The sequence below is a fragment of the Bacillus sp. PAMC28748 genome (assembly GCF_014250415.1).
Lineage (GTDB): Bacteria > Bacillota > Bacilli > Bacillales > Bacillaceae > Bacillus > Bacillus licheniformis.
Genome location: NZ_CP060192.1, coordinates 114,513 through 343,798, shown reverse-complemented (window position 1 = coordinate 343,798; position 229,286 = coordinate 114,513). Strand labels below are relative to the sequence as shown.

Annotated in this window: 224 protein-coding genes, 21 tRNA genes, 3 rRNA genes, 8 pseudogenes and 2 riboswitches (2 of these 258 cut by a window edge); of the genes and pseudogenes, 178 read left to right on the top strand and 78 right to left on the bottom strand. The window is 46.2% G+C overall.

Going from position 1 to position 229,286, the window contains the following annotated elements:
* On the bottom strand, positions 1 to 766 hold the 5' portion of the coding sequence (locus H7F26_RS01860; RefSeq protein WP_003185098.1) for an oxidoreductase. The gene continues 77 nt to the left of window position 1, outside the view; only the first 766 of its 843 coding nucleotides appear in the window; it begins with the start codon at positions 764 to 766; its stop codon lies beyond the left edge, outside the window.
* Between the two features lie 140 nt (positions 767 to 906).
* Here H7F26_RS01860 and H7F26_RS01855 point away from each other — a divergent pair, with 140 nt between their 5' ends.
* The 3 genes from H7F26_RS01855 to H7F26_RS01845 all read left to right on the top strand — a co-directional run bounded on the left by H7F26_RS01855 (position 907) and on the right by H7F26_RS01845 (position 4,481).
* Positions 907 to 2,061: a D-alanyl-D-alanine carboxypeptidase family protein gene (locus H7F26_RS01855; protein WP_017474853.1), complete on the top strand. Its 1,155-nt coding sequence runs from the start codon at positions 907 to 909 to the stop codon at positions 2,059 to 2,061.
* A 111-nt stretch (positions 2,062 to 2,172) separates the two neighbouring features.
* Entirely contained in the window at positions 2,173 to 3,957 is a 1,785-nt protein-coding gene (locus tag H7F26_RS01850) for a M3 family oligoendopeptidase (protein WP_003185092.1), read from the top strand.
* A 77-nt stretch (positions 3,958 to 4,034) separates the two neighbouring features.
* Positions 4,035 to 4,481, top strand: coding sequence for a YusW family protein (locus tag H7F26_RS01845; protein ID WP_017474852.1), 447 nt, complete (start codon positions 4,035 to 4,037; stop codon positions 4,479 to 4,481).
* Positions 4,482 to 4,520: 39 nt separating this feature from the next.
* On the opposite strand, the gene H7F26_RS01840 is transcribed toward H7F26_RS01845, so the two are convergent.
* Positions 4,521 to 5,498 (bottom strand): ABC transporter substrate-binding protein, encoded by a 978-nt coding sequence (locus H7F26_RS01840; protein ID WP_003185089.1) that lies wholly within the window; start codon positions 5,496 to 5,498, stop codon positions 4,521 to 4,523.
* A 152-nt stretch (positions 5,499 to 5,650) separates the two neighbouring features.
* Between H7F26_RS01840 and H7F26_RS01835 the strand changes: the two genes are divergently transcribed.
* Genes H7F26_RS01835 through H7F26_RS01815 form a run of 5 tightly spaced genes read left to right on the top strand, consistent with a single transcriptional unit; the run spans position 5,651 to position 9,525 of the window.
* Positions 5,651 to 6,652, top strand: a complete 1,002-nt coding sequence (locus H7F26_RS01835) for a FecCD family ABC transporter permease (RefSeq protein ID WP_003185088.1) — start codon at positions 5,651 to 5,653, stop codon at positions 6,650 to 6,652.
* Positions 6,649 to 7,704 (top strand): FecCD family ABC transporter permease, encoded by a 1,056-nt coding sequence (locus tag H7F26_RS01830; protein ID WP_003185086.1) that lies wholly within the window; start codon positions 6,649 to 6,651, stop codon positions 7,702 to 7,704. The genes H7F26_RS01835 and H7F26_RS01830 overlap by 4 nt, the downstream gene beginning before the upstream one ends.
* Before the next feature lie 17 nt (positions 7,705 to 7,721).
* Entirely contained in the window at positions 7,722 to 8,540 is an 819-nt protein-coding gene (locus H7F26_RS01825) for an ABC transporter ATP-binding protein (protein WP_003185084.1), read from the top strand.
* Positions 8,533 to 9,273 carry an IucA/IucC family C-terminal-domain containing protein gene (locus H7F26_RS01820; RefSeq protein ID WP_003185082.1) on the top strand — a complete coding sequence of 247 codons (741 nt, stop codon included), beginning with the start codon at positions 8,533 to 8,535 and terminating at the stop codon, positions 9,271 to 9,273. Before H7F26_RS01825 ends, H7F26_RS01820 begins: the two co-directional genes overlap by 8 nt.
* Positions 9,274 to 9,525 carry a YusU family protein gene (locus H7F26_RS01815; protein WP_003185080.1) on the top strand — a complete coding sequence of 84 codons (252 nt, stop codon included), beginning with the start codon at positions 9,274 to 9,276 and terminating at the stop codon, positions 9,523 to 9,525.
* Positions 9,526 to 9,554: 29 nt separating this feature from the next.
* Here the strand turns inward: H7F26_RS01815 and H7F26_RS01810 are convergent, their stop codons facing one another.
* The 3 genes from H7F26_RS01810 to H7F26_RS01800 all read right to left on the bottom strand — a co-directional run bounded on the left by H7F26_RS01810 (position 9,555) and on the right by H7F26_RS01800 (position 10,392).
* Positions 9,555 to 9,896 (bottom strand): spore coat protein, encoded by a 342-nt coding sequence (locus H7F26_RS01810; protein WP_003185077.1) that lies wholly within the window; start codon positions 9,894 to 9,896, stop codon positions 9,555 to 9,557.
* Between the two features lie 10 nt (positions 9,897 to 9,906).
* On the bottom strand, positions 9,907 to 10,155 hold the full coding sequence (locus tag H7F26_RS01805; protein ID WP_003185076.1) for a hypothetical protein: 249 nt from the start codon (positions 10,153 to 10,155) through the stop codon (positions 9,907 to 9,909).
* A gap of 75 nt (positions 10,156 to 10,230) precedes the next feature.
* Positions 10,231 to 10,392, bottom strand: coding sequence for a YuzL family protein (locus tag H7F26_RS01800; protein WP_003185074.1), 162 nt, complete (start codon positions 10,390 to 10,392; stop codon positions 10,231 to 10,233).
* A 209-nt stretch (positions 10,393 to 10,601) separates the two neighbouring features.
* Here H7F26_RS01800 and H7F26_RS01795 point away from each other — a divergent pair, with 209 nt between their 5' ends.
* The 24 genes from H7F26_RS01795 (at position 10,602) to H7F26_RS01680 (ending at position 34,245) form a co-directional block, all read left to right on the top strand.
* Positions 10,602 to 12,992: a 3-hydroxyacyl-CoA dehydrogenase/enoyl-CoA hydratase family protein gene (locus H7F26_RS01795; RefSeq protein ID WP_003185072.1), complete on the top strand. Its 2,391-nt coding sequence runs from the start codon at positions 10,602 to 10,604 to the stop codon at positions 12,990 to 12,992.
* An 11-nt stretch (positions 12,993 to 13,003) separates the two neighbouring features.
* On the top strand, positions 13,004 to 14,179 hold the full coding sequence (locus tag H7F26_RS01790) for an acetyl-CoA C-acetyltransferase (protein WP_003185071.1): 1,176 nt from the start codon (positions 13,004 to 13,006) through the stop codon (positions 14,177 to 14,179).
* Between the two features lie 19 nt (positions 14,180 to 14,198).
* Positions 14,199 to 15,983 (top strand): acyl-CoA dehydrogenase family protein, encoded by a 1,785-nt coding sequence (locus H7F26_RS01785; RefSeq protein ID WP_003185070.1) that lies wholly within the window; start codon positions 14,199 to 14,201, stop codon positions 15,981 to 15,983.
* 119 nt (positions 15,984 to 16,102) lie between these two features.
* Positions 16,103 to 16,459: an arsenate reductase family protein gene (locus tag H7F26_RS01780; protein ID WP_003185068.1), complete on the top strand. Its 357-nt coding sequence runs from the start codon at positions 16,103 to 16,105 to the stop codon at positions 16,457 to 16,459.
* A gap of 61 nt (positions 16,460 to 16,520) precedes the next feature.
* Positions 16,521 to 16,904 (top strand): glycine cleavage system protein GcvH, encoded by a 384-nt coding sequence (gene gcvH / locus H7F26_RS01775; protein WP_003185066.1) that lies wholly within the window; start codon positions 16,521 to 16,523, stop codon positions 16,902 to 16,904.
* Positions 16,905 to 16,957: 53 nt separating this feature from the next.
* Positions 16,958 to 17,194, top strand: coding sequence for a YusG family protein (locus H7F26_RS01770; protein ID WP_003185065.1), 237 nt, complete (start codon positions 16,958 to 16,960; stop codon positions 17,192 to 17,194).
* 62 nt (positions 17,195 to 17,256) lie between these two features.
* Positions 17,257 to 17,601, top strand: a complete 345-nt coding sequence (locus tag H7F26_RS01765; RefSeq protein WP_003185062.1) for a toprim domain-containing protein — start codon at positions 17,257 to 17,259, stop codon at positions 17,599 to 17,601.
* Positions 17,602 to 17,626: 25 nt separating this feature from the next.
* Entirely contained in the window at positions 17,627 to 17,935 is a 309-nt protein-coding gene (locus H7F26_RS01760; protein ID WP_003185060.1) for a thioredoxin family protein, read from the top strand.
* A gap of 121 nt (positions 17,936 to 18,056) precedes the next feature.
* A complete protein-coding gene (locus tag H7F26_RS01755) occupies positions 18,057 to 18,404 on the top strand; it encodes an SCP2 sterol-binding domain-containing protein (protein ID WP_003185057.1) in 348 nt (115 codons plus the stop codon).
* Positions 18,405 to 18,587: 183 nt separating this feature from the next.
* Positions 18,588 to 18,695, top strand: a riboswitch (SAM riboswitch).
* Between the two features lie 116 nt (positions 18,696 to 18,811).
* Complete coding sequence (metN, locus tag H7F26_RS01750) at positions 18,812 to 19,837, top strand: methionine ABC transporter ATP-binding protein MetN (protein WP_003185055.1); 1,026 nt, start codon at positions 18,812 to 18,814, stop codon at positions 19,835 to 19,837.
* Positions 19,830 to 20,498: a methionine ABC transporter permease gene (locus tag H7F26_RS01745; RefSeq protein WP_003185053.1), complete on the top strand. Its 669-nt coding sequence runs from the start codon at positions 19,830 to 19,832 to the stop codon at positions 20,496 to 20,498. Before metN ends, H7F26_RS01745 begins: the two co-directional genes overlap by 8 nt.
* 13 nt (positions 20,499 to 20,511) lie before the next feature.
* Positions 20,512 to 21,342 carry a methionine ABC transporter substrate-binding lipoprotein MetQ gene (gene metQ / locus H7F26_RS01740; protein WP_003185051.1) on the top strand — a complete coding sequence of 277 codons (831 nt, stop codon included), beginning with the start codon at positions 20,512 to 20,514 and terminating at the stop codon, positions 21,340 to 21,342.
* Between the two features lie 106 nt (positions 21,343 to 21,448).
* A complete protein-coding gene (locus H7F26_RS01735; RefSeq protein WP_003185049.1) occupies positions 21,449 to 21,817 on the top strand; it encodes a carboxymuconolactone decarboxylase family protein in 369 nt (122 codons plus the stop codon).
* 420 nt (positions 21,818 to 22,237) lie between these two features.
* Entirely contained in the window at positions 22,238 to 23,173 is a 936-nt protein-coding gene (locus H7F26_RS01730) for a cation diffusion facilitator family transporter (RefSeq protein ID WP_003185046.1), read from the top strand.
* Positions 23,174 to 23,401: 228 nt separating this feature from the next.
* Positions 23,402 to 24,187 carry a Fe-S cluster assembly ATPase SufC gene (sufC, locus tag H7F26_RS01725; RefSeq protein WP_003185044.1) on the top strand — a complete coding sequence of 262 codons (786 nt, stop codon included), beginning with the start codon at positions 23,402 to 23,404 and terminating at the stop codon, positions 24,185 to 24,187.
* A 17-nt stretch (positions 24,188 to 24,204) separates the two neighbouring features.
* Positions 24,205 to 25,518 (top strand): Fe-S cluster assembly protein SufD, encoded by a 1,314-nt coding sequence (gene sufD / locus H7F26_RS01720; protein WP_003185043.1) that lies wholly within the window; start codon positions 24,205 to 24,207, stop codon positions 25,516 to 25,518.
* A complete protein-coding gene (gene sufS / locus H7F26_RS01715; protein ID WP_003185041.1) occupies positions 25,518 to 26,738 on the top strand; it encodes a cysteine desulfurase SufS in 1,221 nt (406 codons plus the stop codon). The genes sufD and sufS overlap by 1 nt, the downstream gene beginning before the upstream one ends.
* Entirely contained in the window at positions 26,728 to 27,174 is a 447-nt protein-coding gene (sufU, locus tag H7F26_RS01710; protein WP_003185039.1) for a Fe-S cluster assembly sulfur transfer protein SufU, read from the top strand. Before sufS ends, sufU begins: the two co-directional genes overlap by 11 nt.
* An 18-nt stretch (positions 27,175 to 27,192) precedes the next feature.
* On the top strand, positions 27,193 to 28,590 hold the full coding sequence (sufB, locus tag H7F26_RS01705; protein WP_003185037.1) for a Fe-S cluster assembly protein SufB: 1,398 nt from the start codon (positions 27,193 to 27,195) through the stop codon (positions 28,588 to 28,590).
* A gap of 443 nt (positions 28,591 to 29,033) precedes the next feature.
* On the top strand, positions 29,034 to 30,155 hold the full coding sequence (locus tag H7F26_RS01700) for a response regulator aspartate phosphatase (protein WP_003185035.1): 1,122 nt from the start codon (positions 29,034 to 29,036) through the stop codon (positions 30,153 to 30,155).
* 588 nt (positions 30,156 to 30,743) lie between these two features.
* The gene (locus H7F26_RS01695; RefSeq protein WP_003185033.1) at positions 30,744 to 31,127 is read left to right on the top strand and encodes a hypothetical protein; all 384 of its coding nucleotides are present in this window, start codon (positions 30,744 to 30,746) and stop codon (positions 31,125 to 31,127) included.
* A 30-nt stretch (positions 31,128 to 31,157) separates the two neighbouring features.
* Entirely contained in the window at positions 31,158 to 32,018 is an 861-nt protein-coding gene (locus H7F26_RS01690; RefSeq protein WP_003185031.1) for a DMT family transporter, read from the top strand.
* 65 nt (positions 32,019 to 32,083) lie between these two features.
* The gene (locus tag H7F26_RS01685) at positions 32,084 to 33,205 is read left to right on the top strand and encodes an NAD(P)/FAD-dependent oxidoreductase (RefSeq protein WP_003185028.1); all 1,122 of its coding nucleotides are present in this window, start codon (positions 32,084 to 32,086) and stop codon (positions 33,203 to 33,205) included.
* 200 nt (positions 33,206 to 33,405) lie between these two features.
* On the top strand, positions 33,406 to 34,245 hold the full coding sequence (locus H7F26_RS01680; RefSeq protein ID WP_003185025.1) for an FAD binding domain-containing protein: 840 nt from the start codon (positions 33,406 to 33,408) through the stop codon (positions 34,243 to 34,245).
* Between the two features lie 290 nt (positions 34,246 to 34,535).
* Here H7F26_RS01680 and H7F26_RS01675 read toward each other — a convergent pair whose 3' ends face one another.
* Positions 34,536 to 35,348 (bottom strand): endonuclease I family protein, encoded by an 813-nt coding sequence (locus H7F26_RS01675; protein ID WP_009329544.1) that lies wholly within the window; start codon positions 35,346 to 35,348, stop codon positions 34,536 to 34,538.
* Between the two features lie 79 nt (positions 35,349 to 35,427).
* A pseudogene (locus tag H7F26_RS01665) lies at positions 35,428 to 36,452 on the bottom strand (anthranilate phosphoribosyltransferase).
* 264 nt (positions 36,453 to 36,716) lie between these two features.
* Here H7F26_RS01665 and H7F26_RS01660 point away from each other — a divergent pair.
* Both H7F26_RS01660 and H7F26_RS01655 read left to right on the top strand, forming a co-directional pair.
* On the top strand, positions 36,717 to 38,123 hold the full coding sequence (locus H7F26_RS01660; RefSeq protein WP_003185015.1) for a YfcC family protein: 1,407 nt from the start codon (positions 36,717 to 36,719) through the stop codon (positions 38,121 to 38,123).
* Positions 38,124 to 38,301: 178 nt separating this feature from the next.
* Positions 38,302 to 39,498 (top strand): MFS transporter, encoded by a 1,197-nt coding sequence (locus H7F26_RS01655; protein WP_003185013.1) that lies wholly within the window; start codon positions 38,302 to 38,304, stop codon positions 39,496 to 39,498.
* 102 nt (positions 39,499 to 39,600) lie between these two features.
* On the opposite strand, the gene H7F26_RS01650 is transcribed toward H7F26_RS01655, so the two are convergent.
* Positions 39,601 to 41,199 (bottom strand): PucR family transcriptional regulator, encoded by a 1,599-nt coding sequence (locus H7F26_RS01650; protein ID WP_003185012.1) that lies wholly within the window; start codon positions 41,197 to 41,199, stop codon positions 39,601 to 39,603.
* Positions 41,200 to 41,363: 164 nt separating this feature from the next.
* Here H7F26_RS01650 and allC point away from each other — a divergent pair, with 164 nt between their 5' ends.
* The 3 genes from allC (at position 41,364) to H7F26_RS01635 (ending at position 44,589) form a co-directional block, all read left to right on the top strand.
* The gene (gene allC, locus H7F26_RS01645) at positions 41,364 to 42,617 is read left to right on the top strand and encodes an allantoate deiminase (protein WP_003185008.1); all 1,254 of its coding nucleotides are present in this window, start codon (positions 41,364 to 41,366) and stop codon (positions 42,615 to 42,617) included.
* Between the two features lie 15 nt (positions 42,618 to 42,632).
* Positions 42,633 to 43,859 carry a pyridoxal-phosphate-dependent aminotransferase family protein gene (locus H7F26_RS01640; RefSeq protein WP_011198269.1) on the top strand — a complete coding sequence of 409 codons (1,227 nt, stop codon included), beginning with the start codon at positions 42,633 to 42,635 and terminating at the stop codon, positions 43,857 to 43,859.
* Between the two features lie 508 nt (positions 43,860 to 44,367).
* A complete protein-coding gene (locus H7F26_RS01635; RefSeq protein ID WP_003185004.1) occupies positions 44,368 to 44,589 on the top strand; it encodes a hypothetical protein in 222 nt (73 codons plus the stop codon).
* 188 nt (positions 44,590 to 44,777) lie between these two features.
* Here H7F26_RS01635 and H7F26_RS01630 read toward each other — a convergent pair whose 3' ends face one another.
* The gene (locus tag H7F26_RS01630) at positions 44,778 to 45,362 is read right to left on the bottom strand and encodes a TetR/AcrR family transcriptional regulator (protein WP_011198268.1); all 585 of its coding nucleotides are present in this window, start codon (positions 45,360 to 45,362) and stop codon (positions 44,778 to 44,780) included.
* Between the two features lie 90 nt (positions 45,363 to 45,452).
* Here H7F26_RS01630 and H7F26_RS01625 point away from each other — a divergent pair, with 90 nt between their 5' ends.
* The 8 genes from H7F26_RS01625 (at position 45,453) to H7F26_RS01590 (ending at position 52,232) form a co-directional block, all read left to right on the top strand.
* Positions 45,453 to 45,986: a hypothetical protein gene (locus H7F26_RS01625; protein WP_003185000.1), complete on the top strand. Its 534-nt coding sequence runs from the start codon at positions 45,453 to 45,455 to the stop codon at positions 45,984 to 45,986.
* 131 nt (positions 45,987 to 46,117) lie between these two features.
* A complete protein-coding gene (locus H7F26_RS01620; protein WP_003184999.1) occupies positions 46,118 to 46,969 on the top strand; it encodes a DUF72 domain-containing protein in 852 nt (283 codons plus the stop codon).
* A 17-nt stretch (positions 46,970 to 46,986) separates the two neighbouring features.
* Positions 46,987 to 47,808: a sulfite exporter TauE/SafE family protein gene (locus H7F26_RS01615; RefSeq protein ID WP_003184996.1), complete on the top strand. Its 822-nt coding sequence runs from the start codon at positions 46,987 to 46,989 to the stop codon at positions 47,806 to 47,808.
* 19 nt (positions 47,809 to 47,827) lie between these two features.
* Positions 47,828 to 49,183: a bifunctional metallophosphatase/5'-nucleotidase gene (locus H7F26_RS01610; RefSeq protein WP_021837679.1), complete on the top strand. Its 1,356-nt coding sequence runs from the start codon at positions 47,828 to 47,830 to the stop codon at positions 49,181 to 49,183.
* A 77-nt stretch (positions 49,184 to 49,260) separates the two neighbouring features.
* On the top strand, positions 49,261 to 49,566 hold the full coding sequence (locus H7F26_RS01605) for a YunC family protein (RefSeq protein WP_003184991.1): 306 nt from the start codon (positions 49,261 to 49,263) through the stop codon (positions 49,564 to 49,566).
* A 67-nt stretch (positions 49,567 to 49,633) separates the two neighbouring features.
* Positions 49,634 to 50,407 carry a sporulation protein YunB gene (gene yunB / locus H7F26_RS01600; protein WP_003184989.1) on the top strand — a complete coding sequence of 258 codons (774 nt, stop codon included), beginning with the start codon at positions 49,634 to 49,636 and terminating at the stop codon, positions 50,405 to 50,407.
* Between the two features lie 185 nt (positions 50,408 to 50,592).
* Positions 50,593 to 52,122 (top strand): sodium-dependent transporter, encoded by a 1,530-nt coding sequence (locus H7F26_RS01595; RefSeq protein WP_003184988.1) that lies wholly within the window; start codon positions 50,593 to 50,595, stop codon positions 52,120 to 52,122.
* Positions 52,119 to 52,232 carry a methionine/alanine import family NSS transporter small subunit gene (locus H7F26_RS01590; protein ID WP_074788367.1) on the top strand — a complete coding sequence of 38 codons (114 nt, stop codon included), beginning with the start codon at positions 52,119 to 52,121 and terminating at the stop codon, positions 52,230 to 52,232. The genes H7F26_RS01595 and H7F26_RS01590 overlap by 4 nt, the downstream gene beginning before the upstream one ends.
* Before the next feature lie 48 nt (positions 52,233 to 52,280).
* On the opposite strand, the gene H7F26_RS01585 is transcribed toward H7F26_RS01590, so the two are convergent.
* A complete protein-coding gene (locus tag H7F26_RS01585; protein WP_003184983.1) occupies positions 52,281 to 53,261 on the bottom strand; it encodes a M23 family metallopeptidase in 981 nt (326 codons plus the stop codon).
* A gap of 252 nt (positions 53,262 to 53,513) precedes the next feature.
* Between H7F26_RS01585 and lipA the strand changes: the two genes are divergently transcribed.
* Positions 53,514 to 54,410, top strand: coding sequence for a lipoyl synthase (lipA, locus tag H7F26_RS01580; RefSeq protein ID WP_025806015.1), 897 nt, complete (start codon positions 53,514 to 53,516; stop codon positions 54,408 to 54,410).
* Between the two features lie 53 nt (positions 54,411 to 54,463).
* Here lipA and H7F26_RS01575 read toward each other — a convergent pair whose 3' ends face one another.
* Positions 54,464 to 55,087, bottom strand: a complete 624-nt coding sequence (locus tag H7F26_RS01575) for a YhcN/YlaJ family sporulation lipoprotein (protein ID WP_003184979.1) — start codon at positions 55,085 to 55,087, stop codon at positions 54,464 to 54,466.
* A gap of 102 nt (positions 55,088 to 55,189) precedes the next feature.
* Between H7F26_RS01575 and H7F26_RS01570 the strand changes: the two genes are divergently transcribed.
* From H7F26_RS01570 to H7F26_RS01560, 3 genes are read left to right on the top strand one after another with little or no spacing between them, the layout of a single operon-like run.
* Positions 55,190 to 55,465 carry a YutD family protein gene (locus tag H7F26_RS01570; protein WP_003184977.1) on the top strand — a complete coding sequence of 92 codons (276 nt, stop codon included), beginning with the start codon at positions 55,190 to 55,192 and terminating at the stop codon, positions 55,463 to 55,465.
* A gap of 27 nt (positions 55,466 to 55,492) precedes the next feature.
* Positions 55,493 to 55,933 carry a DUF86 domain-containing protein gene (locus H7F26_RS01565; RefSeq protein ID WP_025806013.1) on the top strand — a complete coding sequence of 147 codons (441 nt, stop codon included), beginning with the start codon at positions 55,493 to 55,495 and terminating at the stop codon, positions 55,931 to 55,933.
* 19 nt (positions 55,934 to 55,952) lie between these two features.
* On the top strand, positions 55,953 to 56,723 hold the full coding sequence (locus H7F26_RS01560; RefSeq protein WP_003184973.1) for a TIGR01457 family HAD-type hydrolase: 771 nt from the start codon (positions 55,953 to 55,955) through the stop codon (positions 56,721 to 56,723).
* 45 nt (positions 56,724 to 56,768) lie between these two features.
* On the opposite strand, the gene H7F26_RS01555 is transcribed toward H7F26_RS01560, so the two are convergent.
* Complete coding sequence (locus H7F26_RS01555; RefSeq protein ID WP_003184971.1) at positions 56,769 to 57,269, bottom strand: phosphatidylglycerophosphatase A family protein; 501 nt, start codon at positions 57,267 to 57,269, stop codon at positions 56,769 to 56,771.
* A gap of 144 nt (positions 57,270 to 57,413) precedes the next feature.
* Here H7F26_RS01555 and yutH point away from each other — a divergent pair, with 144 nt between their 5' ends.
* The 6 genes from yutH (at position 57,414) to H7F26_RS01525 (ending at position 65,054) form a co-directional block, all read left to right on the top strand.
* Positions 57,414 to 58,424 carry a spore coat putative kinase YutH gene (yutH, locus tag H7F26_RS01550; RefSeq protein WP_025806011.1) on the top strand — a complete coding sequence of 337 codons (1,011 nt, stop codon included), beginning with the start codon at positions 57,414 to 57,416 and terminating at the stop codon, positions 58,422 to 58,424.
* 89 nt (positions 58,425 to 58,513) lie between these two features.
* Positions 58,514 to 59,476: a 2-hydroxyacid dehydrogenase gene (locus H7F26_RS01545; RefSeq protein ID WP_003184968.1), complete on the top strand. Its 963-nt coding sequence runs from the start codon at positions 58,514 to 58,516 to the stop codon at positions 59,474 to 59,476.
* 233 nt (positions 59,477 to 59,709) lie between these two features.
* The gene (locus H7F26_RS01540) at positions 59,710 to 61,011 is read left to right on the top strand and encodes a homoserine dehydrogenase (protein ID WP_003184966.1); all 1,302 of its coding nucleotides are present in this window, start codon (positions 59,710 to 59,712) and stop codon (positions 61,009 to 61,011) included.
* On the top strand, positions 61,011 to 62,069 hold the full coding sequence (thrC, locus tag H7F26_RS01535; RefSeq protein ID WP_003184964.1) for a threonine synthase: 1,059 nt from the start codon (positions 61,011 to 61,013) through the stop codon (positions 62,067 to 62,069). Before H7F26_RS01540 ends, thrC begins: the two co-directional genes overlap by 1 nt.
* Complete coding sequence (gene thrB / locus H7F26_RS01530; RefSeq protein WP_003184962.1) at positions 62,066 to 62,986, top strand: homoserine kinase; 921 nt, start codon at positions 62,066 to 62,068, stop codon at positions 62,984 to 62,986. The genes thrC and thrB overlap by 4 nt, the downstream gene beginning before the upstream one ends.
* 106 nt (positions 62,987 to 63,092) lie before the next feature.
* A complete protein-coding gene (locus tag H7F26_RS01525; RefSeq protein WP_003184960.1) occupies positions 63,093 to 65,054 on the top strand; it encodes a S9 family peptidase in 1,962 nt (653 codons plus the stop codon).
* A 236-nt stretch (positions 65,055 to 65,290) separates the two neighbouring features.
* Here H7F26_RS01525 and H7F26_RS01520 read toward each other — a convergent pair.
* A pseudogene (locus H7F26_RS01520) lies at positions 65,291 to 65,589 on the bottom strand (NifU family protein).
* A gap of 133 nt (positions 65,590 to 65,722) precedes the next feature.
* On the opposite strand from H7F26_RS01520, the gene H7F26_RS01515 reads away from it, so the two are divergent.
* A complete protein-coding gene (locus H7F26_RS01515; RefSeq protein WP_003184955.1) occupies positions 65,723 to 66,049 on the top strand; it encodes a YuzD family protein in 327 nt (108 codons plus the stop codon).
* Positions 66,050 to 66,159: 110 nt separating this feature from the next.
* Positions 66,160 to 66,426, top strand: a complete 267-nt coding sequence (locus tag H7F26_RS01510; protein WP_003184953.1) for a hypothetical protein — start codon at positions 66,160 to 66,162, stop codon at positions 66,424 to 66,426.
* A 9-nt stretch (positions 66,427 to 66,435) separates the two neighbouring features.
* On the opposite strand, the gene H7F26_RS01505 is transcribed toward H7F26_RS01510, so the two are convergent.
* Positions 66,436 to 66,936 (bottom strand): phenolic acid decarboxylase, encoded by a 501-nt coding sequence (locus H7F26_RS01505; protein WP_009329528.1) that lies wholly within the window; start codon positions 66,934 to 66,936, stop codon positions 66,436 to 66,438.
* Between the two features lie 275 nt (positions 66,937 to 67,211).
* Between H7F26_RS01505 and H7F26_RS01500 the strand changes: the two genes are divergently transcribed.
* From H7F26_RS01500 to H7F26_RS01490, 3 genes are all read left to right on the top strand, one after another.
* Entirely contained in the window at positions 67,212 to 68,318 is a 1,107-nt protein-coding gene (locus tag H7F26_RS01500; protein ID WP_025807490.1) for a Rap family tetratricopeptide repeat protein, read from the top strand.
* A 5-nt stretch (positions 68,319 to 68,323) separates the two neighbouring features.
* Positions 68,324 to 68,506, top strand: a complete 183-nt coding sequence (locus tag H7F26_RS01495; RefSeq protein ID WP_202604387.1) for a hypothetical protein — start codon at positions 68,324 to 68,326, stop codon at positions 68,504 to 68,506.
* A gap of 328 nt (positions 68,507 to 68,834) precedes the next feature.
* Positions 68,835 to 69,206, top strand: coding sequence for an iron chaperone (locus tag H7F26_RS01490; RefSeq protein WP_009329525.1), 372 nt, complete (start codon positions 68,835 to 68,837; stop codon positions 69,204 to 69,206).
* Between the two features lie 107 nt (positions 69,207 to 69,313).
* On the opposite strand, the gene H7F26_RS01485 is transcribed toward H7F26_RS01490, so the two are convergent.
* Complete coding sequence (locus H7F26_RS01485; protein WP_003184943.1) at positions 69,314 to 70,381, bottom strand: NAD(P)/FAD-dependent oxidoreductase; 1,068 nt, start codon at positions 70,379 to 70,381, stop codon at positions 69,314 to 69,316.
* A 271-nt stretch (positions 70,382 to 70,652) separates the two neighbouring features.
* Here H7F26_RS01485 and H7F26_RS01480 point away from each other — a divergent pair, with 271 nt between their 5' ends.
* From H7F26_RS01480 to H7F26_RS01460, 5 genes are all read left to right on the top strand, one after another.
* On the top strand, positions 70,653 to 70,889 hold the full coding sequence (locus H7F26_RS01480; RefSeq protein ID WP_003184941.1) for a YuzB family protein: 237 nt from the start codon (positions 70,653 to 70,655) through the stop codon (positions 70,887 to 70,889).
* A 156-nt stretch (positions 70,890 to 71,045) separates the two neighbouring features.
* Positions 71,046 to 72,263, top strand: a complete 1,218-nt coding sequence (locus H7F26_RS01475) for a NupC/NupG family nucleoside CNT transporter (RefSeq protein ID WP_003184940.1) — start codon at positions 71,046 to 71,048, stop codon at positions 72,261 to 72,263.
* 125 nt (positions 72,264 to 72,388) lie between these two features.
* Positions 72,389 to 73,246: a diaminopimelate epimerase gene (dapF, locus tag H7F26_RS01470; RefSeq protein ID WP_009329524.1), complete on the top strand. Its 858-nt coding sequence runs from the start codon at positions 72,389 to 72,391 to the stop codon at positions 73,244 to 73,246.
* Between the two features lie 74 nt (positions 73,247 to 73,320).
* Entirely contained in the window at positions 73,321 to 73,686 is a 366-nt protein-coding gene (locus tag H7F26_RS01465; RefSeq protein WP_003184936.1) for a HesB/IscA family protein, read from the top strand.
* Positions 73,687 to 73,781: 95 nt separating this feature from the next.
* The gene (locus H7F26_RS01460) at positions 73,782 to 74,261 is read left to right on the top strand and encodes a GNAT family N-acetyltransferase (RefSeq protein WP_011198262.1); all 480 of its coding nucleotides are present in this window, start codon (positions 73,782 to 73,784) and stop codon (positions 74,259 to 74,261) included.
* A 94-nt stretch (positions 74,262 to 74,355) separates the two neighbouring features.
* Here the strand turns inward: H7F26_RS01460 and H7F26_RS01455 are convergent, their stop codons facing one another.
* Positions 74,356 to 74,580: a cold-shock protein gene (locus H7F26_RS01455; RefSeq protein WP_003184932.1), complete on the bottom strand. Its 225-nt coding sequence runs from the start codon at positions 74,578 to 74,580 to the stop codon at positions 74,356 to 74,358.
* A 142-nt stretch (positions 74,581 to 74,722) separates the two neighbouring features.
* Here H7F26_RS01455 and H7F26_RS01450 point away from each other — a divergent pair, with 142 nt between their 5' ends.
* Positions 74,723 to 74,923 carry a hypothetical protein gene (locus H7F26_RS01450; RefSeq protein ID WP_009329523.1) on the top strand — a complete coding sequence of 67 codons (201 nt, stop codon included), beginning with the start codon at positions 74,723 to 74,725 and terminating at the stop codon, positions 74,921 to 74,923.
* Between the two features lie 34 nt (positions 74,924 to 74,957).
* Here the strand turns inward: H7F26_RS01450 and yumC are convergent, their stop codons facing one another.
* A complete protein-coding gene (yumC, locus tag H7F26_RS01445; protein WP_061565922.1) occupies positions 74,958 to 75,956 on the bottom strand; it encodes a ferredoxin--NADP reductase 2 in 999 nt (332 codons plus the stop codon).
* Between the two features lie 338 nt (positions 75,957 to 76,294).
* Here yumC and H7F26_RS01440 point away from each other — a divergent pair, with 338 nt between their 5' ends.
* From H7F26_RS01440 to H7F26_RS01425, 4 genes are all read left to right on the top strand, one after another.
* Positions 76,295 to 77,512 (top strand): NAD(P)/FAD-dependent oxidoreductase, encoded by a 1,218-nt coding sequence (locus H7F26_RS01440; RefSeq protein ID WP_161968267.1) that lies wholly within the window; start codon positions 76,295 to 76,297, stop codon positions 77,510 to 77,512.
* 309 nt (positions 77,513 to 77,821) lie between these two features.
* Positions 77,822 to 77,971: a YuiA family protein gene (locus H7F26_RS01435; RefSeq protein WP_016886123.1), complete on the top strand. Its 150-nt coding sequence runs from the start codon at positions 77,822 to 77,824 to the stop codon at positions 77,969 to 77,971.
* Positions 77,972 to 78,024: 53 nt separating this feature from the next.
* Complete coding sequence (locus H7F26_RS01430; protein ID WP_011198260.1) at positions 78,025 to 78,345, top strand: YuiB family protein; 321 nt, start codon at positions 78,025 to 78,027, stop codon at positions 78,343 to 78,345.
* A gap of 134 nt (positions 78,346 to 78,479) precedes the next feature.
* Positions 78,480 to 79,145 carry a 3D domain-containing protein gene (locus H7F26_RS01425; RefSeq protein ID WP_025804898.1) on the top strand — a complete coding sequence of 222 codons (666 nt, stop codon included), beginning with the start codon at positions 78,480 to 78,482 and terminating at the stop codon, positions 79,143 to 79,145.
* 42 nt (positions 79,146 to 79,187) lie between these two features.
* On the opposite strand, the gene H7F26_RS01420 is transcribed toward H7F26_RS01425, so the two are convergent.
* The gene (locus H7F26_RS01420; RefSeq protein WP_003184918.1) at positions 79,188 to 79,664 is read right to left on the bottom strand and encodes a divergent PAP2 family protein; all 477 of its coding nucleotides are present in this window, start codon (positions 79,662 to 79,664) and stop codon (positions 79,188 to 79,190) included.
* A gap of 165 nt (positions 79,665 to 79,829) precedes the next feature.
* Between H7F26_RS01420 and H7F26_RS01415 the strand changes: the two genes are divergently transcribed.
* Positions 79,830 to 81,320: a leucyl aminopeptidase gene (locus H7F26_RS01415; protein WP_003184916.1), complete on the top strand. Its 1,491-nt coding sequence runs from the start codon at positions 79,830 to 79,832 to the stop codon at positions 81,318 to 81,320.
* A gap of 151 nt (positions 81,321 to 81,471) precedes the next feature.
* Entirely contained in the window at positions 81,472 to 82,800 is a 1,329-nt protein-coding gene (locus H7F26_RS01410; RefSeq protein ID WP_011198259.1) for a Na+/H+ antiporter family protein, read from the top strand.
* Between the two features lie 80 nt (positions 82,801 to 82,880).
* Here H7F26_RS01410 and H7F26_RS01405 read toward each other — a convergent pair whose 3' ends face one another.
* Positions 82,881 to 83,477 (bottom strand): biotin transporter BioY, encoded by a 597-nt coding sequence (locus H7F26_RS01405; RefSeq protein WP_016886121.1) that lies wholly within the window; start codon positions 83,475 to 83,477, stop codon positions 82,881 to 82,883.
* Between the two features lie 101 nt (positions 83,478 to 83,578).
* Here H7F26_RS01405 and H7F26_RS01400 point away from each other — a divergent pair, with 101 nt between their 5' ends.
* Positions 83,579 to 84,172, top strand: a complete 594-nt coding sequence (locus H7F26_RS01400; protein WP_003184910.1) for a sulfite oxidase-like oxidoreductase — start codon at positions 83,579 to 83,581, stop codon at positions 84,170 to 84,172.
* Between the two features lie 14 nt (positions 84,173 to 84,186).
* Entirely contained in the window at positions 84,187 to 84,432 is a 246-nt protein-coding gene (locus tag H7F26_RS01395; protein ID WP_011198258.1) for a hypothetical protein, read from the top strand.
* 50 nt (positions 84,433 to 84,482) lie between these two features.
* On the opposite strand, the gene ald is transcribed toward H7F26_RS01395, so the two are convergent.
* On the bottom strand, positions 84,483 to 85,622 hold the full coding sequence (ald, locus tag H7F26_RS01390; RefSeq protein ID WP_003184907.1) for an alanine dehydrogenase: 1,140 nt from the start codon (positions 85,620 to 85,622) through the stop codon (positions 84,483 to 84,485).
* 110 nt (positions 85,623 to 85,732) lie between these two features.
* Positions 85,733 to 86,971 carry a sporulation transcriptional activator AdeR gene (locus tag H7F26_RS01385; RefSeq protein WP_003184905.1) on the bottom strand — a complete coding sequence of 413 codons (1,239 nt, stop codon included), beginning with the start codon at positions 86,969 to 86,971 and terminating at the stop codon, positions 85,733 to 85,735.
* A gap of 183 nt (positions 86,972 to 87,154) precedes the next feature.
* Here H7F26_RS01385 and H7F26_RS01380 point away from each other — a divergent pair, with 183 nt between their 5' ends.
* From H7F26_RS01380 to H7F26_RS01340, 9 genes are all read left to right on the top strand, one after another.
* Positions 87,155 to 88,564 (top strand): alanine/glycine:cation symporter family protein, encoded by a 1,410-nt coding sequence (locus H7F26_RS01380; RefSeq protein WP_003184902.1) that lies wholly within the window; start codon positions 87,155 to 87,157, stop codon positions 88,562 to 88,564.
* Positions 88,565 to 88,896: 332 nt separating this feature from the next.
* Complete coding sequence (locus H7F26_RS01375) at positions 88,897 to 89,193, top strand: WXG100 family type VII secretion target (RefSeq protein ID WP_003184900.1); 297 nt, start codon at positions 88,897 to 88,899, stop codon at positions 89,191 to 89,193.
* An 80-nt stretch (positions 89,194 to 89,273) separates the two neighbouring features.
* On the top strand, positions 89,274 to 89,513 hold the full coding sequence (locus H7F26_RS01370; protein WP_011198257.1) for an ESX secretion system protein YukD: 240 nt from the start codon (positions 89,274 to 89,276) through the stop codon (positions 89,511 to 89,513).
* 14 nt (positions 89,514 to 89,527) lie between these two features.
* The gene (essB, locus tag H7F26_RS01365; protein WP_185855206.1) at positions 89,528 to 90,844 is read left to right on the top strand and encodes a type VII secretion protein EssB; all 1,317 of its coding nucleotides are present in this window, start codon (positions 89,528 to 89,530) and stop codon (positions 90,842 to 90,844) included.
* 36 nt (positions 90,845 to 90,880) lie between these two features.
* Complete coding sequence (gene essC / locus H7F26_RS01360) at positions 90,881 to 95,365, top strand: type VII secretion protein EssC (protein WP_009329516.1); 4,485 nt, start codon at positions 90,881 to 90,883, stop codon at positions 95,363 to 95,365.
* Positions 95,362 to 98,424 carry a type VII secretion protein EsaA gene (esaA, locus tag H7F26_RS01355; protein ID WP_016886120.1) on the top strand — a complete coding sequence of 1,021 codons (3,063 nt, stop codon included), beginning with the start codon at positions 95,362 to 95,364 and terminating at the stop codon, positions 98,422 to 98,424. Before essC ends, esaA begins: the two co-directional genes overlap by 4 nt.
* Positions 98,414 to 98,902, top strand: a complete 489-nt coding sequence (essA, locus tag H7F26_RS01350) for a type VII secretion protein EssA (RefSeq protein WP_009329514.1) — start codon at positions 98,414 to 98,416, stop codon at positions 98,900 to 98,902. The genes esaA and essA overlap by 11 nt, the downstream gene beginning before the upstream one ends.
* Positions 98,903 to 99,048: 146 nt before the next feature.
* Positions 99,049 to 99,780 (top strand): (S)-benzoin forming benzil reductase, encoded by a 732-nt coding sequence (locus H7F26_RS01345; RefSeq protein ID WP_003184888.1) that lies wholly within the window; start codon positions 99,049 to 99,051, stop codon positions 99,778 to 99,780.
* 135 nt (positions 99,781 to 99,915) lie between these two features.
* Entirely contained in the window at positions 99,916 to 100,446 is a 531-nt protein-coding gene (locus H7F26_RS01340) for an HD domain-containing protein (RefSeq protein ID WP_003184886.1), read from the top strand.
* Here H7F26_RS01340 and H7F26_RS01335 read toward each other — a convergent pair.
* The 3 genes from H7F26_RS01335 to H7F26_RS01325 form a co-directional block, all read right to left on the bottom strand.
* On the bottom strand, positions 100,443 to 101,906 hold the full coding sequence (locus H7F26_RS01335; RefSeq protein WP_003184884.1) for an esterase/lipase family protein: 1,464 nt from the start codon (positions 101,904 to 101,906) through the stop codon (positions 100,443 to 100,445). The genes H7F26_RS01340 and H7F26_RS01335 overlap by 4 nt on opposite strands.
* 146 nt (positions 101,907 to 102,052) lie before the next feature.
* Entirely contained in the window at positions 102,053 to 102,949 is an 897-nt protein-coding gene (locus H7F26_RS01330) for a prolyl oligopeptidase family serine peptidase (protein WP_003184882.1), read from the bottom strand.
* Between the two features lie 170 nt (positions 102,950 to 103,119).
* The gene (locus tag H7F26_RS01325; protein ID WP_003184879.1) at positions 103,120 to 103,554 is read right to left on the bottom strand and encodes an Rrf2 family transcriptional regulator; all 435 of its coding nucleotides are present in this window, start codon (positions 103,552 to 103,554) and stop codon (positions 103,120 to 103,122) included.
* Positions 103,555 to 103,742: 188 nt separating this feature from the next.
* Between H7F26_RS01325 and H7F26_RS01320 the strand changes: the two genes are divergently transcribed.
* The 7 genes from H7F26_RS01320 to H7F26_RS01290 all read left to right on the top strand — a co-directional run bounded on the left by H7F26_RS01320 (position 103,743) and on the right by H7F26_RS01290 (position 109,570).
* On the top strand, positions 103,743 to 104,852 hold the full coding sequence (locus H7F26_RS01320) for an AI-2E family transporter (protein ID WP_003184877.1): 1,110 nt from the start codon (positions 103,743 to 103,745) through the stop codon (positions 104,850 to 104,852).
* A 56-nt stretch (positions 104,853 to 104,908) separates the two neighbouring features.
* On the top strand, positions 104,909 to 105,130 hold the full coding sequence (locus tag H7F26_RS01315; RefSeq protein WP_003184874.1) for a spore germination protein: 222 nt from the start codon (positions 104,909 to 104,911) through the stop codon (positions 105,128 to 105,130).
* A 73-nt stretch (positions 105,131 to 105,203) separates the two neighbouring features.
* Positions 105,204 to 105,452 (top strand): YueH family protein, encoded by a 249-nt coding sequence (locus tag H7F26_RS01310; protein WP_003184872.1) that lies wholly within the window; start codon positions 105,204 to 105,206, stop codon positions 105,450 to 105,452.
* Positions 105,453 to 105,546: 94 nt separating this feature from the next.
* A complete protein-coding gene (locus H7F26_RS01305; RefSeq protein ID WP_003184870.1) occupies positions 105,547 to 105,948 on the top strand; it encodes a YueI family protein in 402 nt (133 codons plus the stop codon).
* Between the two features lie 184 nt (positions 105,949 to 106,132).
* On the top strand, positions 106,133 to 106,684 hold the full coding sequence (locus H7F26_RS01300) for a cysteine hydrolase family protein (protein WP_003184868.1): 552 nt from the start codon (positions 106,133 to 106,135) through the stop codon (positions 106,682 to 106,684).
* 77 nt (positions 106,685 to 106,761) lie between these two features.
* Positions 106,762 to 108,171, top strand: coding sequence for a nicotinate phosphoribosyltransferase (locus H7F26_RS01295; RefSeq protein WP_228767691.1), 1,410 nt, complete (start codon positions 106,762 to 106,764; stop codon positions 108,169 to 108,171).
* A 178-nt stretch (positions 108,172 to 108,349) separates the two neighbouring features.
* Positions 108,350 to 109,570, top strand: coding sequence for an EAL and HDOD domain-containing protein (locus tag H7F26_RS01290; RefSeq protein WP_003184864.1), 1,221 nt, complete (start codon positions 108,350 to 108,352; stop codon positions 109,568 to 109,570).
* Between the two features lie 42 nt (positions 109,571 to 109,612).
* Here H7F26_RS01290 and H7F26_RS01285 read toward each other — a convergent pair whose 3' ends face one another.
* Complete coding sequence (locus H7F26_RS01285; RefSeq protein WP_009329512.1) at positions 109,613 to 109,960, bottom strand: YuzC family spore coat inner layer protein; 348 nt, start codon at positions 109,958 to 109,960, stop codon at positions 109,613 to 109,615.
* Between the two features lie 485 nt (positions 109,961 to 110,445).
* Here H7F26_RS01285 and degQ point away from each other — a divergent pair, with 485 nt between their 5' ends.
* From degQ to H7F26_RS01255, 6 genes are all read left to right on the top strand, one after another.
* Positions 110,446 to 110,586 (top strand): degradation enzyme regulation protein DegQ, encoded by a 141-nt coding sequence (gene degQ, locus H7F26_RS01280; protein WP_003184860.1) that lies wholly within the window; start codon positions 110,446 to 110,448, stop codon positions 110,584 to 110,586.
* A gap of 188 nt (positions 110,587 to 110,774) precedes the next feature.
* Complete coding sequence (locus tag H7F26_RS01275; protein WP_011198252.1) at positions 110,775 to 111,644, top strand: polyprenyl synthetase family protein; 870 nt, start codon at positions 110,775 to 110,777, stop codon at positions 111,642 to 111,644.
* A gap of 14 nt (positions 111,645 to 111,658) precedes the next feature.
* Positions 111,659 to 111,823: a competence pheromone ComX gene (comX, locus tag H7F26_RS01270; RefSeq protein ID WP_011198251.1), complete on the top strand. Its 165-nt coding sequence runs from the start codon at positions 111,659 to 111,661 to the stop codon at positions 111,821 to 111,823.
* Between the two features lie 39 nt (positions 111,824 to 111,862).
* On the top strand, positions 111,863 to 114,184 hold the full coding sequence (locus H7F26_RS01265; RefSeq protein WP_026080865.1) for an ATP-binding protein: 2,322 nt from the start codon (positions 111,863 to 111,865) through the stop codon (positions 114,182 to 114,184).
* Between the two features lie 86 nt (positions 114,185 to 114,270).
* A complete protein-coding gene (locus tag H7F26_RS01260) occupies positions 114,271 to 114,909 on the top strand; it encodes a two-component system response regulator ComA (protein ID WP_003184849.1) in 639 nt (212 codons plus the stop codon).
* 16 nt (positions 114,910 to 114,925) lie between these two features.
* Positions 114,926 to 115,315 (top strand): hotdog fold thioesterase, encoded by a 390-nt coding sequence (locus tag H7F26_RS01255; protein WP_003184847.1) that lies wholly within the window; start codon positions 114,926 to 114,928, stop codon positions 115,313 to 115,315.
* Positions 115,316 to 115,354: 39 nt separating this feature from the next.
* Here the strand turns inward: H7F26_RS01255 and mnhG are convergent, their stop codons facing one another.
* Genes mnhG through H7F26_RS01220 form a run of 7 tightly spaced genes read right to left on the bottom strand, consistent with a single transcriptional unit; the run spans position 115,355 to position 121,121 of the window.
* A complete protein-coding gene (mnhG, locus tag H7F26_RS01250; protein ID WP_003184844.1) occupies positions 115,355 to 115,729 on the bottom strand; it encodes a monovalent cation/H(+) antiporter subunit G in 375 nt (124 codons plus the stop codon).
* Positions 115,713 to 115,997 carry a Na(+)/H(+) antiporter subunit F1 gene (locus H7F26_RS01245; RefSeq protein WP_003184842.1) on the bottom strand — a complete coding sequence of 95 codons (285 nt, stop codon included), beginning with the start codon at positions 115,995 to 115,997 and terminating at the stop codon, positions 115,713 to 115,715. The genes mnhG and H7F26_RS01245 overlap by 17 nt, the downstream gene beginning before the upstream one ends.
* Positions 115,997 to 116,473, bottom strand: a complete 477-nt coding sequence (locus tag H7F26_RS01240; RefSeq protein WP_003184840.1) for a Na+/H+ antiporter subunit E — start codon at positions 116,471 to 116,473, stop codon at positions 115,997 to 115,999. Before H7F26_RS01240 ends, H7F26_RS01245 begins: the two co-directional genes overlap by 1 nt.
* Before the next feature lie 5 nt (positions 116,474 to 116,478).
* Positions 116,479 to 117,957 (bottom strand): Na+/H+ antiporter subunit D, encoded by a 1,479-nt coding sequence (locus H7F26_RS01235; protein WP_003184838.1) that lies wholly within the window; start codon positions 117,955 to 117,957, stop codon positions 116,479 to 116,481.
* Positions 117,950 to 118,291, bottom strand: a complete 342-nt coding sequence (locus H7F26_RS01230; protein WP_003184836.1) for a Na(+)/H(+) antiporter subunit C — start codon at positions 118,289 to 118,291, stop codon at positions 117,950 to 117,952. The genes H7F26_RS01235 and H7F26_RS01230 overlap by 8 nt, the downstream gene beginning before the upstream one ends.
* Positions 118,291 to 118,722: a Na(+)/H(+) antiporter subunit B gene (locus H7F26_RS01225; RefSeq protein WP_003184834.1), complete on the bottom strand. Its 432-nt coding sequence runs from the start codon at positions 118,720 to 118,722 to the stop codon at positions 118,291 to 118,293. The genes H7F26_RS01230 and H7F26_RS01225 overlap by 1 nt, the downstream gene beginning before the upstream one ends.
* A complete protein-coding gene (locus tag H7F26_RS01220) occupies positions 118,719 to 121,121 on the bottom strand; it encodes a Na+/H+ antiporter subunit A (RefSeq protein WP_017474839.1) in 2,403 nt (800 codons plus the stop codon). Before H7F26_RS01220 ends, H7F26_RS01225 begins: the two co-directional genes overlap by 4 nt.
* Positions 121,122 to 121,366: 245 nt before the next feature.
* Between H7F26_RS01220 and H7F26_RS01215 the strand changes: the two genes are divergently transcribed.
* Positions 121,367 to 121,600: a hypothetical protein gene (locus tag H7F26_RS01215; protein WP_003184830.1), complete on the top strand. Its 234-nt coding sequence runs from the start codon at positions 121,367 to 121,369 to the stop codon at positions 121,598 to 121,600.
* A 59-nt stretch (positions 121,601 to 121,659) separates the two neighbouring features.
* Here the strand turns inward: H7F26_RS01215 and H7F26_RS01210 are convergent, their stop codons facing one another.
* The 7 genes and pseudogenes from H7F26_RS01210 to malK all read right to left on the bottom strand — a co-directional run bounded on the left by H7F26_RS01210 (position 121,660) and on the right by malK (position 127,992).
* On the bottom strand, positions 121,660 to 123,003 hold the full coding sequence (locus H7F26_RS01210) for a 2-hydroxycarboxylate transporter family protein (RefSeq protein ID WP_017474838.1): 1,344 nt from the start codon (positions 123,001 to 123,003) through the stop codon (positions 121,660 to 121,662).
* 272 nt (positions 123,004 to 123,275) lie between these two features.
* A complete protein-coding gene (locus H7F26_RS01205; RefSeq protein ID WP_003184826.1) occupies positions 123,276 to 124,067 on the bottom strand; it encodes a phosphatidylserine decarboxylase in 792 nt (263 codons plus the stop codon).
* Between the two features lie 42 nt (positions 124,068 to 124,109).
* On the bottom strand, positions 124,110 to 124,592 hold the full coding sequence (locus H7F26_RS01200) for a DedA family protein (protein WP_016886500.1): 483 nt from the start codon (positions 124,590 to 124,592) through the stop codon (positions 124,110 to 124,112).
* Positions 124,593 to 124,598: 6 nt separating this feature from the next.
* Positions 124,599 to 125,135 carry a CDP-diacylglycerol--serine O-phosphatidyltransferase gene (gene pssA, locus H7F26_RS01195; protein WP_011198249.1) on the bottom strand — a complete coding sequence of 179 codons (537 nt, stop codon included), beginning with the start codon at positions 125,133 to 125,135 and terminating at the stop codon, positions 124,599 to 124,601.
* Between the two features lie 230 nt (positions 125,136 to 125,365).
* Positions 125,366 to 125,606: pseudogene (locus H7F26_RS01190) on the bottom strand (ABC transporter permease); the annotation flags it as partial.
* Between the two features lie 84 nt (positions 125,607 to 125,690).
* Positions 125,691 to 126,398 carry a response regulator gene (locus H7F26_RS01185; protein WP_003184821.1) on the bottom strand — a complete coding sequence of 236 codons (708 nt, stop codon included), beginning with the start codon at positions 126,396 to 126,398 and terminating at the stop codon, positions 125,691 to 125,693.
* Positions 126,391 to 127,992, bottom strand: coding sequence for a malate sensor histidine kinase MalK (malK, locus tag H7F26_RS01180; RefSeq protein ID WP_017474837.1), 1,602 nt, complete (start codon positions 127,990 to 127,992; stop codon positions 126,391 to 126,393). Before malK ends, H7F26_RS01185 begins: the two co-directional genes overlap by 8 nt.
* Before the next feature lie 186 nt (positions 127,993 to 128,178).
* On the opposite strand from malK, the gene H7F26_RS01175 reads away from it, so the two are divergent.
* Complete coding sequence (locus H7F26_RS01175) at positions 128,179 to 128,736, top strand: YufK family protein (RefSeq protein ID WP_009329502.1); 558 nt, start codon at positions 128,179 to 128,181, stop codon at positions 128,734 to 128,736.
* A 50-nt stretch (positions 128,737 to 128,786) separates the two neighbouring features.
* On the opposite strand, the gene H7F26_RS01170 is transcribed toward H7F26_RS01175, so the two are convergent.
* The 3 genes from H7F26_RS01170 to H7F26_RS01160 form a co-directional block, all read right to left on the bottom strand.
* A complete protein-coding gene (locus H7F26_RS01170) occupies positions 128,787 to 129,200 on the bottom strand; it encodes a thiol-disulfide oxidoreductase DCC family protein (RefSeq protein ID WP_009329501.1) in 414 nt (137 codons plus the stop codon).
* 17 nt (positions 129,201 to 129,217) lie between these two features.
* Positions 129,218 to 131,053: a transglycosylase domain-containing protein gene (locus H7F26_RS01165; RefSeq protein ID WP_044051839.1), complete on the bottom strand. Its 1,836-nt coding sequence runs from the start codon at positions 131,051 to 131,053 to the stop codon at positions 129,218 to 129,220.
* A gap of 133 nt (positions 131,054 to 131,186) precedes the next feature.
* The gene (locus H7F26_RS01160; protein ID WP_003184810.1) at positions 131,187 to 132,458 is read right to left on the bottom strand and encodes an MFS transporter; all 1,272 of its coding nucleotides are present in this window, start codon (positions 132,456 to 132,458) and stop codon (positions 131,187 to 131,189) included.
* A gap of 260 nt (positions 132,459 to 132,718) precedes the next feature.
* On the opposite strand from H7F26_RS01160, the gene kapD reads away from it, so the two are divergent.
* Positions 132,719 to 133,294: a 3'-5' exonuclease KapD gene (gene kapD / locus H7F26_RS01155; protein ID WP_395958848.1), complete on the top strand. Its 576-nt coding sequence runs from the start codon at positions 132,719 to 132,721 to the stop codon at positions 133,292 to 133,294.
* A gap of 27 nt (positions 133,295 to 133,321) precedes the next feature.
* Here kapD and H7F26_RS01150 read toward each other — a convergent pair whose 3' ends face one another.
* Positions 133,322 to 133,711, bottom strand: coding sequence for a kinase-associated lipoprotein KapB (locus H7F26_RS01150; protein WP_003184806.1), 390 nt, complete (start codon positions 133,709 to 133,711; stop codon positions 133,322 to 133,324).
* Positions 133,712 to 133,778: 67 nt separating this feature from the next.
* Between H7F26_RS01150 and H7F26_RS01145 the strand changes: the two genes are divergently transcribed.
* Positions 133,779 to 133,979: a hypothetical protein gene (locus H7F26_RS01145; RefSeq protein ID WP_003184804.1), complete on the top strand. Its 201-nt coding sequence runs from the start codon at positions 133,779 to 133,781 to the stop codon at positions 133,977 to 133,979.
* Between the two features lie 26 nt (positions 133,980 to 134,005).
* Here the strand turns inward: H7F26_RS01145 and H7F26_RS01140 are convergent, their stop codons facing one another.
* The gene (locus tag H7F26_RS01140) at positions 134,006 to 135,169 is read right to left on the bottom strand and encodes a MalY/PatB family protein (protein ID WP_003184802.1); all 1,164 of its coding nucleotides are present in this window, start codon (positions 135,167 to 135,169) and stop codon (positions 134,006 to 134,008) included.
* 106 nt (positions 135,170 to 135,275) lie between these two features.
* Here H7F26_RS01140 and H7F26_RS01135 point away from each other — a divergent pair, with 106 nt between their 5' ends.
* Both H7F26_RS01135 and H7F26_RS01130 read left to right on the top strand, forming a co-directional pair.
* Positions 135,276 to 135,773, top strand: a complete 498-nt coding sequence (locus H7F26_RS01135) for a hypothetical protein (protein WP_011198245.1) — start codon at positions 135,276 to 135,278, stop codon at positions 135,771 to 135,773.
* 79 nt (positions 135,774 to 135,852) lie between these two features.
* Positions 135,853 to 136,107 carry a DUF1871 family protein gene (locus tag H7F26_RS01130; RefSeq protein ID WP_011201725.1) on the top strand — a complete coding sequence of 85 codons (255 nt, stop codon included), beginning with the start codon at positions 135,853 to 135,855 and terminating at the stop codon, positions 136,105 to 136,107.
* A gap of 39 nt (positions 136,108 to 136,146) precedes the next feature.
* Here H7F26_RS01130 and H7F26_RS01125 read toward each other — a convergent pair whose 3' ends face one another.
* Positions 136,147 to 136,968 (bottom strand): alpha/beta fold hydrolase, encoded by an 822-nt coding sequence (locus H7F26_RS01125; protein WP_009329497.1) that lies wholly within the window; start codon positions 136,966 to 136,968, stop codon positions 136,147 to 136,149.
* Between the two features lie 204 nt (positions 136,969 to 137,172).
* Between H7F26_RS01125 and H7F26_RS01120 the strand changes: the two genes are divergently transcribed.
* From H7F26_RS01120 to yugI, 3 genes are all read left to right on the top strand, one after another.
* Positions 137,173 to 137,673 (top strand): Lrp/AsnC family transcriptional regulator, encoded by a 501-nt coding sequence (locus H7F26_RS01120; protein WP_003184796.1) that lies wholly within the window; start codon positions 137,173 to 137,175, stop codon positions 137,671 to 137,673.
* Positions 137,674 to 138,846, top strand: a complete 1,173-nt coding sequence (locus H7F26_RS01115) for an aminotransferase (protein WP_011198244.1) — start codon at positions 137,674 to 137,676, stop codon at positions 138,844 to 138,846.
* Positions 138,847 to 139,049: 203 nt separating this feature from the next.
* Entirely contained in the window at positions 139,050 to 139,439 is a 390-nt protein-coding gene (gene yugI / locus H7F26_RS01110; RefSeq protein WP_009329495.1) for a S1 domain-containing post-transcriptional regulator GSP13, read from the top strand.
* A gap of 232 nt (positions 139,440 to 139,671) precedes the next feature.
* Here yugI and H7F26_RS01105 read toward each other — a convergent pair whose 3' ends face one another.
* Positions 139,672 to 139,908, bottom strand: coding sequence for a DUF378 domain-containing protein (locus tag H7F26_RS01105; RefSeq protein WP_003184789.1), 237 nt, complete (start codon positions 139,906 to 139,908; stop codon positions 139,672 to 139,674).
* A gap of 142 nt (positions 139,909 to 140,050) precedes the next feature.
* Between H7F26_RS01105 and H7F26_RS01100 the strand changes: the two genes are divergently transcribed.
* Together H7F26_RS01100 and H7F26_RS01095 are read left to right on the top strand one after the other, a co-directional pair.
* Positions 140,051 to 141,214 (top strand): iron-containing alcohol dehydrogenase, encoded by a 1,164-nt coding sequence (locus H7F26_RS01100; protein ID WP_009329494.1) that lies wholly within the window; start codon positions 140,051 to 140,053, stop codon positions 141,212 to 141,214.
* A gap of 289 nt (positions 141,215 to 141,503) precedes the next feature.
* On the top strand, positions 141,504 to 142,856 hold the full coding sequence (locus H7F26_RS01095; RefSeq protein WP_003184785.1) for a glucose-6-phosphate isomerase: 1,353 nt from the start codon (positions 141,504 to 141,506) through the stop codon (positions 142,854 to 142,856).
* Positions 142,857 to 142,879: 23 nt separating this feature from the next.
* Here H7F26_RS01095 and H7F26_RS01090 read toward each other — a convergent pair whose 3' ends face one another.
* A complete protein-coding gene (locus H7F26_RS01090) occupies positions 142,880 to 143,389 on the bottom strand; it encodes a GNAT family N-acetyltransferase (RefSeq protein ID WP_003184784.1) in 510 nt (169 codons plus the stop codon).
* Between the two features lie 68 nt (positions 143,390 to 143,457).
* Entirely contained in the window at positions 143,458 to 143,934 is a 477-nt protein-coding gene (locus H7F26_RS01085) for a TspO/MBR family protein (RefSeq protein ID WP_003184782.1), read from the bottom strand.
* A 117-nt stretch (positions 143,935 to 144,051) separates the two neighbouring features.
* Here H7F26_RS01085 and H7F26_RS01080 point away from each other — a divergent pair, with 117 nt between their 5' ends.
* Both H7F26_RS01080 and H7F26_RS01075 read left to right on the top strand, forming a co-directional pair.
* A complete protein-coding gene (locus tag H7F26_RS01080) occupies positions 144,052 to 144,618 on the top strand; it encodes a DUF421 domain-containing protein (protein ID WP_009329492.1) in 567 nt (188 codons plus the stop codon).
* Positions 144,619 to 144,656: 38 nt separating this feature from the next.
* Positions 144,657 to 145,061 carry a YugN-like family protein gene (locus H7F26_RS01075; RefSeq protein ID WP_003184777.1) on the top strand — a complete coding sequence of 135 codons (405 nt, stop codon included), beginning with the start codon at positions 144,657 to 144,659 and terminating at the stop codon, positions 145,059 to 145,061.
* Here the strand turns inward: H7F26_RS01075 and H7F26_RS01070 are convergent.
* Together H7F26_RS01070 and H7F26_RS01065 are read right to left on the bottom strand one after the other, a co-directional pair.
* Positions 145,058 to 146,041, bottom strand: coding sequence for a potassium channel family protein (locus tag H7F26_RS01070; RefSeq protein ID WP_009329488.1), 984 nt, complete (start codon positions 146,039 to 146,041; stop codon positions 145,058 to 145,060). The two genes, H7F26_RS01075 and H7F26_RS01070, sit on opposite strands and share 4 nt — an antisense overlap.
* Complete coding sequence (locus H7F26_RS01065) at positions 146,038 to 146,292, bottom strand: protein mistic (protein WP_003184771.1); 255 nt, start codon at positions 146,290 to 146,292, stop codon at positions 146,038 to 146,040. Before H7F26_RS01065 ends, H7F26_RS01070 begins: the two co-directional genes overlap by 4 nt.
* 506 nt (positions 146,293 to 146,798) lie before the next feature.
* On the opposite strand from H7F26_RS01065, the gene H7F26_RS01060 reads away from it, so the two are divergent.
* The 3 genes from H7F26_RS01060 to H7F26_RS01050 all read left to right on the top strand — a co-directional run bounded on the left by H7F26_RS01060 (position 146,799) and on the right by H7F26_RS01050 (position 149,779).
* On the top strand, positions 146,799 to 147,473 hold the full coding sequence (locus tag H7F26_RS01060) for a zinc metallopeptidase (RefSeq protein ID WP_025805900.1): 675 nt from the start codon (positions 146,799 to 146,801) through the stop codon (positions 147,471 to 147,473).
* 50 nt (positions 147,474 to 147,523) lie between these two features.
* Positions 147,524 to 148,813, top strand: a complete 1,290-nt coding sequence (locus H7F26_RS01055; protein ID WP_016886102.1) for a hemolysin family protein — start codon at positions 147,524 to 147,526, stop codon at positions 148,811 to 148,813.
* Between the two features lie 180 nt (positions 148,814 to 148,993).
* Positions 148,994 to 149,779, top strand: a complete 786-nt coding sequence (locus tag H7F26_RS01050; protein WP_009329478.1) for a GH12 family glycosyl hydrolase domain-containing protein — start codon at positions 148,994 to 148,996, stop codon at positions 149,777 to 149,779.
* Positions 149,780 to 149,861: 82 nt separating this feature from the next.
* Here the strand turns inward: H7F26_RS01050 and H7F26_RS01045 are convergent, their stop codons facing one another.
* Positions 149,862 to 150,536 carry a YqeB family protein gene (locus H7F26_RS01045; protein ID WP_003184761.1) on the bottom strand — a complete coding sequence of 225 codons (675 nt, stop codon included), beginning with the start codon at positions 150,534 to 150,536 and terminating at the stop codon, positions 149,862 to 149,864.
* Positions 150,533 to 151,123, bottom strand: coding sequence for a TetR/AcrR family transcriptional regulator (locus H7F26_RS01040; protein WP_003184759.1), 591 nt, complete (start codon positions 151,121 to 151,123; stop codon positions 150,533 to 150,535). The genes H7F26_RS01045 and H7F26_RS01040 overlap by 4 nt, the downstream gene beginning before the upstream one ends.
* 302 nt (positions 151,124 to 151,425) lie before the next feature.
* Here H7F26_RS01040 and H7F26_RS01035 point away from each other — a divergent pair.
* The 3 genes and pseudogenes from H7F26_RS01035 to H7F26_RS01025 all read left to right on the top strand — a co-directional run bounded on the left by H7F26_RS01035 (position 151,426) and on the right by H7F26_RS01025 (position 154,619).
* Positions 151,426 to 153,108, top strand: a pseudogene (locus H7F26_RS01035) (alpha-glucosidase).
* Positions 153,109 to 153,146: 38 nt separating this feature from the next.
* Positions 153,147 to 153,548, top strand: a complete 402-nt coding sequence (locus H7F26_RS01030; RefSeq protein WP_003184756.1) for a secondary thiamine-phosphate synthase enzyme YjbQ — start codon at positions 153,147 to 153,149, stop codon at positions 153,546 to 153,548.
* A 15-nt stretch (positions 153,549 to 153,563) separates the two neighbouring features.
* Positions 153,564 to 154,619: a nitronate monooxygenase gene (locus H7F26_RS01025; RefSeq protein ID WP_003184753.1), complete on the top strand. Its 1,056-nt coding sequence runs from the start codon at positions 153,564 to 153,566 to the stop codon at positions 154,617 to 154,619.
* Here the strand turns inward: H7F26_RS01025 and H7F26_RS01020 are convergent.
* Positions 154,599 to 155,336, bottom strand: coding sequence for a protein-glutamine gamma-glutamyltransferase (locus H7F26_RS01020; protein WP_009329469.1), 738 nt, complete (start codon positions 155,334 to 155,336; stop codon positions 154,599 to 154,601). The genes H7F26_RS01025 and H7F26_RS01020 overlap by 21 nt on opposite strands.
* Positions 155,337 to 155,466: 130 nt before the next feature.
* On the opposite strand from H7F26_RS01020, the pseudogene H7F26_RS01015 reads away from it, so the two are divergent.
* The 4 genes and pseudogenes from H7F26_RS01015 to H7F26_RS01000 all read left to right on the top strand — a co-directional run bounded on the left by H7F26_RS01015 (position 155,467) and on the right by H7F26_RS01000 (position 162,353).
* Positions 155,467 to 157,450 (top strand): annotated as a pseudogene (locus H7F26_RS01015) (methyl-accepting chemotaxis protein).
* A gap of 145 nt (positions 157,451 to 157,595) precedes the next feature.
* On the top strand, positions 157,596 to 159,581 hold the full coding sequence (locus H7F26_RS01010; RefSeq protein ID WP_009329465.1) for a methyl-accepting chemotaxis protein: 1,986 nt from the start codon (positions 157,596 to 157,598) through the stop codon (positions 159,579 to 159,581).
* A gap of 132 nt (positions 159,582 to 159,713) precedes the next feature.
* Positions 159,714 to 161,696, top strand: a complete 1,983-nt coding sequence (locus tag H7F26_RS01005; RefSeq protein ID WP_017474926.1) for a methyl-accepting chemotaxis protein — start codon at positions 159,714 to 159,716, stop codon at positions 161,694 to 161,696.
* A gap of 132 nt (positions 161,697 to 161,828) precedes the next feature.
* Positions 161,829 to 162,353 carry a type 1 glutamine amidotransferase domain-containing protein gene (locus tag H7F26_RS01000; RefSeq protein WP_017474927.1) on the top strand — a complete coding sequence of 175 codons (525 nt, stop codon included), beginning with the start codon at positions 161,829 to 161,831 and terminating at the stop codon, positions 162,351 to 162,353.
* A 44-nt stretch (positions 162,354 to 162,397) separates the two neighbouring features.
* On the opposite strand, the gene H7F26_RS00995 is transcribed toward H7F26_RS01000, so the two are convergent.
* Positions 162,398 to 163,384, bottom strand: coding sequence for a Gfo/Idh/MocA family protein (locus H7F26_RS00995; protein WP_003184743.1), 987 nt, complete (start codon positions 163,382 to 163,384; stop codon positions 162,398 to 162,400).
* A gap of 211 nt (positions 163,385 to 163,595) precedes the next feature.
* Here H7F26_RS00995 and H7F26_RS00990 point away from each other — a divergent pair, with 211 nt between their 5' ends.
* From H7F26_RS00990 to H7F26_RS00980, 3 genes are all read left to right on the top strand, one after another.
* Positions 163,596 to 164,741 carry an AI-2E family transporter gene (locus H7F26_RS00990; RefSeq protein ID WP_003184738.1) on the top strand — a complete coding sequence of 382 codons (1,146 nt, stop codon included), beginning with the start codon at positions 163,596 to 163,598 and terminating at the stop codon, positions 164,739 to 164,741.
* Between the two features lie 77 nt (positions 164,742 to 164,818).
* A complete protein-coding gene (locus H7F26_RS00985) occupies positions 164,819 to 165,649 on the top strand; it encodes an undecaprenyl-diphosphate phosphatase (protein WP_003184736.1) in 831 nt (276 codons plus the stop codon).
* A gap of 131 nt (positions 165,650 to 165,780) precedes the next feature.
* On the top strand, positions 165,781 to 166,596 hold the full coding sequence (locus H7F26_RS00980) for a metallophosphoesterase (protein WP_003184734.1): 816 nt from the start codon (positions 165,781 to 165,783) through the stop codon (positions 166,594 to 166,596).
* 44 nt (positions 166,597 to 166,640) lie between these two features.
* Here the strand turns inward: H7F26_RS00980 and H7F26_RS00975 are convergent, their stop codons facing one another.
* Positions 166,641 to 167,189 (bottom strand): YkoP family protein, encoded by a 549-nt coding sequence (locus H7F26_RS00975; protein ID WP_017474929.1) that lies wholly within the window; start codon positions 167,187 to 167,189, stop codon positions 166,641 to 166,643.
* Positions 167,190 to 167,288: 99 nt separating this feature from the next.
* Between H7F26_RS00975 and H7F26_RS00970 the strand changes: the two genes are divergently transcribed.
* Positions 167,289 to 168,422, top strand: a complete 1,134-nt coding sequence (locus H7F26_RS00970; RefSeq protein WP_011198232.1) for an MGDG synthase family glycosyltransferase — start codon at positions 167,289 to 167,291, stop codon at positions 168,420 to 168,422.
* A gap of 16 nt (positions 168,423 to 168,438) precedes the next feature.
* Complete coding sequence (locus H7F26_RS00965; protein ID WP_003184728.1) at positions 168,439 to 169,920, top strand: alkaline phosphatase family protein; 1,482 nt, start codon at positions 168,439 to 168,441, stop codon at positions 169,918 to 169,920.
* A 20-nt stretch (positions 169,921 to 169,940) separates the two neighbouring features.
* On the opposite strand, the gene H7F26_RS00960 is transcribed toward H7F26_RS00965, so the two are convergent.
* Together H7F26_RS00960 and H7F26_RS00955 are read right to left on the bottom strand one after the other, a co-directional pair.
* A complete protein-coding gene (locus H7F26_RS00960; RefSeq protein WP_003184726.1) occupies positions 169,941 to 170,114 on the bottom strand; it encodes a hypothetical protein in 174 nt (57 codons plus the stop codon).
* Positions 170,115 to 170,136: 22 nt separating this feature from the next.
* Positions 170,137 to 170,346: a zinc ribbon domain-containing protein gene (locus tag H7F26_RS00955; protein WP_003184724.1), complete on the bottom strand. Its 210-nt coding sequence runs from the start codon at positions 170,344 to 170,346 to the stop codon at positions 170,137 to 170,139.
* Between the two features lie 293 nt (positions 170,347 to 170,639).
* On the opposite strand from H7F26_RS00955, the gene H7F26_RS00950 reads away from it, so the two are divergent.
* The 8 genes from H7F26_RS00950 (at position 170,640) to H7F26_RS00915 (ending at position 176,158) form a co-directional block, all read left to right on the top strand.
* Positions 170,640 to 170,999, top strand: coding sequence for a hypothetical protein (locus H7F26_RS00950; protein WP_003184722.1), 360 nt, complete (start codon positions 170,640 to 170,642; stop codon positions 170,997 to 170,999).
* A gap of 18 nt (positions 171,000 to 171,017) precedes the next feature.
* Positions 171,018 to 171,368: a WXG100 family type VII secretion target gene (locus H7F26_RS00945; protein ID WP_003184720.1), complete on the top strand. Its 351-nt coding sequence runs from the start codon at positions 171,018 to 171,020 to the stop codon at positions 171,366 to 171,368.
* A 17-nt stretch (positions 171,369 to 171,385) separates the two neighbouring features.
* The gene (locus tag H7F26_RS00940) at positions 171,386 to 172,093 is read left to right on the top strand and encodes a DUF5081 family protein (protein ID WP_003184719.1); all 708 of its coding nucleotides are present in this window, start codon (positions 171,386 to 171,388) and stop codon (positions 172,091 to 172,093) included.
* The gene (locus H7F26_RS00935) at positions 172,090 to 172,413 is read left to right on the top strand and encodes a hypothetical protein (protein WP_061565924.1); all 324 of its coding nucleotides are present in this window, start codon (positions 172,090 to 172,092) and stop codon (positions 172,411 to 172,413) included. Before H7F26_RS00940 ends, H7F26_RS00935 begins: the two co-directional genes overlap by 4 nt.
* A gap of 19 nt (positions 172,414 to 172,432) precedes the next feature.
* Positions 172,433 to 174,106, top strand: a complete 1,674-nt coding sequence (locus H7F26_RS00930) for a glycohydrolase toxin TNT-related protein (RefSeq protein ID WP_003184715.1) — start codon at positions 172,433 to 172,435, stop codon at positions 174,104 to 174,106.
* A 16-nt stretch (positions 174,107 to 174,122) separates the two neighbouring features.
* Positions 174,123 to 174,758: a hypothetical protein gene (locus H7F26_RS00925; RefSeq protein WP_025807450.1), complete on the top strand. Its 636-nt coding sequence runs from the start codon at positions 174,123 to 174,125 to the stop codon at positions 174,756 to 174,758.
* A gap of 226 nt (positions 174,759 to 174,984) precedes the next feature.
* Entirely contained in the window at positions 174,985 to 175,971 is a 987-nt protein-coding gene (locus H7F26_RS00920) for an ADP-ribosylglycohydrolase family protein (RefSeq protein ID WP_003184713.1), read from the top strand.
* Between the two features lie 114 nt (positions 175,972 to 176,085).
* Positions 176,086 to 176,158 (top strand) — tRNA-Ala (locus H7F26_RS00915).
* Positions 176,159 to 176,260: 102 nt separating this feature from the next.
* Here the strand turns inward: H7F26_RS00915 and H7F26_RS22170 are convergent.
* A pseudogene (locus tag H7F26_RS22170) lies at positions 176,261 to 176,662 on the bottom strand (tyrosine-type recombinase/integrase); the annotation flags it as partial.
* Between H7F26_RS22170 and H7F26_RS00905 the strand changes: the two are divergent.
* A complete protein-coding gene (locus H7F26_RS00905; protein WP_369878954.1) occupies positions 176,626 to 177,201 on the top strand; it encodes a peptidoglycan-binding domain-containing protein in 576 nt (191 codons plus the stop codon). The pseudogene H7F26_RS22170 and the gene H7F26_RS00905 sit on opposite strands and share 37 nt — an antisense overlap.
* Before the next feature lie 7 nt (positions 177,202 to 177,208).
* Positions 177,209 to 177,355, top strand: a complete 147-nt coding sequence (locus H7F26_RS00900; RefSeq protein ID WP_153915857.1) for a hypothetical protein — start codon at positions 177,209 to 177,211, stop codon at positions 177,353 to 177,355.
* Between the two features lie 266 nt (positions 177,356 to 177,621).
* On the opposite strand, the gene H7F26_RS00895 is transcribed toward H7F26_RS00900, so the two are convergent.
* From H7F26_RS00895 to H7F26_RS00885, 3 genes are all read right to left on the bottom strand, one after another.
* On the bottom strand, positions 177,622 to 178,569 hold the full coding sequence (locus tag H7F26_RS00895; protein WP_101582641.1) for a hypothetical protein: 948 nt from the start codon (positions 178,567 to 178,569) through the stop codon (positions 177,622 to 177,624).
* Between the two features lie 19 nt (positions 178,570 to 178,588).
* The gene (locus H7F26_RS00890; RefSeq protein ID WP_009329446.1) at positions 178,589 to 179,110 is read right to left on the bottom strand and encodes a hypothetical protein; all 522 of its coding nucleotides are present in this window, start codon (positions 179,108 to 179,110) and stop codon (positions 178,589 to 178,591) included.
* A 546-nt stretch (positions 179,111 to 179,656) separates the two neighbouring features.
* Positions 179,657 to 180,838, bottom strand: coding sequence for an oxalate decarboxylase family bicupin (locus tag H7F26_RS00885; RefSeq protein ID WP_016886467.1), 1,182 nt, complete (start codon positions 180,836 to 180,838; stop codon positions 179,657 to 179,659).
* Between the two features lie 314 nt (positions 180,839 to 181,152).
* Between H7F26_RS00885 and alr the strand changes: the two genes are divergently transcribed.
* Together alr and H7F26_RS00875 are read left to right on the top strand one after the other, a co-directional pair.
* Complete coding sequence (gene alr / locus H7F26_RS00880; protein WP_003184708.1) at positions 181,153 to 182,334, top strand: alanine racemase; 1,182 nt, start codon at positions 181,153 to 181,155, stop codon at positions 182,332 to 182,334.
* 174 nt (positions 182,335 to 182,508) lie between these two features.
* Positions 182,509 to 183,426, top strand: coding sequence for a class I SAM-dependent methyltransferase (locus H7F26_RS00875; RefSeq protein ID WP_003184707.1), 918 nt, complete (start codon positions 182,509 to 182,511; stop codon positions 183,424 to 183,426).
* 43 nt (positions 183,427 to 183,469) lie between these two features.
* Here the strand turns inward: H7F26_RS00875 and H7F26_RS00870 are convergent, their stop codons facing one another.
* Positions 183,470 to 185,098 (bottom strand): high affinity choline transporter 1, encoded by a 1,629-nt coding sequence (locus tag H7F26_RS00870; RefSeq protein ID WP_061565925.1) that lies wholly within the window; start codon positions 185,096 to 185,098, stop codon positions 183,470 to 183,472.
* A 119-nt stretch (positions 185,099 to 185,217) separates the two neighbouring features.
* On the bottom strand, positions 185,218 to 185,772 hold the full coding sequence (gene cudC / locus H7F26_RS00865; protein WP_003184703.1) for a transcriptional regulator GbsR: 555 nt from the start codon (positions 185,770 to 185,772) through the stop codon (positions 185,218 to 185,220).
* Positions 185,773 to 186,095: 323 nt separating this feature from the next.
* On the opposite strand from cudC, the gene betB reads away from it, so the two are divergent.
* From betB to H7F26_RS00850, 3 genes are all read left to right on the top strand, one after another.
* Positions 186,096 to 187,568, top strand: coding sequence for a betaine-aldehyde dehydrogenase (gene betB / locus H7F26_RS00860; protein ID WP_003184701.1), 1,473 nt, complete (start codon positions 186,096 to 186,098; stop codon positions 187,566 to 187,568).
* Positions 187,569 to 187,585: 17 nt separating this feature from the next.
* A complete protein-coding gene (locus tag H7F26_RS00855) occupies positions 187,586 to 188,794 on the top strand; it encodes a choline dehydrogenase (RefSeq protein WP_003184698.1) in 1,209 nt (402 codons plus the stop codon).
* A 111-nt stretch (positions 188,795 to 188,905) separates the two neighbouring features.
* On the top strand, positions 188,906 to 189,487 hold the full coding sequence (locus H7F26_RS00850) for an MOSC domain-containing protein (RefSeq protein ID WP_003184696.1): 582 nt from the start codon (positions 188,906 to 188,908) through the stop codon (positions 189,485 to 189,487).
* Positions 189,488 to 189,533: 46 nt separating this feature from the next.
* On the opposite strand, the gene H7F26_RS00845 is transcribed toward H7F26_RS00850, so the two are convergent.
* On the bottom strand, positions 189,534 to 190,019 hold the full coding sequence (locus H7F26_RS00845) for a DinB family protein (protein WP_003184694.1): 486 nt from the start codon (positions 190,017 to 190,019) through the stop codon (positions 189,534 to 189,536).
* Positions 190,020 to 190,140: 121 nt separating this feature from the next.
* Between H7F26_RS00845 and H7F26_RS00840 the strand changes: the two genes are divergently transcribed.
* Entirely contained in the window at positions 190,141 to 191,055 is a 915-nt protein-coding gene (locus H7F26_RS00840; RefSeq protein WP_011198226.1) for a DMT family transporter, read from the top strand.
* A gap of 10 nt (positions 191,056 to 191,065) precedes the next feature.
* On the opposite strand, the gene H7F26_RS00835 is transcribed toward H7F26_RS00840, so the two are convergent.
* The 6 genes from H7F26_RS00835 to H7F26_RS00815 all read right to left on the bottom strand — a co-directional run bounded on the left by H7F26_RS00835 (position 191,066) and on the right by H7F26_RS00815 (position 195,446).
* Positions 191,066 to 192,385 carry a TrkH family potassium uptake protein gene (locus H7F26_RS00835; protein ID WP_009329440.1) on the bottom strand — a complete coding sequence of 440 codons (1,320 nt, stop codon included), beginning with the start codon at positions 192,383 to 192,385 and terminating at the stop codon, positions 191,066 to 191,068.
* A gap of 2 nt (positions 192,386 to 192,387) precedes the next feature.
* Entirely contained in the window at positions 192,388 to 193,044 is a 657-nt protein-coding gene (locus H7F26_RS00830) for a potassium channel family protein (protein WP_003184686.1), read from the bottom strand.
* Positions 193,045 to 193,162: 118 nt separating this feature from the next.
* A complete protein-coding gene (pcp, locus tag H7F26_RS00825; protein WP_003184683.1) occupies positions 193,163 to 193,810 on the bottom strand; it encodes a pyroglutamyl-peptidase I in 648 nt (215 codons plus the stop codon).
* Between the two features lie 79 nt (positions 193,811 to 193,889).
* A complete protein-coding gene (locus H7F26_RS21805) occupies positions 193,890 to 194,018 on the bottom strand; it encodes a hypothetical protein (RefSeq protein WP_003184681.1) in 129 nt (42 codons plus the stop codon).
* Position 194,019: 1 nt separating this feature from the next.
* The gene (locus H7F26_RS00820; RefSeq protein ID WP_003184679.1) at positions 194,020 to 195,132 is read right to left on the bottom strand and encodes a response regulator aspartate phosphatase; all 1,113 of its coding nucleotides are present in this window, start codon (positions 195,130 to 195,132) and stop codon (positions 194,020 to 194,022) included.
* A gap of 125 nt (positions 195,133 to 195,257) precedes the next feature.
* Positions 195,258 to 195,446 (bottom strand): hypothetical protein, encoded by a 189-nt coding sequence (locus H7F26_RS00815; protein ID WP_003184678.1) that lies wholly within the window; start codon positions 195,444 to 195,446, stop codon positions 195,258 to 195,260.
* 180 nt (positions 195,447 to 195,626) lie between these two features.
* Here H7F26_RS00815 and H7F26_RS00810 point away from each other — a divergent pair, with 180 nt between their 5' ends.
* Both H7F26_RS00810 and H7F26_RS00805 read left to right on the top strand, forming a co-directional pair.
* The gene (locus tag H7F26_RS00810; RefSeq protein WP_003184676.1) at positions 195,627 to 196,622 is read left to right on the top strand and encodes a processed acidic surface protein; all 996 of its coding nucleotides are present in this window, start codon (positions 195,627 to 195,629) and stop codon (positions 196,620 to 196,622) included.
* A gap of 106 nt (positions 196,623 to 196,728) precedes the next feature.
* The gene (locus H7F26_RS00805) at positions 196,729 to 197,286 is read left to right on the top strand and encodes a class D sortase (protein ID WP_003184674.1); all 558 of its coding nucleotides are present in this window, start codon (positions 196,729 to 196,731) and stop codon (positions 197,284 to 197,286) included.
* Positions 197,287 to 197,326: 40 nt separating this feature from the next.
* On the opposite strand, the gene thiT is transcribed toward H7F26_RS00805, so the two are convergent.
* A complete protein-coding gene (gene thiT / locus H7F26_RS00800; protein WP_009329439.1) occupies positions 197,327 to 197,911 on the bottom strand; it encodes an energy-coupled thiamine transporter ThiT in 585 nt (194 codons plus the stop codon).
* 111 nt (positions 197,912 to 198,022) lie between these two features.
* Positions 198,023 to 198,122: riboswitch (TPP riboswitch) on the bottom strand.
* A 162-nt stretch (positions 198,123 to 198,284) separates the two neighbouring features.
* Between thiT and H7F26_RS00795 the strand changes: the two genes are divergently transcribed.
* The 29 genes and pseudogenes from H7F26_RS00795 to H7F26_RS00655 all read left to right on the top strand — a co-directional run bounded on the left by H7F26_RS00795 (position 198,285) and on the right by H7F26_RS00655 (position 215,601).
* Positions 198,285 to 199,385 (top strand): GntR family transcriptional regulator, encoded by a 1,101-nt coding sequence (locus H7F26_RS00795; protein ID WP_017474548.1) that lies wholly within the window; start codon positions 198,285 to 198,287, stop codon positions 199,383 to 199,385.
* A 626-nt stretch (positions 199,386 to 200,011) separates the two neighbouring features.
* Positions 200,012 to 201,562, top strand: a 16S ribosomal RNA gene (locus H7F26_RS00790).
* Positions 201,563 to 201,736: 174 nt separating this feature from the next.
* Positions 201,737 to 204,667 (top strand): 23S ribosomal RNA (locus H7F26_RS00785).
* Between the two features lie 131 nt (positions 204,668 to 204,798).
* Positions 204,799 to 204,914, top strand: a 5S ribosomal RNA gene (gene rrf, locus H7F26_RS00780).
* Together the 16S, 23S and 5S rRNA genes form the textbook arrangement of a ribosomal RNA operon.
* Before the next feature lie 726 nt (positions 204,915 to 205,640).
* Positions 205,641 to 205,716 (top strand) — tRNA-Val (locus tag H7F26_RS00775).
* Positions 205,717 to 205,731: 15 nt separating this feature from the next.
* Positions 205,732 to 205,807: transfer RNA gene (locus H7F26_RS00770), tRNA-Thr, on the top strand.
* 81 nt (positions 205,808 to 205,888) lie between these two features.
* Positions 205,889 to 205,964: transfer RNA gene (locus H7F26_RS00765), tRNA-Lys, on the top strand.
* A gap of 7 nt (positions 205,965 to 205,971) precedes the next feature.
* Positions 205,972 to 206,056 (top strand) — tRNA-Leu (locus H7F26_RS00760).
* Between the two features lie 15 nt (positions 206,057 to 206,071).
* Positions 206,072 to 206,143, top strand: a tRNA-Gly gene (locus tag H7F26_RS00755).
* A gap of 11 nt (positions 206,144 to 206,154) precedes the next feature.
* Positions 206,155 to 206,231 (top strand) — tRNA-Arg (locus H7F26_RS00750).
* A gap of 8 nt (positions 206,232 to 206,239) precedes the next feature.
* Positions 206,240 to 206,316: transfer RNA gene (locus H7F26_RS00745), tRNA-Pro, on the top strand.
* A 6-nt stretch (positions 206,317 to 206,322) separates the two neighbouring features.
* Positions 206,323 to 206,395, top strand: a tRNA-Ala gene (locus tag H7F26_RS00740).
* Positions 206,396 to 206,420: 25 nt separating this feature from the next.
* A tRNA-Met gene (locus H7F26_RS00735) sits at positions 206,421 to 206,494 on the top strand.
* Positions 206,495 to 206,499: 5 nt separating this feature from the next.
* A tRNA-Ile gene (locus tag H7F26_RS00730) sits at positions 206,500 to 206,576 on the top strand.
* A 7-nt stretch (positions 206,577 to 206,583) separates the two neighbouring features.
* Positions 206,584 to 206,676 (top strand) — tRNA-Ser (locus tag H7F26_RS00725).
* 24 nt (positions 206,677 to 206,700) lie between these two features.
* Positions 206,701 to 206,777 (top strand) — tRNA-Met (locus tag H7F26_RS00720).
* Between the two features lie 44 nt (positions 206,778 to 206,821).
* Positions 206,822 to 206,898, top strand: a tRNA-Asp gene (locus tag H7F26_RS00715).
* Positions 206,899 to 206,909: 11 nt separating this feature from the next.
* A tRNA-Phe gene (locus H7F26_RS00710) sits at positions 206,910 to 206,985 on the top strand.
* A 22-nt stretch (positions 206,986 to 207,007) separates the two neighbouring features.
* A tRNA-His gene (locus H7F26_RS00705) sits at positions 207,008 to 207,083 on the top strand.
* A gap of 8 nt (positions 207,084 to 207,091) precedes the next feature.
* Positions 207,092 to 207,165, top strand: a tRNA-Gly gene (locus H7F26_RS00700).
* Positions 207,166 to 207,177: 12 nt separating this feature from the next.
* Positions 207,178 to 207,254 (top strand) — tRNA-Ile (locus H7F26_RS00695).
* Between the two features lie 6 nt (positions 207,255 to 207,260).
* Positions 207,261 to 207,335 (top strand) — tRNA-Asn (locus H7F26_RS00690).
* A gap of 1 nt (position 207,336) precedes the next feature.
* Positions 207,337 to 207,427, top strand: a tRNA-Ser gene (locus H7F26_RS00685).
* A 12-nt stretch (positions 207,428 to 207,439) separates the two neighbouring features.
* Positions 207,440 to 207,511 (top strand) — tRNA-Glu (locus H7F26_RS00680).
* A gap of 184 nt (positions 207,512 to 207,695) precedes the next feature.
* A complete protein-coding gene (glgB, locus tag H7F26_RS00675; RefSeq protein WP_017474686.1) occupies positions 207,696 to 209,579 on the top strand; it encodes a 1,4-alpha-glucan branching enzyme in 1,884 nt (627 codons plus the stop codon).
* Complete coding sequence (locus H7F26_RS00670) at positions 209,576 to 210,715, top strand: glucose-1-phosphate adenylyltransferase (protein ID WP_017474685.1); 1,140 nt, start codon at positions 209,576 to 209,578, stop codon at positions 210,713 to 210,715. The genes glgB and H7F26_RS00670 overlap by 4 nt, the downstream gene beginning before the upstream one ends.
* A gap of 26 nt (positions 210,716 to 210,741) precedes the next feature.
* Positions 210,742 to 211,770 (top strand): GlgC family sugar phosphate nucleotidyltransferase, encoded by a 1,029-nt coding sequence (locus H7F26_RS00665; RefSeq protein WP_017474684.1) that lies wholly within the window; start codon positions 210,742 to 210,744, stop codon positions 211,768 to 211,770.
* Positions 211,767 to 213,220: pseudogene (gene glgA / locus H7F26_RS00660) on the top strand (glycogen synthase GlgA). The gene H7F26_RS00665 and the pseudogene glgA overlap by 4 nt, the downstream one beginning before the upstream one ends.
* Positions 213,207 to 215,601 (top strand): annotated as a pseudogene (locus H7F26_RS00655) (glycogen/starch/alpha-glucan phosphorylase). The pseudogenes glgA and H7F26_RS00655 overlap by 14 nt, the downstream one beginning before the upstream one ends.
* Before the next feature lie 33 nt (positions 215,602 to 215,634).
* Here the strand turns inward: H7F26_RS00655 and H7F26_RS00650 are convergent.
* Positions 215,635 to 216,390 carry a TraR/DksA C4-type zinc finger protein gene (locus tag H7F26_RS00650; RefSeq protein ID WP_009329433.1) on the bottom strand — a complete coding sequence of 252 codons (756 nt, stop codon included), beginning with the start codon at positions 216,388 to 216,390 and terminating at the stop codon, positions 215,635 to 215,637.
* A 108-nt stretch (positions 216,391 to 216,498) separates the two neighbouring features.
* On the bottom strand, positions 216,499 to 217,431 hold the full coding sequence (locus tag H7F26_RS00645) for a 1,4-dihydroxy-2-naphthoate polyprenyltransferase (RefSeq protein WP_003184647.1): 933 nt from the start codon (positions 217,429 to 217,431) through the stop codon (positions 216,499 to 216,501).
* A gap of 268 nt (positions 217,432 to 217,699) precedes the next feature.
* Between H7F26_RS00645 and H7F26_RS00640 the strand changes: the two genes are divergently transcribed.
* From H7F26_RS00640 to menC, 6 genes are all read left to right on the top strand, one after another.
* Positions 217,700 to 219,124, top strand: coding sequence for an isochorismate synthase (locus tag H7F26_RS00640; protein WP_009329432.1), 1,425 nt, complete (start codon positions 217,700 to 217,702; stop codon positions 219,122 to 219,124).
* The gene (menD, locus tag H7F26_RS00635) at positions 219,121 to 220,863 is read left to right on the top strand and encodes a 2-succinyl-5-enolpyruvyl-6-hydroxy-3-cyclohexene-1-carboxylic-acid synthase (RefSeq protein WP_061566003.1); all 1,743 of its coding nucleotides are present in this window, start codon (positions 219,121 to 219,123) and stop codon (positions 220,861 to 220,863) included. The genes H7F26_RS00640 and menD overlap by 4 nt, the downstream gene beginning before the upstream one ends.
* Positions 220,851 to 221,672, top strand: coding sequence for a 2-succinyl-6-hydroxy-2,4-cyclohexadiene-1-carboxylate synthase (gene menH, locus H7F26_RS00630; RefSeq protein WP_009329430.1), 822 nt, complete (start codon positions 220,851 to 220,853; stop codon positions 221,670 to 221,672). The genes menD and menH overlap by 13 nt, the downstream gene beginning before the upstream one ends.
* A gap of 13 nt (positions 221,673 to 221,685) precedes the next feature.
* Entirely contained in the window at positions 221,686 to 222,504 is an 819-nt protein-coding gene (menB, locus tag H7F26_RS00625; RefSeq protein WP_003184637.1) for a 1,4-dihydroxy-2-naphthoyl-CoA synthase, read from the top strand.
* Positions 222,505 to 222,581: 77 nt separating this feature from the next.
* Positions 222,582 to 224,018 (top strand): o-succinylbenzoate--CoA ligase, encoded by a 1,437-nt coding sequence (locus H7F26_RS00620; protein WP_003184634.1) that lies wholly within the window; start codon positions 222,582 to 222,584, stop codon positions 224,016 to 224,018.
* Positions 224,019 to 224,030: 12 nt separating this feature from the next.
* The gene (menC, locus tag H7F26_RS00615; RefSeq protein ID WP_009329428.1) at positions 224,031 to 225,140 is read left to right on the top strand and encodes an o-succinylbenzoate synthase; all 1,110 of its coding nucleotides are present in this window, start codon (positions 224,031 to 224,033) and stop codon (positions 225,138 to 225,140) included.
* 158 nt (positions 225,141 to 225,298) lie between these two features.
* On the opposite strand, the gene H7F26_RS00610 is transcribed toward menC, so the two are convergent.
* From H7F26_RS00610 to H7F26_RS00595, 4 genes are read right to left on the bottom strand one after another with little or no spacing between them, the layout of a single operon-like run.
* Complete coding sequence (locus H7F26_RS00610; RefSeq protein WP_003184632.1) at positions 225,299 to 225,490, bottom strand: hypothetical protein; 192 nt, start codon at positions 225,488 to 225,490, stop codon at positions 225,299 to 225,301.
* A gap of 26 nt (positions 225,491 to 225,516) precedes the next feature.
* Entirely contained in the window at positions 225,517 to 225,678 is a 162-nt protein-coding gene (locus H7F26_RS00605; protein WP_003184630.1) for a DUF1540 domain-containing protein, read from the bottom strand.
* 44 nt (positions 225,679 to 225,722) lie between these two features.
* Positions 225,723 to 226,766, bottom strand: coding sequence for a cytochrome d ubiquinol oxidase subunit II (locus H7F26_RS00600; RefSeq protein ID WP_025806211.1), 1,044 nt, complete (start codon positions 226,764 to 226,766; stop codon positions 225,723 to 225,725).
* A 38-nt stretch (positions 226,767 to 226,804) separates the two neighbouring features.
* A complete protein-coding gene (locus H7F26_RS00595; protein ID WP_003184626.1) occupies positions 226,805 to 228,130 on the bottom strand; it encodes a cytochrome ubiquinol oxidase subunit I in 1,326 nt (441 codons plus the stop codon).
* 191 nt (positions 228,131 to 228,321) lie between these two features.
* Here H7F26_RS00595 and H7F26_RS00590 point away from each other — a divergent pair, with 191 nt between their 5' ends.
* Positions 228,322 to 228,567 (top strand): type B 50S ribosomal protein L31, encoded by a 246-nt coding sequence (locus tag H7F26_RS00590; RefSeq protein WP_003184624.1) that lies wholly within the window; start codon positions 228,322 to 228,324, stop codon positions 228,565 to 228,567.
* Positions 228,568 to 228,652: 85 nt separating this feature from the next.
* On the opposite strand, the gene H7F26_RS00585 is transcribed toward H7F26_RS00590, so the two are convergent.
* A protein-coding gene (locus H7F26_RS00585) for a metal ABC transporter solute-binding protein, Zn/Mn family (RefSeq protein ID WP_061566004.1) crosses the window boundary here: on the bottom strand, positions 228,653 to 229,286 show its 3' portion. The gene runs 362 nt beyond the window's last position; only the last 634 of its 996 coding nucleotides appear in the window; its start codon lies off the right edge, out of view; it ends in the stop codon at positions 228,653 to 228,655.

Below are 229,286 nucleotides of genomic sequence, written 5' to 3'. Positions count from 1 at the left end.
GGACGCCCCTGCCGATCGGATAGCGCAGCCTGTTCAGCCGCTTTTTTGCAGCGAGTCGGCAGATCAATTCAGCCACATCATCCGGGTTTCCGTAATGTTTGCGGCTCGCTGCAATGTAGGCGGAGATCCGCTCGAAATATGTTTTGTACTGTGATTCGGCATCAGGTGCAGTGACTTGGGCGGCAAACGATGTCTCCCAAATCGCCGTCTGGTACGATCCCGGCTGGACGACGGCCACATTGATGCCGAATGGACGGAGTTCGAGGCGGAGGCTTTCTGAAAAGCCTTCAACTGCATGCTTTGATGAAGCATATGCCGAGAAAGCGGGGAAAGCGATCCGCCCGCTGATGCTGCTCAGATTGATGATTTTGGCGCCGCTGTGTTTCTTCATATAAGGAAGGACCGCTTTTGTGACTGCCACCAGGCCGAAAACATTGGTGTCATACTGTTTTCTGTAGTCGCCAAGAGAAAGCTCTTCAGCGAATCCGCCGTATGCCGTTCCTGCATTATTGATGAGAACGTCTATCTGTCCGTACTGCTTCAGCTCTTCGGAAAATGAGGAAATCGATTGTTCGTTTGTGACATCAAGTTCAGCGACGGCAATCGATGACTCGATCGACAGCTCCGCTATACGGTTCCGCAGAGCTTCCGCTTTTTCTGGATGGCGCGCCGTTGCGATTACGAAATGAGTGCTTGCGAGTTTTAAAGCGGTCAATAAACCAAATCCGCTCGTCGCGCCCGTTACAATTGCGATTTTATTGTTCAATGAGTTTCCTCCATTCAAAATTTTGGCTTGTTGACAAGAAAAGGCTTGTCAGCGACAGTTCATCATTGGTAAAATTTAAAAAGTGCTAAAAGACCTATTTTTATAAAAATTGCAAAAGAGAAAGAAGGCAGGGTGACACGATGAATGTTAAACGATCCCTCCTGTTCATTATTGTACTATGTCTGACGCTGTTTTTTCATAGCTCGGCTCAAGCAGGAGAAAAAAACAAACCGGAAATCAAAAGCGTTTCCGCTATATTGATCGATGGGAAATCGGGCCAGGTCCTCTATGAAAAAAACAGCCGCAAAAAAATGTATCCAGCCAGCATAACCAAAATTGCCACGGCGATTTATGCAATAGAAAACGGAAATTTGGAAGATCGTGTGAAAGTCAGCAAAAATGCCGCTCAAACGGAAGGATCAAGCGTATATCTGGAAGAGGGGGAGTCGGTTCCATTAAAACGGCTGCTCCAAGGGCTGCTGATGAATTCGGGAAATGACGCCGGTACGGCGATCGCCGAACATCTCAGCGGAAGCGTGAAACAGTTTGCGGATGATTTGAACGCGTTTATTGCCGAACATGCCGGAGTGCATGACACTCATTTTATGAATCCTCACGGGCTGTTTGACAAAAATCATTATACGACGTCTGCCGACATGGCGAGAATTACTGAGTACGCAATGAAAAACAAAACGTTCCGAGCGCTTTTTTCGGAAAAGCAAACGGATTGGCACGGACAGACATGGGACACGACGCTTAAAAACCATCATCGAATGCTGACGGGTGAGATTCCTTACAGAGGTATAACCGGCGGCAAAACAGGATTTGTGGATGAATCAAAGCATACCCTTGTCACGACGGCAACGCGGGGCAGCCTTGATTTAATTGCGGTCGTCATGAAGGCAGATAGCAAGAAAATGATGTACAGCGATACAAAAGCTCTTCTGGATGAGGGATTTCACAATTTCGAGACACAAGAACTCAAAAAGGGAGAAGCGTTTACGGACCAGAACGGGACGAGCCATGAACTGAAGGACCCTTTATACGTTACGAAAAAGAAAGGCGAAGTTCTGAGTGAAAATGTAGACACGGACGGAATCCTTAACATTAAAGGGGAGGATGGCAGGCTGCTTCAAGCCCTGCAAATCGCAGAACCATTCAGCGCGGAAATGACAAACGGTACAGATGCTATTCAGGGTCAACCGCAAAGTAAAGGCGGATTGTTTTTATTTGTGTTCGGCCTAATCGGTTTATTGACGGCCAGCTATGCGGTCAAGCGGATGAGGCAGCTGTAATATGATAAGGGAAGAGGCGAGCCGGCTCACAAGCCGGCCGTTTTTTTATTTGCCCTGAAAAGGCAAATTTATCTTATAATGGAAACAAGCCAATGAAAGGGGACGGGAACAATGACATTTCATCAACTTAAGGATACGTGGGATCTCGAGGTTTTCTTTAAAGGCGGGAGCGGCTCCGCCGAATTCCGCCAATATTTAAATGAGATTAAAACACTGCTTTCAACTTTTAAACGTTCGGCCGAGGCTCTTACCGTCTCAAAAAGCGGCCTTGATGAATTGAAAGAAACGCTGGCGCTTTTTGAAACAATTGATGTTAAAATCCGCGAAGCAGACGCTTTTGTCGGATGTCTCCAAGCCCAGGACACCGCGGATTTAAAGGCGAATGCCCTTAATTTTGAGGTCACCCGGCTCGCTGCCGATGCGCAGAAGGCGCTGGTCGTGCTTGACAGCAAATTTGCCGTTGTCCCAAATGTAGAATGGGAAGCGATCCTTCAAGATGAAAGCATTTCCGATATCGCTTATATTTTGAATGAGAGAAGAGAGCGGGTAACGGAAAAGCTTAGTTCCGAACAGGAAACATTGATTCAAGGCTTGTCTGTTGACGGATATCATGCCTGGGGCGATATGTACGACAGCATCGTCGACCAAATTCAAATTCCGTATGAAGAAGATGGCGAGACGAAAATTCTGTCTGTCGGACAGGCGCAGAACCTGACATCTAAACCTGACAGAAAGATCCGCCGCTCCGTATCGGAAAATTTGGACCACGGCTGGGAACAGCACGCTGATTTGCTCAGCAGCACGCTGAATCACCTCGCCGGTTTCAGACTGAACGTCTATGAGGCGAGAGGCTGGGACAATGTATTGAAAGAACCGCTGGACATCAACCGCATGAAGCAGGAAACCCTTGATGTCATGTGGCAGGTCATTATTGATCATAAAAAGCCGTTTGCAGACTATCTTTCCCGGAAGGCGTCTTTGCTCGGACTGGATAAACTGAGCTGGTATGACGTCGAAGCGCCGATCGGTTCAGCAGCAAAGGAATATTCGTATCAAGAGGCAGCCGCTTTTATTACCGGGCAGTTTAAAACGTTTGGAAAAAAGCTCTCCTCCTTTGCTGAAAAGGCGCTCAGAGACAGATGGGTTGAAGCTGAAGACAGGGGAGGAAAACGTCCGGGCGGCTTTTGCGCCAATTTTCCTGACAGCGGGGAATCAAGAATATTTATGACATTTGCAGGAAGCCAGTCAAACGTTTCCACCTTGGCGCATGAGCTTGGCCATGCCTTTCATCAGGAATCCATGCTGGACGTCAGGCCGCTGAACAGGGCGTATGCGATGAATGTGGCGGAAACGGCGTCCACCTTTGCAGAAATGATCGTGGCCGATGCGGCGTTAAAACAAGCCGGTTCAGACGAAGAAAAAATCGTCCTTCTGGAAGATAAGGTTCAGCGGAGCGTCGCCTTTTTTATGAACATTCACGCAAGGTTCCTATTTGAAACCCGCTTCTACGATGAACGAAAAAACGGCGTCGTATCCGCCGGAAGGCTGAACGAACTGATGGAAGAAGCTCAGAAAGAAGCGTTTTGCGGTGCGCTTGGCGAGTATCATCCGTATTTTTGGGCATCAAAGCTTCATTTTTATATTACGTCTGTTCCGTTTTACAATTTTCCTTATACGTTCGGCTACTTGTTTTCGCTTGGCATTTACGCGCAAGCGCTGAAAGAGGGTGCGGCATTTGAAGAAAAATATATTGCTCTCTTAAAAGATACAGCCTCCATGTCTGTTGAGGAACTGGCCATGAAGCATCTCGGCGCCGATCTGACGAAGCGGGATTTCTGGGAAGCGGCCATTCAGCCGGCTGTCCGAGATGCAGAAGCATTTTTAGCGATGACATAAATGCTTCCGCTTAGATTGAATGAGTTTCCGCAAAGTGGACATAGCTAAGGATAATGTGCATAGAGGAGATGAACGGGATGAATCAATTTCGGATGGCCGTTATCGCTCTCGTCCTGATCCTGTTGACCGGCTGCGGCTCCATAGCGGAAGAACATGCGGAAGGCAAGGAGGCCGTTCCCGATAACGCCCCTGTTTCAGATGTGAAAAGCGTGCCTTACGCTGCATTTGCATTGGAAGTGAACTATGGCCATGGAAAGCACAATACGTTTGAAGCCGTATACGACAAACAGGAGCGGGAAGAAGCATCGATTAAAGACTATCTGAACGGAGCGGACCGCGAAGGGGAGGAAGCTTTAAACGAAATGAAAATGGTTTTAAGCGAGCTTTCGATCGCCAAATCCGATTCAGAGCAGGACGTGATCAGCAATGTGCTCGAGGCCTTCAATCTTGACGAACAATATGACCGGTTTCAGCTGCGGGTGAAATGGCCTGATGGCACGTCCAGAATCTATAACGGAAAATAAACAAAAGAGCATTTCCAAACTGGAAATGCTCTTTTTTGCTTAAGATTTTAAAAAGTATTTTTCGATGTCATCAAGGAACAGATACGCTGCTTTTACGCCGCCGGCCGTCGTCCAGATCGCATCGTCGACTTCATGGGCGTTTCCGGTTTTTACAGCGTTCAATTTTTTCCACAGCGGATCGCTTGTCCAATCGTTTTGCCATGTTTCAGCTTCTTTTTTGCTTTCGGCAGGTTTATATGTGAAATAGAACAGGACATCTCCGTCCATATCAGGGATCGATTCTTTATTTTCCGTCATAAAAACAAATTTGTCGTCTTGTTTCTCAAACAGTTTTTCCTGTTTTTCCGGATACTTGAATCCGAGCTGATCCAGGATAATTCCCGGGAAAGAATCTTTATAGTAAATCCTTGATTGGCCGGCCATAAATCTGATTACCGACACCCGTTTCTTTTTCTGGTCGCCGAGCTTGTCGCTTAATTCGCTGACTTTTTTATCGAAATCTTCTAAAATTTCTTTGCCCTTTTTCTCTTTATTCACCGCTTTCGCGTAGAGAGAGAAGTTGTCTTTCCATTCTCCGCGCAGCGTCTCAGAGAAGACAGTCGGAGCAATTTGTTTAAGCTTGTCGTAGATTTTTTCATGCCTCATTTTATTTCCGATGATTAAATCAGGCTTCAGCTCGGCAATCGCTTCGATATTCGGTTCGCCTTCTAGCCCGACTTGCTTAACGCCTTTCATATCGGCTTGAATATGCTGATACCAAGGATCGCCTGTCCAGGATTTGACTGCACCCACAGGTTTGATTCCGAGTTCCAAAAGCGCTTCGGTTCCTTCATTTGTCAGGACGACGACTCTTTTCGGGTCTGCAGGCACTCGGTCTTCCGTACCCATTGCATGTTTAACGGTGATCGTATCTTTATTCTCTCCGCCCTTTGCAGAGTCATCTTTGCCTCCGCCGCAGGCTGCAAGAATTGAAATCGCTAACAAAGCGATAAATCCAACAATTGACCATCTCTTCATGTGTGTCCTCCTTAGGTATGTAAGTCATTCATCCTGATCATAATTTTTGATCAGAATTTTGTCAATTGTTAATTGAAAATGATTTTCAAGATCAGTGTTATCTGATACAATAACCAGTAGATGTTTCAGTCAAACTAGGAGAATTTTAATTTATGCTCTTAAGAACGAATAAATATAGAACAATCGCACTACTGTCGTTTATTTTGGTGCTGGCTGCCGCCGTTTGCGCCAGTATCGTATACGGTTATACGAATACGTCATGGTCGATGGCCTACAAGGCTTTTACGGACTTCAGCGGCTCTAATGAACATCTGGTCATCAAAAACGTGCGTTTGCCGCGCGCGCTGATCGCTGCAACTGTCGGCGCTTCCCTCGGGGTAGCCGGCGCTTTAATGCAGGCGATGACAAAAAATCCGCTTGCTTCTCCGGGAATTTTCGGTGTGAATGCGGGCGCCGGCTTCTTTGTTGTTGGAGCGCTGTTTTTCTTTCATGTCAGTTCGCTTCAGGCGATTGCATGGATCTCATTTTTCGGCGCAGCCTTTGCCGCGCTTGTCGTCTATTTTGTCGGCTCTCTCGGAAGGGAAGGTCTGACGCCGGTCAAGCTGACGCTTGCAGGGGCGGCGATGTCAGCGCTGTTCTCATCACTGACGCAAGGAATGCTTTCCGTTAATGAAGCAGCTCTTGAGCAGGCGCTGTTTTGGCTTGCGGGCTCTGTCCAGGGGCGCGACCTCAGCCTCTTGGTCTCCGTTCTTCCATATATCGTGCCCGCATTCATCATCAGCTTTTTGCTAGGATCCAAAATCAATGTCTTAACAATGGGGGAGGAAGTGGCAAAAAGCCTCGGCCAAAAAACGTGGCTGATTAAAGCGCTGATGGCGGTTTCGATTGTCCTGCTAGCCGGGGGATCTGTCGCCGTGGCCGGGCCGATCGGCTTTATCGGCATTGTCATCCCGCATTTTGCTAAATTTATCGTCGGGCACGACCATCGCTGGGTTCTTCCGTACTGCGCCGTGCTTGGAGCCATCCTGCTCGTTACCGCAGACATTGGCGCAAGGTACCTGATCATGCCTGAAGAAGTACCTGTCGGCGTCATGACAGCCATCATTGGGACACCCATTTTTGTCTATATCGCGAGAAGGGGGTTCCAAAAATGAAAAATTACCGCACGCTGAGAATCGGAAAAGGCGGCATTTCACTGTTGATCGGCAAAAAAGCGCTGTTTTCGTTCATGATCCTATTGGTGTTGACGGCTTGTGCCGTCGTCCTCAGCGCCGGCATCGGCGAACGTTTTATTTCGCCGGGAGCCGTCGCGAAAACGTTTTTGGGCATGGGTGATCCGGGCGATGACCTGATTATCATGTCCTTCAGGATGCCGCGGATTTTGGTCGCTCTGTTTGCCGGAATCTGTCTGGCGGCTGCCGGATCGATCCTCCAGGGTCTGATCCGCAATCCGCTCGCTTCGCCGGATATCATCGGTGTGACCGGCGGGGCTTCAGTCGCCGTTGTCTTGTTTTTAATGCTGTTTTCCAATAAAAATAATGCGCTTACGGTCAGCATCAGCTGGCTCCCGGTTGCCGCATTTGTCGGCGCTGCCCTCGCCGGAATGCTCGTTTATTTTCTTTCATATAAAAACGGCTCTTCGACTTTCAGGCTCGTTTTGATCGGAATCGGATTTTCGATGCTTGCCCAGTCGCTGACGACATTGTTTATGATAAAAGGACCGATATACAGAATGTCCCAGGCGAACGTCTGGATTACCGGATCAGTATATGGCTCCAACTGGCAGGATGTGAACGTTTTATTGCCGGCTGCGCTTGTCCTTTTGCTGATATCGGCAGCCGCCGCCAGAAACGTCAATATCCAGACGCTCGGCGAAGAACTGGCGACAGGAGCGGGCAGCTCGGTTCAGCGAAACCGCTTTTTGCTCCTGCTTCTGAGCACTGCTTTTGCCGGAATCGCCGTTGCTTTTGCCGGAACTGTCGGTTTTGTCGGTTTGATGGCCCCGCATATCGCAAGAAGGCTTGTCGGATCGTCATTCGGCGCCCTCTTGCCGGTTGCCGCGCTGATCGGAGGATTGCTCGTGCTGATTGCCGACATCATCGGCCGCACGCTTTTTTCTCCCGTTGAAGTGCCTGCCGGTGTGTTTACCGCCGCGATCGGCGCCCCTTACTTTATCTACTTGCTGTATAAAAGCAGAAACCAATAAAAGGAGAGATTTCATTTATGAGTGCCATTTCAACAGAAACGTTAAGCTTAGGTTATGGAGAAACAATCATTATTGATGAGTTAAACTTAACGATCCCAAAAGGTGAAATCACCGTATTTATCGGCAGCAACGGCTGCGGTAAGTCGACTCTCCTTCGGTCTCTCGCACGTTTGATGAAGCCAAAGGGCGGTTCGGTGCTCCTCGAAGGCAGCTCCATCGCCAAGCTTCCGACGAAAGAAGTGGCAAAGGAGCTGGCCATTCTTCCTCAAGGCCCTTCGGCTCCGGAAGGCTTGACCGTTCTCCAGCTCGTTAGGCAGGGGCGGTATCCTTACCAAAACTGGCTGAAGCAATGGTCAGCAGAAGATGAAGAGGCCGTGCAAAGGGCTTTGAAAGCGACAAGAATGGAAGAACTGGCTGAGCGTACAGTCGATTCCTTGTCAGGAGGCCAGCGGCAGCGCGCTTGGATCGCGATGACGCTCGCCCAGGAAACGGATATCATTTTACTGGATGAACCGACGACATACTTGGATATGACGCATCAAATCGAAATTCTGGACCTATTGTTTGAATTAAATGAACACGAAAAGCGCACGATCGTGATGGTGCTGCACGATTTGAACCTCGCCTGCCGCTACGCCCACCACCTCGTCGCGATTAAAGATAAAAAGATATATGCCGAAGGCCGGCCTGAATCCATTATCAACTGCAAGCTTGTACAGGACGTTTTTGAAATGGACTGCGAAGTGACGAAAGATCCGCTTTTCGGCACGCCGCACTGCATTCCGTACGGAAAAGGAAGATGCATCGTCCAGCAGGTGGTTCAGTCCCATGCTTAATTTAACAAAAGAGGAGCTTGAGTCATTGCTTCGTTTCCGCCTTGGAACGAAGCAGACCGGCTCCTTATTCTCTGTTAAAGGAAACATGCTCCTTGATGAGGATTTTTTAGGCCGTTATGCAGAAGCTATAAAAGACAGGCTGAACGCTCCGAATCAAAAAGTTGCGGCTTCAATGCTCGTTAAGCGCGGCGGCATGCTTGCTGCGCTGCATTTCTATCTGTTTACGGTTTGCGGAAAACGGCTCCCAGCCGACCCGGCTTCCGTATCGTGGGAGATAGAAGCGGATGATCAAGGATGGACGCCGTCGTTTTATTTTCACAAAGGTGCTGAGCTTATCGAAGGGGACCGCACCGAAGAACTGAAAAAATTGACCGAAGATATCTTCAGGCGCCATTTGGGCGGCATGATCGAGGCCTGTCGACAGACATTCTCGATTTCAAAGCACATTCTTTGGGAAAATATTGCGGTTTATCTGTATTGGATGTACGACATGCTTCAGGAAGATCCGAAGCTCAAGGCACGGGCGGCGCGAGATTTCCGTTTTCTTCTTTACGAAGCAGAGCCAGGCCTTTTTGATGAAGGTGAGGACGAAAACCCTCTCAAAAGGTTTTATCCCGGACAGCATGCGGAGGATCGGACACGCACGACTTGCTGTCTGTATTATGCAACAGACGAAAACGGCGTCAAATGCAGAACATGCCCGAGAAATAAACATAAAGAAAGGGTGTCGTGAGTGGAAAAACTCAGGGAGCAGCTGGACGGACTGGTCGAGAAATATACGGAACTGCTTTTGGGCGAAACGGACGAAGAACTGAAAGAACAGGTGAAGATGTGGATCATCTACAGCCATATCGCCAAAAGCATGCCGCCCCTCGCCAAGCATTGGAACGGAGCTTATCCGGATGCGAAGCAGGGGATAAAAGAAGTAATCCGCCAGATTAAAGAACGTAATGAAGCGCACCGGGCGGCTAATCAGAAAAAATAAGCAGAGAGATTCCTCTGCTTATTTTTTGTTTATTGATTTTGCTGATAAGGCGACTGGTCTTGCAGTGTAGAATGGAACTGCTGATAGGACTGCTGGATTTTTTGGGCATCTTCTGCCTCCACCTTGTACCATCCGTTTTGAAACATTACCTGGTACAATCTGCGCTGAGCGTTTTGCGCCTCGTTAAACAGCGGCTGTACGGCCTGGTAAAGCGATTCATGGCTTAGTTCATTAAGCGCCGTCGAGTATGCTGACGTCATATATTTTTCGGTTGTCAGCAGTTCGTTGACAAAATCCCTGTCGTTCATCGCGCTCGTCTTTGGGACAGGGGTTTCCTGATTGCCGATTTTCTGTTGGTTTTGCTGATTCATCATTGACCTCCTATTGCATGTATGCTGACGGGTTTTGCGTTTGATTTTGACGAAGCTGCTCCAATATCATATTGTAATGGTGATGGTGCATTTGGCCGACCCTGTCGAGTTCTGTTTTAAGAGACTGATCCTGGCATTGATCCGCCATAAAATGCGCTTTTTTCATCGCGAGCAGGTTCCAGTTCAGCATATCCTGCAAATACAGATGGTCCTTCGTTGAAATGACCGGCGGCGGTGTTGTCATTCCTTGCTGCTGCATGCGTCTGCCTCCTTTTAGCGTTTATTTTTAGATTTCCTAACACAGCGGAAATTTATACCGGATGCTTAAAGGGGCTTAGTGATCTTCAGGAACATCCATATTATGCTTTTTATATTGCTGGTTTTGGCTTGTCCGTTTACCGCCCGCATCCGTCTTTTTATAATCCGGACCTGCATTGCCTTTTATGCTTGCGGCGCTGACTGCGGCAGAAGATGGATTTTTTCTTTCACGTACCAAGGCCTTCACCTCCTCTCTATTGGTTTGTCCCAAAAGCGGGGAAACATGTAAACACGGCAAGATCATACCCGATGAAAAAAATTCAGAAATTTTGCACCAAGTTATTGAACTCGCTTCCAAAATCTTTTAAGATGAAAGAAGACAGGAGAGTTTATTTTTTTGGAGTAAAAATGAATGAGTATTCATTCAAAGGTGGGGGAGGATCTTTCATGGTCAAGCATATTCGAAAAGCCGCCGTTATCGGTTCCGGTGTTATGGGTTCCGGCATCGCGGCTCACTTAGCCAATATCGGGATTCCTGTATTACTGCTCGATATGGTGCCGCATGAATTAACAGATGAGGAAAGGAAAAAAGGCCGCACCCTTGAAGACCCGGATGTGCGCAATCGGCTGGCACGGACAGCCGTACAAAAGCTGCTAAAGCAAAAACCGGCTCCGCTGACTTCAAAGAAGAATATCAGCCGTATCAGCACAGGGAACATGGAAGACGATTTTGAAAAGATTAAAGATGCCGACTGGATTATTGAAGTTGTTGTCGAAAACCTGGAGATCAAAAAGCAAGTGTTTTCAAAGGTCGATCAATACAGAAAACAAGGAAGCATCGTCAGCAGCAACACATCAGGCATCTCCGTCAGGCAGATGGCTGAGGGAAGGTCCGCTGATTTTAAAAAGCACTTTTTAGGAACGCACTTCTTCAATCCGGCCCGCTATTTAAAGCTCCTTGAGGTGATTCCGATTGACGAAACGGAGCCCGAAGTGCTGTCCTTTATGAAGAAATTCGGCGAAGACGTTCTTGGCAAAGGGGTTGTTGAAGCGAAAGACACGCCAAACTTTATCGCCAACCGCATCGGAACCTACGGCTTGCTTGTGACGGTTCAGGAAATGCTGAAAGGCGGCTACACGATAGGCGAAGTCGATTCGATTACAGGTCCGCTGATCGGACGCCCGAAAAGCGCGACCTTCAGAACGCTCGATGTCGTCGGCCTTGATACATTTTCACACGTTGCCAAAAATGTCTATAACCAAGTCACGGGCGAAGAAAAAAACGTTTTCCGGCTCCCTGAATTTATTGAACAAATGCTCGAAAAAGGCTGGATCGGGAGCAAAGCGAAACAAGGTTTTTACAAAAAAGAAGGAAAAGACATCCTTGAGCTCGATCCGATGACGATGACCTACAGCGCGCGTCAAACATTAAAAACATCGGGACTGGAAGCGGCCAAGCAAATGAAAGGCGCAGGAGCGAGATTGAAAGCGCTTGTTTATTCCGATGACAGGGCGGGAAGCCTCCTTTGGAAGATTACAGCTCCGACGCTTGTATATTCGGCGGAGCTGACAGGGGAAATCGCCGACAGCATAACGGCGGTTGATCAGGCGATGAAATGGGGATTCGGCTGGTCGGAAGGGCCGTTTGAAATGTGGGACAGCATCGGTGTGAAAAGCTCGGTGCAAAAGCTTGAAGCAGAGGGCTGGAAGGTCGCGGACTGGGTGAAGGAAATGCTCGCAAAAGGACATGAAACCTTCTACCTTAAGGAAAACGGAAAGACGTTCTACTACTGTTTTGAAAGCGGCGAATACAGGGCGCTTCAAGAAAACAAGAAAACGATCCATTTGTCGTCACTCAAAGAAACAAAAGGCGTCATCAAGAAAAACAGCGGGGCAAGTTTGGTCGATTTAGGCGATGATGTCGCACTGCTCGAATTTCACTCGAAAAGCAACGCAATCGGCCTGGACATCATTCAAATGCTGAAATTTGCTCTCGAGGAAGTAGACGCCAACTATAAAGGGCTTGTGATCGGCAACCAGGGCAAAAATTTCTGCGTCGGAGCCAATCTCGCGATGATGCTGATGGAAGCTCAAGACGACAACTATATGGAAATTGACATGATCATCCGTCAGTTCCAAGAGACGATGATGAAAGTGAAATACAGTTCCAAGCCGGTCGTCGCTGCTCCGTTCGGCATGACGCTTGGCGGGGGGACTGAGCTATGCCTGCCTGCTGCCCGTGTTCAAGCCTCAAGCGAATCATACATGGGCCTCGTTGAAACAGGCGTCGGTCTGATTCCGGGCGGCGGAGGCAATAAAGAGCTTTATTTAAATTACTTGAAAGGGCTGCCTGAAGGCGTTAAACCGGATATCCAGGAGGCCGCCATCAAGACGTTTGAGACAATTGCCCTTGCAAAAACGTCGACTTCGGCTCAAGAAGCGAAAGAACTGAACATCTTAACCGCAGAGGATCAAATCAGCATCAATCAGGATCACTTGTTATACGATGCCAAAAAACTCGTCCTGACACTTTCCGAAAGCGGCTACCGTCCGCCGGTGAAAGAGAAAGTTCCGGTGACGGGCGAAACCGGCTATGCGGCGCTCCTGCTCGGTGCTGAATCGTTAAAACTTTCCGGCGCCATCTCTGAACACGACATGAAGATTGCGAAAAAACTGGCGTTTGTCATCGCGGGCGGCCGAGTTCCATTCGGCGCCGAAGTAACGGAAGAATACTTGCTCAATTTGGAAAGAGAAGCGTTTCTGAGCCTTGTGAGCGAACCGAAATCGCAGGCGAGAATGCAGCATATGCTTGTGAAAGGCAAACCTTTGCGTAATTAGGAGGGAAAATAATGAAAGAGGCAGTTATTGTATCGGGGGCGAGAACCCCGATCGGAAAAGCAAAAAAAGGCTCATTGAGGACTGTCCGTCCCGATGATTTAGGCGCATATGCGGTGAGAGAGACGCTGAAAAGAGCGGGCGGTTATGAAGGGAATATCGATGATTTGATCATCGGCTGCGCTACGCCGGAAGCCGAACAAGGCTTGAATATGGCGCGCAATATCGGCGCGCTTGCCGGTCTGCCGCACACAGTTCCGGCCGTTACGATCAACAGATATTGTTCATCAGGACTTCAATCAATCGCTTACGGGGCCGAAAAAATCATGCTTGGAGCTGCTGACACGATCATTGCAGGCGGCGCCGAATCGATGAGCATCGTGCCGATGATGGGTCATATCGTCAGACCGAACGCGGCTCTGGCGGAAACGGCTCCTGAATATTATATGGGAATGGGCCATACGGCTGAACAGGTTGCCGTCAAATACGGCGTTTCCAGGGAGGACCAAGATGCATTTGCCGTCAACAGCCATCAAAAAGCAGCCAAGGCGATCGCGGAAGGAAAGTTCGAAGATGAAATCGTCCCGGTGGACGTCACCGTCAGAGAAGTGGATGAACATCATAACCTGAAGGAGCGGACGTTTACTTTCTCTGCCGATGAAGGTGTACGCCCGGGGACAACCAAAGACGTTCTGTCAACGTTGAAACCGGCGTTTTCGGCAAACGGCTCGGTTACGGCAGGGAATTCCTCGCAGACGAGCGACGGGGCTGCCGCAGTGATGATCATGGACAGAGAAAAAGCGGACGCACTCGGGTTAAAGCCCCTCGCAAAATTTCGTTCGTTCGCAGTCGGCGGCGTTCCGCCGGAAGTGATGGGCATCGGCCCTGTGGAAGCAGTCCCAAGGGCGCTGAAGATGGCGGGACTTGAGCTGTCGGATATCGGTTTATTCGAATTAAATGAGGCGTTTGCATCGCAAGCGATCCAGGTCATCAGGTCGCTTGGCATTGATGAAGAAAAAGTCAATGTCAACGGCGGAGCGATTGCGCTCGGACATCCGCTCGGCTGCACGGGTACAAAGCTGACGCTGACATTGATCCACGAAATGCGCCGGAGAAGCGAGCAATTCGGCATTGTGACGATGTGTATCGGCGGAGGCATGGGAGCAGCAGGGGTATTCGAATTAGTTTAATCACAAGGGGGATGGAACAATGGAACAAACAAAAGATCATATGAAAAAAGGCGGCGCCTTTCTGATCGAAGAGGTAACGGCTGATCAGATGTTCACACCGGAAGATTTCACAGATGAACATAAAATGATCGCCAAAACGACTGAGGATTATATTCTCGGAGATGTGCTACCGTACATCGACGAAATTGAAGAGCACAATTTCGATCATTCTGTCAGGCTTCTGAAAAAAGCCGGCGAACTCGGGCTTCTCGGAGCTGACGTTCCTGAGGAGTATGGCGGACTCGGACTTGATAAAATCAGCTCGGCGTTAATCACCGAAAAATTTTCAAGAGCGGGGAGCTTTTCGTTATCGTACGGGGCGCACGTAGGGATCGGCACGCTTCCGATCGTATTTTTCGGAACCGAGGAGCAAAAGAAAAAGTATCTGCCGTCCCTTGCAACGGGGGAAAAGTTTGCAGCCTATGCTTTAACAGAGCCGGGCTCCGGGTCTGATGCATTAGGGGCAAAAACAACGGCCGTTTTGAATGAGGCGGGAACCCACTATATATTAAACGGCGAAAAGCAATGGATTACAAACTCAGCCTTTGCTGATATTTTCATCGTCTATGCGAAAATAGACGGCGAACATTTCTCGGCCTTCATTGTGGAAAAAGACTACTCAGGCGTCTCCACAGGGCCTGAAGAGAAAAAAATGGGCATCAAAGGCTCTTCGACCCGCACGCTCATCTTAGACCAGGTTCAAGTTCCAAAAGAAAACCTATTAGGTGAACCGGGAAAAGGGCATGTCATCGCCTTCAATATTTTAAATATCGGACGCTATAAGCTCGCTGTCGGGACAATCGGCGCTTCGAAACGGGTCATCGAGCTGTCCGCTTCATACGCCAATCAGCGCCAGCAGTTTAAGACACCGATTTCAAAGTTCAGCTTAATTGGGGAAAAAATCGCCAACATGTCAGTCAAACTTTATGCGATGGAAAGCTCTGTTTATCGTACGGTCGGGCTGTTTGAAGACAAAATGGGCACCTTGAGCGAAGAAGAGCAAAAAGACGGGCGCCAGGTTGCGAAATCGATCGCAGAATATGCAATCGAATGCTCCCTTAACAAAGTATTCGGATCTGAAACGCTTGATTATATCGTTGATGAAGGCGTTCAAATCCACGGCGGTTACGGATTCATGCAGGAATACGAAGTGGAGCGGGCTTACCGCGATTCACGGATTAACCGGATTTTTGAAGGCACAAACGAAATCAACCGGCTCATCGTCCCGGGCACCTACATGAAAAAAGCGATGAAAGGCGAGCTTCCTCTGTTTGAGAAAGCAAAGGCTCTTCAGGAAGAACTGATGATGCTCATGCCTGAAGAACCAGGTGACGGCGTTCTCGAACAGGAAAAGTATCTGCTGAGAAACGCCAAAAAGACCGCGCTCATGATCGCGGGACTCGCCGCGCAAAAATACGGAAAAGCGCTCGACCAGGAGCAGGAAATCCTCGTCAACATCGCCGACATTGTCAGCCAGATCTACGCAATGGAAGCAGCTATTTTACGTACTGAAAAAGCCATCCGGGCAACCGGCGAAGACAAAAACGCACAGAAAATTCTTTATACGCAAATTTTTGCGCAGGAAGCCTTTCAGGAAATTGAAAGCCATGCCAAAGAATCGCTCATTGCGATGGAATCAGGCGATTCGCTGCGCATGATGCTGTCCGCGCTGCGCAAATTGACGCGCTTTACGCCTGTCAACGTGATTGAGAAAAAGCGCCAGGCAGCCAAGGGAGTCTTTGAAGCTGAGAAATATATCGTTTAAACGAGAAGCCCTGCTTTAATGCAGGGCTTTCTGAGCTGTTAATAGAACCCGAGCACTGTTTTAGGTTTTTCATTCGATCTATGTTAAAATTACCTCGATTAAATGAGAGGGGTGTATGTATGGCTTTGGATTTTTACTGGTATCCGAAATGCGGGACATGCCGCAAAGCGAAAAAATGGCTCGAAGACCACGGAAAAGAAATCAATGGGATACATATCGCAGAACAGCCGCCGAGCAAGGAAAAACTGAAAGAGCTCTACGAGAAAAGCGGGCTTGAATTGAAGAAGTTTTTCAACACGAGCGGCCAAAAATACCGCGAACTCGGCCTGAAAGACAAGCTGCAAAGCATGTCTGAAGATGAGCAGCTGGAACTGCTTGCATCAGACGGTATGCTGATCAAACGCCCAATTACGACAGACGGCAGTAAAGTAACGGTCGGTTTTAAAGAAGATCAGTTTAAGACATACTGGTTATAACACATCAAAATATGATATCTTCAATGTAGGATCGATTAAAACACTTTATGGAGGGGTTAGCATGAGCACACCGAAAGAGTTGCGTTATTCAGAAGAACACGAATGGGTGAAAACCGAAGGAGATAAAGTCAGAATCGGCATTACAGACTTTGCACAATCTGAGCTTGGAGACATCGTATTTGTCGAGCTTCCTGAAGTGGGAGACGAAATCAAAGCGGACGAGCCTTTTGGCAGCGTTGAATCCGTAAAGACCGTTTCTGAGCTGTATGCCCCGATCAACGGAAAAGTGGTCGAAGTGAACGAAGATCTGGAAGACAGCCCTGAATTCGTCAACGAGTCTCCGTATGAAAAGGCTTGGATGATTGTCGTCGAGCCGTCAGACGCTTCTGAAATCGAAAACCTGATGACAGCCGGGCAATATGAGGACATGATAAAAGAAGACTAAACAGGATAGACATTCGTCGTTTGGATACTCTATATCAGGAGGGGGTGTCCAAATTGACGCTGAAAAAAGAACGTATTGATATTACAGAACATGTGGAAAGCCGATTAAAAAACGGCGGAACGCAGCTGTATCATGAAAATGAGCTGATCGGCCGAATGACCGGCAAGGATCAATACGAGTTGAAATCTGGATATTCATTCCAAGATGAAAAGTTTTACAAAATGGCGGATACCGTAAGCGGACCGGATGCTAAATATGTAGACTGTGATGACCACCAAGGCTGGTGTTAATCAAGTCAGGCGGTGAATATTCACTGCCTTTTTTTACAAGTAAATCTTTAAAGGTGATCCATATGCCGGAAAATGAAAAAGTCATGATCGTCGAAGGGAAATCAGATAAGCAAAAAGTGAAGCATGTCATCGAAGAGCCCGTGGACATCATATGCACAAACGGAACGATCAGCCAGGCAAAACTCGATGAATTCGCTGAGACGCTGTTCGATAAAGACGTTTATATCCTGGTGGATGCCGATGAATCAGGCGAAAAGCTCCGCCGGCAGCTGAAGAGGGAGCTTCCCCAAGCTTCGCATCTATACATTGATAGAGTATACAAAGAAGTCGCTTCCGCCCCGAGTCAGCATGTTGCAGAAGTATTATTTCGTTCAAACATCCGGGTACATACAAAATATCTATTATAAAACGTATTGAGGTGCGGTTCAACAGATGCAAGAACTTCAAGAAAAAGAGCTAAAACGGCTAGAGCATGAAACTTGTCTTCTATATGTATACACGCCGTTCTGCGGAACGTGTCAGCTGGCCGGAAGAATGCTGGAGGTCGTTGATGAAATGATGAAGGACATTCCTTTTTATAAAAACAATCTCAATTACTCCCCGTCATTTGCCAAACAGCAGGAAATTGAAAGCGTCCCGTGTTTTATCCTTTACAAAAAAGGGCGAGTCGTCAAAAAAGAATACGCTTTTCACTCCGTTTCCTACTTATATGATACGATTAAACAAAATCTTGTGGATTAAGGGCGGTTTTGACATATTTCTCGGGAAATAACCAGCAAAAACTTGTCGAGCAATTCCTAAAGGAACTCCTGCAGCAGACAGAGAATCTGTAAGTATGACCAATTTACAGGAGGTTATACAGTTGGAGAAAATGGGATTGATAGAAAGAGAGGGCAAGGCTCTTTTTTTAAAACCTCTATTATCTACAACGGCTTTGCTGATTACGTTTCAAGGAGAGAAAGAAGCTTTTACGTTAGCAATCAACGAAAAAGGGGAAATGGAAAAATATTCTCCTGTAGAAAAAGCTCATTTGACCTTTTTTGGAGAGCAAAGCGAGATTATTGACCTTCTTCATGGCGACATTTCATTGCAGCATCTCGTACAGCGCGGCACTGTTAAAGTAAAAGGCTCTTTTAGAGCTTTATTGAAGCTTGAAGCGATTTTATGGCTGACGGACGGCTTCTTTAAAAACAGCGATCTTTATTCATAGACTTTTTAAAAATTCAAAAAATCGGCACATTCCGTGTATTAGTCAGACAGGGACGGGCGTTTACGCTCGTCTCTTTTCGCCGTAGGACGATTGTCTTACGAAAAATAGTTGACAACTATTTTTTCGCATGATATCCTACTTTAAGAATTCCGATCATAATAATCAAAAAATAAATATATGTTTCTCTTATCCAGAGAGGTGGAGGGAAGTGCCCTATGAAACCCGGCAACCATCAACACGTGTTGAAATGGTGCCAATTCACGCGAAGCGTTATGCTTTGAAAGATGAGAGAAAGGCCCAGACTTTTCCAAAGCCTTTCTGCTCATGTGTGCAGAAAGGCTTTTTTCGTTGATTGATCAGGAATTTAGACAACTATGAGAATTGAGCAAGAAAGCAGGTGATGGCTTTTGATAAATCTTCAAAATGTTTCAAAGATTTATCGGTCAAAGCATGGAGATGTCAATGCTGTCCAAGATGTCACCCTTACGATTAAAAAAGGTGAAATCTTCGGAATTATTGGATATAGCGGAGCCGGAAAAAGCTCCTTGATCCGTCTCTTGAACGGACTTGAACAGCCGACTTCAGGCACGGTTGAAGTAGCCGGCAGAAAAATCAGCGAGATCAAAGGGAAGAAGCTGAGGAAAGCAAGGCAGGAAATCAGCATGATTTTCCAGCATTTCAACCTGTTATGGTCGAGAACGGTGCGCGACAATATTGCGTTTCCGCTGGAGATCGCCGGTGTCAGCAAAGCAAAACGTCTGGAAAGAGTCGCTGAACTGATTAAGCTTGTCGGTCTTGAAGGCAAGGAAAACGCCTACCCTTCACAGCTGAGCGGAGGCCAAAAGCAGCGCGTCGGCATCGCACGGGCGCTCGCAAACAATCCGAAAGTTCTGTTATGCGATGAAGCGACATCAGCGCTTGATCCGCAGACGACTGATTCGATTCTGGGTCTTCTGTCCGATATCAATGAAAGGCTCGGACTGACCATTGTCCTGATCACTCATGAAATGCATGTCATCAGGAAAATCTGCCACAGAGTGGCCGTCATGGAAAACGGAAAGGTCGTAGAAGAAGGCGATGTACTGAACGTCTTCATCAAGCCGAAGGAAGAAATGACAAAGCGCTTTGTTCAGCAGGTAACAGAACCGGTGGAAACAAAGGAAACGCTGAAGCATTTCCTCGAAGAAACGACATCCGGGCGGACGATCAAGCTCACTTTCGTCGGCGAAGCGGCCGAATCGCCGCTGATCACGCAGATCATTCGGAAGTTCGATGTTGAAGTCAACATCCTTCAAGGCAAAATCTCGCAGACTCAGGACGGTGCATACGGTTCATTGTTCATACATGTCGACGGACGTGAAAACGAGGTCAATGACGTGGTCGATTTCATCAAGAGCCGCCAGGTAGAAGCAGAGGTGATCACGAATGTTTGAAAAACTGTTTCCAAACGTAGATATGGAGCAGCTGTGGGAAGCAACGTATGAAACGATATATATGACAGGAATTTCCCTATTGTTTGCTTTTATCATCGGAGTGATTCTCGGCATGCTGCTCTATTTGACTTCAAAAGGCAACATTTGGCAGAACCGAGTCGTTAACGGTGTAATCTCGGCAATCGTCAATGTGTTCAGGTCTATTCCTTTTATCATATTGATTATTTTGCTGCTCGGTTTCACAAAGTTTTTAATGAATACGATTCTGGGGCCGAATGCCGCTCTTCCGGCTTTGATTATCGCATCCGCTCCGTTCTATGCCCGCCTGGTTGAAATTGCTTTGCGCGAGGTCGACAAAGGCGTGATTGAAGCAGCGAAATCGATGGGGGCAAAAACATCGACGATCATATTTAAAGTGCTCCTGCCCGAATCGATGCCGGCGCTGATCTCAGGCATTACGGTTACAGCCATTGCACTGATCGGTTCGACAGCGATGGCCGGAGCAATCGGTTCAGGCGGACTCGGGAACCTTGCCTATGTAAACGGCTTTCAGATGAACAATCCCGATATTATACTGATCGCCACTATTTTCATCTTAGCTATTGTGTTCATCATCCAATTTATCGGGGATTTTATAACAAATAAATTAGACAAACGTTAGGGAGGACACCAACATGAAAAAAGGTTTATTAACAGCTTTATTCATCATTTTTGCAGGCGTTTTGGCCGCTTGCGGATCTTCCAGCAGCGAAGGAGATAAAGACAGCAAAGTCATTACAGTCGGAGCGACGCCGACGCCTCACGCCGAAATCCTTGAAGAAGCAAAACCGCTTTTGAAAGAAAAAGGCTATGAGCTTAAAATCAAAAATTTCACGGACTACAAACTGATCAACAAAGCGCTCGCTACAAAAGATCTTGATGCGAACTACTTCCAGCACGTCCCTTACCTTGAACAGGAAATGAAAGAAAACAAAGATTACGATCTAGTCAACGTCGGTGCGGTACACCTTGAGCCATTCGGCATTTACTCTAAAAAGTATAAATCTTTAAAAGACCTTCCTGACGGTGCAAAAATTATTATGAGCAACAATGCCGCTGAACAGGGCCGCATGCTTGCAATGCTTGAAAATGCGGGACTGATCAAGCTGAAATCAGGCATTGAAAAAGTAGATGCGACAGTAAAAGATATTACAGAAAACAAGAAAAACCTGAAAATCAAAAATGATGTGGCGCCTGAAATGACGGCAAAAGCATACGAAGCTAATGAAGCAGACGCAGTGTTCATCAATGTGAACTATGCGATCCAAAACAAGCTGAATCCGAAAACTGATTCAATCGAACTTGAGTCTCCAAAAGACAATCCTTACGCTAACATCATCGCCGTCCGCAAAGGCGACGAAGATTCTGACAAAGTAAAAGCTCTGATGGAAGTATTGCGCTCTGACGACATCAAAAAGTTCATCGACAAAAAATATAAAGGCTCTGTCATTTCTGTATCTGAGTAAATGAAAGAACACCCCGGTTTCGGAGAAAACCGGGGTTTTTTCGCGTATTTTTTGAAAAGAGGCTCATAATAAAAAAGACTACCTACTGAAAATGGAGGAACAAAACGTGAATCAGCATGAATCAGAAGGCATTATCGAATCCGCACTGCACGAATATAAGGCGGGGATCGGCATCTTTTCCGAAAAAATGCCCGGAATTGCCGCCAAATACAACGAATTTACCGAAGAGTGCTTTAAAAAAGGCGTGCTCAGCGAAAAGGATAAGCAGCTGATCGCACTGGGCATCAGTGTCAATACGCAGGATGAATATTGCATTATTTATCACATCAAGGGCTGCCTGGATTGCGGAGCATCGGAGGAAGAAATTCTTGAGGCAGTCGGTGTAACTGCTGCATTTGGCGGAGGCGCAGCCATGAGCCAAGCCGTCACGCTCGTTTTGCAGGCGATGGAAGAATTCCAGCAGATGAAGCATTGATTTTTCGACCGTGAAAGCATATTGAAAGCACACACATCTTTGCAGAGTTTGTATATAACTGGTACTATGTAAGAAAATCTCTGAAAGGATGATTCATTATTTGTTCAAGCCAAGATCAGCTTGACCTTGAATTCACGGCCGAAATGGAAAAAGCGATGCACAAGTCGCATGGAATGGGGTACGAGGAGTACAGCAGAAGCCATGTGAATCGGCTTGAAGTTGAGAAAAGACGAGAAAAGCAGTATCAAAAAAGCAAGCAGATCGTATCAGACTTGCCCATAATCGGATAAAACGCGAGGGGGACGGATGCCGATCCGTCCTTCTCCATGTTCTTAGAAGCCGCTTGACCTTAATTAAAGGAAAAGGTAAAATTTAAATATGAATACATGATCATATATCAATTTAAGAGGAGGATTTAAAATGGCTCATTCTCACGGACATACAGGACACAGCCACCATGGCAGCCGATCAGCAAATCAAAAAGCGCTGTTCATCAGCTTCGGTTTAATTTTTACTTTTATGATGATTGAAGTGATAGGCGGAATATTGACGAACAGCCTCGCTTTGCTGTCAGATGCGGGACATATGCTCAGCGACGCTGCGGCGCTTGGCTTCAGCCTCTTGGCGTTTAAAATTGGGGAAAAGGCCGCAAGCGCGAGCAAAACATTCGGCTACAGGCGCTTTGAGATTTTGGCTGCGTTTATCAATGGCATCACCCTGCTTTTGATTTCACTTTATATTTTTTGGGAAGCATACAATCGCTTTTTCAGCCCGCCGGAAGTCGCGGGAAGGGGTATGCTTGCGATTGCGACGGTTGGTCTGTTCGTCAACATTGCTGCGGCCTGGGTAATAATGAAAGGCGACACAAGCGGGAATTTAAATATGCGGAGCGCTTTTTTGCACATCATCGGCGATATGCTGGGCTCTTTCGGGGCGATCATCGCGGGCCTCCTTATGCTTTTCTTCAATTGGAACATCGCCGATCCAATCGCCAGCGCCGTCGTCGCTGCTTTGGTTCTCGTCAGCGGCTGGCGGGTGACGAAAGACTCGGTGCATATATTAATGGAAGGAAAACCGAAAGACATTGATGCGGAGGCGCTTAAAAACGGCCTGCTTTCCATCCCGTCGGTCAGGGAGGTTCACGACCTCCACATTTGGTCGATCTCATCCGATATGCCGTCATTAAGCTGCCATATCGTAGCGGATGAAAACAGTGACAGGGATAGAATTTTAAAACAAGTATCAAAATATCTAAGGAAAGAATGCAACGTGGAGCATGTGACGGTTCAAATAGAAGGGGAGCGCTGTTCCCCTCATGAATCGTGCAGCCTGGGAGCAAACCATCCCCGCTCTTAATGACGGATGTACCGATTGTTTTCGACAGCTTGGTAATAAATTCCGCTTTTCTGCCCCGGGAAGTTTTCTTGTCCCAATCTCTTTAAGAACAAATCGTTTTTTGTTAAACTTGAGAACATGTACACGAAAAGATAGGAAGACTATTGTTGTATTCAATTTTCATTTGTTATAAAATTAGAATGAGAATAAATTGAGAATGATGATTATCTATAATTGGAGGTATATTTCATGGCTGCTTCGACATTAACAATCAAAGATCTTCACGTTGAGATTGAAGGGAAAGAGATTTTAAAAGGTGTAAACCTTGAAATAAAAGGCGGGGAATTCCACGCTGTAATGGGACCGAACGGAACGGGTAAATCAACTTTATCCGCGGCGATCATGGGACACCCTAAATACGAAGTGACGAAAGGAAGCATCACGCTGGACGGCAAGGACGTTCTGGAAATGGAAGTGGACGAGCGCGCTCAAGCCGGTCTGTTTTTGGCTATGCAGTATCCGAGTGAAATCAGCGGTGTTACAAATGCCGATTTTCTCCGTTCAGCGATCAACGCGCGCAGAGAAGAAGGCGACGAGATTTCTTTAATGAAATTCATCCGCAAAATGGACGAAAACATGGAATTTCTTGAAATGGACCCTGATATGGCGCAGCGCTACCTGAACGAAGGTTTTTCAGGCGGTGAGAAAAAGCGCAACGAGATCCTTCAGCTGATGATGATCGAACCGAAAATCGCGATTCTTGACGAAATCGATTCAGGTTTGGATATCGACGCCCTTAAAGTCGTTTCAAAAGGAATCAACAAAATGCGCGGCGAGAACTTTGGCTGCCTGATCATCACGCACTATCAGCGCCTCTTGAACTACATTACGCCTGACCATGTGCACGTCATGATGCAGGGCCGCGTCGTGAAATCCGGCGGACCTGAACTTGCACAGCGCCTTGAGGCTGAAGGATATGACTGGATTAAGCATGAGCTTGGAATCGAAGACGAAACTGTCGGTCAAGAAGCGTAAGCGTTAGGGGGATAAACATGACATTGGAAACAAAACTATCTGTAGATCGGGAATATGTCAAAAGCTTCTCTGAGAAGCACCAGGAACCGGCATGGCTGCAAGATCTACGCTTAGAAGCGCTTGAAAAAGCAGAAGATCTGCCGCTGCCGAAACCTGATAAAACAAAAATTACAAATTGGAATTTTACACGGTTTGATAAGCATACTGTAGAAAATAAACCGCTTGATTCTTTGGATGATCTTTCAGATGAGGTCAAATCGCTGATCGATCTTGGAAATGAAGACAAAACGCTTTATGTCCAGAGAGACCAGACGCCGGCTTACCTTTCTCTTTCAAAAGAGCTGCAGGATAAAGGCGTCATCTTTACAGATATTCATACTGCGTTCCGCGAACACGGCGAGCTTGTCAAAAAGTACTTTATGAAAGACGGCGTAAAAGCCGATGAGCATAAATTAACTGCATTGCATGCAGCCCTCCTGAACGGCGGAGCCTTCCTTTACGTACCGAAAAACGTCGAGCTGGAAGCTCCGGTGCAGGCTGTTTATGTCCATGAAAGCAACGATACAACGCTTTTCAACCATGTACTTGTCGTTGCAGATGACAACAGTGCCGTCACATATGTAGAAAACTACATCAGCACGGTGAATCCTAAGGAAGCGGTCTTTAACATCGTGTCAGAAGTGATCACAGGCGCGAATGCCCGCGTGCAATACGGAGCCGTCGACAACCTTTCCGCAGGGGTAACGGCTTATGTCAGCCGCCGCGGAACTGCACTCGGACGCGACAGCAAAATTGAATGGGCGCTCGGTTTGATGAATGACGGAGACACCATTTCTGAAAACACGACGAATCTGCATGGAGACGGCACATTCGGCGATACGAAAACGGTTGTCGTCGGCAGAGGAGAACAGACTCAAAACTTTACAACGCAAATCATTCACCACGGAAAGCATTCAGAAGGCTATATTTTAAAACACGGCGTTATGAAAGATTCCGCGTCTTCGATCTTCAACGGTATCGGAAAGATCGAGCACGGCGCGTCAAAATCAAATGCAGAGCAGGAGTCACGCGTTCTTATGCTGAGTGAAAAAGCGCGCGGCGACGCAAACCCGATCCTATTAATCGATGAAGACGATGTAACGGCAGGACACGCTGCATCTGTCGGCCGCGTCGATCCGGTTCAGCTCTACTATTTGATGAGCCGCGGAATTCCTAAAGAAGAAGCAGAGCGCCTCGTCATTTACGGCTTCCTCGCACCGGTTGTCAATGAACTTCCGATTGAAGGCGTGAAGAAGCAGCTGGTCTCTGTGATTGAAAGGAAAGTAAAATAATGAATGCTAAAGATATTCGCGAACAGTTTCCGATTCTCAGCCAACAGGTCAACGGACACGATCTCGTTTATTTGGACAGCGCGGCCACCTCGCAAAAGCCGCGCGTCGTCATTGAGACGCTTGATGAGTATTACAACTCTTACAATTCCAATGTCCATCGCGGCGTCCATACATTAGGAACAAAAGCAACGGATGGATATGAAGGAGCACGTGAGAAGGTCAGGAAGTTTATAAACGCGAAATCGATGCAGGAAATTATTTTCACAAGGGGTACGACAACGGCCCTGAACACGGTTGCGCTCAGCTATGCCCGCGCAAACCTTAAGCCCGGTGATGAAATCGTCATTACACCGATGGAGCACCATGCGAATATTATTCCGTGGCAGCAGGCTGTCAAAGCAACCGGCGCCACGCTGAAGTACATTCCGCTTCAGGAAGACGGCACCATTTCCTTGGACGATGTCAGGGAAACGGTGACGGAAAATACAAAAATCGTCTCTGCAGCGCATGTTTCAAACGTTCTCGGTACGATCAACCCGATTAAGGAAATGGCCAAAATCGCCCACGAACACGGCGCGGTCATGGTCGTAGACGGTGCGCAAAGCACGCCGCACATGAAAATTGACGTCCAGGATTTGGACTGCGATTTCTATACGTTTTCAGCCCACAAAATGTGTGGTCCGACCGGAATCGGGGTATTGTATGGAAAAAAAGCATTGCTTGAAAACATGGAACCTGCAGAATTCGGCGGAGAAATGATCGATTTTGTCGGTCTTTACGAATCGACTTGGAAGGAGCTGCCTTGGAAATTCGAAGCCGGCACACCGATCATTGCCGGCGCGATCGGATTGGGAGCGGCGATTGACTTCCTTGAAGACATCGGACTTGATGAAATATTAGCGCATGAACACCGTTTGGCGGCATACGCGCTGGAGCGCTTTAAAGAGCTTGAAGGCGCTGTTGTCTATGGTCCGGCCGAACGTGCAGGACTCGTGACGTTCAACCTTGAAGACGTTCATCCGCACGATGTGGCAACCGTGCTGGATGCAGAAGGGGTCGCCGTCAGAGCCGGCCATCACTGCGCGCAGCCTTTAATGAAATGGCTGAACGTCTCCGCCACTGCAAGAGCGAGCTTTTATCTGTATAATACGGAAGAAGACATCGACAAACTGATTGAAGCTCTTCAGAAGACAAAGGAGTATTTCACAAATGTCTTTTAATGTGAACTTGGATACACTGTATCGCCAGGTGATTATGGATCACTATAAAAACCCGAGAAATAAAGGGGTTTTGAATGACAGCATCGTCGTTGACATGAACAACCCGACATGCGGTGACCGGATCAGGCTGACGATGAAGATAACGGACGGTAAAGTAGAAGATGCAAAATTTGAAGGCGAAGGATGCTCAATCTCAATGGCTTCTGCGTCTATGATGACACAGGCGATCAAAGGGAAAGACGTGGAGACCGCCCTTCAAATGTCACGGATCTTTTCAGATATGATGCAGGGCAAAGACTACGACGATTCGATTGATTTAGGAGATATTGAAGCTCTGCAAGGCGTTTCAAAATTTCCGGCCCGAATTAAATGCGCAACATTGTCATGGAAAGCCCTCGAAAAAGGCGTTTCCAAAGAAAACAGCGATAACGAATAAAGATTGGAGTGAAAATGGATGGCTAAGAAAATGCCGGATATCGGCGAATATAAATACGGTTTTGCCGACAAAGACGTTTCCATTTTCCGTTCAGAGCGGGGATTGACAAAAGAAATCGTTGAAGAAATTTCACGCATGAAAGAAGAGCCACAGTGGATGCTCGACTTTCGCTTGAAATCTCTTGAACACTTCTACAATATGCCAATGCCGCAATGGGGCGGAGATTTAAACTCATTAAACTTTGATGAAATCACATACTATGTAAAGCCTTCTGAGCGTTCAGAAAGATCATGGGACGAAGTGCCTGAGGAAATCAAACAGACATTTGACAAGCTCGGAATCCCAGAAGCTGAGCAAAAATATTTGGCCGGTGTATCCGCGCAATATGAGTCAGAAGTCGTTTACCATAACATGAAAGAAGACCTTGAGTCTCAAGGGATCGTCTTCAAAGACACAGACAGCGCCCTCAAAGAAAATGAAGACATTTTCCGCGAGCATTGGGCAAAAGTCATCCCGCCGACTGACAACAAGTTTGCGGCCTTGAACTCAGCGGTATGGTCAGGCGGATCATTCATCTACGTGCCAAAAGGCGTAAAAGTGGATACTCCGCTGCAAGCATACTTCCGCATCAACTCAGAAAACATGGGACAGTTCGAACGGACGCTGATCATCGTAGACGAAGGCGCTCACGTCCACTATGTAGAGGGATGTACAGCACCTGTTTATACGACGAACTCCCTTCACAGCGCGGTTGTTGAGATCATCGTTAAAAAAGGCGGCTACTGCCGTTATACAACGATTCAAAACTGGGCGAACAACGTCTTCAACCTTGTGACAAAGCGTGCGGTTTGTGAAGAAAACGCGACGATGGAATGGATCGACGGAAACATCGGCTCCAAGCTGACAATGAAATATCCTGCCGTTATCCTGAAAGGCGAAGGCGCGCGCGGCATGACGCTTTCTATCGCCCTGGCAGGAAAAGGACAGCATCAGGATGCCGGTGCGAAAATGATTCACCTTGCACCGAATACGTCATCCACAATCGTTTCAAAATCAATCTCAAAACAAGGCGGAAAAGTCACATACCGCGGAATCGTACACTTCGGACGCAAAGCCGAAGGCGCCCGCTCAAACATCGAGTGCGACACGCTTATCATGGACAACAAATCAACTTCTGATACAATCCCATACAATGAAATTTTGAACGACAACATTTCATTGGAGCACGAAGCGAAAGTATCAAAAGTATCTGAAGAGCAGCTCTTCTACTTGATGAGCCGCGGTATTTCTGAAGAAGAAGCAACAGAAATGATCGTCATGGGCTTCATCGAGCCGTTCACGAAAGAACTGCCGATGGAATACGCAGTCGAAATGAACCGTCTTATCAAGTTCGAGATGGAAGGGTCTATTGGTTAACCCTTGATACTAAAGGGGGTGATCAGACTTCGATTTGATTGCACCCGAATAAACTTTATGTTTGTGTACCGCAGATATAATCTATTGCCTATCGATTTTCTAAAAGGCGTAGAAATGTATCTGCGGTTTTTTCTTTAGCTTTTTATTTCATAAAAGAGGTTTGAATTTTGCTTCCTAACGATTAGTTATGCCAAATTACATATCAACAGGAAAATATAATCCTTCATCTGTTCTGCCTTCCTTCCTATACTTCTAAAATTCACCCAAACACGGAAAACGAATCATATTGATTAGGCCAAAAAACCTCTAACTTATAAAGATTTCTGAGAATGTTGTTGTGAAAAATTATTACTTTTATGTAAAATGATGACTATGAATAAAAAGGGAATTGCTATTTTGGGTTTTTAGAAAAATTATAATCTTGCGAGAAAGGAAGAGGATATGTGAGCGTGATACCATATGATTTGGTTGCGACGAAAATGAATTTTTGGTATACAGCCTTAAAAAACAATTGGACAGGCAAGGCTGAGGATACTAAGAAAGAAGTTGAACGAGAATTAGAACAAATGGAACAAAATCAGGATGTGATTGTCTATTACAACTTACTGCTCTTCCGGCATAATCTTCAACTTGATTATATGTATTCTAAACCCGGTGTAAATTTAAATAGTCGTTTTGATGAGTTCAAAAAGATTCGCGATCAGAATAATCTGGAAGGAATGTTGGATTATTATTATCATTTTTTCGCTGGAATGTATCATTTCAGACAAAAAGAATTAATCCTTGCGCTGAATTTTTATAGGGATGCCGAGAAAAAACTCGATTCTTTTGATTGTGATGAACTGGAAAAGGCTGAATTTTATTTCAAGGCATCTGAAGTGTATTACCATATGAAACAAACCATCTTTTCGATGAATTATGCAAGTCGTGCGTATAACTTATTCAAAAAGTATGATACTTACGGTGAGCGTCGAGTACAAAGTCAGTTTATTATTGCAGGTAACTGGCTAGATCATATGTATCCCGAAAAAGCTCTACATAATTTAAATAAAGAGCTTAAAGAGTCAGAGACACAAGGAATTCTTCATCTTATGGGTTCATCACATTTAAATATCGGAATATGCTACAATAAATTGGAAGATGTCGATAAAGCAACCTACAATTTTCAAAGAGCTCTGAACCTTTATAAAGAGGAGAAGCATAGTTTTTTGCCAAAAACATTATTCAACCTCGCACATGTCAGGGCAAAGCAAGGGAAGTTGTCAATAACTGATGACCTATACTATGAAGGCAAAGAGTTGGCTGAAAAGAACAAGAATTTAGATATGCTTGCAAAGTTTGATTTAATAAAAGGGCTTTATCTTTCATTTGATCTGGATATGGTTCGCGAATCGTTCAAGTTTTTCGAAAGTAAAGGCAAGTATGCAGACATGGAGGAATACGGTCTTATAGCGGCTGAACTATTAGAGAAAAAAGAAAAAATTCGAGATGCAGTGGAATTCTACCGGATAACAGTTAATGCGAGAAGACAAATTCAAAGGAGTGCTTTTCTACATGTAAACTAAATCGTTCTAGGGGTAGTTAAAGCAGCAGGATTTCTTACTATAAAAAAGAATTTCCCCCAGCATTATTAAAACCTCAAATTTTGATTACTTGATTATTATTTTAAGTAATCGCAGAAAGAAAGGTCGGTCTATGGCAAGCTATTTAAAATCCAGAATCGTATCTTATCTGTTTATTCTTTTGGAAGTGGGGACCGGATTCGCAATTTGCGAGGTGTCAATGGAAAATCCGAATTACTCCTCAGCTTGCGCGGTCTTTATCATAGGTTTTACGATTGGGGAATGCTTCATGATTAGAAAATGGTAAATTTTGATCATGACGGGATACTCTTTACCCTCTTCTATAAAAGTGGGACAGACAGTTGAAAAGCCGGTAAATTCATAGCCTTGTATTTCAACAGTAACTTCTTCTATATGCGGGTTTCATTTTTTCATCTTTGCTTAATACATTAAATCACCTCCTTTATACAGTATTTGTCCATTAAAGAAGAACAGGATCTTCTTGTCAAATATCTTTATTAGATCATATTGTCATGTATAATGAAGGGTATAGCATGTGACATTCATACTGTATAAGAAAGGATATGACCAGTGAAAATGTTGAAAAAGGCTGTGTTGATAGCCGCTGTTTTCTTGCTGGCCGCATTTGCCGGGAGTACAGAAGCCTTTGCTATGCCTTCCAAAGGCGCGGTGAAATTCAGGACGGATGCCAATACATATACGAAATCAGCCACTTCGATCGTTGTCACTGGAAAAAGCCCTGTTACGGGAACGATGATTGCCGTCAGGCTGATCAATAAAAAAGGGACTGTCCTGATCTATCGAGATGTTCATTTAACGCGCGGAAAGCCTCATTTTCGGGTGAGCTTTCCGACGAAAAAGCTGAAACCGGGCAAGTATGACGTCTGGGTGGATGCCGTCAAAGGAAAGAAGTGGCACGGGGAATTGAAGCGCTACATTGTCATCAAGCATTGATCTCTTTTATGATGGACGGAGGGCTGTGTAATGACTGTCGTGGGTTTTTGCGTATTATTATGTTCTGCATTTATCCATGCATCGTGGAACTATCTTTCTAAAAAAGCCGATGGAGGCGTTCCGTTTATCTGGCTGTTCACAGCGATTGCAGCCGTCATCTACACGCCGTTGGCCATAGGTGTCGTCATATATGAAAAGCCTGAGATCGGCATCTGGCAGCTTGTCATCATCATGGCGAGCATCCTTGCTCACTTGGGCTTTTTTCTTGTTCTTCAAAAAGGATACAAAAAGGGCGATCTCTCCCTTGTCTATCCGATCGCGAGGGGGACAGGCCCGCTGCTCACCTGCATGCTGGCGGTCGCCTTTTTTGGCGAGACGTTGACGCTGCCCGCTATTATAGGGATTCTATTGATTGTGATCAGCATTCTTTTTTTTACAGGGGGAGTGAAGCGGTTAAAAGAATCAGGCTCGTTCACACCGGTTCTTTACGGGCTGGCGGTCGGCGGCATTATTGCCGCATATACTCTCCTTGATAAAGCAGCGGTCAGCCGGTTTCTCATTCCGCCATTGCTGCTGGATTATTGCAATACGCTCGGCCGCCTGGTCATATTGACTCCTTATGCCGCGAAAAGCTGGAGTGAAGTCCGGTTTGAGTGGAAGCATCACCGGATGGAAGCTGTCGGGGTCGGGGTTTTTAATTCTTTGGCTTATATTTTGGCGCTGAGTGTCATGGTATTTGCCCCGGTCAGCTATGTGGCGCCTGTTCGGGAAATCAGCATTTTAATCGGAACCGTGATGGGGGCGGTTCTTTTGTCCGAAGGTTTCGGACGACTGAGGATCATCGCGGCTGCCTTAATGGTGCTTGGCGTGATATCGGTAGCCGCTGGTTAGGTTGTGCTCCATCGGTGTGATCCGTTATATTTGTAGAATAAACAGAAATGAAAAAGGTGTTAGTCATGAAATCTTTTATTGTAGTCGGAGCGGGCATCCTCGGCGCTTCAGCCGCTTATCATATTGCAAAAAAGGGCGCGGATGTGACATTGATTGACCGCGGAGAGCGGGGAAGGGCTACAGATGCCGCGGCTGGAATCGTCTGCCCCTGGCTTTCGCAGCGCAGGAACCAGGCATGGTACAAGCTTGCAAAAGGCGGTGCGGCGTACTATGCCGATTTAATCAAGCAGCTTGAAGCTGACGGAGAATCGGATACGGGGTATAAACGGACAGGCGCTATCAGCTTGCATACAGACGAGCGAAAGCTGGAGAAAATGGAAGAACGGGCGCATCTAAGGCGCAAGGATGCGCCCGAAATCGGCGAGATCACCCGGTTATCCCATGAGGAAACGAAGCGTTTATTTCCGCCTTTGGCAGAGGGGTACAGCTCGGTTCATATCAGCGGAGCCGCGCGCGTGAATGGAAAATTGCTGCGCCGCTCACTTGTGAATGCCGCAAAAAAATACGGAGCTTCTGTTGTTTCAGGAAACGCTTCATTGCTCTATGAAGGAAACCGGGTAACAGGGATCTCCACAGGGGGCAAGAAAATATACGCTGATCAGGTGCTTGTCACAGCGGGAGCTTGGGCGGACGAGCTCTTGAAGCCGCTCGGCGTTCGTTTTTCAGTCAGCTACCAAAAAGCGCAGATCGTCCACCTTTGTCTTCCTGATGCCGATACCGGCAGCTGGCCTGTTGTGATGCCTCCGAATGACCAATACATACTGGCATTTGAAGACGGCCGGATCGTTGCCGGCGCTACTCACGAAAATGAAGCGGAACTGGACGATCTTCGGGTAACGGCCGGCGGCCTTCACGAAATTTTCTCAAAGGCGCTCGCCGTTGCGCCGGGGTTGGAATTGAGCGAGCTGCTTGAGGCGCGCGTAGGCTTCAGGCCGTTTACACCGGGCTTTCTCCCCGTGATCGGCTCATTGCCGAACATTTGCGGGCTCCTCGTTGCCAACGGTCTCGGCGCTTCAGGGCTTACGTCAGGTCCGTACCTTGGCGCTGAATTGGCAAGGCTCGCTTTGGGAGAAGAGCCTGAGCTTGATATCGCTTTATATGATCCGGCCGGCGCGCTTGAAAGTTGAATCAACGTGCAGAAAAAAGTTCACTCTAGCTTCGAGTGAACTTTTTTCTTGTTTACAGTTTTAAAATAGAATATTGTTCAATATAAATTCATGGAGTAAAATTTTGGGTGAATGAGCTGGCTTTATTTGAAGTGCATGCCGGTTTTTTGAATCGGCTGCCTCTGATTCCAAACAAATTTGGAAAATGAAGGAGGACCGCCATGATCCAGTTTGACTTTGAGTATTACAGCCCCCAATCTGCGCAGGAAGCGGTAAAGCTCTTTCAAAGCCTGGAGCGGGAGGGGAAAAAGCCGGCGTATTGTTCCGGCGGAACAGAACAGTTGATGCTCGGACGGATGAATGTGATCCATACAAATGCCGTCATCGATATTAAAGATATACCTGAGTGCAGGACTTTGCAATTTGAACGGCATCACCTTGCTTTAGGCTCGGCGCTAACACTGACGGAGATCACGGAAAACGGCGGCTTTCCGCTGTTGAGCAAAGCGGCGAGAGAGGTGGCCGACCATACGGCGCGCAATAAGATTACGCTTGGCGGCAATATTTGCGGGCAGATCTTTTACCGCGAAGCGGTGCTGCCTTTTTTATTAACCGACAGCAAAGTGGTGACAGTTGGAGACAAGGGGAAAAAGCGCTATCTGATTCACGACGTATTTGATCAGCAGCTGAAGCTGAGCAAGGGAGAAATCCTCATTTCGCTTTTGATTGAAGAACGCTATCTTCATCAGCCTTTTGCAAGCATAAAAGTGAGGCAGCGATGGGATACGGGATATCCTTTGGCAACGATTTCGGCTCTCGAAATAGACGGACGCGTCCGCTGTGCATTCAGCGGTGTCTGCTCTTATCCGTTTCGCTCCGCTGAAGTGGAATCTGCGTTGAATGACGAGGCACTCCCTGTTGGTCAAAGGGTGGAAGAGGCGATCAACCGCCTGCCCGGTCCTGTATTGGACGATGCGCAAGGTTCCGCAGAGTACCGCACGTTTGTCATCAAACATACTCTGTTTGACATTCTCGGCATGCTGAAAAAGGAAACCTTATGACAAAGCGCTAAAAGGATGGAAGTAACCCTTGAGATGAACGGAGAAAAAAGGCCGGCTTCCATCAAGCCGGCCGACACGCTTTTAGATGTGCGTGAAGGAAGGCTCGGATTGAGCTCGGCTGTTTGAACGGAGACTGCGGGATCTGGGCTGTCAGTGTAGATAATCGGCCCATGAAGCCGTGCCTCGCGGCTGCTGCACAGCAGATTTCTTTCGTTTTATGGATAAAAAATCGGTGCTGAACAAAAAAACAGAGGTTTGAAAAAAGAGCGCTGAGCAGGCGCTTTTTTTGTTCAATTCAAAACGCCCGAGCCCCAAATATCCTCCGCCCATTCAGGGTGATCAATGAACGGATTGCGGTTATGCTGGTATTGCTGATAGATGATATCGTTCCGCTTTCTTTCGAGGGCATCGACAGGGTCTTCATGATGCCATTTCAATAAAACCGACATTTTTCCGTGGTACGGTTTAGACCCGTTGTTCGTTGTATTGTTCATTTCAAGATCCGGATGACCGTCGTCCCCTTCATAGCGGACCGCCATATAGAAAATCATTCTGGCGACATCGCCTTTGATGCTTTTGTCAGGTTCCCAGGAATCGCCGTCATAGTAGTTTCCGGGAGCTCCGGGATAGGGGCTGCCGCCTTCGTCAAAATCAAGGTTTCCGCGGGCGGCGTTAACTTGCACATCGCTGGGCCTGAGGTGATGCAAATCTGTCCCGGGTCCTTTGCTTGTCCCGAAATCACCGTGCGATTTTGCCCATACGTGCTCGCGGTTCCAATCGCCCGTTTGCCCCCCGTTCGCCTGTTTAGAGCGCGACTCTCTGGAATATAACAGTATCACGTTGTTTCGATTGGCCGGATCTTCATCCGTTGCTTTCAGCGCTTCCCATACCTCGCTGTAAGACAGCTCTCGATGATCGTCGATTGTGTCGTGAAGCGCTCGTTTTAAAGCTTCACCTGTTTTGCCCTGCGCCTGTTCGTAGTAATCTGCCGGAGCCGAGGATTGTACGGGTAAGGAAAACAGCTGGAAGGCCTCTGCGTTTTGGGCGGGCGCGCACATCGCCGACAACATCAAAATAAACGGAATGACACACTTTCGGTTCATCTATCGATCCCCTCCTTTTCATTTCTTTCATTATCCAATCTTTTCATGAAAAGGAAATATCATTTTGATTACGGTTTTCTTACGGTCTTGTAAATGAAGCTTTCCACCTTTCAAGAGCTTCCAGACCGGCTTTTTCTTTCAGCTGTTTTTCCGCCGCTTGGACACCTTCTTCAATGGCCGCGCAGTATCCGAACAAATAATAGCGCAATGCGGCATTCATGATGACTTGTTTTCTTTCGTATTCCGTATCGGCCGATTCATCTCCGGCGAGAACGGCTGTTATTTTTTCCGCCTGCTCTTCAGCAGACAGCGGTTTGTTGAGCTTTGCTTCCTCTGCGTAAAGTCCGTATTCTTCAGGTTTTAATATAAAAGAATCGATCTCGCCGTTTTTTATTGTAAACACAAAGCTGCCTCTGTGGACCGGCACATCTTCCGAGCCCTCCGCCCCTGGACAATGAACACTTCTTTGTACGTCAAGCGCTGAAATACGGGATGCATTTTCTGTATGGCCGTCCGGTGAAATGCGCCCATCATAAGCTTGTCGGCATCAGAGAAGTTGACCAGTTTTTCTGCTGTATTCAACACGGTGCGGACGCCGATTTCCTCGCGGATTTTCCTCATGCGAACAAACGGTTTGCAAAATGTTTCGGCGGCGGCGAATCCGATTAAAGCCTTTTCGAGTGAGCGTGCCGTTTGCGCTGGGGCAGTCTCAGAGGGGATTCCGAGTTTGTCCAGGACATCTTTTACGCTCGTTCCATATTTGGGCGGCAATGCATCGCTGCCGTGGAGAAACGCAGGAACGCCGTTTCCTGCGAGAAGGAGGGAGACGGGAATGGTTGCTAAAAAAGAATGTCTTCCTGTATAAGGTCCTGCAAAATCGATGACCGCCTCTTTTACAGCTCTGGAAAGGCTCAATGATTCCGAGCTGTTCCGCAATGCTTCGGTAAACGCGAACAATTCTTCAGGGGACTCCGTTTTGATCCTCTCCGCTATTAACAACGCGGCTGTCTGAGCGGGGCTTGCATTTCCCGTAACAATCGCTTCAGCAGCCTGTCTGGCCTCTTCATAAGTTAAATCCCGGGCGCCCCTTTTTCCTCTGGCCACTTCTTTAATCCACTGCTGCAATGTCAACTCTCTCCTTTACATGCTGATCTTTCTTATGACTTTACATGAAAATGCAGAAAAGGAACAGTCGAGATGATCAGCTTAATGATTGATAGAAAATGTGACGATTTTCTGGATTGCTCGTGTTGATTTATGTATTTTAACTGAAAACACGCTGAAATTTAGAGGATTTTTCAATGCTATCAGCGCTGCGATCATTTAATATGTTAAAAAATTTAACATGGAAGAAGGGGAGATTAAAAAATGGGAATGCCGGCTTACAAAACAGAAGAGGTGAAAAAGAACGAAAAACGCAAAAAGGAATTTCCGCATATTTATGTCATTCTGGCTGTCATGATTGGTCTTATGGCGCTTGCGACATATGTCATTCCGGCAGGCGAATATGAACGGGTGGAAAGTCCGGACGGCAGGGAAATGATTGATCCAGCGTCCTACAAACGGGTCGAACAGACGCCGGTTGATATTCTTGGCTTGCTTACGGCGGTTCCGAAAGGGATGACAGAAGCGGCTCCGATTATTGTGTTTACGTTTGTGATTGGCGGAGCTTTTGCCGTTCTGAGGAAAGCATCTGTCATTGAGCTCGGCGTCCGTCTGTTGGCCGATCAGTTCAGGAACAAGCCTGTTTTCGTTACGCCTGTCTTAATATTCGTTTTCTCCGGCATTTCCTGTTTTATCGGGACGCCTGAGCTTTCGATCGTTTATGTCCCTGTCATTCTTCCTTTGCTGCTGTCCCTCGGATATGACCGGATGACAGCAGCAGCAATCGCATTGTGCGGGACGATCGCCGGCTTTACGAGCGCTTTGACAAACCCATTTACCGTGGGAACCTCACAAATGATTTCCGGTCTCCCGCTTTATTCCGGGATGGGGTACAGGGCGGTCATCTTTGTTGTCGTTACGGCGATTGCCGCTGTTTATGTGCTCAAATATGCGGAAAAGATCAGAGCGCATCCTGAAAAAAGCCTGACGGGCAAGGAAGCAGTCGAACCCGTGCCGGCTTTTAAAGCAGGCGGACGGGTGAAATGGGCCGGGATCGCGGCGCTTGGGTTGTTTGCCGGCTTGATTGGGTGTGTAATTTATTTCAGGTGGGATATGCTAACAATGGCGGGCTATTTCCTGGCGCTCGGCATCATTCCTGCTTACATCGCCGGCATGAATTCGAGAGACATTGCCGAGTCCTTTAATGAGGGTTTTAAAGAAGTGCTCGTCGGTGCGATGATTTGCGGCATTGCAAGAGCTGCAGCAGTCGTTATGGCCGACGGGCAGATCATGGATACGATTGTTTACGGCTTGTCTCATGCTGTCTCACAGCTTCCTTCGTATTTAACGGTTACGGCGATGCTCTTTACACAGATGCTGTTTAACTTTTTTGTTCCAAGCGGAAGCGGACAGGCTTTAATAATGATGCCGATTATGGCGCCTTTGGCTGATATCGTCGGAATTACGCGGCAGACGGCGATTCTGGCCTTCCAATTCGGAGACGGTTTTTCAAACATCGTCTTTCCGACATCGGGATATTTTATGGCGACGCTTGCGATCAGCCGGATTGCCTGGAACAAATGGCTGCGATTCATCCTTCCGCTGTTTTGCCTCTGGATGGGAGCGGCCGTGCTTTTCCTGATGTTTGCTAACGCTGTCGGCTGGTCGTAAATGGATAAAAAGGCGGGGGAATCTCCGCTTTTTTATTTACCCATCATTCCTTGAGAAGAAAAAATATGCAAAAATATGAAAAAACTAGACTTTAAACCTATCTGTGGATATACTAATTTAGTAATTGTTCGAATTTAAGATTGTCCGGTATTTTCGGGCTGAAGGAAGGTATCCGCAGATGAAAAAGATGGCCAGATTGTATATGCTCATGCTTAACGTGTTTATCGTGATGCTTGGTATAGGCTTGATTATTCCACTCATGCCTACGTTTATAGAAGAATTCGGCGCGTCAGGCAGCACGCTCGGATTGCTGATCGCGGCTTCGGGGATTACCCAGCTGCTGTTTTCGCCCGTTGCCGGGGAAATGACTGATAAATACGGAAGGCGGAAAATGATCATTTTAGGAATCGGTGCGTTTGCGGTTTCCCAGCTGCTTTTCGCCTTGGCGAGCCAGATGTGGCTGCTGTTTGTTTCCCGCCTTCTCGGCGGAGCGGGAGCTGCGTTTTTGGTGCCGGCCATGTTTGCCTACATCGCTGACATCACATCGGAAAAGGATCGAAGCAAAGGGATGGGGCTGATCAGCGCCGCGATGTCTCTCGGCTTTGTCATCGGTCCGGGAGCAGGCGGATATTTGGCGGCGTTCGGGCTCACCTTCCCGTTTTACGTGTCAGCCGGATTAGCCGGCTTGGCGACGGTTTTATCGCTTCTTGTCCTCCCGGAAACGCTCAGTCAAGAAAAGATGCTTGAAAAGCGCCGCTCCGTTCAAAAGCGCGAACCGCTCGCTAAGCAAATGGCGCGCGCGCTGCGGTCGCCGTATGCATTTCTGTTTATCCTCGTGTTCATCTTGAACTTCGGGATCATGAATTTCGAGGCGGTATTCAGCCTTTATGTCGATCATAAGCACGGCTTTACACCGGGAGACATTGCCTTTGTCATAACAGCGGCAAGTCTGATCGGCGTGTTCGTCCAGGCGGTGGCTCTCGGGATGCTGACGAACCGCTTCGGCGAAAAAAAGCTGATGAACATGACGCTGATCGGTTCTGCCGGAGCGCTTGCCGTCTGCTCGATTGCCGGTTCGTACTGGCTGGTTTTCGGGGCAACAATTGTTTTCTTCATGCTGACGTCCATTCTTCGACCGGCGATTAATACGCTGATTTCAAAAATGGCCGGAGATGAACAGGGATTTGCCGCAGGCATGAACAATGCGTTTATGAGCCTTGCCAACATTGTCGGACCGACAGTGGCCGGTCTGTTATTCGATGTGAACGTAGAAATTCCATATATTTTTGGTGTGGTCGTTCTCGTGCTCAGCTTTTTGGCGGCAGTCAGCTGGGGGCGGAAGCAGCAGGCGCGCACAATTCCTGAAAAAGTATAAGGGAGCCGGCACATATGCCGGCTTTTTTATGGTGAAATGCTCAAATCATCAAATATGCCGGCGCGGCTTTACATCCTCCGATTGCCGCGGGGAAGGGATTTCTCACAACCCAAGCAGCATTTGAATTCTGAGCGCGAGTCTCAAGCGCAAGGTCGTGTCCGCATCTTTCAGGCTTTTCCCGAGCAGTTCCTCGCATTTTTCAAGCCTGTAGATGACGGTGTTTCTGTGGATGTACAGGCGCTTGGCCGTTTCAGAAATCTGACAGTGCGTTTCCAGATAGACGGACAATGTTTGCAGGAGCCCTGGGTCATCCTTCGGCAGGCTGGCAAGCTGATGCAGCGCATGCGTGTAAAATGTCTTCAAATCATCAGCCGGAATCATGCGCAAAAGCTCTGACACGTCTTTCATATGGTACGTCTGGATGAACTCGGTGCTGCCTGACAAATGGCCGGAGTGGAGCGCATCGACGGCTTCTTTGCAAATGTGCGGAACGTCTCTCAGCTGATGGCTGAGGTTGCTGATTCCAAAAGAAATCGTCCGCTGAAAATGCTCAGATGCATGGCGCTGAAACGCCTTTAAAAATCCGCCCACGGCTGCATTCATTTCAGCCCAGCTGTCCGTCGCCTCGGCCAGCAGGAAGCATATGTTTCCTTTTGTGAAAAGGTGCGGAGGAAACGGGAAGTCAACCAGCTCTTCTTCCAGGCGTTCGAACACGGAATCTGATTCAAGCTGATTTTCCGTGAAGCTGAGCGATTTTTCGCGGCGGTCCAATTTGCCGGCGATGCACACATATTTTTGATCCCACTTGAGCTGAAATTCTTTTGCTCGGTTTTTAATTTCTTCAGCAGAGGAAAAGGCGCCGTCCAAAAAATTTCTGAAAAACTCGTTCCGCGCTCTTCGCAAATATTGTTTGAGCGCATTTTCCTTCAGCAGCTCAAAGGCGATGACATTGGCGGCTTGTTCGAGGGTTAACAGCAAGCCTTTGTCTGAAGGGGAAATCATCCCGCAGACAACGAGGAAGCCGCATTTTTTTTCATGAGTATAGATCGGAAATACCGAATAGGTTTGTTTGTCGGGAATCGTTGAAAAACAGGTGAGCCCCGTTCTGTTTCCTTTTTGAAATATTCCTTCATAATCCGACAGCGTCCCGGCGGCATCTGCTTTTGAGGAGGCAATCGGCTTGAGGTGCTGATTGAATAGAAGAACGGGAAGCTTTAAAACAGCAGAGACGTTATGCAAGAGCGATTGAATGCTTTTTCCGCTCATAATATGGCTTGTGAACTTTTTTTGAGCGGCGATGGCCTGTTCGAGTTCTGCCGTCCGTTTGTCTAGAATATGGCTCAGTGTATGATTGACAATATCACCGAGGCGGACATCTTCATTTAGCTCGATGATCGGAAATGTCCGCTCGTCGGCAAGCTTGATCACCTCGTCGGGTATTTCCTGCAAAAAGCGGGTTTTGATACCGAGTCCGGCGCAGCCCCGCCTGATCATCCTTTCAATCAATTCCTTCAATAAAAAAGGCCGGTCTTTTAAATGGTATGCGGTCGTGACGAGGAGTTCGCCATGATGCAGATAATCGGCAATATCTGGCGCATCCATCATATTGATGTGTTCAATGTTCCGGGTTACGCCCGCCTTTCCAGCGGCAAGCGTTGCGCCTTTAAATACAGGGAGTTTCATCATGTCATAGATATTCATTGATCTGTACAGGCCTCCTTTGTCATTTTAGTCATTTTCAACAAAAAATGAGCGGATTTGTGACATTTATGCCGATGTTTATTTTTCATGTTACCAGTAAAATTGTATTTATATAGAGAGTTGTAAAGAAATATAACAAGAAAATAGAAAGGAAGTTTCTTTACATGACCATTGGTATTCATAAGACCGGAGAAAGTACAGCCCGCAATATCGAAGACATGATCAATTGGCTGGCATCATTCGGTGAAAGCGGAGAAGGAGGGGTGACAAGGCTTCTCTATTCAAAGCCGTGGCTCAGCGCCCAGCAGTCGTTGAAGGAAAAGATGGAGGACTGGGGAATAGAGCCGTACTTCGATGATGCCGGAAATCTGTTTGGGAGAATAGAAGGTACAGAGAACCGTACGAAAGCGATCTTGACCGGTTCACACATTGATACGGTCATCAACGGAGGGAAATTCGACGGAGCGTACGGGATTTTAGCGAGCCTTTTGTCTGCCAAACACCTTCTGGACACGTACGGCAGGCCGAAAACGTCAATCGAAGTCGTGTCTCTGTGCGAGGAAGAGGGAAGCCGTTTCCCTTTGACTTTTTGGGGATCGGGGAATTTAACGGGCTTGTTTGACTGTCAAAAGACGCCGGCTGTGCACGATCGGGACGGAGTATCGATTGAGCAGGCGATGAAAGATTGCGGTTTCGGAAAACGGCGGTACAGGCGCCCGTTCAGGCGTGATGTGAAGTGCTTTATCGAGCTTCATATTGAACAGGGGAGCATTCTTGAGGAGAGCGGCCGTCAAATCGGCATTGTCACGGACATCGTCGGACAAAGACGGTTTACGGTTATGGTCAAGGGAGAAAGCAACCATGCCGGGACGACGCCGATGAACGCCAGAAAAGATGCGGTGGCCGTCTCGGCATTGTGCATTTCCTATTTGACGAACAAGGCTAAAGCTGCTTATCCGCTTTTAACAGCAACGGTCGGGAGGATTGAAGCAAAGCCGAATGTGCCGAATGTCATATCAGGAGAAGCTGTTTTTTCTCTTGATCTCCGCCATCATCATGATGCGGTGTTGGACCGGTATTGCGACGATATTTTTGCTTATTTCACAGAGCTGGCCGGCGAATGGAACGTTCAGATCACAGTTGAACAGACGACGGATGCGAAGCCTGTGAGGATGGACCGGGATTTGATTCAACTCTCAAAACAGTCGGCCGAGGATCTTGACGTATCCTATCAGGAGATGGTCAGCGGGGCGGGGCACGATGCCCAGGTTTTCGGCCCGCATTGCCCGACGTCACTGCTGTTCGTTCCGAGCCGGAAGGGCATCAGCCATTCGCCGGAAGAATGGACAAAACCGGCTGATCTTGCAGCCGGCGTTGAGCTCTTGACTCATGTATTATACAGGCTGGCATATGAATGAAAGGAGAAAAAGATCATGACAATTGGCGAAATGAATATTCCGAAACGGACAATTATGACTCCCGGTCCTGTCGAGGTTCATCCGAGAGTGCTGAGGGCGCTTTCCTCACCTGTACTGGGACAGTTCGATCCTGCATTTACAGACATGATGAACGACGTCATGGCGCTGCTTCGGCAGATTTTCCGAACGACAAATAAATGGGCATTCCCGATAGACGGGACATCGCGGGCCGGGCTTGAAGCCGTCCTTGCCAGTCTCATCAAACCGGGGGACAGGGTGCTCATTCCCATTTTCGGACGGTTCGGCTATCTGCTTGCCGAGATTTGCGAACGGTACCAGGCTGATGTTTATACAATGGAATGCCCGTGGGGAGACGTTTTTGAACCGAAAGAGGTCATCTCCGAAATCAAACGGACGAAACCGGAGATTGTTGCGGTTGTGCACGGCGAGACATCGACGGGATGCATTCAGCCGCTCGAAGAAATTGGCCGGGCCTGCCGGGAGCTTGATGTGCTTTGTGTAGTCGATGCGGTGGCTACAATCGGCGGCACGGATGTCAATACGGATGAATGGTGTCTTGACGCGGTCGTCGGCGGTACGCAAAAGTGTTTATCCGTTCCTTCAGGTATGGCGCCGATCACATTTAACAGCCGGGTTGAAAAGCGCATCAATGAAAGGAAAAAGGTAGAACGGGGCATTGCCACAAGAGAAGATATCGTGCTTGAAACGGGACGCTTGCCGATTTCCAGCAATTATTTTGACCTCGGCATGCTGATGGATTATTGGAGCCCGAGGCGCCTTAATCATCATACAGAAGCGACTTCGATGCTGTACGGCTTGCGCGAAGGAGCGCGGGTCGTTCTTGAGGAAGGGCTCCGCGAGCGATTCTCAAGACACCGGCTCCATGAAACAGCACTAATCAAGGGCATCAAAGCGATGGGACTCGAATTGTTTACGGAAGGCCGGAAAAAGCTGCCGACCGTCACTTGTGTGAAAGTTCCTGATCGGGTTGACGCAGATCTTGTCAGGAAGATGATGCTTGACGACTTCGGCGTCGAAATCGCCAGCTCTTTCGGGCCGCTGGCCGGAAAGATATGGAGAATCGGAACGATGGGATACAGCTGCCGGAAAGAAAATGTTCTTTTTACATTGGCTGCTCTCGAAGCTGTTCTCATTCGCACAGGTGCTTCAGTATCGCCGGGAAATGCGCTTCAGGCGGCACTGGATTTCTATCATGAGTAGGCTTCTGAGATAGAGGAAGGCTCGTGTTTGACGGCTCCGGCACGCGCGGGGCAACAGGTGGAACATGGCTGAACGAAAGAGATACAAAAAGCGGTTCACTAGTGCAGAAAAACAGCCTGCGATCAGGCTGTTTTTTTTGTGATGACCAGCAAAATAATTTGTGAAATCAATTTGTAATTTGAAAAATTTTGCAGAGGTTTATGCTATATTAGACTTGTGAATAAATAAAGGAGGTATCAAGGTAGAAGAGGCGGAAATAATGACAACGCCTCCAATCGCTAGCAAAAGAAGAAGTTGCAAAACAGTCAAATATCTCCATTCAGAGAAGATAAACTTACACTGATCCACCTCATGAGCCTACTTCCCCAGAAAATAAAGATCACCTCTCTCGTTAACGCTTTCAGGACCGGCTCCTAAAATATGAATAAACGGTGTCCCGGAAAGCTGAAATACATAAAAATAGAAACTCAATGCTGTGCTTAGGAAAAATTATTTTAAGGAGAGAATAATGAAGAAAAAACGGTTCGGAATCTTGTTCTTAGTTCTTTTCTTGTTACTGTTTAATACAGCTTCACAAGCGGCTGATCCAAATCAAAAAACAACTGAAGAAGTACTTCTGAACGCCTTTGATAAGTTTGGTTTAGTTAGTTCTGTGATTGGAAAAACAGACCAGTTATATCAATCGGCCCAGATGATACTCGCAGCGAAGAAAAACTCCGAGAATACTTAGATGAGAACTTACCTCCAGATGCAAAAGAGAAATACGAAATTGAAATTATTAAAAGAAATGTCGAAGAAATGAAGAAGGAAATCCGTGAGAATTTAAAACAAGAGCATTAAATCCAGAAAAGCAGGCTGAGAGGCCTGCTTTTCTGTGGTTGTGTGAGTTCCTTCTGGTGCAATGCGATAGATCTGTTCCTATTCCAACGATCTTAAATAACCCGCCAATACAGTATCGATCCTTTCAGCCGTCAGCCTTTCAGGGGCCATGATCAAATGAAGCGCCAGCCCGTCGACAAGGGCGTATAGATGCTCGGTTTCCTTAAGAACATCGATCCCGGTCTTTTTTTCGGTTTTTACCAGTATTTCAACAGCCGATTTGCAGGCTGAATAAATGCCTTCATTCATCTCCTTTCTCAACGGTTTGAGCTCCGGATCGCTGAGCGATTTGGCTGTAAATGCATACCATGCCTCCATTTCCAGTTTTCGCTCTTCATCAAGAGGCATAAGCTGAAAAAGAAGCTGTTTGACGTTTTCAGCCGGTGTACCGTTAAATGTCATGTTTTCGATACGCGTTTTGACCCGGTTTGCCACAAGCCTCATTGAATAAATGAAAAGCTCAGACTGATGAGGAAAATAATGGCGCATCGACCCGGCCGAAAGTCCGGCTTCCTTAGCGACATTTCTGACGGTGCATTGTTCAAGTCCATCTCTGTGAATCACATTCCACACCGCTTCGGCAATTTTTTCTTTTTGTTTTTCGTGATCAACTATTTTTGGCATACACACATTATAACACGGGTGTATTATTTAATACATCTGTGTTATAATTTTTTAGTACGAATGTGTTAAAAAAAGAGAGGCGGATAAAAGGTGATTGGTTTATTGATTTTAGCTTGTGAAATCGGCTTTTGGATTTTTATTCTGCTTGGACTTATTTTTCGCTATATGGCAGGCTGGAAAAAGGCTGGTTTGATCATGTTTGCATGCACACCGGTTTTGGATTTACTGCTTTTGGCTGCAACGTCGCTTGATCTGCACAATGGGGCGCAAGCGGATGTTTTGCACGGCATCGCCGCCGTTTATATCGGCGTCAGCATCGCGTTCGGGAGCCGCATGATCAAATGGGCGGATGAAAGGTTTGCCTATCGCTTTGCCGGAGGTCCGAAGCCTGACAAAGGCCCGCAGTACGGCAGGGAACACGCCAAAAAAGAGCGTGAAGGCTGGTTTCGCCATTTCATCGCATGGCTGATCGGAGCGGCTCTGCTGGCCGGAATGCACCTGTTCATCGGCGACCCGGAAAGAACGGAACCATTAATCCGCATCGCTTCTTTATGGTCGATCATCCTTGTCATCGATTTTTTGTACAGTTTCAGCTTTACCCTTTTTCCGAGGAAAGCCCGTTAAAAGAAGCCGGATGTCCGGCTTCTTTTTCATGTTCAAGTATCCCGCCGCTGAAAAAGGAAATGCTACAAGCAGACCTGGATCAAGATTTTCGAAAAAAACCTGTGATAAACTAAAAGAAGAGGTGAACTGCATTGATTTATATTGGATTAACAGGATGGGGGGATCATGACAGCCTGTATCCGCCCAAGACAAGCAGTCAAAACAAGCTGATCCACTATTCATCGCATTTTCCGATCGTCGAGCTTGATGCGAGCTTTTACGCGATACAGCCCGAGCGGAACAATGAAAAGTGGGTAAAGGAGACGCCGGAAACCTTTCAGTTTATCGTTAAGGCATATCAGGGAATGACAGGGCATCAGCGCGGGGAAATCCCCTTTGAAACGAAAGACGACATGTTTGCTGCTTTTAAGCTCTCATTAACGCCATACATAAAAGCGGGTAAGCTGGCGATGGTCCTCTTTCAGTTTCCGCCATGGTTTGATTGCAAGAAAGAAAACGTCAATTACTTAAGATGGGTAAAAGAGAAAATGGGAGATATCCCGTGTGCGCTTGAATTCAGGCATAGGTCATGGTTTATGCCCCAGTTTTACGACAAAACGCTCGCTTTTATGGAGGAGCAGCAATGGATTCACAGCATTTGCGATGAACCCCAGGCGGGCGAAGGCAGCATCCCGACTGTTCTTCACGCGACTGACAGCCGGAAAACGCTCGTCCGTTTTCACGGCCGCAACAAGGAAGGCTGGTTAAGGCCATCTTCCGGTCAAAATTGGCGTGAGGTCAGATATTTGTATTTATATAATGAACAAGAATTAAAAGACTGGAAAAGAAACCTTGAGCTGCTTGAACAGCAGTCGAAAAACGTTTACGTGCTGTTTAATAACAATTCGGGCGGTGATGCGGCTCAAAACGGTAAGCAAATGATGGAGCTGCTCAACATTGAATACAAAGGGCTTACGCCAAGGCAGCTCGATTTATTCAGCTAGAAAAGAGGACTTATTTTATGGAATATCTTATCTTGATCATACTCGGGTTTATCGCGGGAACCATCGGCAGTCTTGTCGGGCTCGGCGGAGGGATCGTCATCGTTCCCTCGCTCCTTTTTCTGGCGGGGCTGCCGACGCTGTTTGACCATGTGACACCGCAGATGGCGGTCGGCACATCGCTGGTCGTCATCATATTCACAGGGCTTTCTTCAACGATTGCGTATATGAAGTATAAAACCGTTGACTATAAAAGCGGCCTTATTTTTTTCATCGGCTCGGGGCCGGGCAGCATCGTCGGTGCCCATGTATCGACATATTTTAGCTCAGACTCGTTTTCTCTATGGTTCGGGATTTTTATGATCCTCATTTCCCTTTCCTTAATGATAAAGAAAAGGGTGAAACCTGCCGAGAAAAAGCATACGGGCGTTATCAGAACGTTCACAGGTGATGAAGGACAGGAATATACGTATTCATACCATCCTTTAGCCGGAATCGCGATCGCCTTTTTTGTGGGCTTTCTCGGCGGGCTTTTCGGCATCGGAGGCGGCTCGCTGATGGTGCCGGCGATGATTCTTCTGTTTTTATTTCCGACAAGGGTCGCCGTTGCGACATCGATGTTTATCATTTTCCTTTCATCTGTCGCGGGCTCTGCCGGCCATGTCATCTCGGGACATGTCAACTGGCTTTATGCGCTTGCATTGATCCCGGGCGCCTGGTTTGGCGGACAGCTCGGCGCCTACATTAACAAAAAGATGCAGACAAAGACGATCGTATTGATCATGCGGTTCGTATTGATTCTCATCGGAATCAGATTAATCTATCAAGGCGTGTTTAGTTAAACGTTAGGGAGAGATTTGCATGACGGAAAAGCTCCATATCTACCATACGAACGATTTGCACAGCCATTTTGAAAACTGGCCGAAAATCGTCGATTACATTCAGACACAAAGACAGAAACATGAAGAGCAGGGGGAAGAAGTGCTTTTGTTCGACCTCGGCGATCATGTCGACAGATTCCATCCGATATCTGAGGCTACCTTCGGAAAAGCGAATGTGGAGCTGTTGAACCGTCTGCAGTATGATGCTGCAACGATCGGGAACAATGAAGGAATTACACTGCCGCATCAGGAGTTGGATACACTTTATGACAACGCTCAGTTTCCTGTCGTTGTCTCCAATTTGTTTGACGGAGAAGGGAAGAGGCCCGGCTGGGCAGCGCCGTATTTGCTCAAAAAGGTGAAGAGCGGCGCAACTCTTGCCATTCTCGGTGTGACAGTCCCGTACTATCCGATCTATCGCCAGCTTGGCTGGACGGTTACAGACGCATTTGAAAGCATCGGAGAGATGCTAAGTGAAATCAAAGAAAAAGCCGACACTGTCATCCTTCTTTCACACCTTGGCATTTTGGACGATCAGCGCGTCGCGGAGGCTTTTCCCGAAATCGACCTGATCCTCGGCTCCCACACCCATCACCTGCTTGAAGAAGGGATGATGAAAGACGGCGTTATGCTGGCCTGCGCGGAAAAGTACGGGAACTATGTCGGTCATGTTGAACTGACATATAACGGAGCGCTTGAGAACATCACAGCAACCGTCATGAAGACGGCAGATTGGAATGAAGAATCAGAGGAGACGATTCGTTTTCTGAAGGAAAAAGAGAGAGAAGCCGGACATCTCCTTGAAGAGGAAATTGCGACATTGGACAACACCCTTGAAACCGCCTGGTTCCGCAGAAGCGCCCTTCCGCAAATGCTGGCAGATGCCTTAAAGGAATGGTGTGAGGCGGAAATCGGGATGGTCAACTCAGGCATTGTGCTGGAGTCTCTTTCACAAGGTCCGGTGACGAAAGCCGATGTTCACCGCATCTGTCCGCATCCGATTAATCCGGTCAAACTGAAGCTGACGGGACGAGAGCTGAAAGAGGTCATCCTCCATGCATCATCAGAACAAACCGAGAAGCTGCGCATTAAAGGGCTCGGTTTTCGCGGCGAAGTGATGGGGAAGATGCTGTATGCCGGCCTTGACCCGGAAAAGCTCTCCGTCAACGGAGCGGACATTGAAGATGATGCGTTCTACACGCTCGCCACGATTGATATGTTTACACTCGGAACGCTGTTTCCTGTTATCCGCCATGCGGAAGATATTGACTACTTTATGCCTGAATTCCTGCGCGATCTGCTCGCCTGGAAGCTGAAAAAAGCAAACCGGTCCTAAACAGATCTCTAAGATTCGGGGCAAACCGGAACATGTCTCTCGCTTTATCATACATTAATGGTAAAGGAGGGATAGCGATGGTAAATTTAACTCCGATCATGATAGAAGATCAGCCGTTTACGGCTGTAACGGTCAAACTGCCGAAAACGAACTTTATGGCGGTAACCAATGACCATGGATATATTATGTGCGGAGCGCTTGATGTCGCCCTGCTGAATGATAAATTAAAAGAACGGAAAATCGTCGCCGCCAGAGCCGTCGGCGTGCGGACGATCGATCAGCTTCTCGAAGCCCCGCTCGAATCTGTAACCGATGCGGCCGGAGAGCTCGGCATTCATCCCGGAATGAGCGGAAAAGAAGCCCTTTTAAAAATGGTGAAATAAAGTTGTCTGATTGAATCGTATATCCCCTCTTACAAGCATACACTTGTGATGTAAGGGGGGATTTTGCTTGCGAAGACTTCGCGGCCCTCTGTCAAAAAGAGGACCTTTGCCTTTGCGATATGTCATGCTGCTTTCGTTTATATTTTTTATTTTTTCAACGGCCGTCAGCCTGTTGATTATCAACTCATCCATCAAACCGACCCTTCTGAACATCGCTGAAATGGAAACGAACCGGATTGCGACCCACGTCATCCAGGAAGCCGTCGAGGATTATATGAGCCAAGATGAAAATGTGAAAAATCTAGTAGAAATGAAGACGAATGAAAATGGAAAAGTAACAACAATTGATTTCAACTCTCATGGTCTTCGTGGTATGCATTCGAAAATTACGAAACAACTTCACGAAAAGCTGAAGGAAACAGAAACAGAAGAATTTAATTCTTCTGCGAAAACTCCCGAAGGTAAGAATGATGGTGTAATCTATAATATTCCTCTGGGTCAGGCAACGGGAAACTCGCTTCTTGGAAACCTGGGGCCGAAAATACCTGTACGGTTTAATGTTGTGGGGGATGTCTTTACAGATTTTAAGCAAAGTGTCGAGCCATATGGTATTAATAATGCATTAATAAATGTCGGTGTGCTTGTCGAAGTCAAGGTCCGTGTCGTCATACCGTTTGCGACAAAAACGGCGGTTGTCAAAAATACGATTCCGGCAACGATTCAAGCTGTGCACGGAGAAGTACCCGACTTCTACAGCGGCAACGGCAGCCAAACGGCGCCATCGATTCAGATCCCTTCAAAGGATGAAAAAACAGAGCAAAAAAAGGAACAAAAAGAGTAATGATTTCCAGGCATTCTGCAAACATCAGGCAGAATGCTTTTTTTCGCGCGGCTTAGAAATGACATGCGTCTATTTTCTTAAAAAAATACTTTGACTTAGGCAAAAAGACTGTATATACTATTCAATAATAATTATTAGAAAATTCACTGTTTTCAGATGTTTCAAAAAGGTAAAGGAGGAAGCTTATGGATAATCGTCCGCAATGGGGAACAAGAGCGGGTTTTATTTTAGCAGCCGTCGGTTCTGCGATCGGTTTGGGGAATATTTGGAGATTCCCGGCAGTAGCTTATGAAAACGGGGGAGGCGCGTTCTTTCTGCCATATTTGTTCGCGCTCTTGACAGCAGGAATTCCTCTTCTCATCATGGAATTTACAATCGGTCATAAATACAGAGGCTCAGCCCCGCTGTCCTATGCCAGGATGGGGAAAGGGAAGGAATGGATCGGCTGGTGGCAGGTCGCCATCTCATTTGTCATCTCGACGTATTATGCCGTTATCGTGGCATGGGCCATTTCTTACACTGTCTTTTCATTCAATTTAGGTTGGGGTAAAAATACAGAAAATTTCCTAATGAATAAATATTTAAACAGAATTGATATCGGGGGAGGAGCCATCGGCCAATTCGGCGGCTTCGTGCCGGGCGTCCTGATTCCGCTCGCGATTGTATGGATTGTTTCATTGGGGATTTTATTTGCCGGAGTCAAAAAAGGAATCGAAATCGCGAACCGCATTTTCATTCCGCTGCTTGTGGTCTTATTTTTTATCATTGTCATTTATTCGATAACACTTGATGGGGCTGCACAAGGACTGAATGCCTTTTTCACGCCTGATTGGAGCCAGATTACAAACGGAAAAGTGTGGGTGGCGGCCTACGGCCAAATTTTCTTCAGTCTGTCGATTGCGTTTGCCATCATGATTACGTATTCCAGCTATTTGCCGAAAAAATCCGATATTACAAACAATGCGTTTATCACCGGCTTTGGGAACTCGTCATTTGAACTGCTGGCCGGAATCGGGGTATTCAGTGCGCTGGGCTTTATGGCTGCGCAGCAAGGCGTTCCAGTCAAAGAAGTCGTCTCTTCGGGAATCGGTTTGGCGTTCGTCGTCTTCCCGCAAATCATCAATGAGTTTCCGGCGTTTAATGCGTTTTTCGGATTTTTATTCTTTGGCTCGCTCGTTTTGGCAGGTCTGACATCTCTCATTTCTATCTCTGAAACATATGTTGCCGCGATTCAGGATAAATTCAACGTTCCGCGGCGGAAAGCCGTCCTGTTCGGCGGAGGGGCTGCTGCATTGTGTTCGCTCGTATTTGCGACGAAAGGCGGACTGTTCTTCCTCGATGCGGCCGATTACTTTATCAACAATTTCGGAGTGGCGCTTGCCGGATTGATCGAAGTCGTTGCGATTGCATGGTTTGCGAAAGAGCTGAAAGCTCTGCAGGCTCACGCCAATTCGGTTTCCGACATTCAGCTCGGCGCTTGGTGGAGAATCTGCCTGAGCGTCGTCACCCCGATTGTTCTGGGGTATATGATGTTTGATAATATCAAGACGAATATCACAACAGCCTATGGCGACCTGCCGGTTGAATTCCTCCTGAAATGGGGATGGTGCGTCGCTTTTGGAGCGATCGCAGCCGGATTTATCCTTTCGCTTTCAAAATGGAAGAATGGGCTGGCATATACGCCATTTCAACATGACAAGGAGGTTTCCTCATGAACGGCGCATCTATAGTAATGATGGTGATCGGCATCGTCATTATTTGGGGAGGATTGGCCGCAAGCATTATCAATGCGGTTGTGAAAAGCAAGAAAAGCCAGGCCGGCTAACCTCTTAAAGTGCAAGACATCCCTATTCTTTTGAAATAGGGATGTCTTTTATTTTTTCTTTCGAAGTTCCTTCCGTTCCCATGCCTTTAAATGAGGATAAGGGTCAAAAGACCACTCTGTTCTTCCATTGTCTTTATACATGCCGTAGTGAAGGTGGGGCGGGAATTTTCCCGATGTTCCCGGCGGCCCGTATCCCGTCGCTCCAACTGAGCCGATCACCTGGCCGGGCTCGACGATTTCTCCCACTTTCAAGCCTTTTGTGAAACCGTTCAAATGAGCGAAATAATGGTACGTATTGTTGATGTCTCTGATTCCGATCCGCCATCCGCCGAAACGGTTCCAGCCTTTCATTTCCACAATGCCGTAGCATGTCGACCGGACGGGGAGGCCGTAATGGGCGAACAAATCCGTCCCTTCGTGAATGCGTCTGCCCCCGAATCCGCGGGCATCTCCCCATGTGCTTCTATAGCTGTAATCTGATCTTACGGGAAGGGGAAAGGCGTGCTTGCCCAAATCAATGTGGCCGTATTTTTGAAAAAGCCTGATAAAGCCTGATATGATGCCGACCGTCTGATCCCTTTCGTAAAACTCCCACAGACCGATGCGGATATTTTCAATGTCCCTTCCGTATGTCAACAAGTATTGTCCAAACGTATAAAGGACGTCTTCATCCTGATCCGGTTCTGCGAGTCCGTCTCCGTTTCCGTCCATTCCAATTCCGTCAAAAACCTTGATGCTGAGCGGCGATGTATCTTTAGGATTGGGGTTTTCAGGTCCGCTCCACACGCTTTGCGGAATATATATCCCGGTGTGCCCTTTTTGCTTCGGCAAGTCTTTGCGGTTTTTGCGGATATTGATTTCGTATTGGTCGACTGCCGCGAAAACATACCAAGGAATATGGGTTGCGGCTTCTGTCTTATGATAAAGGGCCATTCTCTTTTGCAGATCGGGCTCTTTTTTCTCCTTTGCAAGAGCGCACGGCTGCAAGATGAGCAAAAGGAGGATGAGAACGGATAATACAGCTTTCACAGTGTCCTTAGCTCCTTTCAGTTTGAATACGGTTAGTTTGTGACATCTGCAGAAATCAATAATAAGAAAATGTTAGAAATTCCATCTTGTCTAATCAAGCTCTTGTTCACAAATCTGTACTATGTTAAAGTGACTAAAGATGAAGATTTAGCATTTTTTATTTAAGCGGTTCCAAAGCAGAGGGACTCATCCGGCGCTATGTCACAAATTTCGTATTGAACATGACTACTATCCACAATGGAGATGATGGAATTGGCAAAGAAAGACGAGCACATAAGAAAGCCCGAATGGCTTAAAATCAAGCTGAACACGAATGAAAACTATACGGGCTTAAAAAAATTAATGCGGGAAAACAACCTCCATACGGTCTGCGAAGAGGCAAAATGCCCGAACATCCACGAATGCTGGGCCGTCAGACGTACCGCGACCTTTATGATTCTCGGATCTGTCTGTACGAGAGCCTGCCGCTTCTGTGCGGTGAAGACGGGGCTGCCGACAGAGCTTGACTTGAATGAGCCGGAAAGAGTCGCAGATTCTGTGAGCATCATGAACCTGAAACACGCGGTCATTACAGCCGTTGCCCGTGACGATTTAAAAGACGGAGGAGCGGGGGTATTCGCCGAAACCGTACGCGCCGTCCGGAGAAAAAGCCCATTTACAACAATCGAAGTTCTGCCGTCCGATATGGGCGGAGACTATAATAATTTGAAAACGCTGATGGATACGCGTCCGGACATTTTAAACCATAATATTGAAACGGTCCGCCGCCTGACGCCGAGAGTCCGTGCGAGAGCTACATATGAAAGATCATTGGAATTTTTGCGCCGCGCCAAAGAGATGCAGCCGGACATCCCGACGAAATCCAGCATCATGATCGGTCTTGGCGAAACAAAAGAAGAAATCATCGAAACAATGGACGACCTTCTTGCGAACAACGTCGACATCATGGCAATCGGCCAGTATCTGCAGCCGTCCAAAAAACACATTAAAGTACAGAAATATTACCATCCTGACGAGTTTGCCGAACTGAAAGAAATCGCCATGGAAAAGGGCTTCAGCCACTGTGAAGCAGGACCGCTCGTCCGTTCTTCATACCATGCCGATGAACAGGTGAATGAAGCGTCTAAAAAACGCCAGGCGCAGGCATAACATTGGATGAAAAAACGCCAGCCATATGCGCTGGCGTTTTTCTTATTTTCAGGTCAAGATTCGGTCGCCTTTCCTTTTCCGTCAAGGTCGTTTCCGTTTTCATCTGTACCTGTCGTGGTTTTGCCTTGCGGCGATTTTTGCATTTCCTTAATTGTATCGGCCATCAGCTGATCGACGTTTCTTGAATTGGCTCCAAGCCGGCTGAAATTAGCGACGGATTGCATCATGTCCGGATCATCGGAAATATAGATATGGTAATATCTCGGAACGACGGATGCCGCCGTCTTTTTGACTTGATCAGCCGTCTGTTTGCGCTGCCCGGAGTCCGTTTTGTACACGACTAGCGCCTCTTCGTCTGTCACAAGCGCCGACGCATCTTGAATATTGGGAAGCTGAACCGTTAAACTAGATATAATATGCGCCATTTCTTCCCGGTCGATTTGGGGCGCCTGCATTTCTTCCTTGTTTGCGACTGGTGTTGCCTGATGGCGCGCATATCCGAATCTGCCTTTTCGGTTGTCATTTCTGAACTTTTCCTGATATTGAGGGTTCTTGTCTGCAACGTGAACGGTATTTCCGTCTTCGTCATATATATTGTGTTCGGTATCGTTTAAGGCCGTCTGGCAGCCTGCTAAAGGCAGCGCCACCAGCCCTGCTAAAAGAATTTTTTTATTCATCTGCTTTTCCTCCTCATTTATAGCTTTTCCAAAGGGGAGGATTTATTCTTAGCAATTGATGGCGGCCCGGGTTTGAATTATCATATAAAAGAGGTGAAAAGAATGATTGTCGTTCAGAACGCTGCATTTGAAGTCGTCAAAGATGTGAAAAACGGTTTTAACGAAGAAGCGTTTAAAGCCAGATACTCCGACATTTTAAATAAATACGACTACATCGTCGGGGATTGGGGATACAGCCAGCTGAGGCTGAAAGGCTTTTTTGACGATCAAAATCAAAAGGCCACATTTGATACGAAGATCAGCACGCTTGATGAATATATTTACGAGTACTGCAATTTCGGATGTGCCTACTTTGTTTTAAAACGTCTGCGAAAATAAGCGATCATAAAAGGGGATGCACTGATGATGTATTTTGTCGATCGACACAAAATCGAAAACACGCTCAACTTCCTGGAAGAGGAGCTGCGGCTTTATCAAATGCAGGAAGAATGGACTTCCGACGTCGAAAAAAAAGCGCTTGAACGAATCGGCCACACGCTGATCGAATGTATATTGGATATAGGGAACGATATGATTGACGGCTTTATTATGAGAGATCCGGGAAGCTATGACGACATTATGGATATACTGACCGATGAAAAGGTTGTCAGCCAAGCGGAAGGCGACAGTTTGAAACATTTGATCGCCTATCGGAAGACATTGGTCCAAGACTACCTGAACGTCAACCATGAAGAATTGGAAGAGCTGCTCAGCAGGCATGCGGAAACGCTCGAGAAATTTCCGGCGCGGATCCGCGATTATTTAAACCATGAACTCGGTCCGGTATCCGCATTCAAACCGCACTAAACGAACTGGAGTGTACAACATGAAAACATACAAAGGATACTTAATTGATCTTGATGGAACAATGTACAAAGGGACGGAAAAAATCGAAGAAGCATGCGAATTCGTGAGGAAGCTGAAAGACCGGAACATCCCGTATCTGTTCGTCACGAACAACTCGTCGCGCACGCCGAAGCAAGTGGCGGACAAGCTTGTTTCATTTGATATTCCGGCCGAAGAGAGCCAGGTATTCACAACCAGCATGGCGACCGCCAATTTTATCGCCGAACAAAAACGAGATGCTTCCGTATATGTGATCGGCGAAGAAGGGATCCGTCAGGCCATTGAGGAAAAAGGGCTGGCATTCGGCGGGGAAGACGCCGACTTTGTCGTCGTCGGCATCGACCGCGGCATTACATACGAAAAGCTAGCCGTCGGTTGTCTTGCCATCCGCAACGGCGCTACATTCATCTCGACTAACGGCGATATCGCCATTCCTACAGAAAGAGGACTCTTGCCAGGCAATGGTTCTCTCACGTCAGTATTAACTGTTTCTACGCAGACAGAGCCTATTTTTATCGGCAAGCCGGAGCCGATCATCATGGAGCAGGCGATGAAGGTGCTCGGCACAGACATCAGTGAAACGCTGATGGTCGGTGACAATTATGATACGGATATTATGGCGGGAATGAATTCCGGGATGGACACGCTTCTCGTTCATACGGGCGTGACCAAAAAAGAACACCTTGAAGCCTATCAGGAAAAGCCGACATATGTCATTGATTCACTGACAGAATGGCTGGATCGCGTCTAACGCAAAAAACACTTGTCTTTTAAAGACAAGTGTTTTTTTAATGGCTTATTCCGCATCTTTTGCTCGATGCGCCAGTCTGCTGGATGCGGCTGCCGCAATCGCTCCGACGATATCATCCAAGAACGTGTGGCATTCGCCTGTTGATTTATCGTTTAAACGTGCGAGCACTCCCGGTTTGATTTTATCAATATATCCATAATTTGTATAACCAATCGATCCATACAAGTTCACAATGGAGAAGGATAAGATTTCATCGACGCCGTACAGGCTTTCATCTGTCTCGATTAAGGTTTGGAGCGGTTCCATGAGCTTTCTTTGCTCGCCCAGCATATCCAATTGAATCCCTGTGATCACGGCGTTTTGAACTTCACGTTTTTTCATGACCCGGTTGACATTCTCTTCACATTCTTCTTTTGTTAAGTTTGGATGATATTTCTTCTGCAATACGTAGACAAGATCGGCAATTTCCGAAATCTTGACGCCCCGTTTCTCAAGCCATTCTTTTGCTGCTGTTTCGATCTGATGCATGCTGTTGTTTTCCGGCATCATTTTCACCCAATCTTTTTTTACTTAGTGTATACAAACAACTTTAAAAATGTAACGATTTTAGAACTCTTTTTCCAGATCGATTCATAATCGAATCCCTTCATGATTACGATGTGTAGAAGGAGAAAAATTTTGCAGGAAGTGATGTCCGTGAAGGAGCTGATCAAAGAAAAATTCGGAATCTACATTCGCGATCTTACATCGTACTTGTCTTATCAGGCTTTTCATACCCCGAATTCGATGTTTTTGATCGTCCCTGTTTCCCACTTGAGTCAGGATGAGCTGGCGGAATTGTTTAGTATGAGTCAGTATTTGCAAGAACAGCGCGACCCATACGTTTCATCTTTTATATTGACAAAGGACGGGGAGATGACGTTTGAGGAGAATGGCGTCTCATATGTGCTTCTTCAAGCTGCTCCCCGCATGACAAACAGGTCCGTTTCATTTGGTGCGGAGCTCGCCGAATTTCATCACAAGGGAAGGGGATACCCTTACGAGGTAAAAGAAACCTCGCGGATCGGGCAGTGGAAAGAACTTTGGGGGAAACGGCTCGACCAGCTGGAACAATTCTGGATTCAAAAAACGCAGGCAAGGCAGCTGCAGCCCTTTGAAAAACAATTTATCGAATCGTTTCCTTATTATCTCGGTTTAACCGAAAATGCGATTCAATATTTGGCAGATACCGAATTGGATGATCAGCCGCAGGCCGCTGACTCGGGAACGATTTGCCAGCAGCGGCTCACCTGCGAGGCTTTAAGGCGCGAGCCGCTTATTAAAATCCCGATGGAATGGGTGTTTGATCATGCGGCCAGGGATCTTGCGGAATATGCCAGAAGCTTGTTTCACGAAAGGAAAAACTTCAATGAAATCATGTTGTTTCTTCAGCAATACGAACAAGCCGCGCCGCTATCCTCATTTTCTAAGCGGCTGATGTACAGCAGGCTGCTGTTTCCGCTCCACTATTTTGAGACGGTTGAAGGGTACTATATTTCTCCTGAATCAGAGCACCATTATTTTGAAAGCAGACTCGACTATTTATTGTCTCATGCGCCGGCATATGAGCAATTCCTGAACGGCTTTCAAGAAATGGCGGGCATGAGATCCGCAGGATTGATAAGCATGCCGCCTGTCAATTGGCTGAAAAGGACACCATAGCTTCGCGGTGTTCTTTTCTTCTGTTAACATTTTCGGATTTTTTCGATATGCTTAGAGTGGAAGCTACTCTTAGAAAGGAACGAGGCAGCATGGACAAACCGTTTGTATATGTGACGAGAAAATTACCTGAAGAACAGCTTTCTGCGTTAAAAGAAGAAGCCCATATTGAAATGTGGGAAAAGGAAGAAGAACCGTGTCCGCGCGCCATTCTGAAAGAAAAAGCAAAAAAGGCGCACGGACTGTTGACGATGCTTTCCGACACGATTGATGAGGAGCTTTTAAAAGGCGCGCCGCATTTAAAAGTCGTGGCCAACTTGGCGGTAGGCTATGACAACATCGATGTGGAGGCTGCGCAAAAGCATCGCGTCATCTGCTGCAACACGCCTGGCGTGCTGACAGAGTCAACGGCAGATTTGACGTTTGCTCTGCTGATGGCATCCGCCCGCAGAATCGTCGAAGCGAGCGACTGGATTAGACAAGGGAAGTGGACGGGCTGGGGTCCTCTGCTTTTGGCCGGTGCGGATGTCCATCATAAAACGATCGGCATCGTCGGGATGGGGAGCATCGGACAAGCCGTCGCCCGGCGTGCGAAAGGCTTCGGCATGAAAATTTTATATCATAACCGCACCCGCAATCCAGATGCAGAAGCAGAACTGGGCGCATCCTATCTGCCCTTCGATGAACTGCTTGAACAGGCGGATTTTGTTGTCTGCCTGACACCTCTGACTCATGAAACGAAGCATCTGTTTAACCGCAGCGCTTTTAAAAAGATGAAGCGCTCCGCTATTTTTATCAATGTCTCAAGAGGACAGGTTGTCAATGAAGACGATTTATATGAAGCGCTGGTCGAAAAAGATATTGCCGGCGCAGGACTCGACGTCTTTGCGGAAGAACCTGTGCAAAAGGATCACCCGCTCGTCAGCCTGCCGCAAGTCACCGCGCTGCCTCACATCGGCAGCGCCGCCGTCGAAACGAGAGAAGCCATGATGAGGCTTTGTGCGGAAAATATTGCGCTTGTCCTGAGAGGAAAGCAGGCAAAGACCGAGATTTGACGTTTCTTCCGGCTGCCCTGAGCGGCTCGGAAGATTTTCTTACAAAAATATTTCTGAATATATAGAATCTTATTATATCAACGACTAAAGCGTTTTCACGTTTTGTTTTCAGCAAATGTCATCTTGTCAAAAAAAGAATCCCCCATTATAATGTTTGTAACTTAAATGTCTGCGTTGTGTTTACAAATGTCCTTTCAGAGAGGACGGACAAGAGAGAGAAAGGTGGAATTTCATTGAAGGCGATACGAGTGGGGCTGCTAGGATTAGGAACAGTCGGGAGCGGTGTGGTGAAGATTATTCAGGATCACCAGGATAAGCTGACACACCAAGTCGGATGCCCTGTTACGATTCAAAAAGTTCTTGTAAAAGATAAAGATAAGAAGAGGGATGTCGAGCTTTCCAAAGACGTTCTGACGACTGAAGCCTATGATGTCATTCAAGATCCAGAAGTAGATGTCATTATCGAGGTCATCGGGGGGATCGAGGAGACGAGACGCTATTTGCTTGACGCGCTTCAGGCGAAGAAACACGTCGTGACAGCGAATAAAGATTTGATCGCCCTCTATGGATCGGAACTGACGGCTGCCGCGAAAGAAAACGGCTGCGACCTTTATTTTGAAGCGAGCGTCGCCGGCGGAATTCCGATTTTGCGAAGCCTTGAAGACGGGCTGGCTTCAGACCGGATTACGAAGATGATGGGCATCGTCAATGGAACGACCAACTTTATTTTAACGAAGATGAACAAAGAAAACGCGCCTTATGACGAGGTGCTGAAAGAAGCGCAGGAGCTCGGCTTCGCAGAAGCAGACCCGACAGCTGATGTTGAAGGTCTTGATGCCGCGAGAAAGATGGCGATTTTGGCCAGGCTCGGTTTCTCAATGAATGTCGACCTTGACGATGTCAAAGTGAAAGGCATTTCCCAAGTGTCTGATGAAGACATCAATTTCAGCAAACGGCTCGGCTATACGATGAAGCTGATCGGCATCGCTCAGCGCGACGGACAAAAAGTCGAAGTGAGCGTCCAGCCGACATTGCTGCCGGAGCATCATCCGCTGTCTTCCGTCCATAATGAATTCAATGCGGTTTACGTATACGGCGAAGCCGTAGGGGAAACGATGTTTTACGGACCTGGCGCCGGAAGCATGCCGACTGCAACCGCCGTCGTGTCAGATTTGGTCTCCGTCATGAAAAACATGCGTCTTGGCGTGAACGGCAGCAGCTTTGTCGATCCGCAGTTTGAAAAGAAGATAAAGGCGCCGTCTGAAATCTTTGCCCAGCAGTTTTTAAGAATTCATGTCAAAGACCAGGTTGGTTCGTTTTCGAAAATCACATCGATTTTTTCAGAAAGAGGCGTCAGCTTTGAAAAGATCCTTCAGCTTCCGATTAAAGGCCATGACGACCTGGCTGAGATTGTCATTGTGACACATCATACGTCAGAAGAGGATTTTACGGATATCCTGCAAAAGCTGAACGATCTTGAGGTTGTTCATCAGGTGAAAAGCACTTATCGAGTAGAAGGGAACGGTTGGAGCTAATGTGGAAAGGACTCATCCATCAATATAAAGAATATTTGCCAGTAACGGACAAAACACCGGAATTGACGCTGAACGAGGGAAATACCCCGCTTATTTATCTGCAAAACCTTTCGAAAAAGCTCGGAATCGAGCTTTATGTCAAGACGGAGGGTGTCAACCCTACAGGCTCCTTTAAAGACCGCGGGATGGTCATGGCGGTCGCCAAGGCGAAAGAAGAAGGCAATGACACGATCATGTGCGCTTCGACCGGCAATACGTCGGCTGCTGCGGCGGCTTATGCGGCCCGCGCCAACATGAAGTGCATCGTCATTATTCCAGACGGCAAAATCGCCTTCGGAAAATTGGCCCAAGCCGTCATGTACGGCGCAGAAATCATTGCGATCGACGGAAACTTCGACGATGCCCTGAAAATGGTGCGCAGCATTTGCGAGAAAGAGCCGATTGCGCTGGTCAACTCTGTGAATCCATACCGGATTGAAGGACAGAAAACCGCTTCCTTTGAAATTTGTGAACAGCTGGGCGAAGCGCCTGATATCCTAGCGATTCCTGTCGGAAATGCCGGTAATATAACGGCTTACTGGAAAGGCTTTAAAGAGTATCATGAGAAAAACGGCACAGGCCTGCCGGTCATGAAGGGTTTTCAGGCGGAAGGCGCGGCCCCGATTGTCAAAAACAAAGTAATTGAAAAGCCGGAAACCGTTGCGACAGCGATCAGAATCGGAAATCCGGCTAGCTGGGATAAAGCGGTCAACGCTGCAAAAGAATCGAACGGTAAAATCGATGCAGTGTCAGACGAGGAGATTCTCCACGCTTATCAGCTCCTGGCAAGAGAAGAAGGCGTATTTGCAGAACCGGGATCATGCGCATCCATTGCGGGCGTGCTGAAACAGCTGCAAACGAAAGAGATTCAGCCGGGTGCGAAAGTGGTTGCCGTCTTAACCGGAAACGGCCTGAAAGATCCGAACACAGCCGTTGATGTGTCGCAGATCAAACCTGTCACACTGCCGACAGACGAAGAAGCTATTCTCGAACACTTAAAAGGAGCCGCTCGTGTATGACTGAGGCTGACATGCTGTTTTCCGTTACGGTTCCCGGAAGCACGGCCAATCTTGGCCCGGGCTTTGATTCAGTCGGCATGGCGCTGTCCCGCTATTTAAGACTGTCTGTTTTTCCTCATGATGAGTGGCGTTTTGAAGCTGAAACAGAAGTCGTAGCGGGAATACCTGAAGGAACGGACAATTTAATTTACCAGGTGGCCAAACGGACCGCCGCACACTTCGGAAAAGAACTTCCGCCAAGCCTTGTCAAAGTGTGGAGCGATATTCCGCTTGCGCGCGGTCTCGGCAGCAGCGCAGCCGCAATTGCCGCTGCGGTTGAGCTGGCGAACGAACTTGCCGATTTGAAGCTTTCAGACCGCGAGAAACTTCATTTTGCGAGCCTTGAAGAAGGCCATCCTGACAATGCCGGAGCATCGCTTTTCGGCGGGCTTGTCATCGGACTTCATGAGGAAGATGAAACAGAGATGGTTTCTATGAAAGACATCGATTTGGATGTCGTCGTCGTCATTCCTTTTTATGAAGTGCTGACAAAAGATGCGCGGGATGTTCTTCCCGAAAGCCTCTCTTATCCGAAAGCCGTGGAAGCAAGCGCGGTCAGCAATATGCTCGTCGCCGGACTGATGGCGAAAGATTGGAAGCTTGTCGGCCGCATGATGCAAAAAGACCTCTTTCACCAGCCATACCGAAGGGCGCTCGTCCCTGAGCTTTCGAAAGTGGAGCATGAAGCAGGCCAAAACGGCGCGTTCGGGACGGCTTTAAGCGGAGCCGGCCCGACGATCCTTTCCTTTATTGAAAAAGGAAAAGGAGAGGCGCTGAGAAACCAGCTTGCGTCCAAGTTTCCGCACTGTGAGGTCGACTGCCTTTATGTCCCGGATACAGGCATTATCGTTGAAAGAAAATCAGTAAACAGTGTTTAACGAAAAAAGAGCTTTTTCGGCTCTTTTTTTGTTTGCCTTCAAAACAAGGATTTTTATTTAGGAAGTCGAAGTAGTATGGCAAACAGACATGAGGAGGAGAAACGACATGAAGCAGCTGATAACCGAAAAAGACCTCATCAAGCTTGTATCCATTACCGATCCCCAGTATTCGCCCGATGGTGCAAAAATCGCCTACGTCCAAACAAAAGTAAACGAAAAACAGGACTCATATGATTCGCATATCATGATCTACGACCGCGAAAAACAAGCTTCGGTGCAATGGACGTTTGGGAAAGGCAGAAACCAGCATCCCCGCTGGTCGCCGGACGGCAAATACCTTGCATTTACGTCCAATCGCGAGGAAACCGCACAAATTTACGTGATAAGCGCCGCCGGGGGAGAAGCGAGAAAAGTGACCGATATTCCCTATGATGTATCACAGCCTGAATGGTCGCCGGACGGCAAGTCATTGCTTTGTTCAGTGAAGCTGACAAAAGAGGAAAGCGTCGACGATGAGAAGAAAACCGAGATTGAAGACCACGAACCGCTGGAAGTCGATTCTTTGTCATATAAAGCAGACGGCCAAGGGTTTAAAAGGGGAAAGTATACGCAGCTTGTCCTCGTTCAAGTGGAAACCGGGGAAATGAAACAGCTGACCGATCTTGAACGCGACCATTTCAGCCATGCATTTTCACCGTGCGGAGATCAGATTGCATTTTGCGCCAATCAAACGGATATGCGTGTGAACGATGTCTACTTGATGAACCTTTCGACAGGTGATTTGAAGCGCCTCACAGGTCAAAACGGCATTTTTTCTTCACTATCGTTTTCTCCTGACGGCAAACACCTTGCATTTATCGGAAACGAGAAAGAATATCAAAACGCCACGCTCGATAAAGCATGGCTGTATGATATTGAAACAGGAAAACTAACGTGTCTGACGGAAATGCTTGACGTCCATCTCAGCGATGCGGTGGCAGGAGACAGCCTTGTCGGAGGCGTTCTTCCGAAACCGGCCTGGACCAAAGACGGAAACGGCTTTTATGTCATCGGATCTGACCAGGGTTCTACAGGCATTTACTACATATCAATCGAAGGTCTTGCTTATCCGGTCCGGTTGGAAAAAGAGCATGTGAACGGATTCAGCCTGCATCCGGACGAAAGTGGCTTTGCGGCATCCATAGCCCTGCCCGTCCGGCCGAGCGAACTTTACCATCTCCAATTGGGTGAAGAAAAAGCGGAGCGACTAACAGATGCCAACCAAGCGTTTACGGAAGAACATATCATATCGGAACCGGAGGAGCTTCAATTTCAGGCAGCGGACGGTCTGACAATTCACGGATGGCTGATAAAGCCCGCCCAATATGAAAAAGGAAACACGTATCCGCTCATTCTGGAAGTGCACGGCGGACCTCACGCCATGTATGCGAATGCTTATTTTCATGAATTTCAAGTGCTGGCCGCAAAGGGAAGCGCCGTCGTATATGTTAACCCGCGGGGAAGCCACGGCTACGGACAGGATTTTGTCAACCGGGTGAGGGGCGACTACGGCGGTGGAGATTTTAAGGATGTAATGGCGGCTGTTGACCACGTGCTTGAACATTATGATTTCGTCGATCAAGAAAGGCTCGGCATCACCGGAGGAAGCTACGGGGGCTTTATGACAAACTGGGCTGTCGGCCACACGAAGCGCTTCAAGGCCGCAGTGACACAGAGGTCCATTTCCAACTGGATCAGTTTTTACGGGGTAAGCGACATCGGCTATTTTTTCACAGACTGGCAGCTCGGTGCAGACCTTTTTGAAGATCCAGGCAAACTGTGGGAGCATTCGCCGCTCAAATACGCGGACAAGGTGGAGACCCCTCTTCTCATTCTGCATGGCGAACGGGACGACAGGTGCCCGATTGAACAGGCGGAACAGCTGTTTACGGCGCTGAAAAAAATGGGGAAAGAAGTAAAACTCGTCAGATTTCCGAACGCGTCACACGATTTATCAAGAAGCGGGCATCCGAAGCAGCGGATCAGGCGGCTTGAGTATATTGCAGGCTGGTTTGAAGCTTATCTATAAAAAAGAAAAGGCTGCCGTACACTACGGCAGCCTCAGCGTGTCGACAAACCCTCGCATTCGTTGTCAGGGCTGCGCGTCGGTGCTCACGAATTCCAACATTCGCTCCGCTCCGATGCTCGACCTTCCTAGACTGCAAGGGTTTTCAATCACGCTGAGAGGATGACAAAATCCTAAACTGAAAACCGTTTTAGGATTTTGTCAACAATTTAGGCTGCCGTTACGGCAGCCTTCTCAAATTAAAATACTTGCTCTACTTCAATGACGCCCGGAACTTCTTCTAAAAGGGCGCGCTCAATTCCAGCTTTAAGGGTGATGGTGGAACTTGGGCAGCTTCCGCATGCGCCGAGCAGGCGAAGCTTGACGATGCCGTCTTCAACATCGACGAGTTCACAGTCACCGCCGTCACGGAGTAAAAACGGACGAAGTTTGTCCAGCACTTCCTGTACTTGTTCTTTCATTTCGACCTCTGTCGTCATTCGTATCGCTCCTTTCAAATCATACAACCATTATATTCAGTCGAACAATAAAAAGCTATTGTTTGGTTTCAATCGTTTTCCCACATATTATATCATATTTGCCGGCAAAGACAAAAAACGATTTTCATTTCAATATGGAGCAGATGGACAAAATAGAATAAAATAAAGATAAAGAGAAAGGAGCTGCCGCTGATGAAAAAACAAGCCGAGCTTTTTGTTTACGGTGCCGACGTTCTTTGTCCAAGCTGTGTGAACCTTCCGTCATCAAAAGAAACGTATGAGTGGCTAGAAGCCGCCCTGAAAAGAAAATATCCCGACCAGCCTTTCTCAATCACGTACATTGATATCCATCAGCCGCCGGAAAACGACCCTGAAAAACAGGAAATCTCCGAAAAAATCCTGAACGACGAATATTTTTATCCGCTCGTCATGGTCGGTGATCAAGTGGTCGGCGAAGGAAATCCGAAGCTGAAAGACGTGTATAAAGAAATGGAAAAGCAAGGATATAAGCCTGCATGATAAACAGCAAGGGACAGACATGCCCCTTGCTGTTTTATTTTTTATGATTGCACCTTTCTTAAACCGGACAGACTAACTATCAGCCAGATCAATTAGGAGGGACAGCAAGCATGTCAAGCATTGAAGGACAAATCATGTCAGGCGATTTTGATGACGAAATGAATGTTTTTTCATTAAAGAAAATCAAGCAGTTTCAAACGCAGACCAGTCTGAAAGAAAACCAGCTCAAGGCTTTACAGCACTATTTAAGGCAGCATGAGCACGATGAGGACGGACAGATCATCACCCTCTACGACCAAATGCTTGTACCTTTGTCGCAAGATGATATAAAAGCGCTGCTGGATGACTTAACAAAAGTCCAGTCATTATATCATTAACTTTCCCTTTTATACCCGCTTTCCTGCCCTGATGTCATCCGTCATTCCGGGATAAGGGGCTTTTGAAATCAGATCTTCATTATCGATTCCGGCATTTTCAATAAATGTGATATCGGCGAATTCCGGTACGACATATTTTGGATACGTCTCATATTTTTCGCGCGATTCCTCCATTAAGTCGATATGGTCATTTTGATAGCAGACTGTAATATCAGGGCGTTCATGAACCCATTTAGGGAAGAAGATGATGCCGTGCATCCGCTTTTCATTCGGCATGAAGTTCAAGGAAACGTCAGTCCCTGTCGGTTCTGTCCAGGATACTTTATAGACGCCTTCAGTCAGCTTGACGATATCGGCTTTTTGATCGCGAACCCAGCGTCCCCCAACCATTCCGCTGTGAATGCGGTAATCGATGGTATGGTCATTTTTAATGTAGATTTCATATTCCCATCCGTTTTCATACGTATAGATCATATGGCTTCCTACAAACTCTTTTACATCTTGATTCATATGAACCGCTCCTTTATTTGTTTATGTAAATCTAAACATGTTGATATTTACATATATAATTATAAAATGCCGTCAAAAACGATGTCAAACGAAAATACTTCCTGAGAGATTTGCACAAATAAAGAAGATTGTTACGATTAATGTCAGAATTTTGAGTTATCTTAGGAAATTATGCCAATATTTAGAAAATTGATTGTCAAAAAATAAGCGATTCTGTAAAATGAAAAACAACCCATAAAAAGGAAATGACATGGGAAGAAAGGAAGGATAAACGATTGAAGACAAAAATTGCGTATGAGGAAGTTGCGGGAATGCTTAATCAATGGTATGTCATGATCAAGCGTCACGAAGTATCACAAGCGGTCTCGATTAAATGCGACATTGAGCACCAGCTGCCGAATATGGAAGAAAATCAAGATCTGCTTCTTTATTTTAATCTTTTAGACTATCGGCACAAGCTGCTGACAGAAGAGTTTGCCGCTTCCAACAAACTGTTCGAGGATATTCAGGAGCAAAAAGCCGATATGCAAAGCACAGATGACATGATTGAATATTATTATTTCTTTTTCGCTGGCATGTACGAATTTCATAAGAAGGATTATACAAATGCAATCAATTATTATAAATTAGCCGAGGAAAAGCTCAGGACAATCCCCGATCAAATCGAAATCGCCGAATTCCATTACAAACTGGCTATCGCCTACTATCAAATCAAACAAAATTTCCTTTCCTTAAACCATGCGAAAACAGCTCTAAAAACCTTCAAAGCACATGGTGATTACATTCAAAAAGCGATCAGCAACGATATGCTGATCGGGGCAAATAAACTCGATTTATTTCGTTTTGATGAAGCCGAACAGCATTACAAGCAAGCCCTTAAAGACGCGGCACTGATCAAACATCATGTCCTCCTCGGCATGGCTCACCACAACTTAGGGTTGAGCTATGTCAATCGCAACCTCCTCACATTGGCTGAACATCATTTCAAAGAAGCGCTGCTTATCAAAGAGCATGAAGAATCGGTTTACGGCATCCATTCCATGTTTGAACTGACACATGTGCTGTACAAATCAAATGTTGTCAAAGAAGCACGCAAATTGTATGAAAAAGGATTTTTCCGTGCGGAAAAAGCAGGAGAAAGGGAATATTTGTCGAAATTTAAACTTATTCATGCTCTGTATGATGAACAGGATCCACTTGCGGTTGAACATGCTTTAGAATATCTTAAAACGATCAATCTCTGGACGGATGTAGCGGAATTAACATTTGATATCGCACTTTACTATAAAGAAAATGGAGATGCAGACAAAGCTGCCGAATATTTTGAAGAATCTCATCATGCAAGAGACCAAATTCTTAAAAGAACGGAGGAGTTAAAGTGAAAAAGATGATTGCCGTTGCGTTGACTGCCGTCTTTGCAAGCCTTGTCGTTTTAAGTTTTTCGTCTCAGCCGAAGGGAGATGCCGAGTTTGCCGGCCGAGCCATTTTTCTTGACGATAAGCCGGCTCAGCTGATGGCGGGCAGAGCGATCTTTCTCGACAGCCTTGACGGAAATTCGCCAGCCGCCTGACAAAACACCGCATAACCCTGCTTGTCACCGGACAAGCTCTCTTCGAAAAGCGCCGCCAGCGGCGCTTTTTTTATGAAAGCAAATATAACCGGCGTCCCTGCAAATCGCTTGCGAAGATTAAAAATATGAAACACATGACAGGAATGGCGCTCACCGGCTTTTGGTCGAATCCTATTGAAAAATCTGCCCGATTTATAGTGCTTGTCATTCTATAAATCCTTATAATGGTCTTAACGCCAATGTGAGGCATGCCAATAGACAGATTGCAGGGGAAATTCAATACTGAACAGCGCAATTTAGCATGTAATCATTTTTAGGAGGGAGCAGCATGGAAGTCTTTGAAGAATATTTAGCGGGAATTGATCATCCGGAACATCGTGCCCGGATGGAAGAAGTATTGGGTTGGGTAGCGGAGACATTTCCAAATTTAACGCCGAAAATCGCTTGGAATCAGCCGATGTTTACTGATCACGGCACATTTATTATCGGCTTTAGCGTCGCGAAAAATCATTTGGCTGTCGCCCCTGAAAGCGCTGGGATCGATCGTTTTTCTGAGGAAATTGTGCAGGCCGGCTATGATCATACGAAGCAGCTTGTCCGTTTCCGCTGGGATCGTCCGGTGGATTTTTCATTGCTTGAGAAAATGATCGAGTTTAATATTGCGGATAAGGCGGACTGCTCGACTTTTTGGCGGAAATAAAAAAGCGCAAAAATAAGGGGCATCCTCTCATGAAGGCGAGAGAGCGCCCCGAAAGAAAAACGCTGTTTATCTAAAACTCCAAGGTTTCGCGCATGTACGCGGCAAACCTACCCATTATGATGCTTATACATCCAAAGCAAGCCGGATTTCAGCAGGCGAGGCACTCTGCCGATCAACGGCCGTTCAGCAACTAAACCGAAACCGGCTTTTTTGCCGAGCGACCCGAGGACGCCTTTCAGCTTGAATTTCGGCATTGTTTCAGGAAGAGGTTCGCCTTTCCAGCGCAGTTCAAGCACTTGGACGATTTGTTCCGCCTGGGCTTCGGCCAGCTGTGCGCTCGGCGCGTGAGGCAGGCTTGCACAGTCGCCGACAACATAAACGTGTTCGTCTCCCGGCAGGTTATGGTGCGGCGTCAGGACGACGCGCCCTTGCGGATCTTTTTCCACATCGAGATCCCGAACGATTTGATTCGGCTGTATCCCCGCTGTCCAGACGATGGCGTCGGCTTGGATCGGGTCGTCATGATTGTAGACGATGCCTTCTTCCACCTTTGTAATATTGGCGCAGTTGATAATCTTGACGCCGTGCTCTTCAAACCAGCTTTGCACATATTTGCTCAAACGCTTCGGGAAGCTCGACAAAATTAATTCTCCCCGGTCAAAAAGGATGATGTTCAAATCTTTTCGGCTTTCCCTCAGCTCGCTCGCAAGCTCAACGCCGCTCAGTCCTGCCCCGACGATCGCAACGGTGGCTTCCGCATTTAAGTTGTTGAGCGCCTGGTACGTGCTGCGTGATTGATCGATTGTCTGAATGCTGTAGGTATGTTCAGGCGCCCCGGGAACGTTGTGATATTTATCTTCACAGCCGAGTCCGATGACGGCGTCATCATAGGATACCGGCTCCCTGTCATGAAACAAAACCTTTTTTCCTTCCAAATCAACAGACGAAATCGTCCCGTATTCAATCTTTAACTTCGGGTGATCCGGGAAGGACACTCTGATATGATGATCGGAAATCGTCCCCGCAGCCAGTGCGTAATACTCCGTTTTTAAACAATGGTAAGGGTTTCTGTCGATTAAAGTGATCATCACATCATCTGGCAGCTGATTAGGCAGCAAACGATGAATGATGCGCATATTCCCGTATCCGCCGCCGAGCAAGACTAAATTTCTCATTGGTAATTCCCCTTTTCCCCTCAGATTAAGAAACTCACCTTTTACACTGCAAAAATAAAAAACTATGTAAATACCCTCTAGAATTATATCTAATTTGATGTAAAATCACAATATTTCTCGGGAAAATAACCTACACTAACGCCTAGAATCGATAATTAGTAAAACTCTTTAAAGTATTAATATGTTACAAAAGCTTTATTCTCCAGCCTTAAACTTTGACTAATGAAACGCATTTAGGGTACGATAAAAAGGCGATGTGAGGTGAAATAAAGTGTTTCCAATCGTTGAGTTTTGCGTCAGCAATCTTGCCCAAGGTTCTCAGGAGGCAAAGGAAATATTGGAGAAAGATCCGAATTTGGATGTCGTTGAATACGGCTGCCTGAGTTACTGCGGACAATGCATGCAGACGATGTATGCTCTTGTAAACGGAGAAATGGTGACAGCGAATAATCCGGCTGAATTGGTCGAAAATATATACAAGTTCATTGATGAAAATGAACTCATTTAAAAACGGGGTCATCTTGGTGATCTCGTTTTTTCATGCAAAGCCTTTAATTGAAAGGGTTTACATAAAAAGAGAAAAAATTCGTGAAAATTTTTGTGGACAGGCCAATCATTAATTGATATCTTAATAAAAGTTTAAATAATAATAAGAGGTGTGGTCATGAACATTTTATGGGGACTTCTTGGTATTCTGGCGATTTTCGCGATTGCTTTCCTGCTTTCCGAGCATAAGAGCAAAATTAACATAAGAACGATTTTAATCGGTTTGGCGATCCAGCTCCTGTTCGGATTCATCGTTCTCAAATGGGAAACGGGGAGGGAAGCGTTTCTTTGGTTTACAAAAGCCGTTCAGCATCTCGTCAATTATGCGAATGAAGGCATCAGCTTTCTCTTCGGGCCTCTCTTACAAGTAGGCGACAGTGCTGCCTTTGCTTTAAGCGTTCTTCCTGTTATCATCTTCTTTTCATCTCTGATTGCAGTTCTTTACCATTTAAGAATCATGCAAGTGATCATCCGCTTCATCGGCGGCGGATTGGCAAAACTGCTCGGAACAAGCAAAACGGAATCTCTTTCTGCAGCTGCCAATATCTTTGTCGGGCAAACTGAGGCGCCGCTTGTAATTAAGCCGTTTATCGCAAACTTAACAAAGTCAGAGCTGTTTGCCGTTATGACAGGCGGACTCGCTTCAGTGGCCGGTTCTGTTTTGTTCGGTTACGCCCTTCTCGGGGTTCCTCTCGAATATTTGCTTGCAGCGAGCTTTATGGCCGCACCTGCGGGCTTGATTATGGCAAAAATGCTCATTCCCGAAACGGAAAAACCGAAAATTGAAGAAAAAGATATTCAAATGGCTGAAGACGAAGACGCAGCAAATGTCATCGATGCCGCGGCAAAAGGGGCATCAACGGGTCTCTCTCTTGCGTTGAATGTCGGCGCGATGCTGCTTGCTTTTGTTGCTTTGATTGCCGTTTTAAACGGAATTCTTGGAGGAGTCGGCGGATGGTTCGGCTTTAAAGACCTTTCACTCGAATATATTCTCGGCTATGTATTTGCCCCGCTCGCCTTTGTCATCGGCGTGCCATGGGATGAAGCGGTCCAGGCCGGAAGCTTTATCGGTCAAAAGCTCGTTCTGAACGAATTTGTCGCTTATTCCAATTTTGCTCCGATGTTTGATCAGCTTTCCGTCAAAACAGCTTCGATTATCAGCTTTGCGCTGTGCGGTTTCGCAAACTTGTCTTCTGTGGCGATTTTGCTTGGAGGACTTGGAGGAATGGCGCCGAACCGCCGTTCCGATATCGCCCGTCTCGGCTTGAAAGCCGTTGCGGCCGGAACATTGGCCAACCTTTTAAGCGCGGCGATCGCCGGAATGTTTATCGGATAACATGATAAAAGCTCCCTGCAAATGAATGCAGGGAGCTTTTATGTATGAAAAACGGGGGATAGCCATATTGTATCCATCCCTTTCAGCTTTTATACTAGAAGAAAGAAAAAAATGTGGAGGCGGCTATGAATTCTTTTCGTTTTACTAAAATGCACGGCTTAGGAAACAGCTATATATACGTCAATCAGTTTGAAGAACATCTCCCTGAGGAGCTGTTGTCGGATTTGGCCGTCAAAGTGTCTTCCGTTTACACCGGAATCGGTTCAGACGGAATGATTCTGATCTGTCCTTCAGATCGAGCGCCGGTTAAAATGCGGATTTTCAACAGCGACGGATCTGAAGGCAAAAACTGCGGAAACGGTTTGCGCTGCGTTGCAAAATACGCGTATGAACATAAACTGGTAGAGGAAACGTCCTTTTTAATTGAAACCCTTTCAGGCTTGGTAAAGGCTCAGGTTGAGGTGGATGAAGGAAAAGTTGTATCGGCTACGGTCGATATGGGCGAACCGCGACTTCTCAAATCAGATATGCCGATGCGGGGTGAACAGGGTTCAGAGACGATCAATGAAAAGATGATATTCGGCGGCCGTGAAATGAAGGGTACCGCTGTATCCATGGGCAATCCCCACATCGTCTTTTATTTAGACGATATTGAAAAAGCCCCGCTGACGACGATGGGACCGCTCATTGAAAAAGATGAAAGGTTTCCGGAAGGGGTTAATGTAGAATTTGTTGAAGTTGAAAACGAAAATGAACTCCATTTCCGCGTATGGGAAAGGGGATCAGGAATTACCCAGGCTTGCGGAACAGGCGCCTGCGCAGCCGCAGTGAGTTCGGTGCTCAACGGCTATTCCAAACGGGACACGGACATTACCGTCCATCTCGCCGGCGGCGATTTGATCATTAATTGGAAAAACGACGGACGCGTCATGATGACGGGACCCGCTGAAACGGTATGTGAAGGCGAGTTTTTTATATCATAAGTCGGTCTGTTTGAGAAATCGGACGTGCGACTTTATAATAAAGGTACACATGAGCTTTTAGGAGGTGTAATCTCATGAGCGAAAAAACGGTCACGGTTACGGAAGCGGCTGCTCTTCATATCAAGGATATGATGAAAGAGCATGAAGAGGAGAACGCATTTTTGAGAATCGGAGTAAAAGGCGGCGGATGCAGCGGCCTGTCATACGGCATGGGTTTTGAACATGAAAAAAACGAAGACGACAATGAATTCGTCCAGCATGGAATCACAGTGCTTGTAGACCAAGAAAGTCTGGATATCATGAACGGTACGGTCATTGATTTTAAACAATCGATGATGGGCGGAGGCTTCACCATCGATAATCCAAACGCCATCGCTTCATGCGGCTGCGGATCATCATTCAGAACCGCAGCGAATGCGGGGAAGCCTGAAGAGTGCTGACATAAGGTCAACGATATGCAATGAAAAAAACGCCTTTCATCTCGATGCTTCATCGTGATGAAAAGGCGTTTTATTATGGTCTGGGGGAAAAAGAAATGAAACTCGTATCAACGCACGCCTTGTCAAAAGCGGACGTTACCGCGTTTTTTCATACACATTGGGGAAGTCCGGAAATGGTCAATTCACACGGAACATTCCGCTGCGATGAATTGGAAGGATTCGCTGTAACAGATGAAAAAAGCGACATTAAAGGCTTGATTACGTACTTCATCGCTGGAAACGAATGTGAAGTCGTCTCTTTGGACAGTGTTGTCGAAAACAAAGGGATCGGCTCACTCCTTTTACAAGAAGTGGAGCGTGTTTCAAAGCGAAAACAGTGTAAATCGATTAAACTGATCACGACGAACGATAATATGCGGGCGCTTATGTTTTATCAAAAGAGGGGCTATACTTTGGCCGAGTTGTATGTAAACGCAGTTGACAAAGCAAGAAAAGTAAAGCCGGAAATTCCCTTTGTCGCTGATAACGGCATTCCGATTCGGGATGAGATTCTATTGGTGAAAGATTTAGCATAGTTTTTCTGCTTCTTCGCGAAGAGGAGCAATGCAGCCACCCCGCTCAAAGTGTTGAGCAAGGTTTTTGCAATGGGCTTCCGGAACACAACCGTGTTTATTTCTGGTTAAAGATGCGATTCAGATTGCTCGTGTTGTTGGTGATAGAGGTGATATAGCGGCTTCCGCTTATCATTTCCTTGTTGCACAGAGGGCATAAAGGGCGGTCGCTGCTCGTGAAATTTTTTCTCATCCATCCGTTGCAGTCCTCAGCCGTACATTCCCACGTACTGATATCTTCCTTTGGCAGAGGCTCTTGATTGCGATTGTTGTAGTAAGACATATCGTCACTTCCTAACAAGGGTTTTTTGGAGTTCATTTAAGAATATTTTGTGAATCTTAAGACATTCTATTCGTCAATTTGTTATTCTATACTGGACAGGTTTATTTAGTGTCCAAGCCCAGTAAAGAAAAGGGGTTCAACCATGGAAAAAATCAACTGCAGAAGCTGCGGCGGGCTTACGCCGTACGATTCAAAAGTCTGCGAGGCATGCGGATGCGAAAAACCGCTTCCAAAATCACAGAAAATTACGGACCGGATTGTCTTGACTGCGGCGGGAGTCGTCGGCATCTTAACAATTGTGCTGATATTGGGAACGATCTTCTCATATTTGAATATCATATAATGAAAAGGAGCCGGTGTCAGGCTCCTTTTCATTTTTATTTGTTTTCAAACATGCTTGTAGAGTGCAGCGGCTGCACACGCGCTTTAGGATCCATATAAGCTTTTGCATTGTTGACAGCGGTCGGCGCTTCACCAAATCCGCTCGCAATCAGCTTGACTTTCCCTTCATATGTGCAGATATCGCCGGCTGCATAGAATCCCTCGATGTTCGTTTCCATTGTGGACTTGACGACGATCGAATTTTTCTCGATTTCAAGCCCCCAGTTTTTGATTGGTCCGAGAGATGAAACAAAACCGAAGTTGACGATCACATCGTCGACATCGATGATTTCTTTTCTCTCGCCTTTCACTTCCTCAATGACGATCTGTTCGATTCGCTCGCTGCCGATCAGCTCGGTCGGAACAAACGGTGTCAATACATTGACTTTAGAATTGCGCAAGTTTTCGACGCTGTGCTCGTGTGCGCGGAATTTATCGCGGCGATGAATAATTGACACCTCTTTTGCGATCGGTTCCAGCATGAGCGCCCAGTCGACGGCGGAGTCGCCGCCGCCCAATACCGCAACGCGCTTGCACGCAAATTGATTCAGATCATCTATAAAGTAATGAAGGTTTGCATTCTCGAATTGTGCCGCAGATTCAAGCTCGAGCTTTCTCGGCTGGAATGCTCCGTTTCCGGCTGTAATAATCACCGTTTTAGAATAGTGGATTTCTTTGTTGGTGACGAGTTTGAAAATACCGTCTGCTTGTTTTTCAACGCTTTCGACGGCTTGTTCCAAACAAACGGTCTGATCGAATTTCGCCATTTGCTCTTTTAAATTGTCGACCAGCTCCTGAGCGCGGATTTTAGGGAACCCGGCTACATCGTATATGTATTTTTCGGGATACAAAGCGGACAGCTGACCGCCGAGCTGCGGCAGGCTTTCAATAATTTTGACGCTCGCTTGCCGCATTCCGCCGTAAAATGCGGTAAACAAGCCGACAGGGCCGCCCCCGATAATTGTGATGTCATATACTTTTGTGTCTTCACGCATGAAAATAATGCCCCCTAAATGAAAATTGTTCTTAATTATATCATATCACATAAAATAAATACGAGCGCGTCTGTTTTTTTAGGCGCGGAAAATAATACCGTCAGAGCATATTTAACCTTGAAAAAGCAATTGCAAGCGGCTATGATGTAGTTGTGAACAAATTGTTAACGATTCGTGAATATTTTTCGTCGCACAGCCGAAAAACATTCCGTTGTTCGGCAAACTAAAGTGAAGGGTTTCACAAACTTTTTTTCATAAAAAGCCGGAAGCAGGCAGAAGATAACCCAAAGGCTATTTTTAATCCGGCTTAGCAGTAAAATACAGAAAAGGTGGATGTGATTCCGTTGAATAAGCCAAAAGTAGTAGTATTAGGTGCAGGTTATGGTGGATTAATGACCGTTACGAGACTTGTTAAAAAAATCGGCATCAATGAAGCGGATATTACGCTTGTCAACAAGCACAATTACCATTATGAGACGACCTGGATGCACGAGGCGAGCGCAGGTACGCTTCATCATGACAGATGCCGCTATCAGATTAAAGACGTCATCAATACATCCCGTGTCAATTTCGTTCAGGATACGGTAAAGAAAATCGATAAAGAAGGAAAGAAAGTCGTCCTTGAAACAGGAGAGCTTAGTTACGACTATCTTGTCGTGGCGCTCGGCTCCGTCCCTGAAACTTTCGGAATTTCGGGATTGAAAGAGCATGCTTTCTCTATTTCAAACATCAATTCGTCCCGCCAGCTTCGCGAGCACATTGAATATCAGTTCGCGACGTATAACACAGAAGCAGAGAAGCGCCCGGAACGCCTGACGATCGTTGTCGGGGGAGCTGGTTTTACAGGCATTGAATTTTTAGGTGAAATGGCCAACCGCATTCCTGAGCTGTGCCGCGAATACGATATCGACCGCCAGCAGGTTCGTTTAATTTGCGTGGAAGCCGCGCCGTCTGTTCTCCCGGGCTTTGAACCGGAGCTTGTCGATTATGCGGTCAACTACCTCGAAGGAAAAGGCGTTGAATTCAAAATCGGCACGGCCGTGAAAGAATGCACGCCTGACGGAATCATCGTCGGAAAAGACGATCAGACCGAAGAAATCAAAGCAGGCACTGTCGTATGGGCCGCAGGCGTCCGCGGCAACCCGATCATTGAGGAATCCGGCTTTGAAAACATGCGCGGCCGTGTGAAGGTTAAAGCTGACCTGCGCGTTGAAGGCCATGATGATATATTTGTTATCGGAGACTGCTCTTTAATCATAAATGAAGAAACCGAAAGGCCTTATCCGCCGACTGCGCAGATTTCCATGCAGCAAGGCGAAACGTGCGCAAACAATCTGGCCGCACTGATTCACGGCAAAGAAACGGAAACGTTCTCATTTGATAACAAAGGCTCTGTCGCTTCTCTCGGCGAACACGATGCAATCGGCGTCGCATTCGGCAGAAAGATGACGGGAACGACGGCGTCCATGATGAAAAAAATCATCGACAACCGCTCGCTTTTCATGATCGGCGGGCCGGGACTTGTTCTGAAAAAAGGCAAGTTTAAATTTTTCTGATCAGACTTTCACAGAAGGTGATGACGGCGGCGTTCAGGCAGGATGCCTGGGCGGTTAGCCGCCGATCCTTCCTCTATTCATGAGCACCGACTTAGCAGGTCTGACAACGAGGGTTTGTCGACACGCTGAAGCCTGCAGCTTCCTCTGCAGGCTTTTTATTTCAGGCTAAAAACTTCAAAAACGAAAGAAAAAGAAAGAAAGCTTCGCTTTTAAGCGCTTACATCAAATGATCTGTTATATTTTCTGACTTTATTATTGACAACGTTCATGATATATTATCAGAAAATTAAGAAAAAAGGTGTGTATCCGATGAAGACAACGTCAACCCATCGACTTGAATCTACCTGTACATTCTGTTCAGGAAAAGGCTATTTTCAGCTTCTGCTCGGCGGTTCGGAAACGTGCAGCAACTGCAAGGGAACAGGAAAAGACCGTTCATCACAGCTTTCCAATGATTGACTCAAGTTCCTTCCCCAATGTACACTAAAAGAGGTGAATTGGGGGTGGAGGCTTTGATTAGTTTACCAGTTGTCATCATTTCAGTTGTCTTATTTTTCGTCCTGTTTTTCGGCATCGGTTTTCTGCTGAATATGCTGCTCAGAATGTCATGGATCATGGCTGTCATTTATCCAATTGTATGCCTTTTCATTGTGAATAAAGAAAAGCTGATTCGCTATGTAGAGGCGCCGGGAGAGGCATTTTCCGGCCTTTTTGACAGAGTGGCTTCTTTGGCTGCTGCCGATATCATCATTTTAGCCAGCGGAATGGCCGGAGCCCTGTTGTCGGGCGTTACGATCAAAGCGCTGCGAAAAAGGGGATATCAAATGTTTTAAGCCTTCTTCTTCAAGGGAGAGGGTTTTTTTGCGGTTAATTTTTTCACTTTTCTCAAAACTTTTCCGCCATCTGAATATTTCTTTTTCCACTTGGAAACAACTAGATGGTGAGAGGAGTGGAAGAATTGAGAAAAGTGATGACTATGTTCCGGCGTTTCTTGATGACAGTTTTGTTTGTCCTTGCTTTTATGACGACCTTCTTTGCCGTTTCAGGCGTGGAGGCACAGGATATATCCAGCTGGGCAAAAGAACGCGATCTGTCCTTGAAACAGCTGATGCTCACCTTTAAATCACTTCCGGAAGAAAAAGCGGAAAAGACGTCTCTGTCTGCCGCAGAACAAATTAAAAACAAACCGAAATCGCTTGAAGACGCGTTTGACTGGAGCAAGTATCCGAAGCAAAAAGTCACCGCGACCGGATATACAGCAGGGGCTGAATCAACGGGAAAACAGCCTCATCATCCCGATTACGGGATTACATATTCGGGAGTCAAAGTAAAAAGAGATTTATATTCAACCGTTGCAGCCGACCCGTCGGTCTTTCCGATCGGCACCATATTGTTCATCCCGGACTACGGCTATGGGGTTGTTGCGGATACCGGATCAGCCATTAAGGGAAACCGGCTCGATTTGTACTATGAGACGGTTGAGGATGTTTATAAAGAATGGGGCAAAAAAACACTTGATGTTTATGTCATTAAAAAAGGAAACGGCACCATTACCGAAGAGGATCTCCTGAAGCTGAATGAAAATAAATCGATGCAAGTATTCAGACAAAAATATAAAATGGCGAAAGAATAAGAAAAAACGTTTAAGACCTGGCGTCTTAAACGTTTTTTTGCTTTACATCAATAAATAATCGAGAAGCAGCGTCAGTGCAATGCCGGTCAGGCCGCCGAAAAACACTTCAATCGGCTGATGGCCGAGCAGTTCCTTCAGCTTTTTCTGTTTTTCTTCCTGATGGCTTTTAGGGAAATCCTTCGCTTCGTTGACAAAGCGGTTAAAATCGCGGACAAGCCGGTTGATCACTGTTGCTTGTTCTCCGGCATGTCTTCTCACTCCGGTTGCATCAAACATCGTAATAACGGCAAATATTGCGGAAACGGCGAACAAAGAAGAATCCATCCCGTGATCAAGAGCTACACCGGTCGAGAGCGCCGTGACGGCCGCTGAGTGTGAACTCGGCATTCCGCCCGTGCTTGTGACAAGCCGCCAATCCCATTTTTTTGAGACGACAAAGTAAATGGGAACCTTGATAAACTGAGCGAAAAAGATCGCGGCAAAGCTCGCCAGCAAAGGAAAGTTTGTGAGGATTTCCATTTTGCAGAACATCCTTTCTATAAAGAAAATAGAGATGAATTCAGAAAAGCACGCAGTTATTTGCTAAAATATATGATATGAAACCCCATCGGGAAAAAATGTTTTTCCTATTATAACATTGTTGTTTTAATTTTACTCACTTTGCTGATAAGGAGCTGTGAACGCATGTTTTATGCCTTTAAAGATTTCGAAAAAAAAGAAACGCTTTTAATCGGACTGTTTAAAAAAAGCCGGCTGTACGGTAAGGCTGAAGAAATCGACCGCCTTTTGAACGGCCAGCTTTCTCAGCTGCTGAAAGACGGGGATGTATCTTCCAAAAAAGCGAAAGTGTCTAAAATATTTACCCCTTCGCTTCAGGGAGTCAAACGCATTTATATCGTCGGATTGGGCCGTGAAGCGGAATTTACCTTCGAGGATGCGAAGCAGTGCTTTGCCGAAGCTGTTCAGCTGATTCACAAAGATCGAAAGCAGGAGTTAACCGTCATGCTCGACAGCTTCGTATCCGAAGAAGTCCCAGCTGCTGACGCCGCACATGCATTGGCTGAATCGTGCATGCTGTCATGCTATGAAGTGCAGGATTACAAGCACAGATCAAATGTGCCTGATCAATGTCTGCAAAGCGTCTATGTTTTGACAGACCATGACCTGAAGGAGATTCAGGCGAGTCTGCATGTCGGACAGGTGTACGGAAATGCGACGAATTCGGCGAGAACCCTCGTGAACATGCCGGGGAACATGCTGACAGCGGCGGATCTCGCGTCATATGCCGCTGAATTGGCGGCGAAATACGAATTTGAATGTGAAATTCTTGAAAAGGCTGAAATGGAAGAGCTCGGGATGGGCGGTCTCCTCGCGGTCAACCAAGGATCAGAAGAGCCGCCGAAAATGATCGTCTTGAAATATCAAGGAAAAGAAACATGGGATGACGTCATCGGTTTAGTCGGCAAAGGGATTACGTTTGATACCGGAGGCTATTCGATTAAGACAAAGAGCGGGATTGTCGGCATGAAGTCCGATATGGGCGGAGCCGCCAGCGTTTTGGGAGCGATGGAAGCGATCGGCGAATTGAGGCCGGAACAAAACGTGCTTGCCGTGATTCCGTCGACTGATAACATGATTTCGGGAAGCGCAATGAAGCCGGACGACGTCATCGTTTCCTTGAGCGGCAAGACGATTGAGATCTTGAATACGGACGCCGAAGGAAGGCTGGCGCTCGCTGACGGACTGACATATGCGAAGCACCACGGAGCTTCCGTGCTGATCGATGTCGCGACACTGACCGGAGGCGTCGTCGTAGCTCTGGGAACGGAAACGACGGGAGCGATGACAAATCATGATCCGCTTTATCAGCAGGTGAGACAGGCGGCTGAAGAAGCGGGAGAAGCGATTTGGCAGCTTCCGATTACTGAAAAAGACAAAAAAAGAGTAAAAAACAGCCAAATGGCCGATCTTAACAATTCACCGGGCAGGGAAGGCCATGCGATTATGGCCGGAACGTTCCTCGGCGAATTCGCCGAGCAGACGCCATGGGTTCACCTTGACATCGCCGGAACGGCAACGACAGCTCAAAACTCATGCTTTGGACCGAAAGGCGGAACGGGCGTGATGGTGAGAACGCTTGTCACGTTTGTCGAGCGGTTTTCGGGAAATTTGTAGTCTTTCATCCCCTTTGCTAGAAGGGGATTTTTTTATGGAAAAAACGCAGATGTCTCATTGACGCATTCATAAAACATGTGGTAATATACGTTCATTACTTTAATTATCTACTACATTAGCAAACTAAAGTGTTTGTTCGGAGGTTTCAAATATGAATGCAGTTGTGATTGCTGTTATTGTGATGCTTATATTAAGCCTGCTGCGGGTCAATGTCGTTCTAGCCCTGATTGTGGGCGCTCTTGCCGGCGGTCTGACGGGCGGTCTCGGTCTCGGCCAGACGGTCAGCGTATTTACGGAAGGACTCGGAGGCAACGCAACCGTCGCAGTCAGCTACGCGCTCCTTGGCGCTTTTGCAGTCGCTTTGACGAAAACGGGTCTTCCGGATGCCATGGTTGAAGCTGCTGTCAAGCTGATCGGCAAAGAAGGCGATACAAGGCGCAAAACCCTTTCAAAAGCGCTGATCGTCTTCGTGATTTTAATTATTTCTTGTATGTCTCAAAATGTCGTTCCGGTTCATATCGCATTTATTCCTGTTTTAATTCCGCCGTTATTGAAAATTTTGAATGAGCTGCAAGTGGACCGCCGCCTGATTGCGTGTGCGATGACATTCGGATTGACAGCTCCGTATATTTTGCTTCCCGTCGGCTTCGGCCAGATTTTCCAGGGGATTTTGAAAGACAATATGAAAGATGCAGGCCTTTCTGTCACATTGGCTGATATTCCAATCGCCATGATCATTCCGATTGTCGGGATGATTGCCGGTTTGGCCGTTGCTGCTTTTGTGTACCGCAAACCCCGCACATATGAAATGAAGGAAATCGCCGGTCAAAAGTCGGCGTCCTATACGAAGAAAAGCCTTTCGATTGCCGTTTTGGCCATCGCTGTATCATTAAGCGTACAGCTCTATTTGTCTCAGAGCTTAGACGTCGACGGAATGATCTTCGGCGCGCTCAGCGGTTTGGCGGTCTTGTTTTTAAGCGGAGCGATGAAGCGCGGCGAAGCGGACGAATTGATCACTAACGGCATGAACATGATGGCGTTTATCGGATTTGTGATGCTGGCCGCGGCCGGTTTTGCCAATGTGCTTGAAAAAACGGGCGATGTCAAAGCGCTTGTTGAAGCGTCAACAGGTTTCATCAGCAATAATCAGGTGCTCGGCGCATTGCTGATGCTGGTTGTCGGCTTATTGATCACAATGGGGATCGGTTCCTCATTTGCGACGATTCCGATTATCGCAACGATATTTGTTCCGCTTTGCATGCAGCTTGGCTTCAGCCCGATGGCGACAATCGCCATTATCGGGACGGCCGCAGCTCTCGGAGACGCCGGTTCACCTGCGAGCGACAGCACGCTTGGACCGACATCCGGCTTAAATGCAGACGGACAGCACCACCACATTTGGGACACCTGTGTTCCGACATTCATCTTCTATAATATTCCGCTGATTTTGTTCGGCTGGATCGCGGCGATTGTTCTTTAAAAAAATTCCCCTCAAAACGAGGGGAATTTTTTTCTATGTTTGTTAAAATAAAATGAGAACCGCACCACGGGCTCTCTTTATTAAAAAGTCGGATTTCTTCTGAAGCCTGCGCCTTTTTGAACCGCCCGGAAAACCTTTGAGGCGAGCGCGGCGAGCAGAACGGAGAATGCCAAGTCTTTCACGAAGAACCAGGCCATCATTTTCCAAACGGCTGAATATGACATCGGTGTATTGAGCCAAGTGGAAAAAGCGAGATACGTATAGTTGACGCCGATCAGATAAATGATCAGCGTACCGATCAATGAGGCTGCGAAAAAGTGGCCTGTTTTCGGTTCGGATAGTTTGTCCGTGATCCAGCCCGCGGCATATGCGGCAGGAATATAGGATAGAATAAAGCCTGCGCTTCCTTTAAAAAGAACGGAAATACCGCCTGAAAAAGAAGCGAATACCGGAGCGCCAATAAAGCCGACTAACGCATAGACAATCATGGACAGCGCACCTAATTTACGGCCGAGCAAAAGTCCGGCAAGCAAACAGAAGAAAGGCTGCATCGTAAGCGGAATACCGCCGATTTGCAGAAACGGGGCAAACGAAGTGATATTAGCGCCGATCCCCATCAGAGCGGCAAACATTCCGACAAGCGCCATTTCGCCGGCGCGAAGTTTTTTATTATTCATGATCTTTGTTCCTCCTCAGTGATTCACACAACTTTATCGTAAGAGATCACAAAATAGTTTGTCAACCATTTTTTATTCGAGTTAACAAAGGGGGTTCTTTCGTGTTTTTTGGGAAAACAAAACCGCACAAGTCCGACAGGGTGCCTCCAAACCAAAATGTCACAACATCTTTTCCTGTTCTTCATGCAGGACATGTTCCGGAATACGAAGACCTGTCAAAATGGAATTTGCAAATTTACGGACTTGTCGAACAGCCGCTCCTGCTGACGTTGGATGATCTTCATGAGATGCCGCAAAGCGAAGTGTCCAATGACATTCATTGTGTAACAGGCTGGTCCAAGCTCGATAATGTTTGGGAAGGGATCAAGACAAAGGAGATCGCTGAAAGAGTAAAGCCGCTTCCGGAAGCCAGATTTGTCATCTTGCATGCAGAGGAAGGCTGGACGACGAATGTTCCGCTCGAAGACTTTTTGAAGGATTCGTCTCTTTTGGCTCATTCCCATAACGGCGCCCCGCTCACGCCGGAGCACGGCTTTCCGCTCAGAGCGGTGATGCCGCATTTGTATTTTTGGAAAAGCGCCAAATGGCTGAGGGGCATTCAGTTTACAAAGGAAAACCATCCGGGCTTTTGGGAGAAAAACGGCTACCATCTTAGGGGAAATCCGTGGAAAGAAGAAAGATACAGCTTTGATTAGCGGGGAGGATGAATATGTTTTTCGTACAGCTGTTCATATTTTTAATGCTGAGCGCCTGTTTTTGGCTTTTCATTGCATCATTCAAGAAAAAGGCTTTTGCTGTTTTATTATTGCTGACGGCTGCGGCAGTTCTGGCACTGTTTGCCGCAGTCGGCGATGCCTCTGACCGGACGCTGTGGAGAATCGTCCTGTTTGGGGCGGTTCCTGTTTCTGCAATTGCGGCAAAATTGATTCAGGATCGCCGGAAAACGGAATCATAAAAAAAAGACAGAGCTTCGGGCATATTTTCCGAGGCTCTGTTTTTTTGATGCTATGCGCCGGCGGCTGACGACGAATTTTCGATCGCAAGCTCTGCGGGAACGTAGCCATAGTTTAAGTCCCTGGCTACGGCTTCATAAGTAATATGGCCGTTTGCTGTGTTGACGCCGGCTTTTAGCGCAGGGTTTTCAAGAATCGCTTTTTCCGCGCCTTTGTTCGCGATTTCAAGCGCATACGGAACTGTTACATTCGTCAGCGCAACTGTAGATGTCCGCGGAACGGCGCCAGGCATGTTGGCAACAGCGTAATGGACGACTCCGTGTTTGACATAGGTCGGATTGTCGTGGGTTGTGATGTGATCCACCGTCTCGACGATGCCGCCTTGATCGATTGCGACGTCAACAATCACAGAGCCCGGTTTCATCTGTTTGACCATCTCTTCCGTCACTAAAGTCGGCGCTTTGGCACCCGGGATCAGAACCGCGCAGATGAGGAGGTCGGCTTCCGCTACGGCATCGGCGATGTTGACCGGATTGGACATCAATGTTTTAATTTGATTGCCGAATTGATCATCAAGCTGGCGCAGGCGATCCGCGCTTAAATCGATCATCGTCACGTCGGCTCCGAGGCCCGCCGCGATTTTTGCCGCATTTGTGCCGACAACGCCTCCGCCGATGATCGTCACTTTCCCGCGCGCGACTCCGGGTACACCGGCCAATAATATGCCTTTTCCGCCTTTCGGCTTTTCGAGGAACTGCGCGCCGATTTGGGCGGCCATCCGCCCGGCTACCTCAGACATCGGCGTCAGCAAAGGAAGGGAACGGCCATTGCTGACGGTTTCATAGGCGATGGCTGTCACGCCTTTCTGCTTTAATGCTTCAGCCAAGGAAGGCTCTGCGGCTAAATGCAGGTAGGTGAACAAGATGAGACCTTCTCTAAAATACGGATATTCTTCAGGGAGCGGCTCTTTGACTTTCATCACCATTTCAGCCGCTTCCCAGACGGCTTCCGCCTGTTCTGAGATCTCGGCTCCCACTGAGACGTAATCCTCATTTTCAAACCCGCTTCCAGTCCCCGCGTCTTTTTCCACGATGACGCGGTGTCCTGCCGCGATCAATTGAGAAGCCGCACCGGGAGTCAAAGCAACACGGTTTTCATTGTTTTTGATTTCTTTCGGTACGCCGATAATCATCCGATCATTCCTCCTTTTTCTGTAAAAATGCTGTTGCTTTAGTTTATACTGACTTTTTAGAATTTTCTTTGTTTGAATCGAAAAATAAAAAAACATGCATTTGTGGAATTTCACAAATGCATGTTGCGAAGCTTGATTTCAAGATAAATCGTAAATTTTTCATTGATGTTTTTTAAATCGATTTCGGCGATTTTGCTGATGCGTTTCAGCCTGTAATTCAGCGTGTTGACGTGAATGTTCAGCTTTTTTGCGGCGGTGTTGACGTTGCTGTCGCATTCGATGAATTGTTCAAGCGTCTCGACAAGATTGGAGTGGTGCTCTTTATCATATGCTTCAAGCTGCATTAAAGAATAGTTTGGATAGCTTGCATGTTTCCGTTTTTCGCTGAGCACGTCGAGATACTGGTAGATGCCGAGCTCTGAAAAGCTGACGAGGTGCCTTGTCTCATCGGGAAAACGCTCCTTGACCTTCAGCGCCGAGAGCGCTTCCTGATAAGACTGGTGTACAAGGGTGATCAAGCTGTACATTCCGCCGATCGCGATCGTGCAGTTATTCAGTTTATAGCGCTCTTCAAGTTGCTTTTGTATATTCGCGGCAAATTGCTTTAAATCATTGAACGGCTGCCCTTTTTGCCCCGTTTTTGGCGAAGCGAGGACGATCAGCTCATTATAGTCGATTGTAGCCAGAAGGATTTGCAGCTGCTGCGTCGTTTCCAGCAAGTAATGGAGCTGCTTTTCGGTTTTTTCTTCGATTTCGTCTTTCAGCCGGATGATGATGACCGAATAAGTTGAAGGAACTCCGATGCCAAGCTGGTGAAAGCCGTCGGAGATTTCCTGATCTTCCGAAATGTGCCCGGTCAATAGCTTCCAGAAAAATTCCTGGCTGCGCTGTTCATTTTTTCTTTTTCGGACCTGATAAGGCAGCAGCTTGTTCTTTACGGAATCCGCGGCCAGCTTCAAAAGGTGAAGCTCGTCTTCCGACAGCGTTTTTTGGCTTTCCAGCGCCCAGATAAAACCGATAACCTCGCTGTTTTTCCAGATTGAAATCGCCACGCGGCTCGACAGGCCGACTTCATCGATTTGTTCGACCCTGATCGGTTCGTCGGTTTTCATCAAGGCGGGAATCGTTCCATCCTTCCAAAGCTTGTTGATGACTTTTTCCGGAACGCGCCTTCCGATGATTGTTGACGTTCTCGCCGGGTCCGTGTAGTCGCTGTGGGTGCTGTAAGCAAGGAGGCGGTGGTTGATGTCTTCTATCGTAATCGGACAGTCCAGCACCTCGCTGATATGATCTGCCACATCTTCTAAACGGTCATATTGATATTTAAAAGGATTGTTTCGATTGTTCATAAAAAACCCCTACTTTTTATGTTTGCATGAAAAAATTTTGACATATACCCATCTTACTTTTATTATGAATATAGTTGTTTGTTAAAATCAACAAAAAAGTCGCTGGTGATTTATTATTTTTCATAAACACGGCGATGTATTAAACCAAATTTAATTATTCTGAAAAAAAGAGGAGTAGGAACATTGGCGATTCTAGAGAAAATCAACGGCTTTTTATGGGGAGTCCCGGGCATCGTTATGCTTGCGGGAACCGGTTTATTTCTGACGTTCATCCTGCGGGGGCTTCAATTTAAAAGATTGATATATGCATTCAAACTTGCATTCGGGAAAGAAAAAGAATCAGCCGGAGCAGACGGTGATGTCAGCAATTTCAAGGCGCTGATGACAACGCTTGCCGGAACGATCGGAAATGGAAATATTGCCGGTGTAGCCACGGCGATTACGGTTGGAGGTCCGGGGGCTTTGTTTTGGATGTGGCTCGTCGGTCTTTTAGGGATGGCTACAAAATATAGCGAAGCATTGCTCGCCACGAAATACCGCGTCAAAAATGAGCGGGGCGAATATTCGGGCGGGCCGATGTACTATGTCGAAAAAGGGCTCGGGAAGAAGTGGAAGCCGCTTGCCGTTTTATTTGCATTGTCAGGTGTGCTTGCCTCTTTTGGAATCGGGGATTCCGTCCAGTCCAACACGATTTCGGAAGTCGTTACACAGAGCTTCGGGATTCCCGGCTGGATCATCGGCCTTGTGCTCGCGGTATTGACGGCTGCGATCATCTTCGGCGGTTTTCAGCGTGTCAGCACGGTTGCGAGCATTTTTGTGCCGGTCATGGCGATACTTTATATCGGCGGATCACTGATCATTATTTTCCTTCATTATGATCAAATCATTCCGGCGTTCCAGCTGATTTTTTATCACGCCTTCAACCCGGTGTCAGCCGCGGGGGGCTTTACTGGCATGGTCGTCTCTGAGGCGATCAGAAACGGAATGTCGAAAGGAATCTTTTCAAATGAAGCTGGTCTTGGTACCGCTGCTTTAATCGCAGGAAACGCGAAATCCGATCACCCCGTCAAGGCCGCTTTGGTTGCGATGACGGGAACTTTCATCGTTACATTGATCGTTTGTACGATGACGGGGCTTGTCCTCATTATCACGGGATTCTGGGATCCTTCAGGCGGTCTGCTTTCTGGTGTTGCCCACGATGCATCGCTTGATGCCGGCGCGCTGACAAACGCCGCGTTTGCTTCTTCGCTGGGAGCCGCGGGCAAATACATCGTCACGTTTTCGGTGATTTTCTTTGGCTACTCAACCATTGTCGGTTGGTATGTATATGGAGAAAAATGTCTGGAATATTTAGTTGGTTTAAAATGGGTGCCGCTTTACCGTGTCGTTTATGTCATTGCTGCATATTACGGTGCAGTCGCAAGCCTGAATACTGTATGGGCTTTTGCCGACGCGGCAAACGCATTAATGATGATCCCGAACTTGATCGCCCTTGTGCTCTTATGGAAAGTCATTCGCGCGGAAACTGACGATTTCTTTTTGCACCACTATAATAAGGAAAAACAAAAGTCAGCCGGCTTGAAAGCGGGCTGATCAAGACAAGCCTGCCTCTAAGAGAGGCGGGCTTTTTTGCGCATAGGCAATCCTTCCTTTATCCTATGGAAACGCTTTAGTCTCAGATAGTCACATTGAACCATGCCTTTTGATGCGAATGTTCCGAAAGAAGAAAATTGAGATATTTTTACTAGATTTCTATAATTTTTGCTGGGTGGAAATAGAGGAATGATAAACCTTTAGACTCATTTTGTAAAATAACAACAGATTTGTTTGACTGTGCCTCAATCTTGTTTTTATAATAAAAGCGTTCAAAAAAATAAGTTATTTAGCCCATATCTAGGGCGAATAGCGCAGGAGGTATAAGGAATATGTCAGGAATCATTCGTGTTACGCCGGCTGAACTGCGGCAAATGGCTGACAGATATCAAAAAGAAAGCGGAGATGTGACTGAGCAGGTCAATCAGCGTCTTGATCAAATGATCAACCAGCTTCAAGATATGTGGGAAGGTGAATCAAGCCGTGCGTTCTCAGAGCAATACCAAGAGCTAAGACCTTCTTTTATTAAAATGGCTGAACTTCTAAGCGACGTTTCTAAACAGCTTCATCAGACTGCTAACACTCTTGAAAGCACTGACCAAGACATCGCTAGCCAAATCCGCGGCTAATTTACAGATTAGAAGAATGAGAGAAGCGCCTAATTCAAAAGAAGATGACGGCGCTTTTTCTATTGAGAGGTGATGAACTGGTGTATGTTGACATTACCATCGATTTAAAACATTACGACGGCAGCGTCTTTGACCTCAGACTGTCGGATTACCATTCTGTTAAAAAGGTAGTCGACATTGCGTGGCAAGCCAAAAGCATACCGGTGCCTCCCCGGGAAGGCTACTGGGTAAGGGTGACAAATAAAGATGCCGTTTTTTCAGGCGAATATACATTATCGCAATGCGGAATTACGACAGGTGACCGTCTGGAAATATTATGAAAGGATCTGGATGAATGGCAGAGAAAAAGAAAACGTATCTCGAAGACCAATTAGAGGCCGTCATGACGAAAGAAGACGGTACATATATCTTTCGTTTTCAAAGAGAGAAGATCAATCTTGTGAACGGCTTGGAAGCAAACGTCATTAAAGAAGTCGATCCTTCCTTTAATAAAGAAGCCGTCATGACCGATGATGAAGTCCAAATTATGATTCAGCCTCCTTCCGAATATAAAGAATTTCGTTATATAAAAGGGAAAAATAAAAAAAGCAAGTGGCTATTCGCGTACCAGCTCGTGAAAGCCGTTGAAGAACATTCAATTAAAAGGCTGCACCTGATCGCTGCGCCTGAAAACATTGTTTTTGACAAAGGATTGACGCCTAAATTTTTACATTATGGAGTGAAAGAAAGCATTCCGCCATATGAACACGACGAAGAAAGACTTTTCAATGAAGTGAAAGCCGCCGCGGCGCTTGCTGTCGACGGGCAATTTTCTTTTGAAGAGTATTTAAAATACAGCGAAACCATCAAATTTTCAGATCAGGTAAAAGACATCATCACAAGCGGGACATACGGCGATTTGAAAGCCGTCATTCAAAAGAGGATCGATGAACTGGATGCCGAAGAAAAAATGCTTATCCATCTTCCGAAGAAGAAATGGAAGATTCAAAGGTACATAGGGTTAGGACTAATTTTATGCTTAATACCGGCTGTTTTATTTTCCTTCTATTCATTATTCTTCGCGCAGCCGAAACAGCAGGCGTTTATCGAAAGCAACCGCTACTTCTTAAATAAACAGTACAGCAAAGTCATCAGTACGCTTGATAAATATGATGCCGATGAGATGCCTGATTCTGTTCAGTATCAGCTGGCTTATTCGTATATCATCGTTGACAATGTACTGAAGGAAGCCGATTTACAGGAAGATGCCATGAAGAGCCTGACGCTTCAAGTCGATCCGAATAATTTCCTTTACTGGATTCAGATCGGACGCGGCGCCAATAAAGAAGCGCTTGAGACGGCCCGTAAGCTGGAAAACAATGCACAGATCATGTTGGCACTTATGAAATACACAGATGACATTAAAGCCGATGATAAATTGTCCAGTGATGAGCGGCAGAAACAGCTGGATCCGCTCGAAAAAGAACTTGAAGAATTGAAGCGGACAGCGGATGAACAGAAAGCCAAAACTGAAGAAAACCAGCAGGCAAACACCGAGCAAAACCAGGCGGACGTAGAGGCCGCAAAGGCTGAAACGGAGAAGGCCGAGAAGGAACAGGCGAAAAAAGAAAATAAAGAAAAGGAAGACAAAAAGAAAAAAGATGACAAATAAAAGCGAAAACACCTGTTGTTGGCAGGAGGCGGAGAAATGAGTCTGTTATGGATTTTTTATCATAAAAACTATCAAAAAATAAAACTGGATGATCAGAACAGCCGCACGCTCACCATCGGGCCGGATTTGAAACATTCTGTCACGATTAAGCATTTTTCATTTGAAAAAGGCCCGGTGACACTGGAAAAGCAGAAGGACTCAGACGCTTTGAACGTGCAGCTGGGAGGGGAGACGGTCTCTTCTTTAAAGCTTGGCGGAAAGGCGTCCGTCCAAAGCGGCGCTGAACAGCTGACGCTCTTTTTAGCCGAAGAAGCCGACAGCGTTCCTGCCTACTATTTGGGAGAGAGACAGGAAATCGTCATTTCTTCCCTCGATCAAGAAGCGGATGTTTATTTCAATGAAACGGATTCATTCTTTGGAGAAAAAGGTACGTTCTCTTTCATCCGCCTCGACGGGCAATGGAATGTCCTGCCGAATGACGCGAAAATTTATTTGAACGGAGAAGAAGTGTCCGCCCCTGTCTCCGTGCAAAATGGAGACGAAATCGCATTTGGACTGAATATTCTTCGCATCGTTGAAGACGACCTCTTGGAAATCGAGGGATTCGGGAAGTTTGATACGTCTTTGGAGAACATTCTTAAGCCGAGCTCCGAGACAAAAAATAAATATCCGCAATACCGCAGGCCGCCGAGAATGATTTACGACCTGCCGGATGAAAAAGTATCCTTCAGCTTCCCGGCACAGGAAAGCGACGGAGACAACAGAGGCCTATGGCTGATGATTCTGCCTCCGCTCGTCATGCTGATCGTCATGGGGATCGTGGCGCTCATTCAGCCGCGGGGGATCTTTATCATCGTTTCCCTTGCGATGTTTATGATGACGCTGATTACGTCAACCGTGCAGTACTTCCGCGACAAAAATCAGCGTAAAAAAAGAGAAGAAAAAAGAGAGCGGGTCTATACCCTTTACCTTGAAAACAAAAAGAAAGAGCTGCATGAACTTGCAGAAAGACAAAAGTTCGTACTTGATTTCCATTTTCCTACATTTGAGAGAATGAAATATTTAACAAAGGAGATCAGCGGACGAATTTGGGAAAAATCGATTGAAAGCGCCGATTTTCTGCAAATCCGCCTTGGAACGGGAAATGTTGCATCTTCGTACCAAATCAATTTGAACGGCGGAGATTTGGCCAACCGCGATACAGACCATCTCCTTGAACAAACGCAAAAAATGGAAGAGGTCTACAGAGAGCTGAAAAATGCGCCGATCACTGTGAATCTTGCCGAAGGCCCGATGGGCGTCGTCGGAAAATTGTCCGTCGTCAAAAATGAAATTCATCAGCTTGTCGGCCAGCTCGCATTTTTCCACAGCTATCATGACTTGCGCTTTGTCTTTATTTTTGACGAAGCCGAGTATCAAGAATGGGAATGGATGAAGTGGCTCCCGCATTTTCAGATGCCTCATATTTATGCGAAAGGGTTTATTTACAACGAACAGACGAGAGATCAGCTCCTTTCAAGCATATATGAGATTTTGAGAGAACGGGATTTAGATGAAAACAAAAAGAAGACTTTGTTTAAGCCGCACTTTGTGTTTATCATCACAAATCAGCAGCTCATCGCAGAACACGTCATTTTAGAATATTTGGAAGGCAAGCAGAAACACCTCGGAGTGTCGACAATCGTGGCGGCAGAGACAAAAGAAAGCCTGTCCGAAAACATTCATACCCTTGTTCGTTATATTACTGAACAGGAAGGCGACATTCTGATCAAGCAAAAGAAAGCCGTCCAGATCCCGTTTCAGCTGGATCACCACAACAGGGAAGACAACGAACAGTTTTCCCGGACGCTGAGAACGCTTGACCACCAGACGGGCATGACGAATTCGATTCCTGATACCGTATCGTTTCTCGAACTGTTCCAAGTGAAGGAAGTCGATGACATCGGCATCGAACAAAAATGGATGACAAGCGAATCGGCCAAATCTTTGGCCGTGCCGATCGGCTATAAAGGAAAAGACGACATTGTTTATTTAAACCTTCACGAAAAGGCGCACGGCCCCCACGGGCTGCTTGCCGGAACGACCGGTTCGGGTAAAAGTGAATTTTTGCAGACTTATATTTTGTCTTTGGCAGTTCACTTTCACCCGCATGAAGTCGCATTTTTGCTAATCGACTACAAAGGGGGCGGAATGGCGCAGCCGTTCCGGAACATTCCGCATTTGCTCGGAACGATTACTAACATTGAAGGCAGCAAGAACTTCAGCAACCGGGCGCTTGCGTCCATTAAGAGCGAGCTGAAGAAAAGGCAGCGGCTCTTTGATCAGTACAAAGTGAACCATATCAACGACTATACAAAGCTTTACAAACAGAAAAAAGCGAAAACGGCGATGCCGCACCTTTTCTTAATTTCAGACGAATTTGCCGAGCTGAAAAGCGAAGAACCGGAATTTATCCGCGAGCTTGTCAGTGCGGCAAGGATCGGGCGAAGCCTCGGGGTGCACTTAATCTTGGCGACGCAAAAACCGGGCGGCATCATCGATGACCAGATTTGGAGCAACTCCAGATTCAAGGTCGCCTTGAAGGTGCAGGATGCGAATGACAGTAAAGAGATCCTCAAAAACGGGGATGCGGCTACCATCACGGTAACGGGCCGCGGCTATTTGCAAGTCGGCAACAACGAGGTGTATGAACTGTTCCAGTCTGCATGGAGCGGAGCCCCTTACATGGAGGACGGCTATGGCACAGAGGATGAAGTGGCGATCGTCACAGATACCGGATTAATTCCTTTATCAGATGTTGATGCTGATCGCGCTGCGAAAAAAGAGGCTGTGACGGAAATTTCGGCAGTCGTCGAACAAATTGAACGGATTCAAGCGGAGATGGGAATCGAGAAGCTCCCGAGCCCTTGGCTGCCGCCGCTTGAAGAACGCATACCGAAAACGCGCTATCCGTCGGAGGAAGCCGATGCCTTTAACTTTGCCTATATCGATGAACCTGAAAAGCAAAGCCAGGAGCCGATCAGCTACCGCATGATGGAAGACGGCAATATCGGCATCGTCGGCTCGTCAGGCTACGGAAAATCCCTGACAGCCACGACGTTCATGATGAGCTTTGCCGAACAGTATACGCCGGAAGAATTGCATTACTACATTTTCGACTTTGGCAACGGAACGCTGCTTCCGCTTGCAAGGCTTCCGCACACCGCGGATTATTTCCTGATGGACCAAACGAGAAAAATCGAGAAATTTATGGTCCGGATCAAGGCGGAAATCGAGCACAGGAAAAATCTCTTCCGTGCAAAAGAAATCAGCCATATCAAGATGTACAATGCGCTGAATGAGGAAAAGCTGCCGTTTATTTTCATAACGGTCGACAACTTTGACATCATTAAAGACGAAATGCATGAACTCGAAAGCGAATTTATCCAGTTTTCACGAGACGGCCAGTCGCTTGGAATTTATTTAATCCTGACCGCGACAAGGGTCAATGCAATCAGACAGTCGCTCTTGAACAACCTGAAAACGAGGGTTGTCCACTATCTGATGGATCAGTCTGAAGCATATTCGATTATCGGAAGGCCGGAATTCAGCCTTGAACCGATCCCTGGACGCGTTATTATCAATAAAGAAAACCAATACTTCGCACAAATGTTTATGCCTGTGGAAGCGGACAACGATATCGAGCTGTTTGAAGGGATCAAAGCCGACATTCAGGCGATCGCAGAACGCTCGGAAGGCATGAGAAAGCCGGCGCCTGTGCCGATGCTGCCGCTCGAGCTTTCCGTCACACAGTTTGTGAGAGATTATCCGCTTCAGCCTGAAAGAGGCCTTATTCCAATGGGACTCGATGAAGAAACTGTCGAACCCGTATACTTTAATCTTGAGAAAAATAAGCACTGCCTCATTATGGGTCAGACGCAGCGCGGAAAAACAAACGTCATCAAGATCATGCTCGAGCACCTGCTTGACCATGACACGAAAAAAATCGCCGTGTTTGATTCGATAGACAGAGGGCTTTCTCAATATGCGACAGAGGATCAAATCAGCTATCTAGAAACAAAAGACGACATTCTGCTCTGGCTCGCTGAGACGGAAGAAATTTGCCGGACAAGGGAAGCGATGTATTTGGAAGCCGTTAAACAAGGAGAAATCGCCAACCTTGATTTCTCACCGATGGTCTTTATTGTCGACGGAATTTCACGGTTCCAGCAGACGATCGACGCATCGATTCAGGACAAAATGGCGATGTTCATGAAATCTTACGCCCATTTAGGTTTCCACTTTATACCTGCCGGAAATCACAGCGAGTTCACAAAAGGCTATGATTCGCTGACAAGCGAAGTCAAGCAGGTCAGACACGCGATGCTATTGATGAAAAAATCCGAGCAGAACTTGATTCAGCTCCCATATGAACGCCAGGAGCCGGAAATTCTGCCGGGCTTTGGCTATATCGTTGAAAACGGCAAAGAGAGGAAAATTCAAATTCCTTTATGTGCTGTAGAAAGGAAGAAAGCGAAATGACGGAACAACAAAAAAGCACGCTGAAAATTATCAGCGCCATCGTCACGATCATCTTGCTGCCCGTCCTGTTTTTTCATTTCATCGGTGAGAACCCGACGAAAAAGGTATCGAACGCGACAAGGGAAATCGCCGTTGTCAATGAGGATACCGGCGTTTTGAAAGATGACGGAACCGTTGATCAAGATGCGCTGCTGGGAAACGAAATCTCGGCTTCCCTGGTTGACCGTCCGGATTATAAATGGACGGTCGTCAACCGGAGCGCAGCAGAAAGCGGACTTGCGGAGAAGCAATACGATGCGATTGTCTACATTCCGTCGGACTTTTCGCAAAACATTTTAAGCTACAACCATGAGCGTCCGCAAAAAGCGGAGCTGGAATTCAAAATTCAGGACCAGCTCGACGCCGTCAACAAGGAAAAAGTCCAGCGCGAGCTTCAGGACGCGCAAAAAACGGTGAGCAAGAAAATGTCTTCCCTGTACTGGCGCTTTGTCAAACAGGGAGTCAAAAAGGTCAGAAAAGAGTTTGACAGCATCGTAAACAAAGAGTCGGAGTTCCAAAACGCGATGTACAATTTTTACAAGCCGAGCTCCAACAATTTAGCTGGCGAAGTAGAAAGACAAAAAGAGATGATCGACAGACTGAAAGAATCGATCAATGAAACAGAAGGCACATCAAAAGAACGCAACGCAAGCGTCGAAGAATCCAAAAAACAATTGGACAGCTTCGTCGACAACGTCAATCAATACAAACAATATCAAGAGAAGCAGTCGGAGCTGCTTCAATCGGCCCAGGCGGACAGTGAAAAACAAATTCAAGACGGCCTAACATCTATCAAAGAAAAGCAAGCCAGCGCCCAAAGCCGCTTCAGCGAACAAATGAATGGCATGGCAATGTCGCTCAGCGGTTTGCAAAACCAGTTTAGCCTTGCTGGAAGTTCGCTTGAGAATCTGGCGAAATATCGTTATGTAGAAGTGCCAGAACAGCAGCTTGGTCAGATAAGCACGATCCAGAGCGAGCTGATTTCCAATTATAAAGCTGATGCTAGACAACTAAACATAAAGAACATTGAATCTCAGTCGCATATCCTAGAGTATCGACAAAAATTGTTCGAATTTGATGACACACCGATAGCTGAAGACCCTGGAAATGATGGAGAAGATGATTCCGACGAAGATGATAATACGAATATCGAAATAAATTTGGATGATGAAACAACTGAGCTTGAGAAAATATCAAAAGAATTAGAGGAATTGTCTAATAACATTGAGGTTCCAAATAAAGAAGAGCCTGAATCCCCTTCACCTGGTGAGAATGATGGAACGACAGAAGATAATACTTCGACAGATCCAGTAGATACAGGACAAACAGGTGAAAATGACAACACAGTAAATTCTGAGGAAAATGAACAGCAGGCGGACAACGGAAACAATGTTGATGATACAAATAAGGAGGATCCACCTCCAGCTGAAGAAAATCCCGATGAACAAGACGGCAGTAATCTTGAAGAATTGAAAAAAGAATTAAGCACCATATCTGCTAACATAGAAGGTGTGAAATCTAACATTGATCAAAAAACAAAAGAGCATAATGAAGAGCTTAAGAAAAAAATTGATAATTTAGATGAAAAAGTAGAAAAACTGAATAAAAAAGTTGATGAATTAAATGAACGAGTTGAAGATTTAAAACAAAAACTGATTGAAGAAAGAGATAAGGATTTTCAAAAAATATATGGTAAAATAATTAAGCTCGAAGAAGATTTAAAGGTGTATTATGAGAATGATATCAGCCCTGAAGTGAAACGGGCTTTTGACAATCAATCTTTTGTCAATAGAAACATTAATCAACTAATGGATTACTATAATCTACTATCGGTTTATCATGTTGCTGTTACTGGAAAGTACAAAGCAGGGACAGAGCTTGAAGATGGATTGCTTCAAAATAGCAAAAATAAAGTTGATACAGTTCTCAGAGTCGGTGAAAACGAAACCACAAAATGGAAAAATCTCAAGAACAACATGCTGGCGACAAACGAAGATATAGAAGCATATACTACCGGCATGACAGATTTTGTTGACAGTTACGGCGCATTCATTGATGAAAAGCAAACAGAAACGCTAAATGAGCTCAGCAACATCTCAGACAGAGCAAATGCCGTATCTGAACAGCTGCGCAATCCGGAAGGCGCCGGAACAGCAGTCATGCAGGGAGATGCGACAGATGGAACGATGGTCATCAGCATGCAGGATACGCTTGGAAATGACATTTTGCAGCTGTCCAACATGCTCGGTTCCTTGTCGGAAACGCAATCAGGCGTCATCGAGTACACGAGCAATATTCAGGAAAGTGTAAACGATGTTCAGAAAAAAGCGGATACCCTGAATTCAAACTGGGGTCAAAATGTCGCGACGACAAAGCTTATCCGCGGAGACGTATACGGCATTCTCGGAAATGCGTTCGGAGGAAACGACGGATATGTATACGATCATCTGGCAAGTCCGGTGAAAATCAGCGGGGATGTTCCAGAGTCAAAAGCGCAAAACGTACCGCCGGTCGTCATTCTCGTGATTGTGATGCTTTCCAGCTTGCTGATCGGATATTTCAGCCACCATTATCAAAATGCTCCGCTCTTAGTCAGGGGCGCGCTGTTCGGCATTTTGAATATCATTGTCGGACTGATGATCAGCCTGTTCGGTTTGAACATTTACTCACTCGCAGACGATCAGGCCGTCATGTGGTCGGTCTTTACGATCTTGCTGCTTGTCGCAAGTTCAGCCATTATCCGGACGGCGTTTATGCTGGGATCGATCGCAGGCGGAATCGCGACAGCCGCCATGGTGCTGTTCTATGTAGCGCCGCTGCTTGACCTGGCGATGCCGAACTTCAGCTTTAACAATCCGGTATCAACCGTATATATGTCGATTCAGTACGGAACTGGAAGCCAGTTTGCACTCGGAATCGGAGCATTAATTTTAATCACGATCATCGCAATTGCTGTTCCTTTTATTGTCGATTTTGCAAAATCAAGAACAGAAGAAAGCGAGACTGACCATGATGCGTAATGCGAAATGGGGAAAGAAGGGGATCATGGCAGTCATGCTCTCCTTCTTTCTTTTCACTCCGATCGCGAAGGCGGAGGAAACCGATAAAGTCGATGTAAAGCCAAACGAGTACGAAAAGCAGGATATTAAAATCGAGACGGACTACCTTCAGGAAGAAGAGGCGGAATACAAAGAGGAAATATCAATTCCAGAAGAACTGAAGGAATTCTCATTTACAGATTCGAAAAAAGAAGATGCTATCGAAAAGCTGAAAAGCCTGTCCGGAAGCTTCACGAATGAAAGCAATTCCGTGGCTTCAAAGCTAAAGCAGCTTGACCTGTCATTCTCGGCAAATCCGTCCTTATCGGGAAGGGAAGATGACTCTGCGGAAAACCGGCAATCCATCTTCCTGCCCATTCTATACGGTCTGCTGATCCTTCTTTGCATCGCCGGTCTGTTCTTTTTGATTCCGAAAGTCAGCGGGCAGCAGAAAAAATAAGAGCGCTCAGCAATGAAAAGTCCGAGGTTCTGTAAGGTGCTGTCGGTGCGGCTGTCTTTTGGTTGGCTGTTCTTAGCGCAGAAAACCGCAGCACTTGAGAAGCGGGCTGATGAATCAGTACAATAATGGATAAGGAGGGACGCCGTATGCATTTATCCATTGTTACCGGAGCGTCAAAAGGGCTTGGCGCCGCGATGGCCGAAGGGCTTTTGCAAAAAGGCCATATTGTTCATGCTGTTTCAAGGACCAAGTCTGATATCAGTCATGACAGGCTGATCCAGCATGAGGCCGATCTGGCGCAGCTCGCCGAAACAGAAAAGTGGTTTCGGCAATTCTCAGATTCTGTCCAAGCCCATGATTTTGCTTCGATCACCTTGATCAATAATGCGGGAATGGTGACGCCGATCAAGCGCGCCGGCGAAGCTGAACCGGAAGAACTGAGGCTGCATTATGACTTGAATTTGTTAGCGCCGGTGATGCTCAGCCAGCTGTTTACCAAATGGCTCAAGCCATATAAAGGCAAAAAATCGATTGTCAATATATCATCAGGCGCGGCCAAAAACCCTTATAAAGGATGGAGCGCCTACTGCAGCTCAAAAGCGGGGCTCGATATGTTCACGAAAACATTCGGCTTTGAACAGGAAGATGAGTCTGATCCGGTGAAGATGATTTCTTTCTCCCCCGGGATCATGGATACCGGCATGCAAGAGGTTATCCGTTCATCATCGAAAAAAGATTTTCATGAAATTGAACGATTCAAAACCTATCAAACAGAAGGAAAGCTGAGAAGCACCTCTTATGTGGCCGGCATTCTGCTCGACCTGCTTGAGACCGACTTTGAAAACGGCAGAGTGTATGATATTAAAGAGTTTTTGTAAAAAATAAAAAAACAAGCACATCGAATCGATTGTGCTTGTTTTTTATTTATCAATTTTGAATATGATGTGCCAGATCAATTGAGATTTGCATGAAAATATGTTAGGATTCTAAAAATATATAAAGGAGGGGTTTACATGAGAAACGTAACTTTAATGGATGTATTCACCCATCCAATCGCACAAAAATATTTAACTCGTTCCGGTGTAGCTCATGCTGTAGCCTGCGCCTATCACGCATACCGCCTGGCGGTGCGAGCTGGAGTAGATCCCGATATCGCGACAAAAGCGGCATTGCTGCACGATATCGGCCATTATGAATGGTACACCGACGGAGAATGGGATTATGAAAAATACAAGCAAAACGACATTCACGCAATAAAGGGAGCCGAGCGCGCCCACAAGCTTCTCATCCGCCTCGGCGAAGATCGGAAAGCGGCCAAAGAGATTGCTTTGGCGATTCTGCTTCATACGGATTCCTATTTGCCAGAAGGGGACCTTGATAAAAACAAGCTGCAGCAAATCGTCAAAAAAGCGGATGAGCTGGACGAAGAGCCGGGCGGAAACCACCATTACCGCAAAATCGATCATAAGCTGGCGCTTGAAAAAATCCGGAAGCTTGACCGCATGGTCGATGAATCCTTATCTCCCATGAAAAGAACGGTTTAATCGGACAAAGGGCTGTTTTCAAACTTTTCCCCTTTGTCATTTACATAAATAGAGCGGATGATCGTCCTGTTAAACGGCGAGTTGTCTGCCGTTTTTCCTGAAAGGTCTATCGTCACCGAGTACATGCCGGCTTTTTTGAATGACAGGCTGTTTTGCAGCGCATTGATAGAAGCAGGTTTCAGCGACTTTTTCTCGGCTTGTTTTCCGTTTTCGTAGCGGATCGAGCGGACGGACGCCTTAACATTCGCAAGGTTTGACGATTCTCTGGTGACTGCGTTTTTGATTTGCTGGTTTAGAGGAGAATCGAAAGTCACAATGAACAAAAACGCCTCTTTTTGTTTGACGGATGATGCGATCTTCCAAGTGCCTGCCGCGGGATTTTTGATGGCAGCGGAATGGACGAACCCCCCTTCAAAAACATCCGCCGTCTTTGCGATTGAAAAATCTTTGAACGGCTTGCCGCGTGGATCTGTCAATTTGATATTTCCCGAGGAATGATTGCTCAGCCAGTGAACGGTTATCTCCTTGACGCCTTTTTCAACGGCAAACTCCTCTTCTCTCAATCCATGATTTTCCCCCCCTCTGATGAAAGGGTACGATAAGTTTTCTTTGGTGGCCGCAGTTTCATTTGCATTTGCCTGAATCGTCAGTAAAGGCATGAATACAGGAAACGTGAGGTTTCCTTTAATAATTGAGAAGTGATCCCACTTCCCTGTATCCAGGTTTGTGGCGTAAGGGAGTCTCGCATTTTTTTCAGTGACGGCTCCGTCATTTTCGCCAAACATGTTTAAATAGACGCCCCCGAAAAATAAAGCGCTGCCGAACCCGCCGATTTTATTGCCTGCCAGGGTAAAATATTTGGTTTTCAATCGATTGGGATGATTGTCGGTCTGGTCGCGGAACGATTTCATAAACCCTGTCTGGAGTGAATAAACGGCGTCATTTTTCTGGCCTAAAATATCGGCTAGCCATCCTGCCCAGTTGCTGTAGGCAAGGTCTGCCAGCTGTGAGCCGTGATGGGGGGTTCCGAGTGTAATCACCCGCTCGACATAATGGTATGCGTTGTGATGAATAAGAGCCGACTGACTGTCAATTCCGCCTTTGCTGTAGGAAACGAGAATCACCTTGCGGCCGAAATACTGGTAGATTTCGCGCAGTTTGGCGGCCAGCATCGCTCCGTTGTCCTGCATGTCTTTATCGGGGTGGAGATCGATAAAAGCCGCGTCATACCCGTTTTTCCAGGCCTGTTCCGCCATGTCGTTTTCGTCAAACCAAGCGCTTGAAGAGCCGTTTAATCCATGGACGAATACAATCGGCGGTTTTGCGGGATCGGGATGTTCTACAGGGTCTCCCGCGAACCAGTAGCCCGGATTGCCGCCTCCTCCTTTAAATCCTCCCGCTTTCGATACATGCGGATACACGAGCAGCAAAACAAGCATGAGCAGCACCAGTTTTTTCATCGTTGTTCACCTCATGGTTTATTTGTAAGCGTTTTCATCTTATTTTCTGAAGGTGAACTTTATACCGATATACTGAAAAAAATTTAGAAAATATTCATAAAAGAGAGGAATATACACTGATAGGCCGGATATCCGGCCTTCAATGTTCAGGCTTTTCCAGGCTTTAAATGTTTGCGGAAGAACGATTTGACGATGTCCAGGGTATGAGCCTGGGTAAAACCGTTATGTCCGGCCCCGTTTATTTTATACATAAGGGCATCATGGCCTTCTTTTATTAAGGCTTCAAACAATTGGACGCTTTGTTGATAAGGGACGACATCGTCCTGATCCCCGTGCATAATCAGAATGGGAGGCGCTTCCCTGTGAACATAGCTTATCGGACTCGCTTGTTTCGCCTGTACTCTGTTTTCTTGAACAGCTCCGCCGATCAGCTTGGATTCCGGTGAATTGGGTGAATCATGATCGAAGATGGACGGATACTTGCTCATGGACAGAAGGTCGACCGGACCGAACCAGTCCGCAACCGCATCGACTTTGCTCGATACATGACGGTATTCGTCCGGGCCTTCAAATTCTTCAATTCCTTCGGTCAATCCAAGCAAAAGAGCCAAATGGCCGCCTGAAGAATCCCCCCAGACTCCGACTCTATCAGGATCGATGTTATAGCGGGCGGCATTTGCTTTTAAAAAGCGGACTGCTGTTTTCACATCATGAAGCTGAGCCGGAAACACCGCCTCTCCGCTGCCTCTGTATTGAACGCTTGCCACGACATATCCTTGCTCGACAAATGGAACCAGTTGGGGGATAAAGGCGGATGTATCCTGTTTTGTCCAGCCCCATCCGCACCCTTGCAAATAAATGATCAGCGGGTATGTTTCCTGATTGCCTTTCCTGTTAAATAACGCATCCATTGGATTGCGGTACACCAGCAAATGTAATGTCAAAGAAGTGTCTTCCACTTTTGTGTACTCAATATTCGGTATGAGCTGAATGTAAGAGTTGGTGTTTTGCTCCCAGTTGATTTCTTTTATATGATTCGTCATGTTAAGTCCTCCCTTAATGTGATGGAAATCCGATTTTGCCTGTGTTGATCACATGGAACCACCTCCTTTTATTCCGTTGTAATGAACAATATTACAACGAGGTGAAAAAAACACAGTGCCAGATGCTTGTTGTAAGTATAGTTATTACAACGAGTTGAAAAAATCATGCCTCACTGAGAAGCATTCTTTTTTTGGATGATCAGATCAGTCAATTCCTTTATAGACATTTCTTTGAGTATATTCTCCATGGCTGTTTGCGCTTTTAATAAAACAAGCTCAAGAACCTGGTGGATATTCGCGCCAACCCAGCAATCAGGATTGGGGTTTTCGTGAGTGTGAAACAGTTCGCCTTCACCGACAACTTCGACAGCTTTATAGACATCATACAAAGAAATGGCGCCGGCATCCCGTAATAAGTGCGCTCCGCCTGTGCCGCGCTTTACTTCAATCAAGCCCGCTTTTTTCAGCAATCTGCTGATTTGGCGGATGATGACCGGATTGGTATTGACGCTGTCTGCGATTTGCTCTGATGTCAAATGGTCGCTTCGGACGTGCATCAAGGATAACATATGTACGGCTATCGTAAATCTGCTGCTGATCTTCATCAAACCACCCTCCTGTTGTAATCATGATAATTACAACAGGAGGAGCTGTCAATCTTTTTTATTCAAAAGGCGCTGAAATATGAAACCCTGTCAAAGCTTTTTCGTATGAATGGAAGGAAAACAGTTGACAGACGTTAGTGTGAATAGTAGTTTTTAGATTAATGAAAAAAGCCGGGAGGAAACAAAGCTTGTTAAAATCAAAAACCCATTTTTGGACGCTGCAAATTTTATTGGTTCTTCTTATCATTTATGTGTCGACAAAAGTGTCTTTTCTTTTCGAACCGATCATCGTATTTGCATCGACTCTATTTACTCCGATTTTAATTGCGGGAATCTTGTATTTTATATTCAATCCGATCGTGCGGCTTCTTGAGAAAAAGCTGCCGAGAACGCTGTCCATTCTGCTGATCTATTTGGTGTTTGTGGCATTCATCGGGTTTGTATTGTCAGCAGTCGGTCCTGTATTTACAAAGCAGGTTACCGATCTGTTCAACAACATCCCCTCCTATGTGAAACAGATCCAGATTTTCATTAAGCAAATGTCGAATTCGCAGTGGTTCACTTGGATAATGAATCAGGACTTCGTATCGGTTGCCAAAATCGAAAGCTCAATCGGCGAATATTTGACGAGCCTGCCTGAAAATATTACAGGGAGCCTGACTTCTGTATTCGGCGTTGTGACCAACATTGCGCTCACGGCTGTTACCGTGCCGTTCATCCTGTTTTATATGCTGAAGGACGGCCACCGTTTCCCGAATTTGGCTGTCAAGATCCTGCCTGACAAGTATAAAAATGAAGGGCTGAAGATTTTTAAGGATTTGTACGAGACGCTGGCGGCTTACATTCAAGGACAGCTCATTGTTTGTCTGTTCGTCGGAACGGCGTGCTTCATCGGTTTTTGGATCGCCGGTGTGAAATACGCGCTGATTCTCGGGTTGATCATTGCCGTGACGAATATTATTCCATATGTCGGACCGTTTCTTGGAGCGGCGCCGGCCGTCATTATCGCATTTCTCGACTCGCCGACGAAAGCATTGATCGCGCTGATCATCGTCGTTGCCGTTCAGCAGACAGACGGGAATCTGCTGTCGCCGCTGATTATCGGCCGCCGCTTGAATACGCATCCGCTGACGATCATCCTTTTATTAATCGGCGCCGGAAGCTTCGGAGGCATTCTCGGCATGATCCTGGCCGTTCCGGCTTATGCCCTGCTCAAGGCTTTTACATTGAATATCGTCCGCCTTGTCCGTTTAAGGCAGAGGTATAAAAAAGAAACGGCGGAAAATCCTGAAGTCTGAACGTTTTGCCCATTTTCACATATGATGCTAATAAATTAAATGGCGGAGGTGTGAAAATGCCGGCAATTGTCGGACCGATTTTTATCAGGCGAGTCGTTGATGACAGCGCAGCCTTTTTTGGAGATGTGTTTGCGATTTCCCCGAAGTGCACGGATTCCTCCGGAGGAGGAGCGGGCACATTTCAAACAGGGGACTACGGATTGATTCATAACGATATCAATAAAACGACCTTCACAGATGCGGATGTGATGGACGGTTCCCAGTCATTGAACCTGTGACAGCCTCTTTTAAAGAGGCTGTTTCTTTTTTATAGTATAATGGGAAAAAAGATAGATAAGGCAGGTGACAAAGATGAAAATCAGGAAGGCAAACATCTTAAACGAAGATCAGATGATCACAGACGTTTACCTCCATGAAAATAAAAAGGAATTTCATACGCTTGTGGCTGTGCCGCAACTGGAGTGGAGCACGCTGATTTCCTATGAGGAAGAAAAAGCAGAACTCGCCGAAAAGCTTGACCGGTCATTGTCGAAAGTGGCTGAGTCGGATGCGGCCGAGGAGCTGTCCAAAAAGATCGTACAATGGGTGACCGAAATGTAGCACGGGCTCATGCCCGCTGTTTTCGTGGGCATACTGATAAAAAAATGCAGCTTAAAAAACGCTGCCAGCAGGATAAAACTGGAGGGTCTAAGACGTGAGCGACCAATCATTGGATCAATATTTACAGCAGGGAATGTACGGACCACGCGAAACGAAGCCGGATGAACGCAGACTGTTTTTAGGCTCGCTGAGGGAAAGGGTCATCATCGCATTGACTAAAGGACAAGTGCTGCGTCCGAAGGCATACCGGGAAGTCATCGATGCGCTTGGCTCAAAAGCGGATGCAACATTATTGCTTAACGGCGAAATCGGCTACTCTCATTTATCTCCTTACATCAAGGAGTCCAATAAGCAAGGCGTCCCTTTTTCGATCGTGTCCGATCAGCAATCGGACACTCCCCTTGGACTTGTTCTCGCGGCGCGTGAGGCCGTAGAGAAAGAATCGATTTATGTTCAGGACGATATCTTTGAGCAGTCGGTTTTAAACAAGAGATGAGGTGCGGGTTTTCGCACGCGCCTTCCGCAAGGCGGTCCCGAACCCGTGGTTTTTGTTTTTTTCTGAAAAAGAAAAAACCGCTGCTGGCGCGGCTTGACAGCCATATTCGATTGATTCGCCATTCACTTGTCCGTTTAGATAAGTTATAATGTTACCTATCATACAAAAGGCGGGGAGGGCGGCAATGAAAAAAGCTCTTATATGTATAGATTATACGAATGACTTTGTCGCAGCTGACGGTAAGCTGACGTGCGGGGAACCCGGCCGCAAAATCGAAGACGCCGTGGCGCGTCTCGCGGATACGTTTATTCAAAACGGCGATTATGTCGTATTTGCAGTCGATTCACACGAGGCCGGCGATACGCTTCATCCGGAAACCCGTTTGTTTCCTCCGCATAATATAAAAGGTACATCAGGACAGGATTTATACGGGAAGCTTGAAAAGCTTTATCGAAAACACGAACACGATCAGAATGTCTATTACATGGAAAAAACAAGGTACTCTGCTTTTGCCGGGACAAACCTCGAGCTGAAGCTTCGTGAAAGGGATATTCAAGAACTGCACCTTGTTGGCGTATGCACAGATATATGCGTGCTCCATACCGCAGTAGATGCTTATAATAAAGGGTTTAATCTTGTCATTCATCAAAACGCAGTGGCTAGCTTTAACCCGGACGGACACGACTGGGCTCTTTCTCATTTTGCAAACACCCTGGGAGCCTCAGTGTCAGATTGAGGAAGGAGAAATGAAGGTTGGAACACCGTTTTACAGACGACAGTCTAGCACTACACACAGACCTATATCAAATTAATATGGCGGAAACGTATTGGCGCGACGGCATTGATCAAAAGAAAGCCGTATTTGAACTGTTTTTCAGAAAGCTCCCTTTTGACAGCGGTTTTGCCGTTTTTGCCGGTCTTGAAAAAGCGATTGAATTTTTGCGGGATTTCAGATTTACTGAAAGCGATTTAGTTTATTTAAAAGAAGAGCTGGGCTTTAAAGATGACTTTCTCGGCTTTTTAAAAGATATGAGATTCACCGGTTCGCTTTATTCTATGCAGGAAGGCGAAATCGTGTTTGGCAACGAACCGATCATGAGGATCGAAGCGCCTTTGGCTGAAGCGCAGCTGATTGAGACGGCTCTGCTCAACATTGTGAATTACCAAACATTGATTGCCACAAAAGCGGCGAGAATCAAAAGTGTGATCGGAGAAGAGACGGCGCTTGAATTTGGAACAAGGCGCGCGCATGAAATGGACGCGGCGATGTGGGGAGCAAGAGCCGCGATTATCGGCGGATTCGACGCGACAAGCAATGTCCGCGCCGGCAAGCGGTTTGACATTCCGGTATCAGGCACGCACGCCCATGCGCTTGTACAGGCCTATCGCGATGAGTACACGGCATTTAAAAAATATGCGGAAACCCATAAAAAATGTGTCTTTTTGGTCGATACATATGATACGGTGCGTTCCGGCATTCCAAATGCGATCAAAGTAGCAAAGGAATTCGGCGATCAAATTGAATTTTCGGGAATCCGCCTGGACAGCGGAGACCTCGCCTATTTGTCGAAGAAAGCGAGAGCCATGCTGGATGAAGCCGGATTTACAGATACAAAAGTTGTTGCATCAAGCGATCTTGATGAGTACACGATTATGAACCTTAAAGCCCAGGGTGCAAAAATCGACGTCTGGGGCGTGGGCACAAAGCTGATTACCGCTTACGACCAGCCGGCTCTCGGCGCGGTTTACAAACTTGTTTCGATCGAAGAAGACGGAAAGATGGCAGACACGATTAAAATTTCTTCGAATCCGGAAAAAGTGACGACTCCAGGCTTGAAAAAGGTGTACAGAATCATCAATCAGCTGAACCATCATTCAGAAGGCGATTATATCGCTTTGGACTATGAAAAGGTCAATGAACAGGAGCGGCTGAAGATGTTTCACCCCGTTCATACGTTTATCAGCAAGTTTGTGACGAATTTTGATGCGAAAGATCTTCACCAGCCGATCTTTGAAAAAGGCGAGCTTGTCTATGAGAATCCGAGCATTCAGGATATTAAGCGGTATGTTCAAGAAAATCTCAGTTTGCTTTGGGAAGAGTATAAGCGGATCAGCAAGCCCGAAGAATATCCTGTCGATTTAAGCGAAGCTTGCTGGAACAACAAGATGCAGCAAATTCACGAAGCGAAAATCAAGGCGAAAAAAGGTCTGGATCAAGGTTGACTCTGTAAACGATAGTTTTTAACATAACTGGGGATTGAAACAGATAATTTCTTCGGGGATTATCTGTTTTTCAATATTAAGTTCAAATTTGGGTGAATTTTTATACAGCAGACGGGATTTGCCCAATTATTTGATATACTTAAAAGCGAAGGCACCTCAGTCGCTAGGGGGAAGAAGAATGAGGGTATTCGTTGCCAGACAGCCAATATTCAACAGAAAAGAACAAGTTGTCGCATACGAGCTTTTATACAGGGAAAGCGAGAAAAACTTTTTTTCCGGTATTGACGGTGATCAAGCGACAACAGAATTAATGATTAACAGCTTTTTAAACATTGGAATCGATAAATTGACAGAAGGCAAAAGGTATTACGTGAATTTTACCGAGGGTCTTTTGGCATCAGGGCTGCCGACGTATTTTGACCCGGATCAGCTCGTTGTGGAAATCCTTGAAGATGTGCCGATTACCCTTGAGCTTATCGAAAGGTGCAGGCATTTGAAAAGCCTCGGCTACACGATTGCACTCGATGATTTTTGTTTAAAGCATCGCGTGAAGAGGGACTTGCTCCATCAGCTTTTGGCATCCATTGATATTTTGAAGATCGATTTTTTCAAAACGACGCAGCAGGAAAGACAGAGCATCCTTCGATCATGCCGTAACCACCGCCTGACGTTCCTCGCTGAAAAAGTGGAGACGCGAAAAGAATATGAGCAGGCTGTAAAAGACGGATTTCATCTGTTTCAAGGCTATTTCTTCAGCGAGCCTGTCGTGATTGACGGTCAGGACATTACATATCATTTCCACGCTTATTATGAGCTGCTGCATGAATTAAGCGAAGATCAGCCTGATATTGAAAACGTCACAAATATTATAGAGCGCGATTTGTCGCTTTCTTACCAGCTGCTGAAGCTGTTGAATTCTCCAGCCAACCGGCCGATCCAAAAGATTAAAAGCATCCGCCAGGCTATCGTGCTTCTCGGATTTAAAGAAATCAAAAGGTGGATCTTCATCCTCTCATTTAAGGATTTAACGAAAAAGCAAAACTCCAGCAAGAACGAAGTCGTCAAGATTTCGCTGATCCGCGCGAAGCTTTGCGAATTGCTGGCAAAAAAAACGAACCGCCCTCAGCCGGCTTCTTATATGCTGACAGGCATGTTTTCATTTATCGATACACTGCTGCACAAAGAACTAACGGAAGTCGTCAGCGAACTGCCGCTGACAGACGAAGTGGGCCAGGCGCTGCTCGGAAAAGAAAATGATTACCGAAAAATCTTGCGGCTTGCAAAATCGATCGAACGAAACGAATGGGAAGACAACACACCGGAGACAGAAGGCTTAACTAAAGATGAAGCGTACCAGTGCTATCTTGAAGCTGTTGATTGGTGTCAAAAGCTCTTATAAAAAAATTCCGGCTCCTTCTTAGGGACCGGAATTTTTTTTGCGCTAAGACCAACGCAATAGCAGGAATAGTCTGCTGCGGGGGCTGATGAGCATGATGCGAATGCCGTCGGGATCGAATGAGGCATCAAGCTGGCTGCGGACGCCGGTTTGCCTGAGCGCGGCCAGCACGTTATTTTTTTGGTTGCTTTGGGCAGCCGTCATGATTTGCTGGGCCAAAGTACGCGAGGCTGAAAGCCTGCTTAAAATTCTCTGTCCGTCAGCCATCAAGCTCTCCGCTTCTTTTGCCGAGCGCAATAAGGCGCTGACTTGAACTTCGGGATAGACCTGCCGGCAGCTGACGTGTTGATATGGATGCATCCAAAAGCAATGAGGAGGAAGCAATATGAACACCTCTTTTCAATTTTTACGGGTCAAATTGCGGTTTTTGCGGTGTAAGGCGAAGGGATGGTTTTTTATAAGGGCCGAAATGCGTGTCGGTCTATTGCGTGTTTTTCGGTGGCGCATACCCGATCTGCGTTCCGTGAACACTCAAGTTTTTCTATTCCCCGCTAGTTACTACTTTAGACTCAAGGTTGCAAAACGAACAAAACACAACTGAACTTGCGATGATAAAGGGGTTTATATGCGATCTTTATTTGACTCCTTGAAAAACAAACAAAAATTTTATGTTTCATTAGGATTTGAGAACTAATCGCAAGTTGTGTAAAATGGGTGTTATGGTCTATTTAAAGTTTGCGGTGTAACGCATGAATTTATATGCAACTTTTCGGTGAAAAAGAAACCAAATCCCTTTAAACTTGTATTAACAGATCAAATACCTATGACTCGTTCACTATACACAAATTGATTGATCTTCCAAAAGGAGTGTGGAACCGGTGGAAAAGCAACAAATTGAAGAATTAAAACAACTGCTTTGGCGGCTAGAGAATGAAATCAGAGAAACAAAGGACTCCTTGCGCAAGATTAACAAAAGCATTGATCAATACGATAAGTACACATATCTAAAAACCTCGTAAAAAGACTTGTTTCAGACAAGTCTTTTTTTTGTGTGCAAACGAACCCAAAAAAAGGATAAATTATTGTATAATTGTTAAATAAAAAAATTGCTCTGTCAATCGGGATTTTGATTTAGTAAAATATTAAGAAAGGAGGGAGCACCATCTCTAAGCTTTTTTGTCTAGATCACAGTAAAATCAAGCAAAGAATGAATCATTTTATAGACCTTGAGATTCCCAATGCGGACTTAAATCGGACGCTGCACGCTTTTCTAGATGCAAAGGACCAGTTGCATTTCAGCGAGCTTGCTTTTTATCATTACCAAAGTTTCGGCGGCACGGACACCGATGCGGCAGAAACCCTTGGAGCAGGCATTGAACTCTTGATTCTTGCGTTTGATATATTCGATGATTTAGAGGATGAAGACAGCCCCGATGAACCTTGGATGAAAATCAACCGTTCAGTCGCAATGAATGCGGCGACTGCGCTTTATACAATAAGCATTAAAGTGATCGGTTCGGTGTCGAAAGAACCGGTGTTTTTCGAAAAGCTAATGGAATATACACTTCAATCGATGCAGGGACAGCATGACGATCTCAGCAACCGCCCTGCCACTGAAGATGAGTGCCTTGACATGATCAAGCGTAAATCCGGGGCGCTGACAGCCTTGCCATGCGTGCTGGGAGCTATGCTTGCTACGGGCAAATTTGACCCGACGGTTGAAAAGTACGCCTACCAGCTGGGCATTGCTTCACAAATTGAAAATGATTATAAAGCACTTTTTTATGATTCAAAAAGCGATATCGCCAAGAAAAAGCGGACGCTTGCGTATTTATATTTGTCAAGAAAATTTAACCAGCCGTCGATTGATTTGTTAAAAACATTTGAAACTGAGGATAAAATTGCCGATAAAGAAATAAAATGCTATAAAGAGAAATTGAAGGCAGCAGGCGTCACTCAGTATATGTATGTTATGAATCAGCTCGCTATTCAGAAATTTAAGAAGGGAATCGGGGAGCTTGAGTTGGGGGATATGGAGAAAGAACGTTTGATGTCTACCCTGCTGAATAACAATTAAAGAGGAGACTATGTATGCAAGATATTGTGAACTTTTTGGTCGAAAATCCTGAAGTATTAAAAAAAGTTGTTGATGGGGATGCTTGTTTATTAGGCATTGATCCAGAAAAAACAGGAGTAGTGGTTGACAGTATTAGATTATTAGGTAAGAGTTGGGGTGGAGGAGGATTTTGGATTTAAAATTCTTCCTTAACTATCTATTATAAGGATGTAAAATTAATGCGTGTTAATTATAATAAACTATCTTTAATTATTATTTTGCTAAGCCTCTCCTTGGTTCCTTATATTATCTATGTAAATCTGCATTCTAGTTACCTTGGAATGACAATGCAATTTAATGAAAAAAACGAATACCAAGTATTCGAGATTGAAAAAGGGTCACTGGCTCAATCCCTAGGATTTAAAAAAGGGGATGTTATTCTAGAGATAAATGGTAAAAGTGTAGAAAAATTAAGGGCTGATGATGGGAAATTAGCTGATGAATTAAGTGATGTTAAATCGATGATCGTTGAAAGAGATGGAGAGATAGGGTTTGTAGAGACCGGATATGAATTGGTGAGTTATGAAAGTCTATTTCTATTTATTATTCCAATGATGTTTTATCTCCTTTCTCTTTTTTGTGTTTATTTCATAATAAAATCAAACAAAAGATTAAATTCGGCTTCAGCTTTTATTTTAATTGTTTTTCTGCTTGTTACATCAACAGCTTATTCTTGTTCTGTGGGATCTGCAAAGGGAGATAGTTTAAGTATCTATATAACAATGATAACTTTTCAATTCGTTCCTGTTTTGTATCTCCACTATATTTATCAATATTTCAAGGAAAAAGGAAAAGAGTTTTTCAATAATAAAATATTTCTTTTCCTATACCCTGTGGGTTTATTGAATTTGCTATTGGAAATTTCCGGTGATAATTTGCAGATTTCTTATAGTTCCATTAAGCTCTTTAACCTGGTATCTTTCTTGGTTGTTACCATTATAGCCTTTGCTCTTATCATTTATGGTGTAATAAAAAATAAAGCTTCTGAGCAAGCCTATTTTTTAAGGATACTTGTTATCACAAATTTTGTTGCGTTTATTCCGTTCTTAATTTTCTATGTCATTCCATATGTATTTATCGGTGATTATATATTCCCGGCAATGTTTGTTGTACCCTTTTTGTTGATTATTCCTTTCTCATTAGTGTATCAATTTATTGCTACCAAAATATATGACATTGAATTCTTATTGGGACGTTTTAAATACTATGGATTGTTAGCCATTTTACCAAGCTTGACAGCTGTAGGTGTATTTACTTTAACACAAGAATTAAGTAATAGTCTAAATACAGTTAAAAACACTATATTTATCTATTTTATTATGCTAGGTGTTTTTTATCTCAAAGAAATTCTTGATTTTCGTTTCCGTTTAAAAAGGTTTTCTGAAAAATTTAATTACCAAGATAGTGTATTTAAGTTTACCCAACTTATACGGAGCTCGACATCGTTAGCGCAAGTGCTAAGGGAATTGTCTCAAACGATTCTTGATGTTTTACCTGTCAGCCAGGCTTATGTACTGGAGTTAAAGAGTGATGGAACCGTAGGGTTACTTGAAAATAATGCAAACGATCAAGTTTGGAAGCCTTATGAAAAAGAAGCTTTTAGGGCTATCACCGACATCGGCAAAATCGTCGAAGTCGACCGTGGGTTTTTGATTAAGATCGGTGAACGGGGCGGGACGTCTTATGTCATGCTGTGTTTGTCGGTTTTAAATACGCCTAGGCTGACGCGCGATGAGATTTCATGGCTTGAGACGCTGGCGTTTTATACGAGCGTTTCCCTGGAAAACGTGCTGAAAATCGGCGAGCTGATGGAGCATCTGGAAAATGTGAAAAAAGAAGGGCCGAATCCGGCGTGGCTGAATAAATTGATGTTTGCGATTGAAGAGAAGCAGAGATCTGATTTAGCCCGCGATCTCCACGACTCTGTCCTGCAGGATATGATTTCCTTGAAGCATCAAAGCGAGATGTTTCTGGCTGATTTTGAAAAAGATAAAGTCTGTACGAATCAAATCCGGCAAAGGCTCATCAATATGAATGAGCAAATGTCCGCCGTCATCCAGACGACAAGGGAAACGTGCCAGGAGCTGAGGCCGCAGCTGTTGTACGATCTCGGACTTGTCAAAGCCCTTTCGAAACTGGCGGCGCAGCATCAGGAGTCCTCATCGATCGATAAGATCCGCCTCAATACGGAAAGGTTCTCAAAGGTGCTCGACTTGGACACGCAGTTGAATTTGTACAGAATTGTGCAGGAGCTTTTAAGCAATGCGGTTAAACATTCGAGAGCTAATGAGGTTTTGATTATGCTTGTCTGCATAAAAGAAAAAGTTGTTCTTCATTATGAAGATGACGGCATTGGGGTTGACCCGGACAAGCTTTATCAAAACAGCGCAAGCATGGGGCTGTCGGGCATTCGCGAGCGCGTCCGCGCACTGAACGGCAGTCTGGATATACAGACAGCAGAAGGGAAAGGCTTTAGGGTCGCCATTGAAATGGGATTGTAATGTTTAGTTAACATTTTTGCTTGGCATCCGCCAAGTTTTTTCTATAAAATGGTGATAGGGCAAGGTTACGCAAAAGGGAGGAAATTATGAGAAGATTACTTGTGATCGATGATCATCCGGCTGTCATGGAGGGGACGAAGGCAATTCTTGAAACGAACCAGGACTTTGTTGTCGATTGCCTCAGCCCTGAAGCCAGCGAACAATTTCTCAAGAAACATGATTTTTCTGCGTATGACCTGATCTTAATGGATTTAAATTTGGGTGAAATCAACGGCATGGACCTATCTAAGAAAATCCTTGAGACATGTTCATCATGCAAAATTATCGTTTACACAGGCTATGAAGTCGAAGATTATTTTGAAGAGGCGATTCGTTCCGGCATGCACGGCGCCATCAGCAAAACGGAATCGAAGGAAAAGATTATAGAGTACATATATCAGGTTCTGGATAATAAAATTGTCGTCGATTATGATTATTTCAAGCAGTTGATTACACAGCAAAAATCGAAGTCAAACAGCCAGCAGACCCAGCACGACCTCTTGACTGAAAGGGAATGCCTGATTTTAAAAGAAGTCGAAAAAGGCTACACAAATCAGGAAATTGCTGATGCGCTTCATTTAAGCAAGCGGTCGATCGAATACAGCTTGACTTCCGTATTCAGCAAGCTGAATGTAGGATCAAGGACAGAGGCTGTTTTAATCGCGAAATCTGAAGGTGTACTCTGATGAGGGGACGATTGTGATGGAAACGAAACATACACTTCTTGAAGCGTTGGGAATCGAGTTGAAGGAGTGCAGCAAAGAACGGTGTGTTGCCGTCATGCCTGTCGATGAAAGAACGCGTCAGCCTTTCGGCTATCTGCACGGAGGCGCGTCCGTTGCGCTCGCTGAAACGGTGGCAAGCATCGGGGCATATCAGCATATCGATCCAAAAGAGCAGGCATGCTTCGGGCTTGAGATCAACGCCAACCATATTAAATCGGTAAAAGACGGAACGGTTAAAGCGGTCGCTACGCCTCTGCATGTGGGCAAATCAACAATGGTGTTTCAAATTGACATACGCGATGAGCAGGACAGCCTGATTTGCACGTCCAGGTGCACGATGGCGGTCATCAGCCGTCCTTCATCGTAAACATAAAGAAAACTCGCCTGTTAGGGGCGAGTTTTCTTTTTATAAATAGGAATCTTCCTTCTTTTTAATCAGAAAATTTCTGTAGCCTTCATAATCGTCCTGTACGGTTTTCTTTTCCATTTTAACGCCTGTATTATACGCGGCTCTTGCGATCAGGTGCGCGCCTACAGGAGACGTCAGAAATACAAAGACGATACCGAGCAGCACTTTTGCCGTAATGAAGCCGTGCAGAAACCAGAAGTAAAAGAATACGCCGAGCAGCACGCTGATGATCCCCAGTGTCGCTCCTTTTGAAGCGGCGTGGATTCTTGAGTATAAGTCAGGCAGCCTAAGCGTTCCAAAGGAAGCGGCTAACGATATCAGTGCGCCAAGAAGGATCAAAACGGCGATAAGCAATTTAGCGGCTTCGATCATTTTCGATAATCTCTCCTTTCTCAAGGAATTTAGAAAATGCGACGGTGCCGATGAAGGCCAGAATGCCGATCAAGAGGATGACTTCCAAATATGCTGTCGTATTTAACAGGATGGACACGAGAGCCGTAATTCCGATTAAGTTGATGCCGATCGCATCAAGCGCCACCACTCTGTCCGGGATGCTCGGCCCTTTAATGACCCTCAGGACATACAGAAAAGTGGAGACCGCCAAAATGCCGAGTGACAATTGCAAAATAAATTCAAACATCAGCGGCTTACCTCCTTAATGGCCTCTTCAAACGAAATTCGGATATCACTGATGGCTTTCTCGGCATCATCGATATCGACCGCATGAATATAAAGAATCGAACGGTCATCGGAGATATCGACGACCAATGTGCCCGGTGTCAGCGTAATCAGGTTTGCCAACGTCGTGATTTCCCAGTCCGCTTTAAGATCTGTCTTGAAGGCGAAAATGCCGGGCTTATTTTTTAACCGCGGTGACAAGATCGTCTTTAATACGCTGACGTTTGCCAGCACGAGCTCTTTAATAAAAATAAACAGCAGTCTGACGATCGCCCAAATGTTAATCAAGTAAAAGCGGCGGCGGAAAAAACGCCTCATCAGAAAGAGCGAGAATAATCCGATCACATAACCGATGACAAACCCGGCAGCGGTGTAGTCATTGTTCAGAAACATCCAGCACAACGCAAGAATAAAGTTCAACAATATTTGTAATGCCATGCGATCTACTCCTTCAAAACGGCTTCAATATATTTTTCGGGGTTGACGAGCGTATCAGCCGCCTGGTGAAAATACGGAGCGATAAGCTCGGTTCCGAGTCCGATGGCAAGCGACAGAAAGAGCAGTACCGCTGCCGGATACATGTAGCCTTTTAGCTGCCTTTTGGCCGGAGCATCTTCCTGTTCATCCCCCCAGAAGCCGTTGATAAATATTTTCATGACGGAATACAAGACGAGCAGGCTGGATAAAAGCATCAGCAGCGTAATCACGAATTCACCGCTTAAAAAGCCGCCTTCTGCAATTTTCAGCTTGCCGATGAATCCGCTGAAAGGAGGAACACCTGCCAATGAAACGGCTGAAATCATAAACATCCAGCCGAGCACGGGATGGTTTTTGATCAGGCCGCTCATTTTTTTCAGGTTGTTTGTCCCTGTCAGGGCAAAAAGCGCTCCGCCAAGCATAAACAGCGCTCCTTTAATAATCATGTCATGAATCAAATAGTAGACAGATCCTTCGATTGAAGCCGGCGTATTGGCGGCGATGCCGAACAAGATGACGCCGACCGCAGTGACAATATTGTAGATGATGATTTTTTGAACATCCCAGTAGGCGATCGAGCCGATGACCCCGAAGATGATCGTAAGCGCCGCAAGCCAGACCATTAATTGATGAGTAAAAGCGGCGTCTTGGGTGAAAATTAATGTAAACACCCTTGTGATCGCGTACAGGCCGACTTTGGTCAGAAGTGCGCCAAACAGTGCGGAAACAGCGGCTGGCGGCGCATAATAGGAACCAGGCATCCAGAAATACAGCGGGAAGATGCCGCCTTTTAAACCGAAGACGATCAAAAATAAAACAGCGATGACCGTGATCAGCCCGGTTTGCCCTGATTCGCTGATCCGGACGCTCAGATCCGCCATGTTTAATGTGCCCGTAACCGCATATAAATAAGCGACTCCGATGACAAAGAGGGCGGAAGAAATAATGTTAAAGACGATGTACTTCAGAGACTCCCGCAGCTGAATCTTCGTGCCGCCGATGACGATCAGCACATACGAAGCCATCAGAAGCACCTCAAAAAATACGAACAGGTTAAACAAGTCCCCGGTCAAGAAAGCGCCGCTAACTCCGGCAAGCAGGAACTGGACGGCGGGATAATAAAAGAAACGCTCGCGTTTTTCGCCGATGGAGCGAAACGAATAAAGAACCGTCAGAAATCCGATAATGGCTGTCGTTAACGCCAGAAGGCTGGCAAATTGATCAGCGACAAGGCTGATTCCGAACGGAGGCTTCCACCCGCCGAGATACAAGGTCTGGATTCCGTCCGTATAGACTGTCTGCACAAGAACGGCGGCCGCAGCGATCGCCGCAATGGAAGATATGGCGCTGAATGCACGCATCAGCACGATCGACCTGTTCATAAAGATAAGCAGAATTGCGGCCATTAAAGGAATCAGTATTGGCAGAATTACAAGATTATTCATGTTGATCATTTCCCCTCATTTGATCCATATCATCCATTTTCAGCTCTTGATAGGCGCGGAAAGCCATGACCAGGAGAAACGAGGTAACCCCGAAAGCAATGACGATCGCCGTTAAAATCAACGCCTGAGGGAGAGGATCGACATAGGTTGTCGACTCTTCATTCAAAATGGGGGGCGCTCCTTTTTTTAACCCTCCCATCGTCAGCAAAAGCAGATGGACGCCATGGCTGAGAACGGCAGTTCCGATAATCACCCTCAAAAGGCTTTTGGAAAGCAGCAGATAAGTCGCCGCCATGAACAGAATTCCTACAATAAAAGACATTAAAATCTCCATTATTCTCTCTCCCCAATCGTCTGAATAATGGTCATGGTCACGCCGACCACTACGAGATAAACCCCGATATCAAACAATACCGCGGTGGCAAGCTCCGTTTTCCCCAAGAGCGGAAGGTTAAAGTAATCAAACGCGTGGGAAAGAAACTGAGCGCCGAACAAAAATGAGCCGATTCCGGTGGAAACGGAAATGAATAAGCCGACGGCCGCCACATAGATAAAGTTGACGGGCAAGATGTTCTGCACCGTTTTTAAATCATAGGCGAGCAGCAGAAGGACAAGCGAAGACGCCGTCATCAATCCGCCGATAAAACCGCCGCCCGGGTTATTATGGCCGGCAAAAAACAGATGGAAAGAAAAGAGCAGAATGATAAAGGATGCAATCTTTGTAACGGTTTGCAGGATCACATCATTCGTCTGAACCTTTTTCAATGCTCTTCCCCTCCTTTCTCCAATCTGAGCCTGATCATGCCGTATATTCCTAAAGCGGCAATGACAAGTACGGTAATTTCAAACAATGTATCAAATCCCCTGAAGTCGACCAATATTACGTTGACGATATTGTGGCCGCCTGCGAGTTTATAGCTGTTTTCAATAAAATACGATGCAATGCTTTCAAGCGAGCGCTGGCTGTTTGCTGAAAGTGCGAGCAGCGTCACAACAGTTCCGACGCCGACCGATACAAGCGCATTTGTGACCCTGAACCTAGCCGATTTCGGCTTAAATCTGAGCTTCGGCAAATGATAGAAGCACAGCAGGAACAATGCGACTGAAATGGTTTCGATGATCAGCTGCGTCAGCGCGAGATCCGGCGCCCTGAAAATGACAAAGAACAGCGCGAGCGTGTAGCCGATGACGCCGAGTCCGATAATCGCCGTCAGTCTTGACCTTGCAAAAACGGTGGTAAAGGTTGCGGCAATCATTACGGCTGACAGAACGAGCTCATAGACGCCGATTGAAGCATTGCCTTTCACATCGTATGAAAAGCCCCCGGTAACAGCGAGCGATCCGCCGATGATCACGATAAAGAAGACAAAAACATAAACAAGATAGTCACGGAGAAACCCTGTCATATACGTTCTTGTAATCTTGTTGGAGCCTTTTTCAAGCCCTGACAGCGAGCTGTCGTACAACTTGTTCAGCGTCAGTGTTTCCGGGAAGAGGCCGTAGACCTTGCGCCATTTTGACAAGGTCAAATAGGCGAGAACTCCGAGAGCAACGACGCCGATCGTCATATAGAGCTCAGTCGAAAAGCCGTGCCACATGTAAATATGAACCTTGAATTTTTCGTCACCGTCCAAAAGGGTCGGCATAATCGACGCTGCAGCAGGTTCAATGATGCTGTATGACAGAATGTTCGGGAAAAAGAAAAAAATCACCGCGAGAGATACGAGGACAATCGGCGAAATCAGCATGCCGATTGGAGCCTCATGCGCTTGTTTTTCAAGCTTTTCAGGCTGATATTTTCCCCCGAAGGTTTTAAATAAGAGAACCATGCAGTAAATGAATGTAAACACGCTTCCGATCCAAGCCAGCACAGGAAAGAGAAAACCCCATGTGTCAGCGTTATACAAGTTAAAGTTCGTAATCCTGAGCATGCTGGTGAAGAACATTTCCTTGCTCAAAAAGCCGTTGAACGGAGGCAGTCCGGCCATTGAAAACGCGCCGATGAGCGTAATCGTAAACGTAATCGGCATGATCGTCATAAGGCCGCCGAGCTTGCGGATATCTCTCGTACCTGTTTCATGGTCGATGATTCCGACTGCCATGAATAAGCTGCCTTTGAAAGTCGCATGGTTAATCAAGTGAAAGATAGCGGCGATTACTGCAACCATGTAGTATTCAAAATGCTGAAAATGCAGTGCGGCCGCTCCGACGCCAAGCATCGACATGATCATTCCGAGCTGGCTGACCGTAGAAAATGCAAGTATCGATTTCAGATCAGTCTGCTTGACGGCGTTGAACGAACCCCAGAAAAGAATGACAATCCCCGTGAGAGACACGATCCAAAACCATTCCCCTGAAAAAGCGAACACAGGGGTGAATCTTGCAACGATATAAATTCCCGCTTTTACCATCGTGGCGGAGTGCAGGTAAGCACTTACAGGCGTTGGTGCTTCCATTGCGTCCGGAAGCCAGATGTAAAAAGGGAACTGCGCAGATTTAGTGAAGGCTCCGATTAACACCAGCACGAGAGCCGGGATGAAAAAGCCGTGCCCCGAAATTAAATCAACCTGGTTGATCATTTCTCTAATCGAGAATGAACCTGTGATCGTGTAAAGAAGAATGAAGCCTCCAAGCATGGAAAGACCGCCGAATATGGTGATAAGCATCGATTTTGTCGCGCCGTATCTTGATTTTTCCCGCTTGTACCAATAGCCGATGAGCAGAAAAGACGATATGCTGGTCAATTCCCAAAACAAATAAAGTACAATGACGTTATCAACGAGAACAACGCCGAGCATTGCCCCCATGAACATGAGCAGATAAACGTAAAATGGTCCGAGCTGCTCTCTTTCTTTAGACAGATAATAGATGCTGTAAAGGACAACCAAAGACCCGATCCCTGTAATCAGAAGGGCGAATAGCAATCCGAGTCCGTCAACGTACGCGGTAAAGTTAATCCCAAAGGACGGAATCCATTCCAGTACAGCCTTTAATGTTCCGCCATCCGCCGTCATTTTGATCATGCGGAAAAAATAAATAAATAATAGAACAGGAAGAAACAGGACAAACCAGCCTGTATGAATCTTTCTGACGTTTTTCGCCAATAGCGGAATCAAGAAGGCGAGTGCAAAAGGCGATAAAATAGCAATATGTAAAGACGTCATATTAACCTCCCTTAAGGTAGCATGTATAAATACATTCTGTTCCATACTAAAATTTTCAAACGTTATGTACTTTTTGTAGAACTGGTGACCTAGACAAATTATAACTCAAATTTAAATCGGCTGCATGATCTCATGGTAACCGCGGTTTATGCGGTCTTATGAACCTGAAAACAATTTTAACAAAAAATTCGGCATTTGTATAATGGAAAGTTTTTTTGAACAAGATGAATTTGAGGTGATGAAAGATGAAAAGGAAAGCTTTTGTCAGCCTAAGTTTATTTTGTTCGCTTTTTGCGGGAGCGTTTATGATCAACAGGGAAATGACGCGTGAACAGACTCCGGGGATCGGAACACCCGAAGGCCCTCAATACCGCGGTGATTACACGCCGCTACAGACGGGAGCGGAAGATCAGTCCTTAACGGGAACAGAAAGAGCTCCCTTTAAACCGAGAGAATATATCAGAGTTGAGAAACGCTGAAAACAAAAAAGGAATCCGATCGTATAGATCAGACTCCTTTTTGTTTTTTTATGCGGCCCTTACGAGGTGAAGAACCTCAGTAAAACGGTCGCCATAATGACGGTGGATGCCCCGCCGAGACGCGTTGAGATTTGCGCAAACGGCATCAGACCCATCCGGCCTGAAGCCGAAAGAATGGCCACGTCCCCCGTGCCGCCGAGACCGCTGTGACAGCCTGTGACGATCGCTGATTCAACAGGGTACATGTTCATTAATTTTCCGACAAAGTAGCCTGATGTCACCATGGCAATGACGACTGAAGCGCAGACGGCGATGAAGCGCAGGGAAATAACAGACGCCACATCATCAAGAGGGATATAAAGAATGCCGAGCCCGACCATCAGCGGCCAAGTGAAGCTTGATGACATGAACTTGTAAAGCTGGTGAGCGCCTTTTTCCATGCTTGCAGGCAGAAGCTTTGCATATTTTACGGCAGCCGCTGCGATGATCATCAGGATCGCTCCCGGAATCGCGATGAACTTGGAGACCAAACCGCCGAAAATGAAGAAGGAACATGCGATTAAAACGCCGGCACCCATTAATTTCAAGTCGATTTTCGGCTCCTCTTCTTTTTGGTTGAAAATTTCATCGTCTTTTTTCGATTTAACGAGTCTGCCGTTACCGTTCAGTTCAGGACGCTTTTCCCCAAGCTTTTTCATCAGTCCGGCTGAGATGATGGCAACGACGTTTCCGATAATAGCGGCCGGAATGAGCTGTGAAACAAATACATCGGTGGACTGTCCCAAAATTTGCGAGTAGGCGAGTGACAGCGGCAGGATGCCTTCGCCGATGCCTCCGGCAATAATCGGTACAATAATAAAGAAGAAAGCTTCATAAGGGCTGTAGCCAAATAACAGACCGACGAGAATACCGGCGGCAACCGCTGCGATCGTCCCGGCCAACAACGGAACGAACATTCTCATAAAACCTTGAATCAGAACCGTGCGATGCATTCCTAAAATACTTCCCGCGACTAAACATGCGATGTAGAAATACAAGAAATTTGACGTTTTCATCAAAGTTGTAACCGCTTCCATAGATGCAGGGTTAAGCACTTTGAAAAAGACTAAGAACGAAGGAACAAACAGCGATAGAATGGCAGGTCCGCCGATATCTTTTAAAATCGGAATGCGCTGTCCGACATCCCCGAGAAAAATGCCGAGAATCATAATGACCGCGAAACCGCCGAGCATGTCATTCGGCAATTCATTAAAGTAAGCTGCCAGAAAAACAATCAGCGCAAGCGCAATATATAGCGGAAACGGAATCACGCCGATTTTCCAGTTGATCAGCTTATGGAAAATATTTTTATTTTCTTTATGACCGTGAATTGTAATCGGTTTCAAATCTTTTGCTGCTTCCATAAAAAACACCCCCATGTTTGTATGTGTTCAATTGTAGAAGAAAAGTGTCAATTCTGTGCGTTTTTTAAATTAAAATAATCGATTGATAATTAAATTAAAACGAAAAAGGGCGGGAAAAGAGAAGGAATCTCCTTGATTTTGATCGTTTTATAGGTCTTTTGGTTTATTAGGGATCCATATCCAGGCGGAAAAAGGGGATTTCCTGTCCATGGAGAAAAGCTTTTTTAAGCAGCAATTAAAAAACCCCCGAAGCGCATTTCGGGGGCGGTGCATTATGATGTTCTTTTGGCAAGAGATCCTAACACCTCTCCCATTTTGACTTGAAGAGAGGGGTGAAGGCGTTCATCAGGAATAAAGGTATCCTTTTCAAACAGCAGAATAACGGTCGAGCCGAAAGAGAAATATGCGATTTCGTCGCCTCGGCGCCATTCTTTTGACTCCTGGAGCATCACGATCGAGTTAATATACATCGCTCCGACCTTCACAAGCAGGGCGGACCCATATTGATGCTTAAATTCGGAAATCATCCGGTAGTTTTTTGTCAGCGGCGATTTCCCGTATGTCAAACCGATTTTATTCACAGGGTAAGACGTGCTTCCCAGCGAATACTGCGTTTCAAGTGTGCCGTAAGCCGGGCTGTGAATTCTGTGGTAGTCTCTCGGACTTAAATAGATAATGATATAGGTTCCGCCGACATAGCGGTTCACGATCTCGGATCGTCCGATCATTTCTTCTACAGAATAGAGTTTTTGTTTGACGGTAAATTGCTTGTCGCGCGTGATGGTGCCCATTTCTTCGATGACGCCGTCCACAGGGCTGACCAGGCTGTTTGGATCAGCGGGAAGGGGGCGTGCACCGCTCTTTAATTTTCTGATGAACAGCTCGTGCAGGCTGTTAAAAGAGCGGACATCTTCCAGCATCTCTTCTGTATTAATATGAAAGGTTTTGATATAGGAGGGGATGAGAGGTTTGCTTAGCTTTGACTGAGCAAACTTTTTCAGCATCCGGGACACGCCCTTTTTATTCGTCAACTCAATCAAAAACCGGTAAAGCCGCTTTTTCAAGCTGTTCACTCCTTTACTGATCATCCGGGATGCAAGCGGTATTTAAATCACGCCGATTGTGTATCCGATCGTAATAAAAACAAGACACCAAATAAAAGCTCCTGATCCGGCATAAATCAGGAACCTTTTCATGTCCATCTCGTTCATGCCGGACAGATAGCATGTCACATGGCGGATTCCGGGGACAAAATAGCCGAAAAGAATCGTCCACGGGCCGTATTTTTCAAACCAGCGGTGCACGGTGTCCAGTCTTTTCGGCGTCAGACCGATCCATTTCCCGAACTTATCGAGCAGCGGTTTACCGATTTTCTTCCCTAGAAAATAACTGATGAGCATCCCTGATATCGCACCTGAAAAACTGATCAAAAGGCACAGCTCATAGTTTAATATATGAATAGAAGACAGATACCCGACAAATGTCATCATGACTTCATCGGGTATCGGCAGGCCTACAATTCCGAGGACAAGCATCCCGAATATCGCGAAATACCCGTATTGGGAAATCAATTCTTTTGCCAACTCCATTAAAAACTAGCTCACTTTCTTCAATAGTTTTTTCCCCTTCAGGCTGATGACTTTGATTTTGCTGACCATGAGAAAGGACAGGAACAGCATGATCAAAATGAACGGCTTTTTGCCCAGGATTTCTGAGAAAAGGTTTAAGCATACCAGAATTGTTCCGGCTGCGGTGATCGGAAGGCCTGTAAAATAATCCTGGTTCTCTGATTGAATATTAAATCGCGCCAGCCGAAGCGCTCCGCAAACAGGGAATAACAATGTCGAAGGAAGGCCTAAGATCGGAGCATCATAAAAAACGATTGAATAGGTGATGATGGCCGGGGCGACTCCGAAAGTGATAATATCAGACAAAGAATCTAATTCTTTTCCAAACGGGCTGACGGCATTTAATCTGCGCGCGGCCATGCCGTCAAGGCTGTCCAAGATAGCGCCGATCAGAACAAATATAATGGCTAAGAATAAATACCCTCTGAATGCAAGCAGTATTGAAGAGATGCCCGAAACAAAGTTTCCAACCGTAATTAAAGAAGGTATGACTGATTTATTCAATGTTTTCGCATCCTTTAAATAAAAACGTTTTATATAGAAATTAAACAATATTAAATTGTATACGATTTGCTTCCTGTCTGCAATAAAATTCCTGTAATGATTGATAACCAGACTTTTTCATCATACCATAAAAGTGGTAAAGACAATGGCGGCGTCAAAAAATTTTATCTTTTGTTAAGGTAACAAAAAAAGAATAAGAGAGCAGGCCGCTCTCTTATTCTATCGTTCGGTTATCGTTTTCCTTTAATATAAGGGATACCGTTTGCCTTTGGCGCTTCGGCTCTGCCGCTAAATCCGGCCAGCGCTAGAATCGTCAATACGTAAGGCGCAATCAGCATATAGACGTTTGGTATTTCTTTTGAAGAAGGGAAGCGTGAACCCGATGATGCTTAAGCTTTGAGCGAAGCTGAAGAACAGGGCTCCGATCGGCTGCCATTTACCGAACACAAGCGCGGCGAGCGCGATAAATCCTTATCCGGCAATGATGGCGAGTCAAATGTGGCCGTTACAAAAAAAAACGCCCGCTGTCTTTAGAGAGCAGCGGGCGGGGACATGTTATAGATATTGGTTAATCACATTCAAGTCATTTGTATTTAATTTATATTGGAAAACCGGCCTGCCGATCGTCCCGTAGGCCATTTCTACGTTGAGAACTTCGATTTCCTCCAGAAACTTTAAGTATTTGCGGATTGAAACTTGAGAGATTTCCGTGTGATTGGCCAAATCTTCCGTTGTGAACGTCAAGCTGTCAAACGATCTGATGCTTGACCAAATGAGCTTCAGCGTGCTTTTGGTCAGCCCTTTTGGCAAATGTACCTTTTCGGGCGCGCGTTTTTTTTGAAAAAGTTCAAAATCCAGCTCTTTTTGGCTGATATTCCGGTTGCTTGCATAGAGCTGCTGCTTCCGTTTGTAATCAGTGAGCGCGCTTTGAAACCGCTCAAATTCGAACGGCTTGATTAAGTAATCGACGGCCCCGAAGCGCAGCGTTTTTTGAACAACATCCATTTCACTGGCCGCTGAGATGACAATCACGTCGACAGCTTGATTTTGGCGTCTGATCTCAGTGAGCAGCTCGACGCCGTTCCTGCCAGGCATATAAATGTCGAGCAGGATCAGATCGATATGCTCTTCCCGAAGGAAGGTGAGAGCCTCTTGAAAAGAAGCGGCAATTCCCTTCAGCTGAAATCCCTCTACTTGGCTGAGGTAACGTTTATTCAGCTCTCTTACCATCGGGTCATCTTCAACAATTAATACATCAATCATGGTCATCCTCCTTTGGTTCATACGGAATGCGGAGACTGAATGTCGTTCCTTCATTCTTTTCGCTCGTCACGACGATATGTCCATTTAAATTTTCAAGGCTTTGTTCGACGAAATAAAGACCGAACCCCCGATTGGGGCCCTTTGTTGAAAAGCCTTGGTCAAACATTTTCTGCTGTTCCTCCTTGGATATGCCGACTCCCGTATCCGTGACTTCAATATCAAGCTGTCCGTCATGATGGCGGAATGAAATCGAAATATTTTTCTTCTCAGTTGCGGAAACGGCATCAAGGGCATTGTTGAGAAGGTTCCCGATAACGGTGATCAAATCGTGAATCACCGCTGTGTTGGCTGTATCCGGAATCCTCGTGCTGCAATGAACCTCCAACGAGGCCCCCTGTTCCCGAATATAGCTCTGTTTGCCGAGCAAAAAGCCGGCGAGTACCGAGTTTTTGATATGGTTGATAATTCCGCTCGCTTCAGACTGCTGATAGATCGCAATGTCTTTTATATAGTTTCCAAGCTCGTCGTAGTTCTTTAATTTAACAAGACCGAGAATGACGTGGAGCTTGTTCATAAACTCGTGCGACTGCGCCCTGAGCGCGTTTGCGTACATTTTAACACCGGACAGCTGCTCAGCTAAGTGCTTCACTTCGGTTTTGTCGCGGAATGTCGCAATCGCTCCGACGATGTTTCCCTTTTTTAAGTGAATCGGAACTTCATTAAAGACAAGTTCAAGGCCATTGATTCTGACATCGCGGTCCTGAACGGGCTTCTGTGTTTCGATCACTTGTTTCAGTCGGCTGTTTGGCAAGATGTCGAGTACATCCCGGTCGATCGGATTCTCTTCGATCCCCATTTTTTGAAACAGGCGCTTCGCTTCCGCATTGGCGAGCTTGATTTTTCCTGTTCGATCAACGGCGAGAATCCCTTCTTTTGTCGACTCAAGCATTGCGCTTCGTTCGTTCAAAAGCGTTGCAATTTCATATGGTTCCATGCCGAACATAATCGTTTTCACTTTCCTCGCCACGATGACAGCTCCGATGATTCCGGCGACGATGCTGAGGACGATGACCGTATATAGAGGGCGGAGATTTTGCTGGGTGATCTGCTCAATCTCGTTAAGGGTGATCCCGACCGCTACCGCTCCGACCTGGGTGCCCGTTTTATTATAGATGGGAACGAAAGCCCTCAGTGATTCACCGAGCGTGCCTTTTGCCGTACTAATGTGGCGTCGGCCCTTCAGCACTTCTTTTTCGTCCCCGCCGGCAAATTTCTTTCCGATTTTATTCGGATCGGGGTGGGTTTTGCGGATGCTGTTCATATCCATGACAACGACGAATTCAGTCTGGGTGATTTTTTGAACGCGGGCGGTGTATTTCCGGAGCTCTTCGTATTCGCCGCTTTCCAGCGATTGTGCCGTAATCGGAGCCTCGGCGACCATCTCCGCCGTCTGCAGGGCAATCTGCTGCTCCTGCTCCCGAATGTTCCTTGCGGTCTCAGAGCCGACCATAAAAAACGCGATCAATAAAGAAATTAAAACGACGACGCAGACAAATATCGTTAACCGTGTCTGCAGTTTTAATGTTTTTTTCAACGGCGATTCCTCGCGATCTATTGATTAGTCAACACATAATACTTTACAAGTAAATGGCGAATTTGTGAAGAATCCTGCACCTTTCTGCCGCATTAGCAGAAATTAAAAATATGGAAAATATTCTTGTCAACAGGTCATAAGTCGTACATAATGAATGAGGAACATATCAGAAAGGGACTTTTTTTTATGAAAAATACGTATGTAACAGGCTTTTTTCCTTTTATCGCAATTCTTCTTTTCAGTTCATCTCTTGCGATTTCTTCCGTTATCTATGCCATGCAGATGCTGTCTTCTCTCGGCATCTACAAAGGGATGCTCGAATTTTTCTCTGAGAGCGGCATCCGGATGGCTTTGTTTGCTGTGTTTACGCTGATTTTTTTCATGGTATTTTCCGCTTTGAAGCTGATTGCCAATACAGTGACAGAGCTTGCCCTTTTATTTTTCGCCAAAGATCCTGAAGGAGCGAATCTGAGAAAAATCAGGATCGGTTCTGCCGTGTATCTAGGAGCAAGCCTTTTATCTTTTATTTTTGTCCAATATGCCGCGGGAATTGCAGCGCTTTTTTTACTCGCAACTCTCGTATATTTTATTTTTATCGTTTATACGATCCACAGCACGCTTTCATTCATGTCATTAATCGGTTTTATTATGTTTGAGCTGCTGTTTTGGTTTACGTTTATGATCGGGACGGTGTATATCATCATCAAGCTTTATAACAGCGTCATGGCGAGCCTGCCCGTTTGAGCCATGCAAAAAACCGGAGCGCGGACGTTTGTCCGGCGGCTCCGGTTTTTTTATGATAAAAATCGTTTTCTGATCTCAGGACCGGGAACGGTGCACTCGCTTTTTTGCCCGAACCATTTGTAGCGGTTTTTCGCAATGACACTGTAGACGGCGTCCCGAAGCGGCCGGGGAATGATCAAGAGGGCGGAAGCGGCCCGCCAAAGGCCCGGGAGGCTTTTCACCACGTGCAAGGCGGCCGTTGACTTTTGATATACCCGGCCGTTTTCGATCAAAATAAAGCTGTCAAAATGATCGGAAGGGAGGTGATATTGCTTGAGCAGATTCCCTCCGGCGTCAGATTGCAGGGAAGCGAATGAAAATAAGCCTTCAGGATCATGTTTGATAATGAATTGCACGGCTCCGTCGCAAAAGTTGCACACGCCGTCAAACAGAACGATTCGATCGGGCATATCCGCCACTTTCATCCACCCCTTTTTTTAATTTAAGATGCGTATTGCAGCGTTCCTCTCCAGATTAAAAGTTGAGGTCCCGCGTGATGCAGGTACTCGACAGTGCCTTTTGCCTCTTTTCCGACCCATACACTCATTGTGTATGTATCCGTCAATCCGACAAACCAAAGGTCTCTGTACCCGTTGGATGTTCCGGTTTTTCCTCCTACATATCCGCCGCTGAAATTCGCTTTTTTTCCGGTTCCTTCTTTGACAACCGCTGCTAAGAGTTCGCGCATTTGGCTGTTTGTCCGCATGCTGAATACTTGCTGCGGCTTGTCTTTCCATTTGTATAGCGTTTTTCCTTTTAAATCCGTCACCTTTGTGATTGCATGGCTGGATGTATAGCTTCCGTTATTGCCGAAGGTCGTATAGGCATCAGCCATCTCCAGCGGTGAGAAGCCCCATGTAAATCCGCCCAGCGCAGCAGGAAGACGGTAGTCGTTTTGAACGATTTTATCGAATCCGAACGGTTTTAAATAGCTGAATCCTTTTTGCACGCCGACCCGGTTCAGCATACGTACGGCTGGTGTATTATACGAATATTTAAAGGCTGTCTTGATCGACACGGTTCCGTATGTTCTTTCGTTGAAGTTGTTCGGACAGTATTCCTTGCTGCAAAATTTGCTTGCGTCAATCATGCTGCCTGCCGTCGCACCCGTTTCTTCAATGTACGGCCCGTAGTCAAGGAGCGGCTTAATTGATGACCCCGGCTGCCTGTATGCTTGGAATGCCAGGTTATAATCGTACTTTTTATAGTTTTTCCCGCCGGACATGGCGACGATTTGATGGGTTTGGTGGTTGATCACCACTGCTCCGCCTTGTACGCCTTCATAAGGGAGGCGGTTCTTCACTTGCTGGACGACACGGTTTTGCATGCTGGTATCGAGCGCCGTATAAATTTTGATTCCGCTTGTCGTGAGGGAGCTGATTCGGTTTGACAGCTCTTTTTCGATTTTTTTCTTTTCTTCTTTTGTTTTTGCCTTTTTCAGCCGTTCGTCAAACCCTTCCGTAGCGGACACCAATTTGGTGAATTCCTCGTTGACATAGGTCGTATAGTCGGGATAGTCGTCTTTCTTTTCTTTCACGTTAAGCGTAATTTTTTGCTTAACGGCTTTGCTGTATTCTTTTTCGGTGATCACGCCCGCTTTTTTCAGCCCTTCAAGCAGCCGCTTTTGGCGGGTTTTTGTGTAGTCAAAATGTTTCAAAGGATCATATAATGTAGGGTTATTAGGGATCGCGCAAATAAACGCCGTTTCGGCAAGGCTGAGAGATTTCAAAGGCTTGCTGAAATAGAAAGAAGACGCGGATCCAATTCCGTAGACCCCGTGATTAAAATAGATGGTGTTTAAGTATTTCTCAAAAATTTCTTCTTTTGAAAGCTTTTTTTCCAGCTGGTAGGAATACAGGAGCTCAGTGAACTTGCGGTCGAAGGTTCGTTCATGGTTCAAATACAAGTTTCTCGAAAGCTGCTGTGTAATCGTGCTGGCCCCCTGATCAATGCCGCCTTTTTTGACATTGGCTGCGGCGGCCCGGGCCATCCCGATAAAATCAAAGCCTTTATGCTGAAAGAAATGACGGTCCTCCGAAGTCAGAAACAGCTGCTTCACATGTTCAGGGATATCTTTATAGGGGACGAATACCCGGTTTTGGTGATCTGAAACGATTTCGGAAATCAGAGCGCCGTCCCTGTCATACATGTAGCTGTTTTGTACAAGGCCGATATCCTTTATATTGATCTTCTCATCGAGCACCTGATCGAGAGGCTTCATATTCTGAGCTTCCCGGCCGGAGGCCATTAAGGTAAAGACAAATATAGGTATTAACATCAACAGAAAAATCCATCCAAAAAATGAACGCAACTTTGTCACTCTCTTTTCGCTAAATTCTAGCCATATCGTACCATTCTTTTTGGATATCGAGAAGGATAATTTGATAGATTGGCAGTTTTTTTATCCGATTTCAGCTTGCTTTCGCCTCTGATTTTTTTTGCTGGGACCTTTGGAACATCAGAAGGCATGCTCCGCCGAAAAAGAGGACGGCAGTTGCGTAAAAGGCGGAAGAAATACCGAAAAAGCTGGAAAGAATGCCGCCGAGCACCGGGCCGATGACATTGCCTAAAAATCTGAAACTTACATTATAGCCAAGCACTTCTCCTTGTATAGGCCCCGGTGATTCAACCCGGATTAAAGCGGTGATGCAGGGAATCATCCCGCCAAGTGCGATTCCGAACAGAAAGCGGAAGAACACAAGCGTTTCATACTGAGATGTAAGTCCTTGCGGGATAACGCAAACCGCGGCAGCCAGCGCGAGAATCATCAATATTTTTCCGTGGCCGAACCGGTCGCCCAAAGCGCCCCATTTTCTCGCAGCGAGCAGGCTTCCAAGGCCGGTTGCAGAAAAAGCCAGCCCTGAAAAAAATGCGAGATTCTGAGTTCCGTGCAGTTCGCTGACGTATAAAGCGAGCAGCGGCTGAACACTGAAGTTTCCCACTTGAATCACAGCGGTGAGGATCATCGCCGTGATCAGCGGACGCTGATGCAGAATCGTCTGCAGAACCTGCTTTCTCGTGTACCCGGCGGAAGCATCGCGCTTCTGCTTCAGGGGCCGTTCGCGCACTCCGGCAAACACGAGGAAAACCGCGCTGTAAATCGCAAATGACGTAATGAAAAACGTATATGTAAAACCGACGCGATCGGCGAGCAGACCGCCGAGCAAGGGGCCGAATAATCCTCCCGAGACCGTGCCCATCTGCAGCGTGCCGAGCACTTTGCCAGCCGTTTTTTTCGGCGTCTGAGCCGAAATCATGGCAAGGGAAGTGGGAATGAACCCGGTTACGAGCCCCATCGCCATTCTCAAAAAAAACAGCTCGTATACGGACGAGACAAGGGACATGAGAAGAATGGAAGTGCCGATTCCGGTACCCGTGATCAAGAGGATTTTTTTATAGCCGTGTTTATCGCCGAACCTTCCCCAAAAAGGAGAAACTAAAAAGGCCATCAAAAATGTGACGCCGAAAACGTATCCGCTCCATTTTGCCGTAAATCCGTCCGAATAGCTGCCAAGCGTCTCAATATAGAGGGAAAGAAACGGCAGAACCATTGTGGAGCTTGCGGCCACGAAAAAATTCGCAAACCACATGATCACAAGGTTTTTCTTATAAACAGAGATGCGAATCACCTTCTTAAAAAATTTGAATTCCCTTTCATTATAAATGAAATGCGAAAGCTGCATGGAATTGATGCTCTATAGAATGACGAAAAATGGGCATTTGAAGGAATTTTCAACATTTTCAGAAAATAAAACCTTAAATATAGAAATATAATGATATAATAAGAGAAATATGAGCGTACTTTGGAAAACATTCAGAAGACTATAGGCTTGGATAATTTCAATCCGCTGCGTTACCACCATAAGTTTTTTATATTGAGATAGAAAGGCAGGTGTGAAAGTTGGAAGCGAGCACCTTACTGATTATTGATTTTGAATTTACAATGCCTGAGGGAAAGTATCACCCGCAAAATTTTTTCCCGGAAATCATAGAAGCAGGGATTGTAAAGGCGGTTCATGATGAGGTGGTTGAGACGTTTTCAAGCTATATTAAGCCGAAGAAGTTCCCTAAATTAACGAGGCGCTGCAAAAATTTTCTCAGCATCACGCAGGAACAGGTTGACCAAGGCATCACGTTTAACGCGCTGATTGAAAAGCTGCGGGAGCTTGATCCTGACCGAAACAGCGTCATCATTACATGGGGAAACATGGATATGAAAGTGCTGAAGCAAAATTGCATGTTCAACCATGTTCCGTTTCCGTTTAAAGGAGAGATGAGGGACCTTTCCATGGAGTACAAGGAATTTTTCGGCGACAAAACATTGACGAATTTGTGGAAGGCAGCGGAAGAGTACGGCGATTCAGGAACGGGAAAACAGCATAAAGCGCTTGACGACGCGATGACAACGTATAAGTTGTTTCGGCTCGTAGAACGGGATAAGAAGTATTTGGAAAATCCGAAGCCGACGACGATCGGCGAACGGGTTGACCTCTCAAAAGTCTTTCCGCACGCCACATAAAAAACCCAATCTGACAAACAGATTGGGTTATTTGTGCAGGAAATATTCTTTTTCAAGCCCATGAATAAGCTCAAGCGATTTTGCCGCGTATTCGGACGAATCGTTTTGCAGATCCGTTTTTAAGCGGCTCAAAGCTGAGCGGAGCGAATCCGCATAATCCGGTACAGCTTCATCGAACGGCTTCACCATGCGGTGCGGGATATTCGTCTGTTCACCGTAAGCGAGCGCTTTTCGTTCATGAAAAAAAGGGACGTCTGCCCGATTGGGATGATGAAGGTCGCCCTGCTTCGGATGGGTCAGCACGGCGAGGATTTTGACCAGGTAGTGCATCGGTTTAACATCCGTAATTTCGCCGATGTAGACGCCTGTTTTATAAAAGCCCTTTACGCGATCTCCGACTTGAAATTGGTTGTTCACTGCATCTGCCTCCTAATGGTATCATAATAAATAAATGGTAAAAAAATCATTTCAGGGAGGAAGAAAAATGGCGCCGTTTCTGATTCAGTTTATGCTCTATTTTCCTGAAGACAAAAGAGAATATATCCCTTCTTTTATTACGCTGGCCGTTTTCTTTATCATCGCGATCGCTGTATTCCGGCTGATTATCAAGCATTCCAAAAAAGAAGCTGAAAAAGCGGAAAAGCTGGAAAGAGAATTGAATGAAACCATCCATAAACGCTCTTAGAAGCGCCCGGCTTTCAGCCGGAACGCTTACGAAAAAGCGGTCTTCAGACGTCGGAGTCCGTCTTTTACAACAGAGAGCGAACATCCGACATTCATTCTGACGAATCCTTCTCCGCCCGGTCCGTACTTCGGTCCCGGCTCAAGAATCAGCTTTCCTTTATGAAGGAGAAGCCGTTTGATGTCCTGATCCGACAATCCGAGCTTTCGGCAGTCAAGCCATGCCAAGTAAGAGGCGTCAGGCTCCATCATGCGGACCTCGGGCAGCTCCTCTGCCAAAAAGCGGCGGACTTCTTCCATATTTCGTTCAATGTATGGGATAAGCTGATCGAGCCATGGTTCGCCTTTTGAATAGGCCGCCTCGATGGCTGCAATCGCAAATGTATTTAAAGAATGCAGTCCCTGACGCTGCATGACCTTTGCAAAGGCGGTTCTCTTCGCTTTGTCGGGTATGATGATGGCTGAGGCCTGCAACCCGGCCAAGTTAAACGTTTTGCTCGGTGCAATGCATGTGATGGATATATCCGCGAATTCCGGAGATAAAGAGGCGAACGGCGTATGGTTCAGTCCGTTCAGCATCAGGTCCGAGTGGATTTCGTCGGAAACAACTGTGACACCGTGTTTAAGGCAGAGTTCGCCAAGCGTTGTCAGTTCCTCTTTCGACCATGAACGGCCGGAAGGGTTATGCGGATTGCAAAGAATGAACAGCTTGACATCCGGTTCCACAAGCTTTTTTTCAAGGTCGGAAAAATCCATTTCATAGCGGCCGTCTTTTTCGATTAATGGATTATGTAAAACAACCCGCCCGTTTTTTTCAACTATATCAAAGAACGGCGTATATACAGGCGGCTGTACGACCACCCGCTCGCCAGGCTCTGTGTACGCCTGAACCGCTTGGGCGAGCGCTGTTACAATGCCCGGGCTGAAGGTGATAAACGCCGGTTCAGTATTCCATCCGTGCCGGCGGCTGAGCCAATCGGTGACAGCTTCCTTCGTGCCCGCGTTTGCAGATGTATAGCCGAAAACCCCGTGCTCCAGGCGCTGCTGAAGGGCGTCAATAACAGGCTGAGGGGCACGAAAATCCATATCAGCCACCCACATTGGAAGCGCGTCATTTACGCCGAATAATTCCTGTGTTAAGTCCCACTTTACAGACTGGGTCCCGCGTCTGTTATGCTCTGTATTAAAATCCATGATCTCACCTCATGTCTTTTTCATATGTTATACATTAACTGTGAAAAGGATAGATTGCAATGTTTTAACCATGAAAGCTTTTATAAAATAAAGGGAGTGGCAGCTGGTGGAATGGAGCAGCATCCTTGAGTGGGCTTTTCAGCGTCATCTCAACCCAATGAGCTGGTATATACGCCCGCTCTTTCTGGTGGCGCTCGCGTACTTTTGTTATAGGCGGTCTTGGAAAGGTGTCATCATTACTTTTTTGCTGATGACGAGCAGCATGGTTTGGTTTCCCGTCCCCGAGCGGATCAATCCGGAGATGCAGGCCGTTTTGGATTACGAGCTAATGCTTTTGTCCAACCCGCTTTCAGCCGTGGTCACGCTCGCTTTCATGATGGGTTTTCTCGTGTTGATTGGCACGGCATTTTGGAAGCGCTCCTTAGGGTGGGGGCTTGCGGTATTGAATGTGACGCTGATCGGAAAGGTCGTGCTGTCAGTGATGCTGACGGGGGAAAACGGCTGGGCGCCCCTCGGAAATACCGTCTTTGGATTGATTCTCGTCAACGGCATCGGGCTGCTGCTGATCGCCTGGAGGGAGAAGCGGGGAAAAGCCGGCCGTTAGCCTGCGGCTTTCCTTATCGACAAGCCGGCATGTTGTGATACAATAGCCTTTGAAACATTAATATGAAGCGGTGATCATGATGAAAGAAAGTCAGGCAGCAGCACAAATCATACACATCATAAAGGAATGGGATCCGTTTCAAGCCGGACCCGATTTTTATGAAACGGAAGCGGCCGAAATCGTTCAGGCCGTCTATACGGAAGACGATGCAGAGCGGCTGGGCGAAGCGATCCAGACCGTTTTTGAAGTATCGTTTGATCAGACGCTGCCTCTGTCGGAATGCAAACGGCTGGCTGAACGGCTCCTTGTGATCAAAGACAGCAGTTCGTGCTGAACAGAATTTAAAAACCGCCAACCGGCGGTTTTTTTATGTTCATGTCAAAATGAAATTGGCAATCTTGTCTGATACATAATCCGGATTTTCTTCAGGGACGAGGTGTCCGGTTTCTTGCAGGGAGTAGAAAATGGAATTGGGCAGATCCTGATGAAGCCTTTTTCCGATCTGTACCGGGACGACGCGGTCCTCTTCGCCCCAGATCAAGAGGGAAGGCGTCTCGATTTTCTTCAAATCATCCGGTGATAAATCGCCTTCCCGGTGTCTGATAAGACGTGCGAGCGCCCTGAAAATTTGATCATCGAGAAACGGTTTCAGGTAGCCGTTGATCATTTCCTGATCGATCAGGGAGCTGTCGTAGACAACATTCATGAGGTTTTTCAGGACGCCCTGTTTTGACAGCCAGCGCTTGATGTACAAATAAAAATAAGGAATATGGCTCCCGAAAATAAGCGAGCGGGGCGAACGCTTTAAATAGCCTGAGCTGCACAGCAGGACGACTTTTTTGAACAGTTCAGGCCTTTCCTTTATCGCATAAAGTGAAATCTGGCCGCCCATCGAATGACCGACAAGCACGGCGTCTTTAATCTTCAGCCTTTCGATCAGTTCGATGACCACCCTGGCCATGTTTTGATAGGTATACACAAAGGTGCTGGATTTTTCTGATTGGCCGAAGGGAGGCAGGTCAACGGCGACTAAATTAAACTCATCCTTCAGAAGAGGAATGATTTTTCTGTAGCAAAACGAGGAAGAAAGAAAACCGTGTATTAAAACGAGCGATGTCTTGCCTGGATTCTCGTAATGTTCATAATATATATTGACCCCTTGAATGGTCTCGATAGAAGGTTTTGTTAACAGCATGATCCAAATCACTCCGAATGTTTTTCTTTCATGTTCAAACAATCTGGCTGCATGTTGTCGCCTAAGTCCTGAGTATGTTATTTATCGTTCCCGAAAAAAATTTTTTCACGCTGCGATTTCGCTTTTTTTACCGCCTTACATTCGTATAAAAACGTGCTATAATATTCAGAAGATTTCTTGACATATAAAAGGTGTGATAACGAGATGAAGCTAACAGAAAAAGAAACAGAAATATTGGAAATATTAGAGGAAAACAGCCGCCTCGAACCTGAAACGATTGCTAAAATGGCGAACATTTCACAGGAAGAAACAAAAGCGATTATTGAAAAGCTTGAAAAAGAAAAGGTCATCATCGATTATTCTGCAATGATCGACTGGCGAAAAGTCGACGGCCATGAAGGCGTGACAGCGATGATCGATGTGAAAGTAACGCCGAAGCGCGGCGTCGGATTTGACGAAGTGGCCGAGCGGATTTATCGTTTTCAGGAAGTTGAATCCGTTTACTTGATGTCAGGCGTATATGACCTGTCTGTTGTCATCCGCGGCAGAACGATGTCGGATATTTCGCATTTCGTGTCCGAAAAATTATCGACGCTTGAATCGGTCGTGTCGACAACCACCCACTTTATTTTAAAGAAATACAAGCATGACGGTAAAGTTTTTGACTCCGGTGATGATGACAAAAGAATCGTGGTGTCTCCTTAAATGAGGACAACTTATATTTCAAAAGCAGCCCAGCAGATCAAACCGTCAGGCATCCGCAAATTTTTTGATCTTGCGTCCACAATGGAGGGCGTGATTTCATTGGGAGTCGGAGAGCCAGATTTTGTGACGGCGTGGAATGTAAGGGAAGCGAGCATCCTTTCCCTTGAGCAGGGCTACACGTCTTATACGGCAAACGCGGGTCTTCTTTCTCTGCGGAAAGAGATCAGCGCTTATCTGAATAAACGTTTTCATCTGGATTATGCTCCTGATGACGAGCTGATTGTTACAGTCGGAGCAAGCCAGGCGCTTGATATTGCGGTCAGGGCGATCCTTGATCCCGGAGAAGAAGTGCTGATTCCTGAGCCTTGTTTTGTCGCTTATGAAGCGCTTGTCTCTTTGGCGGGGGGAAAAGCGGTCCACATTCATACGAACGCAGAGCGCGGATTTAAAGCGAGCGCTGCAGATTTTGAAGCCGTTCTGACTGAGCGTACGAAGGCCATCATTCTTTGCACCCCGTCTAATCCGACAGGCTCTGTTTATTCAAAAAAAGAACTGGAAGAGATCGCGGCTTTTGCCGAAAAACACGACCTGATTGTAATAGCGGATGAAATTTACGCCGAGCTGACATACGATGAAGCGTATACAAGCTTTGCGGAAATCGCCGGAATGAAAAAGCGGACGATATTGATATCGGGTTTTTCTAAAGGGTTTGCCATGACAGGCTGGCGCCTCGGATATGTCGCAGCTCCTGCATATTTAAGGGACCCTATGCTGAAAATTCACCAGTACTCGATGATGTGCGCGCCAAGCATGGCTCAATTTGCGGCGGAGGAAGCCCTTAAAAACGGCCTCGAAGACGTTGAAAAGATGAAAAAAAGCTACCGCCGCCGAAGAAACGTGTTTGTGGATTCACTGAACGAAATCGGGCTTGACTGCCATCAGCCGGGGGGCGCTTTTTACGCGTTTCCATCCGTTAAAAAAACGGGCATGAGCTCAGAGCAGTTTGCAGAGGAGCTGCTCATCAGCGAAAAAGTCGCCGTCGTCCCGGGCAATGTTTTCGGTCCGAGCGGCGAGGGCTATATCAGATGTTCCTATGCTTCCTCGCTTGAACAGCTTCAGGAAGCACTCGTCAGAATGAAGCGCTTTGTGGAGAAGGTCGGTGCAGTAAAATAAAAAAATGCGCACCTGAAAGGTCCGCATCAACATAAGGGGGGAATACTAGAAAGCCTTAGTTGTTCTTTAGTATTCCCCTTTCAACTCGGTTTTAAACATACAATGCTAAAAAAAGTTTTTTTGCTTAATAAAGACTTGTATGATATAATTTTTTATTGCGTATAAAAAGAGATTAAATTCATAAGATTTAGGAGTTGTTAGTTATGACAGCAAAGTTTGAAGTAGGCAGTGTTTACACTGGTAAAGTGACTGGATTACAGGCGTACGGAGCGTTTGTTGCATTAGATGAAGAAACACAGGGACTCGTGCATATTTCTGAAGTAACACACGGTTTCGTTAAAGATATCAATGAACATTTGGCGGTCGGTGATGAGGTGCAAGTGAAGGTTCTTTCCGTAGATGAGGAAAAAGGCAAAATCAGCCTTTCTATCCGCGCTACACAGGCAGCTCCTGAACGAAAAGAAAGCAAGCCTAGAAGACAAAAGGCTGTTCAAGCCGAAGATACAGCTGCTCCACAAGGATTCAACACTTTGAAAGACAAACTTGAAGAGTGGATCGAGCAGTCCAACAGAAAAGATCTTATTAAGAAGTAAATGAAAAAACTCCGGCAAAAGCCGGAGTTTCAGCGTGTCGACAAACCCTCGCATTCGTTGTCAGGCCTGCGCGTCGGTGCTCACGAATTCCAACATTCGCTCCGCTCCGATGCTCGGCCTTCCTAGACTGCAAGGGTTTTCAATCACGCTGAAAGGATGACAAAATCCCAAAACAAAAGCCGTTTTGGGATTTTGTCAACAATCTTAAACTCCGGCAAAAGCCGGAGTTTTTTTAACGCATTTCCGGCTGTTTGGCGTCTTCGCCGGCGGTCTCTTCAGCAGGTTTAAATAAAAGTCCGAGGTTGATCAGACCTGCGATTCCGACAAGCGCGTAAACGGTCCGTGCTAAAGCAGACCCTTGGCCGCCAAAAATGGCTGCAACCAAGTCAAATTGAAAAAATCCTATCAGTCCCCAATTGATTGCTCCGATGATCGTTAAAACCAATGCAATACGTTGAAGTGCATTCATTTGTTATTCCTCCTATTTTGAAATCATATATTTCACATTTATAGATTGCGACCGATTTGGAAACATTATACGCCTGAGGAGCAGATCGCTTTACAGAGCGTTCGGCGATTTCCCATAATAGTAAATAAAGGAGGAGATGTAGATGGATAACTTTACATATTGGAATCCCACAAAGCTGATATTCGGCCGGGGAGAAGTTGAAAAGCTGGCAGAAGAGGTGAAACAATACGGCCGCAATGTCCTGCTCGTATACGGCGGAGGCAGCATTAAGCGAAACGGTTTATACGATCAAGTCATTTCAATCCTTGAAAAGGCGGGCGCGACCGTCCATGAACTGCCCGGCGTCGAACCGAATCCGCGTGTTGCCACTGTGAATAAAGGAGTTGCGATCTGCAAAGAGAACGATATTGACTTTCTTTTGGCAGTCGGCGGCGGAAGCGTCATTGATTGTACGAAAGCAATTGCTGCCGGAGCGAAATACGACGGCGATGCGTGGGATATTGTGACGAAAAAACATATTCCGGCTGATGCGCTGCCGTTTGGAACAGTTTTAACGTTAGCAGCAACAGGCTCTGAAATGAACTCGGGATCTGTGATCACAAATTGGGAAACCAATGAAAAATACGGCTGGGGAAGCCCGCTCGTATTCCCTAAATTTTCAATTCTTGATCCGGTCAACACGTTTACCGTCCCGAAAGACCACACGATTTACGGCATTGTCGACATGATGTCCCACGTGTTTGAGCAATATTTTCACCATACCGAAAATACCCCTTATCAGGACCGGATGTGCGAATCCCTGCTTAAAACGGTAATTGAAACAGCTCCTAAGCTCATTGAAGACCTAGAAAACTATGAGCTGCGTGAAACGATTCTGTATACAGGCACCATTGCGCTGAACGGCATGCTATCAATGGGCGCACGCGGAGACTGGGCAACGCACAATATCGAGCACGCTGTTTCAGCCGTATACGATATTCCGCATGCGGGAGGGCTTGCGATTCTGTTCCCGAATTGGATGAAGCACACGCTTTCCGAGAACGTCGGCCGCTTTAAACAGCTTGCCGTCCGTGTTTTTGACGTAGATGAAACAGGAAAAACCGATCGCGAAGTGGCGCTTGTTGGAATCGAGAAACTGTCTGAATTCTGGACCAGCCTTGGCGCGCCAAATCGTCTTGCCGATTATGACATTACAGATGAGAAGCTTGATCTCATTGCCGACAAAGCGATGGCAAACGGCGAATTCGGCCGCTTTAAAACGCTGAATAAAGACGATGTTCTGTCTATTTTGAAGGCTTCTTTATAAGATTTCTTGACGGCTCAAGGAGAACCGCCATTCCTTGAGCCGTTGTTTATTGTTATGTTTTTGACAAAAATGCAAGTGGAGGCTGAAAAAACATGCATTTTTGGCGGGCATCCTCCATCCTCCTTTTTTTCGTCACTTGATTTAACGAAGGAGTTCATATAAAGTGAAAAGGGAAGAGGCTGTCGCCGAAAATCGACATGTTTTAAAACCCTTTGGCCCGCACTCTCATGCAAATGAAAGCGCTGGCGGGTATTTGAAAGAAAACAGCTAGTACTGGAGGTTTAATAATATGACGCATGTCCGTTTTGACTACTCAAGAGCATTGCCATTCTTTAAAGAACAGGAACTTACATATCTGCGTGACTTCGTTAAAGTCGCCCACCATACCATTCACGAAAAAACAGGTGCGGGCAGCGACTTTTTAGGCTGGGTGGATCTTCCGACTGACTATGATAAAGAAGAATTCGCCCGCATTAAAAAATGCGCTGAAAAAATTCAAAACGATTCCGATGTTTTGCTGGTTGTCGGAATCGGCGGTTCATACCTCGGCGCAAGAGCAGCGATCGAAATGCTGAATCATTCATTTTACAATGTGCTGCCGAAAGAAAAGCGGAAAACGCCGCAAGTGATTTTCATCGGCAACAACATCAGCTCTTCTTACATGAGAGACGTGATGGATCTTCTTGAAGACGCTGATTTTTCAATCAACGTGATTTCTAAATCAGGCACAACGACAGAACCGGCGATTGCTTTCCGGATCTTCCGCAAGCTTCTTGAAGAAAAGTATGGAAAAGAAGAAGCGAAACGCCGCATTTATGCAACGACAGATAAAGAGCGGGGCGCATTAAAAACGCTTGCTAATGAGGAAGGTTTTGAATCATTCATCATTCCTGACGATGTCGGGGGCCGCTTCTCTGTGCTCACAGCGGTCGGCTTGCTTCCGATCGCAGTCAGCGGAGCCGATATCGATGAAATGATGAAGGGCGCCCGCGATGCGAGCAAAGACTTCTCCACATCAGAGCTTGAAGACAATCCGGCTTATCAATATGCGGTCGTCAGAAACGTCCTTTATAACAAAGGCAAAACAATTGAAATGCTGATCAACTACGAGCCGGGCCTTCAGTACTTCGCAGAATGGTGGAAGCAGCTCTTTGGTGAAAGTGAAGGAAAAGACGAAAAAGGCATTTACCCTTCTTCAGCCAACTTCTCTACTGATCTTCACTCTCTTGGACAATACGTACAAGAAGGAAGAAGAGATATGTTCGAAACGGTGCTGAACGTTGAAAAGCCAAGACACGAGCTGACAATCGAAGAAGCGGACAATGATCTTGACGGCTTGAACTACCTTGCCGGCAAAACAGTCGACTTCGTTAATAAAAAAGCGTTCCAAGGCACAATGCTCGCGCACACGGACGGTAACGTGCCGAACCTGATCGTGAACGTACCTGAAATGAACGCTTACACGTTCGGCTATCTCGTGTACTTCTTTGAAAAAGCCTGCGCAATGAGCGGATACTTGCTCGGCGTCAACCCGTTTGACCAGCCTGGAGTGGAAGCATACAAAGTCAACATGTTCGCCCTTCTCGGCAAGCCTGGCTTCGAAGAGAAAAAAGCAGAGCTTGAGAAGCGTTTGAATCAATAATTGAAAAAACACAGCCTCCGGACTTATTGTCCCGGAGGCTGTTTTAATTCGTATGACGGATGCTGAAGTCCGGTGGACGGATAAAATTCGTCATGTATGTAGACGAATCCTAATTTCTCCAATCGTTTTCGTGAAGCTGTATTTTCAGGATGATGTCCCGCAAACAGCTTTTTTGCCCGGATTTTGTTAAATGCGTACTCAATCATGGCTTCAGCCGCTTCAGATGCATAACCTTTACCCCAAGCTGAACGGACGAGATGAAAACCAAGCTCGTACACATCATTTTCCGGGTCATAGGGGCGAAGGCCGCAGCATCCGACGAATTCATTGTTGCTTGTTTTAAGAACCCCGTGTGTTTTATATTGTTCGATTTCCAGCAGCAAACGGTTTCTTATTTCGCCTTCGGTCATGATTCCGTCTGCTGTTAGATAATTGGTCACATCTCGATTTCCCCACAATGTCTTTGCCAAATTCAAATTCTCTTTCTTCCATAAAGAAAAGCCGATGCGTTTAGTTTGCAGAAAGTGGTTCATTCCGATCCCCCTGTAAGGCTGCTGTTCACCCTATTTTAACACAGCTACAGCCGTCGGGGCTCTCTAGGCTAATGATTCATCCCGTAAATCGTAAACGCGAGATAAGCCGCGAAAAAACTCCACAGCACATAAGGGATAAAGAGAATGGCCGCCGTTTTGTGAATTCGCCGTGTGATAAAGGTGAGCGAAAGAGCGGTAATGGCTACGAAAAAGGAGTCGACTGCGGCAGCAAGTAAGTTTTTTTGCGTAAATTGAAAATAGCTGAATGCCTGGTTAAACACATAGTTGATGATCAGCATGATCCAAAATGGCGCAGCTGCTTTTCTCATGTCATATGCAGCATACACGAGCGCCGCTGCTAATGAAATGAAGGCGAACAGCACGCTCCAGACGGTTCCGATCAAACGGCCTGACGGCGTCCAATCCGGCTTGTTTAATGACTCATACCATTCCCGGTCTACGGGAAATAAAATTCCTGCGAGTGAAAACAGTGCATATATAACGAGAAACACTATCACAGCCGTTACTATTTTTCCTTTCTTCAATAGAGGTTCCTCCCAAAAATAACCTTATAACATTGTCTTTCCCTATTTGTTCAAATATACTCATACCGCGCAAGCTTCTGAACCATACTAAAAAAATAAAACGGTTGGAGTGACACCATGGCATTTGTATTGGAAACATTGTTTCTCATCTTAACGGGCATTGTTCTGCTGAGAATTTCGGGAAGAAAATCAATTTCGCAGATGACAATTGCCACCACCGTCGTCATGATATCCATCGGAACGATCATCGTTCAGCCGATTATAGAAGACAGCATTTTTAAAACGGTGGCAGCTGCATCGATCTTTATCATCGTCCTTCTGTTGATCGAGTACTTGAAAATGAAATTTGATTTTTTTGAAAGCCTGATTGCGGGGAAAGCCGTTGTATTGATCGAAAACGGGGAGCTCCAGGAGCAGAATTTAAAAAAGCACCGCCTGACCGTCGACCAGCTGGAAATGAGGCTCCGGACACAGGGGATTTCAAAGTTAGCGGATGTGAAAAACGTAACGCTCGAATCAAACGGCCAGATCGGCTACGAGTTATCGGATGATGCCAAGCCTTTCACTATGGGAGAGTATAAAAAATTCCTGCGCATGCAAAACAACCTGCAGCAGCCGGAGGACAACCTGTTTAAAGAAATCACCGAAGGCCATCTGAACGAACCTGATAAGCAATTGCGCTAAAGTCCTGGCATATAAAAACGAAAAAAGGAGTTTTTTTCATGATAAGCTTACCTTCTGAACTGGAAAACCGGTCGTTTTCTCTTTATCACCTCGAACAGACGCTGAAGCCTCTCGGCTATGTGATCAGCGGCGGCTGGGAATATGACCGCGGCTTTTTTGACTATAAGATTGATGATGAGGACGGATACCTGTTTTTGCGGATTCCGTTTGAGGCGGAGGACGGACAGCTTGATTCGCAAAATGCGACGGTCAAGCTCGGCACGCCGTTTTTGCTTCGCCATGTCTATCAGGAAGCGCTGGATGACTACGTCGTTCAGGGGAATTTCCGCGCATCTTTTGACCAGTTTGCCGAACCGAAAGAAAAAGACGCCGATATTCCCGGCGTCTATGAAAAGCTTGGCCAATCGTATGTAAAAGAACTCGAAGAGGCGCTTCTTTCTTAAAGGGACAGCAGCTGGTCCGTCGGCTGTAGCTTGTACGAAAAAGAAGGAGACAGCACAGGCCCGTCTTTTTGGTGGACACCGATGATGAAAATGTCTTCCTTCATAAAATGGCGGATCACTTCTTGAAAAGACGCGCCCTCCATCGTCTTCGGAAGCGGAACCCGATGGACTTTGAAATGAATATCCGCTTCCGTAAAAAGCGGATCAGGAAGCTGGTCTTTAATGAGAAAATGCTGCAGCATCGCCGTTTTTAAAAGGTCCGCCGTACTGATGATTTGGTTGGCTCCGGCGCGCTCGGCATTTTTTTTCTGCTTTTCCGTCAAGATTTCTACAACGCAATACACCGACGGGTTCAAGCCTTTAACGGCCAGCAATGTTAAGACCGACTGCATGTCTGCAGATATTTCGCTTTTATGCTGATCGGCGGTTATAAAGACGATTTCAGCCTCTTCGATATTCGCTTTTTGCAGTGTGGCATCATCCGCTGCGTGTCCTCTGATGAAATGAATGTTTTCCATCAGGGGACCTTCCTTTAGCGTTTCATCAATGAGGACGATCGTTTTGTTTGAATCGGCGGCCTGGAGCGTCCTCATCAGCTTGTTGGATTTCTCGTTCCAGCCGATCAGGATCATATGCCCCTTGCCTCTGTAGTTCACCTTGCCTTCGGCGTAGCGCTGCTGCTTGCTGAAAGCGGCCGTCGCCATCGTTGCAAAATAGGCCGTGACAAACGCTGCCCCTATTAAAATCAGGAGCATGCCGACGATTTTGCCGAGCGCTGTTTTAGGGACAAAATCGCCGTATCCGACTGAGGACACGGTGATCAGGGCCCACCATATGCCTTCAAAAACATTTGAAAACTGCTGCGGCTCGACGAAGGTGATCAGCTGACCGAAAAGGAGGATCAATAAAAGGATAATGATTGCGATGCGGACATATATAGGCCACCTCAGCCATGCGATGAATACACGGTTTGATTTCATGCTTCTTCACCGTCTTTCCGCAGGGAAAATGATAAAATTTCTTTGATGATCGCATTTAACTTTTGATTGGTGCTAACTTTCCCGTGCTGTTCAATCGCTTGTCTGATCATCTCTGCCGTTTCTTCTTCAAATTCGATCAGCTGCTCGTCCTTTTCCGATTCGTTATAGAGAAGAATGAACGCATCAAGCCCTTCATTCATTTTATCGATCGCCGTGCTTAACTGTTCTTTTTCCTGATCCGTTACTTTCACCGTGTCACCACCCGAGTTCGCCTTTTTAATCAGTATATCCCTCTTTTGCAAAAATTTTTCAGGTAATAATAAACCTTCGTTAACCGACAATAACCGGTAGAGCTGAAGATTTTCGCTGCGGCGTCATATCGGTTCCCGTCCTTCCATACACTTTTTATAAACGAATGAGGGATGGGAGCGAAATGTCCTGTTTAATGAGGCTCTTTTTCATACTGATCGGAGTCCAGTTGATGGCGGCGTCGTCCATTCAATTCATTTTTGATTTAAACGCCGTGTATCATTCCTCTGATGAGGTGTTCTGGAGGGAATTTTTCAAGGAGCTGTTCACTAGGCCGCCTTTATACTTCATGATTTCAGGAATGGTGCTGATCTTTATCGGGGTTTGTTTGCCGCGAAGAAACAAATAGTGCACTTTTCTGTACAAAAGGAAATCCCTCGGGCTAAAATATATTTACAATTACAATTTTTAAACAACTTATCACAAGAGGGAAGATGATTGCATGAGCATGATTTTTTACTTGTTAACATTTGCTGCATTAGGTTTATCGATTTGGGCACAATTTAAAGTAAAGAGCAACTTTGAAAAATATTCAAAAGTAGAGGCGTCAAGCGGGAGAACTGGAGCCGAAGTGGCCAGACAGATTCTCGACCGAAACGGCCTTTACGATGTCCCGGTTGAACCGGTAAGAGGAACCTTGACAGACCATTATGACCCGACAGCACGCGTTGTGCGCCTGTCCGAACCCGTATACTACGGCCGTTCAATCGCAGCGGTTTCCGTTGCTTCCCATGAATGCGGACATGCCCTGCAGCACCAGGAGTCATACGGCGCACTTGTTTTGAGGCATAAGATGTTTCCGGTCGTGAACTTTTCTTCGGGAGTGGCGCCGTTTTTGTTTATCGGCGGAATGCTGCTCGGAAGCCTGAATCTGATCGGACTCGGCATCATATTGTTTTCTGCGGCCGTATTCTTCCAGCTTGTGACATTGCCTGTTGAATTTAACGCAAGCTCCCGGGCAAAAAGGATCATCGTTTCAGAAGGAATGATCCGCAATACGGAGGAAAGAGGCGTCAGCAAGGTGCTGGATGCCGCGGCTCTGACATACGTCGCAGCAGCGCTTGTTTCGCTGTTTGAGCTGCTGCGCTTCGTCGCAATTTTCCTGTCCGGTCGTAATGACTAACCATTCGTTTTAAGGAGGTGGCCCCTTACCATATTTGGTAAGGGCTTTTTTTGAATATCCTGAATCTCATACTCGTCATACTTTTAATTGCAGCTACGGCTTTTTTCGTTGTCGCCGAATTTGCGATCGTCAAAATCCGCGGCACAAAAATCGATCAGCTCGTTGAAAGCGGGGATAAGCGGGCGATTGCGGCCAAAAGAGTGGTGACAAATCTTGATGAATATTTGTCTGCCTGCCAGCTCGGCATTACCATCACCGCATTAGGGCTCGGCTGGCTCGGAGAATCGACATTCGAACAGATCATTCACCCGCTTTTTGAGTTATTTGGCCTGCCTGAGTCCGTTTTAAGAGTGGCTTCGGTTGTTGCCGCATTTATCATCATTACATTTTTGCACGTTGTGGTCGGCGAGCTTGCGCCAAAAACAATTGCGATTCAAAAAGCGGAAGCCGTCAGCTTATGGACGGCGAAGCCGCTCATTTTGTTTTATAAAATCATGTTTCCGTTTATCAAACTGTTGAATGGCTCGGCCCGGCTGTTAACGAAGCTGTTCGGGTTCCATTCTGTTAAAGAGCATGAAGTGGCGATCAGTGAGGAAGAGCTGCGGCTTATGCTGTCTGAAAGCTATAAAAAAGGGGAAATCAATCAGTCTGAGTATAAATACGTCAACAAAATTTTTGAATTTGACAACAGGCTGGCCCGGGAAATCATGGTGCCGAGAACGGAGATGGCGACGCTTTTGGCCGATCAATCCATAAAAGAAGCGATTGAAACCGTCATTAATGAACGCTACACGAGATATCCGGTTATTAAGGACGATAAAGACCATATTATCGGAATTGTCAACAGCAAGGACTTGTTTAAATCGTATTTTCTCGACGAGACGATTCCTTTAACTGACTTAATGAGGCCTGTCATCAGGGTGATTGAGAACATACCGATCCAGGAGCTCTTGATTCGCATGCAGAAGGAACGGATCCATATGGCCATTCTTGTTGATGAGTACGGCGGAACGGCAGGGCTGGTTACGGTAGAAGACATATTAGAGGAAATCGTCGGAGAAATCAGGGATGAGTTTGATCAGGACGAAATGCCGCACATTATAAAAAAAGGCGAACATCATTATATTATGGACGGAAAAGCTTTAATCGACGAAGTGAATGACCTCCTTCATATCGCGATAGAAAACGAAGAAGTCGATACGATCGCCGGCTGGCTTTTGACGCAAAAGATGGAGCTGAAAAACGGGGACATCCTTAAAACTGAGGGGTGCGAATTTAAAATTCTTGATGCTGAAGATCATCATATCCGTTTCATCGAAGTGAAAAAAACGGATTTTTAAAAACAGCTGCGGTTGGCCGCGGCTGTTTTTTAGTTCGATGGCCGTTCCTTATTTCAATAAAATGGATATTTATTCAAAGATAAGAGGATATATCTATGGAAAATCATGACTTTTTACGAATGTGCACCTTGTCGTTCTTTTTTATAATATGATGTATAAATATGAGGAGGTTTTTAATACGTGAAAAACAACCATTTGCTAAAATCCATTCTGCTATGGGGTGCCGTATGCATCATAGTGCTGGCAGGGCCGCTCTCAGCATTTGCCGCTTCGTCATCAAACCCGTCGGATAAATTGTATTTTAAAAACAAAAAATACTACATATTCAACAATGTATGGGGAGCCGACCAGGTCAGCGGCTGGTGGCAGACCATTTATCATAATAGTGATTCAGATATGGGCTGGGTGTGGAATTGGCCGAGCAATACAAGCACGGTAAAAGCTTATCCGTCGATCGTCAGCGGCTGGCATTGGACTGAAGGCTATACTGCCGGAAGCGGCTTCCCGACGCGATTGTCAGATCAAAAAAACATCAACACGAAAGTCAGCTATTCGATCAGCGCAAACGGCACATACAATGCCGCATATGACATTTGGCTCCACAATACAAACAAGGCGAGCTGGGATTCGGCTCCAACCGATGAGATTATGATCTGGCTCAATAACACAAACGCCGGACCTGCCGGTTCCTATGTCGAAACTGTATCGATTGGCGGGCACAGTTGGAAAGTATATAAAGGCTATATTGATGCTGGAGGCGGCAAAGGGTGGAACGTGTTTTCATTTATCAGAACAGCAAACACCCAAAGTGCGAACCTGAATATTCGGGATTTCACGAATTATCTTGCCGACTCCAAACAGTGGCTTTCCAAAACAAAGTATGTCAGCAGTGTGGAATTCGGTACTGAAGTTTTCGGAGGCACAGGACAAATTAATATTTCCAATTGGGACGTAACGGTCCGCTGATGGATTTGCACCGCTCTTTCGCAAAAAGAGCGGTGTTTAATTTATTCCAAATGTTCTTTTTTAGGCGTTCGCAACTGAAATATTACGATACCATCCTTACGTATTGCCGTTTATCTTCATCCTGAATAACCACTCCAAGCTTTGCCAGGTCTTTGCGCAGAATTTTTGCCTCTTCATGTTTATTATCCAGTAAAGCTCGTTCTCTGGCTAAAAGTAGCGTATTGATATGCGAGGGAAAATCGGGGTGATCCGCAACCCAGCGTTGATACTCATTCTTAAAGGGATCTTCGTCTGCCCATTTATAGCCGTGATGTTTAAAAGCACTTTCTGCTAGCGCTCTCTTTGATTCAAGTTGTTCACGGTACAATTCAGTGCCCTTATGACCAAGAACAACAAGATCCTTCTTCTCAAGATAAATTGCAGAAATGTCTTTTTTCTCAATCACTTCTTCTTTCTCTTTAAACAACAGCTTCACGTTTTGATCAGAAATGAACACTTGAAGAATTTCAGTGAAAATATATTGTGAAAAAAATAGGCCGGCAACGATTCCGATAAATGCAGCGATAATTGAAACCCAGAAACTGTTTAGTGATGTGATAAATTCCAAAGGCCCTTTAAAAGGAACGATTGGAATGGTCAATACCCAATCGGCTATAACAGGCAAAAACCATCCAAGAACAGCTCCTAAAACCGGTGGAATGATCCAATATAAGGTTTTCTCTATTTTAGACAATCCAATAATCGTTTCCTGATTCAAAATCTTTCACTGCCTTTCATTACATTACTGACTGCTGTTTCCCATACTTTTTTATAATCCATCTCAATTCCTAAAATCATAAAGTTACCCAAATTATCAATGATCAGGGCAAGGGAGTGTGCATTCACTTTGGTGTTTTTAGAAGAGATGACACCGAGTTCGACACCGTAGGAAAGCAATGCTTCAAAACCTTCTAAGAATTGTTCCATGATAGATTTAAGCTTTTTCTCATATCTTGGTTTTTGTGCTGCACTTAAAACAAACTCGTGTACCACTTTTAAAGCAGGAGAGTTATGTTTATACTCTTCAAAATAGCGTACGCCGTCTGTTATTAATCGTTTTTTAAAGTTCTCCTTCGTGTACTCATTGATTGAAAAATATTCAGAGAAATTGTGATCATCAAATACGATGTGAAATAGATAATCGATAAGCTCTTCTTTAGAAGGGAAATAATAGTAAATAGCCGGTTTAGAAATGCCGACTTCCGATGCAATCATTGAAAGGCTCGTGCCTTTTAGGCCGTGTCGGGCAATAAGAGTAAATGCTGCTTCAACAATCGCATCTTGGGTGTTCATTTTCTTTTTCATTGAAATCATCCTTAGCATAATCTATATATTTATTTTACTTACCGATAGGTAAAAAAGCAACTGTAATTTATGCTTTACATATTCTGTATTAACAGATGCTCCGTTTCAAAAGGATTAAAGCTTCTTTCACCTACTCTTGCCGTCACCCTTGCTGTCTTCAAAGGATTTATAGTCCGCAAAGCATATTTAGTATTGAGAAACGTATAATCGTTGGTATATCAAAGTTTATAGGATGTTTATGTTCGGAGTCTAAAAATATTTTATTCATATATCATAATGTCTTCACAACAAGGGGTGTTTGAATGGCGAGGGCATGGTGGAAAGAGGCAGTCGTTTATCAAGTGTATCCGCGCAGTTTTATGGATTCGAACGGGGATGGCGTCGGAGATATCAACGGGATCAGAGAGAAGCTTCCGTATATCAGGGAGCTCGGGGCAGATGCCATTTGGATTTGTCCGGTCTTTGATTCTCCCAATGCAGATAACGGCTACGACATCAGGGATTATCAAAGCATCATGCCGGAATTTGGCACGATGGACGACTTTGACGAACTATTAACTGAAGCGCATCAGCTCGGAATGAAACTGATCATCGATCTTGTCATCAATCATACGAGCGATGAACATCCTTGGTTTATCGAATCAAGAGCAGAGCGGAATTCCGGGAAACGGGACTGGTATATTTGGCATGACGGAAAGGACGGAAGCGAACCGAACAACTAGGAAAGCATATTCGGCGGCTCAGCCTGGACTTATGACGAAAAAACAGAGCAATATTATCTGCACCTTTTTCACGAAAAGCAGCCTGATCTGAATTGGGAAAACAGTGATATGCGAAGCGCTCTTTATGACATGATCAACTGGTGGCTTCAAAAAGGAATCGACGGATTCAGGGTTGACGCGATTTCGCACATTAAGAAAAAAGAAGGGCTGCCGGATCTGCCGAATCCGGAAGGGCGCCCTTTCGTGCCTTCATTTGCTTATCATATGAATGTCGAAGGGATTATGGCGTTATTGCAGGATGTAAAAGAGAATACGTTCGCCGGGTATCCACATATCATGACAGTCGGCGAAGCAAACGGTGTCAGCGCTGAAGAAGCGGAGGACTGGGTTGGAGAACCAAACGGTATATTCAGCATGATTTTTCAATTTGAACACCTCGGGCTTTGGGATATTGAAGGCGGAGAACCCGATATCCCCGAACTCAAGCGGATTTTGTCAAACTGGCAATCTGCTCTTGAAGGAAAAGGCTGGAACGCGCTTTTTATCGAAAATCATGATCAGCCCCGGGCCGTTTCAGTTTGGGGAGATGACGGGAAATACAGAACAGTCAGCGCGAAGGCCTTAGCTGCAATGTATTTTTTGATGAAAGGCACCCCGTTTATTTATCAAGGGCAGGAAATCGGAATGACAAACGCGATTTTCTTAGATATAGACGATTATGATGACGTCTCGATTAAAAATTATTACCGGATTCAAAAAGAAAAGGGCCGCTCACACGAAGACATCATGAAGGCGGTATGGAAAAAGAGCAGGGATCACGCGCGCACGCCTATGCAATGGACTGATCGGCCAAATGCCGGCTTTACCAAAGGGGAACCGTGGCTGCGCATGAACGAAAATTACAAGCTGATCAATGTCGTTCATCAGCAGCATGACCCCCGGTCGGTCTATCATTTTTATAAACGGTTAGTCGCAATCAGAAAACGGTATGACGTCTTCATCGACGGATCATATAAACTGCTTCTGGCTGAGGATCGGCAGATTTTTGCATACTTGCGAAAGCTTGAAGAAGAAACCGCCATCGTGATCGTGAACCTCAGCGCACGCCAGGCGTTTTACCATCATCCCGCATATCCGTTATGTTCGAACGGACTGCTGCTGTCAAACTTGGATATCAACGCGCACAAGCACCTCACATCTTTCATGATGAGACCCTATGAGGCGCGCGTTTATTTGATCAGACAGGAAATCGGCGATTTGTAACGAATTGAGAAAGGGTGCCAAGAAAGGAGCGGATTCGTATGTTGAAAAAAATACAGATTCAAACAAACCGGCGCGATGAAATGCTTGATATCACAAATGACGTCCAAAGATTCATCTCAGAAAACGATGTTTCCAGCGGCGCTGTTATCGTCTACTGTCCGCATACGACGGCGGGTATAACGATCAATGAAAATGCCGACCCCGATGTCAAACGCGATATGCTGAGAAGGTTCGATGAAGTGTATCCGTGGGAAGATGAGCTTGACCGCCATATGGAAGGGAATACAGCGGCGCATTTGAAAGCGAGCACGGTGGGCGCATCGCAGCATATATTGATTGAAGGGGGCAGGCTTGTCCTCGGGACTTGGCAAGGCATATATTTCTGCGAGTTCGACGGCCCGAGGCACCGGACGTGCTATTTTAAAATTTTATCCGATTAAAAGGAGGAAATAAAAGTGAATCAGTTCATGGAACGCCTCTCTTTGTCAAAGCCTGTGATCCAGGCGCCGATGGCGGGCGGACCGACAACGCCAAGGCTCGCCGCAGCCGTATCTGACTGCGGCGGCTTAGGCGGCCTTGCCTCCGGCTATTTGACGCCGGAAGTTCTTCGACAACAGATTCTGGAAACAAAAAAGCTGACATCAGCCGGGTTTCAAGTCAACCTCTTCATTCCGGAAAAACGGGAAACCGTCAGCCGGGAAGAATATGAAGGGTGGCAGGAGAAGATACCTTTGGCGCATTCGGCTTCACCCGTGACAGATGAGAGACAAGATTGGGGCGATTTTTACGAGAAAATAGAAATCATTCTAAAGGAAGGAATCAGCGCCGTTTCATTTACGTTTGGCCCTCCGCCGGCCGATGCCGTCAAGGAACTGAAAGACCGAAACTGCTGTTTAATAGGCACCGCGGTTTCAGTTGAAGAAGCCGTGCTGCTTGAAGAACTGGGGATGGATGTCATCGTTGTTCAAGGTAGTGAAGCGGGCGGCCACAGGGGAGCCTTCTTGAAAACGAAGGGAGAGCCTGCTGTCGGCTCGATGTCCTTAATTCCCCAAGCGGCAGATCATGTGTCGGTTCCGGTTATCGCAGCGGGCGGCATTTTTGACAAAAGAGGTGTTGCTGCAGCTTTTGCCCTCGGCGCACAGGGCGTTCAAATCGGTACCGCTTTTTTGACGTGCGAAGAAAGCGGAACACACCCTGCCTACAAACAAAAATTGTTCGAAGCGGTTGAAACCGACACAAGCCTGACCCGTTTGTTCTCGGGGAAGCCGGCAAGAGGCATCGTCAATCAGTGGATGGAAGACAGACGCCAGGAAGAAGCTGAAGCGCTGCCTTATCCTCTGCAAAACACGCTGACGCAACCGATGAGAAAACAGGCGAAGCTTGACGGGAATACGGATAACATGTCATTGTGGGCCGGACAGAGCGTGCGGGCCACCGTCGAGCAAACGACGGTGAAGGAGCTGATGGATCAGCTTGTGCCGGCCGATGTGCTATCTGATCATTTGAATTAATGCCGGAATATCAACCCGCGTCACTTGGGAAAGCAGATAGGCGGACGTCTGTGCATGAGGCTTTCTCAGCCCGTTCAGTTTTTCAATGATTGTTTCGCCGCTTAAGATCCCCAGGCCGTGTGCCGCATAGAGATTATTTTCAAGTAAAATAGCATTTTCTCCGCGCCACTGCGGTCTTGAGGGATCGAATTCAGGGTTCTTGAAATACAGGCAGTCTCCCGGAAGGTAGTCGTTTCCTTTATCCGTATAGATCGGCAGCCGCTCATAGTGCCAATCGTATAAAATGATCCTTTGATAATTCCGGTCAAATGTCTGGTCGCCGATCGTTTTGAGAAGCGCCATATAAAAAATGATGACAATCGCAGTCGCGCACTCAAAAGCATAAGAAGGGCCGCTTTCAAAAATATTTCGAATCGCCTTTGAAGCCGGTGCCCTGTACTTCAACTCCAAAGCCCCCTCAGGCGTCACCCTCCAAAACTCTTCATTCCCGTATGTCTTTGAAAAGGTGGCAAACTTCGCTCCGCTGTTGATCAGCTCTCTGGCCGATTTGACGGTATGCTCTCTGAATCTCAGCTCAAATAACAGCTCTGAGATTGAACCGTATCTATATCCGGACGGCATGGCCAGCATCCGGTTGGCGATGTCTCTCTGCGTCTGACTGACATTCAGTTTTTCGATATCCTCAGGACGGAGCCGGTAGCCCGAAACACTTATCATAGGATACACCCTTTTCCTTTTTTATTAGCGTATGCCTGATGCTTGGGCAGGAAAACGGTCTAATTTTCCGCTTTTTTTATTTAAAAAACAGACCCCGTCTCCGATAAAAGTAGAGAAAGGGGAATCACACATGAAAAAGCTTTTAAATTGGATGAAACGTCCTTCTATTTCTAAAAAATTAATTTTCTCTTTTATATTCATTTTAACAATTCCGATTTTGGTTCTTTCGGTTACTTCATATTTTACGGCCAGCAGCACGCTTGAGGATGAGATTTTGAGAAGTGCGAAAGACAATATCGATGAACTGAACGACATCATTCAGCAAGATATCGGCAGCAAGGAGACTTCCATTGCGTATTTCAGCGAATGGATTGATCAAAAAGCGTACAAAGAGAAAGGCCAGACTGCCATTAAACAACGGTTTGAGCAGTTTGCAAAACAGAATCCCGATGTTGAACTCGTCTTCACCGGATCGGAAGATAGTGTTTACGCACAATATCCGAATGCTCCACTGCCCGACGGGTATGACCCGGTAGAACGCGACTGGTATAAACAGGCTGTCCAGGAAAAAGGGAAAACGATCGTAACTGAACCTTATAAGTCCGCATCAACAGGCCATATGGTCGTCACGATAGCCAAGCAGAATAAAGACGGTTCTGGGGTCGTCGCCCTTGACTTGAACATTGACAAGCTGATCAAATCGGCAAACAGCATCAGCATCGGAAAAACCGGCTATGCATTCATCATCGGTGAAGGGAAAACGTATGTCGCCCATCCGAAAATAAAAGCCGGCACAGATGCAGAAGCTGATCTGACAGAGCAAATGTTCAGCAAAGAGAGCGGCTTGTTCACCTTCAATGAAAAAGGCAAAGAAAAGAAAAACGGTCTTCACGACAAACAAACTAACCGGCTGGAAAATCGGCGGAAAGATGAATACAGCGGAGATTAAAGACGCTGCCCAGCCAGTGCTTCACATGGCAGTCATGACATTGGCAGGCGCCATTATTCTCGGCGGCATCCTTGTTTACTTTATCGTCCGCGCGATCAGCAAGCCTTTAAATCAACTCGTCTCTTCTGCAAAAAGCATCAGCGAAGGAGATCTGACACAAAAAATCGATGTCCGCTCCAAAGACGAATTCGGCCAGCTGGGCACAAGCTTCAACGAAATGGCTGACTCGTTGCGCTCTCTGATCAGCACGATTCAAGAATCGGTCGACAATGTGGCATCTTCTTCAGAGCAGCTGACGGCAAGCGCGGACCAGACAAGCAAAGCGACCGAGCACATTACATTAGCCATCGAGCGGTTCTCAAGCGGCGCTGAAAGTCAAAGCGAAAAAGTCGAAGAAAGCTCACAGCGGCTCAGCCAAATGAATGAGAAGCTGAATGAAATTGCAGGCGTGTCAGAATCGATTACAGAATCCTCGGGTAAATCGACGGAAATTGCCGAAACAGGCGGAGAGCTCGTCCAACAAACCGTCGGGCAGATGAACTCGATCAACAGGTCTGTCAAACAGGCTGAACAGGTTGTCAAAGGGCTTGAAGCGAAATCGAAAGATATCACCGCGATCCTGCGCGTCATAAACGGAATCGCCGATCAAACGAATTTATTAGCTCTGAACGCCGCCATCGAGGCAGCGCGGGCCGGCGAATCAGGCAGAGGCTTCTCGGTTGTCGCTGAAGAAGTCAGAAAGCTTGCGGCTCAATCAGCGGGATCGGCAAAAGAAATCGAAGCGCTGATTCAGGATATCGTTAAGGAAATCGAACATTCGCTCAACATGTTCAAATCGGTCAACCAGGAAGTACAGTCAGGACTCGAAATTACCGAAGAAACGGAATCTAGTTTTAAACACATTTACGACATGACAAACGAAATCGCAGGCAAGCTGCAAACGATGAATGCCGCCGTAGAGCATTTATCAACAGGTTCTCACGAAATATCCGATGCGGTCGAAGAGATCGCCGACGTATCGCGTGAAAGCTCTGCCGGCATTCAGGACATCGCCGCTTCAGCGGAAGAACAGCTGGCTTCCATGGAAGAAATCAGCTCATCCGCTGCAACGCTCGAACAGATGGCTGAAGAGCTGCGCGATTTAACGAAAAAGTTTAAGATTTGATGAAAAGAGGCTGCTGGTCAGCCTCTTTTTTCAGTTCTATCTTCAAGAATTTTCAGAAATACTTTTTAAAGTTTTTTAATATGCAAAAGTAAATGAAAGCTCCGATATTAGTTTCATAATCTAGAAGCTAAAGGAGTTATACTAAATGAAAAAGATATTGGACTGGCTTAAACGTCCGTCTATCTCAAAAAGGCTGTTTTTCAGCTTTATATTGGTTTTAACTTTGCCGATTTTGGCCTTATCCTATAGTGCGTACCAAACGGCGGGAAGCTCTCTTGAAACGGAAATCATGAGAAGCGCACGCGATAATGTCGAACAGCTGAATGAGATCATAGACCAGAATATCGGAGAGAAAGAGGAGGCCGTCTCCTTTTTCAGCGGCTTGGTAAATGAAAAGCTTTATCAAGAAAAAGAGAACGCATCACTCGTAGAAAGACTCGAGCAGTACGCCAAGCTGAATCAGGATGTGGAAGCGATCTACACAGGTTCAAAAGACGGCAAGTTCATCCGATATCCCGCCGAGAAAATGGCGAAAGGCTATAACCCGGCGGACAGGGACTGGTATAAGCAAGCCGTTGAAAATAAAGGAAAGGTGATCATCACAAACCCTTATAAAACAGCGTCAACCGGAACGATGGTCATTACGATTGCGAAGCAGACGGAGGACGGCTCAGGAGTTGTTGCCGTCAACATGAAAATCGATGAACTCATCAAAGCGACAGAGCGCGTCAACATCGGAAAAAGCGGCTTTGCGTTTATTTCAAGCAATGACAAAAAATATGTTGCCCATCCGACAATCGAAGCCGGAACCGAAGGCAAAGGCGACTGGGTTGGACAAATGTACGGCAGTGAGAAAGGCGATTTTCAATATACATTTGAAGGAAAAGAAAAGAAAATGGCTTTTACGACGAACAAGCTGACCGGCTGGAAAATCGGCGGAACGATGTTCACAGATGAGATATCAGAGGCCGCCCAGCCCGTCTTCCACATGGCGATAATCATTTTGGCAGCGGCGATCGTGCTCGGCGGCATTCTCATCTACTTTATTATCCGCGGAATCAGCAAGCCGTTAAGCGAGCTCGTGTCATCCGCAAAGAGCATCAGCGGAGGCGATTTGACGCAAAAAATCGAAGTCCGTTCAAAAGACGAATTCGGTCAGCTCGGTACAAGCTTTAATGAAATGGCCGAATCGCTGAGATCTTTAATCAGCGTCATCCAATCATCAGTTGACAATGTAGCTTCTTCATCTGAAGAGCTTCATGCCAGCGCGGCGCAGACAAGCAAAGCGACTGAGCATATTACAATGGCCATTGAACAATTTTCCGACGGAAATGAAAGCCAGAAAGAAAAAGTGGAAGCGAGCTCGCATCAGCTGAATGAAATGAACAACGGGTTATATGACATGTCAAAAACATCAGCTGCGATTACCGATGCGTCGCTGAAATCGACTGAGATTGCCGGCAAAGGAGAAGAGCTTGTTCAAAAGACGGTCGGCCAAATGAATTCGATCGATCGGTCTGTCAAGCAAGCGGAAGCCGTCGTCAAAGGACTGGAAGCTAAATCCAAAGATATCACAAGCATTTTGCGCGTGATTAACGGAATCGCCGACCAAACGAATCTGCTGGCGCTCAATGCCGCGATCGAAGCGGCAAGGGCCGGAGAATCGGGCCGCGGCTTTTCGGTAGTGGCGGAAGAAGTCAGGAAGCTCGCCGCACAATCCGCCGACTCGGCGAAGGAAATTGAACATTTAATTCAGGAAATCGTCAAGGAGATCGACAACTCCCTGAACATGTTCAAATCGGTCAATCATGAAGTACAGTCAGGACTTCGAATCACCGATGAAACAGAGACAAGCTTCAAAACGATTTACGATATGACCAATGATATCGCTGGCAAGCTGCAGACCATGAATGCCGCTGTCGAACAATTGACGCAAGGCTCCCGCCAAGTTGCGGGCGCGGTCGAAGAAATCGCTGATGTATCGAGAGAAAGTTCGGCAAGCATTCAGGACATCGCTGCTTCAGCTGAGGAACAGCTTGCTTCAATGGAAGAGATCAGCGCATCCTCCACGACACTGGCGGAGCTGGCTGAAGAACTGCGTGATTTGACACGCAAATTTAAGATTGAATAGCTTTAAAACATCCGGTTATCCGCCGGATGTTTTTTAGTTATTTTAGACTATAAAAAGTTATAAAATCCATATAAAAACTTTTAAGAGAATCCGATATTAGGAATATAACAGAAAAGAGGAGTCAACAATTATATGTCAAACATTGTAAATTGGATGAAACGTCCCTCCATTGCAAAGAAATTAATTCTTTCATTCTTGCTTATCTTAACTGTTCCAATCATCGTCCTCTCCTATAGTGCGTATCAAACTGCAAGCAGTACGCTTGACGGGGAAATTATGGACAATGCGCGTGAAAACGTTAATCAGCTGAATGAAATCATCAATCAGAATATCAGCCAGAAAACAAACGCCATGTCCTATTTCAGCGGGTTCATTAACGAAAACTCTTTTAAAGGGAAGGAAAGCGACTCTTTGAAAGTGAAATTCGAACAGTTCGCCAAGCTCCATCCCGACGTTGAAGGAATCTTTACCGGATCAAAGGACGGGAAGTTCATCCGCTACCCGGATCAAAAGATGCCGAGCGGATATAATCCGGTAGAGCGGGACTGGTATAAAAAAGCCGCTGAACACAAGGGCGAAGTCGTTATCACAGACCCCTACAAAACGGCGTCAACCGGAACGGTGGTTATCACCATCGCCAAGATGCATGAGGACGGCTCCGGCGTTGTCGCCGTCAATATGAAAATCGAAGAGCTCATTAAAGCGACAGAACGCGTAACCATCGGGAAAAAAGGCTTTGCCTTTATCACGAGCGCTGATAAAAAGTTTGTCGCCCACCCGAAACATGATGCGGGCTCAGATGTCGAAGGCGGCTGGGTGGAAAAGGTATACGCCAATGACAAAGGAACATTCAAATACACGCTTGACGGCGAAAAACAGATGGCTTTCGCGACCAATAAGCTGACCGGCTGGAAAATCGGCGGAACCATTTACATCACTGAATTAAAAGAAGCGTCACAGCCTGTGCTGAATGCCGCTCTGATTACGTTGGGCGCCAGCATCATCATCGGCGTGCTTCTCATGATTCTCATTATAAGATCGATCACAGGGCCGCTCCGCGAACTCGTTTCCTCTGCGAAAAGCATCAGCGGAGGCGACCTGACGCAAAAAATCACTGTCCGTTCAAAAGATGAAATCGGACAGCTCGGCACAAGCTTCAACGATATGGCTGAATCGCTGAGCTCTTTAATCAGCGTTATTCAGACATCGGTTGAAAACGTCGCTTCTTCTTCAGAGCAGCTGACTGCGAGCGCGGATCAGACAAGCAAGGCGACAGAACATATTACATCTGCGATCGAACAATTTTCAAACGGAAATGAAAGCCAAAATGAAAAAGTGGAAATCAGTGCGCAGCAGCTGGCCGACATGAACAGCCGCTTGCATGAAATGTCCAAAGTCTCAGCATCCATTACAGAATCATCCATTCAATCGACGGACATTGCCGGTACAGGCGGGGAGCTTGTTCAAAAAACGGTCGGACAGATGAATTCCATTGATCATTCCGTTAAACAAGCGGAATCCGTCGTGAAAGGACTTGAAAGCAAATCAAAAGACATTACGGCGATTCTGCGGGTGATCAACGGAATCGCAGACCAGACGAATTTGCTCGCATTAAACGCAGCAATTGAAGCCGCAAGAGCCGGTGAAGCCGGAAGAGGGTTTTCTGTAGTTGCCGAAGAAGTGCGCAAACTGGCTGAGCAATCAGCGTCCTCGGCAAAAGAAATCGAAGCGCTCATTCAGGAAATCGTCAATGAAATCGGAAAATCGCTGGACATGTTCCAGGACGTCAACCGTGAAGTACAGTCGGGACTCACCATCACAGATGAAACAGACACAAGCTTTAAACAGATTTATGACATGACAAACGAAATCGCGGGCAAGCTGCAGACGATGAATGCGGCGGTTGAAGAGCTGTCAGAAGGGTCGCAGCAAGTTGCGGGAGCGGTTGAAGAAATTGCAGACGTATCGCGTGAAAGCTCAGGAAGCATTCAAGACATCGCCGCTTCGGCTGAAGAACAGCTCGCTTCAATGGAAGAAATCAGTTCTTCTGCGGCTACGCTTGAACAAATGGCTGAAGAACTGCGCGATTTAACGAAAAAATTTAAGATTGACTAAACATCAGGCTTCCGCCGATCCGGCAGCCTTTTGCCCGGGAAAAGCATCTTTTTAAAGGAACGGGGAAGGGTATAAATAGGTTTAAACAGACTGTCATCTATCGTACACTGGTTGTACAGGAGGGGATCAATCATGCGACTGGAAGGCAAGAAAGTGATCGCGCTTGTCAGCGATGAATTCGAAGATTTAGAACTGTGGTATCCAGTTTTAAGGTTGAAGGAAGAAGGAGCGATCGTACATTTCATTGGTGAAAAAGCGGATCATGAATACAAGGGCAAATACGGAGTGCCCGCTGTCTCAGATTATGAGCTGAAAAGCGTGAACATTGAGGAATACGACGCCGTTCTGGTTCCGGGAGGCTGGGCGCCTGACAAGCTCAGAAGATATCCCAAGGTCCTGGAGATGATTCGGTGGTTCAACGAAAGGAAGAAGCCCATCGGACAAATCTGCCATGCCGGCTGGGTGCTGATTTCTGCAGGAATATTGGAAGGCAGGAAGGTTACAAGCACACCGGGGATTAAAGACGATATGGAAAATGCCGGAGCCATATGGGTGAATGAAGCAGCGGTCGTCGACGGCCATATCGTGTCAAGCCGCCGCCCGCCGGACCTGCCGATCTATGTCAAAGCCTTTGCCGATCTTTTGGCGCAGTCCTAAAACAGATGAGCCGCCCGTTCATTCGAGCCGGGGCGGCTCATTTGCTACATGTGATCAGCGGGGAAAACGAGACCGATCTGTTTGCGCGCTTCATCTATGACCGCCAATGTGTCTATAGAACGTTCAAACGTGTTAAGCGAAGACTCGATCCGCCCTTGTTTAATTAAATTGATGAATTCCTCTGTTTCATAAAACATGGCCGGTTTGTCATCAGGCAGCGTAAGATGTTCAACCCGACCGTCCCGATAGCGGATGTCGACTTGTTCGGGGCGGTGGATTTTATCGATGACGATAGAGCCTTCTTCTCCTTGAATTTCAGCCGGGATGAAGGAATTTGAGATTTTCGAGTGCATCAGTACGGCTTCGTGCTCCTTGTATTTTAACAGCACTGTTCCTTCACCGTCCGCCCCTGACTCAAGGATCAGCCCGTTCGCTTTGACTTCGAGGGGTTTGCCGAACAGGACGATCGCGGGATGAACGCCATAGACGCCGATATCCATCAAGGAACCGTTCGATAAAGCCGGATTAAATGCGTTTAAGACGGTTCCGTTTCGATAGGCGTCATAGCGGGAAGAGTATTGGCAGTAGCTGGCTGTAAAACGGCGGACTTTGCCGATTTTGTGCAGGTTGCGACTGATGTTTTTAAAATTCGGAAGAAACGTCGTTTTCATCGCTTCCATAAATGTTACGCGGTGTTCCTGCGCTGTTTTTACCATTTCTTCCGCTTCTTTGACATGGGACGCAAGCGGTTTTTCGCACAGGACGTGTTTTCCGCTTTTCATGAATGTAACTGCCTGATCTTTATGTAAAGAGTTGGGACTTGCGATATATACCGCATCAATAACATCGCTCTCAGCCATTTCTCCGATATCGGTAAAAACCGCCTCGGCTCCGTATTTCTGCGCGAATTCACGTCCGCGCTCTCCGGTCCTTGAATATACCGCGGTTAATTGAAAATCTTCGATCAAACGGGCCGCCCCAAGAAACCGGTCGGTAATCCAATTTGTTCCGACTACCCCGAACCGCATCATGCTATTTTCCCCTTTCGCTGTAGGATATGTTTATTATACAGTGTTTTCTTTTGCCGGCGAAAGACAAAAAGACGGAAACGCCGGCGTATATCTATATAACAATAAACGTTTTCAAGCGGAAAAAAAGACCAATAGCAATGGTTTTATTTTTAGTATGAGGAGTAATAGTGTACAATTTAATTTATAAAACCAACGTTAATGGAGGATCGCCATGGACTCTTTGCATATGTGGGGCGGCAGGTTTAAAAAGTTTTTTTTAGACAATAAATTCGTCCTGTTTCTGCTTATTCTGCTTTTGATCGGACTGAACATCCTTGTATTTACAAAAGCATCGTTTATTTTCACGCCTTTCATCGTTCTTGTGGAAACCATCGCTCTGCCTGTCGTGCTGACAGGTGTCGTTTATTATTTGTTAAATCCGATCGTTGATTTTCTAGAGCGGAAAAACGTGAAAAGAATTTATTCGATTCTTCTTCTCTACATTGTGATCATCGGTCTGATCACGATTTCGATCGTCTCTGTTATCCCGCTGTTAAGGGAACAGATCACAAGCCTTGTCGATAACTTCCCAAGGTATGTCCACATTGTGGAAGACCAAATTAAACAGCTGATCGGAAGCCAGTTCTTTAATCAGGTCCAGCAGACGATGAACATCAATCTGACCGATTTGGCAAGCAAATTATCCGATCAAGCTACCACCATTTTAAACAGTACGTTTACCGGTGTGGGAACGTTCATAGGCGCCGTGACAGAGGTCGTGATTTCGATTGTGACCGTGCCGTTTATCCTGTTTTACTTGTTGAAAGACGGCAAAAAACTGCCGCTGTTTATTCTAAAACTCATACCGGTCCGCCTGCGGGAGCAGACGTATGTGATGATGTCCGAGATGAATCACCGGCTGAGTTCGTATATCAGGGGGCAGATCATCGTCAGCTTCTGTATCGGCTGCCTGTTGTTTATCGGATATATGATCATCGGTCTTGATTATGCTTCTCTTTTGGCCCTTGTGGCGGCGTGTACGAGCATCGTTCCGTATCTCGGACCGACGATTGCGATTACGCCGGCAATCATCATCGCTTTGGTCACTTCTCCGTTTATGCTTGTGAAGCTGATCATCGTTTGGACTGTGGTGCAGCTGTTTGAAGGAAAATTTATTTCGCCGCAGATTATGGGAAAAAACCTGCACATCCATCCGGTAACAATCATCTTTGTGCTGCTGACGGCAGCCAAGCTGTTCGGCGTGATCGGCGTCATTCTCGCCATCCCCGGATACGCGGTCATCAAAGTGGTTGTCACGCATTTATTTGAATGGTTTAAACAGCGTTCACACCTTTACGAAAAAAACGAAGAAGTCTGAATCCCGCTTGCATAATCGGCTTTTAATATAAATAGTTTATTAGAGGACAAGTTTTAAGGAAGCGAAAGGAATGACATATGAACATTTGGGATATTATTGTCGCTATCATACTTGGAATTGTTGAAGGATTAACCGAATATGCCCCTGTATCGTCAACAGGGCATATGATTATTGTTGACGATGTCTGGCTGAAATCGAAAGAACTGCTTACGCCGGAGGCGGCGAATACCTTTAAAGTCGTGATTCAGCTCGGCTCCATCCTTGCCGTCGCCATCGTATTTAAAGACCGGATTCTCAATCTTTTAGGCATGAAGAAAAACATTACGGAAGAGCAGAAATCGGGAAACCGCCTTTCCATCGCCCAAATCGCTGTAGGCCTTGTTCCCGCCGCTGTGCTTGGATTTTTATTTGAAGACTATATTGATCAATACTTGTTTTCCGTCCGCACCGTTGCGGTCGGTCTCATCGCCGGTGCGGTGCTGATGCTCGCAGCCGACTGGATCAATCGGCGCAAGGATACGACAGATTCGGTTGATAGGATGACGTATAAGCAGGCGCTTGGCATGGGGCTGTTTCAATGTCTGGCGCTTTGGCCGGGCTTCTCGCGCTCGGGTTCGACGATTTCAGGCGGGGTTATTCTCGGCTTGAGCCACAGAGCGGCCGCTGATTTCACCTTCATCATGGCGATTCCGATCATGATGGGTGCAAGCCTGCTCTCTTTAATCAAAAACTGGGCATATTTGAGTGCAGACCTGTTGCCTTTCTTTATCGCAGGGTTTATCAGCGCTTTTATTGTCGCTCTTTTTGTCGTCCGTTTTTTCCTCCGGCTGATCAACAAGATCAAGCTGGTTCCGTTTGCCATCTATCGAATCGTTTTAGGGCTGCTTCTGTTCATTTTGTTTCTGTAAGAGTGAAAATGCGAACCGATTTCCGGCTGGAAATCGGTTTTGTTATGGGTAAAAAGAATGATATTCTATTATTTCCCACTGTAAAACCGCCTGCCAACTTACTATACTAGTAAGAGGGAGGAGATATTGAAATGTTTATTATCGCATGTTTATTGATTATCTTAGGCCTCATGCCTTTTTTATATAAAGCGAACCACAATACAAAAGATGTGAAAGTCAACACGATTTCGGTCGAGCGCGTGCAGGCTCCCGCTTTAAAGAAAAAGCTGAACATTCTTCATCTGTCCGATCTTCATTTAGAAAACATTTCGATTTCACCTGAACGGATTCTTGAACTTGCCAATAAAAAACGAGTGGATCTCATTGCTTTAACAGGAGATTTTCTTGATAGGAAGAGAAATATTCCAAAGCTTGCAAACTACTTAAAAGCTTTGAAAAAACTGAAGCCGGCATACGGGATGTACGCTGTATTCGGCAACCATGACTACCTATTGAAAGACGAACACTTTCGGAAGCTGAAACGTGTACTGGAAGATAACGGATGCATCACCCTACAGAACCAGCATGTCTCCATTGAAGTGGAAGGCGAGACACTCAACATTATCGGGATTGATGATTACAGCACGAAGCGAAGCGATATTGCCGGTTCATATAAAGGGCTTAAAGAGGGCTACAACCTTGTATTGACGCATGATCCGAACGTTGTGCTTGATATGCAGGAATTTCACTTTGACTATCTTCTTTCAGGACATTTTCACGGCGGTCAGATTCATTGGCCGAAGCCTTATCATCTCGTGAAGATGGGAAAGCTTGTGCGAATGAATATGATAAAAGGTCTTCACTACCATCATGACAAACCGTTTTATATCAGCGAGGGATTGGGTCAGACTGGGGCGAACATCCGAATCGGAAGCCGTCCGGAAATGACGTTCCATCACATTTCATAAAAAGAAGAGGCTGTTGCATTTTTTTGCATCAGTCTCTTTTTTATTTATTTCTGCAGATAGGACTTGAACAATTTTTCTTTCGAAATAAACAAATATTGGGAAGGGGGGATTTTGCGAAGAGAAAATTGCTTTGTTGTTAAATATAAGATCGGTATCTGCGTCAGCTTCTTGAACACTCTGTAAAACTGGTTCGCAGGCTCAACCGCTTCAAAACCGAGCCTCTCAACTCCTTTATGCAGCGTAGTGATGCCGATGATGCCTTTAATTTGGTCTGACCGGTGATGATTTTTGATATATTCGGCCAAGATCGGCATTGAAAAATACGCTTTTTGATAAATGAGAATGCCTCTTCTGAAAGCGCTCTTAATATTTTGAAGCTCCTTGATCAGCTTAATATTGTGCAGATGAATTTTGATCAGAACATCGTTTTTCTTAATAACCGTCCCATCGCTTAACACCACATCGATCCCTTTGTACTTTGTTAGACGGACGCGAAAAATGCTCGTTTTCGTTTGGTCAATGAGTGTCAGTCTTGAAAAAAAATAATAAAACGGGTCAATTACACTCCAAATTGACAAAAAACAGTTTCTCAAGTCGTCACTTTCCTTTCCTGAAAAAATACACTTATATTTTGGCTGGATATTTGAAAAATATAAATGGAAAACATTTTTCTTCTGAAATGGAGGATGGAGATGACAAAGATTCTGATTTTCCCTTTTTTAAGCATTTCCACCGGTCATCATCACGTTGCCGATTCGCTGCAGACAGAACTGCTCCTCAAATCCCATCACTGTGAAAAAATCGACATTTTTTCACATGCTTATCGGCGGCTGGAAAAGGCCTCCTCTGCGGCATATTTGTCATGGATTCAGTATTTTCCGAAAGTCTACAGCTCGGTCTATCATCTCCTGGCGTGCGGGCGCCATGAAACGGCAAAGCGCCACCTCTTGTATGAGCTGATCTTTTTGAAAGGCATGCAGCAGATTATTGCAGAAAAAAAGCCTGATATCGTGTTCTGTACGCATGCATTGCCCTCCTATTTGCTGAACCGCTTAAAAGGCCAATTTCCCGACATGAAAGTGGCCAATGTATATACCGATTTTTTCGTCAACCGAATCTGGGGAAGAGAGAAGATTGATTATCATTTCGCGCCGATCAAAGACATCAAAGACCAGCTGATCGCAGAAGGCGTTGATGAAGAGAAAATTTTTCTGACCGGAATACCTGTGCACCGTTCCTATAAAACGGAGAGAAAGCCTGAGCAGGACGGGGACAAAAAAGCGTTTTGCAACATCCTCATAACCGGCGGAAGCATGGGGGTGGGCGGCATTTTTAAACTCGTGCGGGAACTGTCGCCGAACGGGAATGTCGCATACCAAATACTATGCGGAAAAAACCGAAAGCTCTACCGGTATGTTCGTGATTTAAACAATCCATATATTAAAGCGCTGCCTTATATCGAAAGCAAGACTGAAATGAACCGCTTATACGCGGAGGCGTCGGGCATTATTACGAAGCCCGGCGGCGTCACGATCAGCGAGTGCATTGAAAAACAGCTCCCTGTTTTCATCTATCATGCGCTGCCCGGACAGGAAGAGATGAATCTCGATATTCTGAAAAAGAAAAACCTTGTCATCGAACTGAATCAGCAAAAACAGCAGCCGATTGAACAGCAGCTGCTTTCCTTTTTCCGTTCGGATGAAGACATCAGGCGCTATCAAATGAGCGTCGATCAATATTTGCGCGAAAAATCGGACCGTGATTTCAGCGATATTTTAGACGGGATCATTCATAACCGGAGCGGTTTAGGGAATGCTCACGTATAAGGGAGGAGGAAGAACGATGTCTGAGAGCAGCAAGAAATCAGTCGTCATGTTGCTGATCGATTCATTAATGGATGAACCGCTCAAAGAAGCCGTGAAAAACGGACAGGCTCCTGGACTGCAATATTTACTGGAAAACGGGCGTTATGTGCCTGATATGATCAGCCCTTTTCCGACGATGTCTGTCAATGTCGACAGCACATTGCTTACAGGGGTGTACAGCGACCAGCACAAAGTGCCTGGCCTTGTGTGGTACAACGCGAAGGAAAAACGGATTATCAATTATGGCAGCCACATTCGAGAGCTTCTGAAATTAGGCATCAAACAATCCTCCAGAGACGTCTTTTACAATCTGAATCAGGTTCATTTAAGCCAACAGGTGAAGACGCTTCACGAAGAGCTTGACGAAAAAGGAATCGAAACGTGCTCGATCAATGCGCTCTTGCACAGGGGGAGCCGGGACGGCTATTTGCAGATTCCCTTTCTTTTTTCAATGATTTCCGGATTAAACCGGTCAGTCAAAATCAACGCATCCCAGCTGTTTTCGTACGGCGGTTTTTCCAAAGTGAATCCGGCCAACCGCTCACTTTTCAAAAAATTCGGTTTTAACGACCGATTTTCAACCAATGAATTGGTCTATCTGATTCAAACAAACAAAGTACCGCCTCTTGCGCTCGTCTATTTTCCCGATCTCGACCAGCACGTGCATAAACACGGGAGGAACGACGCAGCGGGGGTGGCGAAAGCCGACCGGCATGTTCAAAGGATTTTAGACAGTTTTTCGTCATGGGAAGCCGCTTTAAAGGATCACATTTGGATCGTGATGGGGGACAACGGACAGGCCTGGATCAGCGGCAATAAAAAAGAAGCATTGATTGATTTGAGAAGCCTTTTGGACGCCTTTCGCATTGTGAAATTAAAGAAAGGTGTGACGGCCGATGACGACATCGTTCTTGCAGTTAACGAAAGAATGGCGTTCATCTATTCGCTCGATAAAGCGAAGCTTCCGCTCAAGAGGATAGCGGACATTCTGCAAAAGGACGAACGGATCGACATCATCTGCTGGAAAAATGAAGCGGATTCAATTGAGGCCGTTTCGGGGGAGCAGCACGGGAAGCTCACATTTCGGCCGGGAGGCAAATGCACGGACGAATTTGGACAAACGTGGACGCTGGAAGGGGATTTACATATTCTCGATTTGACGGTTGAGCAGAACAGCCTGACATACGGAAAATTTCCTGATGCGCTGGCCAGACTGTACGCTTCATTTTTTTCTCATGAAGGCGATTATTTGATCGCCAATGCAAAGCCCGGATACGAATTTATCGGCGAAGGGTCGCCGACGCACGTCGGAGGAGCCAGCCACGGTGCACTGCATAAGCAGGACACCCTCGTCTCCATGATCATCACCGGAACCGATACAATGCCGGCATACAATCGTCTTGTCGATATAAAAGAATGGATCCTCGATTTAGTCAAATCACGGGGAGCGGGGGAATGACTAAAGCCCCCTCCCCGCCATTATGACGGTTGTCTGATGCCTTTGACAAATGCTGCAAGCGCCGAAGCGATCATCACAAAAAGTGAAACTGCCTTTATGATTGTTTGTAAGAGCGCATGTTCTACGACAATGTTGGAGTGCACACATAATGCCAAAATAAATATGGCAATCAATGAACCGTATTTTTCCCCCATAACCGTTTCTCCTTTCGAGCCGTCATCCTCCAAAGAACAGGTCGAGAATGTTTCCGGCGGTTGAAGATTGTTTATTGTACAGCTCTGAATACCCGCAGTTTTTGCAATAAACGACGAGAAAACGGTTATGCTGCACATCGAACAATTTTGACAGGCCGGTGCCGGTCGTCGCGATTTCTTTTTGCCCCGCATCTGTGCTTCCGCACTTGATACATCCTTTATGTTCACGCATGGCGCTTCTCCTTTCGCGATGTAAAATCCAACCAAGTTCATTATAATGGAATGTTCTTCAAAAGAAAATATTTCTCAGGAAATGATCGGCCGGAAAACAAGGAAAATCAGACTGGATCTTTTTGCTTATAAAAGATCCTTATCGACTGGTAATTTTATTTTTGTGCCGCGGAAAACAATTCTTTTAACCTATTCATTCGTCTGGGACCATCCTGTAAGATAAACCTATTACAATATCATCCACTAGAGGAAAATAGTTTTTATTGACTAGGATAAACGAAAGGGGAAGCTGCTTTGAGCGAAGGTTTTTGGGATTCAGTAGGCAACTTTTTACACATATCCTACACGGAAAATGAACGAAAACGCGATGAGTATAAAAATTTATACGACTATTTATCTGATAAAGAAAGCGATGTCAAGACGAAATTAGCAGAAATTGATGCAAGTTTGAAGGCTTACCACAGCAATCTCCCGGACTTGAAAATCCCTTCACACGAATTTGAGGATACCCGCCATGAAAAGGATGCCAAGCTGAAGGAATTGGTCAAGCATTTTAAAGATATGGTCGATGACATCCAAAGCGCCAAGACGAAGGCGAAAAGCAAGTGGGAGTATTATAAAGCAAAAGCTGAAGCTGAAGAGAAAAAGGCGTAGAGGAGGAACAGCCGAGTCATGGACGGATATGGATACTACAACTATCAAGCGGCGAATCCGAAAGTAAGCGGAGAGACTGTGAAAATTTCACACAATGGAACAATAAAAGCGCATTCCCATGCGAAAGCGATCGAAAAACATGTCGGCGATTCGCTCAAAAAAGCAAAGGAATTGAAAGCGTACGTCGAAAGCGGCAAATGGAGCGGGAAAACCCGCGACGCATTTTTAAGCTACCTTGAGCTGATTATTGAATTGAATGCCGATATGAAAGACGCCTTGAAAGAGCATACCGCTGCATTAGATGCGCTGGAAAAACACATCGACGGTTTTTCGCAGCTCAGTGAAGTGCAGGAAATCAAAAACTTATAACAGGGAAGGAGAATGACATGCAGGTGAAAGCAGATACGCTGTCGGCGGCAGAACTGTATGTTTTAGCAGGAGCAGCCGGAGTTTCCTACATATTCGGTCTTCCGGAACGCGAACAGCTGGCCTTGGTCGAGCCGGATTGTGCAATAAAAGCAAAGGACAGCCTGATTGAAAAAGGCATTCTTTTAAAGGAAGGCAAGCTGACCAAGACCGCTTTTTTTCTGATTAAGCTGCTGCAACATTACCAAGAAAGCGGAGAATACGTGCGCTTTAATAACGTGATGTGCGCATTTCTGCCGGACGACGAGGAGCGCGTTATCGCCCTGACTGAAATAAGCCCGGGCAAAGGGTACACATTAGATTATGTGGAAAAGCGCGAAGTTTATTTATCGCTCATTTCAAAGGTGTCATTTTTAGTAAGGGAGCCGCGTGATCAAGACCGCGCCTTTTTGACAAAACCGATGAGCGCCGCTGAAAAAGCGGAAGTCAGGGCAATGAATCTTGATGAAAAAGAAGTTCTTGCTGTGGAAACGTTCAAGCTAGCCTCACAGCAAAAACCGGCAGACCCCGGCTTCCAGACGACAACACTTTACTTTACAAAAGGCGAAGACTTCATCTCGGTTGATCCTTTAAATGATCGATATGAATGGATCAGCCTTTATATCATGAACAACCGGATCTATGATGCACTGCAGATCAATTTCAGAGCAGGGAGGGCGATGATATGAATGCAGAAGGCGGAGCAGGAGGCGGCGGTACAAACATCCATCTCGAGTTTGAAGAAATGATCACCATTTCCAATAAGCTGAAAAGCATCTGCGATATTTATACAGAAGGGGTTCAGAAGGAAATCAAAAACCTCTCAGAATCCGATTTTTATAAAGCCGGACAAGCATCAAAAGCGATTGAAAGCTACGCGGATATTCTCGGAAAGACGATGAAGCTGTTTGATAATTACTGTATAGCTTCCCACATTGTCAGTTATGCGATGGAGAAAATGTATGAAACAGATAAAGAGCTCCAAAAACTCTACAAGATTCAGAAATAGAAATGAGGCGATCATCTAAATGGATGTGAAATACGTACCGGAAGAATGGCAGGGCATGAAAGACGGTCTTGATGCGCTGACGGGCGGCCAATACGGCGGCGGTATGAAATCCGGCCTTATAAAACTCAATGATCTCTTGGAAGATATCGAATCCAAAATCAAAGACAAGGACAGCGACAGGTCGATCAGCTTTACCCACACCAGCAAAAAAAGCAAGATCGAGGAACTGTTTAAGGATTATCAAAAGCTGGCCGACTTTTGCCTGAAAGCCGGCAGTTTGGTGGCAGACCACATTGACAGCCCTTTTTATAAAAAAATAGACGCGTTCGCCGAAAAAATGCGCGGACTGACCATACATAATTACACCACCGTAAACCGGATCGGCTCCAAGGAAACCACTTACGTCGGATACGGCATGTCCAAGCAAGCGGTTGAAACCGACAAAGCGAAAGTGAGCGTAAATGATATCTTCAAAGACTCGGAATCGTTTGATCACGTACTGAGCAAAGAATTTGAAGAATTCCAGATCAACCACCCCGACATTGAGTTATCGTATGAAGAATACACGAAAGCGATTGCCTCTTCCCGCGGATTTGAATACGAATCAATCGGCGATGTCCAAAAGAATCAGGAATTATGGCGGGATCTTCTGGCCGGAGCAGGCATTATCGTGCTCACCATCTTTTGCGCACCGGCAGGTCTCACGGTGGCCGTCGCCTACGGAGGAGCCAATATCGCGAGCGCGGCAACAGGAAAAGACTGGATGACGCAGCGGGAGTTAAACACAGGCGAAAGGTTTGAAAGAGGCGTGTTCGGCGCCCTTGACATCATCCCAGGCGCTGCCGCGGCGAAAGGCTCATTTAAAAGCGCAGCCACAATCGGCCAAATTTCAAGCAAAACAGAACATATGGTACAATCTCTTAAAGACAGCAAAAACATCTGGGCGAACCGCATGAAGGTGAATGGGCTGAAAGCTCAAGACCGGCTCAACGACGCAGGCTTCGCCATTAAAAAACAATTCGCCAAAAGCGCCGACGCTTTGAGCGATATTGCCCGCGGTGCGGAAGCAGGAGCAGGCGGCACCCTCGTCCGAAAAGGGTCCAATTACTCCGCCCACGTCAACGACGCCCATAAGGCTTCGAAAACGAAGATGCAGGATTCGATTCAGCGGGTTGAGAAGGAGATTGAGGCTGGATCCAGCAAAGCTGTTAAAGAAATAAGTAAAGCAGATAAGGCAAAACTGGAAGGCTGGTCTTATCCTCCAAGTGAAGAAAAATATTTAAAATACAAAGAGGTTTATGATAATCCCAAATACTATAATCAAGAGACTGGAGACATCAATTGGCCGCCAAATAACGGATTTGATGGTGAGCCTGTGAAAATGAAACTAGAACAAGGAACCATTATTGATAGATATGGAGGCCCGAATGGAACCTTTGTTTCTCCAGCGGGGATTCCATACGAACAAAGGGCTTTAGCTTTACATAGTGATGATGCACCTTATCATAAATACAAAATATTAATAGAATTTGAAGTCGAAGGTGGGAAAATTGCTCCTTGGTTTGATAGGCCTGGAGGAGGCATTCAATACTTCACAGGAAATACAAAAATTAAGCATTTAGAAACGGGTGAATTGTTCGAAGCTACCGTCGAAAATTTATTGAAATTAGGTTATATAAGGGAAATTAAATAAAAGGGGTGGACTTTTAGTGAATATTAATCAAACACATAAAATTTTGAATAAGTTGGGGAAATCAACTACTCTTGAAGATAGTTGCATTAAAGAGAATGTTGCTCCGTATGAAAATTTTTATATATTGAAGAAAGACAAAGATAAATGGGTTTATGGTTTGTTTATGGTTGAAAGACAAAATAATCCTTATTTGCAAATAACAAAAGAATTTGACAATGAAGTTGAAGGGGCAAAACACTTTTTATTGGATAGGTTATCTTCTTTTTATTTTTTAGAAAAGTTTCAGCTTTTTGTGATGGAACATGAAGAGTTGGATATAGGTGGACCTACATTCGATCAAAGTAAACTTTTTGAAGGCATGTATATATTAGGGATCCCTGCTTCTTTATTTGTTTTGGGACAATCACAAGTAAAAAATAGAGCGATTATGCTAGAGAAGAAAGACGAAACAAGTTCAATTGTCTCTTTTGTCAACGATAAAGGTAATGTGATTCAATCTACAGTAGCAATCCAAAATCAAAGAGCACTGTTTATTGCGTTCAAAAAAGTTTATTTGCTTTATCAATTTGAAAATGAAGTGAAAAACTTGTTGGAAACTGAAGGAATAGCAAATAATTTCTCTGAAGGAGACATAAATACTTTTCTTTCGTAGAATTTTTCATCGGTCACTATAACAGAGGGTTTTGTTTTAATTTAATATCTTTCTGAAAATGAAAAAGGAAACGACAAGTTAGATAGAATAGTTAGTGAATTTTTTAATAATTAATTAAATGGATTTTCTAAACCGAAATTTGAAAAATGAAGAGCAAAAAAACTAAAACGCATGGAAATCGATCTCCATGCGTTTTAAAGATTATCTAACAAAGCAGGTGTGCCAAATGAAAAGACGAACAATACCGTTTCAGTGGAACGAAGATAACCATTTATCTAACTTTAGAAAAAGACTGTACTCCACTATCATTGGCGGAATTATCGGTGATGCACTGGGCGTCCCTGTGGAATTTAAAGCCAGAAACTTAAATATAACTGGAATGACAGGGTACGGGACATATAATCAGCCGCCTGGAACATGGTCAGATGATACATCACTCACTTTGTGTTTAATGGAGAATCTGATCGAAGAAAAAGATGAGACCGAATTGATGAAAAAGTTTGCTGCGTATCGGGAAGGGTATTGGACTCCATACGGCAGCATGTTTGATATTGGCAGAGCCACTGATGATGCAATCGAGCGTTTCAAAAGGGGTGTTCCGATTGAACAATGCGGCGGAGCAACTGAGTTCGATAATGGAAACGGAGCGTTGATGAGAATATCTCCGTTGGCTTTTACACTATGGAACGAATCCGATTTTTCAAAAAGGCAAGCTGAGATCGAACGGTGGGCCTTTATTACACATCGTCATCCCCGATCAACGCTGGGATGCTTCATTTATATAGAATTTTTAATAAACTTATTTGATCATTCTCCTGAAGAGGCATATAAACAAGCTGTTCATTCTTGTCTGGAGAATTTGAGAGGAACCGAGTATGAAAATGAGTTTTCTGCGTATAAGAGGATACTTAATGATGACATTGCGAGAGTTAAAAGAGAAGACATTATGTCAGACGGCTATGTTGTGCACTCTTTAGAAGCGGCATTGTGGTGTTTCCTCAATTCAGACCGTTATTCTGATGCCGTATTGGAAGCAGTGAACCTAGGGGAAGACACAGATACAATTGCCTTTATTACAGGTACGATGGCTGGAATGTATGATCAAATGAAAAGCATCCCGGAAGAATGGATCGCTGCCTTGGCAAGGAAAGAAGACATTCTGGATTTGTCTGAAAGGTTCATTCAGTTCTGCTTTGAAAAATCGGAGCGATAGATTGTCTATGTGAAAAAGAAAATGGCCGGCTGACAGAGCATTTTCTTTTTCACATCAAAAACCACTTGCTTTTCTCCAAAATTCCATCTATAATAAATCATGTCTCAAATATACGGGGCATTAGCTCAGCTGGGAGAGCGCTACACTGGCAGTGTAGAGGTCAGCGGTTCGAGCCCGCTATGCTCCATCTCGGAAATCCTTGGTATATCAAGGGTTTCTTTTTTATTGTTATTTATAAAAATTCCACTAGAATAATGAGTTGTTGGCGAATTGCTGGCAAACCTTTTTTTCAGTGATCGATACCGATGTTTTTAGGATTAAATTGATTAAAATAATCGACTGTTTCATTTTCAAGTTTTTCGGTGACATGCCCATATATGGCAGAAGTAATTTGGTGACTTGAATGTCCAGCGCGTTTTTGAATCGCACTCAGGTTTTCCCCTGCTTCTATAAGTAATGCTACCATAGTGTGCCGGAGATCGTGTAACCTTATATCTTTTAATTTGTATTTTTTTTAAAACTTTGACCACTTGCTTGTTGGCGTGGTGTAATAATATGGTTTTCCTTTTCCGCTATGGAAAATGTATTGATTTTCTCCGCCTTCCCACGCATCCCCGAGCAATTCTTTTTCTTTTTGCCATATTCTATAATAAGATGCCAATTCCTCCATATAAAAATCAGGCAAAGACAACATCATCCACCAGCCAGTCAAGCAAACCCACAGGGACTATCCTGAAAAAAGGGTCGTCCGGTTCCCAGGTCAAGGCGCTGCAGAAACGTTTGATTGCCGCTGGCTTCTCACTGCCGAAATACGGGGCTGATGGGTCTTACGGAAATGAAACGGTGCAGGCCGTCAAAGCTCTGCAAAAGAAAGCGGGTATCGCGGTGGATGGAATTTACGGACCGGCTACCGAAAAGGCGCTCGCAGCTATTGAAGCGAAAAAGAAAAAGCCTTCCTCAAGCGGCAAAAAATCATCCTACCCGCTGCCGTCTGGCATCTATAAGGTAAAAAGCCCACTGATGAAAGGGACGGCCGTCCGGCAGGTTCAGGAGGCTTTAGCTGCCCTCTATTTCTATCCAGACAAAGGGGCGAAGAATAACGGCATAGATGGCTATTACGGGCCGAAAACGGCGAACGCGGTCAAACGGTTCCAGATGATGCACGGGCTGTCTGCGGATGGAATTTACGGACCTAAAACGAAGGCGAAACTTGAAGCTCTGTTGAAGTAATGAAGAAATGCTGAAAAAAATCCAAGAAATTGATGAAAAAATAGTTGTTATTGAAGAGCGAACTAAAAAAATAGACAGCTTGCCAACAAAAAATGAAATGCAAAGTTGTATTTCTGAAACATTAAAAACCCTTTTGAAAAAGCCCTGTCCTTAAACGGTTCCAGCTGATTACGGGCTGTCTGCTGACGGTATTTACGGGCCGAAGACAAAGGCAAAACTTGAATTGTTATTGAAATGAAAAAGGCCTTTCTCCAAATGGAGAAAGGTCACTTTTTCTTCTTTTCATTTTCATCCAAAAGCTCAATAATTCTATGGTTAGACTTCCTTATGTCTCTAAGCAAAGAGACAATAGTACCTGTAAAACCAATTAAAATAATGAGTAAGAGAGTTATCAATATCATCCACAATACAAATTCCCCCTTATGGCTCTATTAAAGTTCTCAATGTCGAGTAGCTTCTGTTGTTTATGCCCTCCTCGATTTTACCTGTCTTGTAAGGGGAAGGAAATAGGACAATTTGATAGTTTTCTTTTTCCCTCACCTGAGGAATATTTACTTCATAAATATTAGTTGATCCCTTTTTTACAGATATATAAGATACAGTTTGCTTGTTAAATTTAACTTGCTTATTGCCTGAAAAAGCAATTATTGCGTAATCTAAAGGTCTATTATGTGGGTTGAAAACTTGTAAAAACGCTTTTTTATTGCTTTTTACTTTATATAAGATTTCACTTCCTTGTGGATGAGAAGTTAGAAATGCTTCTTCACCTGTTAATTCATCAGTAGTCTGTAAAGGGTGTAAGTAGTCCTTTTGATTGCTGTTAGGTGTGTTTTGTACGTATCTTAGTGTGAAAATCTCCTGTAGTCCAGAAATAATGTCAAGGTTCTTAGTTTCTAATTGGAACTCAGCTTCGGGAATAATCAATAAGCTTAACTCGCTATGATTATGGGGAATTTCAAATTCTAATTTAATTTTTCTTACAGTATTTTCATTCATTTCGAATGTGTAAGATTCCGAATATTTTTTGTTGTCAGCTTTAAATGGAATTGCTTGAAAGTCTGAAAGAATTATTAAGCTATAGTTTCTTTTCACACTAACATAATGACTGAATGACAATACTTTTTTGTACTTTTTTCCGTCTTTGTGTCCGATATTTGATGTGTCAAGGAGTTTTCCATTCATCTCATATAATCCATATGAGACTGTTTCTGTTCCTGGTCCTGTAATACCCTCTTGTTCATCGTTGTATCTTTCGTCAGAAGAAGGAGAAGCAGTCTCCTTCTTCTGACTTTCGGTCTTTTCAACAGAATGACAACCAGAAAATAAAAAACAAACTCCTGCTATGAGAAAAAAGTTTAAAATCTTCATTCTAATATTCATTTATATTTTAAAGCAAATCAAATATGTTATATTTTTTTTGATGAGTGACAGTTTTATATCCTTTTTGTTCATATCTTGAATTACCATAGGCGCTACCTTTGCAACCCCATCCTCCAGTAACTCCGCCTATTGCTTCTGCCCCGGCATAACTTGAGTTTTTATTTGTGTCTGTAACACTTTTTGTAAGACCACCACTTTGTGCATATAATCGTGATTTTGCTTCAATTTTATTAATTTTCTTTTTGGCTCTTGCTGTAGTAAGCATCGAATATTTGCATCTCCACCATCCGTTACCAGCTCTCACTTTTTTCATACGCCAGTTTGTAGTGTAATCTTTTTTTGCTGTGATATTGAAAGCTGGTTCTAATGCATTTTCTAGAATTGCAGGTGAGCTCTGTTCAGCTTCGTCAATAGTAACCCATTCTTCTTCTACAGTATTAGAAGTAGCACCGGCTGATTCGGGCAAAGAAAATATCGTGCTTGATACCAAAATAAAAGTAGCGGCCAACGGTAATACAGTCTTTTTCATGCTTAATTTCCCCTTTACTGTAAATTTTACACAACCAATTATACAGGCCTAATTTTTTCATGAATGGGTAAATATCCCTATATATTCGACAAAATATAATATATTCTTATTGATTCTGATCTGAAAAAATAGGGAGTAACTTCTTTCGGATATGGAACAAAAAAATCCTGGGAGACCTCTTATAACTTTAAAGGGGTTACTTCATTTCCACACCAACGATATCTTTAAATTTAATGAAATTCGTGTCTCCTTTTGAATCCACGACATGGAAAGCCTTGTAGAAATAAATTTTAATTGTTGGCGAATTGTTGTCCAACTCTGCCAACAATCATCATTTTCATTCAGAAGTCATCAGATGTACAATTCAATAGCCCTTGAAATAAAAGGGATGGTCAGAATTGAACATACTTGTTCAGAAGATGTCAACTACACTGGCAGTGTAGAGGTCAGCGGTTCGAGCCCGCTATGCTCCATCTTTAAAACCCTTGATCATTCAAGGGTTTTTTTGTTGCCTTTTTTCGCGAGCCATTTTCCTAGGTTTATGGCCTAGCTGTCCGTACGGTATTTGACGACTGGCCATTTTTCTTTTCGCAGAGCGTTCATCAGCTCAGGGCCTGCATGCAAATGCTCTTCAACCAGTTCTCTCGGAGTCAGCGCCATCCACTGATTTAATGAAATGTCTGCGAAGCGGCTGCTTTTGAATATTTCTAAAAACCACAGGCTTTCGCTGCCTGTATTTTGAATGTAATGTCCCATGGCAAACGGGACATATCCGACATCCCCCGCCCGGTAATTAAAGGTCCGGGCAGTCCCGTTTGCGGCGAATACTGTCATTCGCCCGGTCCCTGAGATATAGTACTGCCATTCATCGTTGTTCGGGTGCCAATGCATTTCCCTCATTCCGCCGGGCTTGACTTCGACAAGCGCGGCGGCGATCGCTGTCGAAATCGGAAAGTTTGAAGAATCAACAATTCGCACCGTTCCGCCGGGTGTTACAATAGGCTTTTGTGCAAACAGCCTGTATGCGAAGCTTTTTGGTACGGTTCCATACGGGTCCGGCACTTTTTGGTTTTCGAGCGGTCCCGGCGCTTTTGCTTGGAAGATGTACCGCTGTTTGTCGGGGATGCGGGCGAAGGCGCTTTCGTGTACACCGAAATTCGCGGCCAGAACATCTTTCGGTGTGTGTGCGAACCAATCGGTAATCGTGAAGGTATCGAACTCGGAGAAGTTCCCGTCATCAAAAACGAGGAGAAATTCGCAGCCATCCTCAAGCCCTTGAATCGAGTGCGGTATTCCGGCGGGAAAGAACCACAAATCTCCGGGGCCGACATCGGCGATAAAGTTTCGGCCGTCCTGATCGACGGCGGTAATGCGCGCATGGCCCAAAATCATGTAAGCCCATTCCGATTGCTTATGCCAATGCAACTCGCGAACCCCGCCTGGCGTCAGCCGCATATTGACGCCGGCAATCGTCGTTGATACCGGCAGTTCCCGGGCTGTTATTTCACGGGACCAGCCGCCATGATTTAACTGCATATGTGTGTCTGAAAAAGAAAACTTTAAATTAGGGATTGCTCCGGCATCTGTTTTTGGAGGAACGAACATGTCGGGATTCTCTAAATCCCGCATCACGTCGCGGGGGCCAAAATCGGTCGCGCCCGCACCATCGTTTCTTATTGGATGCGGCACGTGATTGTACCAAGCTGGAGTCCCGGCTGTTCTTTTCATGCGGAAAGCTCCCTTCACAGGTCGTGTATACCGAAATTTATGACAGGGACGCTTAAAATATATCAAATCGGAGCCTTATTAAGACACTTTTAAAAAACTAGATGGACAGATTTGCATTTCCTTTGGCAGCAGAAGGAAACCTTCGATTTAAAGTCTGCACGGCACGGGCTCCTGCTGTTTGCCTTCCACCGCTAACGATTACTGGCTGAATGATTTCGCCCGAAGCTGAATAAGAATGAGATAGAAAGCATCCGGGCAATTTTCGAACGGCTACATGAAATGAATACTATGGGACAAGAAAGAAGGGAGCGTTGATGAAAAAGCTTTGCCGTGAAGTTTGGGTAGAGGTAAATCTTGATGCGATCAAAAAAAATTTGCGCGCGTTTCGGCGGCATATTCCGAAAAAGAGCAAAATTATGGCTGTCGTAAAAGCGAATGCTTATGGTCACGGATCGGTGGAAGTTGCACGCCATGCACTTGAACATGGTGCGAGTGAGCTCGCCGTTGCCTCGGTGGAGGAAGCGGTCGTTTTACGAAAAGCGGGGATTAAAGCGCCGATCCTTGTGCTTGGTTTCACCCCGCTGAGCTGTGTGAAAGAAGCGGCAGCTTGGAATATATCGTTATCAGCTTTTCAAGTTGACTGGATTAAAGAAGCGAACGAGATATTGGAAAATGAAGCAGATCCTAACCGGCTGGCTGTTCATATCAATGTGGATACCGGCATGGGGCGTTTAGGTGTACGAACAAAGGAAAAGCTTTTAGCAATCGTGGAAGCGCTGACGGCAAGTGAAAACCTCGAATGGGAAGGAATTTTTACGCATTTTTCCACAGCTGACGAACCGGATACTGAGCTAACCATGATTCAACACGAAAAGTTTATCAGCTTTCTTCGCTTTCTGAAAGAACAAGGCTTTAAGCTGCCTACGGTGCATATGAACAATACGGCCGCGGCGATCGCTTTTCCGGAATTCAGCGCTGATATGATTCGCTTAGGCATCGGAATGTATGGATTATATCCTTCCGATTATATCAGGCAGCTTAATCTCGTTAAGCTTGTGCCTGCACTAAGCTTGAAGGCGCGAATCGCTTATGTGAAAACCATGTTGACTGAACCGCGGACGGTTAGTTATGGTGCTACATATGTTGCAGAGCGCGGGGAAGTCATTGCCACAATTCCGGTCGGCTATGCTGACGGCTATTCCCGTGAACTTTCCAACCGCGGTTTTATTCTTCATCGAGGAAGACGAGTGCCGGTGGCGGGAAGAGTAACAATGGATATGATAATGGTCAGTCTGGGAGAGGGTGAAGGTAAACAAGGAGAGGAAGTCGTGATTTACGGCCGGCAAAAGGGAGCAGAGATATCTGTTGATGAAATTGCGGAAATGCTTGATACGATCAACTATGAAGTGGTATCTACCATAAGCTGGCGCGTCCCTCGTTTTTATATAAGAGACGGCGAGATTTTTAAAAAGTCGACCCCGCTGTTATACGTGTAGTTTTCCCATACTCACAGGCCGTTTGCTCGATCATTGATCAAAATAAAAAAGAGCAATTTCTTGACAAAAAAATTTATTTATGCTATAATTTACTAATTAAATATTGGTGTGTATAATAGGATTCTCCTGGCCGGGAGAATCCTATTTTTTTGCGTTTATGAAGGAGTGTCCGACATGAAAAAAGATGAATCGAGTATAACGTCCCTTATTTCGGCTTTTGGCAGAGCTTATCACAGCCAGTATGATGAACCAAAAATCTTTGATGATAATCTGGCCAAATCGCTCATTTCCCAACAAGAATTTGCTGATATCAAAAACAGCTTCATTCAAGGCATACAGTTCTTCAACAAAGCTATAGCGGAAAAATACGAGGGAGACGATGAAGAAATATTAAGATGGATCACACAAGTTCAGCTCTCTCCGACGCCGCTCGCCCGTGCCGCTTATTGCGAAAGAGTGCTGCATCATGAGATTCGGCTTGGGACAGAACAATACGTGATTCTTGGGGCAGGGCTGGATACTTTCTGTTTTCGGAACCTAGAGTTAAAGGACAAAATTGATATCTTTGAAATTGACCACCCAGCGACACAGAAATTGAAAAAGGAAAAGCTGGACAAAGCCGGTTTTCACATCCCGGACCACCTTCATTTTATTCCTTTGGACTTTGCCAAGTCGTTTTCTTATCAAGAATTGGCTGATAAGGGTTTTCATTTTAACAAAAAAACGTTCTTCAGCTTTTTAGGCGTTTCTTACTACTTAACAAAGGAAGAAACCGAAAAACTGCTCGGGGAATTAATGGCTGACCTCCCTTCAGGCAGTTCGATCGTTTTCGATTATGCTGATGAAAACTTGTTTAAAGAGAAAGGCTTCTTCAACAGGGTGGAAAATATGGTAAAAATGGCAGCGGCAGGAGGAGAACCGATGAAATCATGCTATTCGTATCAGAAAATACAGCACATGCTGCAGCAATCCGGACTGCTCGTTTACGAGCATTTATCACCTTCAGATATTCAAGGGCGTTATTTTAAAAATCGAAAAGATGATCTGTCAGCCTTTGAAACGATTCATTACATTCATGCCGTAAAAAAATAAACATAAATCTAGAAAAACGCCCGGGGCCGGGCGTTTTTCCTATTTAAGCCGCGCGGTCGTCTTTCTGTTTTTCTTGGGGGAGTACAAGCTGTTTAGGAGGGCATTTGCGCTGCGTCAATTCGGACACAGCGAAGATCGTCATAAATGCTGTGACTGCAGCCAGCGTCCGGAAAGGAAAGAGGACCGTGCCGTCTTCAATCATCGGATACGGCAGAAGCGGCGGAATGCCGAATGCGGGTTCACCACCGCCGAGCCTCAGAATGACTGCAACTGCAAATCCAGCAATCGACCCGTAAAGATTTGCTCTTTTATAAAAGAGGGCCATTGTTAACTGGGGAAAAAGAATGCAATAAACTAAATCCGAAGCCAAATACCATAAAGTATAAACGCTTTTGACATTCAGCGCGATGACCGCTGCTCCCGCGCCGAACAAAATGATTGAGCGTTTGACGACTTTTTGCAGCTGTTTTTGGGTGGCCTTCGGCTTGATGAGCGGACGGTAAATATTCCATGCGGCCATTGATGATGCCGATAGAATCGATGAGTCCATGCTTGACATGACGGCTGCTGCGATTGCACCCAAGCCGAGGCCTGCGATGATTCCTGGCGTCAAATACGCAAGCGTTTGCGGCAAAATCATCGCCGGGTTATCCGGAGCGCTCGCTCCGAACAGGCTCCAATCGGTACTGTTTCCGGCAGCTCCGATGATTACGCACGGAATGGCGGCAATGATGCAGATCACTCCGGCAATTATCGACTGCCACATGGCGGCGCTTTCCGATTTTGCCGAAAGAACGCGCTGAAAGTACACCTGCCATGCGATACCTCCGAAAATTAAGAGGAGCGCATTATCCCACCAGTTCCAAAACAGGTTTCCCCAATCCGGGTTTTTCCAGCCGTCCAACGGCGGAAGCAGATTGGCGCTGCTGCCGAAATCGTGCCTGTAATTTGCCCATACGCTATCGAGAGCACCGACATTCGACAATACAAATGGGACGACTAAAAACAGCCCGAGCAAAATGACAATCATTTGAAAGACATCTGTGAAAGCAACTGCCCACATGCCTCCGGCCACCGTATAAGCGATGGCGATCATCGCCGAAAGAATAATCGACGTTTGGAAATCGATATTCAGAATCATTCCGAAAGTCGTGCCCAATGCCGTTAAGATCGCGGCGCTCCAAAACAATTCTCCTAACAGCGCCGGTATATATAAAACGCCGGCCATCCGCTTACCGAAGCGCTGTTCGAGAGGATCGATAATGGTCATAAATTGATGACGGCGCATTTTTCTGGCGAAGAAAATACCGCCGATAATCAGGCTCAATGTGTAGCCCCAAGGCGCTTGGGCCCAGATGAGGCCGTCGCTGTAAGTCGATTCGGCCGTTCCGTTAATATATCCGCCGCCGACCCATGTTGCGGCCATCGTCACCATTCCGACGAAAAACGGCATGCTCCTTTTTGCCACGATCATATCGGAAAAAGAATTTGATTTCTTTGCTGCGTAAAAAGCGCCTAAATAATAGGTGAAAGCAAAGAATATCATCATGGAGATAAAGCCGCCCCAATGAATGTCCGCATTCGAAATGCCGATATACGCGAGTATGCCTCCCGCAAACAGCGCAAAAATACCTAATTTGATCCAGTTTTTTTTCTTCTCAGCATAATTCATGTATGCACATCGCCTCCGAAAATATTTTTTGAATTTTCTTGAAATTAAAATATGAAAAAAGGTTTTGCCCCACTCTGGGAAGTATGCAAATTGCTGACTTCAGAGCGGATAAAACCTTTTTATTTCTTGTTATCAATCGGTATAAACTCAAAAATCTCTCCGGATTGGACAGATTTAGCGAGTCTCAGCAGCCAGTCATAATACGGTTTTGAATGTTCAAGCTGGTCATAAAGAGTTCTCGCTTCCTCTTTTATGCTTTCGTCAAGCCCTTCGCTTTCGATGATGTCCTCCAATGCTTTTTGAGCGTCTTGAATAGCCATGAGATTCACTTTGACTTCCCTTTCCCATTTTTTAGGGAAAAAGCTTGTGAAAAATTTGAAGAAATCCTTTTCAGCAACAAAGCTGTGTTTTCTTCTTCCTCTGTGGAATGTCTTTTTGACGACGTTTAAGTCTTGGAGCTTTTTTACGCTTGTGCTCATGCTGGGCTTGCTCATTTGCAGTTCTTCCCGCATTTCGTCCAGCGTCATTTCATCCGAAAGGTACATCGTTCCGTACAAAATGCCCGCACTCCGGGTAATGCCGTACAGATCCATTGTTTCTGCGATTGAATCAATGACAAGATCTTTTGCCTGTGCGATCGTTTCTTTTGCTGAAACATCACGGGGATTGTCCATAACTTGCCTCCTTTCACAGGAGCGGAACATCGGCATTGCAGATTCAATGCCCCCCGAAAAATCGGGGATTGTTCTAAAATCCGCGTTAAGTTTGTTAAGTTATTTCTGTACGTTCTTTATCTTAACGAAAGAAATTGAAATGTCAAAATCAAAAATTTTTTTCAAACGGTCTCAGCCCATGTGAGCTCTGCATTCACATAAAATTCAAAAAAAATAATCAGCCTGATTTGCTTTGACACAAAAAATGGCGCATGATAAATTCAAAGTGTTCAAAACATTAAATTTTTATTTAACAAACTTTGCGTAATGAGGAGGCTGCTTTTATGAGTCAAACACTTTTCATTGACGGAAAGTGGGTGGGCGCCAAAAAAGGCGAGACTCGCCAAATTATCAATCCTTACAATCAAGAGCATATTGAAACCGTCAGTGAAGGAGACAGAGAAGACGCTGTTAGGGCGATTGCTGCAGCGCGCCGCGCATTTGACGACGGCGAGTGGGCGAATACGCCGGGTCTTGAACGAGGCAACATCGTATTAAAGATCGCCGAACTGATCAGACGCGACCACGAAGAGCTGGCAGAACTTGAATCGCTTGATACCGGCAAGACGATTGAAGAAAGCAGAGCCGATATGGATGATATTGCAAACGTATTTCAATATTATGCAGGGCTTGCGGATAAAGACGGCGGAGAAGTCATTTCTTCACCGATCCCCGATTCTAAAAGCAAAATTGTCAGGGAGCCGGTCGGTGTCTGCGGGCAGATCACACCGTGGAACTATCCGCTCCTGCAGGCAAGCTGGAAAATCGCTCCGGCTTTGGCGGCGGGCAACACGATCGTTGTCAAACCAAGTGAAATCACACCGCTGACAACCATTAAGATCTTCAAGCTGATGGAAGAAGCCGGTGTGCCTGAAGGGGTGGCCAACCTTGTTCTCGGCCCCGGGGCGACTGTCGGCGATGAACTTGCCAGAAATAAAGACGTCGACTTAATTTCCTTCACCGGCGGAATTGAAACCGGAAAGAAAATCATGCAGGCTGCAAGTACGAATGTGAAAAAAATTGCGCTTGAGCTTGGCGGGAAAAATCCGAATATTGTGTTTAAAGACGCAGATTTTGACGTAGCGGTTGACCAGGCGCTGAATGCGGTATTTTTCCACGCAGGACAGGTTTGCTCTGCGGGCGCTCGTCTTCTCGTTGAAGAGTCCATTCATGATGAGTTTGTCGCAGAGCTTGTCAAGCGTGCGAAAAAAATCAAGCTTGGCAACGGATTTCACGAGGAGACACAGAGCGGTCCGCTTATTTCAGCTGAACACCGCAGCAAAGTTGAAAAATATGTGGAAATCGGCTTGCAAGAAGGCGCCAAGCTGGAAACAGGCGGAAAACGTCCGGAGGACCCTGAACTTGCAAATGGCTTCTTCTATCTGCCGACAATCTTCTCGAGCTGTACATCAGATATGAGAATCGTTAAGGAAGAAGTATTCGGTCCTGTATTAACAGTTGAAACATTTAAAACAGAAGAAGAGGTTGTCTCACTTGCGAACGATACGATTTACGGCCTTGCCGGCGCCGTTTGGTCAAAAGACATCGAAAAAGCGGAGCGCGTCGCTTCCAAACTGCGCATGGGAACCGTCTGGATCAATGACTTCCACCCTTATTTCGCACAAGCGCCTTGGGGAGGTTACAAGCAGTCAGGCATCGGCCGCGAGCTTGGCCGCATGGGCCTTGAAGAATACACAGAAGTGAAGCATGTCTACCGCAATACGAAACCGGCGGCTGTCAATTGGTTTAAAGCATAAGAAGGAGGAGACTATTCATGGCTTTAAATATGAAAGTAGAAGCGATGAACAAATTCCACACGTTTGAAATCCCTACCGTCATTAAGCATGGAATCGGAGCCGTTAAACATGTGGGGGAAGAAGTGAAAAAGCTTGGCGTTTCAAAAGCGCTGCTTGTCACAGACCCTGGCATCTACAAAGCCGGTGTAACAAACCCGGTCGTTGTATCCCTTCAGGAAGCAGGCGTAGAAGTTGCCGTCTTTAATAAAGTCGAGCCGAATCCGCCTGTCCGTCTTGTCGCTGAAGGTTCCAAACTGTATGCTGAAGAAAACTGCGACGGCCTTGTCGCGGTCGGCGGCGGAAGCTCAATGGATACGGCGAAAGCGATCGGAGTTGAAGCCACTCATGAAGGCTCAGTCCTTGACTATGAAGCGGCAGAAGGAAAAAAGCCGCTTGAAAACCGGATTCCTCCGCTTACAACGATCCCGACGACTGCCGGAACCGGCTCAGAAGTTACACAATGGGCGGTTATCACAGATGAAGAGCGCGAATTTAAATTCAATACGGGCGGCCCGCTGATTGCAGCTCATTTGACAATTATCGATCCTGAATTGCATGTATCAATGCCTCCGCACGTAACAGCGATGACCGGCGTTGACGCTTTGGCTCATGCCATCGAGTGCTATACGATGAAATTTGCCCAGCCGATTACTGACGCGGTGGCCCTTCTTGCGATCGAATACGGCGCACATTACATCCGCAGAGCGTTTGCCGATGGAGAAGATCTTGAAGCGAGATACGGCATGGCGCAGGCGGCCATGCTTGCAGGCCTTTCTTACGGAAGCGAATCCGCAGGCGCTGCTCACGCGATGAGCCAGACGCTCGGAGGGATCATCCCTGTCGCGCACGGCCAATGTGTGGCGGCGATGATGGGCCCTGTAATGGAATACAACTGGAAAGGCTACCCTGAAAAATTTGCCCGCATTGCAAAAGCGTTCGGAATTGACACAAGCGGCATGTCTGCAGTTGAAGCGGCTAAAGCTGCGGTGAACTGGATGTATCAGCTTGTGGAAGACTTAGAGATTCCTAGTCTTGAAGAGCAAGGCGTATCATCTGACATGATCGACCGCCTTTCAAAAGAAGCGATGAAAGATCCGCAAACGGTCGGTAACCCTAGAGACCTGAACGAAAAAGCGTACAATTGGATTTACAAACGCTGCTTCAATTTAACCCCGAAAACTGTCTGAAAAAATTGAAAAAGCCCGTTGTGTGCAGCACACAGCGGGCTTTTTCAATTTGAGAAAAAAAGGGAGGCAATGTAAAATAAATCACATCTTGAAAAAAAGGGGATGGGTTGAATGTGGAAGAAGCGCACGGCTGTGGCGGAGCACGTATACATAGCGGACACAGCGTCATTTGTGACAGAGAAACAGGCAAAGATCGTAATCGATTACGGGGGCATACCGGGGGATCTGCATTTTGGACTGACGAAAAAAGCCGGGGCAAGGGAGCCGATGTATAAAAGAGGAACGGAGATTTTCAACAGGAGGCAGATTTCTATCGTCTCGGTAGAAGAGTGCCTTGAAATTGCCGGACGGCTGAACATTCCGGCGGTCCTTCCGGAATGGCTCGGGGCCAATATCGCATTAAGCGGCCTGCCTGATTTAACCTCATTAAGAGAAGGAAGCAGAATCGTTTTTCCAAGCGGCGCCTCTTTGTTGAGCGAGGGCGAGAATGAGCCGTGCATTCAGCCCGGAGAAGTCATTCAGGAGCAGTTTCCCGACAAACCGAAGCTTGCTTCGCGCTTTGTGCGCCATGCGATGGGAAGAAGGGGAATCGTCTGCATCGTTGAACGCCCGGGCCTGATCCATCAAGGCGACCAAGCAGAAGTGTGGGCGTATTCGCCTGCTGCCATGAAAGACGCCAGGTCGTTTGCCTAGGCGGATGAAAAGCCCCGAGTCTCTAAGAGCCGGGGCTTTCCGCTTATTACAACAGTTTCTGCTTGACTTCTTTGATCTGTTTAATATGTCTTCTTTCATGATGGCCGATGAAGTCGAGCCACTGCCTGACCGTAAGCTCTTCGAAAATCGGATGCGGCAGCACCCTTTGAAAATCTTCATCGTGAAAGGCGGCGATGACTGAAGTTAATTGTGTTCTGACATTGTCGAGCTCAGCTTTGAGGGTTAAAGCATCCGCTGTTTTTCTTTCCGGCTCCGCATATGGAGGCGCCTTTCGTTTGGAGCTTCTGTCTTCCAACTGATGAACCGGTTTATCTTCGATTGATTTAACCGGTGCATGCTTGATTTGTTCCTTCAAGATTTGAAGTGCCATCAGATCGATTTTTTTCAGGTGGTCGATCACTTCTTGAATGCTCCATTCGTCTTCCGCCGGCCTTTTATTCAGCATTTCGTCTGACAGGCCTTGAATCTCGCTCCAAAGTTCTTTTCTCGCTTCATTAAAAATGCTCATCATATCCCCTCCTAGTTTTAACTGTACCATATCGAAGGCTGGTAAAATAACCAAAAAACACTCGATTTTCGCATCGCCATCGGATATGCTTAAGAAAAAAATGAAAAGAAGGAAGGATTTCATTTTGAGAACCACATTGTACCCGTATATAGCATTAGTGGTCGGGGTGTTGGCTGTGTCTTCCTCCGCCATCTTCGTCAGGCTGTCAACAGCTGATGCTGGAATCATCGCTTTTTATCGTCTCTTTTTTTCCGCTTTGCTGATCTTTCCTTTTTTCTGGGGAAAAAGAAAAGAAGTCTTGGGTTTTTCGAAAAAAGACTGGCTGTTTTCCGCGGCAGCGGGATTCTTTTTAGCATTTCATTTTATTTTATGGTTTCGCTCGCTTGAATACACGTCTGTGGCGAGCTCGGTTGTTCTTGTTACGCTGCAGCCGATCTTTTCCTTTATCGGTACATATTTTTTATTTAAAGAAAGAGTCTCGTTCGCTGGGATCATCAGTGCGCTTCTCGCGATCGGCGGAAGCGTGTACATCAGCTGGGGGGATTTCAAAGTAAGCGGCCAGGCGCTCTACGGCGATATCCTGGCGCTTTTGGCATGTGCGCTTGTGACGGCATATCTGCTGTTTGGCCAGCATGTCAGAAAACGCCACAGCTTGACCGTTTACACTTTTATTGTATATGGAATCAGCGCCCTCACTTTATGTCTATACTGCCTGTTTTCGGGCGCCGCCTTTTTTTCTTATCCTGCGTCAGATTGGGGTTACTTCTTTCTGCTTGCCGTCATTCCGACTTTGCTCGGCCACTCGCTCTTTAACTGGGTGCTGAAATGGCTGAGCACAAATATGATTTCTGTGGCGATTTTATTTGAACCCGTCGGAGCGGTTGCGCTGGCGTATTGGATTTTAGACGAATCCGTCATGATGACGCAGGTGATCGGCGGAGCGGTCATTTTTTCAGGCATCATCCTGTTCATGGCCTCGCAAAGCATACGGAAAAACAACGTCCCGGCGGTGAAAGGGAAAACGCCCAAGGCGCTTTAAAGTCCGCGCTTTATCCAGTCAAAATATCTTCGCTTGAATAGCGGATGTTTTCCTTTTCAGGTCTGGCCAGGGAAAACGCCAATGTGAGCGGCCCGAGTTTTCCGAGAAACATAATGAAAACAATCAGCATCTTCCCGATAGGGGACAGGTCGGCCGTAATCCCCATTGACAGGCCGACCGTGCCGAAAGCTGAAACGACTTCAAACAAAATCGCCAAAAACGGTATAGGTTCTGTCATATTTAAAATAAAGATGGCCGTTAAAATCAACAGCACGCTGATTGTTGAAATAGCGAGCGACCGGAGGATCAATTGGTCTTTCAGCGTTTTTTTGGCTATTGAAATATGTTTTTTGCCCTTTAAAAAAGTGATAACCGACAGAAGAATGACAAGAAACGTCGTCAGCTTGATTCCTCCGCCGGTCGATGCGCTCCCCGCTCCGACAAACATAAGAAGGAGCAAAAGCGTGATCGTGCTTTCGCGCAGGCTTCCGATGTCTGTCGTGTTAAATCCTGCTGTTCTCGGGGTCACAGCCTGAAAATAGGCGCCCCAAAGTTTTTCAGCTAGCGGAAGCATTCCCAGCGTTTTTTGATTTTGATACTCAAGCAGAAAAATAAGGATCATGGCTGCCAAATTGACGATAAACGTACCGTATATCATCAATTTCGAATGAAGGCTCAACTTTTTAAAGCTCCGCTTATGCCATAAATCGGACAATACAGTAAATCCTATCCCGCCGACGATGAACAAAAAACTGATCACCAGGTTGACGAGCGGATCGCCTTCATACCGCATTAAACTGTCCGGCCATATGGAAAATCCCGCATTGTTAAAGGAGGAAACCGCATGGAACAGGCTGTAGTAGATGCCGCGGGCGAGACCGTATTCAGGAATCCATTTGACAGCAAGTATCAGCATGGCCAGCATTTCAATCGCGAAGGAGTAAATAAACAAACTCTTGATCAGTTTAATAATCCCGCCTAAAGAAGTCTGATTAAGCGACTGCTGAATCAACAGCCGTTCTTTCAGGCCGATTTTTTTCCCGAGCATGATAAAAATGAGCACCGCAAAAGACATGATGCCGAGTCCCCCGAGCTGGATGAGAACGAGAATAATAAGCTGACCAAACATCGTATAATCCGTGCCTGTATCAACGACGGCCAGACCGGTAACAGTCATCGCCGAGGTCGATGTAAAAAGCGTATCAATCCAGCCTATAGGCTTGGGCGTTGCTGCCGGCAGCTTCAATAAAAGGGTTCCTAATATGATGAAAAATAAAAACACTAGCACGAGCAGTTGGGACGGGCTTAATTGTATCTGTTTAAACTTCACGGTTAATCGCCCTTTTTTTCAAAGGTCTCAATATCTTTATTTTGCCCGATCACAATCAAAATATCGTTTTCATATATCATGTCATCAGCGCTCGGTGCGATGATGAAATGCCCGTCCCTTTTTATGCCGACGATATTGCAGCCGAAGTTGGCGCGTACGTCGATATCCCCCAGGCTTCTTTTGTCCAGCTTTTTAGTGGCCACAATTTCGACGATGCTGTAGTTTGGCGACAGCTCGACAAAATCGATCATCTTTTCCGACGTGATATGGCTGGCTATCCGCTTGGCCATATCTTTTTCAGGATGAATGATACGATGGACGCCGATTTTATGGAGAACTTTTTGGTGATAGTCATTTTGTGCTTTCGTCCATACTTTGGGGACGCCCATTTCAATCAGCAAAAGCGAGGTCAGAATGCTTGCTTCAATGTCATCGCCAAATGATACAAATGCGTGGTCAATGTTGCGTATCCCGATTTGTTTCAAGGTCTTTTCATCAACGGCGTTGGCGCAAATGGTGTAGGTTGCATAAGTAGAATATTCGTTTACTTTTTCTTCTGATTTGTCGATGCCTAAGACTTCCGCCCCTTTTGCGTGGAAGGCTTTCACAAGGCTGCCGCCGAACTGGCCGAGCCCGAAAACGGCGTAAGATTTCTGCATCCGTATTCACCCTTTTACCTGTTTTTCTTATAGTGTTTACTTTTTTTAAGAAAAACACACTGGGATGTACAAGAATCCGGAAGGTGAAGCCGGAGGGCGCTTTGAGGCGGCTGCGGTGTCAGCTGATCGATCCGCCCGTTTCGCGAATATCTTTTTCGTGCAGGGCGGAGATGACCGCAGCTATTCTAAGTCCTTCGACGATCGTTTCAAGGCTGAGACTCGGCTCGGGTTTATCGATTGTTTGTTCGGGGAGAAACGGAATGTGGATGAACCCTCCGCGGATGTTTGCCGAGGTGCGGTCTATACGGTGCATTAACTGGTAAAAGAGATGGTTGCATACGAAAGTTCCCGCTGAATTGGAGACGGAGGCCGGTATTCCGTTTTTTCTCAACTCTTTCACAATGAGCTTGATCGGAAGCGCGGACCAGTAAGCAGCAGGCCCGTCTGCCGCGATGGGTTCATCGATCGGTTCCCGGTCTTCATTATCCGGAATGCGAGCATCATCGATGTTGATTGCGATGCGTTCCGGCGTAATATGAGCCCTGCCGCCTGCTTGCCCTGCGCAAATGACGACATCGGGTTTGTGCTTTTCGATCGCTTTTTTCAAAACGGCCGCTGAATGATGAAAAACGGTCGGAATCTGCTCCGCTGCGATAGAGACGCCTTCTGCTTCCTCTCCGTTCAGCCGTTTTACAGCTTCCCAGGACGGATTGACTGTTTCTCCCCCAAAGGGGTCAAATCCTGTCAGCAGTACTTTCTTTCCCATATCGATCACTCCTGAATATGAATGTAAAGTGCAAAATACCCATTCAGCAGATGTCTGAATGGGTATTTTGAGGATGTAGTCACCCGCCTGCTCCACGAGAAGCCAAAAGTATCTCATTGCTTTGGGAAGCCGCTTCAGGAGCGTGATTTGCAAACGAAAAGCTGAAAACAGTGCCTAATACAAATACAGCTAACAACACTTTTTTCATCCTATTCTCCTCCTCTTCCGGCAAGTTTACTTGCCTTGTCTGTTTTAATGTAGAAATATATGGCTTCTTCGTATAACTTATTTTCCCTATAGTAATTCGCTACGTCCATCAGCAATTCCTCCAGATCAACCCATGCTTTTTTATCTTCTAATTGGTGAATAAAGTCCTTGATTACTTCCAGTTTATTCTGACAATCGGAATGTAATGTATATAAAGTTTTGAATTTTAATTCGAAAATTTCGCTATTCACTTCTTGAGCTTTTTTAAAGCCTGTGTCGATCCATTTAAAAGCTTGGTCGGGATCGTTGGTTTTGAAAAGAGACCTTGTGTTTTCATATACACATAGAAGGTAAGCATACTTGGCTTTCGTTTCAAAGTCTTTGATTGCAAAAGCTTTATTATAATACTTCAGCGCTTCTTCGTGTTTATCTTCCTTACTCTTCAAAAAGCCCATATTATAGTAGGTATAAGGCAAAAGATATTGGTCGCCGATTTTTTCGGTTTTTTCAATTGCTTCCTTTAACAATACTTCACTTTCGGCAAACTTAAATTGGTCAATATAATTGAGCCCGATCAGCATTTTGCAGTTGATGACCCGCTTGGCATACCCGTCATACCCTTGGAAGATGCCTGAGGCAATGTTGATGTGGTGAATCGACAGCCATGTCGCTTTTAAGTTGTAATACAAAACACCGATTTTATAATGAAATTCGGCTTTTTCAATTTCATTTTGAATGACGCTCAGCCTTTTTTCCGCTATTCTGAAAAAATTAAGCGCTTCTGTATGGTTTTGCTTGTAGTCTTCATAAATCCCTTTGAACAGATAAAAATAATAATTCAGCTTATCGTCCGTACTTTTTGGATCTTTGTCCTTAAAACTGATGGCTTCCAATTTTTCTGTGGAAGATTGGGAGATATCTTCAAGAAGAAGCCTTAAGCGAAAATCCAGCATTTGATAATAGAGAAGAACGTCATGATCTTCTTCCATCTTTTCAATTGCTTTATCTATGTCATCTTTCATTTCGATTGAACCTGAAATGTCTCGTTTTTTCATCAGTATGTACCAGTCGTTCAGCATATTGGCGACTTCTTGAGAAGCCACGGCTTTGGCCATTCTTTTCCCTCCAATCTTTGTGAATTTTTTGTAAATTGAAGTTCTATTAATCATAGCATAAACTGCCGCCGTCTGTGAATAACACGGAAATGCATGTTTGTTGGCGAAAAAATTCATTCCCGAAATTAAATCGTCATTTTCCAAAAAAAGTGCGCGAAAAAAGCGAAAACCGCGCCAAGCGGAATACAGGAGATCATTGCGGTTCCGTTGACCAGCCCGTCAGCCCCGCTTATTTTCAGGGCTTCCCGATAGCCTATTAAAAAGTGGATGATCGATAGGACATAACATAAGAGCATCATATAGTAAGGATTCATTTGTATACCCTCCTCTATTCGCTTTACTATATTACATTCAATAGAGGGAAAGATTATGCCTGTTTAAGTAGGAAAAAGAACAAAATATTATAGACGAAAAGATTTTCAATTACAATACATGTTTTTAAAAATATTTCCACTATAATCAAAATGAAAGATAAATTTAGGGGGTCATACAAAATGAAAAAAAGGCTGATGTCACTATTGGTCTGCATCCTGGTTTTAGTGCCGGCAGCAGGAGCTTTTGCCGCGCCGAAACAGGCCGAGCTTAAAGATTATCTTGAAGAAATAGGAATGACAGAAAAAGAATTGGAAGCCTATTTGCAGGATACATATGATGAGAGTTTAAAAGGTTTTGACTCGGTGGAAGAGTTGAAAGACTTTTTAGGGCAAAGACTGACTAAAAAGCTTTTGGCATCCTATTTGAAAGAATACGGATTGAGCGAAAAAGAAGCGGCTGACCTATTTGTTGAAAATGGCTATATGGAAAGCGGCCAAAACATTCTCGACGTGTTTATGTTTGAATACGAATTGGACGATGCGCTCTACACCGTGACATATGAAGAAGACGATTTTCAGATCGGAAACATGTTTCAAGAATTGGGTGTGGATGATCAGGAGTGGGAAAGACTCGTGAATCACCTCCGAAAAGTGCGCGATAACAATCCGAACCTTGAAAATGACTTGATGGCTCTTGGAGAACGTCTTGAAGCGGTAGCCGATTTCGAGTCTGTATCAGAGCTGTCAGCTCAGGATATCGCTGAAATGCTGTCCATTTTAAACGATCTTCAGAAGACGCTCGAAGTGAAAACGAAATATTATCTTGTTAAAGACGGAAAGAAAAAAGAAGTGTCTTTGACGACGCTTGTCAGTGCTGAAGATCTGAAGGGAGCAAGCCTCCTAGTGGAAGTATACGATCTGCAGGGCAATTTCATTTTGGATGTATTGCTGACGCCTGAAATGATCGGATCTGATTTAATTCATGACACAGGGTCGAAAGTGAAGCAAACCCAAACGGCTGTTAAACACGACGCAAAGAAATCTCATGTGAAAAAGACGGTTAAAGGTGCAAAGCTTCCGAAAACGGCCGGGCATTACGCAGAATGGTCGATCTTTGGCGCCGTTCTGATGTTTGGCGGATTGTTTATGGTCAGAAGGCTTCGAAAAGCGGCTTAACATTTTACTTCCCATTCTAAGTCTGTATAGAATGGGAAGTTTTTATAAGGAGTGAAAGGAAATTAAGGCACATCGAAAAAAGATCATCTGGCTTGCAGCCATTGCGATGGTTGCGTGCGGCGCTTATTTTACAACAACGAATGTGTTCAAGCTGATGCACGGCTACGCTCTATTTTCATTTCAGCAGATGAAAGAAGAGGAAAAGCCTGAAAAACCTCCGATTCAGACGACGAAAAAAGAAAAGACGGCAATTGATCAAACATTTGAAACCGGGGAGAAAATCGGTGATCTTGTTATTCCGAAAATCAATGCAAGGCTTCCGATATATCACGGAACAGATGAAGACGAGCTGCAAAAAGGCGTGGGCCATTTCGCAGGATCCGTTCTGCCTGGAGAAGATGACAACTCGGTTTTATCAGGCCACCGGGATACGGTTTTCCGAAAACTCGGCCGAGTGGGGAAAGGCGATCAGTTAATTGTTGAAGCTTCCTACGGAACTTTTACATACAAAGTGAAAAAGGTCCGAATCGTGGATGCGGATGACCGGACGGTGATAGTTCCAAAGCCGAGAGCGACATTGACGGTTTCCACCTGCTATCCTTTTGACTTTATCGGTTCAGCACCGGAGCGGTATATATTGGTCGCAGATTTGATTAAAACATAAAAAACAGCGGAATCTCAGGCGAATCCGCTGTTTTTTTATGTTATCTCATGTTTGTTCTGTTTTCTAGAAGTCTTGGTGCGGTTAGCAGCAGTATACAAAGGACGATTGTGCAGACAATGAAAGACGGAAGCATATACGTTCCATTATATACCAATGAATAAATCCATACCGGAGTGCCTTTAGGCGCATAGTTTCCAAAAAAGACAGCGCCGCTGATGACATGTGCGAGAAATTTCAGTCCGCTTCCAAGAAGGACGGCCAGCATAACATAGGAAATGATCTTTCCTTTTTGTTTCTCAAATGAAGCATTTCGGATCGATCCGGCAAAAAAGCCGCCGATTCCCGCGGCCGTAGGCGCGATAAAGTAATCAAGAAGAAGCTGCAGAGGATGAACAACGTAAAATCCTCCAGTGACAAATTGAAGCAATCCGGCTAAAAACCCGGTCGCCAGCCCTGCCTTGAGCCCCCATCTAAAGGAGATCAGGAAGATCGGAATCATCATGACGGCGATTGAACCGCCTTGAGGCATTTTTAAAAACATTCCGGACACCATATCAAGTATAAGTGCTATTCCTGTCATAATCGCAATTTCAATCAGCTGTACAAGTTGTTTAGATTGATTCATCATAACCCTCACTTTTGATGAACAAAGGGATACTGGACTTCTTTCCCAATAAAAAAAGCAATGCGGGGAAGGAGTAGGACAGTTTTCCACGCACTGCTTTGGATGCAATTAGAAATGACTTTGCCACATTCCTACGCCAGCATTAACTAACAGGTTCGAAGGGTCAGAACGGTCGTTCACTCTCAGCCCGGAGGCTCCCCTTGTGGTCATCAAGTTATTTAGTTATATTCTACTATACTAAAAAAAGAAACGGACGACAAGCTAATTTTTCGAAAAACTTTTGCTGAAACCCTCCAATATGTAGCAATGCAAACATCTTTTCCTTATAATAGAACTTATTCATACGTACAAGATGCAGTAAAGGGTTGATCTGATGAGTGAACTCACAAAATACAGCATGGTGAAAAATGAAATTAAATCGTGGATATATGAAGGCAAAGTGAAGCCGGGCGAAAAAATCCATTCGGAAAACGAATTGATGAAAATATTTGATGTGAGCAGGCATACGATCCGGCAAGCAATTGGCGACCTTGTTCATGAAGGGCTTTTATACAGAGAGCAAGGCTCAGGGACGTATTGCTCTCACCGCCTGCAGCTTTCTGAAAAAGGAAGGGAAAGAAATAAGATGATTGGGGTCATTACGACTTACCTTTCGGATTACATTTTTCCTTCTATTATAAGAGGAATCGAATCTTCATTGTCGAGTGCAGGTTACACCTTGGTCGTCGCGAGCACGAATAATGACATTGAAAAAGAAAAACAATGTCTTGTAAATATGCTTGACAAAAAAATTGATGGGTTGATTGTGGAGCCGACGAAAACCGGCAGCTTTAATCCGAATTTAAATTACTATCTGACCCTTGAACAGCACCATATACCATATTTGATGATCAACCAATTATATCAGGAGTTAAACCCGCCTCATTTCATTTTGGATGATGAGCACGGCGGTTTTATCGCCACGGAGCATTTGATTAAGCTAGGCCATGAAAAAGTGTTCGGTTTCTTTAAACAGGACGATATGCAGGGCGTCAACCGGATGAAAGGATTTATCCGGGCTTTCAGGGAAAACGGCTTGTCGTTTTATCCGGAGATGGTCGTGACTTACACAACAGAGAACAAAAAAGAAAAAACGATTGCTGAGGCAAGGAAGCGGCTTTCCTCAGCAGACCGCCCGACTGCCATATTCTGCTATAATGATGAGATAGCACTTATAGTGTTGGATGTCGTAAGGGAATTCGGTTTGAAAGTACCGGACGACATATCAATTGTCGGATATGACGACTCACACTTGAGCGAGGCGTCTGAAGTGAAGCTGACATCAGTCACCCATCCGAAAATGCAGATGGGGATTGAGGCGGCAAAATGGATGATTGCCAAAGTTGAGGGACGGAACACGAATAAGCTTGAGCATTCTACCGTCTATAAACCTGAACTTGTTGTCAGACATTCGACCGCCAAGCCGAAAAGGTAGGCTGATCAGCTTTACCCATACAAGCGATTCGAGTATTCGGCTGCTTTCGTTGCCAACAGCACGACAGAGTGAATGTCATGAGACAAAGATAGATCCTTTAAAAAGCTCCGAATTCGGAGCTTTTATTAAATTGAAGGCTGATAGCGGAGAGTTTAAGGGCATTTCCGCAGCTTCGGGAACAATGGTACAGCGTCTCGATTTTTTTGGCCGCTGTACATCTTTTATATAGAAGAAAACAGTAAGTAAGAAGGAATAAGTTGCGTCAATTGTCGGCTGGTCCGGGATGATCGGGAATTTCATTTGATTATTATTTTTTTAAAAAAGCTATTGTGCAAAACGAAAATAGATGTTATATTAGTATCCGCCCTAAAAAGAAGGCTTTATAAATACAACTTCAAAAAAACTTTTAAAAAAAGTTGTTGACATTCACATTGATAGAATGTTATATTAATAAAGTCGCTTCGGACAGGAGCGGAAATGATCTTTGAAAACTAAACAAGACAAAACGTACCTGTTAATTCATTAAATAAATCGTACATGCGAATGTGCGTAGTCAGGGGCCTGCACGATGCAGGTCATGCAGATGTTGTCACAGGATGTGACGAACTTAATCTGCGCTCCATTACTTCATGGAGAGTTTGATCCTGGCTCAGGACGAACGCTGGCGGCGTGCCTAATACATGCAAGTCGAGCGGACCGACGGGAGCTTGCTCCCTTAGGTCAGCGGCGGACGGGTGAGTAACACGTGGGTAACCTGCCTGTAAGACTGGGATAACTCCGGGAAACCGGGGCTAATACCGGATGCTTGATTGAACCGCATGGTTCCAATCATAAAAGGTGGCTTTTAGCTACCACTTACAGATGGACCCGCGGCGCATTAGCTAGTTGGTGAGGTAACGGCTCACCAAGGCGACGATGCGTAGCCGACCTGAGAGGGTGATCGGCCACACTGGGACTGAGACACGGCCCAGACTCCTACGGGAGGCAGCAGTAGGGAATCTTCCGCAATGGACGAAAGTCTGACGGAGCAACGCCGCGTGAGTGATGAAGGTTTTCGGATCGTAAAACTCTGTTGTTAGGGAAGAACAAGTACCGTTCGAATAGGGCGGTACCTTGACGGTACCTAACCAGAAAGCCACGGCTAACTACGTGCCAGCAGCCGCGGTAATACGTAGGTGGCAAGCGTTGTCCGGAATTATTGGGCGTAAAGCGCGCGCAGGCGGTTTCTTAAGTCTGATGTGAAAGCCCCCGGCTCAACCGGGGAGGGTCATTGGAAACTGGGGAACTTGAGTGCAGAAGAGGAGAGTGGAATTCCACGTGTAGCGGTGAAATGCGTAGAGATGTGGAGGAACACCAGTGGCGAAGGCGACTCTCTGGTCTGTAACTGACGCTGAGGCGCGAAAGCGTGGGGAGCGAACAGGATTAGATACCCTGGTAGTCCACGCCGTAAACGATGAGTGCTAAGTGTTAGAGGGTTTCCGCCCTTTAGTGCTGCAGCAAACGCATTAAGCACTCCGCCTGGGGAGTACGGTCGCAAGACTGAAACTCAAAGGAATTGACGGGGGCCCGCACAAGCGGTGGAGCATGTGGTTTAATTCGAAGCAACGCGAAGAACCTTACCAGGTCTTGACATCCTCTGACAACCCTAGAGATAGGGCTTCCCCTTCGGGGGCAGAGTGACAGGTGGTGCATGGTTGTCGTCAGCTCGTGTCGTGAGATGTTGGGTTAAGTCCCGCAACGAGCGCAACCCTTGATCTTAGTTGCCAGCATTCAGTTGGGCACTCTAAGGTGACTGCCGGTGACAAACCGGAGGAAGGTGGGGATGACGTCAAATCATCATGCCCCTTATGACCTGGGCTACACACGTGCTACAATGGGCAGAACAAAGGGCAGCGAAGCCGCGAGGCTAAGCCAATCCCACAAATCTGTTCTCAGTTCGGATCGCAGTCTGCAACTCGACTGCGTGAAGCTGGAATCGCTAGTAATCGCGGATCAGCATGCCGCGGTGAATACGTTCCCGGGCCTTGTACACACCGCCCGTCACACCACGAGAGTTTGTAACACCCGAAGTCGGTGAGGTAACCTTTTGGACCCAGCCGCCGAAGGTGGGACAGATGATTGGGGTGAAGTCGTAACAAGGTAGCCGTATCGGAAGGTGCGGCTGGATCACCTCCTTTCTAAGGATATTATACGGAATATAAGACCTTGCGGTCTTATAGACAGGTGCGTTTGGATCTTGTTTAGTTTTGAAGGATCATTCCTTCAAAGCGTGTTCTTTGAAAACTAGATAACGAAAGTAGACATTCACATTCAATTGTAATGCAAGATATCACGTAGTGATTCTTTTTAACGGTTAAGTTAGAAAGGGCGCACGGTGGATGCCTTGGCACTAGGAGCCGATGAAGGACGGGACGAACACCGATATGCTTCGGGGAGTTGTAAGCAAGCTTTGATCCGGAGATTTCCGAATGGGGAAACCCACTGCTCGTAATGGAGCAGTATCCATATCTGAATTCATAGGATATGAGAAGGCAGACCCGGGGAACTGAAACATCTAAGTACCCGGAGGAAGAGAAAGCAAATGCGATTCCCTGAGTAGCGGCGAGCGAAACGGGATTAGCCCAAACCAAGAGGCTTGCCTCTTGGGGTTGTAGGACACTCTGTACGGAGTTACAAAGGAACGAGGTAGATGAAGAGGTCTGGAAAGGCCCGCCATAGGAGGTAACAGCCCTGTAGTCAAAACTTCGTTCTCTCCTGAGTGGATCCTGAGTACGGCGGAACACGTGAAATTCCGTCGGAATCCGGGAGGACCATCTCCCAAGGCTAAATACTCCCTAGTGACCGATAGTGAACCAGTACCGTGAGGGAAAGGTGAAAAGCACCCCGGAAGGGGAGTGAAAGAGATCCTGAAACCGTGTGCCTACAAGTAGTCAGAGCCCGTTAACGGGTGATGGCGTGCCTTTTGTAGAATGAACCGGCGAGTTACGATCCCGTGCAAGGTTAAGTTTGAAAAGACGGAGCCGCAGCGAAAGCGAGTCTGAATAGGGCGCATGAGTACGTGGTCGTAGACCCGAAACCAGGTGATCTACCCATGTCCAGGGTGAAGTTCAGGTAACACTGAATGGAGGCCCGAACCCACGCACGTTGAAAAGTGCGGGGATGAGGTGTGGGTAGGGGTGAAATGCCAATCGAACCTGGAGATAGCTGGTTCTCTCCGAAATAGCTTTAGGGCTAGCCTCAAGGTAAGAGTCTTGGAGGTAGAGCACTGATTGGACTAGGGGCCCCTACCGGGTTACCGAATTCAGTCAAACTCCGAATGCCAAAGACTTATCCTTGGGAGTCAGACTGCGAGTGATAAGATCCGTAGTCGAAAGGGAAACAGCCCAGACCGCCAGCTAAGGTCCCAAAGTATACGTTAAGTGGAAAAGGATGTGGAGTTGCTTAGACAACCAGGATGTTGGCTTAGAAGCAGCCACCATTTAAAGAGTGCGTAATAGCTCACTGGTCGAGTGACTCTGCGCCGAAAATGTACCGGGGCTAAACGTATCACCGAAGCTGCGGACTGTTCTTACGAACAGTGGTAGGAGAGCGTTCTAAGGGCTGTGAAGCGAGACCGGAAGGACTCGTGGAGCGCTTAGAAGTGAGAATGCCGGTATGAGTAGCGAAAGAGGGGTGAGAATCCCCTCCACCGAATGCCTAAGGTTTCCTGAGGAAGGCTCGTCCGCTCAGGGTTAGTCGGGACCTAAGCCGAGGCCGAAAGGCGTAGGCGATGGACAACAGGTTGATATTCCTGTACCACCTCCTCACCATTTGAGCAATGGGGGGACGCAGGAGGATAGGGTAAGCGCGGTATTGGATATCCGCGTCCAAGCAGTTAGGCTGGGAAATAGGCAAATCCGTTTCCCATAAGGCTGAGCTGTGATGGCGAGCGAAATATAGTAGCGAAGTTCCTGATTCCACACTGCCAAGAAAAGCCTCTAGCGAGGTGAGAGGTGCCCGTACCGCAAACCGACACAGGTAGGCGAGGAGAGAATCCTAAGGTGATCGAGAGAACTCTCGTTAAGGAACTCGGCAAAATGACCCCGTAACTTCGGGAGAAGGGGTGCTCTGTTAGGGTGCAAGCCCGAGAGAGCCGCAGTGAATAGGCCCAGGCGACTGTTTAGCAAAAACACAGGTCTCTGCGAAGCCGTAAGGCGAAGTATAGGGGCTGACGCCTGCCCGGTGCTGGAAGGTTAAGAGGAGCGCTTAGCGTAAGCGAAGGTGCGAATTGAAGCCCCAGTAAACGGCGGCCGTAACTATAACGGTCCTAAGGTAGCGAAATTCCTTGTCGGGTAAGTTCCGACCCGCACGAAAGGCGCAACGATCTGGGCACTGTCTCAACGAGAGACTCGGTGAAATTATAGTACCTGTGAAGATGCAGGTTACCCGCGACAGGACGGAAAGACCCCGTGGAGCTTTACTGCAGCCTGATATTGAATGTTGGTACAGCTTGTACAGGATAGGTAGGAGCCTTGGAAACCGGAGCGCCAGCTTCGGTGGAGGCATCGGTGGGATACTACCCTGGCTGTATTGACCTTCTAACCCGCTGCCCTTATCGGGCAGGGAGACAGTGTCAGGTGGGCAGTTTGACTGGGGCGGTCGCCTCCTAAAAGGTAACGGAGGCGCCCAAAGGTTCCCTCAGAATGGTTGGAAATCATTCGCAGAGTGTAAAGGCACAAGGGAGCTTGACTGCGAGACCTACAAGTCGAGCAGGGACGAAAGTCGGGCTTAGTGATCCGGTGGTTCCGCATGGAAGGGCCATCGCTCAACGGATAAAAGCTACCCCGGGGATAACAGGCTTATCTCCCCCAAGAGTCCACATCGACGGGGAGGTTTGGCACCTCGATGTCGGCTCATCGCATCCTGGGGCTGTAGTCGGTCCCAAGGGTTGGGCTGTTCGCCCATTAAAGCGGTACGCGAGCTGGGTTCAGAACGTCGTGAGACAGTTCGGTCCCTATCCGTCGCGGGCGCAGGAAATTTGAGAGGAGCTGTCCTTAGTACGAGAGGACCGGGATGGACGCACCGCTGGTGTACCAGTTGTTCTGCCAAGGGCATCGCTGGGTAGCTATGTGCGGACGGGATAAGTGCTGAAAGCATCTAAGCATGAAGCCCCCCTCAAGATGAGATTTCCCATTCCTATAAGGAAGTAAGATCCCTGAAAGATGATCAGGTTGATAGGTCTGAGGTGGAAGTGTGGCGACACATGGAGCTGACAGATACTAATCGATCGAGGACTTAACCTAAATATTTGTGAATCGTCTGTCCGTTATCTAGTTTTGAGAGAATGCTCTCAGAAAGCCAAAGGCAAGGAAACTCGGCTAAAGGCCCTCACATCCTGTGAGGAACGCCCAGTACCTTCGTCCTGAAGGCATAGTTTGGTGGCGATAGCGAAGAGGTCACACCCGTTCCCATGCCGAACACGGAAGTTAAGCTCTTCAGCGCCGATGGTAGTTGGGGGCTTCCCCCTGTGAGAGTAGGACGCCGCCAAGCGCTTAAGAAGACCAGCTTATATAAGCTGGTCTTTTTTACGGCTGTTCGATTGTATATACCGGAAGGGAAGGAGTGCATAGACGATTTCAACCCTTCAGGCTCCGCGAAACAGTGTGAAGAATAGGCAAGCTGCCTTCATCTTCTCTGGCCCGTGTTCTGGGTGTTCAAATCCAAATTTTAAAGCGGAGTGAAGCCAATAAGCACGTTGGCATGCATAAAATCAGTGAAGCCAGGGAGTAAAACTCATGCAAATAGAAGAGTGGATGCTGCCATGTTCCGGCAAATGGATTTCGAGGGATTGAGGTAGCTGGAGGATTGACAAATGAATGCATATATTTTGAGCCGCACAACACTCATTTTCAAAACACGTCGCTTGGCTATTAAGAGTTGGGATAGAGAGAGTCGAGAAGCCAATTACATTGCTTATCGTTCGAAAAGGACTTAAAATTGTTTTGAGAAATCAATTCGAATACAAATTTGCCATGGGAACAAGACAGGAATTCACGGATCGTCTGAAGAATCTATTTTATAAGCAGTACATAGGGATAAATGTTGCTCTGAAGCTTTTGATGCAATATACGGATTAAGCGGAACGAAGTATGCATATTCGTCTGTTGTGATAGAATAAACTGAAAATAAAATTTTTTTAATATAGCCTTTACAAATGGGTGTATTCCCGTATATAATAGTCCTTGTCAGATCGAGAGTTACTCCAACAACTGACGAGGAGGATTAGCTCAGCTGGGAGAGCATCTGCCTTACAAGCAGAGGGTCGGCGGTTCGATCCCGTCATCCTCCACCATTCATATTGGAATGGGCCGGTGTAGCTCAATTGGTAGAGCAACTGAATCGTAATCAGTAGGTTGGGGGTTCAAGTCCTCTTGCCGGCACCACGATTTTATGATACAATATAAAAGTTGCTAAAAAAAGACAGATAGCTTTCGAAAAAGTCTTCAGCTTTCATTGCAGTATTGGAGCCATTAGCTCAGTTGGTAGAGCATCTGACTTTTAATCAGAGGGTCGAAGGTTCGAGTCCTTCATGGCTCACCATTTTCATGCGGATGTGGCGGAATTGGCAGACGCGCTAGAATCAGGCTCTAGTGTCTTTTAAAGACGTGGGGGTTCAAGTCCCTTCATCCGCATTGCCAATCTATTTTGCGGAAGTAGTTCAGTGGTAGAACACCACCTTGCCAAGGTGGGGGTCGCGGGTTCGAATCCCGTCTTCCGCTTGATCATCTATGCGCCCGTAGCTCAATTGGATAGAGCGTTTGACTACGGATCAAAAGGTTAGGGGTTCGACTCCTCTCGGGCGCGCCATTATATAACGGGAAGTAGCTCAGCTTGGTAGAGCACATGGTTTGGGACCATGGGGTCGCAGGTTCGAATCCTGTCTTCCCGACCATTATTTGGGGCCTTAGCTCAGCTGGGAGAGCGCCTGCTTTGCACGCAGGAGGTCAGCGGTTCGATCCCGCTAGGCTCCACTTTGTTATCTTTAATATTCACCATGGCGGTGTAGCTCAGCTGGCTAGAGCGTACGGTTCATACCCGTGAGGTCGGGGGTTCGATTCCCTCCGCCGCTATTAAAGGACCTTTAGCTCAGTTGGTTAGAGCAGACGGCTCATAACCGTCCGGTCGTAGGTTCGAGTCCTACAAGGTCCACCATTGTTACGGAGGAATACCCAAGTCTGGCTGAAGGGATCGGTCTTGAAAACCGACAGGGGTGTCAAAGCCCGCGGGGGTTCGAATCCCTCTTCCTCCGCCATATATCTTTCATTATTTTGATCATCGCGGGGTGGAGCAGTTCGGTAGCTCGTCGGGCTCATAACCCGAAGGTCGCAGGTTCAAATCCTGCCCCCGCAACCAATTTACTCATTAAATGAGAAGTCCCCGAAAGGTGCAATCAAAATGGTCCGGTAGTTCAGTTGGTTAGAATGCCTGCCTGTCACGCAGGAGGTCGCGGGTTCGAGTCCCGTCCGGACCGCCATTTTAAATAAAGGCTCGGTAGCTCAGTTGGTAGAGCAACGGACTGAAAATCCGTGTGTCGGCGGTTCGATTCCGTCCCGAGCCACCATTTTACAATTTTATATATTGCGGCGGTTGTGGCGAAGTGGTTAACGCACCAGATTGTGGCTCTGGCATTCGTGGGTTCGATTCCCATCAACCGCCCCATGCGAAATGCGGGTGTAGTTTAGTGGTAAAACCTCAGCCTTCCAAGCTGATGTCGTGGGTTCGATTCCCATCACCCGCTCCATTTGCATATCATGGGCCTGTAGTTCAGCTGGTTAGAGCGCACGCCTGATAAGCGTGAGGTCGATGGTTCGAGTCCATTCAGGCCCACCATGATATTCCGCAGTAGCTCAGTGGTAGAGCTATCGGCTGTTAACCGATCGGTCGCAGGTTCGAATCCTGCCTGCGGAGCCATGGAGAAGTACTCAAGTGGCTGAAGAGGCGCCCCTGCTAAGGGTGTAGGTCGCGTAAGCGGCGCGAGGGTTCAAATCCCTCCTTCTCCGCCATTTTTTCAATAAGGCCCGTTGGTCAAGTGGTTAAGACACCGCCCTTTCACGGCGGTAACACGGGTTCGAATCCCGTACGGGTCATCATGTTAAACTCTGCATCATTATGATGCGGAGTTTTTTTATGCCTGTATGACTTCAGTCAATGTTCAAAAAGGATATTGTTGAACTTTGTCAATAAAAAGAAGCGCTTTCACGTAAGGGATCAAGCCATATTATGCGAATAAAAGAGTAATCTTTAAATATAGTGGCAGAAAGGATGAAATCAATGGCTGATGTGAGTGCCTCGGATATTAAAGTGCATCTCTTTCATGAAGGTCGGCTTTATGAATGCTACAGATTTTTCGGCGCTCATCAGATGGAACAGGACGGCCGCCAAGGTTTTCGGTTCTGTGTTTGGGCCCCGAATGCGAAGGAAGTTCGAATCGCCGGAACGTTTAACGGCTGGTCCGGTGCCCTGCATCAAATGGAGAAGCGTCATCAGGAAGGCATATGGGAACTGTTTATCCCCGGCATCGGAGAAGGGGAGCTGTATAAATATGAAATGATCACAGCCGCAAATGAAACAAAATTGAAGGCCGATCCTTATGCTTTTTTTTCTGAAGTCAGGCCGAAAACGGCATCGATCACTTATCAATTGGCCGGATACCCATGGGGCGACCGAAAGTGGCAAAAGAAAAAGCAGCAAAAAGCTGTGTATGAAAAACCGATTTCCATCTACGAGCTTCATGTCGGTTCATGGAAAAAGAAAGCGGATGGGCGTTTTTTCACATACCGGGAACTGAGCGAAACAGTCATTCCTTACGTCAAAGAACACGGATTCACACATATCGAGCTGATGCCGTTGACAGAGCACCCGTTTGACCGTTCATGGGGCTATCAGACAACGGGGTACTACAGTCCGACGAGCAGATATGGCGAACCGCGTGACTTGATGTATTTTATCGACCAGTGCCATCAGCATGAGATCGGCGTCATTATGGATTGGGTTCCCGGCCATTTCTGCAAAGATGACCACGGCTTGTATTTGTTTGACGGTATGCCGCTGTATGAATATACACACGAGCATGACAGGGAAAATTGGGAATGGGGGACCGCCAATTTTGACCTCGGAAAACGAGAAGTTCGCAGTTTTTTAATCTCGAATGCGTTGTATTGGATCGAGATGTATCATATAGATGGATTTCGAGTCGATGCAGTTGCAAACCTCCTGTATTGGCCAAACCGTCCTCAGCCTGAAGCGAACGGCTTTGCCGTCGAATTTATTCAAACTTTAAATGAACAGGTTTTTGCAAAAGATCCCCACTTTTTAATGATTGCTGAGGACTCCACAGACTGGCCGCTTGTGACGCATCCGACCTATGCAGGCGGTCTCGGGTTTAATTATAAGTGGAATATGGGTTGGATGAACGATGTATTAACCTATATGGAAGCTTCCCCAGAACAAAGAAAACACCTGCATCATCTTGTTTCATTCTCCTTAATATATGCCTACTCAGAAAACTACATCCTGCCGTTCTCCCACGATGAAGTGGTATACGGCAAAAAGTCTCTGCTTCATAAGATGCCCGGCGATTACTGGCAGAAATTCGCCCAGTACCGCCTGCTGATCAGTTATTTTACGCTGCACCCGGGAAAAAAACTTCTCTTTATGGGCGGTGAGTTTGCTCAATTTGATGAATGGAAAGACGAAGAAGAGCTCGATTGGTTCTTGGACGATTTTGACATGCACCGCAAGGCCCGGATGTTTACAAAGGAGGCTCTTCACCTCTACAAAAAAAGCCGTATTCTGTATGAAAATGATCATCGGCAGCAAGGATTCGAGTGGATTGACGTCAACAATGCGGAACAGTCGATTGTATCGTTTATCCGCTATGGAAAACAGCCCGGTGAAGCGCTGATTATCGTCTGCAATTTTACGCCTTCCGTTTATCACGAATATCGGGTCGGCGTCCCTTTTCAAACCGAATATATCGAAGTGCTTAACAGCGATGATGCAAAATACGGAGGTTCACACCAAATCAACCCAAAACGCCTTCAGGCAAGAAAAGGCGTTCTGCACGGCAAACCATACAGCATCAGCATGACAGTCCCTCCGCTGGGAGCTGCGGTTTTCAGAGCAGTCAAAAAGAGAGGAGCGAAAAAGGGATGAAAGAACAATGTGTGGCTATGCTTTTGGCTGGCGGCAAGGGAAGCAGGCTGAATGCCTTAACGAAAAACCTCGCAAAACCGGCCGTTCCATTTGGCGGCAAGTACAGAATCATTGATTTTGCCCTCAGCAACTGCGCCAACTCGGGAATTCATCATGTCGGTGTGCTGACTCAATACCAACCGCTTTTATTAAACTCATATATCGGCATCGGCGAGCCATGGGATCTTGACCGCAATGACGGCGGGGTCTCCATTTTGTCCCCTTATGCGGAAGCGTCGGAAGTGAAGTGGTACAAAGGAACGGCAAGCGCGATTTATGAAAACCGCCATTTTTTAAAAGAGCTTCAGCCTGAACATGTACTCATCCTATCAGGAGATCATATCTACAAAATGGATTACGGAAAAATGCTCGAATACCACGCGGAGAAACAGGCTGATGCCACCATTGCCGTCATCGAAGTGAGCTGGGCAGAAGCCGGCCGTTTCGGTATCCTTCATACCAATGACAAGATGGAGATTACAAGCTTCGAGGAAAAGCCGAAATATCCGAAGAGCAACTTGGCATCGATGGGTGTCTACGTTTTCAAATGGAGCGTGCTTGAAAAGGCGTTGGAACGCGATGAAAAAAAATCCGGCTCAAGCCACGATTTCGGTAAAGATATCATACCGGCTCTTCTCGAAGAAAAAAAGAAGCTGAACGCTTATCCGTTTAAAGGGTACTGGAAGGATGTCGGTACGGTCAGAAGTTTATGGGAAGCTAATATGGATCTGCTTGGAGATCATCCTCTGCTTGACCTGTTCGAACGGAACTGGCGGATTTATTCCGTCGCCCCGAACCTACCGCCGCAGTTTGTTGCCGAGCAGGCGGACATCAAAGAATCGCTCATCAGCGAAGGGTGCGCCGTATATGGGGCTGTCACCCGTTCGGTTATCTTTCAGCGCGTTGCAATCGGCAGACATTCCGCGATCAAACGTTCAGTCGTGATGCATGACGTTTCAATTGGAGAGCATGTTGAGATCGAAAATGCTATTGCATCGGCAGGAATACGAATTCCGGACGGTTTTCGCGCGAAGGGGGAAGATGGCGAAGTCCTGCTGATCACAGAGGAATATGTCAAAAAACATAAGGTTGTTTAAACAACACGGAGAGGCGGATGGTGCCAATGAATAATCAAATGCTGGGAATTATTGATGCAGCTGTTAACCAGCACTCTCTTCAGGATTTAACGGCCGGCCGTTCGATCGGAGCCGTGCCGTTTGCAGGAAGGTACCGGCTGATCGATTTTGCGTTGTCAGGCATGGTTCATGCAGGCATTCGGAGTGTCGCTGTATTTTCCAAGTCTCCGTATCGTTCCTTGATGGATCATTTAGGATCGGGAAAAGAGTGGGATTTAAACAGGAAAAGGGACGGTCTTTTCTTTCTTCCGTCTTCGATTCCCCATGATGAGCACGTCGGGCTTGGTTCGTTTCGGCAATTTGCGGAGCATCTCGATTATTTTCAAAGAAGCACTCAGCCATATGCTGCTGTGGCAAACAGCTATACGGTCTGTCACATACCTTTTCAAGAAGTGCTCAAACAGCACCTTGAATCCGGGTGTGATCTGACTGAAGTTTGTCAAGAAGGAAAGCCTTTAGGCTTGTATATTACGAAGAAAAGTCTGTTGAGGGAGATGGCTGAAGGGCATTGCGCCGGAGGAGCGCAATCTTTTGAGGAAGTCTGCCGGAAAGAGCGTGGTTCGCTATCCGTCAACAGCTATGAGCATTCAGGGTATACCGCCGTGATCGACTCTCCCGAAAGCTACCTTTTTCATAGTTTGAACCTCATCCAGCCTGTGTTTCGGGAGCAAGTCTTTCATATGAGCCAGCCTGTCTACACAAAAATAAAAAACGATCCACCTGTAAAATACGCTAAAAACAGCAGGGTAAAGCAATCGATTATCGCTAACGGCTGCGTAATTGAAGGCGAGGTTGAAAATTCGGTTTTGTTCAGAGGAGTTCACGTAGGAAAAGGAACGATCATCAAAAACAGCGTTATTATGCAAAAAACAAGGATCGGGGAAAACTGCCGGCTGGAGCACGTCATCTGCGACAAGGATGTCAAAATCGGCCATCATATCGAAATGTCCGGCACAATGAGTCTCCCTTTCATAATAAAAAAAGGAGCCGTACAAGGAGCGCTGATGAACTCTTGAAAGTCTTATTCGCTGTCTCTGAATGTGTGCCGTTTGTTAAATCAGGCGGGCTCGCCGATGTCGCCGGGGCGCTCCCGAAAGAGCTCGCCCTTTTAGGAATAGAAACGGCTGTCATGATGCCGAAATACAGCTTGATTGCGGAAGATTTCAGAAGAAGGATGGTTAAAACGGCTGAATGCGAAGTTCGCGTCGGTTGGCGCAGGCAGTTCTGCGGCATTGAACACCTTGAACATGACGGAATTTCTTATTATTTTCTAGATCATGAGTATTATTTTAACCGGGATTCCCTCTACGGCCATTATGATGATGGAGAGCGGTTTGCTTTTTTCTCGCGGGCCGTTTTGGAAGCATTATACGCGCTGAATTTTGATGCTGATGTCATCCATACCCATGATTGGCACGCAGGGATGATCAATTATGTATTAAAAGAGGAATATCGAAAAAAACCGTTCTATCAGCGCATGAAAAGCGTATTCACCATTCATAACCTTCAATTTCAGGGAATTTTTCCGAAGGAAGCGGTCCATGACTTGCTCGGCCTTGACATTTCCCACTTCACAACGGAAAAGCTCGAGTTTTATGGACACATCAATTATATGAAAGGCGGCATTATTGCCGCTGATCAGGTGACAACGGTCAGTCCGACGTACTGCGATGAAATGTTGACTCCATACTACGGCGAACGGCTTGAAGGAGTTCTGGCAGACAAGAAGGATGTGCTGACCGGCATTTTAAACGGGATTGACGATGTGCTGTACGACCCTTTAAATGACCCTCACATCGATTATCATTACGATGCCGTCAACCGTGACGGAAAACGGAAAAATAAAGCTGTGATCCAGAAGACATTCGGTCTGCCGGTGAATGAAGACATTCCGCTCATCAGCATGGTGACAAGGCTGACGAAGCAAAAAGGCATCGATTTGATCAAGCGGGTATTGCATGAACTGTTTCAAGAAGAAGACATGCAGCTGCTCGTTTTAGGAACCGGGGAAGCGGAATACGAAAATTATTTCCGTTATATGGAGCATGCTTTTCCGGACAGGTGCAAGGCGTATATCGGTTTTAATGAACCGCTCAGCCGCAAGATTTATGCCGCGAGCGATCTTTTCCTGATGCCTTCAAAATTCGAGCCGTGCGGTCTTGGACAGCTGATTGCCCTCAGGTACGGCGCGGTGCCGGTTGTCAGGGAACAGGCGGGCTTCATGATACGGTGACCGCTTACCGGGAAACAACCGGTGAAGGCAACGGTTTTACGTTCGCCCATTTTAACGCCCATGATATGAAGCATACGATCAAAAGAGCACTGTCATTTTATCACAGGAAAGAAGAGTGGGGCAGGATCGTTCAAAAAGCGATGACACATGATGTCAGCTGGGCTTTGTCAGCCCGTCAGTATCAGCGGTTATACAGCCGGGAGATAAAGGGGGAAGCGCATGTTCTCAAGTAAAGAAAGCTTTAAACAATGCTTTTTGAAACGTGTTGAACGGTTGTGCGGAAAAAGCTTTCGGGACTCTTCAACGCTTGACCAGTATCAGACGCTCGGCATCATGGTCAGGGAACATATCAGCGCTAACTGGATCGGGACCAATGAAAGGAGCCGCTCCAACCAAAATAAACAGACGTATTATTTATCGATTGAATTTCTTCTGGGCAGACTGCTCGGCCAAAACCTGCTCAACCTCGGCGTCCGTGAAGTTGTCCAAGAAGGTCTTTCAGAGCTTGGCATTTGTCTTGAAGACATCGAAGAGGCCGAAATGGATGCAGGCCTTGGCAATGGCGGATTAGGCAGGCTCGCGGCGTGTTTTTTGGATTCACTGGCTTCGCTCGACCTTCCCGGGCATGGGATGGGGATTCGCTACAAGCATGGCTTTTTCGAACAAAAAATCGTTGACGGTCATCAAGTCGAACTGCCTGAACAATGGCTCAAACATGGGTACGTGTGGGAAATCCGCAACGCCGATCAGGCTGTTTGTGTTCGTTTCGGCGGACGGGTCAAGATGGCGCAGGAAGGAGGGCGCCTCCGCTTTTGGCAGGAAGATGCGGAAGTGATGACAGCCGTGCCTTACGACATTCCGATCATCGGCTATGAGACCGAGACGGTCAATACCCTTCGGCTGTGGAATGCGGAGCCTTGCTCGCTCCATCATGAACCGAATATTTTGAAGTATAAGCGCGAGACAGAAGCTGTATCTGAATGCCTGTATCCGGATGACACGCATGACGAAGGCAAGATTCTCCGTTTGAAACAGCAATATTTTTTAGTATCGGCAAGCCTGCAAAGCATTGTGAAACGTTATAAATCACCCGTCACTCCATGATTTTCACCAAAAAGTCGCGATCCATATCAATGACACCCATCCCGCTTTGGCGGTGCCGGAATTGATGAGAATTTTGCTTGACGAAGAAAAAATGACGTGGGATGAAGCGTGGCATGTTACCGTACATACGATCTCATATACGAATCATACGACGCTTGCCGAAGCGCTGGAAAAATGGAGGATCGATTTAATTAAACCGCTTCTGCCGAGAATTTATATGATCATTGAGGAGATCAATGAGCGGTTTTGCGGCTGGCTGTGGGAAAAATACCCGGGTGAATGGGAAAGGATCGAAAAGCTTGCCGTCATCGCCCACGGCGAAGTGAAAATGGCCCACTTGGCGATTGTCGGCAGCTACAGTGTTAACGGTGTCGCCAACATTCATTCGACCATATTAAAAGAGAGGGAAATGAACGACTTTTATTCCGTTTTCCCTTTTAAATTCAATAATAAAACGAACGGCATCTCACATAGAAGGTGGCTGTTAAAGGCAAATCCGCCGCTTGCGAACTTGATTACTGAAGCGATAGGAGACAGGTGGCTGAAAGATCCGGAAAGCCTTCTGGATCTTCGTCCATTTGCGAACGATTCCGTGTTTCTCGAGTCGTTTCAGCGCATTAAAAGGGAACGAAAGCAGCTTTTGGCAGACATGATGAAAGGCAGCGTCGGCTTCGCCGTCAACCCTGACAGCATCTTCGATGTTCAAGTCAAGCGTCTCCACGCTTATAAGCGCCAGCTTTTAAATGTGCTCCATATCATGTATTTGTACAACAGGCTGAAGGAAGACAAAGGCTTTGCCATTTATCCGCAAACCTTTATTTTCGGAGCGAAGGCATCGCCGACTTATCATTATGCCAAAAAGGTCATCAAGCTGATCCATTCAGTCGCAGATAAAATCAATCATGATCCGGATGTCAGACATTCGATCAATGTGATCTTTCTGGAAAATTACCGGGTATCAACCGCCGAGCGTATTTTTCCGGCGTCAGATGTCAGCGAGCAAATATCTGCGGCCAGCAAAGAAGCCTCCGGAACAGGGAACATGAAGTTCATGATTAATGGGGCTTTGACGATCGGCACGCATGACGGCGCCAATATTGAAATGCTTGAGAGGGTGGGGACAGAGTGTATCTACACGTTCGGTTTAAAGGCGGATGAAGTGCTGGACTACGCGGAAAAAGGCGGCTATCTGTCAAGGGAATACTATCAGCATGATGCAAGGATCAGACAAACGGCCGATCAGCTGATCAATGGTTTTTTCGAAGGAGAAGCCGGCGAATTTGAGCCGATTTATGACTCGCTGATCGCTTATAATGATGAATACTTTGTTTTAAAAGATTTTGCTTCTTATATTGTAGCGCAGGAGCGGATTCAAAAAGACTACTTGAATAAGCGTCTTTGGGCTGAAAAAGCCGTCACAAACATCGCGCATGCCGGATATTTTTCAAGCGACCGCACCATCCGGGAGTATGCGGACGACATTTGGGAAATTAAGCCGTACCAGCATTGAATTTAAAAACACTAAGCCCCGCTGGTCAGGGGCTTAGTCGTCGTCTTCAGTATAAGGATCCTTTTCATAAGCCGGGAGATCGCCGAAAGAGGTCATGATGCCTTCTTCATCAAGCAGGTCTTCATATTTTTCGTGTTCTTTCGTCGGATAGACGGTAACATCTTTTCCGGTAATGTCTGTTGCGGCATAGTTTTCGTAATCTTCCACATATCCGAGCGGCTCTTCATACTCCATGTACATCTGGCTGTATGACAGAGGCGGAACGGCCAGATCTTGAGGCGTTTCCGAATTGCCGTAGCGTTCGACATCCTGGTAAGCGTCCTCTGAATCGTATGCGACATTTTCATCGTCCTCGTCTTGTTCAAAATGTCCAAACGGCGGGTTCAGCACTTCTTCCTCAATCGGCCGATCTTTTGAAACGGAGACGGTTGACGAATGTTCACTGCACGTCGTTGCGGTTGGAAGTACGGACAGCCTTTCATACGGGATGTCCTTTCCGCATACTTCACAGCGGCCGTATGTTCCTTTTTCGATCATGGCTAAAGCATGTTCGATATCGTGTAAATGCTCTCTTTCATGTTCAAAAAGGGCAAGGTCTTTTTCGCGTTCGTACAGTTCTGTACCTTCATCTCCTGGATGATTGTCATAAGCCGAAAGATCGCCCGTCGAGTTGAACGGGTGCGTCGCATCGATGCCAAAATGTCCGTTTTCTTTAAAGCGGCTGATGATCTGTTCTTTTCCGGCTTTCAGTTCATTTTCGAGTTTTGTCAACTGTTCTTTTGTTAGCACATGCATCGCCTCGTTTCTTTAAAGTGCTCGCGTTTTTAGTATGAACGAATTCAAACAGAACTTTCATTGTAAATAAAAGCAAAAAAAAGAGCCGTATAGGCTCTTTTTTTAAAAAACGTACTGAATAAGCAGGGCGATGGCGAGCAGAAGGCCGAAAAAGGTGTTCGTCTGCGCAGTCGATTTCATGGCGACCATCAGTTCTGCCGGCTTTTCTTTTGCCTTGAACTCCTGGATGGCTTTAATCGGTTTAGGCAGGCTTAAAAGAACGAGGCAGCTCCACAGAGAAACGATCTCAAAGCCGATGTATATACCGATCAATATATAGGAAACAGCAAAAACCCAGCTTAAAATCTGCACGGCGTTTTTTCTTCCGGCCAAAATCGGAAGCGTCTTCCTTCCGTTTTCTTTATCTCCGACCAAATCGCGGATATTGTTGGAAAGATTGATGCCTCCGACTAAAATCGTAATCGGAAGGGAGATCAGAAAGACGTTCCAAGTCAGCCCGCCGGTTTGAATATAGTATGAAATCAGGATGATGACCATTCCCATAAAAACGCCTGACATAATTTCACCAAACGGCGTATAGGAGATCGGAAACGGCCCGCCCGTATAAAGATAGCCGACGGCCATGCAAACCAATCCGATCAGCGCAAGCCACCAGCTTGAAGAAGCGCAGATGTACACGCCGAGTAAAACGGCTGCTCCAAACAGTCCGTATGCCAGGTATAAAACCGTCTTCGGTTTCATTCCATAGCGGACGATAGCGCCTCCGATGCCGACCGAGTTTTCATTATCAAGTCCTCTTACAAAATCAAAATACTCATTGAATAAGTTCGTTCCGATTTGAATCAATATTGATGCGGCCAGCATAGCTAAAAACAGCCAGATGTCAATTTTCCCCGATTCAAGGGACATCACGGTCCCGAGCGTTACAGGGACAAAGGCGGCTGTCAGTGTATGGGGTCTTGTTAACATCCACCATACGCGCCATTTTTCCGGCTTTATTTCAGAAACACTCCCTGAAAGTGATTGATGCTGCATAAAGTATGACTCCTTTAGTTTTAATACGTACACGTCCATACTAAGTTTAGAAAAAGTTAAAAAAGGTGTCAATATAATGGGTGATATTGTTAGAAAAAAAGCGGCCGTCCTGCAATTCGAAAATAATAAATGACCTTGTCTTTTTCAATCGGCCGATTACGTTTATAATAGGTGGTGGCAGTTGTTAATAAAGTGTCGTTTTGTTGACACATACCGTTCACAGGTGTATGGTTATAAAAGCATTTTACGGATTTTGGAGGAATGTATCATGGTGACAACAGTGCAGCGCACTTTCCTCAAGGAAGCGCCTGAAGCATTAAACATCGTCAAAAAAGTCAACCATGCTGTTTTAATAAGCTATTCCAGAAAAATTGAGAGCATAGATGCTCTTTCCTTTTTCATAAACGGGAAAGAACAATTTGCCGGGGAACGGTTCTTCTGGTCTGATCCGGACGGCGGGCTGACGCTTGTCGGGCTGGGAAAGGAAATATCGGTTTCCACAGATCTGAAGGATGCCGGACGTTATCAGGCTGTACATGAAAAATGGGAGCGCTTAAAAGAGAAAACCTATCACTTTCATGAAGATCAAAGCAGAGGTCAGGCAGCGGTGGGGCCATTGCTGTTTGGCGGTTTTTCATTTGATCCGCTGGAAGATCGCAAGCAGCATTGGAACGGCTACCAGGAAGGCGCTTTTTTTATTCCCGCCGCTATGCTGACACAGGACGGAGAGGAAACATTCATAACGGTCAATAGATGGAAGACTCCTGAAGAAGACGTGCGCAAAGTACTTGAAGAAATAAAGGGCGCTGCTTCACAGCTGACCAAGGCGGACGATTCCCGTTATCCGGAAAAAGGTCATACGCAATATACCGCCAAGGAAGAGCTTGATGTTCCTGAATGGCTTGAAGCGGTCCGGCGGGCGACAGACGACATTAAAAACGGGAAGTACGATAAAGTCGTGCTCGCCAGAGAGATCCTTTTAACGTTCGATCAGCCTGTCGAACTTCACAGAGTATTATTCAATCTGATGTCTGAACAAAAAACGAGCTATATATTCGCCATTGAAGAAAACGGCAAAAGTTTTGTGGGCGCGTCTCCGGAACGTCTTGTCAAAAAAGACGGAGAGAACGTTCTGTCGACCTGCCTCGCCGGTTCAATCAAGAGAGGCGAAAGTGAGCAGGAAGACCGGATGCTCGGTCTTGAGCTGTTAAACGATGAAAAAAATCTAATCGAACATGACATTGTCGTCAATATGATTCATCAGGCGCTTTTGTCAAATTGCAGCAATATCAAAAAGCCGGCCAAGCCGGGACTTTACAAAACAAAAAATGTGCAGCATTTGTATACGCCGATTGTCGGCAAAATGAATGCGGAGTCCTCGATTTTTGATTTAATCGAGAAGCTTCACCCAACTCCTGCGCTCGGAGGAGCACCACAGCAAAAAGCGATTGAGGTTATCAGGGAGTTGGAACCGATGTCAAGGGGCTGGTATGCGGCACCGGCGGGCTGGATCGACATGTCCGGCAATGGGGAATTCGCGGTGGCGATCAGGTCGGGACTTATCGATTCAAATGCGGCCAGAATTTTCGCCGGCTGCGGGGTTGTGGCTGATTCCGATCCTCTTATGGAATACGAAGAAACACAAATTAAGATGAAGCCGATGCTGTCTGCTCTTGGAGGCGATATCCGTTGACTGAAAATCCGATTACAAAATATATAGGGAATTTTATTGATGAGCTTTCCCTTGCAGGCGTGACAGAAGCGGTCATCTGCCCGGGATCAAGATCGACGCCCCTTGCGATTTTGGCCGCGAGTCATCCGGACATCAATGTTCATATCCATGTGGATGAAAGATCCGCTGCTTTTTTTGCAATGGGCATGGCAAAGGCAATGCGGAAGCCAGTCGCATTGATCTGTACATCCGGGACGGCTGCAGCGAATTTCTACCCGGCTGTGATCGAGGCTCATTATTCTAGAATACCGCTTATGATCTTAACGGCTGATCGGCCGCATGAACTGAGAGAAGTAGGAGCACCTCAGGCGATTGATCAGCAATTCTTATTCGGAAACTTTGTTAAGTTTTTCACAGACTCGGCTTTGCCTGACAGTCATCCTGACATGCTGGCGTACATCCGGTCTTTGGCAGCACGTGCAGCCGGAGAAGCCAAAAAAGCGCCGCGCGGGCCCGTGCATATCAACTTTCCGCTGAGAGAGCCGCTCATGCCGAACCTTGAGGATGAACCTTTTCAAAGGCTGAGAAGCGGCAGTCATGTGACGGTTGAAAGCGGCCGCTTCCGTGCTGATCGGCATGAGCTTGTAGTGCTGAGTGCTCTGATTAAAGAGACCGAAAAAGGCGTAATCGTCTGCGGAGAGCTGCAAGATGATGATGCAAAAGAACATATTGTAGCTCTTTCACAGGCAGCAGAATACCCAATTTTGGCTGACCCGCTCTCAAACTTGAGAAACGGCACCCATTCAAAAGAAACCATTATCGATGCATACGACTCATTATTGAAAGAAGAACAGCTGAAACGCGAGCTCATGCCTGAGCTTGTCATCCGCTTCGGTGCGATGCCGGTTTCCAAGCCGCTTTTTCAGCTGCTGAAGCAAAATCCGAGCATTAGGCAAATCGTCGTTGATCCAGATGGAGGATGGCGCGATCCGACTCAGCTCAGCGCACATATGCTGCATTGCACGGAAGAGGAGATTGCTGTTCTTGCGGATTCCGCTGTCAATTCAGAAAATAGGACAGGCAACTGGCTTGAGAAGTGGCGGTTTGCCAACAGCCGCTTCCGCGCTCTTTTAAGAAATCTTGAAGCTGAGGATCTTACCTTTGAAGGAAATATCTACCGGAACCTTCAGCATTTGATTCCGGACAACAGCTCCGTGTTTGTCGGAAACAGCATGCCGATCCGCGATGCGGACACATTTTTTGAAAATCAGGAACGGACCTTCCGGATTTTTGCCAATAGAGGGGCGAACGGGATAGACGGTGTTGTCTCAACGGCGCTGGGCATATATGCCGCAACGAAAGAACCGGTAACCCTTGTCATCGGCGATCTGTCATTTTATCACGACTTAAACGGCCTCCTCGTCAGCAAAACGCTCGATATTCCGCTGACTGTCGTTCTCGTCAACAATGATGGCGGCGGCATTTTCTCATTTCTTCCCCAATCTGCTGAAGAAAGGTACTTCGAGCTCTTGTTCGGAACGCCGACGGGTCTCGAATTCGAGCATGCTGCCAAGCTGTATGGGGGACGCTATATATGCCCTGAATCATCCGCACATTTTGCCGATGCGTATTTATCCTCCGTCAACCGCCGCGGCTTGGATATCATTGAGGTGAAAACGAAGCGCGATGATCGTGTGGAGCAGCATCGCCGGATGCTTGATTCCGCGCTGCATGAAATAAGAAAAGAGTGGCCGTTTTGAAATTGACACTGAAAGACGGCGTTTCCTATAAAATTGAAGACAATGGCCTGTCTGCAGAAAAAACGGCGGTGTTTTTGCATGGCTTTACAGGAAGCGCGGCCACATGGGACGGGATAGACGGCTATTTTCAGGGGATGCGTCTGATCAAGCTGAATCTGCTCGGACACGGCGGAACCGACTCGCCATCGGACAGCCGGCGCTACACAACAGAGAAGCAGGCAGCGGATCTCATCGAAATTTTTGATCGTTTAAATGTAAAACAGGCTTACCTCATCGGTTATTCAATGGGCGGCCGGCTTGCCTTATCCTTGGCGATGATTCACCCCGAGCGTGTGTCCGGTCTTGTGCTGGAGAGCAGTTCTCCGGGGCTTGATTCGCCTGAAGAAAGAAAAGCGCGCAGGGAGCAGGACAGCCGGCTCAGCAGGCGGATACTTGAAGAAGGAATCAAGTCTTTCGTAGATTATTGGGAAGGCATTCCGCTGTTTGCATCCCAGCTTTCAATGGACCCTTCAAAAAGAAAAAAAGTGCGCGAAGAACGTCTGAACAACAATCCGATCGGCCTTCGAGGCAGCTTAATCGGAATGGGGACCGGATCACAGCCGTCTTGGTGGAACAAACTGAGCGGGATCAATTATCCGGTGCTTCTCATCGCGGGAAGCCTGGATCAGAAATTTGTCGCCATCAATGAAAGCATGGCAAAGCGGATTCCAGCCGCCCGCCTCGAGATTGTTGAACATACCGGTCATGCGGTTCATGTGGAAGAGCCCGATTTTTTTGGTAGAATAGTAAGTGAGTTTATTTTAAAGTAGGAGGTACACATCAATGACTGTAGAATGGAAAAGCGAACGTCAATACGAAGATGTATTATATGAAACATATAACGGCATCGCCAAAATCACGATCAATCGCCCTGAGGTACATAACGCATTTCGTCCAAAAACGGTTTCAGAACTGATCGATGCGTTTGCATATGCGCGGGATGATGCCAATATCGGTGTCATTATCCTTGCAGGTGCCGGGGATAAAGCGTTCTGTTCAGGAGGAGACCAGAAAGTAAGGGGACACGGAGGCTATGTCGGTGAAGACGAGATTCCGCGTTTGAATGTGCTTGATCTTCAGCGGCTGATCCGCGTCATTCCGAAGCCTGTTGTAGCGATGGTGTCAGGCTATGCGATCGGCGGCGGCCATGTGCTCCACGTCGTATGCGATTTGACGATTGCTGCGGACAACGCGATTTTCGGACAAACAGGGCCGAAAGTCGGCAGCTTTGATGCGGGCTACGGATCAGGCTATCTGGCGCGTATCGTCGGACATAAAAAAGCGCGCGAAATCTGGTACCTGTGCCGTCAGTACAACGCTCAGGAAGCAAAAGAAATGGGCCTTGTCAATACGGTTGTACCGCTTGAAAAGCTTGAAGAAGAAACGATTAAATGGTGTGAAGAAATGCTTGAGAAAAGCCCGACAGCACTCAGATTCCTTAAAGCGGCCTTTAACGCCGATACGGACGGGCTTGCCGGCATCCAGCAGTTTGCCGGAGATGCGACACTGCTTTATTACACAACAGATGAAGCGAAAGAAGGCCGCGATGCGTTTAAAGAAAAACGCCGTCCAGACTTCGGACAGTTCCCGCGTTTTCCTTAAAAATCGGAAGAGAGAAACAGCTTGGTGCGACTGAGCTGTTTCTTTTATCATTCAAGACATTTTTTGGAGATGATGATATGCTGATGGACCATCCGAATTGGCTTAAACAGCGAGCAGAACTGACACCTGACAGGATGGCTGTGATTCAGGGAGATCACAAGCTGACTTTTATTCAATTATTTCATGAAGCAAAAAAAACGGCCAGCCGGCTGAAGAGCTTTGGTCTGAAGAATGGGGATACAGCGGCTTTACTTCTCACAAACCGGATGGAGATGGTCATCGCCGTCCATGCCTGCTTTCTTCTCGGCGTTCGCATCGTTTTGCTGAATACGAAGCTGTCAATGGCCGAACGATCATATCAAATTGAACATTCTGAAGCAAAGCTATTGCTTACAGAGAAGCCTTTCATAGAAGAGCATAGAGGGGGACAGCCGGCTCGCGCTGTTGACATTGAAGACGTTCAAAACGCCGCTTGCCCGCCGGTTACAGAAATCGAAAGCATTCATTTGGACGATGCGGCAACAATCATGTATACGTCTGGAACGACCGGACGGCCGAAAGGGGTTATGCAGACATTTGCAAACCATTATTTCAGCGCGGTTTCATCCGCCTTGAATTTGGGGCTCCAAGAACACGACCGCTGGCTGATCGCCTTGCCGCTTTTCCATATCAGCGGCTTATCGGCGCTTTTTAAATCGGTCATTTACGGAATGACTGTCGTTTTGCATCAAAGGTTTGACGCGGAAGAAGTTCTTCGTTCGATCAAAGACCAGCAAGTAACGATTGCATCGGTCGTTCAGACGATGCTGTCGAGGCTTGCGGCAAAAGTCGACAGATGCCCCGGATCATTAAGGTGCCTGTTATTGGGCGGAGGGCCAGCACCGCTTTCTCTCCTTGAGGAATGCAAAAGAAAGCGGCTGCCCGTCGTACAGTCGTACGGAATGACTGAAACGTGCTCACAGATTGCGACCCTCGCCCCGGAATACTCGATTGAAAAGCTCGGTTCAGCCGGCAAACCGCTGTTTGCATCAAGCATCAAAATCGAAAAGAACGGAACGGAATGCCAACCCGGAGAACATGGTGAAATAACCGTAAAAGGGCCGACCGTTATGAAGGGCTACTTGAAAAATGAGGCGGCAAATAAAGACTCATTCAATGACGGCTGGTTTAAAACCGGTGATATCGGGTATTTTGACGATGACGGATTTTTATATGTGCTGGACAGGCGTTCAGACTTAATCATATCAGGAGGAGAAAACATCTATCCGGCTGAAGTCGAGGCCGTTCTTCTGTCACACCCCAATGTCGCGGAAGCGGGGGTGAAAGGAGTCGATGACAAAACTTGGGGAAAGGTTCCCCACGCCTATCTCGTCGCCGACAGCCCCGTTGATGAAGAGGAGCTGAGCGAATTTTGCAAAGAACGGCTTGCTTCATATAAAGTGCCTAAAGCATTTCATTTTGTCGATAGGCTGCCGAGAAATGCTTCAAATAAACTGATGAGACATAAATTGTAGAGGGAGAGCGCCATGATTCAAATCAAACAGCTGACATTGTACCATCTCAGCATGCGGCTGAAAAAGCCTTTTAAATCAAGCTTGGAAACCTTTCAGGATCGCAAGTTTATCATCGTTGAAGCTGCTGATCAAGAAGGTGTGACAGGCTGGGGGGAAGTATCCGCTTTTTCATCTCCGTGGTACACCGAAGAAACAACGGAGACATGCTACCACATGCTCAAAGATTTTTTGATTCCGGCTGTGCTGCGCGAATCATTCACACACCCTTCCGAAGTGCCCGAGGCGCTTCGCGGATTCAAAGGCAACCGAATGGCAAAGGCCGGCCTTGAAGCCGCCTTTTGGGACATTTACGCCAGGAAAAAAGGGATCTCTTTAAGAGAGGCGCTGGGCGGAGTAAAAACAGAAGTTCCTGCCGGAGTCGTCGTCGGTCTTGCCCCATTGGATGATATGCTTCAGGAAATTGAACAATATGTAAAAGAAGGATATCAAAGAATAAAAATCAAAATTCAGCCCGGGCAGGATATAGAGCTTTTAAAAGAAATACGCCGGCATTTTCCGAAGGTGCCGCTGATGGCAGATGCCAACTCTTCTTATGAATTAAAAGACATCAGCCGGATTAAAGAGCTTGACGCATTTAAATTAATGATGATCGAACAGCCGCTGGCTGATGATGATATCGTTGACCACCGCCATCTGCAAAAACATATCAAAACATCAATTTGTCTTGACGAAAGCATCCGTTCGGCTGCTGATGCGCGAAAGGCAATTGAGCTCGGCAGCTGCAAAATTATCAATATAAAGCCGTCCCGAGTCGGCGGTTTGACAGAAGCTCTGAAAATCCACGACATCTGCAAAGAACATCAAATGCCTGTCTGGTGCGGCGGCATGTTTGAAACCGGCATTTCAAGAGCCCATAATCTTGCACTGAGTTCTCTTCCGCAGTTTTTGATTCCCGGGGATCTTTCTTCATCCTCAAGGTATTGGGAAGAGGATATCGTAAAACCGGAAATCCGGATCGAGGGCGGCTATATTCAGGTTCCAACCTTACCGGGAATGGGATTTGAAGTCGATACTCATATTTTAAGAAAGAATTCATCTAAAATAGACGTTTTTAAGCAGTAAAGGCTGTTTTAAACGCCGATTTCCAGATTTTCAAGCTTTGTTAAATAGGCGGCCTCTCATGTATATTAAAGCTGTACATTATTCCCTTCTCGTTTGGACCGGCTTTCTAGCCGGTTTTTTTAACATAAAAAGAGCTGCCTTTATGACAGCCCTTTCCTTTAATCGCCCAAAAGCAAATCTTCGTGCACGATCTGTCCGATCACCCGGTCCGCTTGATCCGGCAGCCCGTCGAGACAGCCGTATTCATAATCCCATAAGTTCATGAAGGAGCGGGCGGCTTTTTGAAATGCGGTTTCATCCGCCCCGTGGATTTCCTGATAAAAAGCCTGTAACAGCGACTCTTTATTCACGACTGTCCCTCCTTCATTCATCCGTTTTAATGATGTTCAGGTTTAAAGGTTTTGCAATCCGTTTCTTCACTATTAGAAGCTTTTTCACCTTCAGCATGGCTGACGACATAGATGGCGTCGGCTGTGCATTTGTTACCCTCTTCCCAATAGGTGCAGTTGCTGACTTCACACAGTATTTTTTGCTCCATTTAGTTTGGGCCCCCTTTAAAAGTTGTACACATTTAGCTTAACCTTATTCATGCTGTTTGATGTACCGCTTGTCCTTCATGAACAATTTCCAGAAATAATAAAAGCCGGGGAATAAAATAATAAAACCGACGATGTAGGAGATGAACAGCGCCCTGAATGTCTCCGGTGCGGTGAAGCCCGATTGAATCGTGACATCAGGATAGACCATGTAAGGAAGGTGCGCCCTCCCGTACACATAGCTCGCCGTAAAATACTGCAGCGTAATGGCGATGACAGCCAGGCGCGGCTTTCCCAGCCGGTCGCTGTTATGTCTGTTTGGCAGAAACAGAGCCGCAAATGCGACGAGAAACAGCAAAAACGATAAAATCAGCCATGGAAGCCCGTCCATCATTTTTGTATAAAGCCAGCTGGCTTCCGTCCTCATGGTCATCATGATGCTGAACGACATGAGCAGTGCGAGCGGCCCGGTAATTAAAGCGTTTCGGCGGTAGACCTGATACGCGTCTTTTTCTCCGGCTACATTTGAAAAATCAGCCAGCAGCAGTGAAGACAGAAACAGCGTACTGAAAATGGCGAAGCCCATAAAAGAATAGGCATGAGGGCTTAAAAACAAATTGACAAAGTCCAATTGGTGGCTTCCGTCTACCTGGTATACGAAATTGCCGTGTGTCACAGGCAAGACAAGGATTAAAACAGCCGGAATGATAAAGCCGCTGATCCCTGAAACGTAAGTCAGCGCCCTTTCATAATCTTTTGCAGCGTGGGAGAAGACCAAAAATCCGCTTCGAATCGCCAAAAGCAATAAAATGATGCTGCCGGGAATCAAAAGCACAGTCCCCAGCACAAAAGTGCCGCCCGGGAAAAAGCTGAAAAGGGCTACGACGATTCCGACGATGAAAACATTGGTTACTTCCCAGGTCGGAGAAAGATAGCGGTTTGCAATATTGGTTGCTTTCAGCTGTTTTTTGTTCATATAAATCATCGACCAAAATCCCGCTCCAAAATCCATCGACGCCATAACGGCGTATATAAATATAAATCCCCAGACGATCGAAATAGCCAGCAGGGCATCTGTTGTTCCATCCAGTTGCATCATATGACTTCCCTTCTGTTTTTTTTGTGCATTCAGCTGCTTTTTAAGTCCTCTTCGACAGGATGGCGTTTAAAGTAATATTGCAATACGAACACCACCGCTGCTCCTAAAATGATATAGACGATAAAGAACAAAAGAAACAATATGCCGATCGAGCCGGAGGTGGTCACTACTTCCGACGTTTTCTGCATATGGTAAATGACCCAAGGCTGCCTTCCGGTGCAAGCGAATACCCAGCCAAGTTCGATTGCGAGCAATGCGAGCGGGCCGCCGGTTATGAACACGGCCAGCATCCAGCGGGGAAAGCGGTCTTTTTTCATGACTTTTCTCCAAATAAAACCCACAGCGGCATAAACAATCAAAAGGCTGCCGATAAAAACCATGCCGTTAAATAAGGTATGAATGAACAGGGGAGGCCACTCATCCCTTGGAAAGTCATTCAGCCCTTTTACGACGGTGTCAAAGCGGTTGTCGGCCAAAAAGCTTAAAGCCCACGGAATCTCAATCGCCCATTTCACCGATTGCGTCTTTTCATCAGTAAATCCGCCGATCGCAAGAGGAGCATGGGACTGGGTTTCAAACAGCCCTTCTGCGCCCGCCAGTTTTTCAGGCTGGTAGCGGTGAAGTAGCTGTGCGGATTCGTGCCCGCTCAGAGCCGTGACCAGAGAAAACGCTCCTCCGACAATCAGCCCGAGCAGCAGCGCTTTCCTATGAAGGGCGTAGACTCTATCATCGCCGCGGTTTCGGAGCATTTTGTAGGCGGCTATCGTCGCAATAATAAACGCACCTGTCATAAAAGCGGAGACGACAACATGTCCTGCTGTGGCCACAAAGCTTTTGTTGAAGAACGCCGTCCACGGCTGAACATCCGTAATTTCACCGTTTACAATTTTGAAGCCTTCTGGCGTTCCCTGAAAAGCGTGCACATTTGTAATCAAGATGGCCGATGCGGCTGCTCCGATAACGATAAAAATGACGGCTGTAATTCTCATAAGTGGAGTCAGCCGATCGGCTGCGTAAACATAAATGGACATAAATAAAGCCTCAATAAAAAAGGCGTAGATTTCAATTTGAAATGGAAGGGACATGACTTTTCCGATCACTTCCATGAATCCCGGCCAGAGCAGGGCTAGCTGCGTGCCGGCAATGGTTCCGGTCGGTATGGCGACCCCGAGCAACACGGCCTGCGCCTTCGTCCATCTTTTGGCCATAATGGCGTAGTGGGGATCTTTCGTTCTTTGATAGATCAGCTCGGCCAGCAAAATCATCAAAGGAATTCCGACACCGAGCGAGGCAAAAATAATATGGAATCCCATCGTTGTTCCGAAAAGGCTTCTTGCAAAAATCAAGTCATTCATCCGGAAAACCACCTTTCATTTACACCATTTTGCTTTTTATTGTTTACCGCCTTTTTTAGATTATTCTTCCTGTAGGAGGTTAAAATGGATAAAGGGATTAAGTATGGCAAATGAACATTCATTTTTGACACAGGGATTTGAAAGGTATATAATAAAACGTAATTATTACGTTTTGATAGGAGGAATGGCATATGAAACCAAATATTCATCCGAAAACTTATCAAGTGATCTTTCAGGATGTAAACAGCGGGTACCGTTTTTTAAGCCGCTCAACTAAAACTTCCGATGAGACGGCCGAGTGGGAAGACGGCAAGACGTATCCCGTTATAAAAGTTGAGGTGAGCTCTGATACCCATCCGTTTTATACCGGAAGACAGAAATTCAATGAAAGAGGCGGAAGGGTCGAACAGTTCAAGAAAAGATTTAATATGGATTAATAAATTAAAAAGACCGGATGTTTCCGGCCTTTTTTTTCGTCCATTTAAAAAACAAGCGCATGACATCTCATGCGCTTGTTCTCTGTTATTTGCTTGATAAAGCTTTTTTCAAGACGTCCAGGTTTTCTTTCATGATGGCGGTATAATCTTTGCCGCTTTCAATGTCTTCTTTTGTTACAGATTCAAGGTTTTTCATCGTCAGACTTTCCGCTCCGATTTCTTTTTTGATGATCTCGGAGATTTTGCTGCTGACATTGCTTTCAAAAATGATATATTTAATATTATGTTCTTTCGCTGTTTTAACAATGTTTTCAAGCTGCTTTTGTGAAGGTTCCTCAGTAGGCGAAAGGCCGAGAACGCTTATCTGCTTAATGCCGTAGCGTTTTTCCCAGTAGCCGTAGGCGGCATGTGAGACGAGAATTTCTTTTTTATCAGCTTTGTCGACTGTTTGTTTGAAGTCTTTGTCAAGCTGCTCCAAGTCTTTTTTTAATGACTCATAGTTTTTCGTAAACGTTTTTTCGTGTTCAGGTTCTAATTTTACGAGTTGGTCTTTAATGTTTTCGGCCATTTTTTCAGCAAGGACAGGATCAAGCCATGCGTGCGGGTCATGATCTCCATGGTCGTGATGATGATCGTGGCCTTCGGCTTCTCCGTGTTCATGTTCTTCTTCATGTGCATGCTCATCATGTTCGCCTTCTTCTTCACGTGACAGAAGGTCA

Bases quoted from the DNA above. Each gene is read 5' to 3' on its own strand.
- essB (WP_185855206.1), top strand. From the start codon at position 89,528: ATGGCAGAGAAAAAGAAAACGTATCTCGAAGACCAATTAGAGGCCGTC.
- H7F26_RS01240 (WP_003184840.1), bottom strand. From the start codon at position 116,473: ATGGCATTACAAATATTGTTGAACTTTATTCTTGCGTTGTGCTGGATG.
- H7F26_RS01825 (WP_003185084.1), top strand. From the start codon at position 7,722: ATGAGTGCCATTTCAACAGAAACGTTAAGCTTAGGTTATGGAGAAACA.
- H7F26_RS01000 (WP_017474927.1), top strand. From the start codon at position 161,829: ATGCGACTGGAAGGCAAGAAAGTGATCGCGCTTGTCAGCGATGAATTC.
- H7F26_RS01490 (WP_009329525.1), top strand. From the start codon at position 68,835: ATGGAAGTCTTTGAAGAATATTTAGCGGGAATTGATCATCCGGAACAT.
- H7F26_RS00640 (WP_009329432.1), top strand. From the start codon at position 217,700: ATGGTGACAACAGTGCAGCGCACTTTCCTCAAGGAAGCGCCTGAAGCA.
- H7F26_RS01260 (WP_003184849.1), top strand. From the start codon at position 114,271: ATGAGAAGATTACTTGTGATCGATGATCATCCGGCTGTCATGGAGGGG.
- H7F26_RS01105 (WP_003184789.1), bottom strand. From the start codon at position 139,908: ATGAATGCACTTCAACGTATTGCATTGGTTTTAACGATCATCGGAGCA.
- H7F26_RS01070 (WP_009329488.1), bottom strand. From the start codon at position 146,041: ATGAAATCAAACCGTGTATTCATCGCATGGCTGAGGTGGCCTATATAT.
- H7F26_RS01095 (WP_003184785.1), top strand. From the start codon at position 141,504: ATGACGCATGTCCGTTTTGACTACTCAAGAGCATTGCCATTCTTTAAA.
- H7F26_RS01650 (WP_003185012.1), bottom strand. From the start codon at position 41,199: ATGAATATCTATGACATGATGAAACTCCCTGTATTTAAAGGCGCAACG.
- H7F26_RS01010 (WP_009329465.1), top strand. From the start codon at position 157,596: ATGAAAAAGATATTGGACTGGCTTAAACGTCCGTCTATCTCAAAAAGG.
- H7F26_RS01315 (WP_003184874.1), top strand. From the start codon at position 104,909: ATGCCGGCAATTGTCGGACCGATTTTTATCAGGCGAGTCGTTGATGAC.
- H7F26_RS01685 (WP_003185028.1), top strand. From the start codon at position 32,084: ATGAAATCTTTTATTGTAGTCGGAGCGGGCATCCTCGGCGCTTCAGCC.
- H7F26_RS01295 (WP_228767691.1), top strand. From the start codon at position 106,762: ATGGCGGAAACGTATTGGCGCGACGGCATTGATCAAAAGAAAGCCGTA.
- yugI (WP_009329495.1), top strand. From the start codon at position 139,050: ATGACAGCAAAGTTTGAAGTAGGCAGTGTTTACACTGGTAAAGTGACT.
- H7F26_RS01795 (WP_003185072.1), top strand. From the start codon at position 10,602: ATGGTCAAGCATATTCGAAAAGCCGCCGTTATCGGTTCCGGTGTTATG.
- H7F26_RS01215 (WP_003184830.1), top strand. From the start codon at position 121,367: ATGAAAAGGAAAGCTTTTGTCAGCCTAAGTTTATTTTGTTCGCTTTTT.
- H7F26_RS00820 (WP_003184679.1), bottom strand. From the start codon at position 195,132: ATGGCCAAAGCCGTGGCTTCTCAAGAAGTCGCCAATATGCTGAACGAC.
- H7F26_RS01805 (WP_003185076.1), bottom strand. From the start codon at position 10,155: ATGCAGCAGCAAGGAATGACAACACCGCCGCCGGTCATTTCAACGAAG.
- H7F26_RS00940 (WP_003184719.1), top strand. From the start codon at position 171,386: ATGCAGGTGAAAGCAGATACGCTGTCGGCGGCAGAACTGTATGTTTTA.
- H7F26_RS01040 (WP_003184759.1), bottom strand. From the start codon at position 151,123: ATGAAAAAGAAAATGAACACCCAAGATGCGATTGTTGAAGCAGCATTT.
- H7F26_RS00890 (WP_009329446.1), bottom strand. From the start codon at position 179,110: ATGAAAAAGACTGTATTACCGTTGGCCGCTACTTTTATTTTGGTATCA.
- H7F26_RS01660 (WP_003185015.1), top strand. From the start codon at position 36,717: ATGGGAATGCCGGCTTACAAAACAGAAGAGGTGAAAAAGAACGAAAAA.
- H7F26_RS01340 (WP_003184886.1), top strand. From the start codon at position 99,916: ATGAGAAACGTAACTTTAATGGATGTATTCACCCATCCAATCGCACAA.
- H7F26_RS00605 (WP_003184630.1), bottom strand. From the start codon at position 225,678: ATGGAGCAAAAAATACTGTGTGAAGTCAGCAACTGCACCTATTGGGAA.
- H7F26_RS01220 (WP_017474839.1), bottom strand. From the start codon at position 121,121: ATGACGTCTTTACATATTGCTATTTTATCGCCTTTTGCACTCGCCTTC.
- essA (WP_009329514.1), top strand. From the start codon at position 98,414: ATGATGCGTAATGCGAAATGGGGAAAGAAGGGGATCATGGCAGTCATG.
- H7F26_RS00805 (WP_003184674.1), top strand. From the start codon at position 196,729: ATGGTTGCGTGCGGCGCTTATTTTACAACAACGAATGTGTTCAAGCTG.
- H7F26_RS01560 (WP_003184973.1), top strand. From the start codon at position 55,953: ATGAAAACATACAAAGGATACTTAATTGATCTTGATGGAACAATGTAC.
- metQ (WP_003185051.1), top strand. From the start codon at position 20,512: ATGAAAAAAGGTTTATTAACAGCTTTATTCATCATTTTTGCAGGCGTT.
- H7F26_RS01325 (WP_003184879.1), bottom strand. From the start codon at position 103,554: ATGAAGATCAGCAGCAGATTTACGATAGCCGTACATATGTTATCCTTG.
- yumC (WP_061565922.1), bottom strand. From the start codon at position 75,956: ATGCGTGAAGACACAAAAGTATATGACATCACAATTATCGGGGGCGGC.
- H7F26_RS01345 (WP_003184888.1), top strand. From the start codon at position 99,049: ATGCATTTATCCATTGTTACCGGAGCGTCAAAAGGGCTTGGCGCCGCG.
- mnhG (WP_003184844.1), bottom strand. From the start codon at position 115,729: ATGATCGAAGCCGCTAAATTGCTTATCGCCGTTTTGATCCTTCTTGGC.
- H7F26_RS01100 (WP_009329494.1), top strand. From the start codon at position 140,051: ATGGATAACTTTACATATTGGAATCCCACAAAGCTGATATTCGGCCGG.
- thiT (WP_009329439.1), bottom strand. From the start codon at position 197,911: ATGAATCAATCTAAACAACTTGTACAGCTGATTGAAATTGCGATTATG.
- H7F26_RS01675 (WP_009329544.1), bottom strand. From the start codon at position 35,348: ATGAACCGAAAGTGTGTCATTCCGTTTATTTTGATGTTGTCGGCGATG.
- H7F26_RS01275 (WP_011198252.1), top strand. From the start codon at position 110,775: ATGAATCATTTTATAGACCTTGAGATTCCCAATGCGGACTTAAATCGG.
- H7F26_RS01840 (WP_003185089.1), bottom strand. From the start codon at position 5,498: ATGAAGAGATGGTCAATTGTTGGATTTATCGCTTTGTTAGCGATTTCA.
- H7F26_RS01565 (WP_025806013.1), top strand. From the start codon at position 55,493: ATGTATTTTGTCGATCGACACAAAATCGAAAACACGCTCAACTTCCTG.
- H7F26_RS01060 (WP_025805900.1), top strand. From the start codon at position 146,799: ATGATTTTTTACTTGTTAACATTTGCTGCATTAGGTTTATCGATTTGG.
- H7F26_RS01555 (WP_003184971.1), bottom strand. From the start codon at position 57,269: ATGCCGGAAAACAACAGCATGCATCAGATCGAAACAGCAGCAAAAGAA.
- H7F26_RS00990 (WP_003184738.1), top strand. From the start codon at position 163,596: ATGGACTCTTTGCATATGTGGGGCGGCAGGTTTAAAAAGTTTTTTTTA.
- H7F26_RS00895 (WP_101582641.1), bottom strand. From the start codon at position 178,569: ATGAAGATTTTAAACTTTTTTCTCATAGCAGGAGTTTGTTTTTTATTT.
- H7F26_RS01160 (WP_003184810.1), bottom strand. From the start codon at position 132,458: ATGCAGCTTTCGCATTTCATTTATAATGAAAGGGAATTCAAATTTTTT.
- H7F26_RS01140 (WP_003184802.1), bottom strand. From the start codon at position 135,169: ATGGATTTTAATACAGAGCATAACAGACGCGGGACCCAGTCTGTAAAG.
- H7F26_RS00905 (WP_369878954.1), top strand. From the start codon at position 176,626: ATGCCAATTCCTCCATATAAAAATCAGGCAAAGACAACATCATCCACC.
- H7F26_RS00875 (WP_003184707.1), top strand. From the start codon at position 182,509: ATGAAAAAAGATGAATCGAGTATAACGTCCCTTATTTCGGCTTTTGGC.
- H7F26_RS01265 (WP_026080865.1), top strand. From the start codon at position 111,863: ATGCGTGTTAATTATAATAAACTATCTTTAATTATTATTTTGCTAAGC.
- H7F26_RS01765 (WP_003185062.1), top strand. From the start codon at position 17,257: ATGCCGGAAAATGAAAAAGTCATGATCGTCGAAGGGAAATCAGATAAG.
- H7F26_RS01640 (WP_011198269.1), top strand. From the start codon at position 42,633: ATGACAATTGGCGAAATGAATATTCCGAAACGGACAATTATGACTCCC.
- H7F26_RS01570 (WP_003184977.1), top strand. From the start codon at position 55,190: ATGATTGTCGTTCAGAACGCTGCATTTGAAGTCGTCAAAGATGTGAAA.
- H7F26_RS01730 (WP_003185046.1), top strand. From the start codon at position 22,238: ATGGCTCATTCTCACGGACATACAGGACACAGCCACCATGGCAGCCGA.
- H7F26_RS01460 (WP_011198262.1), top strand. From the start codon at position 73,782: ATGAAACTCGTATCAACGCACGCCTTGTCAAAAGCGGACGTTACCGCG.
- H7F26_RS01760 (WP_003185060.1), top strand. From the start codon at position 17,627: ATGCAAGAACTTCAAGAAAAAGAGCTAAAACGGCTAGAGCATGAAACT.
- glgB (WP_017474686.1), top strand. From the start codon at position 207,696: ATGGCTGATGTGAGTGCCTCGGATATTAAAGTGCATCTCTTTCATGAA.
- sufD (WP_003185043.1), top strand. From the start codon at position 24,205: ATGACATTGGAAACAAAACTATCTGTAGATCGGGAATATGTCAAAAGC.
- H7F26_RS01545 (WP_003184968.1), top strand. From the start codon at position 58,514: ATGGACAAACCGTTTGTATATGTGACGAGAAAATTACCTGAAGAACAG.
- H7F26_RS00885 (WP_016886467.1), bottom strand. From the start codon at position 180,838: ATGAAAAGAACAGCCGGGACTCCAGCTTGGTACAATCACGTGCCGCAT.
- H7F26_RS01610 (WP_021837679.1), top strand. From the start codon at position 47,828: ATGACGGAAAAGCTCCATATCTACCATACGAACGATTTGCACAGCCAT.
- H7F26_RS01655 (WP_003185013.1), top strand. From the start codon at position 38,302: ATGAAAAAGATGGCCAGATTGTATATGCTCATGCTTAACGTGTTTATC.
- H7F26_RS00960 (WP_003184726.1), bottom strand. From the start codon at position 170,114: ATGGGGGAAAAATACGGTTCATTGATTGCCATATTTATTTTGGCATTA.
- H7F26_RS00620 (WP_003184634.1), top strand. From the start codon at position 222,582: ATGCTGATGGACCATCCGAATTGGCTTAAACAGCGAGCAGAACTGACA.
- H7F26_RS01790 (WP_003185071.1), top strand. From the start codon at position 13,004: ATGAAAGAGGCAGTTATTGTATCGGGGGCGAGAACCCCGATCGGAAAA.
- H7F26_RS00995 (WP_003184743.1), bottom strand. From the start codon at position 163,384: ATGATGCGGTTCGGGGTAGTCGGAACAAATTGGATTACCGACCGGTTT.
- H7F26_RS01230 (WP_003184836.1), bottom strand. From the start codon at position 118,291: ATGGAGATTTTAATGTCTTTTATTGTAGGAATTCTGTTCATGGCGGCG.
- H7F26_RS01835 (WP_003185088.1), top strand. From the start codon at position 5,651: ATGCTCTTAAGAACGAATAAATATAGAACAATCGCACTACTGTCGTTT.
- H7F26_RS00945 (WP_003184720.1), top strand. From the start codon at position 171,018: ATGGACGGATATGGATACTACAACTATCAAGCGGCGAATCCGAAAGTA.
- H7F26_RS01595 (WP_003184988.1), top strand. From the start codon at position 50,593: ATGGATAATCGTCCGCAATGGGGAACAAGAGCGGGTTTTATTTTAGCA.
- essC (WP_009329516.1), top strand. From the start codon at position 90,881: ATGAGTCTGTTATGGATTTTTTATCATAAAAACTATCAAAAAATAAAA.
- H7F26_RS00870 (WP_061565925.1), bottom strand. From the start codon at position 185,098: ATGAATTATGCTGAGAAGAAAAAAAACTGGATCAAATTAGGTATTTTT.
- H7F26_RS01420 (WP_003184918.1), bottom strand. From the start codon at position 79,664: ATGGAAATCCTCACAAACTTTCCTTTGCTGGCGAGCTTTGCCGCGATC.
- H7F26_RS00930 (WP_003184715.1), top strand. From the start codon at position 172,433: ATGGATGTGAAATACGTACCGGAAGAATGGCAGGGCATGAAAGACGGT.
- H7F26_RS01170 (WP_009329501.1), bottom strand. From the start codon at position 129,200: ATGAAAGTGGCGGATATGCCCGATCGAATCGTTCTGTTTGACGGCGTG.
- H7F26_RS01525 (WP_003184960.1), top strand. From the start codon at position 63,093: ATGAAGCAGCTGATAACCGAAAAAGACCTCATCAAGCTTGTATCCATT.
- H7F26_RS01090 (WP_003184784.1), bottom strand. From the start codon at position 143,389: ATGAACCACTTTCTGCAAACTAAACGCATCGGCTTTTCTTTATGGAAG.
- sufC (WP_003185044.1), top strand. From the start codon at position 23,402: ATGGCTGCTTCGACATTAACAATCAAAGATCTTCACGTTGAGATTGAA.
- H7F26_RS01175 (WP_009329502.1), top strand. From the start codon at position 128,179: ATGAAAAATACGTATGTAACAGGCTTTTTTCCTTTTATCGCAATTCTT.
- H7F26_RS01375 (WP_003184900.1), top strand. From the start codon at position 88,897: ATGTCAGGAATCATTCGTGTTACGCCGGCTGAACTGCGGCAAATGGCT.
- H7F26_RS01075 (WP_003184777.1), top strand. From the start codon at position 144,657: ATGATAAGCTTACCTTCTGAACTGGAAAACCGGTCGTTTTCTCTTTAT.
- H7F26_RS01435 (WP_016886123.1), top strand. From the start codon at position 77,822: ATGAAGACAACGTCAACCCATCGACTTGAATCTACCTGTACATTCTGT.
- H7F26_RS01165 (WP_044051839.1), bottom strand. From the start codon at position 131,053: ATGTTAATACCTATATTTGTCTTTACCTTAATGGCCTCCGGCCGGGAA.
- gcvH (WP_003185066.1), top strand. From the start codon at position 16,521: ATGAGCACACCGAAAGAGTTGCGTTATTCAGAAGAACACGAATGGGTG.
- H7F26_RS01290 (WP_003184864.1), top strand. From the start codon at position 108,350: ATGAGGGTATTCGTTGCCAGACAGCCAATATTCAACAGAAAAGAACAA.
- H7F26_RS01510 (WP_003184953.1), top strand. From the start codon at position 66,160: ATGTCAAGCATTGAAGGACAAATCATGTCAGGCGATTTTGATGACGAA.
- H7F26_RS00935 (WP_061565924.1), top strand. From the start codon at position 172,090: ATGAATGCAGAAGGCGGAGCAGGAGGCGGCGGTACAAACATCCATCTC.
- H7F26_RS01020 (WP_009329469.1), bottom strand. From the start codon at position 155,336: ATGATAAGTGTTTCGGGCTACCGGCTCCGTCCTGAGGATATCGAAAAA.
- H7F26_RS01415 (WP_003184916.1), top strand. From the start codon at position 79,830: ATGTTTTATGCCTTTAAAGATTTCGAAAAAAAAGAAACGCTTTTAATC.
- H7F26_RS01185 (WP_003184821.1), bottom strand. From the start codon at position 126,398: ATGATTGATGTATTAATTGTTGAAGATGACCCGATGGTAAGAGAGCTG.
- esaA (WP_016886120.1), top strand. From the start codon at position 95,362: ATGACGGAACAACAAAAAAGCACGCTGAAAATTATCAGCGCCATCGTC.
- H7F26_RS01485 (WP_003184943.1), bottom strand. From the start codon at position 70,381: ATGAGAAATTTAGTCTTGCTCGGCGGCGGATACGGGAATATGCGCATC.
- H7F26_RS01465 (WP_003184936.1), top strand. From the start codon at position 73,321: ATGAGCGAAAAAACGGTCACGGTTACGGAAGCGGCTGCTCTTCATATC.
- H7F26_RS01145 (WP_003184804.1), top strand. From the start codon at position 133,779: ATGGCGCCGTTTCTGATTCAGTTTATGCTCTATTTTCCTGAAGACAAA.
- H7F26_RS00645 (WP_003184647.1), bottom strand. From the start codon at position 217,431: ATGCAGCATCAATCACTTTCAGGGAGTGTTTCTGAAATAAAGCCGGAA.
- H7F26_RS01680 (WP_003185025.1), top strand. From the start codon at position 33,406: ATGATCCAGTTTGACTTTGAGTATTACAGCCCCCAATCTGCGCAGGAA.
- H7F26_RS01785 (WP_003185070.1), top strand. From the start codon at position 14,199: ATGGAACAAACAAAAGATCATATGAAAAAAGGCGGCGCCTTTCTGATC.
- H7F26_RS01335 (WP_003184884.1), bottom strand. From the start codon at position 101,906: ATGAAAAAACTGGTGCTGCTCATGCTTGTTTTGCTGCTCGTGTATCCG.
- H7F26_RS01855 (WP_017474853.1), top strand. From the start codon at position 907: ATGAATGTTAAACGATCCCTCCTGTTCATTATTGTACTATGTCTGACG.
- H7F26_RS01630 (WP_011198268.1), bottom strand. From the start codon at position 45,362: ATGCCAAAAATAGTTGATCACGAAAAACAAAAAGAAAAAATTGCCGAA.
- betB (WP_003184701.1), top strand. From the start codon at position 186,096: ATGAGTCAAACACTTTTCATTGACGGAAAGTGGGTGGGCGCCAAAAAA.
- pcp (WP_003184683.1), bottom strand. From the start codon at position 193,810: ATGGGAAAGAAAGTACTGCTGACAGGATTTGACCCCTTTGGGGGAGAA.
- H7F26_RS01255 (WP_003184847.1), top strand. From the start codon at position 114,926: ATGGAAACGAAACATACACTTCTTGAAGCGTTGGGAATCGAGTTGAAG.
- H7F26_RS00845 (WP_003184694.1), bottom strand. From the start codon at position 190,019: ATGATGAGCATTTTTAATGAAGCGAGAAAAGAACTTTGGAGCGAGATT.
- H7F26_RS01200 (WP_016886500.1), bottom strand. From the start codon at position 124,592: ATGGAGTTGGCAAAAGAATTGATTTCCCAATACGGGTATTTCGCGATA.
- H7F26_RS00965 (WP_003184728.1), top strand. From the start codon at position 168,439: ATGTCTGAGAGCAGCAAGAAATCAGTCGTCATGTTGCTGATCGATTCA.
- H7F26_RS00900 (WP_153915857.1), top strand. From the start codon at position 177,209: ATGCTGAAAAAAATCCAAGAAATTGATGAAAAAATAGTTGTTATTGAA.
- H7F26_RS00850 (WP_003184696.1), top strand. From the start codon at position 188,906: ATGTGGAAGAAGCGCACGGCTGTGGCGGAGCACGTATACATAGCGGAC.
- H7F26_RS21805 (WP_003184681.1), bottom strand. From the start codon at position 194,018: ATGAAAAAAGTGTTGTTAGCTGTATTTGTATTAGGCACTGTTTTCAGC.
- dapF (WP_009329524.1), top strand. From the start codon at position 72,389: ATGAATTCTTTTCGTTTTACTAAAATGCACGGCTTAGGAAACAGCTAT.
- H7F26_RS01125 (WP_009329497.1), bottom strand. From the start codon at position 136,968: ATGCTGTTAACAAAACCTTCTATCGAGACCATTCAAGGGGTCAATATA.
- menC (WP_009329428.1), top strand. From the start codon at position 224,031: ATGATTCAAATCAAACAGCTGACATTGTACCATCTCAGCATGCGGCTG.
- H7F26_RS01745 (WP_003185053.1), top strand. From the start codon at position 19,830: ATGTTTGAAAAACTGTTTCCAAACGTAGATATGGAGCAGCTGTGGGAA.
- H7F26_RS01405 (WP_016886121.1), bottom strand. From the start codon at position 83,477: ATGAATAATAAAAAACTTCGCGCCGGCGAAATGGCGCTTGTCGGAATG.
- H7F26_RS01080 (WP_009329492.1), top strand. From the start codon at position 144,052: ATGGCATTTGTATTGGAAACATTGTTTCTCATCTTAACGGGCATTGTT.
- H7F26_RS01575 (WP_003184979.1), bottom strand. From the start codon at position 55,087: ATGAATAAAAAAATTCTTTTAGCAGGGCTGGTGGCGCTGCCTTTAGCA.
- H7F26_RS01515 (WP_003184955.1), top strand. From the start codon at position 65,723: ATGAAAAAACAAGCCGAGCTTTTTGTTTACGGTGCCGACGTTCTTTGT.
- H7F26_RS00985 (WP_003184736.1), top strand. From the start codon at position 164,819: ATGAACATTTGGGATATTATTGTCGCTATCATACTTGGAATTGTTGAA.
- H7F26_RS01120 (WP_003184796.1), top strand. From the start codon at position 137,173: ATGAAGCTAACAGAAAAAGAAACAGAAATATTGGAAATATTAGAGGAA.
- H7F26_RS01005 (WP_017474926.1), top strand. From the start codon at position 159,714: ATGTCAAACATTGTAAATTGGATGAAACGTCCCTCCATTGCAAAGAAA.
- H7F26_RS01455 (WP_003184932.1), bottom strand. From the start codon at position 74,580: ATGTCTTACTACAACAATCGCAATCAAGAGCCTCTGCCAAAGGAAGAT.
- H7F26_RS01410 (WP_011198259.1), top strand. From the start codon at position 81,472: ATGAATGCAGTTGTGATTGCTGTTATTGTGATGCTTATATTAAGCCTG.
- H7F26_RS01030 (WP_003184756.1), top strand. From the start codon at position 153,147: ATGTTGAAAAAAATACAGATTCAAACAAACCGGCGCGATGAAATGCTT.
- H7F26_RS00795 (WP_017474548.1), top strand. From the start codon at position 198,285: ATGAGTGAACTCACAAAATACAGCATGGTGAAAAATGAAATTAAATCG.
- menB (WP_003184637.1), top strand. From the start codon at position 221,686: ATGACTGTAGAATGGAAAAGCGAACGTCAATACGAAGATGTATTATAT.
- H7F26_RS00955 (WP_003184724.1), bottom strand. From the start codon at position 170,346: ATGCGTGAACATAAAGGATGTATCAAGTGCGGAAGCACAGATGCGGGG.
- H7F26_RS01395 (WP_011198258.1), top strand. From the start codon at position 84,187: ATGTTTTTCGTACAGCTGTTCATATTTTTAATGCTGAGCGCCTGTTTT.
- H7F26_RS00590 (WP_003184624.1), top strand. From the start codon at position 228,322: ATGAAACCAAATATTCATCCGAAAACTTATCAAGTGATCTTTCAGGAT.
- H7F26_RS01475 (WP_003184940.1), top strand. From the start codon at position 71,046: ATGAACATTTTATGGGGACTTCTTGGTATTCTGGCGATTTTCGCGATT.
- comX (WP_011198251.1), top strand. From the start codon at position 111,659: ATGCAAGATATTGTGAACTTTTTGGTCGAAAATCCTGAAGTATTAAAA.
- allC (WP_003185008.1), top strand. From the start codon at position 41,364: ATGACCATTGGTATTCATAAGACCGGAGAAAGTACAGCCCGCAATATC.
- thrB (WP_003184962.1), top strand. From the start codon at position 62,066: ATGACTGAGGCTGACATGCTGTTTTCCGTTACGGTTCCCGGAAGCACG.
- H7F26_RS01330 (WP_003184882.1), bottom strand. From the start codon at position 102,949: ATGACGAATCATATAAAAGAAATCAACTGGGAGCAAAACACCAACTCT.
- yutH (WP_025806011.1), top strand. From the start codon at position 57,414: ATGTCCGTGAAGGAGCTGATCAAAGAAAAATTCGGAATCTACATTCGC.
- H7F26_RS00665 (WP_017474684.1), top strand. From the start codon at position 210,742: ATGAATAATCAAATGCTGGGAATTATTGATGCAGCTGTTAACCAGCAC.
- sufU (WP_003185039.1), top strand. From the start codon at position 26,728: ATGTCTTTTAATGTGAACTTGGATACACTGTATCGCCAGGTGATTATG.
- H7F26_RS01450 (WP_009329523.1), top strand. From the start codon at position 74,723: ATGGAAAAAATCAACTGCAGAAGCTGCGGCGGGCTTACGCCGTACGAT.
- H7F26_RS00595 (WP_003184626.1), bottom strand. From the start codon at position 228,130: ATGAATGACTTGATTTTTGCAAGAAGCCTTTTCGGAACAACGATGGGA.
- thrC (WP_003184964.1), top strand. From the start codon at position 61,011: ATGTGGAAAGGACTCATCCATCAATATAAAGAATATTTGCCAGTAACG.
- H7F26_RS00970 (WP_011198232.1), top strand. From the start codon at position 167,289: ATGACAAAGATTCTGATTTTCCCTTTTTTAAGCATTTCCACCGGTCAT.
- H7F26_RS01830 (WP_003185086.1), top strand. From the start codon at position 6,649: ATGAAAAATTACCGCACGCTGAGAATCGGAAAAGGCGGCATTTCACTG.
- H7F26_RS01210 (WP_017474838.1), bottom strand. From the start codon at position 123,003: ATGGAAGCAGCAAAAGATTTGAAACCGATTACAATTCACGGTCATAAA.
- H7F26_RS00980 (WP_003184734.1), top strand. From the start codon at position 165,781: ATGTTTATTATCGCATGTTTATTGATTATCTTAGGCCTCATGCCTTTT.
- sufS (WP_003185041.1), top strand. From the start codon at position 25,518: ATGAATGCTAAAGATATTCGCGAACAGTTTCCGATTCTCAGCCAACAG.
- H7F26_RS01605 (WP_003184991.1), top strand. From the start codon at position 49,261: ATGGTAAATTTAACTCCGATCATGATAGAAGATCAGCCGTTTACGGCT.
- H7F26_RS01300 (WP_003184868.1), top strand. From the start codon at position 106,133: ATGAAAAAAGCTCTTATATGTATAGATTATACGAATGACTTTGTCGCA.
- ald (WP_003184907.1), bottom strand. From the start codon at position 85,622: ATGATTATCGGCGTACCGAAAGAAATCAAAAACAATGAAAACCGTGTT.
- H7F26_RS01635 (WP_003185004.1), top strand. From the start codon at position 44,368: ATGAAGAAAAAACGGTTCGGAATCTTGTTCTTAGTTCTTTTCTTGTTA.
- H7F26_RS01590 (WP_074788367.1), top strand. From the start codon at position 52,119: ATGAACGGCGCATCTATAGTAATGATGGTGATCGGCATCGTCATTATT.
- H7F26_RS01780 (WP_003185068.1), top strand. From the start codon at position 16,103: ATGGCTTTGGATTTTTACTGGTATCCGAAATGCGGGACATGCCGCAAA.
- H7F26_RS00815 (WP_003184678.1), bottom strand. From the start codon at position 195,446: ATGAATCCTTACTATATGATGCTCTTATGTTATGTCCTATCGATCATC.
- kapD (WP_395958848.1), top strand. From the start codon at position 132,719: ATGCCTGAGGGAAAGTATCACCCGCAAAATTTTTTCCCGGAAATCATA.
- H7F26_RS01505 (WP_009329528.1), bottom strand. From the start codon at position 66,936: ATGAATCAAGATGTAAAAGAGTTTGTAGGAAGCCATATGATCTATACG.
- H7F26_RS01130 (WP_011201725.1), top strand. From the start codon at position 135,853: ATGAAAGAAAGTCAGGCAGCAGCACAAATCATACACATCATAAAGGAA.
- alr (WP_003184708.1), top strand. From the start codon at position 181,153: ATGAAAAAGCTTTGCCGTGAAGTTTGGGTAGAGGTAAATCTTGATGCG.
- H7F26_RS00830 (WP_003184686.1), bottom strand. From the start codon at position 193,044: ATGCAGAAATCTTACGCCGTTTTCGGGCTCGGCCAGTTCGGCGGCAGC.
- H7F26_RS01235 (WP_003184838.1), bottom strand. From the start codon at position 117,957: ATGAATAATCTTGTAATTCTGCCAATACTGATTCCTTTAATGGCCGCA.
- H7F26_RS00920 (WP_003184713.1), top strand. From the start codon at position 174,985: ATGAAAAGACGAACAATACCGTTTCAGTGGAACGAAGATAACCATTTA.
- H7F26_RS01810 (WP_003185077.1), bottom strand. From the start codon at position 9,896: ATGAATCAGCAAAACCAACAGAAAATCGGCAATCAGGAAACCCCTGTC.
- H7F26_RS01385 (WP_003184905.1), bottom strand. From the start codon at position 86,971: ATGAACAATCGAAACAATCCTTTTAAATATCAATATGACCGTTTAGAA.
- H7F26_RS01615 (WP_003184996.1), top strand. From the start codon at position 46,987: ATGGAATATCTTATCTTGATCATACTCGGGTTTATCGCGGGAACCATC.
- H7F26_RS01115 (WP_011198244.1), top strand. From the start codon at position 137,674: ATGAGGACAACTTATATTTCAAAAGCAGCCCAGCAGATCAAACCGTCA.
- H7F26_RS00855 (WP_003184698.1), top strand. From the start codon at position 187,586: ATGGCTTTAAATATGAAAGTAGAAGCGATGAACAAATTCCACACGTTT.
- H7F26_RS01495 (WP_202604387.1), top strand. From the start codon at position 68,324: ATGATTGCCGTTGCGTTGACTGCCGTCTTTGCAAGCCTTGTCGTTTTA.
- H7F26_RS01310 (WP_003184872.1), top strand. From the start codon at position 105,204: ATGAAAATCAGGAAGGCAAACATCTTAAACGAAGATCAGATGATCACA.
- H7F26_RS00810 (WP_003184676.1), top strand. From the start codon at position 195,627: ATGAAAAAAAGGCTGATGTCACTATTGGTCTGCATCCTGGTTTTAGTG.
- H7F26_RS01850 (WP_003185092.1), top strand. From the start codon at position 2,173: ATGACATTTCATCAACTTAAGGATACGTGGGATCTCGAGGTTTTCTTT.
- H7F26_RS01690 (WP_003185031.1), top strand. From the start codon at position 31,158: ATGACTGTCGTGGGTTTTTGCGTATTATTATGTTCTGCATTTATCCAT.
- H7F26_RS00670 (WP_017474685.1), top strand. From the start codon at position 209,576: ATGAAAGAACAATGTGTGGCTATGCTTTTGGCTGGCGGCAAGGGAAGC.
- cudC (WP_003184703.1), bottom strand. From the start codon at position 185,772: ATGGACAATCCCCGTGATGTTTCAGCAAAAGAAACGATCGCACAGGCA.
- H7F26_RS01245 (WP_003184842.1), bottom strand. From the start codon at position 115,997: ATGTTTGAATTTATTTTGCAATTGTCACTCGGCATTTTGGCGGTCTCC.
- H7F26_RS01820 (WP_003185082.1), top strand. From the start codon at position 8,533: ATGCTTAATTTAACAAAAGAGGAGCTTGAGTCATTGCTTCGTTTCCGC.
- H7F26_RS01845 (WP_017474852.1), top strand. From the start codon at position 4,035: ATGAATCAATTTCGGATGGCCGTTATCGCTCTCGTCCTGATCCTGTTG.
- sufB (WP_003185037.1), top strand. From the start codon at position 27,193: ATGGCTAAGAAAATGCCGGATATCGGCGAATATAAATACGGTTTTGCC.